We start from the raw sequence: 226,767 nt of genomic DNA, 5'->3' as shown, positions 1-226,767 counted from the left end.
TCAGCGACTACCGTGACCTCCTGCGCAACTTCACACATTACCTGATTCAGATGTGCTTCTCCCGGATGTGGCGTGGTAATTCCCGCTTCTAGGCAGAATCCGTCAACGCCTAAGAAAAGCTTATCAAACCGGTATTGCCTAAGCTGGTGTTCTGCTGAAGGGCCATACAATGAATAGACGCTTTGCCTGACGTTCCCTCCCAGAATCATGACGTCTACGCGCTCAAAATTCGCCAGTTCCCATGCAATGTTGAGCGCATTGGTCATCACCACCAGATCGCGGCGATTTTTTAACATAGGAGGAATGAGCGTGGTGGTCGAACCGGAATCGAGGATTAGCGTGTCACCATCTTTCACAAAGCTGGCCGCTTTTTCGGCAATACGCGTTTTCACATCTCGATTCAGCCGGTCCTTATCCTGCAAAGGCCGGTCAAGGGCAAAGTGCTGATTGAGAACCGCCCCGCCGTAGGAGCGCATGACACATCCCTTCTGTTCCAGATAACGTAAGTCGTTGCGGATCGTAACCGATGACACACCAAAATGGACGCTCAGTGGCTCGACACGAACGCTACCCTGATCGCATAGCAGATCAATTATTTGCTCGCGACGTCTTAAGTTATCCAGCATTTCTATTGCTCCATCAAATATTCATGTTGTTTTGTTTTAGCGCTTTAGCACTTTCGTTTTCTTTTGAATATATTACATCAGAAGCAATAAGGTGAATTTGTGCGCACTGGCCCAGCGTTGAATTTAACAAAAATTGACTATTTTCTTTCGTTTTAGCAAATCGAAACGAAGAAAACCGAAAAAATGAAAAGGTCAAAAGCGAGTAAGATGCGAGAAAGAGACGGGAAGCATGCAAAAAAACGAAAGCGAGCTACTAAAAAAGCTCGCTTATGGTTTGTTTTTGTTTAATTGAATGGGATCACATTTTTGAATTTTAGAGCGGGACTACTCAACAATGATCACTTCAACACCGCTGCGGCGTAGTTCCTGCAAGCTCTCCTCTGGGATGCCTTCATCAACAATGATGGTGTGGATCCTCTGGGTATCAATAATCTTATGCAGGCTGGAGCGGTTAAACTTCGTCGAGTCGGTAACGACAATGATACGTTCAGCCACTTCACACATCCGGCGGTTGAGACGCGCCTCATCTTCGTTGTGCGTGCTAACACCACGCTCTAAATCGATAGCATCAACGCCAAGAAACAGCATGTCGAAGTGATAATTTTGTAGCGACTGCTCAGCCTGATCGCCATAAAACGATTGTGACTGACGACGCAAATGACCGCCGGTCATCAGCAGCTCAACCCCTTCGGCTTCCAGTAGCGCATTGGCGACATTCATACCGTTAGTCATAGCAATGACATTCGTATGCTGGCGCATCAGGCGGGCAATTTCATAGGTCGTGGTGCCGGAGTCAAGGATCACGCGGTGTCCGGGTTGAATTAACTCTGCGGCGGCTCTGGCAATACTGCGTTTTACTGCCGTATTAAGTGAACTCTTATCTTCAACAGAAGGCTCCACAACAGGCGCATTGCTCTCGCATATTAGCGCTCCGCCATAGGCACGTACCGCAATCCCCTGCTTTTCCAGAAAGGCGAGGTCGTTGCGAATAGTGACCGTGGAGACGCCAAAAAATAAGGAAAGATCGTTAACCTGAACGCTTCCCTGTTGCCGTAACCGCTGGATGATCTGCTCACGTCTTTCGCTGGTGCCAATAACGCGCTTGTCTGCAGAGGACTCGGTGTTACTCATAAGAAATCCTTTAGTTGAACCTTTCGTTTTATTTCGTTTTGTCTATTAACGCCTTTCTTTTGCGCGAATGCAAGCCCCGCAAGCAGGGAAGAGCCGGACGAACTTACGCTGAAACCTTTCATTGTGTTTCTTTTGTGAAACAGATCGGAAAACTATTATCTTTCGTTTTATTTTTATAACACCATGATGCAGTATTAAATGAAACAAAACGAAAGATTGATGTCGCAGTAATCTGACCTGGAGAGGAAAGTGAAACATCTAACTAAAATGGTCGAGCAGCATAAACGGGGGAAGGCAAACGGGATTTATGCCGTTTGTTCCGCGCATCCAATCGTATTGGAAGCCGCAATACGCTACGCCCATGCAAACCATACACCGCTGTTGATCGAAGCAACCTCTAATCAGGTTGACCAGTTTGGCGGCTATACGGGTATGACACCAGCCGATTTTCGCAGTTTTGTCTGCCGCTTAGCCGACTCGCTTGATTTTTCTCAGGATATGCTGATTCTCGGCGGAGACCATCTCGGGCCAAACCGTTGGCAAAATCTGCCTGCGGAACAGGCAATGGCAAATGCAGACGATCTGATCAAGAGCTATGTCGCCGCAGGCTTTAAAAAAATCCACCTCGATTGCAGCATGTCTTGTGCTAACGACCCGGTTCCACTGACGGATGAAATTGTCGCTGAGCGCGCCGCACGTCTGGCAAAAGTCGCCGAAGAAACCTGTATGGCACATTTTGGCGAGTCTGACCTGGTCTATGTGATTGGCACAGAAGTGCCGGTTCCAGGTGGCGCTCACGAAACGTTAACCGACCTGGCGGTAACAACGCCCGATGCCGCACGCGCAACGCTTCAGGCTCACTATCACGCCTTTGAAAAGCACGGTCTGGAAGGTATCTGGCCGCGTATTATCGCCCTGGTGGTGCAACCTGGCGTTGAATTCGACCACACACACATCATTGATTATCAACCACAGAAAGCTGTGGCACTCAGCAAAATGGTGGAAGACTACGACACACTCGTGTTTGAAGCGCATTCTACCGATTACCAAACGCCACAGTCCTTGCGCCAACTGGTGATAGATCACTTCGCTATCCTGAAAGTGGGACCTGCGTTGACCTTCGCTCTGCGTGAAGCACTGTTTTCACTGGCCGCGATTGAAGAAGAATTACTGCCTGCAAAAGCTTGTTCAGGCCTACGACATGTGCTGGAAAGCGTGATGCTTGATCGCCCAGAGTACTGGCAGAGCCACTATCACGGTGATGGCAACGCACGCCGTCTGGCTCGCGGATACAGCTACTCCGATCGGGTTCGTTACTACTGGCCGGACAGCCAGATTGATGAAGCATTCGAACGTCTGGTACGTAACCTGGCGGATGACCCCATTCCACTGCCGCTGATTAGCCAGTATTTACCCTTGCAGTACGTAAAAGTGCGCGAGGGAGATCTCAGCGCCACGCCGCGAGAACTCATCATTAACCATATTCAGGACATACTGCAGCAATATCACTGCGCCTGCCTGGGTGCTCCAGCTCGTAACGCATAACAAAAAAGAGAAAAATACCATGCCAAACATTGTATTAAGTCGCATTGATGAACGTCTGATTCACGGTCAGGTTGGTGTGCAATGGGTCGGGTTTGCGGGGGCAAACCTGGTGCTGGTCGCTAATGATGAGGTGGCTGAAGATCCAGTGCAGCAAAACCTGATGGAAATGGTACTGGCAGAAGGGATCGCCGTACGTTTCTGGTCACTACAAAAAGTGATCGACAATATTCACCGTGCCGCCGATCGCCAGAAAATTCTGCTGGTCTGCAAATCGCCTGCGGATTTCTTCCGTCTGGTCGAAGGCGGTGTTCCTGTTAACCGTATCAACGTTGGCAATATGCACTACGCCAACGGCAAACAACAAATCGCCAAAACGGTTTCTGTAGACGCTGCCGATATTACGGCGTTCAACGGGCTCAAAGCCGCTGGAGTGGAATGCTTCGTTCAGGGCGTTCCAACAGAACCCGCCCAGGACCTCTATAAACTTCTCTGAGGGATTCACAATGGAAATCAGTCTGTTGCAGGCTTTTGCGTTGGGTATTCTCGCCTTTATTGCAGGCCTGGATATGTTCAACGGGTTAACGCACATGCACCGCCCGGTTGTTCTCGGGCCGCTGGTCGGCCTGATTCTGGGCGATCTGCATACCGGTATTTTAACAGGTGGTACGCTGGAACTGGTGTGGATGGGTCTGGCCCCGCTGGCTGGAGCTCAGCCGCCAAACGTGATTATCGGCACTATCGTGGGAACCACGTTTGCCATAACGACCGGAGTGAAACCCGAAGTTGCCGTAGGTGTGGCGGTACCGTTCGCCGTAGCAGTACAAATGGGGATTACCTTCCTGTTCTCTGTGATGTCCGGGGTGATGGCTCGCTGCGATCGCATGGCAGCGAATGCCGATACAGCCGGGATTGAGCGGGTCAACTATCTGGCGTTGCTCGCGCTGGGGACCTTCTACTTTTTATGCGCGTTCCTGCCAATTTACTTTGGCGCGGAACATGCCAAAACCGCGATAGATGTTCTGCCGACGCGTCTGATTGACGGCCTCGGCGTGGCAGGCGGCATCATGCCAGCTATCGGCTTCGCCGTACTGCTGAAAATCATGATGAAAAACGTCTATATCCCCTACTTCATCCTGGGTTTTGTCGCCGCAGCCTGGCTCAAACTCCCTGTGCTGGCAATCGCCGCCGCAGCACTGGCAATGGCGCTGATCGATTTTCTGCGTAAATCACCCGAACCTACAGCTCCCGCAGCACAAAAAGAGGAATTCGAAGATGGCATCTAATCAAACGGCTCTGCCGAACGTTTCCGAAACCGAAGAAACGCTGCTGTCCGGCACCAATGAAAACGTCTACGAAGACCAGAATATCGGTGCCGAGCTGACGAAAAAAGATATCAACCGTGTTGCCTGGCGTTCAATGCTGTTGCAGGCCTCTTTTAACTACGAACGTATGCAGGCATCAGGATGGCTGTACGGCCTGTTACCTGCTCTGAAAAAGATCCACACCAATAAGCGCGATTTGGCGCGTTCGATGAAAGGCCATATGGGCTTCTTCAACACACATCCATTCCTGGTCACGTTTGTTATCGGGATTATCCTGGCGATGGAACGCTCTAAGCAGGATGTGAACAGTATTCAAAGCACCAAGATTGCCGTGGGTGCGCCGCTTGGCGGTATCGGTGATGCCATGTTCTGGTTAACGCTACTGCCTATTTGCGGCGGTATCGGGGCCAGCCTGGCGCTGCAAGGCTCTATTCTTGGCGCAGTTGTCTTTATTGTTATGTTTAACGTGGTTCATCTTGGTCTGCGCTTTGGGCTGGCACACTATGCTTATCGAATGGGCGTTGCTGCCATCCCGCTGATTAAAGCTAACACCAAAAAGGTTGGACATGCGGCATCCATCGTTGGGATGACGGTGATCGGCGCGCTGGTAGCGACCTATGTTCGCCTGAGCACTACGCTGGAAATCACTGCTGGCGATGCAGTAGTGAAACTGCAAACAGATGTGATAGACAAGCTGATGCCTGCTTTTTTACCGCTGGTCTACACATTAACCATGTTCTGGCTGGTCCGCCGTGGCTGGAGTCCTCTGCGCCTTATCGCCATTACCGTGGTGCTCGGCGTCGTAGGTAAGTTCTGTCACTTCCTGTAAACATAAGGGGTTGTAGATGTTAGGTATTATTTTGACGGGTCATGGCGGGTTTGCCAGCGGAATGGAAAAAGCGATGAAACAGATTCTGGGTGAACAGTCACAGTTCATCGCCATCGACTTTCCGGAAACCTCAACCACCGCCTTACTCACATCGCAGCTTGAACAGGCGGTGAGTGAACTGGATGCGCAGCAAGACATCGTGTTTCTGACAGACCTGTTAGGCGGGACACCATTTCGCGTCGCTTCCACCCTGGCCATGCAAAGGCAAGGCACCGAGGTGATCACCGGCACTAATCTGCAACTACTGCTGGAAATGGTGCTGGAGCGCGATGGCCTGACCAGCGAAGCATTTCGCTTGCAGGCGCTGGAGTGCGGGCATCGTGGTTTAACTAGCCTGGTGGACGAACTGGGACGCTGTCGTGAGGAAAAGCCCGTTGAGGAAGGGATATGAGACAGCTACTTCGCGCCAGACGTCTACTGACCGAACGGGGCTGGCTGGACGATCATCAAATACACATTGAAGACGGTATCATTGCAGAAATAGAGCCAATCCCCTCCGGCGTTATGGTCCACGATGCAGAGCTGCTTTGTCCGGCTTACATTGATATCCACGTGCACGGCGGTGCGGGCGTCGATGTGATGGATGAAGCACCGGATACGCTCGACAAACTGGCGATGCACAAAGCACGTGAAGGGGTGGCCAACTGGCTACCCACTACCGTCACCGCTCCACTACCAGATATTCGCAAGGCGCTTGAGCGTATCGCCCATCGTTACCATTCCGGAGGACCCGGCGCACAGGTGCTGGGCAGTTATCTTGAAGGCCCGTACTTTACGCCGCAGAACAAAGGGGCGCACCCGCCTGAGCTTTTCAGGGAACTGGAACTCAGTGAACTGGATGAACTGATTGCGATTTCCCAGCAAACATTGCGCGTCGTTGCGCTGGCACCAGAAAAACCCGGTGCATTACAGGCCATCGAACATCTGAAGCAGCGCAACGTACGGGTGATGCTGGGACACAGCGCTGCTACCTGGGAACAAACCCGCGCGGCCTTTGACGCCGGTGCTGACGGACTGGTGCACTGCTATAACGGTATGACCGGCTTACATCATCGGGAGCCAGGAATGGTTGGCGCAGGGTTAACCGACCCTCGCGCCTGGCTGGAACTTATCGCTGACGGACACCATGTCCACCCAGCGGCCATGAAGCTCTGCTGCTGTTGCGCCAAAGACAGGCTGGTGCTGATCACCGATGCCATGCAGGCTGCAGGAATGCCAGACGGGCGCTATACGCTCTGCGGTGAGGAAGTGGAAATGCACAGTGGTATTGTGCGTACCGCTTCCGGTGGTCTGGCTGGTAGCACGCTCTCGGTTGATGCCGCCGTACGTAATATGGTCGAGCTCACCGGGATAACGGCAGAAGAGGCAATTCATATGGCCTCTCTCCACCCCGCACGTCTGTTGGGTATCGATCGCCACCTGGGATCGTTAGCAGTGGGAAAACGTGCCGACGCGATCGCGCTTAATAGCGGGCTGCATTTACAACAGACCTGGATTCAGGGTCAGGCTCTCCCCCTTTGACCTTTCATTTTGTCTCGTGTTGGCCTGCGATCTTCGATCGCAAGGCCTTTCTTTTCCTTTCGCTTGAGTAAATACCTAACCATCATTCAACAAGCGTACTTCTTATAGATCAATAAGATAATCGCCCCTTTCGTTCTCACGATCACAAATTTCGTTTTATTTCATTTTGGATCATTGCTCTTTCGGTTTCTTTCCTATAGATTTTAATCAATCGACAAGATGAACAAGTGAAACGAAACGAAAGATAGCGACATTCTCGCCAGCGTCTTATGTGGAATTTACAAGACTAAGGACTTAAGTTATGCCAGAAACCTATACCCCTGTTACCGCGGTAACGGGCACCTGGACCGAAGAAGAGATCCGTCAACAACCTGCCAGTTGGATCCGTTCCCTTACGAATATCGACAACATTCGCTCTGCCATTGACAGCTTTCTCGCACCATTACTGCGCAAAAACGATCTGCGGATCATACTGACTGGGGCCGGAACATCAGCATTCATTGGCGACATCATCGCCCCCTGGCTGGCAAGCTATACCGGTAAAAACATCAGCGCTGTGCCAACCACCGATCTGGTCACTAATCCGATGGATTACCTGAATCCCGCACATCCGCTGCTGCTCATTTCTTTCGCTCGCTCAGGAAACAGCCCTGAAAGCGTTGCGGCAGTGGAACTGGCTAATCAGTTTGTACCTGAGTGCTATCACCTGCCAATCACCTGCAACGAAGCAGGTAGCCTCTATCAAAATGCAGTCGCAAGCGACAATGCCTTTGCTCTGTTGATGCCCGCAGAGACACATGACCGTGGTTTCGCCATGACCAGCAGCATTACCACCATGATGGCCAGCTGCCTGGCGGTATTCGCCCCGGAAAAAATCAACAGTCAGACCTTCCGCGACGTGGCCGATCGGTGCCAGGCGATTCTGACTTCACTGGGTGATTTCAGCGACGGCGTATTTGGCAATGAACCCTGGAAACGGATCGTTTACCTCGGTAGCGGTGGATTACAGGGAGCTGCGCGGGAATCGGCACTGAAAGTCCTGGAACTGACAGCAGGCAAACTGGCCGCATTCTATGACTCCCCTACAGGCTTTCGTCACGGTCCAAAGTCGCTGGTTGATAACGAAACGCTGGTAGTGGTCTTTGTTTCCAGCCATCCCTATACACGTCAATACGATCTCGATCTGCTGGCAGAGTTACGCCGCGATCGGCAGGCATTGCGGGTTGTCGCGATTGCCGCACAAACCCATGAGGCGATTGAAGCTGGCCCACATATTCTGCTGCCACCAGCACGCTCTTTCATCGATATGGAATTGGCATTCTGCTTCCTGATCTACGCCCAGGTCTTTGCTTTGACGCAATCCATCAATATCGGCAATACACCGGATACGCCTTCTGCCAGCGGCACTGTGAACCGCGTTGTACAGGGCGTTGTTATTCATCCCTGGAACGCCTAAAAGGATCGTTTTATGAGCATTATTTCCACGAAATACCTCCTGCTGGATGCCCAAAAAAAGGGCTATGCCGTACCCGCCTTTAACATTCATAACGCCGAGACGATCCAGGCGATCCTTGAGGTGTGCTATGAAATGCAATCGCCAGTGATCCTTGCCGGAACACCAGGCACCTTTAAGCATATCGCGCTGGAAGAGATCTACGCGCTGTGCAGCGCTTATTCCACCAGCTACGGTATACCGCTGGCGCTGCACCTCGATCACCATGAGTCGCTGGACGATATCCGTCGTAAAGTGAATGCAGGAGTGCGCAGCGCAATGATCGACGGCAGCCACTTTCCGTTTGAAGAAAACGTGAAGCTGGTGAAATCCGTTGTGGATTTTTGCCATGCCAAAGATTGCAGCGTGGAAGCTGAGCTGGGTCGCCTCGGTGGCGTAGAAGATGATATGAGCGTGGATGTAGAAAGCGCCTTCCTCACCGATCCACAAGAAGCTAAACGGTTTGTTGAGCGTACTGGCGTAGATAGCCTTGCAGTTGCCATCGGCACAGCACACGGTTTATATACCAAAACGCCCAAAATCGATTTCCAACGACTGGGTGAAATTCGTGAGGTCGTCGACGTTCCCCTGGTTCTACATGGCGCAAGCGATGTTCCTGACGAATACGTTCGCCGCACGATCGAGCTTGGCGTGTGCAAAGTTAACGTCGCTACTGAACTGAAAATCGCTTTTGCCGATGCGGTCAAGGCGTGGTTTGCGGAGAATCCGCAGGGCAACGATCCTCGCTATTACATGCGGGTCGGTATGGATGCGATGAAAGAAGTGGTGCGCAGCAAAATCAATGTGTGTGGCTCATATGAAAAGTTGCTAACTACATTAAAATGTTAATATATATTATTGGTCAAGATAAATAATAAATTAATTACTACTTACCTCTCAATTTATAAAGGTCATGATGAGATATTCATGACCTTCATGACTATACTGATAAAAATAATGGAGTACTCTACATGACACAGGAAAAGTCGTTTAAGTCACGGATATGGGAATTTTTCCAAAGTCTTGGCAAAACATTTATGTTTCCCGTATCGCTATTAGCATTTATGGGATTGTTATTGGGTGTCGGGAGTTCAATTACCAGCCCCTCTACTATAAAAAGTTTTCCATTTCTTGGAGGGGAACTAACGCAATTAACTTTTGGTTTTATTGCTATGGTAGGTGGTTTCGCATTTACCTATTTACCTGTAATGTTTGCTATAGCTATTCCATTAGGTATGGCTAAAAGAAATAAGGCTGTAGGTGCTTATTCTGGCTTTATCGGTTATATGCTGATGAACATGAGCATCAATTATTATCTGACAGTGACACATCAACTCGCGGATACAGCAACCATGAAGCAGGTTGGGCAATCCGTTGTTTTGGGTATACAGACGCTAGAGATGGGGGTTTTGGGCGGCATCATTGCTGGCGTAATTACCTACTTCCTACATGAACGATTTCAGGATACGGTGTTACATGATGCCTTTGCATTTTTTAGTGGCATCCGCTTTGTGCCTATTATCACCTCCCTGACCCTGTCACTTGTCGGCCTTGCTATCCCGTTGCTCTGGACCTACGTAGCAATGGGCATCGCCGGAATCGGCCATATCATTCAAAGTACCAGCGTCTTTGGTCCCTTCCTCTACGGAGTCGGTGTACTGCTGCTCAAACCTTTCGGCCTGCACCATATATTGTTGGCGATGGTTCGCTTCACACCCGCAGGTGGTACAGAAATCGTGAATGGTCATGAAATTGCAGGCGCGTTGAATATCTTCTACGCCGAGCTAAAAGCTGGCCTACCATTTAGCCCTCACGTAACCGCATTTTTATCTCAGGGTTTTATGCCGACCTTTATTTTCGGTCTTCCGGCTGTAGCTTATGCTATTTATCGTACAGCAAAGCCTGAGAATCGCCATATTATCAAAGGGCTATTGCTTTCTGGCGTGTTAGTTTCGGTTATTACCGGTATCTCTGAACCGATTGAATTCTTATTTCTGTTTATTGCACCTGCACTGTATGCTTTCCATATCGTTATGTCTGGTTTAGCACTCATGGTAATGGCAATCCTGGGGGTAACAATAGGTAATACTGACGGCGGGATTCTAGATCTTCTTATTTTCGGCGTGATGCAAGGCACATCAACGAAATGGTATCTATTATTCCCGGTTGGTATCGTTTGGTTTACTGTTTATTTCTTGGTTTTCCGTTGGTACATACTCAAACACGATATTAAAACACCGGGACGTGAAGATTCTACCGACGGCGCTGCGCAAGCCGTTGCTTCTAATACAAAAGCACGCGGGAAGTCGAAATACGATCATGGCGTAATATTGAATGCGCTTGGCGGTAAGGAAAATATTGATTCACTGGATAACTGCATTACCCGTCTACGCCTTGTAGTCAAAGATATGAGCAAGGTCGATCAACAAACGCTGAAAAGCGCCGGAGCACTTTCGGTCGTCGTTCTCGACGCACACAGCGTGCAGGTGATCATCGGACCGCAGGTACAAAGCGTCAAGACAGGCATTGAAGCCTTAATTTAAATAGGGGTTGGACATGTTTGATTTCGATAAAATCATTGAGCGGAAAAGTGATAAATGCCGCAAGTGGGATCATCAGTTTGTATGTTCACGTTTTGGCCGGGTACAAGAGGACTTCATCCCCTTATGGATCGCCGATATGGATTTTACCTCACCGCCGGCGGTAATTGACAGATTTCAGCAGATCGTGAGCCACGGAACATTTGGCTACACCTACTGTTTCGACCAGTTTTACGACGCTGTGGTGGACTTTCAGCGTGAACGCCACCATGTCAACGTTGAACGCGACTGGATAACGCTCACCTACGGCACCGTTTCTACCTTGCATTATCTCGTGCAAGCCTTTTGCCTACCGGGCGACAGCGTCATGATGAATACGCCAGTCTATGATCCTTTCGCCATGGCAACGCAACGACAGGGAGTTACAGTACTGGCAAATCCGCTGCAGGCCACGGATAACCGCTATCAGTTGGATTTTTCACTGGTTGAATCACAGCTGAAAACTCACAGGCCTAAGCTGTGGTTATTTTGCTCGCCGCATAATCCATCGGGAAGAATCTGGACACAGGCTGAAATACACCAGGTATCCGAGCTCTGTCAACGCTATGGCGTGATTCTGGTCGTCGATGAGGTTCACGCCGAGCACCTTCTTGAAGGGGAATTTACAAGTTGCCTGGCTCCGGGTGCAACGGCGCAGGATAACCTGATCCTACTCACCTCACCCAATAAAGCGTTTAACCTCGGCGGACTGAAAACCTCGTATTCCATCATTCCGGATAGCCGCCTGCGCCAGCGCTTTCGCCAGCAGTTGGAAAGGAACTCCATCACGTCCCCTAATATGTTTGGAGTTTGGGGGATTATTCTGGCCTACCAGCATGGGCTACCTTGGCTGAATGCGCTGAATAGCTATTTGCGGGGCAACGCCCACTACCTCGCCGACGCAATTCATACACATTTCCCAGACTGGAAGATGATGACGCCCGAGTCCTCTTATTTGGCATGGATAGACGTGAGCAGCGGTGGCAAAACGGCGACCGAGGTCGTCAACCATTTTGCCCATCGCGCTAGCGTAATTATTGAAGATGGCAGCCACTATGTTCAGGATGGTGAACGCTTTATCAGAATTAACTTTGGCACACAGCGATATTGGCTGGAACAAGCAATAGAACGGATGCAAAAAAGTTATTAATAACCCCAGCAGATAACTAACGTTATCTGCTTAATTCCACCGATCCTGATAAATAAAATTTACAGACCCGCCACATCCCTGTTTCGTCGCGCCAACGCGTTGCAGTTTGCCTTTTAGCTGCAACGCTTTCAGCGCGTTCTTCCGACATTTCTTCCAACAAACTGGCGATCAATCCAGACGCTCTTACTCTCCCTGTTGTTCCAGTGCGTGCTTATACAGCGCATTCTTTTTCACGCCGTGGATTTCAGCGGCCAGCGCGGCGGCCTTTTTCAGCGGCAGTTCTGCCTGTAATAAAGCCAACGTACGCAGCGCATCGGCAGGGAGATCGTCTTCCTGCGCTTTATGCCCTTCGACAATCAGCACCATTTCACCTTTACGACGGTTTTCATCTTCCTTGACCCACGCAAGCAGTTCGCCGACCGGTGCGCCGTGAATGGTTTCCCAGGTTTTGGTCAGCTCGCGCGCCAGCACCACGTAACGGGATTCGCCCCAGACGGCAACCATGTCTTCCAGGCTATCCAGCAAGCGGTGGGTAGATTCATAAAAAATAAGCGTACGCGGCTCTGCCTCAATGGCTTTCATCGCATCACGACGCCCTTTCGATTTGGCAGGCAGAAAACCTTCATAGCAAAAGCGGTCTGAAGGCAAACCAGCAGCGCTCAGGGCAGCAATCGCCGCGCAAGGGCCCGGCAGAGGAACAACGCGGATCCCCGCTTCGCGACAGGTGCGCACCAGATGGTAGCCAGGATCGTTAATCAGCGGCGTTCCGGCATCGGAAACCAGCGCAATGTTTTGCCCTTCTTTGAGTTTCGCCACCAGCGTTTCCGCTTTTTGTTGCTCATTGTGATCGTGTAACGCGAACAAACGGGCGTTAATCGCGAAATGTTGTAACAATAATCCTGTATGACGAGTGTCTTCAGCGGCAATCAAATCAACGGCTTGTAAAACTTCGAGCGCTCGTTGGGTAATATCAGCCAAATTTCCTATAGGAGTAGGTACAATAAAGAGTTGGCCTTGAGAATTATCCGCCGATTCGTGTTGTTTCATTGTGTCGTCCGTATTGCCGATTTAATATTGAGCATTGAGTAAAAAATATCACTGGATACAGTATGGTACCCTCAACATTTTCTCGTTTGAAAGCCGCGCGCGCGCTACCAGTCATTCTGGCAGCACTGATTTTCGCAGGCTGTGGCACCCAGGCGCCAGACCAGAGTGCAGCCCATATGCAGGGCACTGCGCAGGCTGATTCCGGCTTTTATCTGCAACAAATGCAGCAAAGCTCAGATGATAGCAAGACCAACTGGCAATTACTCGCCATTCGTGCACTGCTGAAAGAAGGCAAGAGCCAGCAGGCTAGCGAGCTGTTCAACCAGCTGCCGCAGAAACTAAACGACACTCAGCGTCGTGAGCAGTCTCTGCTGGCCGTCGAGATCAAGCTCGCACAGAAAGATATCGCTGGCGCTCAGGCCCTGCTGGATAAACTCACTCCTGCCGATTTCGATCAAAACCAGCAGGCCAGATACTGGCAGGCGCAAATCGACGTCAACCAGGGTCGTCCATCGTTGACACTACTGCGCGCCCTGATCTCCCAGGAACCGCTGCTGGCCGCGAATACTAAGCAGAAAAACATCGATGCCACCTGGCAGGCGCTGTCATCCATGACCCAGGAGCAAGCACAGGCACTGGTCATCAATGCGGATGAAAACGTGCTGCAAGGCTGGTTGGATCTCCAGCGCGTCTGGTTCGATAACCGTAACGATCCAGACATGATGAAAGCCGGTATTGCGGACTGGCAGAAACGTTATCCGCAAAACCCGGGCGCAAAAATACTGCCAACGCAGTTGGTTAACGTCCAGAGCTTTAAGCCCGCCTCCACCAGCAAAATTGCGCTGCTGCTGCCGCTGAACGGTCAGGCCGCTGTATTTGGCCGGACTATTCAGCAAGGCTTTGAAGCGGCAAAAAATATGGGTACTCAACCCGTAGCGGCCCCTGCTGTAGCTGCGCCTGCTGTGGATACAACAGCTGCGACGACCACGGAACAGCCGCAAACGACTGACGGCGTTGCCAGCCCTTCTCAGGCGTCAGTAAGCGATCTGACCAACGAGATGCCAGCTCAGCCAGAAACACCTGCTGCGCAGCCCACAGCACCCGCTCAGCCAACAACCGCCAGCGCACCGGCGAATCCATCAGCAGAGCTGAAAATCTACGACACTTCATCACAGCCTCTGAACCAAATCCTGACTCAGGTTCAGCAGGATGGTGCCAGCATCGTGGTTGGCCCACTGCTGAAGAATAATGTTGAAGAGCTGATGAAAAGCAATACGCCATTAAACGTGCTGGCACTTAATCAGCCGGAATCGGTGAAAAACCTGCCGAACGTCTGCTACTTCGCTTTGTCGCCAGAAGATGAAGCGCGCGACGCCGCGCGTCACATCCGCGATCAAGGAAAACAGACGCCGCTGTTGTTGATCCCTCGGAGTTCATTAGGCGATCGCGTTGCCAACGCCTTTGCACAGGAATGGCAAAAGCTGGGCGGCGGCGTAGTGTTGCAGCAGAAGTTTGGCTCCACCGCCGAGCTGAAAATGGGCGTAAACGGCGGCTCAGGAATTTCCCTGACGGGCAGCCCGGTAGCCTCCTCTGTACCTGCGCAACCTGGCGTGACGATTGGCGGCCTGACGATTCCGGCTGCGCCCACCGATGCGCAGATCACCGGCGGCAGCGGCCGTGTTGATGCAGTGTATATTCTGGCGACGCCGGAAGAAATTGCCTTTATTAAGCCGATGATCGCTATGCGCAACGGCAGCCAGAGCGGAGCGACGCTGTACGCCAGCTCCCGTAGCGCGCAGGGAACTGCTGGCCCGGATTTCCGTCTGGAGATGGAAGGCTTGCAGTACAGCGAAATACCGATGCTGGCAGGTGCTAACGCTCCTCTCATGCAGCAGGCGCTTGGCGCGGTTCGTAACGACTACTCACTGGCACGTATGTATGCGATGGGCGTCGATGCCTGGTCACTTGCCAACCACTTCTCGCAAATGCGTCAGGTACAGGGTTTCGAAATTAACGGCAACACCGGGGCCTTAACCGCAACGCCGGATTGTGTGATTAACAGGAAGTTATCATGGCTCAAATACCAGCAAGGACAAGTCGTCCCCGCCAGTTAACGAGTAAACAGACCGGTGACGCGTGGGAATCCACCGCGCGTGACTGGCTGCAAAGCAAGGGACTGCATTTTATCGCCGCCAACGTGCGTGAACGTGGCGGCGAAATCGACCTGATAATGCGTGAAGGCAGCACCACCGTCTTTGTTGAAGTCCGCTATCGGCGCTCGGCCCAGTTTGGCGGCGCAGCGGCGAGTGTGACCCGGAGCAAACAACACAAATTATTACAGACCGCCCGCTTGTGGCTTGCGCGTCACAATGGGAGTTTTGATACTGTGGATTGCCGGTTCGATGTGTTAGCCTTCACCGGAAATGATGTTGAGTGGTTTAAGGACGCGTTCAACGACCGCTCATAGTTGAAGATTCAGAGCCTGGTTCTTAAGGATTAGCGTGTTAGATAGAATTAAAGTCTGCTTTACAGAAAGCATTCAAACTCAGATAGCTGCGGCTGAAGCACTTCCGGATGCGATCTCCCGTGCCGCCATGACGCTGGTTCAGTCCCTGCTCAATGGCAACAAAATTCTCTGTTGTGGTAATGGGACGTCCGCTGCCAACGCACAGCATTTTGCTGCCAGCATGATCAATCGTTTTGAAACAGAACGCCCAAGTTTACCTGCGATTGCACTAAATACTGATAATGTGGTCTTAACTGCGATTGCCAACGATCGCCTGCACGATGAAGTTTATGCAAAACAAGTCCGTGCGCTGGGACATGCAGGAGATGTTCTGCTGGCAATCTCTACGCGTGGTAATAGCCGCGATATCGTAAAAGCCGTTGAAGCCGCCGTGACACGCGACATGACAATCGTCGCGCTGACCGGGTATGACGGAGGGGAACTGGCCGGATTACTGGGGCCGCAGGATGTTGAAATCCGTATCCCCTCACACCACAGCGCCCGCGTTCAGGAAATGCACATGCTGACGGTCAACTGCCTTTGCGATCTCATCGATAACACGCTTTTCCCTCACCAGGATGATTAAGGAGTACACATGAAGGCATTTTCGCCGCTTGCTGTGATTATCGCTGCACTGCTGCTGCAAGGCTGTGTCGCTGCTGCCGTTGTCGGAACTGCTGCTGTCGGCACCAAAGCCGCGACGGATCCTCGCAGCGTCGGCACCCAGGTAGATGATGGAACCCTGGAATTACGCGTCAATACGGCGTTGTCGAAAGATGCCCAGATCAAGAAAGAAGCGCGAATCAACGTGAGCGCATATCAGGGTAAAGTGCTGCTGGTCGGTCAGTCGCCAAATAGCGAACTGTCTGCACGAGCAAAACAGATTGCGATGGGCGTAGAAGGTACGACTGAGGTCTTTAATGAGATCCGTCAGGGCCAGCCAATCGGTCTGGGCGATGCGTCCAACGATACCTGGATAACCACCAAAGTACGTTCCCAGTTACTGACCAGCGATCAGGTGAAATCCTCTAACGTGAAAGTCACGACCGAGAATGGAGAAGTGTTCCTGTTAGGTCTGGTGACCGAACGCGAAGCGAAGGCGGCGGCAGACATCGCCAGCCGGGTAAGCGGCGTGAAACGCGTCACGACGGCCTTTACGTTTATTAAGTAATACTGATGCCGGATAGCGACGCCTGAGCGTCTTATCCGGCCTACAGGACGTTATCGTTTGTAGGTCGGATAAGCGTCAGCGCCATCCGGCATTTTATTTAGCCCTTTCGCGTAACTCGGAAGAGGTCAGGATCGAAACCCCTTCATGCCCAGGCACCAGCGCTTCTGCCAACATTGCCCGCGCAACATCGCGCGCTTCAATCGACTTCCAGTTACCCGGCAGCAGCCTGAACAACGGCGCTAAAAACATCTCATTCGCCCGCTGTTTGTCCCTATCACCTAGTAGCATTGAAGGCCGGGCAATGGTCAGCCGAGGCCAATTCTGCGCAATCAGCGCCTGCTCCATTTCACCTTTCACCCGGTTATAAAAAAACGGTGAATTGGCATTAGCGCCCATCGAACTCACCACCAGCATATGCTGTGCCCCCAGCCGACGCCCCGTCAGAGCTGTATCCACTACCAGCGTATAGTCAGCGTGGATAAATGCTTCTTTGCTGCCCGCTTCACGTCGGGTCGTTCCCAGACAACAAAAGACAATATCGACCGGATCGGTAACCTGCGCCAGAGCATCGGTTAGCTGCGGATCGTGGGGATTATAGATGCCAACCGTATCAGCCAGCGGTCGACGCGTCGGCGTCGTAATGGCATTGATCCGGGGTTCATTCAGTAGCATCCGCAATAAATGTCCACCCACCAGACCCGTTGCACCGGTTATTAACACCTGGCTCATCGTTTATTTTCCCCTGACGCTTCAATCACTCTTTTAACTATAGATCACGTAGCCAGTGCATCTTTTTACCGAAGCCCAGCGTGTTGTCCGTGAATTTGACTTCATCCAGTCGAATCTCCCACACGGGCGCTGGCAACATTCTGGCGACAGGGAAACGGCGGTTGTAGGCGTTACGCGCGGCTTCACTCTCCAGCCCTTCAAGACGGCGAATCTCCCCCTTAAACTGCACGCCACGAATCAGGGCGACCGTTTTGGGCTGACCATTTACCGTGCCGGCAATCGGCGCGCGCGGCCCGGACATTTGCGCATGGCGCGTTTTATCTTCGGTCAGCACATAGAATGCCATCTTCTGCGCATCAAACAGGTAAAACGCATTAGCGCACCACAATTCACCTTCATGGTGTACGCACCAGGTCACGACGTGCTGTTTTGCCAGCCAGCGAGACACCGCAGTCAGTGTTTCCATTTCTGTTCTCTTTTATACTGTAGGCCTGAAAATTATCACGTCGATGGTGACAATGACACCCTGGTATCTGTACCTGATCCGTACCGCTGACAACGCCTTATACACCGGAATAACCACCGATGTGCAGCGCCGCTATAAGCAGCATCAAAGTGGGAAAGGCGCGAAGGCGCTACGTGGAAAGGGGGAACTCACGTTGGCATTTGCGGCGCAAGTTGGCGACCGTTCGCTGGCCCTGCGCATAGAGTATCGCGTCAAACAGCTCACAAAGCGTCAGAAAGAGCGCCTTGTAGAAGGCGAAGGGCTTGAGGCTCTACTGAGCAGCCTGCAAGCCCCGGATGTTAAAAACGATTGAAGTGGTCGTGGTATTCCACCAGGCCCGTCACGCCCTCCAGCGCATCGTCCGCCAGGCGATGAACCTGGAACGCGCTTTCGGTGCCCGGCCAGCGGCAACGCAGGTCATGATGCGCTGCCAGCTCAAAGCCAAAGCGGCTGTACAGTGCCGGATCGCCCAGCGTAACCACCGCGGCGTAGCCAAACTCGTTCAGGGAATCGAGTCCTTCATAGACCAGTTGACGCGCCAGGCCTTGCCCCCGGTAGTTTTCATCCACCGCGAGCGGCGCCATGCCGACCCATTGCAGATCTTCACCCTGAACATCGACAGGGCTGAACGCGACGTAACCCACTACCTGACCTTCATCATCGGTAGCAACCAAACCCAACGTTAAGAAACCATCTTCACGCAGGTCGTGGACTAATTTTGCTTCCGCATCGCTCTCAAATGAACGACGCAGCAACGCATCAATACCAGGGGCATCAATGGGAATCTCAACTCGAATCAGCATGGCTCACCTACCGAGGTCTGTTTGGTTTCTGGCGACGTTTTCATCCCCGCCTCAACAAAATCCGCCAACTGCATCAGCATGACGCGCAACGCTTTAGGCATCTGCTCCAGTTCGATGGCATCCATCAGATTTTTTACGTATAGCCCTAATTCTGTATCACCTTCAATCACCAGGCGACGCTGGAAGAAAAGCGTATCCGGATCCTGCTTGCGGGCCACGATCATCAGGAGATCGCTGGCATCGGCGCTAAAACTCACATCCGCATCTGCATTCTGGCTGACGATAAGTTTATCGTTTTCAACAGAGGTATACCATTTGAGGTCAATGTCACGCACATGAATGCTCAGCCAGCGACCTTCGAGAAACTCCAGCTCCCCATCGGCCAGCGCCTGACTAAACTGCCAGCTCAGGACCTGCTCCAGAACCTGGCGCTTCAGCGCAAAGGGCGTCAGTTTAACCGGTACACTCATCAGAGAAGGACCTAAATGTACTAAGCGTGAACGCAGTTTATCCAACACGAGCTTTACTCCCTGTTTCAATAGTCCTGCTATTTTGCCATATCAAATAAACGACATAGCGGCATAAATCAACAATTCGCTACGAAATTGTGACCTCTTTATTGGTGTCACCAATACGACTTTAACTGCCTCAAATCAAAAATTGTCTCAGCAAGGTTAACTAAAATCCCTCTTCGTTAACATTTCTGCGCCCTACATGGCGCAACGTTCAGGATAAATTATGGAGCTGCTCTGCCCTGCCGGAAACCTCCCGGCGCTTAAGGCGGCCATCGAGAACGGCGCTGATGCTGTCTACATCGGGCTGAAAGATGATACCAACGCCCGTCATTTCGCCGGCCTTAATTTTACCGAGAAAAAATTGCAGGAAGCGGTGAGTTTCGTTCATCAACATCGCCGTAAGCTGCACATTGCGATTAACACCTTTGCGCACCCGGATGGTTACGCACGCTGGCAGCGTGCCGTTGATATGGCAGCGCAACTGGGTGCAGACGCGCTGATCCTCGCCGACCTCGCCATGCTTGAGTATGCCGCAGAGCGCTACCCGCATATTGAGCGCCATGTCTCTGTTCAGGCATCTGCAACCAATGAAGAGGCGATTAATTTCTACCATCGCAACTTTGACGTCGCCCGCGTGGTTCTGCCGCGCGTGCTGTCTATTCATCAGGTGAAGCAACTTGCTCGCGTCACACCAGTTCCCCTGGAAGTGTTCGCCTTTGGCAGCTTGTGCATTATGGCGGAAGGCCGTTGCTATCTTTCGTCTTACCTGACGGGCGAATCTCCTAATACCGTCGGTGCCTGCTCCCCTGCCCGTTTTGTGCGCTGGCAGCAGACCCCACAGGGTCTGGAATCTCGCCTGAACGAAGTGCTGATTGATCGCTACCAGGATGGCGAAAACGCCGGGTATCCAACGCTGTGTAAAGGGCGCTACCTGGTGGATGGCGAGCGCTACCATGCGCTGGAAGAACCCACCAGCCTCAACACGCTCGAACTGCTGCCGGAACTGCTGGCTGCCAATATTGCCTCGGTGAAAATCGAAGGTCGCCAGCGCAGCCCGGCTTACGTTAGCCAGGTGGCGAAAGTGTGGCGTCAGGCAATCGACCGCTGTATGGCCGACCCGCAAAACTACGTCCCGCAGGCCGCGTGGATGGAAACGCTCGGTTCAATGTCCGAAGGCACGCAGACCACGCTTGGCGCGTATCACCGTAAATGGCAGTGAGAAAAGCAATGAAATATTCATTAGGACCCGTGCTCTACTACTGGTCGAAAGAAACGCTGGAAGATTTTTACCAGCAGGCCGCCGCCAGTCATGCTGACGTTATCTATCTTGGCGAAGCGGTATGCAGCAAACGCCGTGCGACCAAAGTGGGCGACTGGCTGGATATGGCGAAGTCTCTCGCCGGTAGCGGTAAGCAGGTGGTGCTGTCGACGCTGGCGCTGGTGCAGGCTTCCTCTGAACTGGGAGAGCTGAAGCGCTATGTCGAAAACGGCGACTTCCTGTTGGAAGCCAGCGATCTCGGCGTGGTGAATATGTGCGCCGAGCGTAAGCTGCCGTTTGTCGCCGGGCACGCGCTCAACTGCTACAACGCCGTCACGCTGCGTATTCTGCTCAAGCAGGGCATGGTGCGCTGGTGTATGCCGGTTGAGCTGTCGCGCGACTGGCTGGTGAACCTGCTCAACCAGTGCGACGAACTGGGTATTCGCGACCAGTTTGAAACCGAAGTGCTGAGTTATGGGCATTTACCGCTGGCCTACTCTGCCCGCTGCTTTACCGCACGTTCCGAAGATAAGCCTAAAGACGAGTGCGAAACCTGCTGCATTAAATATCCCAACGGGCGTGATGTGCTGTCGCAGGAGAATCAGCAGGTCTTTGTGCTCAACGGGATCCAGACCATGAGCGGCTATGTCTACAACCTCGGTAACGAGCTGACATCGATGCAGGGGCTGGTTGATATTGTGCGCCTTTCCCCGCTGGGGACAGAGACATTCGCCATGCTTGACGCCTTCCGTGCCAATGAAAATGGCAGTGCTCCATTACCGCTTGCCGCCCACAGTGACTGCAACGGCTACTGGAAGCGACTGGCTGGTCTGGAGCTGCAAGCCTAGCCGGATGGCGGCAAATTGCCTTATCCGGCCTACAAATAGCGATCCCGTAGGCCCGATAAGCGCAGCACCATCGGGCATTGTTTTTGCCGTCAGTCTCATAAAGCTCACTTTGTTAACAACGGTAATCAAATTTTAATGCAGTATTAAAAGATTAACCGGTAACAAAGTGAGCCGTTATGACTGACAAAACTATTCCGTTCTCGGTGCTGGATCTGGCGCCAATCCCTGAAGGGTCTTCGGCAAAAGAGGCCTTCACGCACTCGCTTGATCTCGCCCGACTGGCCGAAAAGCGCGGCTACCACCGCTACTGGCTGGCAGAACATCACAACATGGTCGGTATCGCCAGCGCGGCAACTTCAGTGCTGATTGGCTATCTGGCTGCCAATACCACCACGCTGCATCTCGGGTCTGGCGGCGTGATGCTGCCCAACCATTCGCCGCTGGTGATCGCCGAGCAGTTCGGTACCCTGAATACGCTGTATCCGGGACGCATCGATCTTGGGCTTGGCCGCGCGCCGGGGAGCGATCAGCCAACGATGCGTGCGCTGCGCCGCCATATGAGCGGTGATATCGATAACTTCCCTCGCGACGTCGCTGAACTGGTGGACTGGTTCGACGCCCGCGATCCTAACCCCCATGTACGCCCGGTTCCCGGCTACGGCGAGCAGATCCCGGTCTGGTTATTAGGCTCCAGCCTGTACAGCGCACAGTTGGCGGCCCAGCTCGGCCTGCCGTTTGCCTTCGCCTCGCATTTTGCTCCGGATATGCTGCATCAGGCGCTGCATCTGTATCGCACCCAGTTCAAACCCTCAGCGCGGCTGGCAAAGCCGTATGCAATGGTGTGCATCAACATCATTGCCGCTGACAGCAATCGCGACGCCGAGTTTCTTTTCACCTCGATGCAGCAGGCGTTTATGAAACTGCGTCGTGGCGAAACGGGCCAGCTACCACCGCCGGTAGAGAATATGCATCAGCTGTGGTCCGCTTCTGAACAGTACGGCGTACAACAGGCGCTGAGCATGTCGCTGGTTGGTGATAAGGCGAAAGTGCGACACGGGCTGGAGGCTATCTTGCGTGAAACCCAGGCTGATGAAATTATGGTTAACGGCCAGATTTTTGATCACCTGGCGCGGCTACACTCATTTGATTTGGCGATGGATGTGAAGCAGGAATTGTTGGGGTAGCGCGGTTTGTGCCGGATGGTGGCTACGCCTTATCCGGCCTACACGGTACTGTAGGCCCGGTAAGCGTAGCGCTACCGGGCAACGGTTTTACTGATAGACCGGTAACAAATCCACGCTCGACAGAATATGGATAACCGCGTTGCCGATACCGAACACCAGGATCAGCGCAATCATCGGCTTACCGCCCCAGACACGGAATTTCGGGCTACCGAAACGCTCGCGGGATTTACGTGCCAGCAGCGCCGGAACAATGGCAGCCCAGATGGTTGCTGCGAGTCCTGCATAGCCGATGGCGTACAGGAAACCGTTCGGCCACAGCAGGCCACCGATAATTGGCGGGACAAACGTCAGCAATGCCGTTTTGAAACGTCCCACTGCTGAGTCATCAAAGCCAAACAGATCCGCCAGATAGTCAAACAGACCGAGCGTAACGCCGAGGAATGAACTCGCCACCGCAAAGTTAGAGAACACCACCAGCAGCAGATCCAGACTGCGGCTGTTTAGTACGCCGCTCAGCGCCTGTACCAGCACATCAATGTTACCGCCCTGTTGCGCGATACCGATAAACTCTGGACGCGGAATGTTGCCCATCGTTCCCAGCAACCATACGGTATATAGCACCAGCGCCAGCAGCGTGCCGTACACCAGACACTTAACGATGGTCTTCGGATCTTTGCCGTAGTACTTCATCAGGCTCGGGACGTTGCCGTGATAGCCGAATGAGGCCAGGCAAAACGGCAGCGTCATCAGCAGATACGGTGTATACGAAGCATTGCTTTGTGCCACGTTAAACAGCGTAGTGGGCGTAACATGTCCCAGCAGACTGCCGAAGGTCAGGAAAAAGGTAATCACCTTTGCGCCCAGCACAATCGCCGTCATGCGGCTAACCGCTTTGGTGCTTAACCACACCACAAATGCCACCAGCAGCGCAAAGCCAAGACCTGCCGCGCGCGCCGGAACATTCAGCGACATCTCGGAGAAGGTGTGATGCAGAATCGACCCGCTCGCTGAGATATAGGCGTAAGTCAGGATATAGAGAACGAAGGCGATCGAGATGCCGTTCACTACGTTCCAACCTTTACCCAGCAGATCTTTCGTGATGGTGTCAAAACTGGAGCCAATGCGGTAATTGAGGTTAGCTTCAAGGATCATCAGCCCGGAGTGCAGCATGCAGAACCAGGTGAAGATCAGCGCCGCCATTGACCAGAAAAACCACGCCCCGGACATGACCACTGGCAGAGAAAACATCCCCGCGCCAATAATGGTGCCGCCGATAATCACCACGCCGCCGAGCAGCGAAGGTGACGTTTGGGTGGTGGTTAGTGTTGCCATTTAGCCATCTCTCCAGTCATTTATATTGTGACTACATCTCAATGTGCTGCACTGTACCAGTACACGAGTACAAATGAAATAAAAAAAGCCCCGATTGTTGAGATCGGGGCTGTATATATTACTTTACGCAGCGAAACTTATGCGTCACCGCCGAAACGACGACGACCAGCGGAGTCATCACGACGCGGAGCAGAAGAATCGTCACGACGCGGACCACGGTTGCCTTCACGACGTTCGCCGCTAAAACGACGACCATCGCCACGACCGCCTTCACGACGTTCACCGCTAAAGCCACGACCTTCACCGCGACCACCTTCACGACGCTCGCCGCTGAAACGGCCACCACCACGACGCTCACCACCGGTGTGCGGAACTGCATCGCCAACCAGCTGCATGTTCATCGGCTTGTTCAGGATGCGAGTACGGGTAAAGTGCTGCAGCACGTCGCCCGGCATACCTTTCGGCAGCTCGATGGTGGAGTGGGAAGCAAACAGCTTGATGTTACCGATGTAACGGCTGCTGATATCGCCTTCGTTAGCAATCGCGCCAACGATATGACGAACTTCAACACCGTCATCACGGCCCACTTCAATGCGGTACAGCTGCATGTCACCAACGTCACGACGTTCACGACGCGGACGATCTTCACCACCACGGTCATTACGGTCACGAGGGCCACGATCGTTACGATCGCGCGGACCACGGTCATCACGATCGCGGAATTCGCGTTTCGGACGCATTGGTGCATCTGGCGGCAGGATCAGCGGACGTTCGCCCTGAGCCATTTTCAGCAGTGCGGCTGCCAGCGTTTCGATATCCAGCTCTTCTTCCGGCTGCATTTTCGCCAGCAGAGCACGGTACTGATCCAGATCGCTGCTTTCCAACTGCTGCTGTACTTTAGCGGCGAATTTTTCCAGACGGCGTTTGCCCAGCAGTTCTGCGTTCGGCAGTTCTACTTCCGGAATCGTCAGCTTCATGGTGCGTTCGATGTTACGCAGCAGACGACGCTCACGGTTCTCAACGAACAGCAGCGCACGGCCAGCACGACCCGCACGACCGGTACGGCCGATACGGTGAACGTAAGACTCGGAATCCATCGGGATGTCGTAGTTAACAACCAGGCTGATACGCTCAACGTCCAGGCCACGGGCCGCAACGTCGGTAGCAATCAGGATATCCAGGCGGCCATCTTTCAGACGTTCCAGAGTCTGCTCACGCAGGGACTGGTTCATGTCGCCGTTCAGTGCAGCGCTGCTATAACCGCTACGCTCCAGCGCTTCTGCCACTTCCAGGGTCGCATTTTTGGTACGAACGAAGATAATCGCCGCATCAAAATCTTCTGCTTCCAGGAAACGCACCAGCGCTTCATTTTTACGCATGCCCCACACAGTCCAGTAGCTCTGGCTGATGTCAGGACGCGTGGTAACGCTGGACTGAATGCGTACTTCCTGCGGCTCTTTCATAAAGCGACGGGTAATACGACGAATCGCTTCCGGCATGGTTGCAGAGAACAGAGCGGTCTGATGACCTTCCGGGATCTGCGCCATGATGGTTTCAACGTCTTCGATGAAGCCCATACGCAGCATTTCGTCAGCTTCGTCCAGTACCAGACCGCTCAGTTTGGAGAGGTCCAGAGTACCGCGCTTCAGGTGATCCAGCAGACGGCCCGGCGTACCGACGACGATCTGTGGTCCCTGACGCAGGGCACGTAATTGCACGTCATAACGCTGGCCGCCGTACAGGGCAACCACGTTCACGCCGCGCATGTGTTTAGAGAAATCCGTCATGGCTTCTGCTACCTGAACCGCCAGTTCGCGGGTCGGTGCCAGCACCAGAATCTGAGGTGCCTTCAGCTCAGGATCAAGATTGTTGAGCAGCGGTAAAGAGAACGCTGCAGTTTTGCCGCTACCTGTCTGGGCCATACCCAGAACATCGCGGCCGCCCAGCAGATGCGGAATGCACTCTGCCTGGATTGGAGATGGTTTTTCGTAACCCAGATCGTTAAGGGCTTCAAGGATAGGAGCCTTCAGGCCCAGATCTGCAAAAGTGGTTTCGAATTCAGCCATGTAGTACGTGTGCCTCAAAATTAATGGCGGCCAGTCTACATAACTCATCATGAAATTGATCTGCAATTTTCATTGAAAAGTGTGAACCGGCTCAAAGTAGGTGTATTAACGAACAACAACGCCCTCACCCGTGAAGGTGATGGCAATCAAAAAAGATTACGGGCTGATGTGTACGTCAGCTATTGCTGGTCCGATTCTGCCAGGTCATCTTGGTCCTGGCCCAGGAGCGATAATTCCAACAATGCGTATCGGTGCTCAACAAAGTTATGAACGTTGTTAGCCACCGCCAGTTTGAACAATGCCGTAGCGTTGTCCAAATCCCCCAGACTTAGGTAGTACTTACCTAAATAGAAGTTGGTTTCACTGAGATGCTCAGCGAGCGAGGTGTTATCCGTTGCGTCCGCCTTCAGGCGTTCCATCAGCGTTGCTTCGCTAATGTTGCCCAGGTAGAACTCGACAATGTTCCATCCCCATTGCTCTTTATCCGATTTCTCAAAGCGTTGCTTCAACGCTTCTTTCGCCTGCTTCTCATCGAGCTTCTGCTCGGCAAGATAAAGCCACAGACTACGGAAAGGATCATTGGGATCGTCTTGATAAAACGCTAGCAGATCATCTTGCGCTAACTTGTCGCGACCGCCGTAATACAATGCGATACCGCGATTTAAGTGCGCGTAGTTGTAAGTTGGATCAAGCTCAAGTACAGAATCAAACGCTTCATAGGCAGCATCAAAATTGCCTGCCTGCGTTAAATATATACCTAAGTAATTGAATACTTCAGGCATATCTGGTCGGATTGCCAGCGCTTGTGAAAAATCATTTCGCGCCAGTGCCCTCAGACCGAGACTATCATACAACACTCCGCGCTCATATAAAAGCTGTGCGCGTTCGTCATCGGTTAAAGCCCGACTGGCAAGAATTTGTTCCATACGTGCCAGAATAACTTCCTGCTGCAAAGTCGGTTGCAATGGTACTGCGAGGACTTCACTCTTTCGCCAGGCGGAATTACTGCATCCAGCCAGCGTGAGTGCTGTCGCAACGAAACACCAGCGCAAAAAAGGCTTCATTTCCCACTCCCGAAGACAACGATTGAATGAACGTCCAGGTTCCCCGGTTGCTAACAAGGCATCCTGCCGGGTTAAAGGCCCTCCGCTTTCACGGAGGGCAATGGCAACCTTACTCGCCCTGGCTTGCCGGAGCTTCCGGTTCGCCTGCAGGCTGAGACTGCTCAGTTGCTTCTTTAATGCTCAGACGTACACGGCCCTGGCGATCAACTTCCAGAACTTTGACCGGTACTTCCTGGCCCATCTGCAGGTAGTCGGTCACTTTCTCAACGCGCTTATCAGCGATCTGAGAGATGTGTACCAGACCTTCTTTACCGCCACCGATGGCAACGAATGCGCCAAAGTCAACGATACGGGTCACTTTACCATTGTAGATACGGCCTACTTCGATCTCTGCGGTGATCTCTTCGATACGACGGATAGCATATTTCGCTTTTTCGCCGTCGGTCGCAGCAATCTTCACGGTACCATCATCTTCGATTTCAATGGTGGTGCCGGTTTCTTCGGTCAGAGCACGGATAACAGAACCGCCTTTACCGATAACGTCTTTGATCTTGTCCGGGCTGATCTTGATGGTGTGGATACGCGGAGCAAATTCAGAGATATCGCCACGCGGTGCGTTAATCGCTTGTTCCATCACACCCAGGATATGCAGACGCGCACCTTTAGCCTGGTTCAGAGCAACCTGCATGATCTCTTTGGTGATACCTTCAATTTTGATATCCATCTGCAGTGCAGAGATACCGTCGCGGGAACCCGCCACTTTGAAGTCCATATCGCCCAGGTGGTCTTCGTCGCCCAGGATGTCAGACAGAACAACAAAGTTGTCGCCTTCTTTCACCAGACCCATCGCGATACCCGCAACGGCGGCTTTGATCGGCACGCCTGCGTCCATCAGCGCCAAGGAAGCACCACATACGGAAGCCATGGAAGAAGAACCGTTAGATTCGGTGATTTCAGAAACCACACGCACGGTGTACGGGAATTTATCCAGTTCCGGCATTACTGCCAGTACGCCACGTTTCGCCAGACGGCCGTGACCAATCTCACGACGCTTCGGAGAACCGACCATACCGGTTTCACCTACGCAGTACGGAGGGAAGTTGTAGTGGAACAGGAAGTTGTCAGTGCGCTCGCCCATCAGTTCGTCAAGGTTCTGCGCATCACGAGTGGTGCCCAGGGTCGCAGTAACCAGCGCCTGAGTTTCGCCACGGGTGAACAGTGCGGAGCCGTGGGTACGCGGCAGAACGCCAGTACGCACGTCCAGACCACGGATCATGTCTTTTTCACGGCCATCGATGCGCGGCTCGCCTGCCAGTACGCGGCTACGAACAACGTTTTTCTCGATAGCGTGCAGAATTTCACCCAGTTCGTTAGCGTCCAGGGTTTCGTCTTCAGCCACCAGAGTCGCGATGGTTTCAGATTTGATTACGTCAACCTGAGCATAACGCTCTTGTTTGTCAGTGATGCGGTAAGCATCGCTCAGGCGAGCTTCTGCCAGTGCGGCAACGCGTGCGTTCAGCGCTTCGTTGACGGCTTCTGGCTGCCAGTCCCAACGCGGTTTGCCAGCTTCTTTCGCCAGCTCGTTGATAGCCTGAATCACAACCTGCTGCTGTTCGTGACCGAACACAACAGCACCCAGCATCTGATCTTCGCTCAGCAGTTCTGCTTCGGATTCAACCATCAGTACGGCTGCTTCAGTACCCGCAACAACCAGGTCCAGCTTGCTTTCTTTCAGTTCGTCCTGAGTCGGGTTCAGTACGTACTGGTCATTGATGTAACCAACACGTGCAGCACCGATCGGGCCGTTGAATGGAATACCAGACAGAGTCAGCGCAGCAGATGCACCAATCATTGCCACGATGTCCGGGTTAACCTGCGGGTTAACGGAAACAACGGTCGCGATAACCTGAACTTCGTTAACGAAGCCTTCCGGGAACAGCGGGCGAACTGGGCGGTCAATCAGACGCGCGATCAGGGTTTCGCCTTCGCTCGGACGGCCTTCACGACGGAAGAAGCTACCCGGGATACGGCCAGCAGCGTAGGTACGCTCCTGATAGTTAACGGTCAGCGGGAAAAAGTCCTGGCCTGGTTTCGCTTTTTTCTGGCCAACAACGGTAACGAATACCGCGGTGTCATCCATGCTAACCATAACAGCGGCAGTCGCCTGACGCGCCATCATGCCGGTTTCCAGCGTAACGGTATGCTGACCGTACTGGAATTTACGAACGATCGGATTAAGCAAAATAATATCCTTTCTCTATTTTTTTGACGGCACATTTTGCGCCATCGTTAATACCCGATCTTCTGCGCATCCTCGCGACTAATGACAACCCTAACCCATAAGCATGAGTAAAGCCTCTCATTAGCCGCGCGAACCTCTGCAACGGAAGATCATTCATAGCAACAATACATTAGTTTCCAGCGAATTGCTGCCATCTGCTGGAAAAAAGGGGCCATGAAGGCCCCCTCTTTCTGAAACTCGAAAGAATTAGCGACGCAGACCCAGACGCTCGATCAGCGCGGTGTAACGTGCAACATCTTTACGTTTCAGGTAGTCGAGCAGTTTACGACGCTGAGAAACCATGCGCAGCAGACCACGACGGCTGTGGTGATCTTTTTTGTGCTCTGCAAAGTGACCCTGCAGGTGGTTAATCTGTGCAGTCAACAGAGCAACCTGAACATCGGTAGAACCGGTGTCGTTTGCATCACGACCAAACTCAGAAACGATTTTAGCGGTAGCTTCAGTACTTAGAGACATTTTAAAACTCCAAAGTGATAAGAATGAAAGGATGCCGATCTCTAATTCAGCTATCCCAGTGTATACACTTTATCCTTCAAACTGACTCTGCGTTGGCTGCGTCCGCTCACCTCAGTCACTTATCTAAGTAAGCTCCTAAGGATTCTCAGACTTGCCGCCTTGATGCAGCTCGAATGATTTTGTGTATACGTCGCGTAGATTGTTAAACAATTTACGCGACGTTAAGCGGCAGTATTCTACTCGCAGCGCCCTTTTATCGCAAGACAGAGAGCGCTATGCAGGATACTCGACCACCAGGCGACGGGGGGCGACACGACCTTCATCGTCCATCTCCCCCATGCCGATAAACTTGCCGTCATCGCCTTCCGTCACGCGGACCAGCCCTTCCAGCGGCGCGCCTGATGTCCGTACCGGGTTACCATTTTTAAAGTAAACCGAGGATGTTAAAGGCAAATTAACAACAGGATAGTCCGATGCTGGACTGTCCATTGGCATCAGCAAAGGATCAAGCAGCTGTGCCGCCGGAATGTTCTGCTGCTCGGCCTGTTCAACCAGCTCACGCAGATGTTCCAGCGTCACCATTCGATCCACCGGATACTTGCTGACCGTCAAACGACGCAGATACGTGACGTGCGCGCCGCAGCCCAACTTCTCACCGAGATCGTCAACAATGGTGCGAATATAGGTGCCTTTGGAACAGTGAACTTCCAGCTCCAGTTCGTTACCTTCGTGACGGATAAACAGCAGCTCATAGACGGTAATCGGTCGCGCTTCACGCGGCACTTCAATACCCTGACGCGCATATTCGTACAGCTTCTTACCCTGATACTTCAGCGCCGAATACATTGACGGGATCTGCTCGATATCGCCGCGGAAAGTTTCCAGCGCGCTCGCCAGTTGTTCTGCGGTGAAGGTTACCGGACGTTCCTGCACGATTTGCCCATCGGCATCGGAAGTGTCTGTACGCTGGCCCAGACGGGCAACCACACGATAGCGTTTGTCAGAATCCAGCAAATACTGTGAAAACTTAGTCGCTTCACCGAGGCAGATTGGCAGCATGCCTGTCGCCAGCGGATCCAGTGCGCCGGTATGTCCTGCGCGATTGGCATTGTAGATGCGTTTTACTTTTTGCAGTACATCATTGCTGGACATGCCCTGCGGCTTATCCAGCAGCAGGACACCGTGAATGTCGCGACCACGACGACGAGGACGACTCATCAGTCCTCCTTGCTGTCGTCCGCTGGGTTCACACGACGCTCATCGTCATGTTTCACCACGCTGGTCACCAGGTTGGACATGCGCATCCCTTCAACCAACGAGTTGTCGTAGAAGAAGGTCAGCTCAGGCACGATACGCAGACGCATGGCTTTACCCAGCAGAGAACGGATAAAACCAGAGGCTTCCTGCAGTGCCTTGATGCCGTTTTTCACAGCAGCTTCGTCCTGATCGTTGAGGAAAGTCACGAATACTTTGGCATATGCCAGATCACGAGACATCTCAACACCCGATACGGTGGTCATCATACCAACACGCGGGTCTTTGATTTCGCGTTGCAGGATGAGTGCGATCTCTTTCTGCATCTCTTGCGCGACACGCTGCGGGCGACCAAATTCTTTCGCCATAATAAATTCTCCAGAATAAGACAAAAAAGGGGCTATCAGCCCCTTTTTAAATTTCTTGCCGGGTGGCGCTTCGCTTACCCGGCCTACACCTAATCATCTTCTAAGGATTTTGGGCTGCAAATTGCGGCCCAAAAGACGACGAAGATTAAGCGATAGTACGTTGGATCTCGATAATCTCGAACACTTCGATCATATCGCCAACGCGAACGTCGTTGTAGTTCTTAACGCCGATACCACATTCCATGCCGTTACGGACTTCGTTAACGTCATCTTTGAAGCGACGCAGGGATTCCAGCTCGCCTTCATAGATAACCACGTTGTCGCGCAGAACGCGGATTGGGTTGTGACGTTTAATCGTGCCTTCGGTAACCATACAGCCTGCGATAGCGCCGAATTTCGGTGATTTGAACACATCACGAACTTCAGCCAGACCAATGATCTGCTGTTTCAGCTCCGGAGACAGCATGCCGCTCATCGCTGCTTTCACTTCGTCGATCAGATGATAGATGACGGAGTAGTAACGCAGATCCAGGCTTTCAGATTCGATAACTTTACGTGCAGAGGCATCAGCACGGACGTTGAAGCCAACCAGAATCGCGTTGGATGCCGCAGCCAGGGTCGCGTCGGTTTCGGTGATACCACCTACGCCAGAACCGATGATCTTCACTTTGACTTCGTCGGTAGACAGTTTCAGTAAAGAGTCGGAAATCGCTTCTACAGAACCCTGAACGTCAGCCTTCAGGACGACGTTCACTTCGTGAACTTCGCCTTCGGTCATGTTAGCGAACATGTTCTCGAGTTTAGATTTCTGCTGACGAGCCAGTTTGACTTCACGGAATTTGCCCTGACGATACAGTGCAACTTCACGGGCTTTCTTCTCGTCACGAACGACAGTAACTTCGTCACCTGCAGCCGGAACACCGGACAGACCGAGGATTTCCACCGGAATGGACGGACCTGCTTCCAGTACTTCCTGACCCAGTTCGTTACGCATAGCACGAACGCGACCGTATTCGAAGCCACACAGTACGATGTCGCCTTTGTGCAGCGTACCTTCACGCACCAGTACGGTAGCAACCGGACCACGACCTTTATCCAGGAAGGATTCGATAACCGCGCCGCTCGCCATGCCTTTACGCACAGCTTTCAGTTCCAGTACTTCGGCCTGCAGCAGGATAGCATCCAGCAGTTCGTCGATACCGGTACCCGCTTTCGCAGAAACGTGAACGAATTGGCTCTCGCCGCCCCACTCTTCCGGCATGATGCCGTACTGGGACAGTTCGTTTTTAACGCGATCCGGATCCGCTTCCGGCTTATCGATTTTGTTGACTGCAACCACCACCGGCACACCCGCCGCTTTCGCGTGCTGGATAGCTTCGATGGTCTGTGGCATCACGCCGTCGTCTGCTGCAACAACCAGAACAACGATATCCGTTGCCTGAGCACCACGAGCACGCATGGAGGTAAACGCGGCGTGACCCGGGGTATCCAGGAAGGTGATCATACCGTTGTCAGTTTCAACGTGGTACGCACCGATGTGCTGAGTAATGCCGCCCGCTTCACCAGAAGCCACTTTCGTGGAACGAATGTAGTCCAGCAGGGAGGTTTTACCGTGGTCAACGTGACCCATGATGGTCACAACTGGTGCGCGCGGTTCAGCCGCAGCACCGGTGTCACGGTCGCTCATTACCGCTTCTTCCAGCTCGTTTTCACGACGCAGGATAACTTTGTGGCCCATCTCTTCGGCAACCAGCTGTGCGGTTTCCTGGTCGATGACCTGGTTAATGGTAGCCATTGCGCCCAGTTTCATCATCGCTTTGATGACCTGAGAGCCTTTAACTGCCATTTTGTTCGCCAGATCGCCAACGGTGATGGTTTCGCCGATCACAACGTCACGGTTAACGGCCTGAGCTGGCTTCTGGAAGCCCTGCTGCAGAGCGGAACCTTTACGCTGCTTACCGCCTTTACCGCCGCGAACCGCTGCACGTGCTTCCTCACGGTCAGCTTTAGATTCAGCGTGTTTGTTGCCTTTCTTCGCCGGACGCGCTGCTTTAGTGCTGCGAGTACGACCACGACCGCCTTCGACTTCACGATCGTTCTCGTCTTCAGCCTGGCGAGCATGCTGAGAAGTGGTGACGTGATAATCGCTGGTGTCTTCGACAGGTTCAACGTTATTCACACCATTTTTCTCGTTTTCTTCCGCCATACGGCGAGCTTCTTCCGCTACGCGGCGCGCTTCTTCTTCAAGCTTGCGACGTGCTTCTTCTTCCGCTTTACGCTTCAGTTCTGCGGCTTCATTTTCACGGCGGGCTTTTTCGGCCTGGGCGGTTTTAGTCATATCGTCGGTCTGTTGATTGCTCACTTTGTCTTTTTCCGCAGCTTCACGTTTCGCTTTATCAGCGGCTTCACGCTTAGCTTGTTCTGCGGCCTCACGTTCGGCTTTTTGTTGCGCCTCGCGTTTGGCAGCTTCTTCTGCCTCACGACGGGCTTGCTCTTCCGCTTCACGCTGCGCCTGCTCTTCCGCGGCAAGGCGTTCAGCCTCTTGCGGATCGCGTTTCACAAAGGTGCGTGTCTTGCGGACTTCGATTTGTACCGATTTGCTTTTTCCACCGGTACCTGGAATATTGAGAGTACTGCGCGTTTTACGCTGCAATGTCAACTTATCCGGCGCTGAGCCGTTTTCACGGTTCAAATGCGCCAGTAAGGTTTGTTTCTCTTGTGCGGACACAGAGTCGTCAGCAGACTTCGGGATACCGGCATCAGCAAATTGCTGTACCAGGCGATCCACGGAAGTCTGTATCTCTGCAGCCAGCGTTTTTACGGTTACATCTGTCATACTGTTCCTTCCTGCTACAGTTTATTACGCTTCGTCGCCGAACCAGCAAATATTACGGGCAGCCATAATCAGCTCACCGGCTTTTTCGTCGGTCAACCCTTCGATATCAGCCAGATCATCAATGCCCTGTTCAGCGAGATCTTCCAGCGTACAAACACCACGGGCCGCCAGTTTGAAGGCCATCTCACGATCCAATCCTTCCAGATTCAGCAGATCGTCAGCCGGTTTGTTATCACCGAGGCTTTCTTCCTGGGCCAGTGCCAGAGTGGTCAGTGCGTTTTTAGCACGCTCGCGCAGCGCTTCAACGGTCTGTTCATCCAGGCCGTCAATTTCCAGCAGCTCTTTCATTGGCACGTAGGCCAGTTCTTCCAGCGTCGCAAAACCTTCTTCCACCAGAACGGTCGCGAAATCTTCATCGATATCGAGATATTTGGTGAAGGTATCGATGGCTGCATGTGCTTCAGCCTGATGCTTCGCCTGCAGGTCATCAACGGTCATCACGTTGAGTTCCCAACCGCTCAGTTGTGAAGCCAGGCGGACGTTCTGACCATTACGTCCAATCGCCTGAGCCAGGTTACCGGCTTCAACCGCGATATCCATGGTGTGCTTGTCTTCATCCACCACGATAGAAGCAACGTCTGCTGGCGCCATTGCGTTAATCACGAACTGCGCCGGGTTATCATCCCACAGGACGATATCGATACGCTCGCCGCCCAGTTCGGTAGAAACCGCCTGAACGCGCGCACCGCGCATACCAACACAGGCGCCGACCGGATCAATACGCTTGTCGTTGGTCTTAACGGCGATTTTCGCACGCGATCCCGGATCACGGGCAGCCGCTTTAATTTCGATAACTTCTTCGCCAATTTCCGGTACTTCAATGCGGAACAGCTCAATCAGCATTTCCGGTTTGGAACGGGTTACAAACAGCTGCGCACCGCGCGCTTCCGGGCGTACAGAGTACAGAACACCACGAATACGGTCACCTGGGCGGAAGTTTTCACGCGGGAGCATGTCTTCACGCAGGATAACAGCTTCAGCATTGCTGCCCAGATCCAGAGAAATGTTGTCGCGGTTTACTTTCTTTACCACACCGGTGACGATTTCGCCTTCGTGTTCGCGGAACTGATCGACAACCATTGCGCGTTCAGCTTCACGTACTTTCTGTACGATAACCTGTTTCGCGGTCTGGGTGGTGATACGGTCAAAGGTGACAGATTCAATCTGATCTTCAACATATTCGCCCACGTTCAGACTTTCGTCTTCGAAGCGTGCCGCTTCCAGCGTAATTTCTTTGGTCGGCTGAGTAACTTCTTCTACGATTACCCAACGACGGAAGGTATCGAAATCACCGCTTTTACGATCGATTTCTACGCGAACGTCGATCTCTTGCTCATATTTTTTCTTTGTTGCTGTAGCCAGCGCACTTTCCAGTGCTTCAAAAATTTTCTCGCGTGGCAGCGCTTTTTCGTTGGATACGGCTTCAACAACAGCCAAAATTTCTTTGTTCATCGCGGGCTTTTCACCTCAATCCAGACTGTTAAAAGTGGGGAACCAGGTTCGCCTTCTGGATATTACTCAGCGCGAACACTTCATCTTTGCCTTCGACTGTGACCGTGATCATCTCACCGTCCACCGCTTTGATAACGCCCTGCCATTTACGACGGTTTTGTACCGCCATACGAAGAACCAGCGTGACTTCTTCACCCAGGAAACGCACGTAGTGTTCAGCTGTGAACAGAGGACGGTCGAGACCCGGAGAGGAGACTTCCAGGTTATAGGCAACGGTGATTGGGTCTTCGACATCCATCACGGCGCTTACCTGATGGCTCACATCAGCACAATCATCAACATTGATGCCATCTTCACTATCAATATAGATGCGCAGTGTGGATGTGCGACCACGAATAAATTCGATGCCGACCAGTTCGTAGCCCAGGGCTTCAACTGGCGCTGTAATCATCTCTGTTAATTTTTGCTCTAATGTGGACAAGCCCACCCCCAAGACATAAAAAAAGGGCCTAAAGCCCAGTTATTCTGTAGTCAGATAACAAAAAACCCCGATAAATCGGGGCTTTAGATAACTGAACCCTATAACCGCACCTGCGGTTCGGAGAACCTTCCGAAAGAATTTTTTTCAAATCCAGCTACGAAGGCCTAAGTCTTCACAGTATATTTGAAAAAGAACTCTAAGGGAAAGTGGTTGCGGGGGCCGGATTTGAACCGACGACCTTCGGGTTATGAGCCCGACGAGCTACCAGGCTGCTCCACCCCGCGCCTGAAACGTGGCAAATTTTACTCGTTTTGGGTAAAAAATGCAAATACTGCTGGGATTTGGTACCGAGGACGGGACGTAAAATCTGCGCACAGTATATTGATTCACTATGCGTTATGTCAACCTTGTTACGACTATGCAAATCAATGAATGCTGCCCAGCGCTAGCCCAGCAAGATAAATATGCCAGCCACGCCGTTATTTAACGAAATTATCACTAAACTCTTCCTGTCATCCAGAAAAGATGATTAAATGAAAACTCATTTATTTTGCATAAAAATGCAATTAGCATAATAAGCGACCTCTTCACCAGTCTATCAAGCAGGGTTTTATTTTATGACGACGATTCTCAAGCATCTCCCGGTAGGTCAACGTATTGGTATCGCTTTTTCCGGCGGCCTGGACACCAGTGCAGCACTGCTGTGGATGCGACAAAAAGGGGCTGTCCCATATGCATATACTGCGAATTTGGGCCAGCCGGATGAGGATGACTATGACGCCATTCCTCGCCGTGCAATGGAATATGGTGCTGAGAATGCTCGCCTGGTAGATTGCCGTAAGCAGCTCGTTGCCGAAGGGATCGCTGCCATTCAGTGCGGTGCATTCCACAACACCACTGGCGGACTGACCTACTTCAATACCACCCCGCTGGGCCGTGCCGTGACCGGCACCATGCTGGTTGCCGCCATGAAAGAAGATGGCGTAAATATCTGGGGTGACGGTAGCACCTATAAAGGTAACGATATTGAACGTTTCTATCGTTACGGTCTGCTGACCAACGCCGAACTGCAGATTTATAAACCATGGCTGGATACCGATTTTATCGATGAACTCGGCGGTCGCCATGAGATGTCCGAATTTATGATTGCCTGTGGTTTCGACTACAAGATGTCCGTTGAGAAAGCGTACTCAACAGACTCCAATATGCTCGGGGCGACCCACGAAGCAAAAGATCTGGAATTCCTGAACTCAAGCGTCAAAATCGTCAACCCAATTATGGGCGTGAAGTTCTGGGATGAGAGCGTGAAGATCCCGGCAGAAGAAGTGACCGTGCGTTTTGAACAGGGTCATCCGGTTGCACTGAACGGTAAAACCTTCAGCGACGACGTTGAGATGATGCTGGAAGCCAACCGTATCGGCGGCCGTCACGGTCTGGGTATGAGCGATCAGATTGAAAACCGCATCATTGAAGCGAAGAGCCGTGGCATCTACGAAGCCCCGGGGATGGCATTGTTACATATCGCATACGAGCGTTTGCTGACCGGTATTCACAACGAGGATACCATCGAGCAGTATCACGCACATGGTCGCCAGCTTGGCCGTCTGCTGTATCAGGGCCGCTGGTTCGACTCTCAGGCGCTGATGCTGCGTGACGGTCTGCAGCGTTGGGTTGCCAGCCAGATTACCGGTGAAGTGACGCTGGAACTGCGCCGTGGTAATGACTACTCGATCCTCAACACCGTATCTGACAATCTGACTTATAAACCAGAACGTCTGACGATGGAAAAAGGCGATTCCGTATTCTCTCCGGACGACCGTATCGGTCAGTTGACCATGCGTAATCTGGATATCACCGATACCCGCGAGAAGCTGTTTGGCTATGCGCAGTCTGGTCTGCTGACCGCTTCTTCCACAACCGGCCTGCCGCAGGTTGAGAATCTGGAAAATAAGGCGAAGTAAAGATACACCATCTTAAGGCCGCGAAAGCGGCCTTTTTTATGTGCGGAATATAGCTCTGCGGCCCTGTAGGTCGGATAAGGCGTTTACGCCGCCATCCGACATTATTACAACGCCTGATGGCGCTATGCTTATCCGACCTACAGGACAGCCAAAAATAACAGACGAAAAAAAAGACGCTTTGCAGCGTCTTTTTTTTGGAATTTGGTACCGAGGATGGGACTCGAACCCACAAGCCCGTTAGGGCACTACCACCTCAAGGTAGCGTGTCTACCAATTCCACCACCTCGGTACAGAATACTTAGCGTGGGATATCGCTGGTCGGCTGAGCCGGAGCAGCTGGCTGAGTTTGCTCGGTTTTCGCCGGTGCACTCAGATTTTCCCACTCACTTCCTTTATTGGTCTTATTGCTGTTCATGTTACCCAGCACCAGACTGATGATGAAGAACAAGGTTCCCAATACAGCTGTCATACGGGTCATGAAGTTACCAGAACCACTTGAACCAAACAGAGTACCAGAAGCGCCTGCGCCAAAAGAGGCTCCCATATCAGCGCCTTTGCCTTGCTGCAGCATGATCAAGCCTACCAGGCCAATTGCCACAATAAGGAAAACTACTAAAAGAGCTTCGTGCATAATCAACCTGTTCCTTGCGGAGTTGCCGCGTACAATGCTTCGACCATTAAAGCGGGAATATTTACTGTTTCCCACTGAAGCGGGTGTGAATACTAACCAAAGCGAATAACCTTCGCAAGGGCAATTTGTTAGCATTGTATCAACTGCAGAAAAAATCGCCACATCAATCAAAAACGCAGCAACTTCTCCCAGCATCTCTGCATGACGGCGCGTTGATCGTCAAGATTCGCCCATACCACAACAGGGATTTCACAAATCAGGTCTGCATTTTCTGGCCAGCAGTGAATAATTTGCTGATTCACCAACTCTTCCGCCACCATCGATTCAGGTAACCAGGCCATTCCCATATGGCGCAACACCATTTCTCGTATCGTTTCGCTTAAACCACTCTCAAACACTTTTTTCAACCGTGGTCGCACTCGTTGTTCTGCCAGCTCAATAATACGTCTGACAAAGGTATAGTCGCTGTAACATAGCCAGGGGATCGGGGTATGCGGATCGTCCAGCGTATCCACCAACTGTGCAGAAATCACAGGAATAAATCGCTCATACCGCCATAGTGAACGTTTTAACCCTCCGGCAATCTCCAGCCCTGGTTGTGAAGAGGGTAAATCGTAAGTCACCAGCATATCAATTTGCCGGTTTATCAGGGCATTGAAGTGGTTGTCTATCCCCTGGATACTGGCGTTTACCGTAAAGTTTAACTGCGGCTCACTCTGTCGCAGGTAGTTGATCATATCCGGCAGGATATTCACCGACAGCGTATGCAGGCTGACCATCACCAGCGTGTTATCCGTTGCTGGCGTCATCGCCGACAGCTCATGGCGTGCCTCTGTTAACGTACTGAGGACGTGCCGGGCATAAGGTTCAAAGCGTTCACCATAGCGCGTCAGCGTGACGGGGGTCGTTGTCCGATCAAACAAAGGCACGCCCAGCACCTCTTCCAGCGACTTTATACGCCGACTCAGCGCAGGTTGAGTAATATGCCGCTGCGCCGCGGCCTGAGAGTAGTTTCCATGCTGGCTCAAGGCCAGAAAATCTTCCAGCCACTTACAATCCACGTTGTGCTCTCCGCCATGCCATAACCGCATCCTCCAATAACAAATCGGTAATAGTCATAGTTATAGTAATGGCTTTATGGTGGGCATCATAACAACAATATTCCGTTTCACCTGCCGACTCTCACCTTCGACGTTTGACAGGACCGCTATGTTTACTTTATTGACCAATGCCCGTGTTTTTTCTCCTGAGGATTTAGGCCTCTGCTCCCTGCTCATTCATGCCGACCGAATTGTGGCGGTAGAAAAAGATATTTCACTGTTTGATGGCGTCAACGAGGTCATCGATTGTCGGGGTAAATGGGTTATCCCTGGCATCATCGATCAGCATGTTCATCTTACCGGTGGCGGTGGCGAAGCCGGATTTGCCAGTCGGACACCCGCCGTCAAGCTGCGCGATCTGATTCAGGCGGGTATTACCACGGTGGTTGGCGTGTTAGGCACCGATGCCATTTCTCGTTCGCCCAAAGACCTCTACGCTAAAATGCAGTCTCTCAACCTTGAGGGATTACGCGCGTTTATGCATACGGGAGCCTACGCCGTTCCCAGCCCAACCATTACGCGATCCATCCGCGATGATATGGCCTTCATTCCGGCAATTCTTGGTGTAAAAATCGCCCTCGCCGATCACCGCGGCTCTTACCCCTCTTTCCAGGAGTTGCTGAGGATAGTGAGCGATATTCGCGTCGCTTCCCTGCTGGCAGGGAAAAAAGGCTTGCTGCATGTGCACCTGGGGAATCTGCCGGAAGGGATGTCGCAACTTATTGAGTTGTGTGATGCGGGTATTCCGATTCACCATATTTCACCGACCCATGTTGCAAGAACAGAGCCCTTGTTCGAACAGGCTATTGCTTTCGCCCATCGTGGCGGCCATATCGATGTTACGTCTGGTGGCAGTCGTTTTATGCCTCAGGAGCAAGCGATTCTCCACGCACTCGAAGCACAGGTTCCGGCGGAGCGCATCACGATCAGTTCTGACGGCAATGGCAGCGTTCCGCGCTTTAACGCTCAGGGTATCGTTGAAGGTTTAAGCGCGGCACCGGTCGCAGGCAATCTTAACCTACTTCCTCGCCTGATTGATGTCGGTATTCCGGTGCCGCAGGCCATCGCAATGCTGACGGCAAACGTTGCACGCTCGCTGGGTATTTCCGGGGGCGTGCTCTGCGCCGGAGAACGTGCCGATATCTGTGTACTCAATGATGACCTCTCGCTGGCCCATCTGTTTGCCGCGGGTAAACCGTTGCTGCGGGATGGCGAGTGCCTGGTTACCGGCAACTTCGAGTAAGGGGGCAAGAATGTCATTACTACTGGCGCTAATCGCCATCATTTTTGCCGGACGTCTGATCCTCAAAAAATATCACCCCCAGTCGGTACTGTTATTGACCGGGATTGTGCTGTTGCTTATCGCGCATTTTAGTGGAATGACCTCACTCAGTGGTCTGGTGAAAAAGAGCACCGGATTTGGCCCCTTTGACGCCTTTGAGTTTATCCGCGATACCCTGAGTGTGCGTCTCGGCGGCCTCGGGCTGCAAATTATGCTGATTGGTGGTTTCGCCACGTACATGTCAGCCATTGGCGCAAGCCAGGTACTGGTTCGGGTAACATCTCGTCCTCTACAACGGCTGAACTCGCCTTATCTGCTGCTGGGACTGGCACTGCTATTAGGCCAATTCCTGTCGCTGTTTATCAGCAGCGCCACCGGATTGGGTCTGCTGTTGATGGCGACGCTTTACCCATTGCTTACCCGTCTTGGCTGTAGCCGCGCCGCAGTTGCCGCAGTTATCGCCAGTACCTGTGCGGTTGAGTTTGGCCCAGGATCCGGCAACTCGGTTCTCGCCGCCAAAACCGCAGGTATTGAGGTGGTGAACTATTTTGTGCAGGATCAGTTGCCGATCGTTGTGCCCGTCATTCTTTTCATCGCCCTGTTGCATATTGTTGTGCAACGCTTTTTTGACCGTCGGGAAAGTGGCGACAATGCAGCTCAGCAGATGCAGACATTAACGGCAACTGATGAAGCCGACGCACCTATCGCCTGGCTGTTTCTGCCCATGCTGCCGCTTGTATTGATGTTGGTGTGCAGCGATTTAGTATTTAGCTCGCTTAAGATTACGCTGGATACCGCCGTACTGATAAGCCTCGCTATTACGCTGGTTTGTGAGTACTGCCGTCATCGCAAGGCGCGCGAGGTGATGGCTGGCGTACAAAAGGTTTTCGACAGCATGGGCAGCGTTTTTGCCACCGTCGTGACGCTGATTATCGCCGGTGAAGTTTTTTCCGCCGGGCTGAAAGCCATTGGCGCCGTCGACGCGCTGCTGTCGCTTTCTGGCGAATTTGGCCTCAGCGCCGCCTCTATTATCCTGCTGATGACCCTAATCACCTTCGCAATTTCAGCGCTGATGGGCTCCGGGAATGCGGCATTTTTCTCCTTCGCACCCATGGTGCCGGACATCAGCCGTCATATCGGTAGCGATATCGCAGTCATGATGTTGCCTATCCAGATATCGGCGGGTATTGGTCGTACGTTATCGCCGATTGCCGGCGTCATCATTGCTATCGCAGGGATTGCAGGCGTCTCGCCTGTGGATATTGTTAAGCGCACCGCGATTCCGATGCTGGGCGGTTGGCTACTGATGATTGCGCTAACCTTTGCCCGGTCTGGGCATTTGCTGGCGGTTCTGCCGTGGCTGGCAGTCCTTGTACTACTGATGGTCGGTGGTTACTTCTGGCAGCGCCGACGTAAACAGCCGCTTGCCGTACAGTAAAAAAAAGCCGGAGTCTCAGACTCCGGCTCTCACTTTCTTCGGGATTACGCCGCTTTCACAGCATCGGCAATACGGTGGGCGAATTCAGTCACCTGCGCTTCGTCTTCACCTTCAACCATCACACGAATTAACGGTTCGGTACCAGACTTACGCAGCAGGACGCGTCCACGGTTACCCAGCGCCGCTTCCACTTCCGCCATCACCGCTTTCACGTTTTCATGTTCCAACGGATCGCCGCTACCTGCGGTGTAACGTACGTTAACCAGCAGCTGTGGGAACATTTTCATGCCGCTGCACAGGTCGTGCAAACTCATATGGTTGCGCACCATCGCCGCCAGCACCTGCAGGCCCGCCACGATGCCGTCACCAGTGGTGGTTTTGTCCAGCAGGATCACATGACCAGAGTTTTCGGCACCGATACGCCAGCCTTTTTCCTGCATTTTTTCCAGCACATAGCGGTCGCCAACTTTCGCCCGAGCAAAAGGAATACCTAGCTGTTTCAGCGCCAGCTCGAGGCCCATGTTGCTCATCAGCGTACCTACCGCACCACCACGCAGCTGTCCCTGACGCAGGGCTTCACGGGCGATGATGTACATGATCTGATCGCCATCGACCTTATTGCCTTCGTGGTCAACCATAATAACGCGGTCGCCATCGCCGTCCAGCGCAATACCCAGATCGGCTTTTTCCGCAATCACGCGCGCCTGCAGGGCACGGACGTCAGTGGCGCCGACTTCTTCATTGATGTTCACACCGTTTGGCTCACAGCCAATGGCAATCACGTTTGCACCCAGCTCACGCAGTACATTTGGTGCAATGTGGTACGTTGCACCGTTAGCGCAATCCACCACAATTTTAAGCTCACTCAGACTCAATTCGTTCGGGAAGGTGCCTTTGCAAAACTCGATATAGCGACCGGCAGCATCAACGATACGGGTAGCTTTACCCAGTTCAGCCGAGTCCACGCAGGTGATCGCTTTTTCCATTTCGGCTTCTATAGCTTCTTCAACCGCATCCGGCAGTTTGGTCCCATCGATGGAGAAGAATTTAATCCCATTGTCATAGAATGGGTTGTGCGAAGCGGAGATAACAATCCCGGCCTCAGCACGGAAAGCACGCGTCAAATAAGCAACGGCAGGTGTTGGCATTGGCCCTGTGAATGAGGCTGAGAGTCCGGCGGCTGCCAGGCCCGCTTCCAGCGCGGACTCCAGCATATAGCCGGAAATACGCGTATCTTTACCGATAATAATTTTACGTGACCCATGACGAGCCAGCACTTTCCCTGCAGCCCAGCCCAGCTTGAGCACAAAGTCAGGAGTAATTGGGGCATCACCTACGCGACCGCGGATCCCATCAGTGCCAAAATATTTACGATTACTCATAGCGTTTTTTTTCCTTTGCAGACAATGTGGCTTCCACCACACGCATCGCTTCTACGGTTTCTTTGACGTCATGGACACGAACGATCTGCGCCCCCTGCATTGCGGCAATCACCGCGCACGCAAGACTACCGCTCAGACGTTCAGATGGCCCCACATTCAGTAACTGACCGACCATTGATTTTCGTGACATCCCAACCAGCAGCGGCAGATTAAAATGATGAAACTCCGCCAGACGTGCCAGTAATGTGTAGTTGTGAGTGAGATTTTTACCGAATCCGAACCCGGGGTCGAGCAACAATTTATCTTTTGTGATTCCAGCCCGCTCGCAACGTGCTATTTGCTCAACAAAGTAACGATCTACCTCAGCAAAAACATCCTCATACTTTGGCGCTTCCTGCATGGTTTTCGGCTGCCCCTGCATATGCATCAGGCAAACCGGCAATCCGGTCTCCGCTGCGGCTTCCAACGCTCCAGGCTCCGAGAGTGAGCGAATGTCATTGATGATATGCGCGCCAACCCTGGCGCATTCGCGGATCACTTCGGGCTTTGAGGTATCAACCGAAATCCACACTTCAAAACGCTGAGCAATCGCCTCCACCACAGGGATCACTCGCTGCAACTCTTCTTCCACACTCACATCAGCCGCGCCCGGACGCGTGGACTCACCACCCACATCAATGATAGTCGCCCCGGCGTTAATCATCAGGTTTGCGTGTTTTACCGCCTCAACCAAAGAGTTGTGCGCTCCACCATCGGAAAATGAGTCTGGCGTGACGTTCAAAATCCCCATGACGTGCGGATGGCTGAGATCCAGTGAAGAACCCTGAGCAAAGAGTTTCATAGTTTTATCCCTGGTAAAATCTTGAATATGCAGATAAGAAAAACCCCGGAGCAAGCCCCAGGGTTTTCAATTAAAACACGGTCATCATCAACGATAACTTATTTGTCGCCCAGTTGCTCTGACATAGTGCCAGAGTCCGGCGCACGCGGTTCATCAACCGGACGCGGTGCATTCGGCTTGCCGGTGCTGCCAGAGTTGTTGTTAGAAGAACCCGGTTCTTCCCAACCCGCAGGCGGACGCACATCGCGGCGAGCCATCAGATCGTCAATCTGCGGCGCATCGATAGTCTCATATTTCATGAGCGCATCTTTCATCGAGTGCAGAATGTCCATGTTTTCGTTCAGCAAACGACGTGCACGGTCATAGTTACGCTCAATCAGCAGTTTAACTTCCTGATCGATAATGCGAGCGGTTTCATCGGACATGTGTTTCGCTTTCGCCACAGAACGTCCCAGGAACACTTCGCCTTCTTCTTCAGCGTACAGCAACGGACCGAGTTTATCGGAGAAGCCCCACTGAGTAACCATGTTACGCGCCAGGTTAGTCGCGACTTTAATGTCGTTCGACGCACCGGTAGAAACATGTTCAGCACCGTAGATGATCTCTTCCGCGAGACGGCCACCGTACAATGTGGAGATCTGACTTTCCAGTTTCTGACGGCTGGCGCTGATTGCATCGCCTTCAGGCAGGAAGAAGGTCACACCCAGCGCACGACCGCGCGGGATAATCGTCACTTTGTGCACCGGATCGTGTTCCGGCACCAGGCGACCGATAATCGCGTGGCCTGCTTCGTGATACGCGGTAGATTCTTTCTGCGCTTCCGTCATCACCATGGAGCGACGTTCCGCACCCATCATGATTTTGTCTTTCGCTTTTTCGAACTCAACCATCGACACTACGCGCTTGTTGCCACGAGCAGCAAACAGCGCCGCTTCGTTGACCAGGTTCGCGAGGTCCGCACCGGAGAAGCCAGGCGTACCACGTGCAATGATTGCCGCATCGATATCCGGAGACAGCGGCACGCGACGCATATGCACTTTCAGGATCTGTTCACGACCGCGAACGTCCGGCAGACCAACCACAACCTGACGGTCGAAACGGCCTGGACGAAGCAGCGCAGGGTCAAGAACGTCCGGACGGTTAGTCGCTGCGATAACGATAATACCTTCGTTACCTTCGAAGCCGTCCATCTCAACCAGCATCTGGTTCAGCGTCTGTTCACGTTCATCGTGACCACCGCCCAGACCTGCGCCACGCTGGCGGCCTACGGCGTCGATTTCATCGATGAAGATGATGCACGGTGCCGCTTTTTTGGCTTGTTCGAACATGTCACGCACACGAGATGCACCGACACCCACGAACATTTCCACGAAATCAGAACCGGAAATTGTGAAGAATGGAACCTTCGCTTCACCTGCGATAGCTTTCGCCAGCAGGGTTTTACCCGTACCCGGAGGACCGACCATCAGGACGCCTTTCGGGATTTTACCGCCCAGTTTCTGGAAACGGCTCGGTTCGCGCAGATACTCAACCAGCTCAGCGACTTCTTCTTTTGCTTCGTCACAACCCGCAACGTCAGCAAAAGTCGTTTTGATCTGATCTTCCGTCAGCATGCGCGCTTTGCTCTTGCCGAACGACATGGCACCTTTGCCACCACCGCCCTGCATCTGACGCATGAAGAAGATCCAGACACCAATCAGCAGCAGCATTGGGAACCAGGAAATGAAGATAGAAGCCAGCAGGCTCGGCTCTTCAGGTGGTTCGCCAACAACCTTGACGTTTTTGGTCAGCAGGTTATCAAGCAGCTTCGGATCGTTAACCGGGATGTAGGTCGTGTAACGGTTACTATCTTTCTTGGTAACGTTAATCTCACGTCCGTTGATCTTCGCTTCACGAACCTGGTCCTGATTGACCTCTTGCAGGAAGGTAGAGTAATCAACCTTACGGCCATTAGACTCGCTGGGCCCAAAGCTCTGGAATACTGACATCAGCACAACGGCAATGACCAGCCAGAGAATTAGGTTTTTCGCCATGTCACTCAAGGGATTAACCTCATATTACAACTGTGTTAAAAACAGCGTCAGGATACTCTATATCCAGTTTCTTTCAAACTTTCGTTTGAAATCTGCCGGTTATGGTTTACGCCCGGTCGCTACAATATACACTTCACGCGAACGGGCGCGAGAAGAGTCCGGCTTACGAACTTTGACCTTCGTAAACAGGGAGCGAATCTCTCTTAGATACTCATCGAAGCCTTCGCCCTGGAACACCTTCACTACAAAACTACCACCTGGCGCTAATACATCACGAGCCATTCCAAGCGCCAGCTCTACCAGATACATGGCCCGGGGAATATCCACCGCCGGTGTTCCACACATATTTGGCGCCATATCAGACATGACAACTTGTACTTTACTGTCACCTACGCGTTCAAGTAACGCTTTCAGGACTAATTCATCACGAAAGTCGCCCTGAAGGAAGTCCACACCAACGATTGGATCCATAGGTAAAAGATCGCAAGCGATAATGCGGCCGGTGTTGCCGATCTGCGTAACTGCATATTGCGACCAGCCACCGGGTGCAGCACCGAGATCAACTATCGTCATCCCCGGTTTAAAAATTTTGTCACTTTGCTGTATTTCATCAAGTTTAAACCAGGCACGGGAACGTAACCCCTTTTTCTGCGCCTGTTGAACATATTTATCGCTAAAGTGTTCCTGAAGCCAGCGACTCGAGCTGGCAGAACGCTTTTTACCTGTCATTTCACATTCCCAAAGGGCAGTTCATCGTAACCAATGGTGTAAATTTCTACACAGCTATTTGGTGATATATGGGAGATGGCGGTAGAATGACCCGTTTTCAATCCCAACGTAAGCAAAAATATACGATGAATCTGAGTACTAAACAAAAACAGCACCTGAAAGGTCTGGCACATCCGCTCAAGCCTGTAGTTATGCTTGGCAACAATGGTTTGACCGAAGGGGTACTGGCCGAGATTGAACAAGCGTTAGAGCACCATGAACTTATCAAGGTGAAAATCGCCTCGGAAGATCGCGATACTAAAACCTTGATCGTGGAAGCTATCGTACGCGAAACCGGCGCCTGTAATGTGCAGGTCATCGGCAAAACGCTGGTACTGTATCGCCCGACTAAAGAACGTAAAATCTCGCTGCCACGCTAAGAATATCCCAAAGTTGAACACGAAGTTTGTGTAAAACGCGGGGTTTTCCGCTAGCAGGAGAGCAAAATGCCACGCTCTCTTCGTTGATAAAAGGCCGCTATGCGGCCTTTTTCCTTTCTTTACAATGTATCAACATCTTAACCAAGATGCGAATTACAGGTATTCTACCTTCGTCACTTCATATTCCACTTCGCCGCCCGGCGTTTTGATAACCACGACGTCATCCTGCTCTTTACCGATAAGGCCACGAGCGATAGGCGAGTTCACTGAAATCAGGTTCTGTTTAAAATCGGCTTCATCATCGCCGACAATACGCCAGGTCTGCTCTTCATCGTTATCGAGATTCAACACGGTAACCGTCGCGCCGAAAACAACGCGGCCATTGTTCGGCATTTTAGTAACGTCGATTACCTGCGCGTTGGACAGTTTAGCCTCGATATCTTTAATGCGTCCTTCGCAGAAACCCTGCTGTTCGCGCGCCGCGTGATACTCCGCGTTCTCTTTCAGGTCACCGTGCTCACGCGCTTCAGCGATAGCGGCAATAATTTCAGGACGGCGCACAGATTTCAGAAAATCCAGCTCTTCGCGCAGTTTTTCAGCACCACGTAAGGTCATCGGGATAGCTTGCATTTGTTATACCTCTTGAACATTCCTGTAGGGGGCAGTTGCTCTCACCCCGGCTGCTAAGCCCACCCTGGCGAATGTCATGCCAGAGTCAGAAGCAAAAAAATACCGACCCGGGGCTCAAGGTCCCAGGTCAGCTACAATTCTCTATTTGATGATCATTTTACCCTGGAGTTCCTTATGGGTCATCGTTTACTTTTTGGGGCGTTGCGCCGTAGTATGACGGCCTGTTTCCAGGTTGTTAGCGCGAGATTATGCGATTTTCCAGATTTACCATCGGATTGACTGCCAGTATAGCGTTCAGCGTTCAGGCTGCGAACGTCGACGAGTATATCAATCAGCTCCCTGCCGGGGCCAACCTCGCCCTTATGGTACAGAAGGTTGGCGCACCTGCACCCGCTATTGATTTTCATAGCCAGCAGATGGCGCTGCCGGCCAGTACCCAGAAAGTGATCACCGCGCTGGCGGCATTGATTCAGCTCGGGCCTGACTTTCGTTTTACCACTACGCTTGAGACTAAAGGCAACGTGGAAGGCGGCGTATTGAAAGGTGACTTAGTGGCACGATTTGGTGCTGATCCGACGCTAAAACGCCAGGATATTCGCAATATGGTGGCAACCCTGAAAAAATCAGGCGTGACGCAAATTGCCGGAAATGTCCTGATCGACACCTCTATTTTCGCCAGTCATGATAAAGCGCCCGGTTGGCCCTGGAACGACATGACGCAGTGTTTTAGCGCACCGCCCGCAGCGGCTATTGTCGATAGAAACTGTTTCTCGGTTTCACTCTACAGCGCGCAAAAACCCAACGATCTCGCCTTTATTCGCGTGGCATCTTATTACCCAGTCACCATGTTCAGTCAGGTGCGTACTCTCGCCCGAGGTTCTGCGGAAGCGCAATATTGTGAACTGGATGTGGTTCCCGGCGATCTCAACCGCTATACGCTAACCGGATGCCTGCCCCAACGAGCCGATCCGCTGCCGCTGGCGTTCGCCATTCAGGACGGAGCCAGCTATGCCGGGGCGATTATCAAAGATGAGCTAAAACAAGCAGGTATCACCTACAGCGGTACGCTGCTGCGCCAGACGCTGGTCAACGAGCCGGGAACGGTGGTCGCCAGTAAGCAGTCAGCGCCACTGCATGACCTGCTTAAGATTATGCTGAAAAAATCGGACAACATGATTGCCGATACCGTTTTCCGTATGATTGGTCATGTCCGATTTAACGTGCCAGGCACCTGGCGGGCGGGTTCTGATGCCGTACGCCAGATTTTGCGTCAGCAGGCGGGCGTTGATATCGGCAACACCATTATTGCCGACGGTTCAGGCCTCTCCCGGCATAACCTGATTGCTCCGGCGACCATGATGCAGGTGCTGCAATATATCGCTCAACACGATAACGAGCTGAACTTTATCACTATGCTGCCGTTGGCGGGGCACGACGGCTCCCTGCAATACCGTGCGGGTCTGCATCAGGCTGGTGTGGATGGCAAAGTATCGGCGAAGACAGGCTCGCTGCAAGGAGTCTATAACCTTGCTGGCTTCATTACCACGGCAAGCGGCCAACGCATGGCATTCGTGCAATATTTGTCTGGTTATGCGGTAGAGCCGGCTGACCAGCGTAATCGCCGTATTCCGTTGGTGCGCTTCGAGAGCCGGTTGTACAAGGATATTTATCAGAACAATTAGATTTTGAAGATGCCGGATGGCGCTTACGCTTATCCGGCCTACGCAAACTGGAAACAAAAACCCCGGCAACTTGTCCGGGGTTTTTCATGCGATTAACGCTTGTAGATGAACTCGACGCCTTCGTCGTCTTCTTCGTCCCAATCGTCATCCCAGTCATCTTCCGCTTCGTCTTCGACTTCAGCGAGCTGCTGGCGGTGATAATCATCCCACATGAACTCAACTTTCTCTGGCTGTTTCGCTTCTTCAGCCTGAACAATCGGGTTCTCGATGATAAAGGTCATCACATCCCAGCAAAGATCCTTCACGCCCAGCTGGCTGGCGGCAGAGATCAGGTAATATTTACCTTCCCAGCCCAGCGCTTCGGCGATCGCTTTCGCTTTCTCTTCCGCTTCAGCCTTGTCCATCAAATCAATTTTGTTGAACACTAACCAGCGCGGTTTAGATGCCAGATCCTGACTGTATTTTTCCAGTTCGCCAATAATGATACGTGCGTTTTCTACCGGATCGGAACCGTCAATCGGATCGATATCGATGAGGTGCAGCAACACGCGGCAACGTTCCAGATGTTTCAGGAAGCGGATACCCAGGCCTGCGCCTTCAGCCGCTCCTTCAATCAGCCCCGGAATGTCGGCCACAACGAAGCTCTTTTCGTTGTCCATACGCACCACGCCCAGGCTCGGCACCAGGGTGGTGAAGGGATAATCAGCGACTTTCGGCTTCGCCGCAGATACTGCACGGATAAACGTCGATTTCCCGGCATTTGGCATACCCAGCATACCCACGTCTGCCAGCAGCATCAGCTCCAGCATCAGATCGCGCTTATCACCCGGCGTACCCATTGTTTTCTGACGCGGAGTACGGTTAACCGATGATTTGAAACGGGTGTTGCCCAGACCATGCCAGCCGCCTTTAGCGACCATCAGACGCTGACCATGCTTGGTCATGTCGCCCATGGTTTCGCCCGTGCCCTGATCGATAACACGCGTACCAACAGGCACTTTAATCGTGACGTCTTTGCCACGCTTACCGGTGCAATCACGGCTCGCGCCATTCTGACCACGTTCCGCACGGAATGATTTTTCAAAACGGTAATCGATCAGCGTGTTCAGGTTTTCGTCGGCTTCCAGCCAAACGTCACCACCGTCACCACCATCACCACCGTCCGGACCGCCTTTTGGGATGTACTTTTCGCGGCGGAAGCTGACGCAACCATTACCGCCATCACCTGCAACGACCAGAATCGATGCTTCATCAACAAACTTCATTTTACTCTCCGTAAATCATTCGCCTGAGCGGGGTTGCGAAACCACCGTTTCATGCTTACGTAAACCGCCCCAAATTCGATGACCAATGGCGGAATACATCGCGCCCGCAACCACGATAAACGCACCGAGATAACCTAATAGGTTTAGCATCGGTCTGGCGAAGAAATCGGGCCAGGCCAGTGATAATAAATCTGAAAATAACAACGTAAACAGCGGCGTGAGCGTGATAATAGCGCTCACCTGCGCCGCCTGCCAACGCGCCATCGCTTCCGCAAGAGCGCCGTATCCTACCAGCGTATTCAGGCCGCAGAATACCAGGCATGCCAGCTGCCAGTCGCTGAGCTGCGTGATGACACCGGGTTTAGCCAGCGGCAACAACGCTATCGTACATAAAGTGTACAGTAAAAACAGGATCTGCGGTGATGCCAGGCGGCGCAATAACACCTTTTGCGCGACCCCATAGCTCACCCAGACCATCGCCGCACCGACACCAAAGATAACGCCCCAGGTGTAATCGGTGAGTCGGGTAAAAATTTCGATCAGACTGGTATTAAAAAACAGGACCAGGCCGCTCAGAAGCATAATGGCGCCAATCACCTGCGTGCCGCGCATCTTTTCTTTCAGGATAAAGACGCTGGCGATCATCATACCAACCGGTGACAGCTGACCGATAACCTGCGAAGCCGTTGGGCTCAAATACTGCAAGGATGAACTAAACAGAATGAAGTTACCGAACAGCCCACCGGTTGCGATAGCCAGCAACACCAGCCAACGCGCTTTGCGAAAAATACGCAATGGAGGGAGCTTTTTTTTAACCGCAAGAATAGCGCCAAGGCCAACGCTTGCCATTAAAAAACGGTAGAACACCACGGTAGGAGGCTCCATCACCTCCAGCACTTGCTTCATTGCTATTGGCAAAGCCCCCCAACATACTGCCGTTGTGAGTGCTAACAGAATACCAATGCCTGCCTGTTGCTTCATGCCGTATTCCCTGCAAGGGCTCGTTTCCGGGTTGTCACGGCGTGACGAGCGTATTTACCGGCCGTCGAATGTAAAAAGCCCCGCAACGTGTTGCGGGGCTTTTATCCGTTACCGGGACGCGAAAAACTTATTCAGCAACGATGCTGATGAATTTACGGTTTTTCGGGCCTTTCACTTCAAATTTCACTTTACCGTCTGCTTTAGCAAACAGAGTGTGGTCTTTGCCGCAACCAACGTTAGAGCCAGCGTGGAATTTAGTACCACGTTGACGAACGATGATGCTACCAGCCAGAACTGTTTCACCGCCGAAGCGTTTTACGCCCAGACGTTTAGCTTCTGAATCGCGACCGTTACGAGTCGAGCCGCCAGCCTTTTTATGTGCCATTTAATCTGCTCCCCTTAACTTAAGCGCTGATGCCAGTGATTTTCACATCAGTGAACCACTGACGATGGCCCTGCTGCTTACGATAGTGTTTACGACGACGAAACTTAACAATTTTAACTTTCTCGCCACGACCGTGAGCAACAACTTCAGCTTTGATAACGCCGCCATCAACGAAAGGAACGCCGATTTTGACTTCTTCACCGTTTGCGATCATCAGAACTTCTGCGAATTCAACAGATTCGCCAGTTGCGATGTCCAGCTTTTCCAGGCGAACGGTCTGACCTTCGCTTACTCGGTGTTGTTTACCACCACTTTGGAAAACCGCGTACATAAAAAACTCCGCTTCCGCGCACACCTTTTTGATGATTCAGAGTGCGCTATAAATATTCACAATAGGGCGCGAATATTACGCAAAACGCGAGCCTTTGACAAGTGCTACCGTCAATACATGAAGAAAAAAAACACAACACGTACGGTAACGTTTATCTACGGCGTTTTTTCAGTACAATCAGCATATATTTATAACCCTAAACCCGACGTTACCTTCTCATACAGTAAGGTAATCGGGGCGAGAAGCCCGGCTTTTGCGATGAATTTAGAAAAAATCAATGAGTTAACCGCGCAAGATATGGCGGGGGTCAATGCGACAATCCTTGAACAGCTCAATTCTGACGTTCAGTTGATCAATCAACTGGGGTACTACATCGTTAGCGGTGGCGGAAAACGCATTCGCCCAATGATCGCCGTCCTCGCAGCGCGGGCTGTTGGTTACCAGGAAAATGCGCACGTTACGATTGCGGCCCTCATCGAGTTTATCCACACAGCGACCCTGCTGCACGATGATGTTGTGGATGAGTCAGACATGCGCCGTGGGAAAGCTACGGCAAATGCGGCGTTTGGTAATGCGGCCAGCGTGCTGGTTGGCGATTTTATCTATACCCGCGCATTTCAGATGATGACTAGCCTTGGCTCGTTGAAAGTGCTGGAAGTCATGTCGAAAGCAGTCAACGTCATCGCCGAAGGTGAAGTCTTGCAGCTGATGAACGTCAACGACCCAGACATCACCGAAGAAAACTATATGCGCGTCATCTACAGTAAGACGGCGCGGTTGTTTGAAGCGGCAGCCCAATGTTCAGGCATTCTGGCTGGCTGTAGCGAAGAACAAGAAAAAGGGTTGCAGGATTATGGCCGTTATCTCGGCACAGCTTTCCAGTTAATTGACGATTTGCTGGATTACAGCGCAGATGGCGAGCAGTTGGGTAAAAACGTCGGTGATGACCTCAACGAGGGTAAACCTACGCTGCCGCTGCTGCATGCCATGCGCCACGGTACTCCAGAACAAGCGCAAATGATCCGCCAGGCCATTGAGCAAGGTAATGGTCGTCACCTTCTGGAGCCGGTTCTTGAAGCGATGAACGCCTGTGGTTCCCTGGAGTGGACGCGCCAACGTGCAGAAGAAGAGGCTGATAAGGCCATCGCTGCGTTGCAGGTGCTGCCTGATACGCCGTGGAGAGAAGCGCTGATTGGTCTGGCACATATCGCCGTACAGCGCGACCGTTAATTCCCTACAGCATCCTCCCTCATCCCGTGCTCTGCACGGGATTTTTTTATAAGTTCTAGTAACCCCCCCCACTCTCCTCCGGATAATCACGCATAACCTTGGCATATTCTGAATATACAGACACTTTACATGAACATTTTAGAACATTCGTTCTTCGGGAGTTATAGTGTCGCCACAACCGATCGTGGAACCGTAAGTCGTTAACCAAAGGAGAGATGAATTTATGGAAAACAAGCTGATTGACTGGCATCCGGCCGACATCATCGCCGGACTGCGCAAGAAAGGGACCTCAATGGCCGCTGAATCACGTAAAAATGGATTGAGTTCATCAACTCTGGCAAATGCGTTAACGAGACCATGGCCAAAAGGTGAGTTGATTATCGCCCGGGCACTGGGAACTGATCCCTGGGTGATTTGGCCGTCACGCTATCACGATGCCAAAACGCATGAGTTCATCGACAGAACGCGGATGATGAGGAGTCGCAGAGAGAAAAAGAATCCGGAATGAACATTGAGCTGTAACCCCCGGCCAACTGAACTGGGGGTTACAAGAGACGTTGACGATTACTCGCCTTTCACGCGCTCAATGTTTGCGCCCAGCGCACGCAGTTTATCTTCGATGCGCTCATAGCCGCGATCGATGTGATAAATACGATCGACCACTGTTGTACCTTCAGCAATACAACCTGCCAGCACTAAACTTGCAGATGCACGCAGATCGGTCGCCATAACCTGTGCGCCTGAGAGTGTTTCCACGCCGTGGCAAATCACGGTATTGCTTTCGATTTCTGCGTGAGCGCCCATACGGCTCAGCTCAGGCACGTGCATAAAGCGGTTCTCAAACACGGTTTCCGTGATGAAGCCGGTCCCTTCTGCCACCAGGTTCAGCAGCGTGAACTGGGCCTGCATATCGGTAGGGAACGCCGGATGCGGCGCAGTACGCACATTAACCGCTTTCGGACGTTTGCCGTGCATATCAAGGCTGATCCAGTCGTCGCCGACTTCGATATCCGCACCCGCATCACGCAGTTTCGCCAGAACGGCATCCAGTGTGTCCGGTTGTGCATTACGGCAGATAATTTTGCCACGAGAAATTGCCGCCGCCACCAGGAAGGTACCGGTTTCGATGCGGTCTGGCAGAACGCGATACACACCGCCGCCGAGACGCTCAACGCCTTCGATCGTAATACGATCGGTGCCCTGGCCAGTGATCTTCGCGCCCAGAGCAATCAGGAAGTTCGCGGTATCCACAATCTCCGGCTCGCGCGCAGCGTTTTCGATGATGGTGGTGCCTTCGGCAAGCGTTGCTGCACACATGATGGTGACAGTCGCACCGACGCTCACTTTGTCCATGACAATATGCGCGCCTTTCAGACGGCCATCAACGGACGCTTTCACATAGCCTTCTTCCAGCTTGATAGTCGCGCCTAACTGCTCCAGACCGGTAATGTGCAGGTCCACCGGACGCGCGCCGATGGTGCAGCCGCCCGGTAGTGAAACCTGGCCCTGACCAAAGCGGGCAACCAGCGGCCCGAGCGCCCAAATGGATGCACGCATGGTTTTCACCAGATCGTACGGCGCACAGAAGACGTTCACATCACGCGCATCAATGTGCACGGAACCATTACGCTCAACTTTCGCACCCAGCTGGCTCAACAGCTTCATTGATGTGTCAACGTCCTTCAGTTTCGGGACGTTTTGGATCTCTACAGGTTCTTCAGCCAGCAGCGCCGCAAACAGGATCGGCAGTGCGGCGTTTTTAGCGCCTGAAATTGTGACTTCGCCCTGGAGCTTGGTTGGCCCCTGAACACGAAATTTATCCATTATTCTGTTCTCTGTTTAGAATTTATCTTCGCTACCGGCACATCACCCGTAGCTCAAAAACCGTTAAGTTTGCGATCGCGCGCCCATTCCGCTGGGGTAAACGCCTTAATCGACACGGCATGAATGCGGTTGTCCGCAATGTACTCCATCAACGGGCCATAGACCGATTGCTGCTTCTTGACCCGGCTCATGCCTTCAAACATCTCACCCACGGCAATAACCTGAAAGTGACTGCCGTCGCCAGAAACGTGGACTTCCTGGAGGGAGAGTGCATTCATCAGCACGCTCTGAATTTCATTATTTTCCATGGGCTCTTCATTCGTCAGATAGTGAAAACAGCCCAACATCTTAGAGCAAAGTGGCGCTGTCATAAATAAGCAAAAAGCCTCGCTGATAAATCAGACAAGGCTTTAGTGGCAGATCCCCCTCGGGGGTTTTGCCGGATAGCGGCACAAGACCTTATCCGGCCTGGAAAAATTAACGCGGAAGGACGTCGTCAGGCAGATTGTAAAGCTGCGCCAGCGTGTACACTTTATCGTTAACACCAGTGAGCGAAACGCTGTTTCCCTGCTGCTTGCCTTGATTAATCAGATGCAACAGTAACGCCAGACCGCCGGTATCTACCCGGGATACCTGGTTCAGATCGATGCAGGATACCCCTTTCATCGCCTCAATTCGCGCATCCCATAAGGGATTTAACACGTCCTGATCCAGCTCTCCCACCAGCACCAGCTTGTCGCCTTCGCGCGTCCAGGTGAGTGACTGCGTCATTATTTTTTCTCTTCCAGCGTGATTTTCTGCTGAGAAATAGATTTCAGCTGTGCCGTCAGGCCATCAATACCTTTGGTACGCAGCAGGTCGCTCCACTCATTTTGTTTGGTGGTGATCATACTTACGCCTTCGGCGATCATGTCATACGCCTGCCAGTTACCGGTCTGGGAGTTTTTACGCCACTGGAAATCCAGACGTACCGGAGGACGACCGTTTGGATCGATGATGGTTACGCGGATAGGTACGATGGTCGCATCACCCAACGGCTGCTCAGGGGCAATCTGATAGGTCTGGCCGTGGTACATCGCCAGTGCCTGGCCGTAAGCCTGCTTCAGATATTCACGGAATGCAGCAAAATAGGCTTCACGTTGGGCAGGAGTCGCATCTTTGTAGTAACGACCCAGCACCAGCGCACCGGCATACTTAACCTGCACATAAGGCAGCAGTTCCTGATCGACGACCTGACGCAGGTAATCGGGGTTGGAACGGATTTTTGGTTGCTCGTTTTTCAGACGGTCAAAGGTCTTTTGCGCCGCCTCATCCATCAGTTTGTACGGGTTAGTCTGGTCTGCTGCGGTTGCCGCGCTAAGTGGAGCAATCACCAGCATAGCCACCATCATCAATCGTTTAAACATACGTCGATTCTCCTGATATTATTTCGTTGCGCCCGCAGGCGTAGTGGCTTCATTATTGCCTTCAGTTGCGGCTGGCGCATCGCCAGAATTCTTATTGTCATCACCTTTGCTGTTGCTGTTGTAAAGGAACTGACCAATCATATCTTCCAGCACCATCGCGGATTTCGTGTCCTGAATCGTACCGCCATCTTTGAGGATAGACGTTCCCAGCTCAGGATCTTCAAAACCCACGTTCAATGCCAGATACTGTTCGCCCAGCAGACCGGAAGTACGGATGCTCAGAGAACTGGTGTCAGGAATATGGTTAAAACGCGATTCGATTTCCAGCGTCACGCGCGGCAGGTACGTTTTCGGATCTAACGAGATGTCCGATACGCGTCCAACTACCACCCCGCCAATCCGCACCGGAGAACGCTCTCTCAGGCCGCCGATATTATCAAAGGTCGCATAAATCGTGTAAGTCGGTTCAGTACGCATTGAGGTAACGTTCGCCGCCTTCAGGCAGACAAACAGCGCAGCCAGCAGCGCAACCAGCAGGAATAACCCGACCCAAATTTCATTTTTTTTCGTTTGCATGAACTCAATTCCCAAACATCAGTGCGGTCAGCACAAAATCCAGCCCCAGAACGGCAAGAGAGGCGTGCACAACGGTGCGTGTCGTTGCCCGGCTAATCCCGGCAGAGGTCGGGATCGCATCATAACCATTGAACAATGCAATCCAGGTGACCGTAATGGCGAACACCACGCTCTTAATCAGACAGTTGACCAGGTCCAGACGCCAGTCGACGGCATTTTGCATAGCCGACCAGAAAAAGCCCGCATCAATACCCTTCCAGCTTACGCCAACCAGTGAACCACCCCAGATCCCCACGGCGACAAATATAATCGTTAGCAGCGGCAATGAAATGACACCGGCCCAAAAACGCGGAGAGATCACCCGGCGCAGTGGATCGACGGCCATCATTTCCAGGCTGGAAAGCTGCTCGGTCGCTCTCATCAGGCCAATCTCTGCAGTTAAGGCCGATCCGGCCCGCCCGGCAAACAGCAGCGCCGCAACAACCGGCCCCAGCTCACGTAACAATGACAGCGCCACCAGCATACCGAGGCTGGTTTCCGCACTGTAGGTCGTCAGCACCAGGTATCCCTGCAATCCCAACACCATACCGATGAATACGCCTGACACAATAATGATCAGCATCGATAAGACACCGACATTATAAAGCTGGCGTATCAGCAGCGGCGCATGTTTGCGAAACTCCGGTTTGCCGACAACCGCATTGAACAACATTAATCCGGCTCGCCCGAACGTCCTGAGGGTTTTTATTCCTCGATGTCCGAGTGATGCCAGCGCATTTAACAACATGGGTGGCTTAACTCCCTGTTTAGAGTAAATCGATATGGTAGTCACCCGCCGGGTAACGGAACGGAACCGGTCCATCGGCAATGCCGTCAAGGAACTGGCGTACGCGCGGATCGGCATTTTCTTGTAGTGCCTGAGCACTACCGTAGGCCACTATTTTTTTGTCCGCCATTATATAGGCGTAATCCGCAATACTCAGTACTTCAGGCACATCATGGGATACCACCACACAGGTGACACCCAGCGCACTGTTCAGTTCTGAAATCAACTTCACCAGCACGCCCATGGTGATGGGATCCTGACCGACGAACGGCTCATCAAACATAATGAGGTCAGGCTCCAGCGCGATAGCACGCGCTAACGCAGCGCGGCGCGCCATCCCGCCGGATAATTCAGAAGGCATTAATTTGGCCGCACCCCGAAGACCGACGGCCTCGAGCTTCATCATCACCGTGCTCTTCAGCAACGGCGCTGGCAACGTCGTATGCTCGCGCAGAGGGTACGCAACGTTGTCAAACACATTCATGTCGGTAAATAGCGCACCTGACTGAAACAGCATACTCATGCGCTTACGCACGGTAAATAAACGCGAACGGGACATGGCCGGGACGTTCTCACCGTCAAACAGAATCTCGCCCTTATCCGGTGAGATCTGTCCGCCAATCAGACGCAACAGCGTCGTTTTGCCGATGCCTGATGGCCCCATGATTGCCGTCACTTTACCGCGCGGTACCGTCAGGGAAATATTATCAAAGATGCAGCGGTCACCCCGGGAAAAGCTGACATCGCGCATATCGACTAGATTCGCCACAGACTGCCCCATTGATTCATCCTTTACTATTGCCTTGTTGATCGAAGAGTTTGGCGCTCAATTTAGCCCTGAACTCAACATATTTACAGATTATTGCCTGTCCTGGTTAGCGAAAGCTGGCATTTGTTTTACTTTTTAGCCGCATAAAGTCAAAATTAAGACTTCGTTACGGCTTCCAGAAGATCCTTCAAGAGGACCGGCGAGTATACCTGAAGAAAGGACTTTAGATGCTTTTAGCGACGGCGCTGTTAATAATTGGTTTACTTCTGGTGGTCTACGGTGCCGACCGTCTGGTATTTGCCGCATCCATTTTATGTCGAAACGTCGGTATTCCCCCCATTATCATCGGAATGACCGTGGTCAGCATTGGTACGTCGTTACCCGAGATCATTGTCTCCGTTGCCGCATCGATGAATGGGCAACTCGATCTGGCTGTCGGGACCGCCATAGGTTCTAACATCACCAACATTCTGCTTATTTTAGGCCTGTCGGCGCTGATTCATCCTTTTACCGTGCATTCTGATGTTCTGCGTCGTGAATTACCGCTAATGTTGCTGGTAAGTATTTTAGCTGCATCCGTCCTGTATGACGGGCAGTTGAGCCGCAGCGACGGTTTCTTTCTTCTGCTCCTGGCCGTGCTATGGCTGCTATTCATTGTTAAAATCGCCCGTCTGGCCGAGCGACAAGGCAATGACAGCCTGACACGCGAGCAGATAGCTGAGCTGCCGCGCGAAGGCGGGTTACCCGTCGCATTTTTGTGGTTGGGTATTGCGCTGATTATTATGCCTATGGCTACGCGTATGGTGGTAGATAACGCTACCGTACTGGCGAACTATTTCGCCATGAGCGAACTCACCATCGGGTTGACGGTGGTCGCCATTGGTACCAGCCTGCCGGAACTGGCAACGGCGATTGCGGGTCTGCGTAAAGGTGAAAACGATATTGCCGTCGGTAACATTATCGGCGCGAACATTTTTAATATTGTTATCGTCCTCGGGCTACCGGCGTTGATTACGCCGGGCGAAGTCAATCCGATGGCCTTCGTCCGGGACTACAGCGTCATGCTGCTGGTGAGCGTTATTTTTGCATTACTCTGCTGGCGACGTCCGCGCCAGATTGGTCGCGGCGCGGGCGCGCTGCTGACCGGCGGTTTTATCATATGGCTGGCGATGCTGTATTGGTTATCGCCACTTCTCGTTGGATAACTGGAAACGCATTATGTCGCACTTAGAGTTGCAACCGGGTTTTGACTTTCAGCAAGCAGGCAAGGAAGTCCTGGCAATTGAACGTGAAGGCCTGGCGGAGCTTGATCAGTACATCAACCAAAATTTTACCCTGGCATGCGAGAAAATATTCAGTTGCCCGGGCAAAGTCGTGGTGATGGGAATGGGGAAATCCGGCCATATCGGGCGGAAAATGGCAGCCACATTTGCCAGCACCGGCACCCCCTCATTTTTTGTACACCCAGGCGAAGCTGCACATGGCGATCTGGGTATGGTCTCGCCGCAGGATGTGGTCATCGCCATCTCTAACTCCGGTGAATCCAATGAGATAGCGGCGCTGATCCCGGTATTAAAACGTCTTCATGTACCGCTTATCTGCATGACCGGTCGTCCGGAAAGCAGTATGGCGCGTGCAGCAGATGTGCATCTGTGTGTTAAAGTGCCCAAGGAAGCTTGTCCGTTAGGCCTGGCGCCGACCAGCAGCACGACAGCAACACTGGTGATGGGCGATGCCCTTGCGGTGGCATTATTAAAAGCGCGCGGCTTTACCGCGGAAGATTTTGCATTGTCTCATCCCGGTGGCGCACTGGGCCGTAAGCTTTTACTGCGCGTTAACGATATTATGCATACGGGCGACGAGATCCCGCATGTAACCAAAAACGCCAGCCTGCGTGACGCCTTAATTGAGATCACGCGTAAAAATCTCGGCATGACCGTCATTTGCGATGATGCCATGAAGATTGACGGTATTTTCACCGATGGTGATTTACGTCGTGTCTTCGATATGGGCGTTGATGTACGCCAGTTAGGCATTGCCGATGTGATGACCCCTGGAGGCATTCGCGTGCGTCCGGGTATTCTTGCCGTCGATGCCCTGAACTTAATGCAGTCCCGCCATATCACCTCGGTAATGGTTGCTGATGGCGACCAGTTACTCGGTGTGTTACATATGCATGATCTGCTACGTGCAGGTGTAGTGTAAGAAACTCAAGGATAACGAAAATGAGTAAAGCAGGTGCGTCGCTTGCGACCTGTTATGGACCCGTCAGCGCAGACGTTATCACCCGGGCAGAAAACATCCGTTTGCTGATCCTGGATGTGGATGGCGTACTGTCTGATGGTCTGATTTATATGGGCAACAACGGTGAAGAGCTGAAGGCTTTTAACGTCCGCGATGGTTACGGAATTCGCTGTGCGCTCACTTCCGGTATTGAGGTTGCCATTATTACCGGACGAAAGGCTAAACTTGTAGAAGATCGCTGTGCCACTTTGGGGATCACCCACCTGTATCAGGGGCAGTCAGACAAACTGGTTGCCTTTGGCGATCTCCTTAGCAAACTGGCGATCGCACCGGAGAATGTCGCCTACGTTGGCGATGACCTGATCGACTGGCCGGTGATGGCACAAGTGGGATTGAGCGTCGCGGTGGCAGATGCCCACCCTTTGCTGATCCCGCGGGCCGATTATGTCACCCGTATTAATGGGGGACGTGGCGCTGTGCGTGAAGTCTGCGATTTATTACTCCTGGCGCAGGGCAAACTGGACGAGGCCAAAGGGCAATCGATATGAGCAAAACCAGACGTTGGGTTATCATTCTACTGTCGCTGGCTGTCCTTGTGATGATTGGTATTAATCTGGCAGACAAAGAGGACACCGCTCAGGTCGTCGTCAATAACAACGAGCCAACCTATAAGAGCGAACATACTGATACCGTCGTGTATAGTCCGGAAGGCGCGCTGAGCTATCACTTGATCGCACAACACGTTGAATATTATTCGGAACAAGCGGTTTCGTGGTTTACTCAACCAGTATTAACCACATTTGATAAGGATAAAGTACCGACCTGGACGATCAAGGCCGATAAAGCCAAATTGACCAACGATCGGATGCTGTATCTGTACGGCCATGTTGAGGTTAACGCCCTGGTGCCTGACTCTCAACTACGCAGAATTACGACCGATAACGCGCAGATTAACCTGGTGACACAAGATGTCACTTCCGATGATCTGGTGACGTTGTATGGCACAACATTTAACTCCAGCGGACTGAAGATGCGCGGCAACTTACGCAGCAAGAACGCCGAGCTGATTGAAAAGGTTAGAACCTCATATGAAATCCAAAACAAACAAACTCAGCCTTAATCTTGTACTTGCCAGCTCACTTCTGGCCGCCAGCATTCCGGCATTTGCCGTCACCGGCGATACCGAGCAGCCGATTCACATTGAGTCGGACCAGCAGTCCCTGGATATGCAGGGCAACGTGGTAACGTTTACTGGCAACGTGATTGTGACTCAGGGCACCATCAAAATTAACGCCGATAAAGTCGTCGTGACCCGTCCTGGCGGCGAAGACGGCAAAGAAGTGATTGACGGCTATGGCAATCCAGCGACGTTTTACCAGATGCAGGACAACGGTAAACCGGTTAAAGGCCGCGCCTCGCAGATGCACTATGAACTGGCGAAAGACTTTGTCGTGCTAACCGGCAAGGCGTATCTGGAACAGCTCGATAGCAACATCACGGGCGATAAGATCACCTATCTGGTAAAAGAGCAGAAAATGCAGGCCTTCAGCGATAAAGGCAAACGCGTCACCACCGTTCTGGTTCCGTCGCAGTTGCAGGACAAAAACAAGGCTCCGGCAGAGAAAAAAGGTAACTGATTCGTTATGGCAACATTAACTGCAAAGAACCTTGCAAAAGCCTATAAAGGCCGTCGTGTGGTGGAAGATGTCAGTCTGACCGTCAACTCCGGGGAGATCGTCGGTCTGCTCGGTCCTAACGGTGCAGGCAAGACAACAACCTTTTACATGGTGGTCGGCATTGTCCCGCGCGATGCGGGTAACATTATCATTGATGACGAAGACATCAGCCTGCTGCCTCTGCATGCGCGCGCGCGTCGCGGCATCGGCTACTTACCGCAGGAAGCATCGATTTTCCGTCGCCTGAGCGTGTTTGATAACCTGATGGCGGTACTGCAAATTCGTGACGATCTGACCAGCGAGCAGCGGGAAGATCGCGCCAACGAGCTGATGGAAGAATTCCACATCGAGCACCTGCGTGACAGTATGGGGCAGTCGCTCTCCGGTGGTGAACGACGCCGCGTGGAGATCGCCCGCGCACTGGCCGCTAATCCGAAATTTATCCTGCTGGATGAACCGTTTGCCGGTGTTGACCCGATTTCCGTTATTGATATCAAACGGATCATCGAACACCTGCGCGACAGCGGCCTTGGCGTGCTGATTACCGACCATAACGTCCGCGAAACGCTGGCAGTGTGTGAGCGCGCCTATATCGTGAGTCAGGGGCACCTGATCGCGCACGGCACGCCAACAGAAATACTGCAGGATGAGCACGTTAAGCGCGTATACCTTGGGGAAGACTTCAGACTCTGATAGGGTAGAAGACTTCACGTCACCGCAGGAGAAAACAACTCTGAACATGAAGCAAGGTTTGCAACTCAGGCTTAGCCAACAACTGGCGATGACGCCTCAGCTACAACAGGCTATCCGTCTGTTGCAGCTGTCCACGCTGGAACTTCAGCAAGAACTTCAGCAAGCGCTGGAAAGTAACCCACTGCTCGAGCAAACCGATCTTCACGACGAAATTGATACCCAGGAAAAACAGGACAGCGAAACCCTCGACACCGCTGATGCTCTCGAACAAAAAGAGATGCCTGAGGAGCTGCCACTCGATGCCAGTTGGGATGAAATTTATACCGCCGGGACGCCTTCGGGCACCAGCGGAGATTACATCGACGACGAGCTGCCTGTGTATCAAGGTGAGACCACGCAATCACTACAGGATTACCTGATGTGGCAAGTGGAACTGACCCCGTTCTCGGATACCGATCGCGCCATTGCGACATCCATTGTGGATGCGGTAGACGAAACCGGTTATCTCACCGTGACCCTGGACGATATTCTCGAAAGCATGGGCGATGACGACGTCGGTATGGACGAAATCGAAGCCGTGCTTAAACGCGTTCAGCGCTTTGATCCCGTAGGCGTGGCCGCCAAAGATCTCCGCGACTGCTTACTGATCCAACTTTCGCAGTTTGATAAAGCCACACCGTGGCTGGAAGAAGCGCGCCTGATCATCAGCGATCATCTCGATCTGTTAGCCAACCATGACTTCCGCACGCTGATGCGCGTGACCCGACTAAAAGAAGACGTGCTAAAAGAAGCCGTCAATCTTATTCAGTCACTGGATCCAAGGCCTGGGCAGTCGATCCAGACTGGCGAACCAGAATACGTTATTCCGGATGTGCTGGTGCGTAAGCATAACGATCGCTGGGTGGTCGAACTCAACAGCGACAGCATCCCACGACTGCAGATTAACCAGCACTACGCCGCTATGTGCAATAGCGCGCGCAACGATGCCGACAGTCAGTTTATCCGTAGCAATCTACAGGATGCGAAGTGGCTGATTAAAAGCCTGGAAAGCCGCAATGATACACTGCTGCGCGTAAGTCGCTGCATCGTGGAGCAACAGCAAGCCTTCTTTGAGCAAGGTGAAGAGTTTATGAAACCGATGGTGCTGGCGGATATCGCCCAGGCCGTCGAGATGCACGAATCGACCATTTCCCGTGTGACCACGCAAAAGTATCTGCACAGTCCGCGCGGCATTTTTGAATTGAAGTATTTCTTTTCCAGTCACGTTAACACTGAAGGTGGAGGCGAAGCCTCATCCACGGCGATCCGTGCGCTGGTGAAGAAATTAATTGCTGCGGAAAACCCCGCGAAACCACTGAGTGACAGCAAGTTAACCTCTATGCTGTCAGAACAGGGTATCATGGTGGCACGCCGCACCGTTGCGAAGTACCGAGAGTCTTTATCCATTCCGCCGTCTAACCAGCGCAAACAGCTGGTCTGACCCAACCGATAAGGAAGACACTATGCAGCTCAACATCACTGGAAACAACGTCGAAATCACTGAAGCCCTGCGCGATTTTGTTAATACAAAATTTGCCAAGCTTGAACAATATTTCGACCGGATTAATCAGGTCTATATTGTGTTGAAAGTGGAGAAGGTTACACATATCTCGGATGCAACGCTGCATGTGAACGGTGGCGAAATTCATGCCAGCGCGGAAGGTCAGGATATGTACGCCGCCATTGACGGTTTAATTGATAAACTGGCTCGGCAGTTAACAAAACATAAAGATAAACTGAAACAGCACTAACTTGTCCGGGCAGTTAGCGGGTGCAGGACGGCCTGTTGTGTAGCACAACGGGCCATTTGTACAGTTAGCGCTTAGGTGAAATTATGACAAATAACGATACGACTCTACAACTGAGCACTGTTCTTAACCAGGAATGTACACGCGCAGGTGTTCACTGCCAAAGCAAGAAACGCGCACTGGAAATCATCAGTGAACTGGCGGCAAAACAGCTCAGCTTGCCTTCTCAGGTGGTATTTGAGGCCATTCTGACGCGTGAAAAAATGGGCAGTACCGGCATCGGTAATGGTATTGCTATCCCGCATGGAAAGCTGGAAGAAGACACGATGCGCGCGGTTGGTGTGTTTGTGCAACTTGAAACGCCTATCGCCTTCGACGCTATTGATAATCAGCCAGTCGATCTGCTGTTCGCCCTGCTGGTTCCGGCGGACCAAACCAAGACGCATTTGCATACGTTGTCACTGGTCGCAAAACGTCTGGCGGATAAAACCATCTGTCGTCGTCTGCGCGCCGCACAGAGTGACCAGGAGTTGTATCAAATCATCACGGACACCGAAGGTGGACAGGATGAAGCATAACAACCCAATGGCATCCTTTTTTGTCGTTGTGAGGAGAAACAGTACATGGTACTGATGATCGTCAGCGGCCGTTCAGGGTCAGGTAAATCTGTCGCTCTGCGTGCGCTGGAAGATATGGGTTTTTACTGCGTGGATAACCTTCCCGTAGTGCTGTTGCCCGATCTGGCTCGTACTCTGGCCGATCGCCAGATTTCTGCGGCCGTCAGCATTGATGTGCGCAACATGCCTGAGTCCCCGGAGATTTTCGAGCAGGCAATGAACAATCTGCCTGAAGGCTTCTCACCACAGCTGCTGTTCCTTGATGCTGACCGTAACACGCTGATTCGTCGCTACAGTGACACGCGTCGCCTGCACCCACTCTCCAGCAAGAACTTGTCTCTGGAAAGCGCTATCGATAAGGAAAGCGATTTGCTTGAGCCTTTGCGCTCTCGCGCTGACCTGATCGTTGATACCTCCGAAATGTCCGTACACGAACTGGCAGAAATGTTGCGTACCCGACTGTTGGGCAAACGTGAACGTGAATTGACGATGGTTTTCGAATCCTTTGGTTTCAAACACGGTATCCCGATTGATGCGGATTACGTCTTTGACGTGCGCTTCCTGCCTAACCCGCACTGGGATCCGAAGCTGCGCCCAATGACCGGTCTTGACCGCCCCGTCGCCGCGTTCCTCGACAGGCACACAGAAGTACACAATTTTATCTACCAGACGCGCAGCTATCTTGAGCTATGGTTACCCATGCTGGAGACCAACAACCGTAGCTATCTCACCGTAGCCATCGGTTGTACCGGCGGGAAGCACCGTTCGGTGTATATTGCAGAGCAGCTGGCAGACTACTTCCGCTCACGCGGTAAAAACGTGCAGTCACGCCATCGCACGCTGGAAAAACGTAAATCATGACCGTGAAGCAAACCGTTGAAATCACTAATAAGCTGGGCATGCATGCCCGTCCAGCTATGAAACTGTTTGAATTGATGCAGGGTTTCGAAGCAGAAGTTTTGCTGCGTAATGATGAAGGAACGGAAGCCGAGGCCAACAGCGTTATCGCTCTGCTGATGCTGGATTCAGCCAAAGGGCGTCAGATAGAAGTTGAAGCCACGGGTCCGCAGGAAGTTGAAGCCCTTGCCGCAGTGGTTGCCCTGTTTAATTCAGGTTTTGATGAAGATTAGTCAAGTGGTTTTAACACGTAGCCAGTAGGTCGGATAAGGCGTTTACGCCGCATCCGGCAATGCCATTGTGTCGTATTGTGCCTGATGCGCTGCACTTAAATCAGGCCAACAAAAACAGCGACAGTAGCGACTAATACAACTTATTTTCCCGCATAAACGACTCACCGCCTAACTGGCGCATTTGACGCATGATCCACGCCTGGCGGCTACGCACATAACCAGAAGGCGCATTCGCTTTAAAACGCAAAGGATTAGGTAATACCGCCGCCAGCAAGGCCGCTTCAGACAGACTCAACCGACTGGCAGGCTTATGGAAATAGCGCTGCGCCGCCGCCTCCACGCCAAAAATCCCATCGCCAAACTCAGCGATATTCAGGTAAACGGTCAGAATACGTTTCTTGCTCCAGACGGTTTCCATACCCAGCGTTAGCCCGGCTTCAAGGCCTTTACGTACCCAGCTACGTCCATCCCACAGAAAGAGGTTTTTCGCCGTCTGTTGCGATAACGTCGACGCCCCGCGAATACGGTTTTCATTGCGTTCATTGTGCGCCAGCGCTTTCTCTATGGCGGAGACATCGAATCCCCAGTGCTCGGGAAACTTCTGGTCCTCCGCGGCAATAACGGCCAGTCCCATCCACGGTGAGATCTCGTCCATACTCACCCAGTCTGAGTGCGCCACATAACCAAAATCACCGGACAGCCATGCGCCCAGTTGCCGTTCAACCATCACCGCCGAGAAAGGTACAGGCATCACGCTGAAAAGTGCGATGCCTCCGCCCCAGAATACGCCGAGGACAATGACCGCCCGCAGAAAGATACGTCGCAGAAAGGCGGTAACTCCTGTTCTCATTCAGCCAGCACCAGCACACGCGATACCAGTTTATCGATGCCACTCGCAGCCTGAGCAATGTCCTGCGCCAGCATATAGGCGGGCGTGGTGACGATTTTATTGTCTTCATCGACGACAATGTCATCAACCGGACAAGGCACATGTTCAGCGCCCATCTCTTCCAGCACCTCTGCCGTATCGATATCAGTACCGATGGTCAGACGCAGCGGGAAATCAAAAATTTTAGGTAACAAAGCGGGCGCAATGCACATAAATCCCAGCGGCTTACCCGCCTGATGCATAGCCACCGCCAGCGCGGCTAAATCGCTGTCAACCCGGCATTCGCTGCCCTGACTGGCAAAATTGCTCAGATTTTTGGCCGCACCAAACCCGCCCGGCACGATCAACGCATCCAGTTCCGCTGAGACTGCCTGAGCGAGCGGGCGAATTTCACCGCGTGTTATACGTGCGGCTTCAATCAGTACATTACGCGTTTCCAGCATCGGCTCGCCGGTCAGATGATTAATCACATCCGCTTGCTGTTTATCCGGAGCAAAGCAGACGGCCTGAGCGCCGTTGCGGGCAATGGCCAGAAGCGTGAGAACAGTTTCATGGATCTCTGCACCGTCATACACGCCGCATCCACTGAGCACTACACCCACTTTTTTCATCGTGATACTCCTTTCTCAACTGGCTGAAACATATTAGTTATTATGATTTAAATGCTACGCTTCACACATTTAACTGATTCATGTAACAAATTATTTAAGATTTGCTATCTTAACTGCGTGCGGCCTGAAAATTAGGGCTGCGCCCTTGTAAACAATGATAATAATTTACGGCGCAGCCACGATTTCCCTGGTGTTGGCGCAGTATTCGCGCACCCCGGTCAAGCCGGGGTCATTTTTTTTCCACGCTCGCCACCCAGGCTTTTAATACCGCCACGTCGTGCTGCCACTCCTGCTTCATCTCTTCAATCCATTCAGCAACGTTATCTTCCCAGGCGGGAAGGTCCGGCGACTGGATTTGCTGACCTAACTGTTGCAGGTGACGCAGCCCCACAGAACCTGCTGCGCCTTTAATTTTATGACCTTCCTCAACCACGCCTTTTTTATCCCGTGCGGTCAAGTTTGACTCCAGCACGCTCAAATATCCCGGCATCATCTTCTCAAACACCGCCAGCCCGTCGGTAATTAACTTCGGTCCCACCAGCTCGAGGTATTGTTCCAACATAGGAATATCTAACAGCGCTTGCGATTTACTGCTTTCTTCAGATGTCACAGTGCTCTCCTCTTCGTTTCTGGTATCCCAGTATTTTTTGATCATGGCGGTTAGCGCCGGAACCGACAGCGGCTTACTCAGCACGTCATCCATCCCCGCGTCCAAATACTCTTTTTTATCTTTCAGTACGTTGGCGGTGAGTGCAACCAGCGGCGGAAGGTCCTCACGAGCGTATTTTTGCGTGAGCTCCCGCGAGATATCCAGACCGGTCATATCCGGTAGCTGAATATCCAGCAGCACCAAGTCATATTCACCCGGCGTAAACATTTCCAGCGCGGCTTTCCCGGTCATCGCGACATCCACGCTGTTGCCTAATTTTTCCAGCACGGAACGCGCAACAATAACGTTTAGTTCAATGTCTTCCACCAGCAGCACATTCAGGGCTGGCAGCGGCATGTCATCGTCTTCAAAGGCGTCTTCAATCTCTTCCGCTACCGCAGGCGCATGTACGGTCAGCGTAAAGATGGAGCCTTTACCTGCCTGGCTGGAAACCGTAATATCGCCGCCCATATTTTTCGCCAGACGCTTCGACACGGCCAAACCAATCCCGGTTCCTGTGGCCGGTTTACCGCCGTTGCTGTCCTTCACCTGATAATACATGGCGAAGATTTTATCCTGCTCATCCTGCGGAATGCCGATCCCAGAATCTTCAACCTCGAAATGCAGCATATCGCCCTGGTCATAGCGCGCCCGCACGGTCACCTGTCCCTGCTGAGTGAACTTCACGGCGTTGCTGATCAGATTCCACAGAATCTGGCGCAAACGCGTGCCGTCGGTAATGACCTTATGCGGTAGCGGTAACGTTGGCTCAAGTACAAAACGCAGCCCTTTTTGCTGCGCCTGCAGGCCAGAAAGGTTTTCCAGATCCGCCATAAAGCTGGTGAAATCAACAGGCTGGTTATCGAGCTGGACTTTACGTCGCTCCATCTTATCCATATCTATGATATCGTTGAAAATATTCCCCAGCGTCACGGCCGAGACATGGATGGTTTTCAGGTATTTTTCCTGCTCAGCGGTCAGGTCTGTATCCAACAGGATTCGGCTTAAGCCGACAATGCCGTTAAGCGGAGTGCGCAGCTCGTGGCTGATGGTGGAAATGAAGGTGGTCTTATCACGGCTGGCACGTTCAAGCGCATCCTGATAGCGCTTACGCTCGGTAATATCGCGCCCAAAACCCATCAGGCCATGTCGCTTACCTACGCGGTCATAGTACGGCACTTTACGAATTTCAAAGCAGGCTTTGCGCCCGTCCGGGTAGTCCAGCCACTGTTCGTAGGTGAGTGAGACGTTATGACGGAATACCTTCTCGTCGGTTTCAATTACCTTTTCAGCCGCTTCAGGAGAGTAAACGTCAGCCGGTTTTAAGTTCACCAGCTGCTTTTCGCTTTTGCCAGTCAGCAGTTCCATGGCACGGTTACAGCCGGAAAATTCTTTATCTTCATTGCGATAAAAAACCAGATCCGGCGAGGCATCAAGGAAAGAGCGTAAAAAGGAAGACTGTTGCTCGAGCTGGATCTGCGCTTCTTCGCGCTCTTTGATTTCAACCTTCAGTTGCTCGAATGTTTCCTGGCGCTCCGCTTCGGCTTTTTCGCGCTCAACAATTTCCTGATTGAGCTGGGCTATATTATCTTTCAATTGCACATTGAGCTTGAGATCGCGCTCGCGCATCTCTTCCAGCTTTTGTACCAGTCGTGACAGGCGTTGCCGGGACTCTTCCAGTTGCTCCACCACCACTGACAGGAAATAGACAGCCCAAGGCGTAATTAACAGACCAAAAAAGATAGAACGGATAACATCAATGCTTTCTACCTGGCCATGCAGCACCATGGTGACAGCCATCTGCACCACAATTGCCAACACGACCAGAGCCAGCGCCAACAGCAGCGAAAAGCGCACCAGACCCAACTTCATCATTAGGTCGACGTAATATTGCGCCAGCATACGGATTTGCTTCATAGAGGGTTCCTTCACGACAACTTGGCACAATAATACTCAATTCTTGGCGTGACGTTTGAGAATGTGCAAGAAATGCGGAGGTTATCAGTGAAATGACCGTAGAAGGTTAATCGTAGGCCTAATAAGCGAAGCGCCATCAGGCAAGCAGGCGCAGATTGCCGGATGTCGGCTTTACCTTATCCGGCCTACGGAGGGTTAGATCACCGGCTGCACCCATGGCGTACCCAGCGCCGAGCCTTGCACGCCGTGCTCGTTAAGGTACTTATCCAGTTCAACCATCCCAGTCCAGCGATTTTCACACCATAGCGGTGCTAACAGCGTTGGGCGACGCGCGCTGGCGGAAATGCGATGATAAATCACCTCTGGCGGCGTATGGCGGATCATCTCCCCGGCGGTAACCGTATAATCGTCCAGTTCAATTCCGTTCAGCCGCCCGGCTTCCCAGGCTTTCGCCATCGTACTGCCTTTCACAATATGCAGCGGATGCAGCTTAATACCGTCAACACCCGTCTCCACCACACGCTCCATGGTTTGCAGGCATTCTGCCTGTCCTTCTCCCGGCAGACCGACAATCAGGTGCGAACAGACTTTCAGCCCGCGTTCACGCGCCAGTCGCGTGGTGTTCTGGTAGCAGGCAAAATCATGACCGCGGTTAATACGGTGCAGGGTTTTGTCATGTGCGGTTTGCAGACCAAGTTCCAGCCATACCTCATAACCCAAGTCTTTATACTCGCAAAGCAGATCGAGTACCGCATCCGGCACGCAGTCGGGGCGCGTCCCAACGCATAACCCGACGATACTGGCCTGGCTGACCGCCTGCTGATACATCGACCGCAGCACCTGTACTTCAGCAAAGGTGCTGGTATAGGCCTGGAAATAGGCCAGATAGCGTCTGGCGCGATTGACCAACTGCGCCTGATGCTCAAGCTGCTCGGCAATGGAATGATGCTGCTGAGTTTCATCGGCAAACGAGGCGACATTACAGAAAGTACATCCGCCACGTCCGATGGTGCCATCACGATTTGGACAGCTAAAGCCGCCGTGCAGCGTGAGTTTATGAACCTTTTGCCCATAACGGCGAGAAAGATCCCCACCAAACATATTGACTAATTTCTGTAACTGCATAATCTGGTAGACCGCGCCTTGAAAAGAGGCCAAAGCCTGCCATTTTTTGCCCCAGTCGGCGATGACCTGGATCAATCGCCCTGGCGAGCCTTTATTTATTGCATAACAAATCAAAATAATTGAAATTTCATTCACTCAAAATCTAATTACTTTTCCTTATATTCAGCGGTTTTTTTTATCTTCTTATACTCTGAGCGTAAAAACAGTATCTTTAAGACGCCTGAACTCCAAAAACCAGCATAAAATGCCAGTTATCTCGATAAATAAAGGGAGGACGAGGGATATCCAGCCTTTCTTACAGTGAGACAGATCACACTTCCAGGGGGATTCCTCTTAGGTTAAATCAATGTAAAAAATCCTTTTATTTCAATATTTTCATAAAGTTAATTGCCCTGTAGCACATTTTTGCATAAATAAGATTGCCATTTGACCTGTGTGTGGATTCCCGATAACTTGGAAATCCGCTGGAAGCTTTCTGGATGAGCAGTCTGCTCATCATATTTATGCAGTAATTGAGATTCCCTCTGAAGCAAGTCCTCAAACTTGTTTGACCTGTGCGAAAAGGATAAAGAGGGCGAATGCGAGGTAAGCGTATGACACGCAAACCCCGTCGCCATGCTCTTGGTGTGCCCGTGCGCAACGGTCCAGATGGGAATCCCTCAGAGCCTGGGGAGGTTCACTGATATGTTGTACGATAAATCCCTTGAGAGGGATAACTGTGGTTTCGGCCTGATCGCCCACATAGAAGGCGAACCTAGCCACAAGGTAGTGCGTACTGCCATACACGCACTGGCCCGTATGCAGCACCGTGGCGCAATTCTTGCCGATGGAAAAACCGGCGATGGTTGCGGCCTGCTGTTACAAAAACCTGACCGCTTTTTCCGCATCGTGGCGCAAGAGCGCGGCTGGCGTTTAGCCAAAAACTACGCCGTCGGCATGATCTTTTTAAATAAAGACCCTGAGCTGGCTGCAGCTTCTCGTCGCATTGTTGAAGAAGAATTACAGCAGGAGACCCTGTCGATTGTCGGCTGGCGCGACGTGCCGACCAACGAAGGTGTTCTCGGTGAAATTGCGCTCTCCTCCCTGCCTCGTATCGAGCAAATTTTTGTTAACGCCCCTGCGGGCTGGCGTCCGCGTGATATGGAGCGTCGCCTGTTCATCGCGCGTCGTCGTATCGAAAAACGCCTCCTGCAAGACAAAGATTTCTACGTCTGTAGCTTGTCGAACCTGGTCAATATCTATAAAGGTCTGTGTATGCCGGCCGATCTGCCGCGCTTCTACCTGGACCTGGCAGACCTGCGTCTGGAATCGGCCATCTGCCTGTTCCACCAGCGCTTCTCCACCAACACCGTACCGCGCTGGCCGCTGGCGCAGCCGTTCCGCTATCTGGCGCACAACGGTGAAATCAACACCATCACCGGCAACCGCCAATGGGCGCGCGCCCGTACCTATAAGTTCCAGACCCCGTTGATCCCGGATCTGCACGACGCCGCGCCGTTTGTTAACGAAACCGGCTCAGACTCCAGTTCGATGGATAACATGCTGGAACTGCTGCTGGCAGGCGGGATGGACATCATCCGCGCCATGCGCTTACTGGTTCCACCGGCATGGCAGAACAACCCGGATATGGATCCGGAGCTGCGCGCGTTCTTTGACTTCAACTCCATGCACATGGAACCGTGGGACGGTCCGGCGGGCATCGTCATGTCCGACGGCCGCTTTGCCGCCTGTAACCTTGACCGTAACGGCTTGCGTCCGGCACGCTACGTCATCACCAAAGACAAGCTGATTACCTGCGCCTCTGAAGTCGGGATCTGGGATTATCAGCCGGATGAAGTGGTAGAGAAAGGCCGCGTCGGCCCTGGCGAGCTGATGGTTATCGATACTCGCAGCGGGCGCATTCTCCACTCCGCCGAAACCGATGATGACCTGAAAAGTCGTCACCCATACAAAGAGTGGATGGAGAAAAACGTCCGCCGCCTGGTACCGTTCGAAGACCTGGCTGACGATCAGGTCGGCAGCCGTGAACTGGACGATGACACCCTCGCCAGCTATCAGAAACAGTTTAACTACAGCGCTGAAGAGCTGGATTCCGTGCTCCGCGTGCTCGGTGAAAACGGCCAGGAAGCGGTCGGTTCAATGGGTGACGATACCCCGTTTGCCGTACTCTCCAGCCAGCCGCGCATCATTTATGACTACTTCCGCCAGCAGTTCGCGCAGGTCACCAACCCGCCGATCGACCCGCTGCGTGAAGCGCACGTCATGTCGCTGGCCACCAGCATCGGTCGTGAGATGAACGTCTTCTGCGAAGCTGAAGGTCAGGCACACCGCCTGAGCTTTAAATCGCCGATCCTGCTGTACTCCGATTTCACCCAGCTCACCACCATGAAAGAGGAGCATTATCGCGCTGACCGTCTGGATATCACCTTCGACGCGACCGAAACTACGCTCGAAGAGACCGTCAAAGCATTGTGCGATAAGGCGGAACAGATGGTGCGCAACGGCACGGTACTGCTGGTACTCTCTGACCGCAACATCGCTAAAAATCGTCTGCCGGTTCCGGCGCCGATGGCCGTGGGCGCAGTGCAAACGCGTCTGGTAGAACAAAGCCTGCGCTGCGACGCCAACATCATCGTTGAAACCGCCAGTGCCCGCGATCCGCACCATTTTGCCGTCCTGCTCGGTTTTGGCGCGACGGCAATCTATCCGTATCTCGCGTATGAAACATTGGGACGTCTGATCGACACTCAGGCGATTGCCAAAGATTACCGAACCGTGATGCTGAACTACCGTAACGGCATCAATAAAGGTCTGTACAAAATCATGTCCAAGATGGGCATCTCGACCATTGCCTCCTACCGCTGCTCGAAGCTGTTTGAAGCCGTTGGTCTGCACGATGATGTGGTTGCGTTGTGCTTCCAGGGCGTGGTCAGCCGTATTAGCGGTGCAGGGTTTACCGACTTCCAGCAGGATCTGCTGAACCTCTCCAAACATGCATGGCTGGCGCGTAAACCTATCAGCCAGGGCGGTTTGCTGAAGTACGTCCACGGCGGCGAATACCACGCCTACAACCCGGACGTGGTACGCACTCTGCAGCAGGCGGTACAAAGCGGCGAGTACAGTGACTATCAGGAATACGCCAAGCTGGTTAATGAGCGTCCGGCGGCCACGCTGCGCGATCTGCTGGCGATTACGCCTGGCGATGAAGCCGTAAGCATTAGCGAAGTAGAACCCGCGACCGAATTGTTTAAACGCTTTGATACCGCCGCCATGTCTATCGGCGCATTAAGCCCCGAAGCACACGAAGCGCTGGCCGAAGCGATGAACAGCATCGGCGGCAACTCGAACTCCGGTGAAGGCGGCGAAGACCCGGCGCGCTACGGCACCAATAAAGTGTCACGCATTAAGCAGGTTGCTTCCGGTCGCTTTGGCGTAACCCCGGCATACCTGGTCAATGCCGATGTCATTCAGATTAAAGTCGCTCAGGGCGCGAAACCTGGCGAAGGCGGTCAGTTACCAGGTGATAAAGTCACCCCGTACATCGCCAAACTACGCTATTCCGTACCGGGCGTGACGCTGATCTCCCCGCCGCCGCACCACGATATCTACTCTATCGAGGATTTAGCGCAGCTGATTTTCGACCTGAAACAGGTCAACCCGAAGGCGATGATCTCGGTGAAGCTGGTTTCCGAACCAGGCGTTGGTACCATCGCCACTGGCGTAGCGAAAGCCTATGCGGATCTGATCACCATTGCTGGCTACGATGGCGGCACTGGCGCAAGCCCGCTCTCATCAGTGAAATATGCGGGCTGCCCGTGGGAACTCGGCCTGGTGGAAACCCAGCAGGCGCTGGTGGCTAACGGTCTGCGTCACAAGATTCGTCTGCAGGTCGATGGCGGTCTGAAAACCGGCGTCGATATCATTAAAGCGGCAATTCTGGGTGCAGAAAGCTTTGGCTTCGGTACCGGCCCGATGGTGGCGCTGGGCTGCAAATACCTGCGTATTTGCCACCTGAACAACTGCGCAACCGGTGTTGCAACTCAGGATGAGAAACTGCGTAAGAACCACTATCACGGCCTGCCGTTCAAAGTGACCAACTACTTTGAATTTATCGCCCGTGAAGTGCGCGAGCTGATGGCCTCGCTGGGCGTTACCCGCCTGGTGGATCTGATTGGTCGCACCGACCTGCTCAAAGAGCTGGATGGCTTCACTGCCAAGCAACAGAAGCTGGAGCTGTCTCGTCTGCTGGAAACCGCCGAACCGCATCCGGGTAAAGCGCTGCATTGCACCGAGAACAACCCACCGTTTGATAATGGCGTGCTGAACGCCCAGCTGTTGCAGCAGGCGAAGCCGTTCGTCGACGAGCGCCAGAGCAAAACCTTCTGGTTCGATATCCGCAACACCGACCGTTCCGTCGGCGCATCGCTGTCGGGCTATATCGCTCAGACGCATGGCGATCAGGGGCTGGCGTCTGACCCGATCAAAGCGCACTTCAGCGGTACTGCAGGCCAGAGCTTTGGCGTGTGGAACGCGGGCGGCGTGGAGCTGTATCTGACCGGCGATGCCAACGACTATGTCGGTAAAGGCATGGCGGGTGGTCTGCTGGCAGTGCGTCCTCCGGTTGGCTCTGCTTTCCGTAGCCATGAAGCGAGCATCATCGGTAACACCTGCCTGTATGGCGCCACCGGTGGTCGCCTGTTTGCTGCGGGTCGTGCGGGTGAGCGCTTTGCAGTGCGTAACTCTGGCGCAATCACCGTGGTTGAAGGTATTGGCGACAACGGCTGTGAATACATGACCGGCGGCATCGTCTGTATTCTCGGCAAAACCGGCGTTAACTTCGGCGCGGGCATGACCGGCGGATTCGCCTACGTGCTCGACGAAGACGGTGAATTCCGCAAACGCGTAAACCCGGAACTGGTCGAAGTGCTGAGCGTGGACTCGCTGGCGATCCACGAAGAGCACCTGCGCGGCCTGATTACCGAGCACGTACAGCATACCGGTTCTTCTCACGGCGAAGAGATCCTGGCGAACTGGCCAGCATTCTCGGCGAAATTCGCGCTGGTAAAACCAAAATCCAGTGATGTGAAAGCACTGTTGGGTCACCGTAGTCGTAGCGCAGCAGAGCTGCGTGTGCAGGCGCAGTAAGGGGTAGCAGCAATGAGTCAGAACGTATACCAATTTATCGACCTGCAGCGTGTTGATCCGCCGAAGAAGCCGCTGAAGATCCGTAAGATCGAATTTATCGAGATCTACGAGCCGTTTTCTGAAAGTCAGGCCAAAGCACAGGCAGATCGCTGCCTGTCCTGCGGTAACCCGTACTGCGAGTGGAAGTGTCCGGTGCATAACTACATCCCGAACTGGCTGAAGTTGGCGAATGAGGGACGTATTTTTGAAGCGGCAGAGCTTTCGCACCAGACCAACACCTTGCCGGAAGTCTGTGGCCGTGTATGCCCGCAGGATCGACTGTGTGAAGGATCCTGTACGCTGAACGATGAGTTTGGCGCGGTAACTATCGGCAATATTGAGCGCTATATCAACGATAAAGCGTTCGAGATGGGCTGGCGTCCGGATATGACCGGCGTTCGCCAGACGGACAAGCGCGTGGCGATTATCGGTGCGGGGCCAGCGGGCCTGGCCTGTGCTGATGTGCTGACCCGCAACGGCGTAAAGGCGGTGGTATTTGACCGTCACCCGGAAATCGGCGGCTTGCTGACCTTCGGTATCCCAGCCTTCAAGCTGGAAAAAGAGGTCATGACCCGTCGCCGTGAAATCTTCACCGGCATGGGCATTGAGTTCAAACTCAACGTGGAAGTAGGCCGTGACGTACAGCTCAATGATTTGCTGAAGGATTACGACGCCGTGTTCCTTGGCGTAGGAACCTATCAGTCGATGCGCGGCGGGCTGGAAAACGAAGACGCTGATGGCGTGTTTGATGCCCTGCCGTTCCTGATTGCCAATACCAAACAGTTGATGGGCTTTGGCGAAAGCAGCAATGAGCCATATATCAGCATGGAAGGCAAACGTGTCGTCGTGCTCGGCGGTGGCGATACCGCGATGGACTGCGTGCGCACCTCCGTACGTCAGGAAGCATCGCACGTTATCTGCGCCTATCGTCGCGATGAAGAGAACATGCCGGGTTCGAAACGCGAAGTGAAAAACGCGCGCGAAGAAGGCGTCGAGTTCCAGTTCAACGTCCAGCCTTTAGGTGTGGAAGTGAATGCCAACGGGAAAGTGTGCGGCGTGAAAATGGCGCGCACTGAAATGGGCGAACCGGATGCGAAGGGACGTCGCCGTGCGGAGATCGTCGCTGGCTCCGAGCACGTTGTTCCGGCTGATGCCGTGGTCCTGGCGTTTGGTTTCCGCCCACATAGCATGGAATGGTTGAAAGAGCACAGCGTCGAACTGGATTCACAGGGGCGCATTATTGCCCCGGAACGTAGCGACAACGCTTTCCAGACCAGCAACCCGAAAATCTTCGCCGGTGGCGACATCGTGCGCGGTTCGGATCTGGTGGTCACCGCGATTGCCGAAGGTCGTAAAGCGGCAGACGGGATTCTGAATTACCTGGAAGTGTAAAAGAGCCTTCTCTGGCCCCTGTTCACGTTTGTCGACAGGGGCTTTTTTTCTCCGTATTTCTCCACCATTCTTTGAAAGCTACTCGCAATTAAGACTGCAAGTCTTTGTAATTAGTAGAATGTGGATTGACCACTTCAGCACCCGGGCGTATTGATCGCGGAATATTTTTACACCGTAACTTTCACGAAAGGGATGAAGTATGACCACGCCGACGTCACTTCAGGATGCAGATGACTATCAGCAAATCCATAACGGAATTGTTCGACTACTGGACACCGCGCGTACAGAAACTGTCCGTAGTATCAATGCACTAATGACGGCGACCTACTGGGAAATTGGTCGACGAATTGTTGAATTTGAGCAAGGTGGTGAATCCCGGGCAGCCTATGGCGCTCAGCTTATTGAACGGTTGTCAGTGGATCTAAACCAACGCTATAAACGGGGGTTTTCCATGGTAAACATACGGCAAATGCGTATGTTTTATCTTTATTTTCAACAAATTGAGATTCAGCAGACACTGTCTGGTGAATCTCAAAATCTCATACAACTCGCCAAAACATTCCCACTACCCTGGTCGGCGTATGTCCGCCTCTTGTCTGTTAAAAATGCCGATGCCCGCACTTTTTATGAGAAAGAGACTCTCCGTAACGGCTGGTCAGTACGGCAGCTCAATCGACAAATTGCCACTCAGTTTTATGAGCGGACGCTGTTGTCCCGCGACAAATCCGCCATGTTGCAGAAGGCAGTCCCGACGGAGCCTGAAGTCTTGCCTGAAAAGGCCATCCGCGATCCGTTCATTCTGGAGTTTCTTGGCCTCAAGGATGAGTATTCAGAATCGGATCTTGAAGAGGCGCTGATCAATCACCTGATGGACTTTATGCTGGAGCTCGGCGACGATTTTGCTTTTGTTGGCCGTCAGCGTCGATTGCGCATTGACGATAACTGGTTCCGCGTCGATCTGCTGTTCTTTCATCGTCGTTTACGCTGCCTGTTGCTCGTTGATCTAAAAGTAGGCAAATTCAGCTATGCGGATGCCGGGCAGATGAATATGTATCTGAACTATGCCAAAGAACATTGGACGATGCCGGGGGAAAATCCGCCAGTCGGGCTGATTCTGTGCGCAGGAAAAGGGGCGGGGGAAGCGCACTATGCGTTGAACGGCCTACCGAATACCATCCAGGCGAGCGAGTACAAAGTACAGCTACCTGATGAAAAATTACTTGCAGACGAGCTCATTCGTTCACAAACCATGCTGGGAACTCAACTCACAGACGCGGGTTAACTGTCGACCAAGGAAAATCAACGCAATCATCAACACCATAAATAATAACCATGTAAAGATTATACGTAATCGTTTGCTTTATTCTGAGAACTGTATATTATGCGGCGGATTTTTTGGGCAAAATTCATGGAGGCGTTGTGTCGCAGGACAACAATTATAGCCAGGGACCCGTCCCTCTGGCGGCGCGGAAAGGCGTGGTTCCACTAACATTTGTCATGTTGGGGCTTACATTTTTTTCCGCCAGTATGTGGACCGGTGGCACACTTGGTACCGGTCTTTCCTATAATGATTTCTTCCTGGCAGTTCTCTTCGGTAATCTTCTCCTCGGTATTTACACTGCATTTCTCGGTTTTATCGGCGCAAAAACAGGGCTCTCAACCCACCTTCTGGCGCGTTACTCATTTGGTTTGAAAGGTTCATGGCTTCCTTCACTGTTGTTAGGCGGTACGCAGGTAGGCTGGTTTGGCGTGGGTGTGGCTATGTTTGCTATCCCGGTGGGCAAAGCGACGGGAATTGACGTCAATATCCTGATTGCGGTTTCCGGTCTGTTGATGACCCTGACCATCTTTTTTGGCATCTCGGCGCTGACCGTTTTATCTATCATCGCCGTGCCTGCCATCGTCGTTCTTGGCAGCTACTCCGTCTGGCTGGCGGTGAGTGATGTCGGCGGTTTAGACCATTTAAAAGAGATAGTGCCGCAGACGCCGTTGAATTTCTCCACCGCCCTGGCGCTGGTGGTCGGTTCGTTTGTCAGCGCAGGAACATTAACCGCCGACTTCGTTCGCTTTGGTCGCAACGCCAAAGGCGCGGTGCTGATTGCCATGGTGGCGTTTTTCCTTGGCAACTCCTTGATGTTTATCTTCGGCGCTGCGGGCGCGGCTGCGGTTGGACAGGCGGATATCTCTGACGTGATGATTGCCCAGGGACTGCTGCTGCCCGCGATTGTAGTGCTCGGTCTGAACATCTGGACGACTAACGACAATGCGCTGTATGCCTCAGGTCTGGGATTTGCCAATATTACCGGCCTTTCCAGCCGTACACTGTCGGTGGCTAACGGTATTATCGGCACATTGTGCGCGCTATGGCTTTACAATAACTTTGTCGGTTGGCTGACTTTTCTGTCGGCAGCAATTCCCCCGATCGGCGGGGTGATCATCGCCGACTATCTGCTGAACCATCGTCGCTATGCCGACTTCAGCAAAGCGCAATTTATTTCCGTAAACTGGATAGCGATCCTGTCCGTTGCATTGGGCATTGCCGCAGGTCACTATATTCCCGGTATTGTGCCCGTCAACGCCGTACTTGGCGGCGTATTCAGCTATATCCTGCTGAATCCACTTTTCAATCGCAGCCTTGCTAAATCACCAGAGGTCAGCCATGCAGAATAATAACATCACCCTTCGTCAGGCACGTTTACAGGGACGCGAAGGATTGTGGCAGCTCACGATTGAAAACGGGCGCTTCAGCCGGATTGAGCCACAGGACACCGCCACGTTACCGCTGGGCGAAGTGCTTGATGCCGAAGGCGGCCTGGCCATTCCACCGTTCGTTGAGCCACATATCCATCTGGACACCACGCAAACCGCAGGCGAGCCGAGCTGGAACCAGTCTGGTACGTTATTTGAAGGCATTGAGCGTTGGGCCGAACGTAAGGCAATGCTCACGCACGAAGACGTCAAAGCGCGCGCCATGCAGACGCTGAAGTGGCAGATGGCCAACGGCATCCAATATGCCCGCACGCACGTTGACGTTTCCGATCCGACGCTGACGGCACTGAAAGCCATGCTGGAGGTGAAGCAAGAAGTCGCGCCGTGGGTAGAGCTGCAAATTGTCGCCTTCCCGCAAGAGGGCATTCTTTCTTACCCCAACGGTGAAGCGCTATTAGAGGAAGCCGTGCGTTTGGGCGCAGACGTCATTGGCGCGATCCCCCACTTTGAATTTACGCGTGAATATGGCGTTGAGTCTCTGCACAAAATTTTCGCTCTGGCGCAGAAATACGATCGGCTTATCGATGTGCACTGCGACGAAATTGACGATGAGCAGTCACGCTTTGTTGAAACCGTCGCGGCGCTGGCGCATCGTGACAATATGGGCGAACGCGTGACCGCCAGCCATACCACGGCAATGCATTCCTATAACGGCGCGTATGCTTCCCGCCTCTTTCGCCTGTTGAAAATGTCCGGCATTAACTTTGTCGCGAACCCACTGGTAAATATTCACCTGCAAGGGCGCTTTGATACGTATCCTAAACGTCGCGGCGTAACGCGCGTCAAAGAGATGCTGGAAGCGGAGATCAACGTCTGCTTCGGCCATGATGACGTCTTCGACCCATGGTATCCGCTGGGCACCGCCAATATGCTGCAGGTACTGCATATGGGATTACATGTGTGTCAGCTGATGGGATACGGACAGATCAACGATGGGCTGAACCTGGTTACCACCCACAGTGCGAAAACCCTGCACCTGCAGGATTACGGTCTGAACGTGGGAAACTCCGGAAATCTGGTGATTTTAGCGGCAGAAAATGGGTTTGACGCGGTTCGTCGCCAGACGCCTGCCCGTTATTCCATTCGTCACGGGCGAGTCATTGCTGAGACAGTGCCAAGCCAGACCACGCTGCATCTGACGCAGCCGGAAGCAGTGACGTTTAAGCGCTAAGTTGTTCTATCCAGTGTCGGATGGCGCAAGCCTTGCCATCCGACACGGTCTCTCATCGTCAGGCTTGTAATAAGCTGGCGCGCACCTTGATCACGACCTTTTTGATTTCCCCCGGCCCTCCCACCATACAGCCCGGTTTATGCGGCTCGCCCGGCATAAAAATCGCAAATCTTCCCGGCTTCAGTACGATCGCCTGCTCATCGGCAATCTCGCTGCACAACTGATAGTCATCCTCAACATGCATCTCATCGCACTGGCGAGCAGAATCGGTCATCCCGAACAGAATACGTTCTTCGCCGGACAACAGCACCTGAATATCAATGTACTGCTGATGAAGTTCCGCTTTCTTTTGCTCTGGGCTCTGCGTCGCAAACTGCATGACATTCATAAAAATAGTATCGCCCTGCAACGCGTAGCGCCCTGGGGTCTTCTCCTGAGGATTCGCCGCAATGGCAAGCGTTAATGCCTGCTGCAAGACCGGATGTAATCCGGCAGAAGGCAGTGAACGCAACTCATCTGACATCATAATAAATCTCCCTGGGCCAACAACGCGGCCCCCAGTAATCCAGCGTCATGGCGGTAATGCGCTGCCAGTAATTCCACGTGATAGACCAAAGGCTCTTGTGCCAGATAATGTTCCACCAGCGCCAGATACCCTTCAGCCAGCCCAACGCTGCCGCCGATCACCACAATCTGGCAATCGGTCGTGGCCTTCACATCGGCGACAAGCCTTGCCAAAGTACGCGCCGAGCGATGGATCAACCTGCTTGCCTGCTCATCTCCTTGCCCGGCGCGGCTAAAAATGGTTTTGGCATCGCATCCAGCAAGTGTACCTTCGGCCGCAGCCGCGATCCCTCGACCGGAAGCAATCGCCTCGACGCAGCCCACACGCCCGCAGCCGCAGGCCGGTCCATTGAGATCCGCCAGCGTATGTCCTAAGTGTCCAGCCAGACCACCAGACCCGGTGAGTAACTTGCCGTTGCTGATCACGCCGCCGCCGACGCCTGTCGACACGGTGATAAAAACCATGTCGCTTATCTCATCCGCCAGAGCGTGGTATTCCGCCCAGGCCGCTGCCTGTGCGTCATTGACTGCCAGCGTCGGCAGGCCGGTGATTTGTTCCAGCGTTTGTGTCAGCGGAAAATGCATCAACCCGCCAAGGTTATGCGGATTCAGCGCCAGTAAAGCCCCCTCACGGATAATCCCCGTCGAGGCGATCGCCACCCGATTAGCACGCCCCTGTAGCGGTGCAACCAGTGCTTGCAGCGCAGCGCGCAGCGCCTCCGGCGTTTTGCTGGCGGGCGTCGGCAATTCACGCCGCTCGCGAATTTGCAGATTACTGTCTAACAGCGCGGCAGCCAGTTTGGTACCGCCGATATCAATTGCCAATGTGGTCATGACACCGCCTTCTGCATCGCGGTGATACGCTTTTTATCCCGTTGCTCAAGTAACGACATCCTTCTTCCCTTACGCTAATAGCCCGGTTCAACACCGGGCAATGGGATTAACTTTTGGATTTCACCATGGTGCTTTTGTCACCGCCGAACGGCACAGCCCCGCTAAACGGTCGACCATCAATGGCATCATGCGTACGTAACGCTTCAGGACGCAGCCAGCGCTGTACGCGGGACGGCATATCGAGGCCAATCAGCAGGATCACCACAAATGTCAGACCGAAAGAGAGCGATCCCAGCGCGGTGCCCAGATCCAGACGTTGGGCAATCAGCGCGCCGATAATCGGTGCCAGAGCCCCACCCAGTGCGCCCACGTTATAGGTGAAGCCCAGGCCCGCCGCACGCTGGTCGGTATCGAAATAGCCGCCAATCAGTTTTGGTAAGATCCCGGAGATCCCCTGGCCGAGCATTTGCTGGAAAAACAGCAGCAAACCCAGCACCCAGACGTTTGAGCCGCCAATCGCAAATACCGGAATAATCAACAACTGCGAGGCCAGCAGACTGCAGACATAGGCCTTGCGCGTGCCCAGCCAGTCGCCAAGAAAACCGCCGACGCAACAACCGACCGCCGCACCAAAACCGCTAAAGAAGAGCACTCTGGCCACCGTGGAAGGATCGTACAGCAGTTCGGTTTTCAGATAGGTTGGCAACAGTGCCTGAATCGGCCACGAGTACAGGAAGGCGAATAGTACGACCACCATCAGCATGACGCCCGTCGGCCAGCGCTTCCCGCTGCTTTGCACCATAAAGCTAATGAAAATAAACGCACATATCAGGCCGAGGACCGCCACGATAGCCGCATTTTGCAGGTCGCCAGCAAAGCAGAACCACAGCGCGGTTGCAGCGGCGATCGTCATCAGAATATTAATTACCCGATGCTCGCTCCGGTAGAGAATATCCACCATCGTGCGCACTGGCGCTTTGCCTTCGTGTTTCTCTTTCCAGTCTTCCGCTTCCGGAATATTTTTACGCAGCCACAGGGCGAAGATAATTGGCAGGATGCCGATGAAGAACAGCGCACGCCACCCCCAGACCGGAACCACCAGGCTGTAGACCTGCGCGGCGATCACCGCGCCAACAGAGAAACCGGAAATCAGGAAGCCACTGGCTTTATTTCGCAGGTGTTTAGGCCAACTTTCAATAACATAGGTTGCACTGGAGCCGTACTCACCCGCCATTCCCATACCGATAACCAGACGGGCGATAAACATGGTGGTGTAGCCCGGTGCGAAGCCGCAAGCCAGCGTCCCCACGGAGAACAGAATGATGCTGGTGACCATCGCCAGGCGACGTCCGTAACGGTCGCCCATCGCCCCCAGCATTAACCCGCCAAACCAGCGGGAGATAAAGGCGGCGGAGATCAAACTAGCCGCCTGCACCGTCGTCAGTCCGAATTCACCTTGTACTTCCGTCAGTACAAGGGCGATTAATACAAAATCAAAACCATCAAGCAAATATCCCAGCCAGGCGGCGGAGAATGCCCGCCATTGTGCCCGATTGAGATGGCGATACCACGGGATGCTCTGGGTAGAAGTACTCATTTTACTCTCCCGACGATCTTTGTTGTTGTGCCGGGTGGTGGCTTTGCCTTACCCGGCTTACGGTCGAAAAATCCAGGCCGGGCAAGGCGAAGCGCCCCCGGCGACCCGCGATTACGCCTTTTCCGCCAGCAGTTGGTTTGCCAGCGCTTTCAGTTCCGGCAGATAGCGTTCATCTACTGGAGCAAAGGGTTTACGGCACAGTGGAACAGAAACCACATCCATATAGTGCAGTACTGTTTTCAGGCCGCGGAACACGCCAACTTTAATGAGCAGATCGATAACCTTATTGCACTCGGTTTGCAGCTTTTGCGCCGTGCGAATGTCACCTTCTTTGAGCGCTTTCACAATTCCCTGATAACGCCATCCCATGATGTTGTAAGTGCTACCGATACCACCATCTGCGCCTGCTAGCAGTCCAGAAGCGAAGATCTCGTCATAACCGTTATAAAGCACCAGATCGGGATGAGCGCGGCGGATCTGTTCCATCTGATAGAGATCGCCAGAAGTTTGCTTCAGTGCGCCAACGCCCGGCAACGTCACCAGCGTGTTGATCTGATCCAGCGTCAGTTTTACGCCGCTCAGTGCCGGGATGTTATAGACCACCATCGGTAAGCCATCGGCGGAATCGATAATTGCGCGGTAGTGATCGCAGTGCTCTTCAAAGCTGAACGGATAGTAAAACGGCGTGACGGCCGAAACCGCATCAAATCCGTAGCGATGCGCAGCGCTCGCCAGCTGTTGGCTCTCTTCGGTGCTCACCGTGCCAACATGGGCGATCAGCGTCACCTTGCCTTTTGCTTCTTCAGCAACAATTTCCAGAACCTGCTCTCTTTCAGCGCGGTTCTGGACAAAAGCCTCACCCGTTGAGCCACCAACGTAGAGCCCATCGATCCCCTGCCCAATGTTGAAACGCACCAGACGGCGCAGGCTCTCGATGTCCAGTTTCTGTTGGTTATCGAATGGAGTTAACAACGCTGGCATTACGCCTTTTAAATTTCTTGCCATAACGACCTCTGACGATGATTAGTGTTATCTGACTGCATACCTTTATACCTGTTATACCAGATCAAATAAGCAGCAATACAATAGAGAACGCTTAGAGTGCGATCTGCTTCACTAAAAGATCGTCAGGATCGCGATTACTTACGCAATTTTTTACTTTTGCTGAAGGCGTGCCAGGTTGCGGAAACGCTATTGAGATGTTCTTGCAGTGCGCGGTCTGCTTCTTCAGGATCGCGCTGACGAATCGCATCGACAATAGCGATATGCTGCTGATAACTCACGTTATTGTGCTCATACAATTCTTGATCGGCAACGGCCGGACGGGCAGCAATTAACCAGTCTAACAGCGCAACATGGATCGCCATAAAGATGGGATTGCCCGGGATCTCCGCCAGTACGCGGTGAAAATCAACGTCCGAACGGATGAACAACGTATTGTCATCGAGCGACTGGCTGTTGATCTCCAACGCTTTCGCCAGCCTGGCGATTTGCTCATCTGTCGCATGTTCGGCGGCGTATCGAACCAGGCTTGATTCAAAGAACAGTCGCAACTGCTCGAAGTGGGCAATGCCGCCGGGATGTGCGAGGAAATCTTTCGCCATACCAGACAGCTCGCTGATGATGGTATCAGCTGAAGGACGCGAAACGCGGGCGCGCTCGCCGTTGTTGATTTGTACCAGACCTTTGCGTTTTAACGCGGCCAGCGCTTCTCGTACAGAAGGACGGCCCACGTTAAAGAAGGCCATCAGCTCCCGCTCAGACGGCAACTGTTCGCCCTCGCCAAATTCCCGACGACGAATCATCTGCTCCAGTTCTTCCTCAACCATTTCAGACAGTTTTTTACGCGCCAGCGGGCGATTGCGTAAGCTACGGCCAATGGTGGATGGAGAGTCTTCAGCTTGCGAATCAAATGCGTTCATAGGGTCCATTCAGCTAAGTCGTGGTGACAAACAACAGCGGGTTTATCCTAACACAGGATCGAAAGCAGGGTGAAATGATGGTCGATCCGCCCCCGCTGGCTTATTGATAACATACGTAACAGCAATATTATTTTAAGCGAGTATCTTCCGCCTATTTTTAATTTAATAGAGTTATATCATCTTCATGAAATTTATGAACATTAACATGATAATTTATCATAACCATCTATTTTATAACGATAAATAATTAAATCCTCGAATTAAAAATAAGATATTCACTCCATAAAAAATGCCCAGAAAAATATAACATCCGTTGGGATAACAGCGTTATTACCGGATTTATCTTCTTCTCTGGCATGGAGTGAAACAATGTTCGGCATCATTATCTCTGTCATCGTTTTATTAACGATGGGTTACCTGATCCTCAAAAACTACAAACCGCAGGTCGTGCTGGCCGCCGCCGGGATCTTCCTGATGATCTGCGGTGTCTGGCTGGGCTACGGCGTGTTGGTCGCTGACGATAAGAGCAGTGGCTATCTACTGGTCGATATTTACAACGAAATTTTGCGTATGCTCTCCAACCGCGCGGCCGGACTGGGGTTATCAATCATGGCGGTGGGTGGTTATGCCCGTTATATGGACAGAATGGGAGCCAGCAGAGCGATGGTTAGCCTGTTAAGCCGCCCGCTCAAGCTAATCCGCTCACCCTATGTTGTGCTTGCCGCCACCTATGTTATTGGTCAGATCATGGCGCAATTCATTACCAGCGCATCCGGGTTAGGTATGTTGCTGATGGTGACGCTATTCCCAACGCTGGTCAGTCTTGGCGTGAGCCGTTTATCTGCAGTGGCGGTCATTGCCACCTCAATGTCTATTGAATGGGGCATTCTGGAAACCAACTCGATTTTTGCCGCACAGGTCGCGGGTATGAAAATCGCCACTTATTTCTTTCAATATCAGTTGCCCGTCGCATCGTGTGTCATTGTCGCCGTCGCCATTGCGCATTTTTTCGTTCAGCGTCAGTTTGATAAAAAAGCCGCACCGGAAAGCAACGGATTTGCTGAACAAAAGATGCTGGAAAACGTACCTCCGCTCTATTACGCCATTCTACCCGTCATGCCGCTGATCCTGATGCTGGGCTCGCTTGCCCTTGCGCAAATGGGACTAATGAAAGCAGAGTTGAATCTGGTGGTGGTGATGTTGATGAGCATGACGCTGACTATGTTTGTTGAATTCCTGCATAAACATAATCTGCGCGAAACGATGGATGATGTGCAGGCTTTTTTTGACGGCATGGGGACGCAGTTCGCCAACGTTGTCACGCTGGTGGTCGCCGGTGAAATCTTTGCGAAAGGGTTGACGACTATCGGGACTGTCGACGCCGTAATAAAAGGCGCAGAGCATTCCGGTCTTGGCGGCATCGGTGTGATGATCATCATGGCGGTGGTCATCGCCGCCTGTGCGATTGTCATGGGGTCAGGCAACGCACCGTTTATGTCTTTTGCCAGCCTCATTCCGGATATTGCCGCCGGGCTGCATATTCCTGCAGTAGTGATGATTATGCCGATGCATTTTGCCACTACGCTTGCCCGCGCGGTGTCACCCATAACCGCTGTAATTGTCGTGACATCAGGTATTGCCGGCGTATCGCCCTTTGAAGTAGTAAAACGTACAGCAATCCCGATGGCAGTAGGATTTGTGGTGAATATGGTAGCCACCATCGCGCTGTTTTACTGATCCCGAAGCCAGAAAACAGAACAGGCCCGAAAGGGCCTGTTTTTTTATTTCACTATTTATTTCACTACGCGCAGCGCTGGACGCCCACCGCGAGGTGGCGGCGGAGTGTCATCAGGATCGTTGTCGTCGCCATTGTCAGGCTTATCGCCATCAATGACCGACATGACTGTTTCACTCTCAAAACCAGACGCGTCGTTGTCGTCATCATTTAAGCTGGCGACATCTTCGTCGTAGGCGGCTTCCGGTTCGAACATCGTACCGGCGCCATTTTCACGTGCATAAATTGCCAGAACAGCAGCCAACGGCACAGACACCTGACGCGGCACACCACCGAAGCGCGCGTTAAAGCGCACTTCATCGTTAGCCAGTTCCAGGTTGCCCACCGCACGCGGTGCAATATTCAGAACAATTTGCCCGTCACGCGCATATTCCATTGGAACCTGCACGTCCTGGAGCGTCACATCCACCACCAGATGCGGCGTGAGCTGGTTGTCTAGCAACCACTCATAGAATGCGCGCAGCAGATACGGACGGCGTGGTGTTAGCTGTGGCAAATCCATACAGGTTAACCCCGGCCCAGACGCATTTCACGTTCAGGCTCAGTCAGAGAAGCCAGGAAAGAGTCACGTTCGAAGACGCGAGTCATGTACCCTTTCAGTTCTTTCGAACCTGCACCGTTGAATTCAATACCCAGCTGCGGTAAACGCCACAGCAGCGGCGCCAGGTAGCAGTCTACCAGGCTGAACTCATCGCTCAGGAAGTAAGGTTTCTGGCCAAATACTGGCGCAATTGCCAGCAGTTCTTCGCGCAGACGCTTACGCGCGACTTCGGCTTCAGATGCAGAACCGTTCACGATGACATTCATCAGCGTGTACCAGTCTTTTTCAATACGCTGCATGTACAGGCGGCTTTCACCACGCGCAACCGGGTAAACCGGCATCAGCGGCGGATGCGGGAAGCGCTCATCCAGGTATTCCATAATGATGCGAGATTCCCACAGGGTCAGCTCACGATCCACCAGTGTCGGTACGCTCTGATTCGGGTTGAGGTCGATCAGATCCTGAGGTGGATTGTCCTTCTCCACGTGCTCAATCTCGAAACTAACACCTTTCTCAGCCAGCACAATGCGGACCTGATGGCTATAGATGTCAGTAGGACCAGAAAACAGCGTCATTACCGAACGTTTGTTGGCAGCGACAGCCATGAAAACCTCCAGGTATATTCAGAATTTTTACTGCTACCAGCCACTCAGTGGCCAGCCAGAAGTGATGTCACCCAGACTCGGGAAAGTCATTGCTGTTCAAAATACAAACAAAAAATGAACGATACCGGACATTTGGGCAGAAAATTGGATGATAGTTTACCAGATTTTGTGACCTTTGTGGTGAGTCGATTCTTGAAATGGGGAAAAAGAGGTGGCAATCAGCGGATTACCGTGGATCTGAGGCGAGAAATAACGATAAAAAAACCCGCCAAAGCGGGTTTTTTCGCAAATTGTCGTCTGCCGAAGCAGAGTACAATTAACGTTTGGAGAACTGAGGACGACGACGTGCTTTACGCAGACCGACTTTCTTACGTTCAACCTGACGAGCATCACGGGTAACGAAGCCAGCTTTACGCAGTTCGCCACGCAGGGACTCGTCGTACTCCATCAGAGCGCGGGTGATACCGTGACGGATCGCACCAGCCTGACCAGAGATACCACCACCTTTAACAGTGATGTACAGATCCAGTTTCTCAACCATGTCGACCAGTTCCAGCGGCTGACGAACTACCATGCGGGCAGTTTCACGACCGAAGTACTGTTCCAGAGAACGTTGGTTGATTACGATTTTACCACTGCCCGGTTTGATGAAAACGCGAGCTGCGGAACTTTTGCGGCGACCAGTGCCGTAGTATTGATTTTCAGCCATTGCCTATAATCCCGATTAGATGTCAAGAACTTGCGGTTGCTGTGCCGCGTGGTTGTGCTCGTTGCCAGCGTAAACTTTCAGTTTACGGAACATAGCACGACCCAGCGGGCCTTTTGGCAGCATGCCTTTAACCGCGATTTCAAGCACACGCTCAGGACGGCGAGCAATCATCTCTTCAAAGGTCGCTTGTTTGATACCACCGATGTGGCCGGTGTGGTGATAGTACACTTTGTCAGTACGCTTGTTGCCGGTTACAGCAACTTTGTCAGCGTTCAGAACGATGATGTAATCACCGGTATCTACGTGCGGAGTGTATTCCGCTTTGTGCTTACCGCGCAGGCGCAGAGCCAGTTCGGAAGCCAGACGGCCCAGAGTTTTACCGGTCGCGTCAACAACATACCAGTCGCGTTTTACGGTTTCTGGTTTAGCTGTAAAAGTTTTCATTAAAAGCTTACCCAAATAAATAAGTTACACGTTGGTGAACACCCAAACGTTTTGTCAGTTGAGGTTCACACGACATTGTCCAGCAAACCTACCCCTTCGAATAGCCTATGCCGGCGCATAGAAAGTTTTGGGAAAAAAACTCTCTCGTAACGTGGGGTCGCAAGATTATAGAGAAGTCAGGGTCAAAGATCGACCCCTTTATGTGATTTGCGGCAGGTTTAACCGGCTAAATGTTCCCGCTTCAGATACTCTTCGCTTTGCATCTCCTGCAAACGCGACAAACAGCGCTGAAATTCAAACTTCAGACGCTCGCCCTGATAAATTTCATAGAGTGGCGATGCCGCGCTGACCACCAGCTTGACGTGGCGTTCGTAGAACTCATCCACCAATGCGATAAAGCGCCGCGCTTCACTCTCCATCAGCGGAGTCATGACCGGCACATCAGACAACAGTACCGTGTGAAACAAACGCGACAGCGCAATGTAGTCATGCTGGCTACGCGCATCGACACAGAGCGTGGTAAATGACACCGCCAGCGTTTGGTTTTCGACGGCCAGCGTCTGCATCGGACGATGATTGATCTCCAGCGTCGGCGCATGTTCACCTTTGGTTCCCGCTAATGCCAGCCAGAGTTTATCCATCTGTTGGCGGGTTTCCTCATTCAGTGGCGACAACCACAAATGCGCCTGCGTTAAGGTGCGCAGACGATAATCGACGCCAGCATCAACATTCATGATGTCGCAATGCTGTTTGATAGCATCAATGGCAGGAAGAAAACGCGCGCGTTGTAAACCGTTGCGATACAGCTCGTCTGGCGGAATATTGGAGGTCGCCACCAGCGTAATGCCACGGGCAAACAGTGCCTTCATCAGGCCGCCGAGTAGCATGGCGTCGGTAATATCAGAAACAAAAAATTCGTCAAAGCACAGCACGTCCGTTTCGGCCTTAAAGCGATCGGCGATGATTTCCAGCGGATCGCTCTGCCCCTGTAAGGCAGTAAGCTCTTCATGCACACGCAGCATAAAACGGTGAAAGTGCAAACGCTGTTTACGTTCGCCCGGCAGACTATGGTAGAACAGATCCATCAGCCAGGTTTTTCCGCGCCCAACTCCGCCCCACATATATAAACCACGCACCGGTGTGTTGATCGGCGACTCACGCTTGCCCAGCAATTTGCCAAAACGCGCCATCAGTCCGCTCTCCTGCGGCGCAGGATGTGCTGGCGTCGTAAGTGCCTGGAAAATTGTTTCCAGTCGATTCACGGCTTTTTGTTGTACATTGTCGGGCTGATGACTGCCGTCGTTGAGGGCTTGCTGGTAACGCGATGTTGGGGAAAGGCTTTGCATGATGTTATTGTTATTCCTTGAGAATCGATGTGCCATCGCTCACGGTTGACGAAAAAAAGGCCGTTCTACATTACGTGATATAAACACGGGATTCCACTTCTACGGGATTAGCGGTTATAGTGGCATAATCAGGCGCAGGCATGGAGCCTAAAGCCAACACCCTACGGAAACACAAGACAACGGGAGATGTTCATGACCTGGGAATATGCGCTAATTGGGTTAGTCGTCGGTATCATTATTGGTGCTGTAGCCATGCGTTTTGGTAATCGGAAATTACGCCAACAGCAGGCATTGCAGTACGAACTGGAAAAAAATAAAGCTGAGCTGGAAGAGTACCGTGAAGAACTGGTGAGCCACTTTGCCCGCAGCGCTGAATTGCTGGATAACATGGCGGACGATTATCGTCAGATTTACCAGCACATGGCGAAAAGCTCCAGCAACCTGCTGCCGGGTATGTCGCCGGAAAACAACCCGTTCCGTAATCGTCTGGCAGAGTCTGAAGCAGGCAACGATCAGGCGCCGGTTCAGATGCCACGTGACTATTCTGAAGGGGCATCTGGCCTGCTGCGTAGTGGCGCAAAGCGCGACTAACCGCACATCGTTAAGAAATTTATTGGGCGCAGTAATTGCGCCCTCCGCTTCTCTTCCCGTCCCAGCTATTATTTAGTCGTTAGCCTCATTGTGACCAAACCGAAAATTCAATAACATCAAACTGTTTTGAATCATCTTCCGTTTACTCAAGGTACGAGAGCAGGATCCATGAAAAAACAAACCCAGCTGTTGAGTGCATTAGCGTTAAGTGTCGGGTTAACTCTCTCGGCGCCATTCCCGGCCGTTGCGTCGATTCCCGGCCAGGTTCCCGGTCAGGCTGCGCTCCCCAGCCTCGCCCCGATGCTGGAGAAAGTGTTGCCAGCCGTGGTGAGTGTAAGGGTCGAAGGCACCGCCACTCAGGGGCAGAAAGTCCCGGAAGAGTTCAAAAAGTTTTTTGGTGATGAACTTCCCGATCAACCTTCCCAACCTTTTGAAGGACTGGGTTCAGGTGTCATTATTGATGCCGCCAAAGGCTACGTCCTGACCAATAATCACGTTATTAATCAGGCGCAAAAAATCAGCGTTCAGCTTAATGATGGTCGTGAATTCGACGCAAAGCTTATTGGCAGCGACGATCAGAGCGATATCGCACTGCTACAAATTCAACACCCCAGCAACCTGACGCAAATTGCCATTGCTGACTCTGATAAACTCCGCGTGGGTGATTTCGCGGTGGCTGTGGGTAACCCGTTCGGTTTGGGTCAAACAGCCACCTCCGGCATTGTATCGGCTTTGGGTCGCAGTGGGTTGAACCTGGAAGGTCTGGAAAACTTTATTCAGACTGACGCCTCTATCAACCGCGGTAACTCCGGCGGCGCATTGCTTAACCTCAACGGTGAGCTGATCGGTATTAACACCGCGATTCTGGCCCCCGGTGGCGGCAGCATCGGTATTGGTTTTGCAATCCCGAGCAACATGGCGCGCACGCTGGCACAGCAGTTGATGCAGTTTGGTGAAATCAAACGCGGTCTGTTGGGCATCAAAGGCACCGAGATGACTTCCGATATCGCCAAAGCGTTCAAACTGGACGTACAGCGTGGCGCGTTTGTCAGTGAGGTTCTGCCTAACTCCGGCTCCGCAAAAGCGGGGGTGAAATCAGGTGACGTCATTACCAGTCTCAACGGTAAACCGCTTAACAGCTTCGCCGAACTTCGTTCACGTATTGCGACAACCGAACCGGGGACCAAAGTCAAACTGGGCCTGCTACGTAACGGTAAACCGCTGGAGGTTGAAGTCACCCTCGATACCAGCACATCATCGTCCGCCAGCGCAGAGATGATTGCGCCTGCGTTGCAAGGGGCCACGCTCAGCGACGGTCAGTTAAAAGACGGTACCAAAGGCATAAGAATTGATAACGTTGAAAAAAGCAGCCCTGCCGCACAGGCCGGACTGCATAAAGATGACGTTATTATTGGCGTTAACCGCGATCGCGTAAACTCGATCGCTGAAATGCGTAAAGTGCTGGAAGCGAAACCGTCGATCATTGCCCTGCAGGTGGTGCGCGGTAACGAGAGTATTTACCTGCTCCTGCGTTAACGCATGCAACCGGACATCAGCCCCTCGTGTGATGTCCGGTAAACTCGTGATATGCTGCAGCCGTTCCCTTTATTAATGACGCCGCCATCATGTTTGTGAAGCTTTTACGTTCGGTCGCGATTGGTTTAATCGTCGGCGCTATTCTGCTGGCCGCGATGCCCTCGCTGCGCAAAATTAATACGCTTACCGCACCGCAGTTCGACAGTGCAGATGAAACGCCCGCCAGCTATAACCCGGCGGTTCGCCGTGCAGCACCTGCCGTCGTTAACGTTTATAACCGCAGTATGAACAGCACAGCGCATAACCAGCTTGAGATCCGCACGCTCGGCTCAGGCGTTATCATGGATCAGCGCGGCTATATCATTACCAATAAGCACGTCATTAACGATGCCGACCAAATCATCGTCGCATTGCAGGACGGTCGCGTATTTGAAGCGCTGCTTGTGGGGTCTGATACGTTAACCGACCTTGCGGTGCTGAAAATCAACGCCACTGGTGGACTGCCGACAATTCCGATTAATAACAAACGCGTACCGCACATCGGCGATGTGGTTCTCGCAATCGGGAACCCGTACAACCTCGGGCAAACCATCACCCAGGGGATTATCAGTGCCACCGGTCGTATTGGCCTGAACCCGACGGGGCGGCAAAACTTCCTGCAAACCGATGCCTCCATCAACCACGGTAACTCCGGCGGCGCGCTGGTCAACTCGCTGGGCGAGTTGATGGGTATTAATACCCTGTCATTTGATAAGAGCAACGATGGCGAAACCCCGGAAGGGATCGGCTTTGCTATTCCTTTTCAACTGGCAACCAAAATCATGGATAAGCTGATTCGTGACGGGCGCGTGATTCGCGGCTATATCGGCATCAGCGGCCGAGAAATTGCGCCACTGCACGCCCAGGGCGGCGGGATGGATCAAATTCAGGGGATTGTGGTTAACGAAGTAGCCCCGGACGGTCCGGCAGCGCAGGCAGGTATTCAGGTTAACGATCTGATTATCTCGGTCAATAACAAACCGGCGGTATCTGCACTGGAAACGATGGACCAGGTGGCAGAGATTCGACCAGGTTCAGTTATCTCCGTGGTCGTGATGCGCGATGACAAGCAGTTGACGCTGCAGGTCACGATTCAGGAATATCCGGCGACCAACTAATACGGATATAAAAAAACCGGAGCAAGTGCTCCGGTTTTTTACTTTTGGGCAGTTCGTTACTTAACGAACTCTTCGCCCAGAGTGATATCTTTCTTCAGCGTATCCAGCATACCTTCCAGCGCAGCTTGTTCAAACGCGCTCAGCTTGCCGATAGACTGACGCTCTTCTACGCCGTTTTTACCCAGCAGCAGCGGCTGAGAGAAGAAGCGAGCATACTGGCCATCGCCTTCAACGTAAGCACATTCAACCACACCTTTTTCGCCGCTCAGTGCGCGAACCAGTGACAGTCCGAAACGTGCTGCGGCCTGACCCATAGACAGGGTTGCAGATCCGCCACCGGCTTTAGCTTCCACAACTTCAGTACCCGCATTCTGGATACGTTTGGTCAGGTCAGCTGCTTCTTGCTCGGTGAAGCTTACGCCAGGAATTTGTGACAGCAGCGGCAGAATGGTCACGCCAGAGTGGCCGCCAATAACCGGGACTTCAACGTCGCCAGGCTGCTTGCCTTTCAGTTCCGCAACAAAGGTGTTGGAGCGGATGATGTCCAGCGTGGTCACGCCAAACAATTTGTTCTTATCGTATACGCCTGCTTTTTTCAGGACTTCTGCAGCGATAGCAACGGTCGTGTTCACCGGGTTGGTGATGATACCGATACATGCTTTCGGACAGGTTTTAGCAACCTGCTGCACCAGATTCTTCACGATACCGGCGTTAACGTTGAACAGGTCGGAACGATCCATACCCGGTTTACGTGCGACGCCCGCGGAGATCAGTACTACATCAGCACCTTCCAGTGCAGGGGTAGCGTCTTCGCCACTGAAGCCTTTGATTTTCACAGCAGTAGGGATATGGCTCAAATCAACGGCCACACCAGGCGTTACTGGAGCGATGTCGTACAGGGAGAGTTCTGAACCTGAAGGCAGTTGGGTTTTTAACAGTAATGCTAGCGCCTGACCGATACCACCAGCAGCGCCGAGGACTGCAACTTTCATCCTAAACTCCTTATTATATTGATAAGCAAAGTGTCTATTGCTCCGCGGCGGCGACCTTAATTCACAAATCCAACGAATACAACAACCACGCGTCAAGAATGCGTAGTCACGCAAATTTGGCTTTTATGCATTTAACTTACGTAAAATAAAACCTAAGTTACGTAATTCAAAACCACCCGCACAGTAGAGCAACTTTCCAACAGGTGCTGACAATATACCCTACCCACCTCTCAAAACAACATCAATTTGATAACATTTAATTTACTTTTAACCTTATTTGCGAGCCGTGACACAGGCATGTTTCTTGATAACGAAATTTGATAAAATTCCGCTCTTTCATAACATTATTTCAGCCTTGAACAAGGCAGACTGTTTGCATAAAAATTCATCTGTATGCACAATAATGTTGTTTCTACCGCCATATTACGGGTGACTTATGCGAAGCTCGGCAAAACAAGAAGAATTAGTAAAGGCGTTTAAAGCGCTGCTTAAAGAAGAAAAGTTCAGCTCTCAAGGCGAAATCGTCCTCGCATTGCAGGATCAGGGCTTTGATAATATCAATCAGTCCAAGGTTTCACGCATGCTGACCAAATTTGGCGCCGTGCGTACCCGCAATGCGAAAATGGAAATGGTGTACTGCCTTCCGGCGGAACTGGGCGTGCCTACAACCTCCAGTCCGCTGAAAAATCTGGTGCTGGATATCGACTATAACGATGCGGTCGTGGTTATTCATACTAGTCCTGGCGCTGCTCAGTTGATTGCACGTCTGCTGGACTCATTGGGGAAAGCGGAAGGTATCCTGGGTACGATTGCCGGTGACGATACCATCTTCACCACCCCAGCTAAGGGTTTTACGGTAAAAGATCTCTACGAAGCCATTCTGGAACTGTTCGAACAAGAACTGTAATACCGCCTCCCCGTCGCCTCGCGGCGGGGGAAAACACTCTCTTTCTACCCCCTTCCGTCTATTTTTAACTGCTATGCATTTAACAAATGGTGCGTTTAACCGTCAAAAACCATTCACATAGTGAATATGAAGGTTTAAAAACGCACATTTTGCAAAAAACCATATCCAATTGATTTTATTTAATTTATTTCTTTTAAAATGTTCGAAACGCTCTTTTTAATTCCATTTGGTTATAAAAAATATTTTTCTTAACACTTAATACCCACAGAAACAATTAGCGTGGTATTAATTTATAAGGTTATTAGTGTATACTTGATTTTGTGATGAGGGTCACGAAACGCAGACCCCTATAAAAGAATTCGACGAGGTAAATATCATGAAAATCAAAACTACTATTGCAACCTTAAGCCTTCTTTCTGTTCTCTCCTTCGGTGCAAGCGCCGCGGTTACTCAGGTGAACTCACAAGAAGCACAGAATCTGCAATCTATGGGTAGCATCTCCGTATCTCAGATCGGTAGTTCACCAATGGACATGCGTCAGGCCATCGCCGCTAAGGCTGAAAAAGCAGGCGCCAGCAGCTATCGCGTCACCGAACTCCGTGAAGGTGCTCACTGGCACGCTACTGCAGAACTCTACAAATAAACCCTCGTCGTCTAAGTCCGACGACTTGCCCCCGCCTGCCGGGGGCTTTTTTATGTCTTACATTGAGTGACGAACGTTAAAACGCAACTGCCCTTCCAGCTCTTCTTCGGCTTCATCGAACAGTAAAATCAGCGCGCCGTATCGCCTGCGCAGCTTGTCCGGTAAATGGACAAATTCAATCTCCAGCGGCAACGGTAAAACTTCCCCGATAACCACCTCCCACAGAGAATCTAAATCAACCACCTTCTCCCTGGCGAGACCGAACGTGCGCGTAAACTCACGATAGAAATCACCCTGGTCTTCTATTTCGTCAAAATCAAATGTATAGATATTCATCTATAGCCACCATCCCGACGCCAGCCACTCTACAGACCGCCAATATGTAGGGGTCTCTCGCATTTTCAGGTAAGTATAGCCATAAAAAAACCGACGCTTTTAGCGTCGGTTTTCAACTCTTAATTACTGACCAGCGCATGCTGGTATTTGTGCAACATCCCACTGAGTCGTTTTACCGGCTCGGTCACCTGTGGTGGTGCTTGCCAGATGATTAATTTCTCCTGATAGATCTCAAGCTCTTCCAGCAACTGGCTAAAGTAGCGTCGGCGCTTGTCGTCATTTCCTGCAGAAATCACGCGATCGGCAGTGCGTCGAAGCTGGCGATGGAATGCGGAGAGATCTTCGTTTACCGGCACCGGCGCATCGCGCAGGCGCTGGTGTGCGATGATCATGGTCAGCGCCAGGCGAAACTTCGCCAGGTCGCCCGGAAATTTGTTCATCAGCAAAAACAGCTGCTGATAAAGCGCCGGGAGGTGGTTTTCTTTACGACGTACCACGTTGGTGGTCATCGCTGAAACCGCCGCCGAGACAAACTGGTTGAGCAACACACGACCCGTTCTGTCACGAGAGTTATCACGCACCAGCAGAATAACGATAAACGCCAACATGCAGCCAACAATCTGCCCCAGCGCACTGTCAAGGAACTGGCTAAAGTGGAAGGTCATCGGGTTATCCAGCACGATGATATTAATGGTGCTGGCCAGCGCCCCCATCGAACCCAGCCGTCGTTTCTGTACTTCAATCCCCAGAAAGAATCCCAGCACTGCCAGGCTCAGGCACAGCAACAACATGCTTTGCTGCGTATTAGGGATAATCACCAGGAAATAGAGTGCCCCGAGCGGTAACGCCGCCAACGTACCGTAGATAAAGTCTATCGCCACCATGCGCGGGTTGGGCAAACGCATTGCCAGCGAGGTGACGACCGCAATCATCACCATTGCGCCGCTGCCGGATGTCCAGCCGGTCCACAGCCAGAATAAGGTTCCCAGCACACAAGAAAGCGTGGTGCGCCAAAAGTTAACCATCGCATGGTGACGCTCGGCAGATTCCACTTTCACCACCGGTTCACCTTGCAGGATCTCTTCTTCGATAGCGCTAATTTTGGTGTTGCTGACAACTCCACGTTTAAGTAACAGATAGCGCGTTGCCGCCCCGGCCCAGGTGTAAATTGTGACAGGTGTGTCACGTTCACCGGTCCATGCAATCACCCGACGCATCCTCTTCAGCTGTTTATGGACATCCTGTACCGTTTCAACCGGCGTATCGAACAACTCGCGGAAGGTATCGGTGATCAGTTCTGGTCGGGTGTTCTGAATAAGATAGGTTTCGCAGGATTGTGTGATAAGCGTAAGCGACAGCGTATTCAATGCCTTGAGTCTGCGGTTAGCCCGTACCCAGCGCGAGGACTCCATATTCAGGTTACTACGCATCCCTTCCAGCGCCGCCGTACGCCGGACTAAATCTCCCCAGGCTTTGTCTACTTCTTCACTGTCGCCATGCTTAATGCACAGCTGCATAAGCTGATATTGCGCCACCAGCAGGCTATCCAGTTCGACATCAATCTCCTGTTTCACCGAACGGGGCGAAAAGAGCAGGTCGGCAACAATAGCACAGACAATACCCATCACAATTTCACTACAGCGTTCGAGCGCAAATTGCGGCGTCAGCAGCGGTTCAGCCTGGATAGTAATGACGATGATCAGCGCCGTATAGCCTGAAAGCCCCCAGGCATAAGAGTTTTCGATCTTCACTAACGACGAGATCCAGGTACAAAAACCGGCCCAGATACAACACACCAGGATCATCAATAGTGGGGCGCGGATCATGCTGATGATAATGATCAGGGCGGCAATACAGCCGATAAATGTCCCGACAATACGCAACATGCCGCGATAGCGGATAGCACCTGAATAAGGTTCTCCGCCAGCGGCAAAGGCCGGACCTGCCGCCACAATGGCCGCGGTCAGCACCGCCCAGCGCGGGGTCTCAAGCTGGAAGTGAAAGCCAACGAACAGCGCCAGTACAATCGCGCAGGCCAGTTTTACCGCAAAGCGGATATGCTGGTTGGCAATGGAGAAAATCCCCATCGTGATTAACCAAATTCGCGCAGGCGGTGCGCCATTTTACGGAAGAAAGATTCCTGGCTGGCATCGCGATCCTGCTTGCCGGTAATGACGACGGTCGCCGTCGTCCCGGCAGGCCACAAGGTTCCCTGCTGCTCATCAAGACGAATTCGTACCGGCACACGCTGCGCCAGACGCACCCATTCAAGATTGGAATCAATGGTCGCCATACCCTTGGCGTCCCGCGTGCTGCTGGCATTCGTTACGCCAGCCGCCACACTATCAACCGTGCCCTTCAGCACATTATTACTGCCAAGCGGGGTGATTTCAGCACGATACCCAGGGCGGACGCCTTCCAGTTTGGTTTCTTCCATATACGCCAGCACATAGAAAGAATGCTGTTTGACCAATGCCACCGCCGTGGAACCGCGCGTGATAAATTCGCCGCTATAGACGTTCAGGTTAGTCACCCAGCCGTCTGCTGGCGCGCGGATAACGGTACGTTCCAGATCTAATTTCGCCAGGTCGCGGGTCGCTTGCGCCTTCGCAAGCTGGTGTAATACGGTTTGCAGGACGTTGTTTGATTGGTCAATCTCTTCACGAGACATAGCCTGCACGCCCAGTCGGTTACGACGACCGGCCTCCTGGCGTTTTTCCTGCGCCAGTACCTGATAATAGGCCACGTCAGCTTCGGCCTGCTCAAGGGCTTTCTTATAGCGTGGCTGGTCGATAGTGAACAGGATCTGATCCTTTTTCACCAGTTGGTTATCATGGATGTTAACGTTGGTAATAAGGCCCGCAACATCCGGCGCAATCGCGACGACATCGGCGCTGAAACGCGCATCACGCGTCCACGGCGACTCGGTGTAGAACACCCATGCGCGGAAAATAGCGATGAAAGCCAGAATGACCAGTATCACGGTAATGGCCGTGCGGGAGAGTTTTCTTGTTAGTGTTTTCACTTCAACCTCAAACGAACAGGCGCGTTATTAAATAGAACAGACAGCAATACAGCGCGGTGTTAAACAGAGCCGGATGCCAGACAAAATCATAGATGCCAGTCGGAACAAGCACCCGGCGCACCAGCCAGAAAATCGCCAGTGACAAAAGTAATTCGAAAAAAATCGGTGGGAAGGACAGACCAAACACCACGATAACGGGAAACAGACTCATGTTGACCTTGGTAACGTAAGAGAGTGCAGATGATAGATTTTCTAGCGTATGTCACCGCAGAGAAGGGCAAGGATGAGCCAGGCGAGAGCGACATAGCCGTTATTTGAATAATAATATATTAACGTAACTGTTATGCTGTTATCTATATTATGTGATCTAAATCACTTTTAAGCCAGAGTGAACAATGGAACGATTAAAACGTATGTCGGTGTTCGCCAAAGTTGTCGAAATGGGCTCCTTCACCGCCGCCGCAAGACAGCTACAAATGAGCGTTTCATCGATAAGCCAGACGGTCTCAAAACTGGAAGATGAGCTACAAGTCAAGCTGCTAAACCGCAGCACGCGTAGCATTGGGCTAACTGAAGCCGGTAAAATTTATTATCAGGGCTGCCGGAGAATGCTGCACGAAGCGCAGGATGTTCACGAGCAACTCTATGCCTTTAACAACACGCCCATCGGCACTCTGCGCATTGGCTGTTCTTCAACTATGGCACAAAATGTCCTCGCCGGATTAACCGCCACGATGCTGAAAGAGTATCCGGGATTGACGGTAAATCTGGTGACCGGCATCCCGGCCCCGGATTTAATCGCTGATGGTCTGGACGTGGTTATCCGCGTCGGCGCGTTGCAGGACTCCAGCCTGTTTTCACGCCGTTTGGGGGCTATGCCGATGGTGGTCTGCGCGGCGAAAAGCTATCTCGCACAGTTTGGCACCCCGGAGAAACCTGCCGATCTCAGCAACCACTCGTGGCTGGAATACAGCGTGCGCCCGGATAATGAATTCGAGCTTATCGCTCCGGAAGGAATTTCCACCCGCCTGATCCCAGAGGGTCGTTTTGTGACTAACGATCCGATGACATTGGTGCGCTGGCTGGCCGCAGGCGCGGGCATTGCCTATGTACCGCTGATGTGGGTGATCAATGAGATCAATCGTGGCGAAGTGGAGATTCTGCTTCCGCGCTACCAGTCGGATCCGCGTCCGGTCTACGCGCTGTATACCGAAAAAGACAAATTGCCGCTCAAGGTGCAGGTGGTGATTAACTATCTGACAGACTATTTTGTCGATGTAGCGCAGCTGTTTCAGGGAATGTACGGTCGGGGAAAAGAGAAATAAAAAAAGTGTAGGCCGGATAAGGCATTGACGCCGCATCCGGAAAGATGCCCGATGGCACTGGTGCTTATCGGGCATACATCATGATGTTATGCGGTGCCACCCACGGTCAGGTTATCCACTTTCAGCGTCGGCTGGCCCACGCCCACCGGCAGACTCTGCCCTTCTTTACCGCACACGCCCACCCCGTTATCCAGTTTCAGGTCGTTACCCAGCATCGAAATCTGCTGCATCGCTTCGATACCAGACCCAATCAGCGTCGCGCCTTTCACCGGTTTGGTGACTTTACCGTTTTCAATCAGATATGCTTCAGACGTAGAGAACACAAATTTCCCGGAGGTGATATCCACCTGGCCGCCGCCGAAGTTAGGCGCATAAATACCGTATTCAACGGATTCGATGATTTCCTGCGGCGTAGATTTCCCCGGCAGCATATAGGTGTTGGTCATACGTGGCATCGGCAGGTGCGCGTAAGATTCGCGGCGACCGTTACCCGTTGGCGCAACGCCCATCAGGCGCGCATTCAGTTTGTCCTGCATGTAGCCTTTCAGAATACCGTTTTCGATCAGCACGTTGTACTGACCCGGTGTGCCTTCATCATCAATAGCCACAGAGCCACGACGGTCCGCCATTGTGCCGTCATCCACCACGGTGCACAGTTCTGACGCGACCAGCTCCCCCATGTGACCGCTGAATACCGAGGTACCACGGCGGTTAAAGTCGCCTTCCAGACCATGACCGACCGCTTCATGCAGCAGAACGCCAGGCCAGCCAGCGCCGAGTACTACCGGCAGCGTACCAGCAGGCGCAGCTACCGCAGAGAGATTAACCAACGCCATGCGTACGGCTTCTTTCGCCCATGCGTCAGCACGAACTTCACCATCAAGGTCGCCCAGGAAATAGTCATAGCCAAAACGACCGCCGCCACCGCTGGCGCCGCGCTCGCGCTTACCGTCCTCTTCCACCTGTACGCTTACGGACAGGCGTACCAGCGGGCGAACGTCAGCGGCCAGCGTACCGTCGGTCGCTGCTACCAGGATCAGTTCATAAACACCGGTCAGGCTGGCGGTTACTTCCTGGACGCGCTTGTCGGCGGCACGCGCCACGCTGTCTACGCGGCGCAGAATATCCAGTTTCTCTTCGCGGCTCATGCTCTGCAGGGGATCAACCGAGGTGTAAAGCGCCTGATGCTCCACAGCTCCCAGCGTTTTTACTTTGCCGTCACCGCTGTCACGCACGATAGTACGGGCAGCATGAGCACTCTGCTCCAGCGCCAGCAGGCTAATCTGGTCTGCATAGGCAAACCCTGTTTTTTCGCCGCTGATGGCGCGCACGCCAACGCCCTGATCGATATTGTAAGAACCATCTTTAATGATGCGGTCTTCTAAAACCCAGGATTCGTGATAGCTCGACTGAAAATAGAGATCGCCGTAATCAAGACGGCGTTCGGCCAGTTGGCCCAGGATGGCAAACAGATCCTGATGTTTCAGGCCATTTGCCGCTAGCAATTGTTCACTTACCAGGTTCAGACTCATCGTTTTGCTACTCATTAGTTACTGTTGTAGGCCTGATAAAACGCGCCAGCGTCGCCATCAGGCACTTCAATGCCGGATGGCGGCGTGAACGCCTTATCCGGCCTACGGACTGCGGTAGAGGATCTATGTTGAGATTGGGGCAATTACTCGCCCCCGTCAAATTATTGCTGGCTTTCTTTGCGCGGCTGACGCAGAACTTCGTTAATCTGCGGCTTATCGACCGGACCGGTGATGCGATAACGCAGAATCGACACTTTGCTCCACAATGGTCCCAGAACCTTACTGGCAGCAAACACCGCCGCGCCGACAATTGGATTGACAGCAAACGCAGCGGCAACGCCTACGGTGGCAGAAATTTCCGGCGCGACAATGGCTTCCATATCCAGCTCCCGGCGCACCAGGTTCACCGAGCCTTTCATCGCAATGTCTGCCTCCAGACCGTCCACCAGCGTGTCATCGGTATGCATCACGCCATCTTTGATCCAGGCCGTGCTGCGAATCGAGTCGAAATAGAAACCTTCGCTGAAAGTATCGCTAAAATCAAAACGCAGTTTACGCAGCAACGCATCAAAGCTCAGCAGTCGCAATAGTTGCCCCGCATGTCCGGTGCTGAGTTCAGTAAGCTCACCTTTGCCCAACCGGGTACGCAAAATCCCATTCAGCGAAGCTTCATCTGGATCCCATGGCGGGTTACGCCAGTGCAGGTCATACTCCACGTTGAACGAAGAGTTACGAATCGGGGTCGATACGCCAAAGAAACTGGCAGCGGAGTCAATTTTACTGCCGCTCAGTTTACCCTTCAGTGACGTTCGTTCTTTGCCCGGCGCGTTCACCCACACGCCATCGGTGGTCAGTCTGGCAAAGCCTGTATCCAACAGACCGTTACTCAGCGTTAGCGTGTCGCCTTTAATCGCCACATCGGCGTCAATGCGCCCGTATTTCTGTCCCCACATCCAGCACTCGGCACAGCGTAACTGAACATCCGGCCAGCCGTGGAAGCTGACGTTGCCCACGGCGGAAAACGGCGAGGCTGGAGTACTATTCAGTGGTGCTTTCGTCGGCGACGCTTTCGCCGCGCTGGGGTTGTAATAAAGATACTTAATATTGGCCAGCCACGGCGCATTATTGCGCATAGCCAGCGTGGCATTAATTTCACGTCCCTGCGCCTGCACGATGGAGCCATTGCTCGCAGGCTCAGACACGATACTCAAGTTATTCCACTGCTGACCGCCCAGGGATAACGATGGCGTACGCACCGTGATGCGCTGCGGGAAGTTGGCGTTGGTGCCAACGTTATCTGCTGCGCCTTTCTGGAACAACGCCAGCCATTGCGCGCCATCCATAGGGGGAAGGTTAAGCTCAATACCTTGCTGATCGGGTAACGCGGGCACGGTGCGGCTTTCCGACGTCCAGATTGCGCGGTCAAGCGTCAGTTTCTGATTCAGCAGCCAGCGGCTGTTAAAGTGGTTCTTACTGCCCGCGTTGCCGGTCAGTTCAAAACTGCGCAGATTGCCGTTGGCCTTAACGTTCACCGGTAACGCCTCACCGGCTGCCTTATTCAGCGGAGCAGGTAAGTGACTACTTACATTCTTCAGGTCGCCTTTTAGCTCAATGTCGTAGGTCGGTCCGGCATGATACGGAAGATCGATACCCACCTTGCCATTCCACGCCATGCTGCCGCTTAAGGCATCGTTGACCTGCGCCGGTAAAATCCCCATGCGGGTTGGCTGCCAGTCGCCTTGCAGGTTCACGGCTACCTGATAGGCTTTCGCCCCTTCGATGGTGGAGAAGTCGACGTTCAGCGGCTGATTAAACCAGTTCGCCGTCATCGGCTCGCTCTTCAGATCGCCGTTGATAAAGCTGAATTTACCATTCAAATTCTTCAGCGTGCTGTCGAGCGGTTTAATAAACAGGCTGTTATTACGCAGGTTGACATCGCCTTTGGCGGTAACCAGCGAGCCGTCTAGCGGAATATCCAGATGTAAGCGAGCATTCACATCGCCGTCAATCTGCAACTGCTCAAGCGTGGCGCCGAGGGAGTCCTTAAGCGGCGTCTCATCAAAATAAGGTCCGACCGCCTTGCCCGGCCCGTTGATATCGGCGTCAATCAGCAGTTTTTCTTTAGCATAGTCGGGAATATTAGCCGTCAGGTTACTGGCCTTCACGCCGCCTAAATTGACGCTATCCGTCTTCATCCACAGACCATCGTTAATGAAGTTCAGTTCAATATTGAGATCGGTTAGCGCAGGCCAGTCGGGCTGGAAAGCAAATTTCGCGTTACGTAGCGGCACCAGAACCTGAAATTGCCCTTCGTTGTGCAGATACGGGAACAGATGCGGGTTACCGCCATACACCAGCGTGGCGTTATCCGCTTCGCCGCCCTGAATAGCGCCGCTGAGGTAGTCAACCAGCTCTTTGCCCATCAAGTTTTCCGGGAAATAGCGCCAGGCCTGAGAGCCGTCGTCGGTGCTAATGCCAGCCAGAATGCCTAACCACGGTTCATCTCCAGTGGGCTGCAGATAGCGAAAACCACCGCGCGCGCGTACCGCTTTCGCTTTAACATCGATGTTGCGCCCATCTAACTGAAAACCTTTATCATTTTTCAGCCAGCTTAGCGTCGCTACGCCGTTCTCTATTTCCAGCGGCGCGCGGAAGACAGTTTCATACGGCATTTTGGCTTGCTTCATGGAGGCGGTGAGCGCCCCATTTTCAACACTGCCCGCAAGCGTACCGGAGAAATGCTCAGCCCCCGGTAACAACTTCCACTGTTTCCAGGCCAGATTGGTCCACGATGACAGGATGCGGGTTTTTTCTGTCGCCTGTAACGGGATATCCAGCGCCAGCACATCTATTTTGCCGCTCGGCTGCGTGGCGCGCCAAATATCACCCAGCGCAGGCGATAACCGGGACGCCATCGGGCGCAGACCTTCTAATCCGGCCAGATCCAGATTGCTGGCACGAATGCGAAGCTCGTCGCTGCGCTTGTTATTCTCACCACCGACTTCCTGCTCAGGGATCCAGGCCAGCGTTAATGCGCCGCTCGGCCAGGGTTTATCATCCATGGTAATACGAGTATCGGGAATAGAGAATTGCCAGCCCGCCTCTTCACGGCTGATGTGCGCCGTCAGATTATCGACGGAGAGCGTGTGCGTACGATTTTCACCCAGCCAACTTGCTCCACCTTTTTTCAGCCAGACATCGCCACCAGAAACGACGCCTTTGCTGATCGTCATCCATGCTTCCAGGCTAAAACGCGCGGTTTGTAGCGCGACATTATCCTGCATCCATTTGCCCAACCACGGTTTGACGTCAATGTCGTCTGCCTGCAACCAGACCCGACCATTATTCAATAGCCCATTATCGTCGCGCAGATCCATCCTCACCTGCATAACGCCGTGCTGTCCGGTCAGGCTGGAGAGGCTGACCTGACCCTCGGCGCGATGCCGATTTTTATTGTTCAGCCAGGTAAGCTGTGGGATCGCCAGTTCAGCACGTTGGCCTGAGAGGGTTATAAAGCTGATATGACTGTCGCGTAGATCGAAATGATCAAACTGACGCAGGAAGAGATTGCTGAGATGGTCGGTTTCAATTCCATCTCCGCCTTCGCTACGCTGGATAGGAGTATTGGTGCGCAACTGCAGTTGCCAAAAGGTGAGATCGCGAAACTGCCAACGCATGTGCAGCAAACTTTGCCAGACATCCAGCGCCAGCGTGACGCGTTTTACCGAAAATTCTCCCCCATCTTTTAGCTGCGCTTGGATATTACGCGCTTCAAGCGTAGGACCGAAATTTTGCCAGCTGGCAGAAAGCTGACTGGCGGAAACAGGTAGACCTGTAGCGGATTCAATCTTGCCAAGAATGGCTGGACGCCAGCTATCAAGATGAGGTAACGCAAGGCGCAGTCCACTGACCAGCAGCGCTGCGATGACAACGAATGCGGCTCCAGTGAGCAGTAATATCCCCGGCAATCGCCTCACGCACCTCTCCTTGTCTACCAAAAAATATGACTCACACCCCTTGAGTGAATATTGCCGGATGACGGCGCTTGCGCCTTATCCGGCCTACATGCGCGGGTGCCACTACACGATTTACATCATGACGACGTCGAACTGCTCCTGGTTATACAGCGGTTCGATTTGTACTTTGACCTGTTTGCCGACAAAGATCTCAACCTCCGCCAGCGCATGTGACTCTTCACCTTTCAGGGTTTCAGCCACTGCCGGAGAGGCATAAACCAGGAAACGATCGGAGTCATATGCATGGTGTACCCGCACGATTTCGCGCATGATTTCATAACATACGGTTTCCACCGTTTTCACCGTACCACGCCCATGGCAGGTTGGACACTCGTTGCACAATACATGTTCCACGCTTTCACGTGTGCGTTTGCGCGTCATCTCCACCAGGCCCAGCTGTGAAAAACCGTTAATGCTGGTTTTTACACGATCCTTGCTCAGAGCCTGCTCCAGGGAGTGCAGCACCCGGCGACGGTGATCTTCATTATTCATGTCGATAAAATCGATAATGATAATGCCGCCGAGGTTACGCAGACGCAGTTGACGAGCAATGGCCTGCGTTGCTTCAATATTAGTATTAAAGATAGTGTCGTCGAGATTACGATGCCCAACAAACGCGCCGGTATTGATGTCGACGGTGGTCATCGCTTCAGTTTGATCGATGATCAGATAACCGCCGGACTTCAGCTCAACCTTGCGTTCCAGCGCGCGCTGGATTTCATTCTCTACGTCAAAGAGATCAAAAATAGGCTGACGCCCGCTGTAATGTTCCAGCTTGCTGGTCATCTCGGGGATATATTCCGCCGTAAATTCCAGTAACGCCTCATAGGTCAGACGGGAGTCGACGCGGATGCGGTCAAGCTGCGCATCAGCAAAGTCACGCAACACGCGCTGTGCCAGTGCCAGTTCACCGTACATCTGGTAGCGCGTTTGCGGGCGCTTTTTACGCTCCATGACTTTTGTCCAGACGCGCTTCAGGTAGGCAGCATCCGAGGCCAGATCCTCTTCGCATACGCCTTCTGCCGCCGTGCGAATGATGAAACCACCCTGCTCATCGCAGTAATCCGCCACCACTTTTTTCAGACGTTCGCGTTCCGTTTCGCTTTCGATACGTTGGGATACGCCAACGTGCGAGGCCCCCGGCATAAAAACGAGATAACGGGAAGGAAGCGTGATGTCCGTCGTCAGGCGTGCGCCCTTCGTTCCCAAAGGATCTTTTACCACCTGCACCATCAGATCCTGACCCTGGCGCACCAGTTCAGAAATGTCGCGTACGGTGAACTGTTTTTGTTCTTCACCCGCCACGCATTCGGTGTGCGGCATGATGTCAGAAGCGTGAAGAAATGCGGCTTTATCCAGTCCAATATCTACAAAAGCCGCCTGCATACCCGGAAGTACACGACTTACACGACCTTTGTAGATATTGCCTACGATTCCGCGTCGCGCCTCACGTTCAATATGAATTTCCTGCAGAATACCGCCATCAATGTAAGCCACCCGAGTTTCCGATGGCGTTACGTTTACCAACAATTCAGCCGTCATGTTTATCCCTTTTCTCACGCAGTGCGTTAAAATTGGTCAGCAACTCATACGTTTCTACCAGCGGTAAGCCGACTACGGCGTGATAGCTGCCATTTATCTTCCTGACAAAACAGCCACCCAACCCTTGAATACCGTATGCACCTGCTTTATCCATTGGTTCACCGCTGGCAACATAACCCGCGATGTCCTCATCGGTTAGTGCTCTGAATGTCACTTCCGTCACTACCAGGCAGTCCAGACTGTGCTGGCAATCGGCCAGTGCCACGGCCGTCATAACTTGATGCGTTTTGCCCGACAGTTTGCGCAGCATTGCTGCGGCGTGGGCAGCGTCGTGCGGTTTTTCCAGCACTTCGCCATTAAGGATAACGATGGTATCCGCACCCAATACCGGCAAATCGCGCGGTGCCAGCGCTACACCAGCCTGCGCTTTTTCGCGCGCCAGACGGGAAACGTACTGCTGCGCACTTTCCTGCGGGTGCCGCTGTTCTTCAATCCCAGGGATCAGTCGTTCAAACGTAACACCAAGCTGAGCGAGCAACTCCTGACGACGTGGAGAACCTGAAGCAAGATACAGAGTATTCATATCAACCTTATTGCACCGCAAACTGCTGACGGACTTTACGCATCAGTAAGAATAGCCATGGCCAAAGCACGCCATTCACTACACTACTCCAGAACACTTCAGGTCTGAAAGAGACGTTGATCACTAAAAACTCGGCCCAGAAAACAATAATATCCACGACCAGTGATAACAACATGACCACCAGCGCCTGTTGCCAGAGCGCGAGGTTTCGGAATAGCTGGAATTTCAGCGCGACCAGATAAGCAATGATACTCATCGACAATGCGCGCACGCCAAGCGTGGAGCCGCTGATGAGATCCAGTATGGCACCCACCACAAATCCCGTGCCCACATTTACGCGATGCGGCAGCGCCAGGATCCAATACAACAAGATGAGCAGTACCCAGTTTGGCCGGAAAACCAGAATGTCATCCGGCCAGGGCATGACTTGCAGCAACAGTGCAATAAGGAACGAGAGCCAAATCACCCAACGTCCCTGGCTACGATAGCTTGCCACTTACTGTCCTCCCGGCTTACGCGGAGCAGGTTGTGGCGGCGTGGTATCCACAGGCGCAGAAGTCACACCTGTTGCAGGAGTTGGCACTGGCGCAGGCGGCCCCATGGCATCTGGTGCTGGCAGAACTTGCGGCATCATTTGCATCAGACGTTCATTGGCAACGCGGTGTACTTCTTCCGGCGTCATCGGGTTTGCGCCATTACGATCGGCACCCCACAACAGCAACAGATAGCGCAAACGCTGCAGACCCGCGGTCGGGCGAGCCTGAATCACGGTATAAGCGCGCTGAGTGTCCAGCTTAACGGAAGAAACAACAGCAACCGGATAACCTTCTGGGAAACGTCCGCCCAGACCCGAGGTGACCAGCACATCGCCAACGCGAATGTCGGTATTGGCCGGCAGGTGTTCGAGCTGAAGATCGTCAGTGCAGCCGTTACCCGCAGCGATCACGCGAATATCGTTACGCAGGACCTGAATGGGCAGCGCATGCGTCGCATCGCAAATCAGCAGCACGCGGCTCGTCAGTTTAGCCACCGCCACGACCTGACCCACAACGCCTTTGTCACTAATAACCGGCTGACCTTCGTAGACGCCGTTAACGCTCCCTTTGTCGATCACCACCTGATCGCTGTAAGGGTCATTAACCGTTGAGATGACTTGCGTCACCATCTTTTGTTCGTCCTGACGCAATGGCGATCCCAGCAGCTCGCGCAAACGCGCGTTCTCCTGTTTGTATTGCCCCAGCATCAGCAGTTCGCTATTTTTCAGCAGCAGTTCCTGACGCAATGCCCGGTTTTCAAGTTCGAGTTGGTCACGCGAAGCCAGCGTTTGCGACACGCCGTCGAGTAATTCACGAGGACCATTTGAGATAAAGTAGAAAGGACTGACGGCGGTATCCATGTACGTTCGGATTTGACTAAACGTACCCAAGCGGCTGTCGGCAATAATAACGCCGAGCGCCACCAGCACCGCCAGAATAAGGCGAATCTGTAGCGAAGGGCCACGGCTAAAAATTGGCTTCATAGTCTATGCGTATTCTCGTATCAGAGCGGAAGGGCAACCCGCGGGGGCTACCCAACCTGCATCCGATTACTCTTCGCTGAACAGGTCGCCGCCGTGCATGTCGATCATTTCCAGCGCCTTGCCGCCGCCGCGCGCCACACAGGTCAGCGGATCTTCAGCAACAACAACTGGAATACCGGTTTCTTCCATTAACAGACGGTCAAGGTTACGCAGCAGCGCACCGCCACCGGTCAGCACCATACCGCGTTCGGAGATGTCAGACGCCAGTTCCGGCGGGCACTGTTCCAGTGCAACCATTACCGCGCTAACGATACCGGTCAGCGGTTCCTGCAGGGCTTCCAGAATCTCGTTGGAGTTCAGGGTAAAGCCGCGCGGAACGCCTTCAGCCAGGTTACGACCGCGAACTTCGATTTCGCGCACTTCGTCGCCCGGATAAGCGGAACCGATCTCGTGTTTAATACGTTCTGCGGTCGCTTCACCGATCAGAGAACCGTAGTTACGACGAACATAATTAATGATGGCTTCATCAAAGCGGTCGCCGCCAATACGAACAGAAGAGGAGTAAACCACGCCGTTCAGGGAGATAACGGCAACTTCAGTGGTACCACCACCGATATCAACAACCATTGAACCGGTTGCTTCAGAAACTGGCAGACCCGCACCGATCGCAGCCGCCATCGGCTCTTCGATCAGGAAGACTTCACGAGCACCTGCGCCCTGAGCTGATTCACGGATCGCACGGCGTTCAACCTGAGTTGCTCCAACCGGTACACACACCAGTACGCGCGGGCTTGGGCGCATGAAGCTATTGCTGTGCACTTGCTTGATAAAGTGCTGGAGCATTTTTTCAGTCACGAAGAAGTCAGCGATAACGCCGTCTTTCATTGGGCGAATTGCAGCGATATTGCCCGGCGTACGACCCAGCATCTGCTTCGCATCATGACCTACTGCAGCCACGCTTTTCGGCGAACCGGCACGATCCTGACGAATGGCCACAACAGAAGGCTCATTCAATACGATGCCTTGTCCTTTTACATAAATAAGGGTATTCGCGGTACCCAGGTCAATGGACAGGTCATTGGAAAACATGCCACGAAATTTTTTCAACATACTAAGGGATAATCCTGAAAGCTGGGGCGGAAAACAAAATCCGCTTACTTTACCAACCACACGCAGCAGCGACAAGGCGCAAAAATCATCTGCTACGGTGAAAATTAGTGCAGTTCGTTTCCTTTGTTACAAAACCGGCCTGAGTCCATCAGGGCTGAATAAATCAGCAGCACTCCTCGCTTTTGTTTGCAACCTGTCAAAGGTCATTCACCTGCATGTTTGCTGTTACAACCTGGCGAGCAGGCAAGCACACCCCCAGAAGGCACAGCGCGCGTTATTCTACGTGAAAACAAATTAAACGGCAGGTTAAACCGAGTATCTTTGCGAATATTTTTTCACGTTAGTGTCAAGTGGTTGTGATGCAGCAAAAAAATCCCCTTGCCCACCCGCAACTCCGCGTTCTGTCAGCGTATGCCACTCACTACGCGAACGTACGCCCGTAGCGTAAACCTGCGTGGGTGTTCCCGAACAGGCCTCCACCAGGCTTTGAACCAGAAGCTGATTTTCCGTTCGCTTATCAATGTTCCTCACCAGACTTGGATGCAGCTTCAATAACTCAACGTTAAGCTCTTTAATCCAACTGGTGCTCACCAGCGTTAACCCCGCCTGCGTAACGGCAATACGCACGCCCAGCGCATTCATCAATCTGATGACGGGCTGTAACCGGCTGATATGTTGACAGACATCTGCCTCAGCAAGTTCAATAATTATGCGTTTGCGTAATGATTTTTCGCACTGCATCAGCGTATCACGCAGCCAGCGCTGAAAACGTGGGCGAATAAGCGATTCAACCGTTATCTGCATCGCCAGATTTTCCTGCGGCCAGTAACCCAAAAGCAGGGTCAGACGGCTTATCTGCAAACGGTCATACTCTTCAGCCAGGCCAAATTGAAGGACCATCGGCATATATTCCGCCGAAATGACCTCTTCGTTACCATCAAAAATACGGCACATCAGCTCCCGATGGTGCACCCGCCCTTCACGGGTTACTGCAGGCTTTTGATAAATTCTCGGCCCGCCCCGGCTGAGCATCTGTTCGATCAGCGTTCGCCAGCGTACGTTGCCCCGACCTTTTTCCGGCAGCGAGTCATCATAGACCGACCAGCTATTTCCGCCCTGCAATACCGAATTCCGCGTGGCGGCTTCAGCATGATCCATCACTTGCTCCGGCGACTGACCGCTGCGGCAAACGCAAATGCCAATATGAACCATATCGGCACGATCGATCATTTTATTAGTCGGAAGTGCATCTACCGCTTTTAATAATTGCCCGGCAATACTTTCCGCCTCTTTCAACGTGCGGTGTGGCAGCAGGATGGCAAAATCGCTACGGTGGTAACGCGCAAGCAACGCGCCCGGATAGCGCGTCATAAAAGTCGACAACAAATTGATCAGCGTCGAGATTTGTTCTTCCGCGAGGGTGATTCCCCAGCTATCGCGCAGCAGCGTAAAGTCCGGCAGGCGTACCATCATCACGACGCCATGCGAGCCTACTTTTTCCTGATCTTCCAGCAGCGTGGCCAGTTGGTTATCAAAGAACAGGCGGTTGCTTAGCCCAGTTTTTGTGTCCTGCGCGACATAGGAACGAATCAGCGTATCCAGGCGGCTGCGTTGCTCGCGAGCATTTTGAATTTCAGTCAGCAGCATATCGAGCGCACTGCTGGTGCGCGCAGGCCATTCATAGACCGTTCCCCGCACGTTCGGCCCACGTTCGCCGTTCAGAATACGTGTGGAACGAATCTCCAGCAGCTCCTGACCCGAAAGCTGGCGCTGAAGCCAGCGCACAGACAAAAAGAGCATCAGAATAATGAAAGCAATGGCTATCGTGAGCGGTGCGGTGGTCAGTAGCGAATGGAAATAGTTACCCATCGGATCCTGATAAACCAGACGCAATGACATGCCCGGATGCTTGACCAACGGTACGGTGATCTCGCGGTAGAGATTGTTCGTCCCTGCCGGTCGGTAGCTACTGGTGCGCGAGTGGTCATACACCACGTGTTCGCCCTGCAACAGTTCGATGCGCACGATATCAACAGAAACCATCAGCTCATCGATTTGCGGGGTTAACGCAACGACATCTCTGGAGACCAGATGCGTATCAATCGCCGTCGCGACCGCCTGCACGCGCGTGGTGAACTTATATTGAATAGCGTTATAGAAACTCAGCGAACAGCCGATCAGAGTCACGAAGATCGTTAACCCAGTAAGCAGCGTGACAAAAGCTGAAAATTTCGTCGTTAATCGCATCCTTGTGTTAACTCCGACAGTTATGAAACAGGCCTGAAAGTGATAAAGCGACCCAAAAATGCAAAACTGAACGCAAAATCCGTCCATTTATACATACAGTGTGGGCATACTACCAAATCAGGTATATCTGGCAATTTATTGCGCAGAATCGGCATCATGTTTTGATTAGCGAGTATAGTCTTCATTAATAATTTTCCAATCCACTATACGAATTGAGGACAGGTTATGCAGGCTTTGATCTTAGAACAGCAGGACGGAAAAACCCTCGCATCCGTTCAACCCCTCGACGAAAATCAGCTACCTGAAGGCGATGTTACGGTGGATATCCACTGGTCAAGCCTGAACTATAAAGATGCTCTGGCTATCACTGGCAAGGGTAAAATCATTCGTAATTTTCCGATGATTCCTGGTATCGATTTCGCCGGTACCGTGCGTGCAAGCGAAGATCCCCGTTTTCATGCGGGTCAGGAAGTGTTACTGACCGGCTGGGGCGTGGGTGAAAATCATTGGGGTGGACTGGCAGAGCGCGCACGCGTGAAAGGCGACTGGCTGGTTGCGCTGCCAAAAGGACTGGATGGGCGTAAAGCCATGGTCATCGGTACCGCCGGCTTTACCGCTATGCTGTGCGTAATGGCGCTTGAAGATGCAGGTATTCGCCCGCAAGACGGTGAAATTGTCGTCACCGGCGCCAGCGGCGGCGTGGGCAGCACAGCCGTTGCGTTACTGCATAAGCTGGGTTATCAGGTTGCGGCGGTTTCGGGCCGTGAAAGCACCCACGACTACCTGAAAAGCCTGGGCGCTAACCGTATTCTTGGCCGCGATGAGTTTGCCGAGTCTCGTCCGCTGGAAAAACAGCTGTGGGCTGGCGCGGTGGATACCGTTGGCGACAAAGTTCTGGCAAAAGTTCTGGCGCAGATGAACTACGGTGGCTGCGTTGCCGCCTGCGGCCTGGCGGGTGGTTTCGCTCTGCCGACCACGGTGATGCCATTCATTCTGCGTAACGTTCGTTTGCAAGGAGTGGACTCGGTGATGACCCCGCCGGCACGCCGTGCAGAGGCCTGGGCGCGTCTGGTTAAGGATCTGCCGGAATCTTTCTATGCTCAGGCGGCAACGGAAATTACGCTGGCTGATGCGCCGAAGTTCGCCGATGCCATCATCAATAACCAGGTGCAAGGCCGTACGCTGGTGAAGGTGAAGTAACAGGCCCTGGCGCAGAAATTTACACTTAATTAACCAAATTTCGCGGCACATCTACAGACTCCCTGCCATATTAACTACGCGTCCCCTGTCAGTTATGACGCGTAAGCCGGGAGTCTGTTATGAAGAAATTACGTCCATTTACAGAAGCCGACGTCACTGATGAGTCGGCTTTTTTTATGCAGCGCCGCCAAGTACTAAAAGCATTAGGGATCAGCGCTGCCGCCTTGTCTTTGCCCCTCTCTGCACAGGCCGATCTTCTGAGCTGGTTTAAGGGCAACGATCGCCCGCCCGCACCTGCAGGTAAGCCGCTTGATTTCAGTAAGCCCTCCGCCTGGCAAAATTCACTTCCTTTAACGCCTGCGGATAAGGTTTCTGGCTACAACAACTTCTACGAGTTCGGTCTCGATAAAGCGGATCCGGCAGCCAATGCAGGCAGCCTGAAAACCGATCCGTGGACGTTGCAAATCAGTGGCGAGGTGGCAAAACCACTCACCCTCGATCACGATTCGCTGACCACCCGTTTCCCGCTGGAAGAACGGATTTATCGGATGCGCTGCGTGGAAGCCTGGTCAATGGTCGTGCCGTGGATCGGCTTTCCGTTACATAAACTGCTGGCGCAGGTTGAACCCACCAGCAACGCAAAGTATGTCGCGTTCGAAACGCTGTACGCACCGGATGATATGCCGGGACAGAAAGATCGCTTTATTGGCGGCGGGCTAAAATATCCCTATGTTGAAGGACTGCGTCTGGATGAAGCAATGCACCCACTCACACTGCTTACTGTGGGGGTTTATGGTAAGGCCCTTCCGCCACAAAATGGCGCGCCCATTCGCTTAATTGTGCCGTGGAAATATGGATTTAAAGGCATTAAGTCGATCGTGAGTATCAAACTCACGCGCGAACGCCCTCCGACAACCTGGAATCTGGCCGCGCCCAATGAATACGGATTTTATGCCAACGTGAATCCGCATGTCGATCACCCCCGCTGGTCCCAGGCCACTGAGCGTTTTATTGGCGCAGGCGGTATCCTGGACGTACAGCGTCAGCCCACGCTGATGTTTAACGGCTATGCCGAAGAGGTTGCATCACTGTATCGCGGACTCAATTTGCAGGAGAATTTTTAAGTGCGTCTGACCGCAAAGCACATTATCGGGCTGAAAGTTTGCCTGCATCTTGCCGGTTTATTGCCGTTTGTCTGGCTATTTTGGGCGGTAAATCACGGCGGCCTGAGCGCCGATCCGGTCAAAGATATCCAGCACTTTACCGGTAGGACAGCTCTGAAATTCTTGCTGGCGACCTTGCTGGTCTCTCCACTCACGCGCTACGCTAAACAGCCATTATTGATACGCACACGTCGTCTGTTAGGGCTATGGTGTTTCGCTTGGGCAACGCTGCATTTAACCAGCTACGCACTACTGGAGCTGGGCATTAATAATCTGGCGTTATTAGGGCGGGAATTACTTACGCGACCTTATTTAACATTGGGCGTTGCTAGCTGGGTCATATTATTCGCCCTCACCTTAACGTCTACGCAAGCTGCACAGAGAATGCTGGGTAAAAAATGGCAGTATCTGCACAACTTCGTCTATCTTGTGGCGATCCTGGCACCCATACATTATTTGTGGTCGGTAAAAATTATCTCCCCTCAACCGATTATTTATGCAGCGCTCGCGGCGGTGCTGCTAGCGTGCCGTTACAAGAAGTTTCGCCAGTGGTGGCGGTAGTTTCACGTTATGTGCAGTGCGTTGCAAAACACGGACGATCCGATTTTCTTTACATGTTAACGGTTGATTATCTTCCCTGATAAGACCAGTATTTAGCTGCCAATTGCTACGAAATAGTTATAATGTGCGACTTTGCTATCCCCGGTAGCGTTTTTAAAGCGCTGAAAGGGTGACAATCGCATATTGAAGGTATATTTTGTCTTTTACCCGAAAATGGCAGAAGATAGCCGCACAATGACTAACAAGTCTGGCAATCTCATTTAATGGCAGCAGCACCCAGTGCAGCGCCTGAGATGCGTGGCATCTTGTCACTCACTGTTATAAAAATGCTATACAGACGGCGGTAAAACGCTTGTCACAATCTCACTAAACAAAGAGTACGGAACCCACTCATGGATATTCGTAAGATTAAAAAACTGATCGAGCTGGTTGAAGAATCAGGCATCTCCGAACTGGAAATTTCTGAAGGCGAAGAATCTGTACGCATCAGCCGTGCAGCGCCAGCTGCAAGTTTTCCGATGATGCAACAGGCTTATGCTGCACCAGTGATGCAGCAGCCAGCTCTGTCTAACGCTGTCGCACAAACTGCCTCTCCAAGTATGGAAGCTCCGGCAGCAGCGGAAATCAGTGGTCACATCGTACGCTCCCCAATGGTTGGTACGTTCTACCGCACCCCGAGCCCGGATGCGAAAGCGTTCATCGAAATCGGCCAGAAAGTGAATGCGGGCGATACCCTGTGCATCGTTGAAGCCATGAAAATGATGAACCAGATCGAAGCCGACAAATCCGGCGTAGTTAAAGCGATTCTGGTAGAAAGCGGTCAACCGGTAGAATTTGACGAGCCGCTGGTCGTCATCGAATAACGAGGCGAACATGTTGGATAAAATTGTTATCGCCAACCGCGGCGAGATTGCCTTGCGTATTCTTCGTGCCTGTAAAGAACTTGGCATCAAGACTGTCGCGGTGCATTCAAGCGCGGATCGCGATTTAAAACACGTATTGCTGGCGGATGAGACGGTCTGTATTGGCCCGGCAGCATCCGTAAAAAGCTATCTGAACATCCCGGCTATCATTAGCGCTGCTGAAATCACCGGCGCGGTGGCAATTCACCCGGGTTATGGCTTCCTCTCTGAGAACGCCAACTTTGCTGAACAGGTAGAACGTTCCGGCTTTATCTTCATCGGCCCGAAAGCCGACACCATCCGCCTGATGGGTGACAAAGTGTCCGCAATCACCGCGATGAAGAAAGCAGGTGTACCAACAGTCCCAGGCTCTGACGGCCCGCTGGGTGATGACATGGACGCTAACCGCGCTCATGCTAAACGCATCGGTTATCCGGTTATCATCAAAGCCTCCGGCGGCGGCGGCGGTCGCGGTATGCGCGTCGTGCGCAGCGATGCCGAACTGGCACAATCCATCTCCATGACCAAAGCGGAAGCGAAAGCGGCTTTCAACAACGACATGGTTTACATGGAGAAGTACCTGGAAAACCCACGCCACATTGAGATTCAGGTGCTGGCAGACGGTCAGGGTAACGCAATTTATCTGGCAGAGCGTGACTGCTCCATGCAGCGTCGTCACCAGAAAGTTGTCGAAGAAGCACCAGCACCGGGCATTACTCCGGAACTGCGTCGCTACATCGGTGAGCGTTGCGCCAAAGCCTGTGTTGATATCGGCTATCGCGGGGCGGGTACTTTCGAGTTCCTGTTCGAAAACGGCGAGTTCTACTTCATTGAGATGAACACCCGTATTCAGGTTGAACACCCGGTAACCGAAATGATCACCGGCGTTGACCTGATCAAAGAGCAACTGCGCATCGCAGCGGGTCAACCGCTGTCCATCAAGCAGGACGAAGTTGTGGTTAAAGGCCATGCGGTAGAATGCCGTATCAATGCCGAAGACCCGAACACCTTCCTGCCAAGCCCGGGTAAAATCACGCGTTTCCACGCGCCGGGTGGTTTTGGTGTGCGTTGGGAGTCTCATATTTACGCAGGCTACACCGTACCTCCGTACTATGACTCAATGATCGGTAAGCTGATCTGCTATGGCGAAAACCGCGACGTCGCTATCGCCCGTATGAAAAACGCCTTGCAGGAACTGATCATCGACGGTATCAAAACCAACGTTGACCTGCAGATCCGTATCATGAATGACGAGCACTTCCAGCACGGTGGAACCAATATCCACTATCTGGAGAAAAAACTCGGACTTCAGGAAAAGTAAGCGTGCGTTAACCAAAAAGGCCGGAAATTCCGGCCTTTTGTTTTTCTCCCCTCCCGCACGTGCCATAAGGTACAATCCCCGCTTTCTTTATCCACAAGGGACAAAAAATGGACGCTCGTTTTGTTCAGGCCCATAAAGAGGCGCGCTGGGCGCTGTGGCTAACCCTTTTATATCTGGTTACATGGTTAGTGACCGCTTACTTACCTGATTCAACGCTGGGTTTTACCGGCTTACCGCACTGGTTCGAAATGGCCTGCCTGCTAACGCCGCTGGTTTTCATCGTGCTGTGCTGGGCGATGGTGAAGTTTATCTATCGCGACATTTCGTTGGAGGATGACGATGCAGCTTGAAGTTATTTTACCGCTGGTCGCCTATCTTCTGGTGGTCTTCGGTCTTTCTGTTTACGCCATGCGTAAGAGAGTGACCGGTACCTTCCTGAATGAATATTTCCTTGGCAGCCGTTCCATGGGCGGGGTCGTGTTAGCGATGACGCTAACGGCAACCTACATTAGCGCCAGCTCGTTTATTGGCGGTCCTGGCGCTGCTTACAAATACGGACTGGGATGGGTGCTGCTGGCGATGATCCAGTTGCCTGCCGTCTGGCTCTCATTGGGGATTCTTGGTAAGAAATTCGCGATTCTGGCGCGTCGTTATAATGCTGTTACCCTCAACGATATGCTGTTTGCGCGCTACCAGAGCCGCCTGCTGGTGTGGCTGGCGAGTCTCAGCCTGCTGGTCGCGTTTGTCGGAGCAATGACCGTACAGTTTATTGGCGGCGCACGTCTGCTTGAAACCGCAGCGGGCATTCCTTACGAAACTGGATTGCTGATTTTTGGCGTCAGTATCGCATTGTATACGGCGTTCGGCGGATTTCGCGCCAGTGTACTGAACGATACCATGCAGGGTATGGTGATGCTGATTGGAACTATCGTTTTGCTGGTCGGCGTCGTCCATGCTGCCGGTGGCCTTAGCAATGCGGTGGTAACCCTGCAGACTATCGACCCTAAACTGGTCTCGCCGCAGGGCGCTGATGACATTTTGTCACCCACGTTTATGACCTCATTTTGGGTATTGGTGTGTTTTGGCGTGATTGGCCTGCCGCATACGGCGGTACGCTGCATCTCTTATAAAGACAGTAAAGCGGTACACCGCGGCATTATCATCGGCACCATAGTGGTGGCGATCCTGATGTTTGGTATGCATCTGGCGGGTGCTCTGGGACGGGCGGTAATCCCTGACCTGACGGTACCAGACCTGGTTATCCCTACGCTGATGGTCAAAGTCTTGCCGCCGATCGCTGCCGGGATCTTCCTTGCGGCTCCCATGGCCGCGATCATGTCGACGATCAATGCCCAATTGCTGCAAAGTTCCGCTACGATCATTAAGGATCTGTACCTGAACCTTCGTCCGGAACAGCTTAAAAATGAAACCCGGCTGAAGCGCATGTCAGCAGTGATTACCCTGTTGCTGGGCGCGTTACTGTTGCTGGCCGCCTGGAAACCACCAGAGATGATTATCTGGCTGAATCTGCTGGCGTTTGGCGGGCTGGAAGCCGTCTTCCTGTGGCCGCTGGTGCTGGGCCTCTACTGGGAGCGGGCAAACGCGTCAGGCGCATTGAGCGCGATGATTGTCGGCGGCGTGCTTTATGCTTTACTCGCCACCTTTAACGTTCAGTTCCTGGGCTTCCATCCGATCGTGCCCTCGTTACTGATAAGCTTGCTGGCTTTCCTGATCGGCAACCGTTTCGGTTCCGCCGACCCGCAAGTCGCCATATTGACTACTGATAAATAAAGAGTTTTGCCATGCCATGGATCCAACTGAAACTGAACACGACCGGTGCCAACGCTGAAGAGTTGAGCGATGCGCTGATGGAAGCGGGCTCCGTTTCCATTACTTTCCAGGATACGCATGATACGCCGGTATTTGAACCTCTGCCGGGCGAGACTCGCCTGTGGGGTGATACCGACGTTATCGGCTTGTTCGATGCAGAAACCGACATGAAAGAAGTTGTTGCCATCCTGGAACAGCATCCGCTGCTGGGTGAAGGCTTCGTGCATAAAATCGAACAGCTCGAAGACAAAGACTGGGAACGCGAATGGATGGATAACTTCCACCCGATGCGCTTTGGCGAACGTCTGTGGATTTGCCCGAGCTGGCGCGATGTCCCGGATGAGAATGCTGTCAACGTGATGCTGGACCCGGGTCTGGCGTTTGGTACAGGCACGCACCCCACCACCTCTCTGTGCCTGCAATGGCTGGACGGTCTTGATCTTAACGGTAAAACGGTTATCGACTTTGGCTGCGGCTCCGGCATTCTTGCCATTGCGGCACTGAAACTGGGTGCGGCGAAAGCCATTGGCGTGGATATCGATCCGCAAGCGATTCAGGCCAGCCGTGATAACGCCCAGCGTAATGGTGTTTCTGAGCGTCTGGAGCTTTATCTGCCGAAAGACCAGCCAGAGGCGATGAAAGCCGACGTGGTGGTCGCCAACATCCTTGCTGGCCCATTACGTGAACTGGCTCCGTTAATCAGCGTACTGCCCGTAGAAGGCGGTTTGCTGGGGCTTTCTGGTATTCTTGCCAGCCAGGCGGAAAGCGTCTGTGAAGCCTATGCCGATCTCTTTACGCTCGATCCGGTTATTGAGAAAGAAGAGTGGTGTCGCATTACCGGCCAGAAAAAATAATCCCTTCCGGCGTGGTTATCTGACCACGCCATTTTCAGACAATAGACCAGCATACCGACACTTTCCTCAGCGATATAATAATCAATTGATTTTCATTGAGTAAACGTATGCGTTTCAACTGTTTTACAACAACTTTGCTGGCAGCATGCCTGATGCCACTGACCACGCTGGCCGTACCATGGGGATATACCGAAGAAAATGGCCCCGCACGGTGGGGAGAAATCAGCAAAGCGTATGCAACGTGCCAGACAGGCATAAACCAATCCCCCATAGACATCCAGACCACCACAACCAGTAAACTCGGTCTTCCCGCGCTCAACATGCAGTACGTCGATGGCCCAACTAGATTTCGGAGCATTAACCATACGTTGCAGGCAACGATGAGTAGCTATACATCTAATTCCATTGAAATTGATGAAACGCTTTATTATTTAAAACAATTTGAATTCCACGCCCCGAGTGAACATGCCCTCAACGGTAAAACCTATCCGCTGGAGCTGCAGCTGCTCCACAAAAATCAATCCGGAGACATCGCTATCGTGGCGGTTATGTTTGACGTCGGCGAACCGAACCAGGCGATTCAAAATTTGTGGGAGTCCTTTCCAGCCATGGAAGACAGCAGTATGCCCATCTTCTCACCAGTTAATATCAATCAGCTTTTACCCGACAATAAAACCTACTGGCGCTACCGTGGTTCGTTAACAACGCCTCCCTGCAGCGAAGGCGTCACCTGGGCTGTCCTGAAAACGCCTGTTGCTCTTTCAGCCGAACAGCTGGATAAATTTCACTACATTGTTGGGCCTGCAAACAATCGCCCGCTGCAGCCGTTGAATGAACGCAAGATTACGGCAAGCTATTCTGGGGATAACGAGATCCTGTACTAAAATGAGGTAGCGATCACACAATGGCGAGGTGATTTGCTGATTAATTCAGCAGAATATCTTGTCAGTACCTTCTGCAGCTGAAGAAAAAATGAGAAGTTACGCAAAATTATATGTGTATATAAAATAGACACATCTTTATAATGCAATGATTTATATGATTAAATATTTTCATACGTTCACATTTACGGCAATTCATTGATCCACCTCAGTGGATTGGTCAAAGTTTGGCCTTTCATCTCGTGCGAAAAATGCGTAATATACGCCGCCTTGCAGTCACAGTATGGTCATTTCTTAACTCATGCGCATCGGACAATACCAGCTCAGAAATCGCCTGATCGCAGCACCTATGGCTGGCATCACTGACAGACCATTCAGGACGCTGTGCTATGAGATGGGAGCAGGATTGACGGTATCCGAGATGATGTCTTCTAACCCGCAGGTTTGGGAAAGTGACAAGTCTCGTTTACGGATGGTGCACGTTGATGAGCCAGGAATTCGCACGGTGCAAATTGCCGGTAGCGACCCTGTTGAGATGGCCGATGCCGCACGTATTAACGTGGAAAGCGGCGCCCAGATTATTGATATCAATATGGGGTGTCCGGCTAAAAAAGTGAATCGTAAGCTCGCAGGTTCAGCCCTCTTGCAGTACCCGGATTTAGTGAAGTCGATACTAACCGAGGTCGTCAATGCAGTGGACGTTCCTGTCACACTCAAGATTCGCACCGGCTGGGCTCCGGAACACCGTAACTGCGTAGAGATTGCCCAACTGGCTGAAGATTGTGGCATTCAGGCTCTGACCATTCATGGACGCACCCGCGCCTGTTTGTTCAATGGAGATGCTGAGTACGACAGTATTCGGGCAGTTAAGCAGAAAGTTTCCATTCCGATTATCGCGAATGGCGACATTACTGACCCGCATAAAGCCAGAGCTGTACTCGACTATACGGGGGCGGATGCCCTGATGATAGGACGTGCAGCTCAGGGAAGACCCTGGATCTTTCGGGAAATCCAGCATTATCTGGACACTGGGGAGCTGCTGCCCCCGCTGCCTCTGGCAGAGGTGAAGCGCTTGCTTTGTGCGCACGTTCGGGAACTGCACGACTTTTATGGTCAGGCAAAAGGGTACCGAATTGCGCGTAAACACGTATCCTGGTATCTCCAGGAACACGCTCCGGATGACCAGTTTCGGCGCACATTCAACGCCATTGAAGATTCCAGCGAACAGCTGGCGGCGTTGGAGGCATACTTCGAAAATTTTGCGTAAACAGAAATAAAGAGCTGACAGAACTATGTTCGAACAACGCGTAAATTCTGACGTACTGACCGTTTCTACCGTTAACTCTCAGGACCAGGTAACTCAAAAGCCCCTGCGTGACTCGGTTAAACAGGCACTGAAGAACTATTTTGCTCAATTGAATGGTCAGGATGTTAACGATCTCTATGAGCTGGTACTGGCTGAAGTAGAACAGCCCCTGTTGGACATGGTGATGCAATACACCCGCGGTAACCAGACCCGTGCTGCCCTGATGATGGGCATCAACCGTGGTACGCTGCGTAAAAAACTGAAAAAATACGGCATGAACTGATACTAATCAGTTAAATGTTTGTTTTAAAAGGCGCTACTCGGCATGGGGAAGCGCCTTTTTTATTAACTTCACACGGGAGGCTTTGGCGATGAACGCAAGATGTGAACCTGTCTATTTTGGCGATGAATCTAAAAAGATAATCCTGGGTGATGCACTGACCGAACTGAAAAAGCTGTCTTCTGAAAGCGTCGATCTCATTTTTGCCGATCCACCTTATAACATCGGTAAAGATTTTGACGGGATGGTGGAGTCCTGGGATGAAGAGGCTTTTCTGGCGTGGCTGTTTGAGTGCATTGACGAGTGCCATCGCATTCTCAAACCGCACGGCACCATGTACATCATGAACAGTACGGAGAACATGCCGTATATTGACCTCAAATGCCGCCAGCTCTTTACTATCAAGAGCCGTATCGTGTGGTCATACGATAGCTCAGGGGTACAGGCCAAAAATTACTTTGGTTCGATGTATGAACCGATCCTGATGATGGTAAAAGATCAGAAAAACTACACATTTAATCGTGACGATATTCTGGTTGAAGCCAAAACCGGGGCTCAACGCGCGCTAATAGACTACAGAAAAAATCCACCGCAGCCATACAATCAGAAAAAAGTGCCGGGAAATGTCTGGGAGTTCCCACGCGTTCGCTATCTGATGGACGAATACGAAAACCACCCCACCCAGAAACCCAAAGCCCTCCTGGAGCGTATAATTCTGGCATCCTCGAACCCAGATGACAGGGTACTGGATCCGTTTGCCGGCAGCTTCACCACCGGTGCCACCGCCGTGGAATTGGGTCGCAAGTTTGTCGGGATTGAGATCAATGTTGAATACGTAAAAATGGGGCTCAGAAGACTGAGTATCGGTTCTCATTTTTCAGAAATTGAGCTTGCCAAGGTGAAAAAACGTAAGACAAAAAACCTGTCTAAAAAGAGTCGATTGACGGCAAAGAGCGGCGATCTTTCAACAAAGTAAAGGCATTGTAAGTCTGCTTTTCAGGTTACAGATTTCGTGTATATTCCCTGCACGCTTGGGCATGAATACACAGGGTTTGGTAATGATTCGCAAGTATTGGTGGCTGGTTGTTTTTGCAGTATTCGTTTTTCTTTTTGATGCGCTGCTCATCCAATGGATAGAGCTGATGACAACAGAGCACGATAAGTGTCGGAATATGAACTCAGTGAATCCCCTTAAGCTGGTCAACTGCGTCGACCTCGAATAGCGCCACCAACCCCACTTCAACAGCCGTCAGGCCTGGCGGCTAAAACGACCCCACCTGACTCTCACTCTGCGCTAATTGCCTTACGCTACCATCTGGGCTTAACATTTTTAATACATTATCAACTAATACTGGCGCTTGTTTATAAAGATCATAACTCATTGGATTAATGAGCCAGTTTTTAACAATGCCACTAAAACTCCCATGAAGAATAATTATTATAACGTCTAAATCAAGACTGGTTGCGATAAGTCCGTCGTCCATACATTTTTGCAAGGCAATGCGCATACCCAGATGATTGATACCAATTTTTTCACGAATAGCCTGTTCCGATATCATATCGTTATGGAATTCACATTTATGATATAAAATTTGCATTAATGCCTGCTGGCGAGGATTCTGCGCAATATATTGCAACCCCACAACTAACTTTTCACGCAGTCGCTGTAAAGGATTATCTCCCCAACGGCCAATAAGCTGGTCCTGAATAAGATCGCGCAATGGCGGTTGTTGTAACCATAGTTCATTAAACAATTGCGTCTTGTTTTCAAAATGCCAATACAGCGCCCCCCGCGTCACGCTGGCGGCGTCTGCAATGTCGTTTAGCGTCGTATTGCTTACGCCACGTGCGGCAAACTGTACAATCGCTGTTTCTATCAGGTGCTGCCGCGTTTTGAGGGCATCAGCTTTCGTTTTTCTGGCCATGGTTTCAGCTGTCTGAGGTAAGGGTAAGGTAGAGAATGATTAACTTTCTTATCTAATATTTGCGGTACGGAACAAATGTATCACTTAGCATTTATTTAAACGAGCCCTAAAAAATATTATTACTGACTTTGCACACAAATAAACAAAACAAATACCAACAATAAATATATTCATAAACCAAATGCTTATTTCAATTTGTGTTTATACGCATCATAGTATTGCTATTAACACCTCAATGAAACAACAGTCGATTAATCTCTTTTTGCTTTTACGTGCCGTGAATCGCACCCATAAATAAGTATTGCTTACATCGCTAGCTAATAATTTGTAGGATAGCCAACTATTATTTTCTCTTGTGCGCGTTATCGCCCCAGCGTTACCCGGTTAATAACGAGCGTTCGGTTTTTTAAGGAATTGAAATGACGAAAAATGCCAGGTTTTCACTCCTGCCCTCATTCATCATCGTCTCCGCTGCATTACTCGCCGGTTGTAACGATCAGGGAGAAACACAAGCTCATCCCGCAGAACCGCAGGTGACTGTTCATGTCGTCGAAAAGGCTCCTTTAGCTGTAACGACCGAATTACCCGGGCGCACAACGGCATTCCGAATTGCAGAAGTCCGTCCCCAGGTCAGCGGGATAGTGCTTAAACGAAATTTCACTGAGGGAAGCGATATTGAAGCCGGACAGTCGCTTTATCAGATCGATCCCGCGACTTACCAGGCCGACTATGACAGCGCCAAAGGTGAACTGGCGAAGAGTGAAGCGGCGGCTGCAATCGCGCATTTAACGGTAAAACGCTATGTGCCATTGGTTGGCACCAAGTACATCAGCCAGCAAGAGTACGATCAGGCAATTGCTGATGCTCGTCAGGCCGATGCCTCCGTGATCGCGGCAAAAGCGGCGGTCGAAGGCGCGCGTATCAATCTGGCCTACACAAAAGTGACATCGCCGATTAGCGGACGCATCGGTAAATCTAACGTCACCGAAGGCGCATTAGTCACGAATGGCCAGGCTACAGAGCTTGCTACCGTTCAACAGCTCGATCCCATTTACGTCGACGTAACACAGTCCAGTAACGACTTTATGCGCCTCAAACAGTCTGTTGAACAAGGGAGTCTGCATAAAGACAGCACCAGCAGTACGGTCGAACTGGTGATGGAAAATGGTCAGTCATACCCGCTAAAAGGCTCTTTGCAGTTTTCTGATGTGACGGTTGATGAAAGCACCGGATCAATCACCCTCAGAGCCGTGTTCCCTAACCCAGAGCATACGCTGTTGCCGGGCATGTTTGTGCGCGCACGCATTGATGAAGGTGTTCAGCCAAATGCCATTCTCGTTCCGCAGCAGGGGGTAACGCGTACGCCTCGCGGCGATGCCACCGTAATGGTCGTCAATGACAAGAGTCAGGTTGAGTCTCGCGCAGTCGTTGCTGCACAAGCCATTGGCGACAAATGGCTTATCAGCGAAGGCCTGCAACCGGGTGACAAAGTTATCGTGAGCGGCTTACAGAAAGCACGTCCAGGCGTTCAGGTTAAAGCAACCGCCGATACCGAAACTCCTGCCACGAAAGCCCAATAAGGTAACCGGACATGGCTAACTTTTTTATCAGGCGTCCTATCTTTGCCTGGGTACTGGCTATCATTCTGATGATGGCGGGTGCTCTGGCAATCATGCAACTGCCCGTGGCACAGTACCCGACCATTGCGCCTCCTGCGGTCGCCATTTCTGCCACCTATCCTGGTGCAGATGCGCAGACGGTTCAGGATACAGTCACACAGGTTATCGAACAGAATATGAATGGTATCGATAACCTGATGTATATGTCCTCCACCAGCGACTCGGCCGGGAGTGTGACTATTACGCTGACTTTCCAGTCCGGTACCAATCCCGATATCGCGCAAGTACAGGTGCAAAATAAACTGCAGCTCGCCACTCCGTTACTGCCGCAAGAAGTTCAGCAGCAAGGGATCAGCGTCGAGAAATCGAGTAGCAGCTTTTTGATGGTCGCAGGTTTTGTTTCTGACAACCCACAAACCACACAGGATGACATTTCCGACTACGTCGCTTCGAATGTTAAAGACTCAATCAGCCGTCTGAATGGCGTGGGTGACGTGCAGCTGTTTGGTGCACAGTACGCCATGCGCATCTGGCTGGATGCAAACTTATTGAACAAATATCAGCTCACGCCGGTTGATGTGATCAATCAGTTGAAGGTACAGAACGATCAGATTGCCGCAGGTCAGTTAGGGGGGACGCCTGCATTACCTAACCAGCAGTTGAACGCCTCGATCATTGCGCAAACGCGACTGAAAGACCCTGAAGAGTTCGGGAAAGTGACTTTACGCGTGAACAGCGATGGTTCGGTTGTTCACCTGAAAGACGTCGCGCGTATCGAGTTGGGTGGGGAAAACTACAACGTCGTGGCGCGTATTAACGGTAAGCCTGCATCCGGCCTTGGGATCAAGCTGGCAACCGGGGCAAACGCGCTGGATACCGCTAACGCCATCAAAGCCAAGCTGGTTGAACTGCAACCATTCTTCCCGCAGGGAATGAAGGTGGTCTACCCGTACGACACGACGCCGTTTGTGACCATCTCCATTCATGAAGTGGTAAAAACGCTGTTTGAAGCGATCGTGCTGGTGTTCCTGGTCATGTATTTGTTCCTGCAAAACATCCGGGCAACGCTCATTCCAACCATCGCTGTCCCTGTCGTATTGTTGGGCACATTCGCCGTACTTGCCGCGTTTGGCTACTCGATAAACACCCTGACGATGTTCGGCATGGTGCTCGCCATCGGTCTATTGGTCGATGATGCGATAGTGGTGGTGGAAAACGTGGAACGCGTGATGATGGAAGATAATCTGCCGCCTAAAGAGGCGACGGAAAAGTCCATGTCACAAATACAGGGAGCACTGGTTGGTATTGCCATGGTGCTGTCTGCGGTATTTATCCCGATGGCCTTCTTTGGCGGTTCAACTGGGGCTATCTATCGGCAGTTCTCCATTACCATCGTTTCCGCCATGGCGCTTTCTGTACTGGTAGCGCTGATCCTGACTCCTGCGCTTTGTGCAACGTTGTTGAAGCCGGTATCGGCTGAGCATCACGAGAAAAAAAGCGGTTTCTTTGGCTGGTTTAATACCAAATTCGATCACAGCGTCAATCACTATACCAATAGCGTCAGCGGTATTGTGCGTAAAACAGGGCGTTACCTTGCCGTCTATCTGATCATCGTGATCGGAATGGCGGTTCTGTTTATGCGCCTGCCGACCTCCTTCCTGCCAGAGGAGGATCAGGGTGTGTTTATGACAATGATTCAACTTCCGGCAGGAGCTACGCAAGAGCGCACCCAGAAAGTACTGGATCAGGTTACTCAGTACTACCTGACCAATGAGAAAGCTAACGTCGAAAGCGTCTTCACGGTTAACGGTTTTAGCTTCAGCGGTCAGGGGCAAAACTCAGGTCTGGCATTCGTTAGCCTCAAGCCCTGGAATGAACGTAGCGGCGAGGAAAATAGTGTTGAAGCGGTCATTGCACGCGCCACACGCGCGTTCAGCCAGATCCGCGATGGGTTAGTCTTCCCCTTCAATATGCCCGCTATTGTTGAACTGGGTACCGCAACCGGTTTCGATTTTGAGCTGATCGATCAGGGCGGTCTGGGGCATACGGCGTTGACGCAAGCCCGTAACCAACTACTGGGAATGGTGGCTAAACACCCCGATCTGTTGGTTCGCGTTCGTCCTAACGGACTGGAAGATACTCCGCAGTTTAAGCTGGATGTTGATCAGGAGAAAGCACAGGCACTGGGGGTATCGCTGTCGGATATCAACGAAACTATCTCCGCATCACTGGGCGGCTATTACGTCAATGACTTTATTGACCGCGGTCGTGTGAAAAAAGTGTACGTTCAGGGGGATGCAAAATACCGCATGCTGCCAGCGGACATCAATAATCTGTATATCCGCAGCTCCAATGGCGAAATGGTTCCGTTCTCTGCGTTCAGTGCATCACATTGGATTTATGGTTCACCGCGACTGGAACGTTACAACGGTATGCCATCCATGGAAATACTGGGCGAAGCGGCACCAGGGCGAAGCACTGGTGAAGCAATGGCGCTGATGGAAAGTCTGGCGGAAAAACTGCCGAATGGTATTGGTCATGACTGGACGGGTATGTCTTATCAGGAAAGGCTGTCGGGTAACCAGGCGCCTGCGCTGTATGCCATCTCGTTAATCGTAGTATTCCTTTGCCTTGCCGCATTGTATGAAAGCTGGTCTATTCCTTTCTCGGTGATGCTGGTTGTACCGCTCGGTGTTGTAGGCGCATTGTTAGCAGCATCACTGCGCGGGATGAATAACGATGTGTATTTCCAGGTTGGCTTACTAACCACTATCGGCCTCTCGGCTAAGAACGCCATCCTGATCGTCGAGTTTGCCAAAGACCTGATGGATAAAGAAGGCAAGGGGTTGATTGAAGCGACGCTGGAGGCATCGCGTATGCGTCTTCGTCCTATCCTAATGACATCCCTGGCCTTTATTCTGGGGGTTATGCCTCTGGTTATCAGTCACGGAGCAGGTAGTGGTGCACAGAATGCGGTCGGTACAGGTGTTATGGGAGGAATGCTGACCGCAACATTGTTGGCTATCTTCTTCGTCCCCGTCTTCTTCGTTGTCGTAAGACGACGTTTTAGTCGGCACAACGATTAATTTGTAAAATAAAGGCGTCTACGGACGCCTTTTTTACCTACGATGCTCCTCTTTATTTATTAGTAAGATAGCCATTTATTTCATTTAAACTACCCCTCTAAATTCGCCTACGACCTTTCTTTTTATCCATTATTTTTACAATCCACATGAATTGAGATTATTCCTCATGTCAGTCCTTTTTTAAGAAGTGGTAAAATAATCACCGAGTTCGCAGATGGCTTAGCGTTTGTCTTTGCTTAATTAGCGAAACGCTTATTTTGAGGTAACACCATGAAAAGATTAATATCCGTTGCATTGCTTACCGCATTCCTGGCTGGCTGTGCACACGATTCTCCTTGCGTACCTGTATACGACGATCAGGGGCGCCTGGTTCATACCAATACCTGTATGAAAGGCACTACCCAGGATAACTGGGAAACAGCCGGAGCCATCGCCGGTGGTGCTGCAGCCGTTGCCGGACTAACACTTGGGATTGTCGCCCTGACCAAATAAATCATCTCAAAAGCGCGGTTATTACCGCGCTTTGAGCACTAAGCATAAAATCTACATATAAGACAAAATGTTGCTTAATAGCGACTGACATATAATAAAATTATTATAGATTTCCCTCACACATCCACGATTTAAAATTGGCATTTTTTCTGTTTTTCGTTACACCACAGTTTCTTTTCATTATTCTCACGCCATTAATATTAACGCCAGAAATCGTTATCACGCGTCCTGTCTGATTTTTAAATTTTTTGCGCCGAAATGTGGCTTACGTTTCAATTTTGCACCACTTCAGGGCGCTGCATTTATTTTTTCCTGTCTACACTCTGCATATTGCGTCAAATAATCAGGCGCAAAAAACTGGCACTACCTTTGCTTAAAAGAGTATGGCCAAAGCCACAGACAGGTAAAAGACGTTTTCAGAACGTTTCCATAACAATAATTCCTCCACACAGGATGCTCTATGAAAAAGATGATAATCGCCAGCCTGGCTGCGGCCGGCGTGCTGCTTGCTGTTGCAAATCAGGCGCATGCCGGCGCAACACTTGATGCCGTAAAGAAAAAAGGGTTTGTGCAATGTGGGATCAGCGACGGCTTGCCTGGCTTTTCTTATGCCGATGCAAGCGGCAAGTTCTCGGGTATTGATGTTGATGTATGTCGTGGCGTTGCCTCCGCCGTATTTGGCGATGATAGCAAAGTAAAATATACCCCGCTCACCGCCAAGGAACGCTTTACTGCATTACAGTCTGGTGAAGTCGACATGCTCTCTCGTAATACCACTTGGACCTCCTCTCGTGATGCCGGTATGGGTATGTCCTTCACTGGCGTAACGTATTATGACGGCATTGGTTTTCTTACCCACAATAAAGCAGGTCTGAAGAGCGCTAAAGAGCTGGATGGCGCAACGGTCTGTATTCAGGCGGGAACCGATACCGAACTGAACGTGGCCGACTACTTTAAAGCCAACAATATGAAGTACACCCCCGTCACCTTTGACCGCTCGGATGAATCAGCCAAAGCTCTGGAATCTGGACGTTGCGATACGCTGGCTTCCGACCAGTCTCAGTTGTATGCCCTACGCATCAAGCTGAGCAATCCTGCGGAGTGGATCGTCCTGCCAGAAGTTATTTCTAAAGAACCGCTGGGACCTGTCGTACGTCGTGGAGACGATGAGTGGTTCTCCATTGTTCGCTGGACGCTGTTCGCCATGTTGAATGCGGAAGAAATGGGTGTTAACTCGAAAAACGTCGATGAAAAAGCGGCTAATCCAGCAACTCCGGATATGGCTCACCTGTTGGGTAAAGAAGGGGATTATGGCAAGGATCTGAAACTTGATAACAAATGGGCCTACAACATTATCAAGCAGGTTGGTAACTATTCGGAGATCTTTGAACGTAACGTTGGATCGGAAAGTCCGCTGAAGATCAAACGTGGACAGAACAACCTCTGGAATAACGGTGGCATCCAATATGCGCCACCGGTGCGCTAATGCGTAGTGATGTAACGGGCGCCGCAACTGCGGCGCTCAGCCCAGAGTCATAGTTACTGAGGTTTTCTTATGTTCCATCGCCGCTCAACCGTAAAAGGATCGTTATCCTTTTCTAACCCTGCGGTCCGCGCCTGGTTATTTCAAATACTCGCCGTCATTGCGGTTATCAGCATTGCGGTCTATCTCATTCATAACACGATAAATAACCTGAACAATAGCGGTATTACCTCGGGGTTTTCTTTTCTCGATCGCAGTGCCGGATTTGGTATTGTCCAGCATCTGATTGATTACGAGCAAGGCGATACATATGGTCGTGTCTTTGTGGTCGGCCTGCTCAATACGCTATTAGTTTCTGCATTGTGTATTGTTTTCGCATCAATTCTCGGTTTCTTTCTCGGACTGGCACGCCTGTCAGATAACTGGTTATTGCGAAAACTCTCGACGATCTACATCGAAACGTTCCGCAATATACCGCCGCTGCTGCAGATCTTCTTCTGGTATTTCGCTGTATTACGTAACCTGCCCGGCCCACGCCAGGCTGTTAACGCACTGGATTTGATGTTCCTGAGTAACCGGGGGCTCTATATACCGGCCCCACAAATGGGAGAAGGTTTTTTTGCCTTTTGCACCGCTGTCGTTATCGCTATCGTCGTCACCATCGGATTATTTCGCTTCAACAGAATGCATCAGACCAAAACCGGCCAGCTACGTCGGACCTGGCCCACGGCTCTGGCGTTGATCGTACTTTTACCGGTGATTTCACAGTGGATGTTTGGCGCTGCGCTTCACTGGGATATTCCCGCGCTTCGTGGTTTTAACTTCCGTGGCGGTATGGTGCTTATTCCCGAACTGGCGGCACTGACTCTGGCGCTTTCGGTGTACACCTCGGCATTTATTGCAGAAATTATTCGGGCGGGAATTCAGGCCGTTCCTTATGGCCAACATGAAGCCGCACGCTCGCTGGGTCTGCCAAATCCGGTGACGCTACGCCAGGTAATCATCCCACAGGCGCTACGCGTCATCATTCCCCCACTGACCAGCCAGTACCTGAATATCGTCAAGAACTCTTCTCTTGCGGCCGCCATTGGCTATCCGGACATGGTGTCACTGTTTGCCGGCACGGTACTCAATCAAACAGGGCAAGCCATTGAAACGATCGCCATCACCATGTCGGTATACCTGATCATTAGTCTGAGTATTTCTTTGCTGATGAATATTTATAACCGCCGTATTGCACTGATTGAGCGCTAAGGAGCCATGATGACAAAAGCCCTGCTGTCTCACCCCTCACGCCAGCGCAGTAATCCGGCAAGCCGCAGCCTACTCTGGGTGCGTAAAAACCTGTTCTCCAGTTGGTCAAATAGCCTGCTCACCCTACTATGCATATGGCTGATTTGGTCATTTCTTCCGCCACTGTTGAACTGGGTATTCTTTCAGGCCAACTGGGTCGGTTCAACCCGAGCAGACTGCACCAAAGCCGGAGCCTGCTGGGTGTTCATTCATGAACGCTTTGGGCAATTCATGTATGGACTTTATCCCCACGATCAGCGCTGGCGTGTAAATCTGGCCCTGATAATTGGTTTGCTGTCTATCGTTCCCATGTTCTTGAAAACAATCCCGCATCGTGGCCGCTATATCGCCGTCTGGGCCGTAGTTTATCCAGTGGTGGTTTGGTGGCTGATGTACGGGGGTTTTTTCGGGCTGGAGCGCGTAGAAACCCGGCAGTGGGGTGGATTAACACTGACGCTAATTATCGCATCCGTGGGGATTGCAGGCGCGCTTCCATGGGGCATTTTACTGGCGCTGGGACGTCGTTCCCATATGCCAGTCGTGCGGGTTTTATCCGTCATTTTCATTGAGTTCTGGCGCGGTGTGCCGTTGATTACCGTTCTGTTTATGTCCTCGGTCATGCTTCCTCTGTTTATGTCCGAAGGAACCAGTATCGACAAGCTTATCCGGGCCCTGGTCGGCGTTATTCTTTTCCAGTCGGCCTATGTCGCAGAAGTGGTTCGCGGAGGGTTACAAGCCTTACCAAAAGGTCAGTATGAAGCCGCTGAATCACTTGCGTTAGGATACTGGAAAACTCAGGGGCTGGTCATTCTTCCGCAAGCCCTCAAGCTGGTTATCCCTGGCCTGGTTAACACGATTATCGCCCTGTTCAAGGATACCAGTTTGGTCATTATCATCGGTCTGTTTGATCTCTTCAGTAGCGTGCAGCAAGCAACTGTGGACCCTGCGTGGCTGGGTATGTCGACTGAAGGATATGTTTTCGCTGCACTGATTTACTGGATCTTCTGTTTCAGTATGTCGCGTTACAGCCAACATCTGGAAAAACGTTTTAACACCGGGCGTACACCGCACTGAGGAATTTATGAGCCAATTATTAATGCCGTCTACCGACGCGATGATTACGCTGGAAAACGTCAACAAATGGTACGGACAGTTTCACGTCCTGAAAAACATCAACCTGAAGGTAAAACAGGGAGAGCGCATCGTATTATGCGGGCCTTCCGGTTCGGGTAAATCGACAACTATCCGCTGTATTAACCATCTGGAAGAGCATCAGCAAGGACGCATTGTGGTGGATGGGATTGAACTCAATGAAGACATCCGCAATATTGAGCGCGTCCGACAAGAAGTTGGCATGGTCTTTCAGCACTTTAATCTCTTTCCTCATTTAACTGTCCTACAAAACTGCACACTGGCGCCTATCTGGGTGCAAAAGATGCCGAAAAAAGAGGCTGAAGTACTGGCAATGCACTACCTCGAGCGGGTCCGCATTGCCGAACATGCGCATAAATATCCCGGGCAAATCTCTGGTGGACAACAACAGCGCGTGGCCATTGCACGCTCGCTGTGTATGAAACCCAAAATCATGTTATTTGATGAACCCACATCAGCGTTGGATCCTGAAATGGTAAAAGAAGTGCTGGATACCATGATAGGTCTGGCACAATCGGGCATGACCATGCTATGTGTAACCCATGAAATGGGCTTTGCCCGCACAGTAGCTGACCGGGTGATCTTTATGGATCTTGGCGAGATTGTGGAACAGGCACCACCGGATGAGTTTTTTGCTCACCCCAAATCTGAACGCACTCGTTCGTTTTTATCGCAGGTTATTCATTAAAGCCATATGCCGGATACAGTTCCGGCTTATTTCCGCGTATAAACGCAAAAAGGCCATCCTTTCGGATGGCCTTTCGCTTTTATTTGATGTCTGGCAGTTCCCTACTCTCGCATGGGGAGACCCCACACTACCATCGGCGCTACGGCGTTTCACTTCTGAGTTCGGCATGGGGTCAGGTGGGACCACCGCGCTACAGCCGCCAGACAAATTCTTTTCTAAGTGCCGAACTTTAACCGAAAAACTGGTGCTGATACCCAGAGTCGAACTGGGGACCTCACCCTTACCAAGGGTGCGCTCTACCAACTGAGCCATATCAGCACACTAAATTTGATGCCTGGCAGTTCCCTACTCTCGCATGGGGAGACCCCACACTACCATCGGCGCTACGGCGTTTCACTTCTGAGTTCGGCATGGGGTCAGGTGGGACCACCGCGCTACAGCCGCCAGGCAAATTCTGTTATTAACCCGCTTTTCGCCGGTTAATGTTATCTGTATCAAGCTGAATGTCGTCTCTTCGCCAAAACATCTTCGGCGTTGTAAGGTTAAGCCTCACGGTTCATTAGTATCGGTTAGCTCAATGTATCGCTACACTTACACACCCGACCTATCAACGTCATCGTCTTTAACGTTCCTTCAGGAGACTTATAGTCTCAGGGAGAACTCATCTCGGGGCAAGTTTCGTGCTTAGATGCTTTCAGCACTTATCTCTTCCGCATTTAGCTACCGGGCAATGCCATTGGCATGACAACCCGAACACCAGTGATGCGTCCACTCCGGTCCTCTCGTACTAGGAGCAGCCCCCCTCAATTCTCCAGCGCCCACGGCAGATAGGGACCGAACTGTCTCACGACGTTCTAAACCCAGCTCGCGTACCACTTTAAATGGCGAACAGCCATACCCTTGGGACCTACTTCAGCCCCAGGATGTGATGAGCCGACATCGAGGTGCCAAACACCGCCGTCGATATGAACTCTTGGGCGGTATCAGCCTGTTATCCCCGGAGTACCTTTTATCCGTTGAGCGATGGCCCTTCCATTCAGAACCACCGGATCACTAAGACCTGCTTTCGCACCTGCTCGAGCCGTCACTCTCGCAGTCAAGCTAGCTTATGCCTTTGCACTAACCTCCTGATGTCCGACCAGGATTAGCTAACCTTCGTGCTCCTCCGTTACTCTTTAGGAGGAGACCGCCCCAGTCAAACTACCCACCAGACACTGTCCGCAACCCGGATTACGGGTCCACGTTAGAACACCAGCCATTAAAGGGTGGTATTTCAAGGATGGCTCCATGCAGACTGGCGTCCACACTTCAAAGCCTCCCACCTATCCTACACATCAAGGACCAGTGTTCAGTGTCAAGCTATAGTAAAGGTTCACGGGGTCTTTCCGTCTTGCCGCGGGTACACTGCATCTTCACAGCGAGTTCAATTTCACTGAGTCTCGGGTGGAGACAGCCTGGCCATCATTACGCCATTCGTGCAGGTCGGAACTTACCCGACAAGGAATTTCGCTACCTTAGGACCGTTATAGTTACGGCCGCCGTTTACCGGGGCTTCGATCAAGAGCTTCTCCTTACGGATAACCCCATCAATTAACCTTCCGGCACCGGGCAGGCGTCACACCGTATACGTCCACTTTCGTGTTTGCACAGTGCTGTGTTTTTAATAAACAGTTGCAGCCAGCTGGTATCTTCGACTGATTTCAGCTCCACGGGTAAACCGCTTCACCTACATATCAGCGTGCCTTCTCCCGAAGTTACGGCACCATTTTGCCTAGTTCCTTCACCCGAGTTCTCTCAAGCGCCTTGGTATTCTCTACCTGACCACCTGTGTCGGTTTGGGGTACGATTTCGTGTTACCTGATGCTTAGAGGCTTTTCCTGGAAGCAGGGCATTTGTTACTTCAGCACCGTAGTGCCTCGTCATCACACCTCAGCGTTAAAAAGGTACCGGATTTACCTGGAACCTCCGCCTACATGCTTAAACCGGGACAACCGTCGCCCGGCTAACATAGCCTTCTCCGTCCCCCCTTCGCAGTAACACCAAGTACAGGAATATTAACCTGTTTCCCATCGACTACGCCTTTCGGCCTCGCCTTAGGGGTCGACTCACCCTGCCCCGATTAACGTTGGACAGGAACCCTTGGTCTTCCGGCGTGCGGGTTTTTCACCCGCATTATCGTTACTTATGTCAGCATTCGCACTTCTGATACCTCCAGCATGCCTCACAGCACACCTTCAACGGCTTACAGAACGCTCCCCTACCCAACAACACATAGTGTCGCTGCCGCAGCTTCGGTGCATGGTTTAGCCCCGTTACATCTTCCGCGCAGGCCGACTCGACCAGTGAGCTATTACGCTTTCTTTAAATGATGGCTGCTTCTAAGCCAACATCCTGGCTGTCTGTGCCTTCCCACATCGTTTCCCACTTAACCATGACTTTGGGACCTTAGCTGGCGGTCTGGGTTGTTTCCCTCTTCACGACGGACGTTAGCACCCGCCGTGTGTCTCCCGTGATAACATTCTTCGGTATTCGCAGTTTGCATCGGGTTGGTAAGTCGGGATGACCCCCTAGCCGAAACAGTGCTCTACCCCCGAAGATGAATTCACGAGGCGCTACCTAAATAGCTTTCGGGGAGAACCAGCTATCTCCCGGTTTGATTGGCCTTTCACCCCCAGCCACAAGTCATCCGCTAATTTTTCAACATTAGTCGGTTCGGTCCTCCAGTTAGTGTTACCCAACCTTCAACCTGCCCATGGCTAGATCACCGGGTTTCGGGTCTATACCCTGCAACTTAACGCCCAGTTAAGACTCGGTTTCCCTTCGGCTCCCCTATACGGTTAACCTTGCTACAGAATATAAGTCGCTGACCCATTATACAAAAGGTACGCAGTCACCCCATAAAGAGGCTCCCACTGCTTGTACGTACACGGTTTCAGGTTCTTTTTCACTCCCCTCGCCGGGGTTCTTTTCGCCTTTCCCTCACGGTACTGGTTCACTATCGGTCAGTCAGGAGTATTTAGCCTTGGAGGATGGTCCCCCCATATTCAGACAGGATACCACGTGTCCCGCCCTACTCTTCGAGTTCACAACCTGTGCATTTTGGTGTACGGGACTATCACCCTGTACCGTCGGACTTTCCAGACCGTTCCACTAACACACAAGCTGATTCAGACTCTGGGCTGCTCCCCGTTCGCTCGCCGCTACTGGGGGAATCTCGGTTGATTTCTTTTCCTCGGGGTACTTAGATGTTTCAGTTCCCCCGGTTCGCTTCATTACGCTATGTATTCACGTAATGATAGTGTGTCGAAACACACTGGGTTTCCCCATTCGGAAATCGCCGGTTATAACGGTTCATATCACCTTACCGACGCTTATCGCAGATTAGCACGTCCTTCATCGCCTCTGACTGCCAGGGCATCCACCGTGTACGCTTAGTCGCTTAACCTCACAACCCGAAGATGTTTCTTTCGATTCATCATCGACTTGCAAAAATTTGAGAGACTCGAACACACCATTTTTCATTTCTTATTACGGAGAAATGAAACAGTGTGTCGTTTCAATTTTCAGCTTGATCCAGATTTTTAAAGAGCAAAACTTCGCAGTGAACCTTTTCAGGTACACTCTGAAGTTTTCTTGTGTTTTTGCAGTAAAGATGGTGGAGCTATGCGGGATCGAACCGCAGACCTCCTGCGTGCAAGGCAGGCGCTCTCCCAGCTGAGCTATAACCCCATCGTAAATGCTAATCTCTGTACCCTAATTCGTTTCCGAGCAAGGCGCGGTGGTGCGAAGCATACTAAAGTATGCGAGCATCGCCGTAACACAGCACGGAAGCGAATTTGGTAGGCCTGAGTGGACTTGAACCACCGACCTCACCCTTATCAGGGGTGCGCTCTAACCACCTGAGCTACAAGCCTGCAGAGATTTTCTTACTGCTAATTTTTCATCAGACAATCTGTGTGAGCACTACAAAGGTCGGTTCTTTAAGGTAAGGAGGTGATCCAACCGCAGGTTCCCCTACGGTTACCTTGTTACGACTTCACCCCAGTCATGAATCACAAAGTGGTAAGCGCCCTCCCGAAGGTTAAGCTACCTACTTCTTTTGCAACCCACTCCCATGGTGTGACGGGCGGTGTGTACAAGGCCCGGGAACGTATTCACCGTGGCATTCTGATCCACGATTACTAGCGATTCCGACTTCATGGAGTCGAGTTGCAGACTCCAATCCGGACTACGACATACTTTATGAGGTCCGCTTGCTCTCGCGAGGTCGCTTCTCTTTGTATATGCCATTGTAGCACGTGTGTAGCCCTACTCGTAAGGGCCATGATGACTTGACGTCATCCCCACCTTCCTCCAGTTTATCACTGGCAGTCTCCTTTGAGTTCCCGACCGAATCGCTGGCAACAAAGGATAAGGGTTGCGCTCGTTGCGGGACTTAACCCAACATTTCACAACACGAGCTGACGACAGCCATGCAGCACCTGTCTCAGAGTTCCCGAAGGCACCAAAGCATCTCTGCTAAGTTCTCTGGATGTCAAGAGTAGGTAAGGTTCTTCGCGTTGCATCGAATTAAACCACATGCTCCACCGCTTGTGCGGGCCCCCGTCAATTCATTTGAGTTTTAACCTTGCGGCCGTACTCCCCAGGCGGTCGACTTAACGCGTTAGCTCCGGAAGCCACGCCTCAAGGGCACAACCTCCAAGTCGACATCGTTTACGGCGTGGACTACCAGGGTATCTAATCCTGTTTGCTCCCCACGCTTTCGCACCTGAGCGTCAGTCTTTGTCCAGGGGGCCGCCTTCGCCACCGGTATTCCTCCAGATCTCTACGCATTTCACCGCTACACCTGGAATTCTACCCCCCTCTACAAGACTCTAGCCTGCCAGTTTCGGATGCAGTTCCCAGGTTGAGCCCGGGGATTTCACATCCGACTTGACAGACCGCCTGCGTGCGCTTTACGCCCAGTAATTCCGATTAACGCTTGCACCCTCCGTATTACCGCGGCTGCTGGCACGGAGTTAGCCGGTGCTTCTTCTGCGAGTAACGTCAATCGTTGCGGTTATTAACCACAACGCCTTCCTCCTCGCTGAAAGTACTTTACAACCCGAAGGCCTTCTTCATACACGCGGCATGGCTGCATCAGGCTTGCGCCCATTGTGCAATATTCCCCACTGCTGCCTCCCGTAGGAGTCTGGACCGTGTCTCAGTTCCAGTGTGGCTGGTCATCCTCTCAGACCAGCTAGGGATCGTCGCCTAGGTGAGCCGTTACCCCACCTACTAGCTAATCCCATCTGGGCACATCCGATGGCAAGAGGCCCGAAGGTCCCCCTCTTTGGTCTTGCGACGTTATGCGGTATTAGCTACCGTTTCCAGTAGTTATCCCCCTCCATCGGGCAGTTTCCCAGACATTACTCACCCGTCCGCCACTCGTCACCCAAGGAGCAAGCTCCTCTGTGCTACCGTTCGACTTGCATGTGTTAGGCCTGCCGCCAGCGTTCAATCTGAGCCATGATCAAACTCTTCAATTTAAGTTTGATGCTCGTGAATTAAACTTCGTAATGAATTACGTATGTTCACTCAGAGACTTGGTATTCATTTTTCGTCTTGCGACGTTAAGAATCCGTATCTTCGAGTGCCCACACAGATTGTCTGATAAATTGTTAAAGAGCAGTTGCGACGCGCTTTAGCGCTCTGTCGCGAGGTGGCGTATATTACGCTTTCCTCTTTCAGAGTCAACCCTCATTTTCAGGTTTTTCTCTTTAACCGAACCGGCTGTTTGCGTGAAGTGATTCACATCCGCCGTGTCGATGGAGGCGCATTATAGGGATCCCATTTTTTAGCACAAGTATTTTTTGGATCTTTTTTTCTGAATGCTTGTTTTTCACTCCTTTCGCTACATTCCTGCGCAATTTGACTGATTTTTGATAGCTAAACCACTTGCACAGTCTCAATAATCCAACCAAAGTCTTCATTACTGCTCTATTTTCGTTGAGGTAAACATGTCTGATGTACTGCGTCCTTATAAGGATCTTTTCCCACAGATCGGAAATCGCGTGATGATCGACACCAGTAGTGTCGTCATTGGTGATGCTCGTTTAGCTGATGATGTCGGAATTTGGCCACTGGTTGCCATTCGTGGCGACGTTAACTATGTACAAATTGGTGCCCGTACAAACATCCAGGACGGCAGCGTTCTCCATGTCACGCATAAATCCACGTCTAATCCGCAGGGTAATCCACTGATCGTGGGTGAGGACGTTACGGTTGGTCATAAAGTCATGCTACACGGCTGTATCATTGGCAACCGTGTATTAGTCGGCATGGGATCGATTCTGCTGGATGGCGTAGTCGTAGAAGACGACGTTATGATTGGGGCTGGTAGCCTGGTTCCACAAAACAAGCGCCTGGAAAGCGGATATCTGTACCTGGGAAGCCCGGTTAAGCAAATCCGTCCATTAAGCGATGAAGAGAAAGCAGGCTTACAATATTCAGCTAACAACTATGTTAAGTGGAAAGACGAGTATTTAAGTCAGAGTAACCACACCCAACCTTGAGCATCTTCCTGCTGGGCCTGGATCAATGCTTCAGCTTCTTCTTCCAGATCCCAGCGATGCTGTTGAAATATTTCCAACCACTGCTCAGGCGTGTCGCCGCCAAAGCGGGACGCCATAATCTCTCCAGATATGGCACATGTTAACTGCATACCATGAACCATCGCTGGAAACACAACGGCGTTAACATCCGTGCACCATTCTTCCCGATCGGGAAACTGGATCGCCTGATTCATGCCGACAATTCCTGTTGCATGCTTTTTATGACAGGCTCCACCTGTGGCAAAACGCCATGCCAAAGTAAAACTGCATGCGCAGCCTGCCCCACCAGCATCCCCAGGCCATCGGCATAATGTTTCGCCCCATGCGAAACACACCAGGAAAGAAACGGTGTGTTCCCTTTCTGATAAAACATGTCATAACAATAGACCGAAGGGTGGATAAGAGATGCTGGAATAGCTGGTATCTCACCGCTCATTCCGCTGGATGTGGCATTGATGATCAAATCAAAACTGCAATTTTCAAGATCGTCCATTCCCACCGCCTGCACGCTGCCGGTGTGGGAGAAGATTTGTGCCAGTTCTTCAGCGCGCGAAGCGGTACGGTTAACAATAGTCACCGCACAATCCATAGAAAGAAGAGGTAATAAAACTCCACGGGATGCACCACCCGCACCAATCAGCAGAACTCGCGATCCGGGATGAATGAAAGATAAACGCTCAAGATCGCTTAATAAGCCGATACCATCCGTGTTGTCTCCCAGTAAACGCCCATCCTCCAGCCGTTTAAGGGTGTTGACCGCTCCAGCAAGCGATGCCCGCTCCGTTAGTTCATCAGCACGTGCAAACGCCTCTTCTTTAAAAGGCACAGTGACATTTGCCCCCTTCCCACCCTCAGCAAAAAAAGCGTTCAGCGTATTCACAAAATCATTGATGGGCGCCAGTACACGCCCATAGGAATGATCAATCTTCAACTGCTCTGCAAATTGCTGATGAATAAAGGGCGATTTACTGTGCGCTATCGGATTACCAAAAACAGCATAGGCTTCTTTCATATTACCCCTGTCGAAACTGTTCACCCGTCAGAGCATCACGGATCTCCGAAGGATTCAAACGGCCTCCGGTCTCCCCCTCAACCACAGGAAAGTCTGTACCAAACTGCGCACGGACTTCCTCAACCGTTCTGCAAGGCGGTAAGCCACTCAGATTAGCACTGGTAGAGACTAATGGTTTGCCATAAGCCTGGCACAATGCAACCACCAGCGGATGATCGGTGACACGCACGGCCAGCGAGTCAAAACGACCGGTCAACCAACGAGGCGTAGTCGCGGGCGCCGGGAAAACGAAAGTAACAGGCCCAGGCCAGCGGGCGAACACAGCCTCACGTTGGGCCTCGGTGAGCATGCTATCGTCGATATAGGGTTTAAGCTGGTCAAAGCTTGCCGCAATCAAAATTAAACCTTTATCGACTGGGCGTTGTTTTAACTCTAACAGACGGGTAACAGCCGTTTCGCTGTCGGGATCGCAACCGACACCGAAAACAGCTTCAGTTGGATAGGCGATGACTTTTTCTTGTTTCAGAACCGCTATCGCCGCAGCAATAGCGTCTGTGGGCAGGTTATTATTCACTTTTTTATTCCGCCGAAATCGGCTTTCCACATTGTTTACTGGCACAGAAATGCTTCACACCCTGTGCGGTTTTCTTTTCGATGAGAAGCGGATAATGACACTCAGGACATTCTCCGGATAACGGTTTGAAGTTAATGACAAACTGGCACTCCGGATAGCGATCGCAGGAGTAGAAGGTTTTGCCATAACGGGAACGCCGCTGGACAAGATGACCAGTCTGGCATTGAGGACAGACTATTGCTGTTTCATCAGGCTTGTCGATGAGCTCGGTGTGATCGCACGCAGGATAGTCACTGCATCCAATGAACATACCGAATCGTCCCTGTCTCAGCACCAGCTCAGCGCCACATGCAGGACAAAGCTTACCCTCCAGAACTTTGACAATATGTCCGTCCGCGGAAGATTTCAGCGGACGGATGTAATCGCATTCTGGATAGTGTGAACAACCGAGAAACGGACCGTGTTTCCCGGAACGAATAACCAATTCAGCCCCGCATTGTGGGCAGGGCTCATTTTTACGCACCGTGAACAGTGCTGATTTAGCCATAACAACTCATACTGAATGAAGATTGATTAATGCAGCATACCTTCATTCACTTCAAAGAGTAATTCTTCCATTTGCTGATAGGCATTTTCACAACCTGGAATGTTGAATAGCACCATCAGGATTACCCACTTCAGGTCTTCCAGATCGAACTCTGCCGTATCCAGAGCGAGTACACGCTCAATGACCATTTCTCGCGTTTCGAGGTTTAGCACCTGAATCTGCTCCAGGAATAGCAGGAATCCTCTACAGCTTGCATCCAGTCGATCGCACTCTTCCGCAGTATAAATACGTATAGAAAGAGGGTCAGATGCCAGTTGCATAGGTTCAGCAAGGCCATCCTGATAGTCAGCAAGCTTTTCCAGCCAAAGTAACGCGTTGTAAATGTCTTCACGATCAAAACCAGCGTCGGTAAGATCCCGTTCCAGTTTGTCCTGATCCACACGCAGCTCAGCTTCGTTATGGATATATGTCTCAAACAAATACATTAGTACGTCGAACATGGCATGCCCTCCTCAATCGGACATAGCCGCCGGGTACAGCTGCGATCCACCCTGCTAACTCCAGTTCGAGCAGTTGAGCCACTACCTCTGGCACAGGTTGGCCGGCACGTTCAGCGACGACGTCAACAGGTGTTACCTCATCTCCTACGTTAGCCAGGAGCTCCGGAAATGGCAATGCCACCTCTTCGTGATCTGGCGAATAAATTGATTTTTCAGGTTCATCTGGCAACCATTGCAGCCCATATTGCAAATTTTCAAGAATTTCCTCTGGTGTCGTCACAAGCATGGCTCCCTGCTGAATTAGCCAATGCGGGCCTTCACTTCCCGGGCTCCCAATCGGCCCTGGTAAAGCAAACACCTCCCGCCCTTGTTCCAGTGCACAGCGAGCAGTAACCAGTGACCCGCTACGCTGTGCAGCTTCGACGACCAGTACACCTTTACTTAGACCACTGATAATGCGATTTCGTCGGGGAAAATTGCGTGGCAAAGGGAGCGTATCTAATGGGAACTCAGACACCAGTGCACCACCTGCCTCAATCAGTCGCTGAGCAAGACGGATATGCTGTCGTGGGTGAATGGTCTCAAGTCCATTTCCCAGCACCGCAATACTTGTGCCTTGTCGGTTTATCGCAGCACTGTGTGCCACGCCATCAATTCCCCGGGCCAGACCGCTGGTGATCGTCACACCACATGCTGCAAGCTTTTCACAAAACAATCGCCCCCAGCGTTCGCCATACCAGGAGTGCTGTCTGCTGCCGACAACGGCCACCTGGAACGAGCGAAGACATGCGGGATTTCCTGCGACAAAAAGCACCCCAGGATAATCCTCAATCGCACGGAGCTGTCGCGGATAATGCTCACTGTCTGCAACCACAAAATGGTGGTTCGGATGTTCAAGCCAGCGCAACGTTTTTTCCAGCGTCTGCTGTGAAAAGGTTAAAAACCGTGTGGCCTGGCGGGGAGAGAATCCTGCCTGCAGGAGTACCGCGTTGCTAATCAACGGTTGAGTATTGAGCCAGTGGGCAATGCGCACCATCTCATCACCATACAGTTCATTCACTTGCGCTAAACGTAGCCAAATTTCGATTTGGGTCATCCTTGTCCCCCTGCCACAAGCAGTCCTGGCAATCTTTGCGATTGGTCACTGATGCTGTCAATCAGAGGGGGTTTTGTCTAGAATAGAGGTAATAATCTTTTCAACTCCTGAACACAACTCTGGATAACTATGTCAGTTTTGCAAGTGTTACATATTCCGGACGAGCGCCTTCGCAAAGTCGCAAAACCGGTCGAAGAAGTGAATGCAGAAATTCAGCGCATCGTTGATGATATGTTCGAAACGATGTATGCCGAAGAAGGTATCGGTCTGGCAGCAACACAGGTTGATATTCATCAGCGCATCATCGTTATTGATGTCTCTGAAAACCGCGACGAGCAGTTGGTACTCATTAACCCAGAGCTGCTGGAAAAAGACGGCGAAACCGGCATTGAAGAAGGCTGCCTGTCTATTCCTGAACAGCGTGCGTTAGTACCACGCGCAGAGAAAGTAAAAATTCGTGCGCTCGATCGCAACGGCAAATCTTTTGAACTGGAAGCCGATGGCCTACTGGCTATCTGCATTCAACATGAAATGGATCACCTGGTCGGTAAACTGTTTATCGATTATCTGTCTCCGTTGAAGCAACAACGTATTCGTCAGAAAGTTGAAAAACTCGACCGCCTGAACGCCCGAGCTTAAGGACAAGAATCAACGTGTCAGACTCACTACGTATTATTTTTGCGGGTACACCTGACTTTGCAGCGCGTCATCTCGACGCGCTGTTGTCTTCTGGACACAACGTCGTTGGCGTGTTTACCCAACCGGACCGCCCGGCGGGACGCGGTAAAAAGCTGATGCCCAGCCCGGTCAAAGTGCTGGCGGAAGAAAAAGGGATACCGGTTTTCCAACCTGTCTCTCTTCGCCCTCAGGAAAACCAGCAGCTGGTTGCTGATTTACGCGCAGACGTGATGGTGGTGGTGGCATATGGCCTGATTCTGCCAAAAGCCGTACTGGAAATGCCGCGTCTGGGTTGTATCAACGTTCACGGCTCCCTGCTTCCACGCTGGCGTGGTGCAGCACCGATCCAGCGCTCACTGTGGGCAGGTGACACCGAAACAGGTGTAACCATCATGCAGATGGATGTTGGCCTCGACACCGGAGATATGCTGCTTAAGCTGTCTTGCCCGATTACGGCAGAAGATACCAGCGGTTCGTTATACGATAAGCTGGCAGATTTGGGGCCGCAGGGGCTGATTGAAACGCTAAAACAGCTGGCTGCCGGCACAATAAACCCGGTGGTACAAGATGAATCACTGGTTACGCATGCAGAAAAACTCAGCAAAGAAGAGGCCCGTATCGACTGGTCGCTTTCAGCTGTTCAATTGGAACGCTGCATCCGCGCCTTTAACCCATGGCCAATGAGCTGGCTTGAAATCGACGGTCAACCAGTGAAAGTCTGGCAAGCTTCGGTTATTGCGGAAAACACCCAGGCTGCGCCAGGCACCATTCTGGAGGCAACAAAGCAGGGTATTCAGGTCGCAACGGGCGACGGCATCCTGAATCTCGTCTCTTTGCAGCCTGCCGGTAAAAAAGCCATGAGCGCGCAGGATCTGCTTAATTCACGCCGGGAATGGTTTGTACCCGGTAACCGTCTGGTCTGACGGTTCATCTCTTTAAGCCCGGTGTTTCCGGGCATTTTTATTTTTGCGCTTATGAAAAAACATCTTAATTTACGCAGTATGGCGGCCCAGGCCGTCGAACAGGTTGTCGAAAAAGGACAGTCATTAAGCAACGTGCTGCCCGCCATGCAGCAAAAAGTTGCTGATAAAGACAAAGCGCTGTTGCAGGAACTTTGCTTCGGCGTATTGCGTACACTCTCTCAACTGGAATGGATGATCCAGCAACTCATGGAACGTCCAATGACGGGCAAACAACGCACCGTTCACTACCTGATCATGGTGGGCTTCTACCAACTTCTGCATACTCGTATTCCAGCACACGCCGCGCTGGCTGAGACAGTAGAAGGTGCGGTTGCCATTAAGCGTCCGCAACTGAAAGGGCTGATCAACGGCGTGTTGCGCCAGTTTCAACGCCGTCAGGATGAACTGCTGGCCGAGTTTGCGCAAAGCGATTTGCGCTTCTTACACCCCTCCTGGCTGGTGAAACGTATTAAGAGTGCGTATCCGCAGCAGTGGGAAGCTATTCTTGAAGCCAATAACCAGCGACCGCCGATGTGGCTACGCGTCAATCGTAATCACCATACTCGCGACGCCTGGATAGACCTGCTTACCGCAGCGGGATTAACCGGTTTCCCGCATCCAGACTACCCGGATGCAGTGCGTCTGGAAACACCGGCTCCAGTTCACGCCCTCCCTGGTTTTGACGAAGGTTGGGCCACCGTTCAGGATGCTTCTGCTCAGGGGTGCGTTAAATATCTACTGCCGAAAGATGGCGAGCAGATTCTCGACCTATGCTGCGCGCCGGGCGGTAAAACGACGCACATTCTGGAAGTTGCTCCGCAAGCTAACGTCATGGCCGTCGATGTGGATGAAAAACGCTTATCGCGCGTTTACGACAATCTGAAACGTCTGGGCATGAAGGCAACCGTAAAACAGGGTGATGGTCGATATCCACAACAATGGTGTGGCGAACAACAGTTTGACCGTATTTTGCTGGATGCTCCGTGTTCTGCCACCGGCGTTATTCGTCGCCATCCAGACATCAAATGGCTGCGTCGCGACCGGGATATTGCCGAACTTGCGCAGCTGCAGGCCGAGATCCTGAATGCAACCTGGTTACATCTTAAACCTGGCGGCACGCTGGTTTATGCAACGTGCTCTATCCTGCCAGAAGAAAACCAGCAGCAAATTACTGCCTTCCTGGCACGCACGCCGGATGCGGTATTAAGCGAAACCGGTACGCCGGAAAAACCCGGACGTCAGAATTTACCGGGTGCGGAAGATGGCGATGGCTTCTTTTACGCTAAGCTAATCAAAAAGTGATGGGATAACGGGTCGCGACTGATGAAAATTATCATTCTGGGCGCAGGGCAAGTTGGCGGTACGCTGGCTGAAAACCTGGTCGGAGAGAACAACGATATCACGGTAGTCGATACCAATGGTGAACGTCTGCGCAGCCTGCAGGACAAGTTTGATCTCCGCGTCGTGCAAGGGCACGGTTCACATCCTCGCGTACTGCGTGAAGCTGGGGCCGACGATGCCGATATGCTGGTTGCCGTAACCAGCTCAGATGAAACAAATATGGTTGCCTGCCAGGTAGCTTATTCACTATTTAATACGCCTAATCGCATCGCCCGTATTCGTTCACCGGATTATGTTCGTGATGCGGACAAGCTATTCCAATCCGATGCGGTACCTATCGATCACCTGATTGCGCCGGAGCAACTGGTTATCGATAGCATTTATCGACTGATTGAATATCCGGGTGCATTGCAGGTGGTGAATTTTGCCGAAGGTAAAGTCAGTCTGGCAGTAGTAAAAGCCTATTACGGCGGGCCGCTTATCGGTAATGCGCTGTCAACAATGCGTGAACATATGCCGCACATCGATACCCGTGTTGCGGCGATTTTCCGTCATGATCGACCAATCCGTCCACAAGGTTCTACGATCGTTGAAGCGGGTGATGAAGTCTTCTTTATTGCGGCATCACAGCATATTCGCGCCGTAATGAGTGAACTGCAACGTCTGGAAAAACCGTACAAACGCATTATGTTAGTAGGCGGCGGTAATATCGGAGCGGGTCTTGCTCGTCGTCTGGAAAAAGATTACAGCGTCAAACTGATCGAACGTAATCAACAGCGAGCATCCGAACTTGCAGAGAAACTGCAAAATACGATCGTCTTTTTTGGTGATGCTTCGGATCAAGAGTTACTGGCCGAAGAACATATCGATCAGGTAGATCTGTTCATCGCAGTGACCAACGATGATGAAGCGAATATCATGTCGGCGATGCTTGCCAAACGGATGGGTGCCAAGAAAGTGATGGTGTTAATCCAACGCAGAGCATACGTCGATCTGGTGCAAGGTAGCGTGATCGATATTGCTATTTCACCGCAGCAGGCGACCATCTCCGCGTTGCTCAGTCACGTACGTAAAGCTGACATTGTCGGCGTTTCTTCACTACGCCGTGGCGTCGCGGAAGCCATTGAAGCCGTCGCACACGGGGATGAAACAACATCTCGGGTTGTGGGGCGTTCAATTGATGAAATTAAACTTCCCCCTGGAACCATTATTGGCGCCGTTGTGCGTGGTAATGATGTGATGATTGCCAACGATAACCTGCGCATTGAGCAGGGCGATCACGTAATTATGTTCCTGACAGATAAAAAGTTTATTACCGACGTCGAGAGACTATTCCAGCCAAGTCCTTTCTTCCTGTAATAATTTGGGCGCTAATACAGCGCCCTTTTTATTTCCCTTTATATTTCATGGTCTAATAAATTTTCCTTTCGGCAATACATAAATGGAAATTGCCTAAACATTTGTTAAACTTATAAACGTCAGCTGCATAGGGAGAATAAAATGAGCATTATTAAAGAGTTTCGCGAATTCGCGATGCGCGGGAATGTTGTCGATTTGGCAGTGGGTGTCATTATTGGTGCGGCATTCGGTAAGATTGTTTCATCACTGGTTGCCGATATCATCATGCCGCCACTGGGGTTGTTAATTGGTGGGATTGATTTTAAACAGTTTGCTTTAACGCTACGTGATGCACAGGGAGACATCCCTGCCGTGGTCATGCATTACGGTGTATTTATTCAGAATGTCTTCGATTTCATTATTGTTGCGTTTGCTATCTTTATGGCAATCAAACTGATCAACAAACTGAACCGTAAAAAAGCGGAGGAGCCAGCAGCACCGCCAGCTCCATCGAAAGAAGAAGTATTACTGAGTGAAATTCGTGACCTGCTGAAAGAACAGAATAACCGCTCTTAAACACTCACTGAAACAAGAAGGCCAGTGGTAAAAAAGTTAATTACTTTCTTGCCACTGGCCTCCCAGTTACCCCGATTGCCATGTTTGCCTTTACGTAGATAACTTCCTTTCCCTTTCTTATTTTTCTCAACGCGCTGTCTGAACAGTGGGTCATGCAGAAGCGCCTCAATGGCGTTGTCCTTTATCTGCCCTTTGGTGTGCTGATAACGACTCATAATATCTCCAGTTTGTAGTAATTTACGCCGCGAGTGTAGACCCGGCAGTTCAAGAAATCAACAGCCTGATGTTGTTCCACTGGCGCCTTGCTCAAGAGCTTCAAGAATAGAGCAGTACACGCTGCTGTGTGCCTTGCCGCAGCATGCATCATTCAATCGCTGCAGAGACCGCTGCATCGTCTGAAGTTCGGCAATACGTGCTTCGACTTCTTGCAGTCTTTCCTGGACGATCCCTTTTGATTCCTGACAGGTATGGTGTTCGGGATCAACACGGATCGAAAGCAATTCGCGGATCGACTCCAGAGTGAAACCAAGCTGGCGGGCATAACGAATAAACTTCAGGCGCTGAAGATCGCTTTCTGTATAGAGCCGAAATCCGCCTTCAGTACGCACTTCATGCTCCATCATCTGCTGCTTTTCATAGTAGCGGATAGTATCTGGCGTCACGTCAGCCAGTTTCGCTATTTCACCAATTCGGTACATGCTCTCTCCGCTATTCATCGTTGATCTTTTTTAGCAGCTTATCTGCGTAGTCACCGCGCAAAAACTCGGTGCTGAGTCCAGCCTGCCGAAGTTTAAGTTCCAGCAGCGACAGTCTTCGGCTCACCTCCGGATAACTTGGATCATCTTTGCGGATCCCCGCGAGTATTTCAAGCAGCTGTATTGCTTCTCTGCGTTGCTCGAGCTCAGGAGGAAGGCAACCTGCATTTTTTAATAAACGGTATCCAGCTCGGAGTTCAGTCGGGACATGGGAGTCATCGTCAAGAGTCAGCGGTTCACCCGTTCCCGGTAAATCATCAAACTCACCTTTAGATTGCGCATCAATAATATGGCGCTCTGCCCACTGGTCCAGTAACCACATACAACACTCCAGGGGATGAACAAAAAGAGTACAGATATTGTAGATAAGTGGGGATATGACGGATATAAAAAAACCCGCCGAAGCGGGTTTTTTTACGTTACTACAGATTACTCTGCAGCAGCTTCTGTTTTCTCTGAACGATCAACCAGCTCGATGTATGCCATCGGCGCATTGTCGCCTGCACGGAAACCACACTTCAGAATGCGAGTGTAACCACCGGCGCGGCTCGCGAAACGCGGGCCCAGTTCGTTAAACAGTTTTGCCACGATCTCGTTATCACGAGTACGGGCGAATGCCAGACGACGATTAGCTACGCTATCAGTCTTGGCAAGAGTAATCAGCGGCTCAACTACGCGACGCAGCTCTTTCGCTTTCGGCAGAGTCGTCTTGATGATTTCATGACGAACCAGTGAACCTGCCATATTGCGGAACATAGCCTGGCGATGGCTGCTGTTGCGGTTCAGTTGACGACCACTCTTACGATGGCGCATGACCTTATCCTTCTCAGTAAAACCTTAACCTGTGATCCGGTTACTCGTCAGCGATGCTTGCCGGTGGCCAGTTTTCCAGGCGCATGCCCAGAGACAGTCCACGGGAAGCCAGCACGTCTTTAATCTCGGTAAGAGATTTTTTACCAAGGTTAGGCGTCTTAAGAAGCTCAACCTCAGTACGCTGTACCAGATCACCGATATAGTGGATAGCTTCTGCTTTGAGGCAGTTAGCAGAGCGGACAGTCAATTCCAGATCGTCAACAGGGCGCAGCAGGATCGGATCGAATTCTGGTTTCTCTTCTTTAACTTCCGGCTGACGTACATCACGTAAATCAACGAAAGCTTCCAGTTGTTCAGCCAGAATGGTAGCCGCACGACGAATCGCCTCTTCAGGATCGATTGTGCCGTTGGTTTCCATTTCGATGACCAGCTTGTCCAGGTCGGTACGCTGTTCTACACGCGCTGCTTCAACATTGTAGGCAATACGCTCTACAGGGCTGTAGCATGCGTCGACCAGCAGACGGCCGATTGGGCGCTCATCTTCTTCCGAATGAATTCGGGTAGAAGCCGGCACATAACCACGACCGCGCTGAACTTTGATACGCATGCTAATAGATGCATTCTCATCGGTCAGGTGGCAGATCACGTGCTGTGGCTTGACGATTTCGACATCACCATCATGGGTAATGTCGGCTGCAGTCACAGGGCCAATGCCAGATTTATTCAAGGTAAGAATAACATCATCTTTACCCTGAACTCTCACCGCCAGCCCTTTCAGGTTGAGCAGGATTTCCAGGATATCTTCCTGAACGCCTTCTTTGGTGCTGTACTCATGTAGTACACCATCAATCTCAACCTCGGTCACCGCGCAACCCGGCATCGATGAGAGCAGAATACGGCGCAGTGCGTTACCCAAAGTATGGCCAAAGCCACGCTCTAAAGGCTCAAGGGTCACCTTGGCGTGCGTCGAACTCACTTGCTCGATATCTACCAGGCGCGGTTTTAGAAACTCTGTCACAGAACCCTGCATTGTGTCCTCTCTTTGGTACTAAGCTTTACTTGGAGTAAAGCTCGACGATCAGGTGTTCGTTAATGTCCGCAGACAGATCAGAACGCTCCGGCTTACGCTTGAACGTACCTTCCATCTTGCCAGCATCAACTTCCAGCCAGGTTGGCTTTTCACGCTGCTCAGCCAGCTCCAGAGCGGCTTTCACGCGAGACTGCTTCTTCGCTTTCTCACGAATGCTAACAACGTCATTCGGACTAACCTGATAAGAAGCGATGTTAACAACACGACCGTTTACCATAATTGCTTTATGGCTGACCAGCTGACGTGCTTCTGCACGAGTGGCACCGAAGCCCATACGGTATACAACGTTGTCCAGACGACCTTCCAGCAGACCCAACAGGTTTTCACCGGTGTTGCCTTTCAGACGTGCTGCTTCTTTGTAGTAGTTACGGAACTGACGCTCCAGCACACCGTAGATACGGCGAACTTTTTGCTTTTCACGCAACTGCACACCATAGTCAGACAGACGCGGTTTACGCGCACCGTGCTGGCCAGGAGCTTGTTCAATTTTACACTTGGTATCGATCGCGCGAACGCCAGACTTAAGGAATAAGTCAGTGCCCTCACGACGGCTCAGCTTGAGCTTAGGACCCAAATATCTTGCCATTTTCTTTCTCCAACAATCCTAGAAACGACAGCGTTATACGCGACGTTTTTTCGGCGGACGACAACCGTTATGAGGGATCGGAGTCACATCAGTAATATTAGTGATGCGGAAACCAGCGGCGTTCAGAGCACGAACAGTAGATTCGCGACCTGGACCCGGTCCTTTGACCATAACTTCCAGATTCTTGATACCGTATTCTTTTACGGCTTCAGCGCAACGCTCTGCTGCAACCTGAGCTGCAAACGGAGTGGATTTGCGAGAACCACGGAAACCGGAACCACCGGCTGTTGCCCAACCCAGTGCGTTACCCTGACGATCAGTAATGGTAACGATGGTGTTGTTAAAAGAAGCATGGATATGAGCCACGCCGTCAGAGACTTGTTTTCTTACACGTTTACGTGCACGAATTGGTGCCTTTGCCATTATTCAATCACCCCGATTATTTCTTGATCGGTTTGCGCGGACCCTTACGGGTACGTGCGTTGGTCTTGGTACGCTGACCGCGAACCGGGAGACCACGACGATGACGCAAACCGCGATAGCAACCAAGGTCCATAAGGCGCTTGATGCTCATGCTAACTTCACGGCGCAGATCACCTTCAACGACAAATTTGGCAACTTCGTCACGCAGCGTGTCGATTTGTTCTTCAGACAGCTCACTGATCTTAACATCTTCAGCGATACCCGCGGCAGCCAGAATGGCTTTAGAACGGGTCTTGCCGACGCCGTAGATCGAAGTTAATGCGATCACAGCATGTTTCTGATCAGGAATGTTAATGCCTGCTATACGGGCCACTATGCACTCCTACTATTTAATATGTACGCACCATGCTGAAAAGCCCGTTTTCAGGATACTCAAATGGAAACGCACAGACATACAAAAGATTGGCTGGCTAATCTAGCCAGCTCAACCCAACTTTGCAAGAAAAATATGCGAATAAATCAGCCTTGGCGCTGTTTATGCTTCGGCTCGGCACTGCAAATCACACGGATGACACCATCACGCTTAACGATTTTGCAGTTACGGCATAATTTCTTGACGGAAGCACGAACTTTCATTTTTACTCTCCGTAACTTCTCGGGCGACTGTTAACGGCCGTAGCCTTTCAGATTCGCCTTCTTCAATGCAGACTCGTACTGACTTGACATCATCAGAGTTTGCACTTGAGCCATAAAGTCCATAATCACGACAACAACGATAAGCAGTGAGGTCCCACCGAAGTAGAACGGTACTTTCATTGCATCACGCATGAACTCCGGGATCAGGCAGATAAAGGTAATGTAGAGCGCACCAACCAAAGTCAGGCGGGTCATTACTTTATCGATATACTTCGCCGTTTGCTCTCCCGGACGAATTCCTGGTACAAATGCACCGGACTTCTTCAGGTTATCTGCTGTTTCACGCGGGTTGAAAACCAACGCCGTGTAGAAGAAACAGAAGAATATGATTGCAGACGCATAGAGTAACACATAAAGCGGTTGCCCAGGCTGCAAATACAGCGAAATTGTTGTCAGCCAGTTCCAACCAGTCCCGCCCCCGAACCATGACGCGATGGTCGCCGGGAACAGAATAATACTGGAAGCGAAGATTGCCGGGATTACCCCCGCCATATTCACTTTCAGCGGTAAATGTGTGCTCTGTGCAGCATAGACACGACGACCTTGCTGACGTTTCGCGTAGTTTACCACAATGCGGCGTTGACCACGCTCAACAAATACAACAAAGAACGTCACTGCGAATACTAATACTGCAACCAACAGCAACACGAGGAAGTGCAGGTCGCCTTGACGCGCTTGCTCGATAGTATGGGCAATGGCTGGCGGGAGTCCCGCTACAATACCGGCGAAGATAATGATTGAGATACCGTTGCCGATACCACGTTCAGTAATCTGTTCACCCAACCACATCAGGAACATCGTCCCTGTAACCAGACTTACAACAGCGGTGAAATAGAATGCAAAGCCTGGGTTCATCACCAGGCCCTGCATACCAGGCATATTCGGCAGACCGGTAGCAATACCGATCGACTGGAATATTGCCAGCACCAGAGTACCGTAGCGGGTGTACTGGCTGATCTTACGACGACCAGACTCCCCTTCTTTCTTAATTTCTGCCAGCGTTGGATGAACCACCGTCAGCAGCTGGATAATGATCGACGCCGAAATATACGGCATGATCCCCAGAGCAAAGATAGAAGCACGGCTGAGAGCACCACCAGAGAACATGTTAAACATTTCAATGATGGTGCCTCGCTGTTGCTCAAGCAGTTTGGCAAGTACAGCGGCATCAATACCAGGGATCGGAATGAAAGAGCCAATACGGAACACAATCAGCGCGCCGATTACAAACAGCAGTCTGCGTTTCAGCTCGCCTAAGCCACCTTTGGCACTTTGAAAATCTAATCCCGGTTGTTTAGCCATCTGCTACTTATTCCTCGATTTTACCGCCAGCAGCTTCGATAGCAGCACGAGCGCCTTTAGTAACACGCAGGCCACGAACAGTTACCGGAGTAGTGACTTCACCAGCCAGGATCACTTTCGCGAACTCGATCTGGATACCGATAATGTTAGCTGCTTTCAGCGTGTTCAGGTCTACAACACCGCCTTCAACTTTAGCCAGGTCAGACAGACGAACTTCGGCTGTAATCGCTGCTTTACGTGAAGTGAAGCCGAATTTCGGCAGACGACGGTACAGAGGCATCTGACCACCCTCGAAACCGCGACGTACGCCACCGCCAGAACGAGACTTCTGACCTTTGTGACCACGACCACCGGTTTTACCGAGGCCAGAACCGATACCACGACCCAGGCGGCGAGCCGCTTTTTTAGAGCCTTCGGCCGGAGACAGAGTATTTAAACGCATCTCTTACTCCTCAACTTTAACCATGAAGGAAACCGCGTTGACCATACCACGAACAGCAGGAGTATCCTCGCGCTCTACGGTGTGACCAATACGACGCAGACCCAGGCCAAGCAGCGTTGCCTTGTGTTTCGGCAGACGACCGATTGCACTGCGGGTTTGAGTAATTTTAATAGTCTTTGCCATGGTTTATTTCCCCAGAATTTCTTCAACGGATTTACCACGCTTGGCAGCGACCATTTCCGGAGATTTCATATTTTCCAGGCCATCGATAGTTGCACGAACCACGTTAATCGGGTTAGTAGAACCATACGCTTTAGCCAGAACGTTACGAACTCCAGCGACTTCCAGAACGGCGCGCATTGCACCACCGGCGATGATACCGGTACCTTCGGAAGCCGGCTGCATGAATACACGAGAACCCGTGTGAGTACCCTTAACCGGGTGCTGCAGGGTGCCGTGGTTCAGCGCGACGTTAATCATATTGCGACGGGCTTTTTCCATCGCTTTCTGGATCGCTGCTGGAACTTCACGCGCTTTACCGTAACCAAAACCAACGCGACCGTTACCATCACCAACTACAGTCAGAGCTGTGAAGGAGAAAATACGACCACCTTTAACGGTTTTAGATACGCGGTTAACCGCGATCAGCTTTTCCTGCAGTTCGCCAGCTTGTTTTTCGATGTGAGCCATCTTACACCTCTACCTTAGAACTGAAGGCCAGCTTCACGGGCAGCATCTGCCAGTGCCTGGACACGACCATGATATTGGAACCCGGAACGGTCAAAAGAAACATCTTTGATGCCTTTTTCCAGAGCGCGTTCAGCAACAGCTTTACCTACAGCTGCAGCAGCGTCTTTGTTACCGGTGTACTTCAATTGTTCAGCGATAGCTTTTTCTACAGTAGAAGCAGCTACCAGAACTTCAGAACCGTTCGGTGCAATTACCTGTGCGTAAATATGACGCGGGGTACGATGTACCACCAGGCGAGTTGCACCCAGCTCCTGGAGCTTGCGGCGTGCGCGGGTCGCACGACGGATACGAGCAGATTTCTTATCCATAGTGTTACCTTACTTCTTCTTAGCCTCTTTGGTACGCACGACTTCGTCGGCGTAACGAACACCCTTGCCTTTATAAGGCTCAGGACGACGGTAGGCGCGCAGATCTGCTGCAACCTGACCGATCAGCTGTTTATCAGCGCCTTTCAGCACGATTTCAGTCTGAGACGGACATTCTGCAGTGATTCCCGCAGGCAGCTGATGGTCAACTGGGTGAGAGAAACCTAAAGCCAGGTTTACTACATTCCCTTTAACCGCTGCACGATAACCTACACCAACCAGCTGAAGCTTCTTAGTGAAGCCTTCGGTAACACCGACAACCATTGCATTCAGCAGGGCACGCGCGGTACCAGCCTGAGCCCATCCATCTGCGTAACCATCACGCGGACCGAAGGTCAGTGCATTATCTGCATGATTTACTGCAACAGCATCGTTGAGAGTACGAGTCAGCTCGCCGTTTTTACCTTTGATCGTAATAACCTGACCGTTGATTTTTACATCAACGCCGGCAGGAATAACGACCGGTGCTTTAGCAACACGAGACATTTTTTCCTCCGATTAGGCTACGTAGCAGATAATTTCGCCACCAAGACCAGCCTGGCGCGCTGCACGATCAGTCATAACACCTTTAGAGGTAGAAACAACTGCGATACCCATGCCAGCCATAACTTTCGGCAGCTCGTCTTTACGCTTATAAATGCGCAGACCTGGGCGACTGACACGCTGAATGCTTTCTACAACAGCTTTACCCTGGAAATACTTGAGAGTAAGTTCCAGTTCCGGCTTGGTGTCGCCTTCAACTTTAAAATCTTCAATAAAACCTTCTTCCTTCAGCACGTTGGCAATTGCCACTTTCAGCTTGGAGGAAGGCATGGTGACCGCAGCTTTATTCGCGGCCTGACCGTTACGGATACGGGTCAGCATATCCGCGATCGGATCTTGCATGCTCATCTGTCTTTACTCCCGTGATTCAATTGGTAATTACCAGCTAGCCTTTTTCAAGCCTGGTACTTCACCGCGCATGGCGGCTTCACGCAGTTTGATACGGCTCAACCCGAACTTGCCCACATAGCCATGCGGACGACCTGTTTGACGGCAGCGGTTACGCTGACGGGACGGGCTGGAATCACGCGGCAGAGACTGCAGCTTGAGAACTGCGTTCCAACGATCTTCGTCGGTCGCGTTCACATCAGAGATAATAGCTTTCAGTTCAGCGCGTTTTGCGAAGTACTTATCAGCTAAAGCTACGCGCTTTACTTCGCGTGCTTTCATTGATTGCTTAGCCATTCAGTAACCCTACCTTACTTGCGGAACGGGAAGTCAAAGGCAGCCAGCAGAGCACGGCCTTCTTCATCAGATTTCGCAGTAGTGGTAATGGTAATATCCAAACCACGCACGCGGTCGACTTTATCGTAGTCGATTTCTGGGAAGATGATCTGCTCACGGACACCCATGCTGTAGTTACCACGACCGTCGAAAGACTTAGCGGACAAGCCACGGAAGTCACGGATACGTGGAACAGCAATAGTGATCAGGCGCTCAAAGAACTCCCACATGCGTTCGCCACGCAGAGTTACTTTACAGCCGATCGGATAGCCCTGACGGATTTTGAAGCCTGCAACTGATTTGCGTGCTTTGGTGATCAGCGGTTTTTGACCGGAGATTGCTGTCAGGTCAGCTGCTGCGTTATCCAGCAGTTTCTTGTCAGCGATCGCTTCACCAACACCCATGTTCAGGGTGATCTTCTCGACCCGAGGGACTTGCATGACAGAATTGTAGTTAAACTCAGTCATGAGTTTAGCGACTACTTCGTCTTTGTAGTAATCATGCAGTTTCGCCATCGTACTACTCCAAATTACTTGATAGTTTCGCTGTTAGATTTGAAGAAACGGACTTTTTTGCCGTCTTCGAATCTAAAGCCTACACGGTCAGCCTTGCCGGTTGCCGCGTTGAAGATAGCAAGGTTAGAGATCTGAATAGCTGCTTCTTTCTCTACGATGCCGCCTGGTTGGTTCAGGGCCGGAACCGGCTTCTGATGTTTTTTAACCAAGTTGATACCTTCAACAATGACCTTGCCGGAAGACAGGACATTCTTAACTTTACCGCGTTTACCTTTATCTTTACCGGTTAACACGATAACTTCGTCATCACGACGGATCTTCGCTGCCATGATTCGCTCCTTAGAGTACTTCTGGTGCCAGAGAGATAATTTTCATGAACTTCTCGTTACGAAGTTCACGAGTTACCGGCCCAAAAATACGCGTACCGATAGGTTGCTCGCTGTTATTGTTTAAAATAACGCATGCATTACCATCGAAGCGAATGACAGAACCGTCCGGGCGACGAACACCCTTCTTGGTGCGCACCACTACCGCCTTCAGCACATCACCTTTTTTGACCTTACCACGCGGAATTGCTTCCTTGATGGTGATCTTGATGATATCGCCGACGCCTGCGTAGCGACGGTGCGAGCCACCCAGAACCTTGATACACATTACGCGACGTGCACCGGAGTTGTCGGCGACGTTCAGCATAGTCTGTTCTTGGATCATTTTAGTGCTCCGCTAATGTCAACTACTACTGAGACCCGAAAATCAGGTCGTTAAAAAAGCCCCATATCGGGGGCGCGGCATTATAACACCGCTTCAACGATATGGGTAGAAAAAATAAACGGCTCATCGCTGAGCCGTTTATTCGTTGAGAATGCCTACTGTATTACAGAACGGCTTTCTCTACAACGCGAACCAGCGTCCAGGACTTAGTCTTGGACAGCGGACGGCATTCGCGGATTTCAACCACGTCACCAGTACCGCATTCGTTGTTCTCGTCATGTACGTGCAGTTTGGTCGTACGCTTAATGAATTTACCGTAGATCGGGTGTTTCACAAAACGTTCGATAGCAACAACGATGGATTTCTCCATTTTATCGCTAACAACGCGACCTTGCAGAGTACGGATTTTATCGGTCATTACGCACCCGCCTTCTCAGTCAGTAAAGTCTTAACGCGTGCGACGTCACGACGCACTTGCTTCAACAGGTGAGACTGTTGCAGCTGGCCACTTGCAGCCTGCATACGCAGGTTGAACTGCTCACGCAGCAGATTCAGCAGCTCGGTGTTCAGCTCTTCAACACTCTTCTCACGCAGCTCTTTTGCTTTCATTACATCACCGTCTTAGTTACAAAGGTGGTTTTAATCGGCAGTTTCGCTGCTGCCAGCTTGAATGCTTCACGGGCCAGCTCTTCCGGTACGCCGTCCATTTCATACAGGACTTTACCCGGCTGAATCAAGGCAACCCAATACTCCACGTTACCTTTACCTTTACCCATACGCACTGCCAGCGGCTTTTCAGTGATCGGTTTGTCCGGGAATACACGGATCCAGATCTTACCTTGACGCTTAACTGCACGGGTCATAGCACGACGTGCTGCTTCGATCTGACGGGCAGTCAGACGACCACGGCCAACAGCTTTCAGACCGAAGCTGCCGAAGCTAACATCCGCGCCAGCAGCCAGACCGCGGTTACGGCCTTTGTGCATTTTACGGAATTTTGTACGCTTTGGTTGTAACATCAGCGACGCTCCTTATTTACGGCCTTTACGCTGCTGCTTTTTAGGTTGCGCAGCCGGTTTTTCCGGTTGTTCAACAGCAGCCATACCACCCAGGATCTCGCCTTTGAAGATCCATACCTTAACGCCGATTACACCGTAAGTGGTGTGCGCTTCAGAGGTGTTGTAGTCGATGTCAGCACGCAGAGTGTGCAGCGGTACGCGACCTTCGCGGTACCATTCGGTACGTGCGATTTCCGCGCCGCCCAGACGGCCGCTAACTTCAACTTTGATACCTTTAGCGCCCAGACGCATTGCGTTCTGTACAGCACGCTTCATAGCACGACGGAACATAACGCGACGTTCCAGCTGAGAAGTGATGCTGTCAGCAACCAATTTTGCGTCCAGTTCAGGCTTACGCACTTCGGCGATATTGATCTGAGCAGGAACGCCAGCAATATCCGCTACGACTTTGCGCAGTTTTTCTACGTCTTCGCCTTTCTTACCGATAACGATACCCGGGCGAGCGGTGTGAATGGTCACACGGATGCTCTTAGCCGGACGCTCGATAACGATACGAGATACAGACGCTTTAGCCAGTTCCTTAGTCAGGTACTGACGTACTTTAAAATCGCTGTCCAGGTTGTCAGCGAATTCTTTGGTGTTCGCAAACCAGGTTGAGTTCCATGGTTTTACAATACCCAGGCGAATACCATTAGGATGTACTTTCTGACCCATTGCTAGTCTCCAGAGTCTCAGCGATCGGACACAACCACAGTAATGTGGCTGGTGCGCTTCAGGATGCGATCTGCACGACCTTTTGCACGCGGCATAATGCGCTTCATGCTCGGGCCTTCGTCTACGAAAATTTTCGTAACTTTCAGATCGTCAATGTCAGCGCCATCGTTGTGTTCAGCGTTAGCAATGGCAGATTCCAGGACTTTCTTAACCAGTACAGCCGCTTTCTTATTGGTGTAGGTCAGAATATCCAGAGCCTGCGACACTTTCTTACCGCGAATCAGGTCTGCAACAAGGCGAACCTTCTGAGCAGAAGAACGAGCATGGCGATGTTGAGCTAAAGTTTCCATCTCTTCCTCCTACCTTATTTCTTCTTCGCTTTTTTATCAGCAGCGTGGCCGCGATAAGTACGAGTCGGTGCGAATTCACCCAGTTTGTGACCGACCATTTCGTCGGAAACAAATACCGGAACGTGCTGACGACCATTATGGACAGCGATGGTCAAACCGATCATGTTAGGAAAGATCGTTGAACGACGGGACCAAGTGCGCAGGGGCTTCTTGTCTCCGCTTTCCACCGCTTTCTCTACCTTCTTCAGCAAGTGCAGGTCAATAAAAGGACCTTTCTTGAGAGAACGTGGCATGGCTTATCCTCTAAAATTATTTGCTACGGCGACGTACGATGAATTTATCAGTACGCTTGTTGCTGCGGGTCTTCTTACCTTTGGTCTGAACGCCCCACGGAGTTACCGGGTGCTTACCAAAGTTACGACCTTCACCACCACCATGTGGGTGGTCGACTGGGTTCATCGCAGTACCGCGAACGGTAGGACGAACACCACGCCAGCGTGCAGCACCTGCTTTACCCAGAACGCGCAGCATATGCTCAGCATTGCCAACTTCGCCCAGAGTTGCACGGCAGTCTGCTTCGACTTTACGCATTTCACCAGAACGCAGACGCAGGGTGACATAAGCACCATCACGAGCAACGATCTGAACGTAAGTACCAGCGGAACGTGCCAGCTGACCGCCTTTACCTGGTTTCATTTCTACGTTATGAACGGTAGAACCAACCGGGATATTGCGCATCGGCAGGGTGTTACCTGCTTTGATTGCAGCATCAACGCCAGACTGAATCTGGTCGCCAGCTTTCAGGCCTTTAGGGGCCAGGATGTAACGGCGTTCACCGTCTTTGTACAGAACCAGCGCGATGTTCGCGGAGCGGTTCGGATCGTACTCAAGACGTTCAACAACTGCCGGGATACCGTCTTTGTTGCGTTTGAAGTCAACAATACGATAAGCCTGCTTGTGACCACCACCGATGTGACGAGTGGTGATACGGCCATTGTTGTTACGACCACCGGATTTGCTGTTTTTTTCAACCAGCGGAGCAAAAGGTTTGCCCTTGTGCAGCTCTGGGTTGACCACTTTAACAACGTGGCGACGACCCGGAGATGTCGGTTTACATTTAACAACTGCCATTGTATTACTCCTCCGACTTACTCAGCGCCGCCGACGAAGTCCAGATTCTGGCCTTCCTTCAGGGTGACGTAAGCTTTTTTCCAGTCGCTACGACGACCGATACGCTGTCCGTGACGTTTAACTTTCCCTTTAACTACCAGGGTGTTAACGACTTCGACTTCGACTTCAAACAGTTTCTGCACAGCAGCTTTGATTTCTGCTTTGGTCGCGTCTTTAGCAACTTTGAGAACGATGGTGTTAGTTTTTTCCATCGCAGTAGACGCTTTTTCAGAAACGTGCGGTGCGCGCAGCACTTTCAGCAGACGTTCTTCACGAATCATGCCAGCATCTCCTCAACTTGCTTAACAGCATCAGCAGTCATTACGACTTTGTCGAAGGCGATCAGGCTAACCGGGTCGATACCAGTTGCATCGCGTACGTCAACCTTGTGCAGGTTGCGCGCAGCCAGGAACAGGTTTTCGTCCAGCTCACCGGTGATGATCAGCACATCTTCCAGAGCCATGTCTTTCAGTTTCTGTGCCAGCAGCTTAGTTTTAGGCGCTTCTACAGAGAATGATTCGACAACGATCAGACGATCCTGACGTACCAGTTCGGACAGAATGCTTTTCAGCGCGCCGCGGTACATCTTTTTGTTAACTTTTTGACTGTGGTCCTGTGGACGAGCAGCGAAGGTCACGCCACCTGAACGCCAGATCGGGCTCTTGATAGAACCTGAACGCGCACGGCCGGTACCTTTCTGGCGCCACGGCTTTTTGCCTGAACCAGTTACTTCAGCACGAGTCTTCTGAGCACGAGTACCCTGACGAGCACCAGCTGCATAAGCAACAACAACCTGGTGAACCAGCGCTTCGTTGAAATCACGACCGAAGGTAGTTTCGGAAACAGTCAGCGCGCTCTGCGCGTCTTTCAATACTAATTCCATTGCTATCCCCTTACGCCTTCACAGCTGGTTTAACGATCAGGTCGCAACCGGTCGCACCCGGAACACCACCTTTAACCAGCAGCAGGTTGCGCTCAGCGTCAACACGTACTACGTCCAGGCTCTGAACGGTTACACGTTCGTTGCCCAGCTGACCTGCCATTTTCTTGCCTTTGAACACTTTGCCCGGAGTCTGGTTCTGACCGATAGAACCCGGAACGCGGTGAGACAAGGAGTTACCGTGAGTAGCGTCCTGGGTACGGAAGTTCCAGCGCTTAACGGTACCAGCGAAACCTTTACCTTTAGAGGTACCGGTTACGTCAACTTTTTTAACGTCAGCAAACAGTTCAACGCTAATGTTCTGACCAACGGTGTATTCTTCACCATCTGCCAGACGGAACTCCCACAGGCCGCGGCCAGCTTCTACGCCAGCTTTAGCAAAGTGGCCAGCTTCCGGCTTAGTTACGCGGTTAGCTTTTTTAGCACCGGTGGTAACCTGAACAGCGCGATAGCCATCGTTAGCCAGATCTTTAACCTGAGTAACGCGGTTTGCTTCAACTTCGATAACGGTTACTGGGATAGATACGCCATCTTCAGTGAAGATGCGGGTCATACCCACTTTTTTACCGACTAAACCAATCATTGTATCAACCTCTCAATCGCTCGATGACCTGATTAACCCAGGCTGATCTGCACGTCTACACCGGCAGCCAGGTCCAGACGCATCAGAGCATCAACGGTTTTTTCAGTTGGCTCAACGATGTCAACCAGACGCTTGTGAGTACGGATCTCGTACTGATCACGCGCGTCTTTGTTGACGTGCGGGGAGATCAGAACGGTGAAACGCTCTTTGCGGGTCGGCAGCGGGATCGGACCACGAACCTGCGCACCAGTGCGCTTGGCAGTCTCGACGATTTCCGCGGTTGATTGATCGATCAGACGATGATCAAACGCTTTCAAACGGATACGGATTCTTTGGTTCTGCATGAGACCAGAGCTCCAATTATTTTATAGACGAAATAGTTACTCCTCAAACCCATTACGATTGATGGGAGAGTGTAACCGTTCTTACAGAGTTCCCCGATTGGGAACATTGTCTGGTATTGCTTTCGCAGTACCGGTGGCTCATATCGAACCGCTGTCAATATTAGACAAGCCCGCGCATTATACGTAAATCTCAGTCTTAAGCAAGTGCCGCGTAGAAATTAATCACTCGTTCATAAATGCGGGCCTCCTTCCACTCTGATTGTATGTCCTGTGATGCAACGCGTTTTCCGTGGAAGAGAGCATCCATAACTCACATCCGGGACTTGTAGGGCCGGCGGGCTTACCCGAAGGTAAACTCTTTACCAAATGAGATTTGCCCATGTACATCGACCTCCCCTTTCTGCTGATTTATGTTTCGCTATCAGGGTTGCTCTTAGTCCATGACCTGCGTACCGGGTTGCTGCCCGACAAATTTACCTGCCCTCTTTTGTGGGGCGGTCTTATTTATCATCAGTGCTGCAGACCTGCACAGTTATCCGACGCGCTTTGGGGTGCCGTAGCGGGCTATGGGGTATTTGCTTTGTTCTACTGGGGGTATCGTTTGATATGCCGACAGGAAGGATTAGGCTTTGGTGATGTCAAATTTCTTGCCGCACTGGGCGCATGGCATCGCTGGGAATCATTGCCACTGTTGGTTTTACTTGCCACGGGCATGGCATGTTGTCTCACCGGGATTTCTTGCGTCCGTTACGGGAGACAGATGCTAAAAAACCCGCTGCCTTTTGGGCCATATCTGGCGGCTGCGGGTTTCGTTATTGGCTGGGTAAATCTGTTACAGGGCGGTTAGTCACTGACTTTAATTTGCGATTGCAGATAATTTTGCAAGCCAAGTTTTGCAATCAGGTCCAGCTCAGTTTCGAGCCAGTCAATATGCCCTTCTTCTTCAGTCAGGATCTCGATCATCATGTCCCGGCTGACATAATCATGAACGCTATCGGCATAGGCAATGGCTTCACGCAGATCTTTCGCCCCATCCAACTCGAGTCGAAGATCGGATTGCAGCATCTCTTCAACGTCTTCGCCAATACCCAACTTGCCAAGATCCTGCAAGTTCGGGAGCCCTTCTAAGAATAAAATACGCTCGATATATTTATCAGCGTGTTTCATCTCATCGATAGATTCATGGTACTCAACATCATTGAGGCGAGTCAGTCCCCAGTTTTTAAACATACGAGCATGGAGAAAATACTGGTTGATCGCGACAAGCTCATTTCCCAATAGTTTATTGAGATAATTTATGATTTTAACATTACCTTTCATTTTATAGTCCCTCCGCTTCCACTCTTAGAGCGTAGATGGGGCTACAGGGATGTCAAAAAAAAGAGTGTGACTTAGGCGATCTCTTTAAATTCTGGCATTTGCGTTAATTCATCCTGCATGACTTCACGGGCAGCACGAATGCACTTACCGCATTGATTTCCTACAGGAATAAATTTACGTAATTGCTGAAAGGACTGAGGGTGAAACTGGCGAACAGCCTGACGTATTTTTTTATCACTTATCGCATTACACAAACAAACGTACATGATCGCTCCCGTTCAATTTCTGTGCAAAGTGTAAATGAGAATAGTTATGATTACAATAGCACAACGCTATTTACGCGGCGGGAGAATGAATAAAAAATGCGAATAAATATGACAGCTACTAAATTGCAGGCAGCAAAAAGGGCGCCGAAGCGCCCTTTTTAAGCTCAAAGCTAATTAATCAATAATTAGCTCATTACTTTAGCAACAACGCCCGCACCAACAGTACGGCCGCCTTCACGGATTGCGAAACGCAGACCGTCGTCCATCGCGATCGGGTGGATCAGGGTAACAACCATTTTGATGTTGTCGCCCGGCATTACCATCTCTACGCCTTCCGGCAGTTCGATGGTACCAGTCACGTCAGTAGTACGGAAGTAGAACTGCGGACGGTAGCCTTTGAAGAACGGAGTATGACGGCCGCCTTCGTCTTTGGACAGAATGTACACTTCAGATTCAAACTTGGTGTGCGGCTTGATAGAGCCCGGCTTAGCCAGTACCTGACCACGTTCGATTTCTTCACGTTTGATACCACGCAGCAGAACACCAACGTTCTCACCAGCACGGCCTTCGTCCAGCAGTTTGCGGAACATTTCAACGCCAGTACAGGTAGACTTAGCAGTCTCTTTGATACCAACGATTTCAACTTCTTCACCAACCTTGATGATACCGCGCTCTACACGACCGGTAACAACGGTACCACGACCGGAGATGGAGAATACGTCTTCGATAGGCAGCAGGAACGGCTTGTCAATCGCACGCTCTGGTTCTGGGATGTAAGAATCCAGGAAGCCAGCCAGTTCGATGATTTTCGCTTCCCACTCTGCTTCGCCTTCCAGCGCTTTCAGAGCAGAACCACGAACGATCGGAGTGTCGTCGCCCGGGAAATCGTACTGAGACAGAAGTTCACGAACTTCCATTTCTACCAGTTCCAGCAGCTCTTCGTCATCAACCATGTCGCATTTGTTCAGGAACACGATGATGTACGGAACGCCTACCTGACGACCCAGCAGGATGTGCTCACGAGTCTGCGGCATCGGGCCGTCAGTCGCAGCAACAACCAGGATCGCGCCGTCCATCTGCGCAGCACCGGTGATCATGTTTTTAACATAGTCGGCGTGGCCCGGGCAGTCTACGTGTGCGTAGTGGCGAGTCGGGGTGTCATATTCAACGTGAGAAGTGTTGATGGTGATACCACGAGCTTTTTCTTCCGGCGCGTTATCGATCTGGTCGAATGCACGAGCAGCACCGCCGTAGGTTTTAGCCAGTACGGTAGTGATTGCAGCGGTCAGGGTAGTTTTACCGTGGTCAACGTGGCCGATGGTGCCGACGTTAACGTGCGGTTTTGTACGTTCAAATTTTTCTTTAGACACGGCTATATTCCTTACTATAGTGCTCTCCCCTATGGAGAGAGCACGGGACTTAGGTTTTAATCCTGTGGATTATTTACCACGGGCTTCAATAACGGCCTGAGCAACGTTGTTCGGCGCATCGTCGTACTTCAGGAACTCCATGGAGTAAGAAGCACGGCCTTTGGTCAGAGAACGCAGCTGGGTTGCATATCCGAACATTTCAGACAGCGGAACTTCAGCATGGATAACAACGCCAGTGACGTTGGATTCCTGACCACGAAGCATACCACGACGGCGGCTCAAGTCACCGATTACGTCACCGGTGTTCTCTTCCGGAGTCTCTACTTCAACCTTCATGATAGGCTCAAGCAGAACTGGTTTCGCTTTCTTAAAGCCATCTTTGAAGGCGATAGAAGCGGCCAGTTTAAACGCCAGCTCAGAGGAGTCAACGTCATGGTAAGAACCGAAGTGCAGACGCACGCCCAGATCAACAACCGGGTAACCAGCCAGCGGGCCAGATTTCAGCTGTTCCTGGATGCCTTTATCAACGGCCGGGATGTATTCGCCAGGAATTACACCACCTTTGATGTCGTTGATGAACTCGTAGCCTTTCGGGTTTGAACCCGGCTCCAGCGGGTACATGTCGATAACAACATGACCGTACTGACCGCGACCACCAGACTGCTTAGCGTGTTTACCTTCGATATCGGTAACTTTCGCGCGAATCGCTTCACGGTAAGCAACCTGAGGTTTACCGACGTTCGCTTCAACGTTGAATTCACGCTTCATACGGTCAACGATGATGTCGAGGTGCAGCTCACCCATACCAGCGATAATGGTCTGGTTAGATTCTTCGTCAGTCCATACGCGGAATGACGGGTCTTCTTTAGCCAGACGGCCCAGAGCCAGACCCATTTTTTCCTGGTCAGCTTTGGTTTTCGGTTCTACCGCGATGGAAATTACCGGCTCAGGGAATTCCATACGTTCCAGAATGATCGGGTGATCCGGGTCACACAGAGTGTCACCAGTGGTCACGTCTTTCAGACCGATAGCAGCAGCGATATCGCCCGCGCGAACTTCTTTGATCTCTTCACGTTTGTTAGCGTGCATCTGTACGATACGGCCGAAACGTTCACGTGCAGTTTTCACAGAGTTCAGGATGGTGTCACCGGAGTTAACCACACCAGAGTACACGCGGAAGAAGGTCAGGTTACCCACGAACGGGTCAGTAGCGATTTTGAATGCCAGAGCAGCAAACGGCTCGTCATCGCTAGCATGACGCTCAGCAGGAGTATCTTTACCGTCGTCCAGAATACCGTTGATCGCAGGTACGTCTACTGGGGATGGCAGGTAATCAATTACCGCATCCAGCATCGCCTGAACACCTTTGTTCTTGAACGCAGAACCACAGGTTACCAGGATGATTTCGTTGTTCAGAACACGCTGACGCAGAGCTTTTTTGATCTCTTCTTCAGTCAGTTCTTCACCACCCAGGTATTTCTCCATCAGCTCTTCTGAAGCTTCTGCAGCGGACTCGATCAGGTTCTGGTGCCATTCTTCAGCCAGTTCCTGCATGTCAGCCGGGATATCTTCATAAGTGAAGGTTACGCCTGCATCTTCTTCGTTCCAGTTGATGGCTTTCATTTTCACCAGGTCAACAACACCGGTGAACGCTTCTTCAGCGCCAATTGCCAGCTGCAGCGGAACAGGGTTCGCGCCCAGACGGGTTTTGATCTGACCAACAACTTTCAGGAAGTTCGCACCCATACGGTCCATTTTGTTAACGAACGCAATGCGCGGAACTTTATATTTGTTTGCCTGACGCCATACGGTTTCAGACTGAGGCTGAACACCACCAACTGCGCAGTAAACCATTACTGCACCATCAAGCACACGCATGGAACGTTCTACTTCGATAGTGAAGTCAACGTGCCCCGGGGTGTCGATGATGTTTACGCGATGCGGTTCATACTGCTTAGCCATACCAGACCAGAATGCAGTAGTCGCTGCGGAGGTGATAGTAATACCACGTTCCTGCTCCTGCTCCATCCAGTCCATGGTGGCTGCGCCGTCATGAACTTCACCGATTTTATGGTTTACACCGGTGTAGAACAGAATACGTTCGGTAGTAGTGGTTTTACCGGCGTCGATGTGCGCACTGATACCGATGTTACGGTAGCGCGCGATGGGTGTTGTACGAGCCATTTGATTCCTCGTTTATCTTTTAGGCGTTCAATTTAAGTAGCCCAAAGCGGGCTGCTTACTAGAAGCGCCCGCCTGGTGACTAAAACTCCGAAGGGATTACCAACGGTAGTGTGCGAACGCCTTGTTGGCTTCTGCCATACGGTGAACGTCTTCACGTTTCTTAACTGCAGTACCTTTGTTTTCTGCAGCATCAGAAAGTTCGTTCGCCAGGCGCAGAGCCATGGATTTATCACCGCGTTTACGAGCAGCTTCAACGATCCAACGCATTGCCAGAGCATTACGACGGACCGGACGGACTTCAACTGGTACCTGATAAGTAGAACCACCAACGCGGCGAGACTTAACTTCGACAGTCGGGCGCACGTTTTCGAGAGCTACTTCGAAAGCTTCCAGTTCGTTTTTACCAGAACGCTGAGCCAGGGTCTCCAGCGCGCTGTATACGATAGTTTCGGCAGTAGATTTTTTACCATCTACCATCAGGATATTTACAAATTTAGCCAGCAGTTCTGATCCGAACTTCGGATCCGGCAGAATTTTACGCTGACCAATGACGCGACGACGTGGCATGGAAATACTCCGTTGTTAATTCAGGATTGTCCAAAACTCTAAGAGTTTAGTTTGACATTAATATAAAACGTTTGGCCTTACTTAACGGAGAACCATTAAGCCTTAGGACGTTTCACGCCATACTTGGAGCGTGATTGCTTACGGTCTTTAACGCCGGAGCAGTCAAGCGCACCACGAACGGTGTGGTAACGAACACCCGGGAGGTCTTTTACACGACCGCCACGGATCAGGATCACGGAGTGCTCCTGCAGGTTGTGACCTTCACCACCGATGTAGGAAGTCACTTCAAAACCGTTAGTCAGACGAACACGGCAAACTTTACGCAGTGCGGAGTTCGGTTTTTTAGGAGTGGTAGTATATACACGAGTACATACGCCACGTTTCTGCGGGCATGCTTCCAGCGCAGGCACGTTGCTTTTTGCAACTTTGCGTGCACGTGGTTTGCGTACCAGCTGGTTAACTGTTGCCATTAAATAGCTCCTGGTTTTAGCTTTTGCTTCGTAAACACGTAATAAAACGACCTCATACAATATGAGGACGCAGAATTTTAGGTCGGTGTCGAAAAGGTGTCAAGAAATATACAACGATCCCACAATTACCAGGACATCTGGCTGGGATGCTTCACCGTAAGTCTGACGAAGTCAGTATAGCTAACCCTGACGACACTGTCTGAAATTTGACCACTCAACCCGCGAGCCTTAATGTCTTCTTCCAGTACATAGACCTTAATGGAGGCATTTTGCAGACTTTCAAGGAAACGGCTTCCTTCGATTGCTGCCGTCACGCCATCCTGGAGCAATAAAAGTTCATCGTCTTTATCAATCAGACGAAGAAGAGAGGAGAAATCGGTAAGCCACGCGGAGCGATGTAGTGTGTGCAGCATGAGAGTCTCAAAACCTTAAAATGACGTCATAGTTGCCTAACTCACGGCGTAAATCTTCCGGTTCAAGCGCTGTCGCATCGATCACAAAATTACTCCCCTGCTGAAGGCCCCGCTCGCGTAATGAGGCAGCGCAGAGCCAACATTGATCGATATCGTACAACCCTAACAGCTTGAAGGTCGCGATATAGTCTCGCGCCAGCACGGCATCCGGTTGCTGTCCCTGAAGGATTTGAAAGACGCCATCACCGATAAAAAACACGCCGAGGTCTTCCGTTAATGCAGAGGTCGCCAGCAATGCATCTAACCCTTCACGGCCAGATGCGCTGCCGTGCGGCACGGTAGAAAAGACAAAAGCAACACGTTTCATCAGAATTGCACCACGCGATCGCAGGTCAGGGATGCCTCAGCCAGCGATCCAAGCCCGCTGAGGTTAAAACCTGATTGTAAATTAGCTCCTGCCAGCCCCAGCCGCTTTGCCTCAGTCTCATCAACCACACCGCGTCGCAACGCCGCAGCCACGCAAATATTCAGTGTTACACCATGCTGTTGGTTCAGCTGTTGCCAGGCCCGTACCAGATCGTATTCATCACTGGCAGGCGAAGTGAGTAGGTTGGCGTTATACACACCTTCACGATAGAAAAAGACGCTGCTTAGCTCATGCCCTTCTTTGAGTAGCGCATGAGCAAATTGCAACGCGCTGCTCGCCTGCTGCGTGCCGTATGCAGGCCCCGTCACCATGATGGCAAAACGCATTACTTATCTTGCCCCTGGAAATCGCCACTTTTGAACTGACGAATATAGAGGTAGACCGTATGTTTGGAGATGTTCAGCCGATCGGCGACCTGGTTGATGGCATCTTTAATATCGAAGATGCCTTTCTCATACAAATTCAGGACGATCTGGCGGTTCTTCGCGTTGTTGGAAACATTACGATCGGCATTCACTTCTTCGATTGTGAATTCCAGCGTCTGGGTAACCAGATCTTCCACCGAAGAAGCAAAGTTGACGGCAGAGCCCACTTCCGGGGTTTCTGGTGGGATAAAGGTATTCATTATCTGCGAGAAAGGGACATCAAGGTTCATGTTGATGCACAGCAGACCAATCACGCGATGCTCACGGTTGCGAATGGCAATCGTCACCGACTTCATCAAGACACCGCTTTTCGCACGTGTGAAGTAACACTTCGACACGCTGCTATCCGCACCCGTCATATCATGCAGCATACGCAACGCAAGGTCAGTAATCGGTGAGCCAATTTTACGGCCCGTGTGTTCACCGTTAGCAATGCGGATGGCCGAGCATTTCAAATCCTGCAAAGAGTGCAATACGATTTCACAATGGGAACCAATGAGCATCGCCAACCCGTCCACTACCGCTTCGTAGGATTTGAGGATATCGAAGTCGGTTTGATCGAAAGGACGTTGATCCAGCAAATCTAGCTCACTGGTTTCGTTGGTTAAAAGCGACCTGGACATGAAAAAAAGCACTCCTTTTCAGGAGCCTGTCGTTATGTTGTCAGGGCAGGCTCATCACTATTATAGGGGCATCTAAAGTAATACAGCGCACAAGGCGCTTTCCAGTATTAATTATATCCTGTCGATAATAAAAAACCGCCGCCCTGTGGGCGGCGGTTTCTGTTAGCTTATTTTTTGCTGCTGTCTGCAGCTTTATCTGCCGGTGCAGCATCTGGCTGCGCGTCAGCTTTCGGTGCCGGTTTGATGTCTAACAGTTCAACATCAAAGACCAGCGTAGAGTTGGCCGGAATGCCCGGAACGCCCGTTTTGCCGTAAGCCAGATCCGGTGGGATAACCAGCTGGATTTTGCCGCCTTTCTTGATGTTTTTCAGGCCTTCAGTCCAGCCCGGGATTACACCGTCAAGACGGAAAGAGAGCGGCTCACCACGGGTATAAGAGTTATCAAACTCTTTACCATCGATCAGCGTACCTTTGTAGTTAACAACCACGGTATCGCTGTCTTTCGGTGCAGCGCCGGTACCTTCTTTCTCTACTTTGTAGACCAGGCCAGTAGCCGAGGTTTTAACGCCTTTCTCTTTAGCAAATTTCTCGCGGTAAACTTTACCTTTGGCTTCATTGTCAGCCGCGTCTTTTTCCATTTTCGCCTGAGCGGAGCTCTTCACGCGCGCTTCAAACGCCTGCAGAGTTTGTTCGATTTCCTGGTCAGACAGTTTGCTCTTGTCTGCAAACGCATCCTGAACACCAGCGATCAGCTGATCTTTATCCAGTTTGATGCCCAGCTTTTCCTGCTCTTTCAGAGAGTTTTCCATATAACGACCCAGGGACGCGCCCAGCGCGTAAGCGGCTTTTTGGTCGTCATTCTTGAATGCTGCTTTGCTGTCAGCAGTAGCGGCTGGTTTCGCAGCATCAGCAGCGAAGGTGATCGGGGCATGCAGAGCAACAGCCATTGTGGTCGCCAGCAGCGTTACTTTAAACAGTGATTTCATCCATATCTCCAGGGCCGGGGCATCTCACCCCAGGGTTAACTAACATAAAAATGTACTATAAAGCGTTGCAGAACAAATCAACATACAGGCACGCCCTATTATCACCACTTTTCAGACTCTTTTTGTTTAAATTAGTTTCGTGACCGAAGATTGAGTGCTGTGCAAACAGGCAAAGTTAAGTAGAATTCGCCGCAGTCCGCGATCTGCCGGAGAAAAAAGAAAGAGGTGAATCATGCAGGATACAACAATGGAAACTCGCCTGGCTGAACTGGAAAGTCGCCTGGCATTTCAGGAGATAACCATTGAAGAGCTCAACGTGACGGTGACCGCGCATGAACTGGAAATGGCCAAACTGCGCGACCATCTGCGTCTGCTGACGGAAAAGCTCAAAGCAACGCAACCGTCCCACATCGCGTCGCAGTCTGAAGAGACCCCTCCGCCACATTATTGAGACGTAAAAAAGCGGGGATATCCCCGCTTTTTTTGTGTCCGAAAGCGCTAACGCTTATCGGATCTACTCACATATACCCAAAGGATTTCAAATCACAGCAAGGCGGCAAGCTTGAGGAAGTCCTGGGAGCATAGATAACTATGTGACCAGGATTCGAAAGCGCAGCCAACACCGCTGTGGGTTGAAAGACGAAGGGTATTAGTGGCAACCGCAGCCGCCGCCGTTACCTTTACCGCCACCGCCGCAGCAGCCTTCGCCGCCGTGCTCGTGACCATGGTCGTGGCCGTGTCCACCGCAGCAACCGTCATGACCGTGGTCATGATCGTGGTCGTGACCGTGCGCACCGTGAACGTGGCCGTGAGCCAGTTCTTCTTCGGTCGCTTCGCGGATAGCAACAACTTCTACGTTGAATTTCAGATTCTGGCCAGCCAGCATGTGGTTACCGTCAACCACAACGTGGTCGTCTTCCACTTCGGTAATTTCTACCGGTACTGGACCCTGGTCAGTTTCAGCCAGGAAACGCATGCCAACCTGCAGTTCGTCAACGCCCATGAAGACGTCTTTAGGAACGCGCTGCACCAGGTTTTCGTCGTACTGACCGTATGCGTCGTTTGCGCCAACAGCAACATCGAATTTGTCGCCAACTTCATGACCGTCCAGCGCTGTTTCCAGGCCAGAAATCAGGGAACCGTGACCATGCAGGTAGTCCAGCGGTGCACTCACCGGAGACTCATCAACCAACACACCGTCTTCTGTACGTACCTGATAGGCCAGGCTGACCACCAGGTCCTTTGCTACTTTCATGATATCTCCTGAGCATGGAAAGAATAGTGGCGCAGATTGTAGCGGAATTCTGCACCCGTGTACCCTCTAGCTTAAAAAAAGCTGCGCCATATCGCTAGTCCGGATGAAAAATCCCGATCACTTGCTCTTCTTTGCGAACGTGCTCGCGCGCCTCTTTATCGGCTTCCCGCATCTGATGACCGCACTTAACACACTCAACAATATCGATATTATTTTCACGCCACATCGCCAGCGTATCCTGCGACTGGCAGGACGGACATTTTGCGCCTGCGATAAAACGTTTACGAATTGCCATGATTATCCTCTACTCAAATTCATCCCAGCCATCCAGCTGACGTCGCTCTTGCTGCATCTCTCGTTGGAAAATTTCCTCCAGCTCGCGCCGTGCTTCCCTGGCTCGAGAGATTTGTACCGTATCTGTATGCATGGGGATCAGTTCCCGCAGCATGCGCATATCCAGCCGACGAAAATGCAGCTGAGCACGCTGGGCCTGGTGCGGATGCATCCCCAGTGTAACCAGCGTTTTACGCCCCAACTCCAGCGCACTGGAGAACGTTTCGCGGGAAAACTGCGTCACACCGGCCTGTAATAACTCATGCGCCTCTACACGTCCGCGCGCTCGCGCAAGAATATGCAAATGCGGAAAATACTGTTGGCACAGTTCCACCAGTTTCATTGTGTCTTCAGGCTCATTACAGGTAATAACAATAGACTGTGCCGCCTCTGCCCCTGCGGAGCGCAACAGTTCCACCTGAGTGGCGTCACCGTAGTAGACCTTATAGCCATATTTGCGCATCAGATTCACCGCGCTGATATCTCGCTCCAGGACGGTAATACGCATTTTATTGGCCATCAACAGGCGACCAATAACCTGACCAAAACGCCCAAACCCCACCACAATCACCTGCGGTTTATCATCTTCCACCCAGGGTTTTTCGTCTTCCTCATCCGTGCCGTTAAACTGGCGGGAGAGCCATTTATCAATCAGCTTCATCACCAGCGGCGTGGTCATCATCGACAGCGTGACGGTCACCAGCAGCAACGCCATTTGGTCGCCCTGAAACAGCCGTTGCGAGGATGCCGTTGAAAACAGCACGAAAGCGAATTCACCGCCCTGACTTAAAACCCCGGCAAATTGCATCCGTTCAGAGCTTCTCATGCCGTTAAGACGCGCCAGTACATACAGCACCAGCATTTTAACGACCACCAGCACGATCACGCTCGCTGCCACCCACAGAATATGGGTGTAGAGCACGCCGAGATTGAGCGACATGCCAACGGAGATAAAAAACAGCCCGAGCAACAGTCCCTTGAACGGATCGATTGCCGTTTCCAGCTCATGTCGGTATTCACTTTCCGCCAGCAGCACACCCGCGATAAACGTTCCCAGCGCCATCGACAGCCCCAGCGCATCCATAAATAAAGCAGAACCCAGCACCAACAGCAGCGTGGCAGCGGTGAACACTTCCCGCACGCCAGAATCCGCAATGAAGCGGAAAACCGGACGCAGCAAATAGCGCCCGCCAATCAGCATGCCGGCAAAGGCCAGCACCTTCATTCCCACTTTAATCCAGTCAAAATGTTCGTCAGCAGACCCCGCCAGCAGCGGAACCAGCGCCAGCGCAGGGATCACCGCCAGATCCTGAAACAGCAGCACCGAAAAACCCAACTGCCCGGATTCACTGCGGTTCATGCCTTTTTCGCGCATCAACTGCAGCGCCATCGCGGTCGATGACATCGCCAGACCAATGCCCCCAACCACTGCCGCCTGCCAGGAGAACGCAGTGAGTATCAATAATCCGGCCAGCACCACCGCGCTCAGCATCACCTGCGCGGCGCCGACGCCAAAAATTGAACGCCGCAGTTGCCACAGCTTGGCCGGATTAAGTTCCAACCCAATGATGAACATCAGAAAAACCACGCCCAGCTCGGAAAAGTGCAGGATTTCATCCACATCGCTGATGAACCCTAATCCCCACGGGCCGATGGCAATACCCGCCAGCAAGTAACCCAACACCGGACCGATACCCAACCAGGACGCCAACGGTACCGCCGCCACCGCCGCGAAGAGAAACAACACTCCGGCTGTCAACAAATCTGAACCTTCCATCAGCGGCCTCCCACAGGGATCGGATTCGCCAGCCAGTCACCATACGCTTTCGCATGGCTGTCCAGCTCCTGCTTCGTTTGCCTTCTGGCCCAGTAAACGATAATAGGGCTCATCCAGTGCATGCGGCACATACCGGCCGTCAGCTCGAAAGGGCGCAGCACATCGCTCATTGGATAACGGTTTAGCGCGTCATAGCGGTAGGCACTTTCCGGTTCTCCGGTAGTGATAACGCTACGCCAGTACTTTCCCGCCAGTTGATTCCCTCCGGGACCGCTGGCAAATCCGCGGCTCAGTACGCGGTCAAGCCACTCCTTTAACAGCGCCGGACAGCTATAGGTGTAAAGCGGATGCTGAAAAACGATCACATCATGCTCACGCAGCAGCGCCTGTTCATGCGGAATATCGATAAAAAAATCAGGATAGTGCGCGTAAAGGTCGTGCACGGTAACATTGCTGAGCTGCATGGCCGGTTTAAGCAGAACACGGTTCGCGACCGAGTCCTGAGATTCCGGATGGGCATACAGCAGCAAGACTTTCGCTGGCTGGAACATCATCCCCCTCCCGGTTTTGTCTTTTGTCTATTTTCGACGTTTTGGGCTACCATTGCGCCTCGGTGCGGCAAACGGCCCGCACATTACATTATCATAATGATAAATTAACATAGTCTGAACATACGGCGCCTTATGATTGTTTTCTCATCGTTACAAATTCGTCGCGGCGTGCGCGTCTTGCTGGACAATGCCACGGCCACCATTAATCCAGGGCAGAAGGTTGGCCTGGTGGGTAAAAATGGCTGCGGTAAATCTACCCTGCTGGCATTGCTGAAAAATGAACTCAGCGCCGACGCTGGAGGATTTACCTATCCGGGAAACTGGCAGCTCGCGTGGGTGAATCAGGAAACGCCTGCGTTGCCACAGCCCGCGCTGGAGTACGTCATTGACGGCGACCGCGAATATCGTCAACTGGAAGCGCAGTTGAACGACGCCAACGAACGTAACGATGGACATGCCATTGCCACTGTCCATGGCAAGCTGGATGCCATCGATGCCTGGACCGTGCGTTCACGCGCCGCCAGCCTGCTGCATGGCCTCGGTTTCTCCAACGAACAGCTTGAACGGCCGGTCAGCGACTTCTCCGGTGGCTGGCGTATGCGACTCAACCTGGCCCAGGCGCTGATTTGCCGTTCAGACCTACTACTGCTCGATGAACCTACCAACCACCTCGATCTCGACGCGGTGATCTGGCTGGAAAGATGGCTGAAAAGCTATCAGGGCACGCTGATCTTGATCTCCCACGACCGCGACTTCCTCGATCCGGTGGTGGATAAAATTATTCATATCGAACAGCAAACCATGTTCGAGTACACCGGCAACTACAGCGCGTTTGAAATCCAGCGTGCGACCCGCCTCGCGCAGCAACAGGCCATGTACGAAAGCCAGCAGGAGCGCGTGGCACATCTGCAAAGCTATATCGATCGTTTCCGCGCTAAAGCAACGAAAGCAAAACAGGCGCAGAGTCGTATCAAAATGCTGGAACGCATGGAGCTGATTGCCCCAGCACACGTGGACAACCCGTTCCACTTCAGCTTCCGTGAACCGGAAAGCCTGCCAAACCCGCTGCTGAAGATGGAAAAGGTCAGCGCTGGCTACGGCGATCGCGTCATTCTCGATTCGATCAAACTGAATCTGGTGCCGGGTTCCCGCATCGGTCTGCTCGGTCGCAACGGCGCGGGTAAATCGACGCTGATTAAGCTGCTGGCCGGCGAACTGGCCCCCATCAGCGGCGAGATTGGCCTGGCGAAAGGCATCAAGCTGGGCTACTTCGCGCAGCACCAGCTGGAGTTTTTACGCGCCGATGAATCACCAATTCAGCATCTGGCACGCATGGCGCCGCAGGAGCTGGAGCAGAAACTACGAGACTACCTGGGTGGATTCGGCTTCCAGGGCGATAAAGTCAGCGAAGAGACTCGCCGCTTCTCCGGTGGTGAAAAGGCGCGTCTGGTGCTGGCATTGATCGTCTGGCAGCGCCCGAACCTGCTGCTGCTCGATGAACCGACCAACCACCTGGACTTAGATATGCGTCAGGCGCTGACCGAAGCGCTGATCGATTTTGAAGGCGCGCTGGTTGTCGTCTCGCACGACCGTCACCTGATCCGCTCCACCACCGACGACCTCTATCTGGTACACGACAAGAAAGTCGAGCCGTTTGATGGCGATCTGGAGGATTATCAGCAGTGGCTGAGCGATGTCCAGAAACAGGAAAATCAGAGCGACGAACCGGCGAAAGAGAGCGTTAACAGCGCCCAGGCTCGTAAAGACCAGAAGCGTCGTGAAGCGGAACTGCGCACTCTGACGCAACCGCTGCGCAAAGAGATCACCCGTCTGGAAAAAGAGATGGAGAAACTGCACGCGCAGTTAGCTCAGGCGGAAGAGAAACTCGGCGACAGCGAACTGTACGACCAAAGCCGCAAAGCCGAACTCACCGCTTGTCTGCAGCAGCAGGCCAGTGCGAAATCCGGGCTGGAAGAGTGTGAAATGGCCTGGCTGGACGCTCAGGAACAACTTGAGCAGATGTTGGGTGAGTAAGGTTTTGCCGGATGGCGACGCTGGTGCGTCTGATCCGGCCTACATAAAGCGTGCGGCCTGCTGCCCGTAGGCCGGATAAGGCAAAGCCGCCATCCGGCAAAAGCCCAGCTTAGCGTTGCATCGCCAGACGCTGGCGGATTTCTTCGAAATGCTCGCAGTTAAACAGCTTGCCGTTGAGAAAACGGGTTTTCAGCTCCCCTTCCTGCTCTTGCTCCCAAGTCTGTTCATCATGCAGACGCAGTTCCCCTTGCTCATCACGTGTGACGCGGAGCAGACCACGGGCTGAACGCTTCAGGCCATTATCGGTTTTCGGCTCTTTGAAAATCGTCCGGCCTTTGCCGTCGACTTCTCCCCACGTCGCTTTCATCGCAAAACCGAAGGTGTCACGCGTGTTGTACTGATAGGTAAAGGAACCGACGCCAAACACGACGTTTGAACTGGCAAATCCTTTCGCTTCCAGACGACGCAGGATCTCATTCGCCCGCTCAAGGGTGATGGAGTCGCCATAAATCAGTCCAACATGCGGGTCGAGCACCTTGTAACCTTTGGCGTTAATCGTGCCGCCAAAAATCTCCCACAGCACTTCCACGGACCCTTTCTCCTGAGCGGTACGATCGCTGCTTGTATCGTTATCTTCGCCAGTACCGCACAGAATCTCTACCGGGTTGCCGCTATCCGGACGGAATACCACACGACCTTCACGCGCCAGAATGATGCTCTTCAGTTCGCGGGTATATTCCGTCAGCACCTGCCAGTAGTCCCAGGTATCAGATACTATCGATACAAATCCTTGCGGGTAGAGATCGGCAATCAGGCGGCGGAAGGTTTCAATCTCATGCTCGCGCTCGCCCATACACATCACGCTGTGTTCAGTAGCTGGAATGCTGGCGCCGATAAAATAGGGCTCGCCGTCGGTGTAGTAATCGCGGGCGTACAACAGAGATGGAATACTGTCGGTCCCTTTAAAGCTCAACAAATGCCCACTGCCCGCCTGCATGGTGTCCTGTAATCCGGACATACCGCGAAATGAAAAGTCATGGCACTGGAAGTCAAGATGCGTCAGGTCGCTACAGGTTTTCTGTGCCCAGCGTGCGCAGATTTTGCGGTAATGGTGAGCAATCGTGGCGTTTGTCGACGCTTTCCACAATTCCGCCGACAGGATTGTCTCCAGGTAATTCACCAGCCAGAAAAATTCGGGTTTGGTGTTGATAATGGTTAAAACCGGCACAGTCATTGGAACTTTGCTACCTTCATCCAGCGCCTTGATATGCAGCGGCAGATAGCCCAACTGATGCAATGCACGAATATGGTCCACCGCCACCGCATCTTTGCCGAGATAGCTATCCATGACCTGTTTGTATTCACTCACAACCTCATCTTCCGGGCGGGCAAAGAACGCCTCATTAAACAGGTCGACTAAAAACCACTGCATAAACCCCTGCAGGCCGAAAAATACCAGTTTGCCATCCGCCAACGGCGAGGAGAAAAAGCGATCGCTGCGAGGGGTAAAGTTGGAATATACGCGACGGGTGCCCTGCGGATACTGAACGCGGTGAGACACTTTGTAGCCGTCGATAGCTAAAATTGGATTCATTTTCATAATCAGTCTCTCCCTCAGGCGCGGTAAATCGCGTCAATATCGATAAGTTCAAGCTGCGGATGTTCCAGCGTCGGGGCAGCTAAAGAAGTGGTGGTGTAGATGGCGTCAATACCGTTAGCAAAAAGGTGTTCAACGCCCTTAGAAAAGATCCCGTGGGTGACGTACAGGCTAACGCTGCGGGCACCGGCATCACGTAGCACCTGCGCAGAACCTATGAAGGTGCCGCCAGCATCACACAGGTCGTCGACAATCAGCAGATCCCTCCCCCTGACGTCTCCGGCCAATAACGTAAATCCCGTCAGGCTGCCGCTTGCCACATCACGTTTTTTGCTCAGGATGGCGTACTGCTCCACACCGGCCGCTCTGGCTACGGCATCAATCTTCTTCAGCGATCCTGCATCGGGAGCAACCAACATCAGCGCGTTATGCTGAAACAGCCGCGATAATGACGCGCTTTGCATCAGGCAAACCTCCTGGGGGATCGCCACAAAGTTGTCGATTGCAGCCGCCGCCGCGTCACTGTGCGGGTCGAGCACGTTGACCTTGTCAAATTTCAACGTATTGAGCTGACTGGCGAAGACTTTCAGCGCAAAGCTGTCACCCGATACCATATGTCTGTCCTGACGCGCCCACGGCAGCCAGGGAAGGTCGAGATGGCTGACCAGTACATCGGTCTGATGACGGACCGCCTCAACCAGTTGCGCCAGCAGCATAAAATCGTTCATATCGCGCATAGCCGTGGCACGGATGCGCATCAGGCGAGCAAAGGTTGGCAACGCATCGGTGACTTTTAACCAGACAGCACCATCAGGAAAAACACCGCTGGCAACGGCATAGACCTGGTCGTCCAAAGTTAGTGTCAATTTTATGTTCATCGCGCTCACCCTTTAATTGTGTCCCTTCGACACAATTAATAATGTCTCTAAGACACATATTAAGCAAGCAGAAAATGAATTATTTTTAAGCTGTTAGTTAATCAACTGATAAGTAATGAGAAAAAACGAACCTTGCCCCCCGGTGCCGGGCTGGTACACTTATCAGCGTTACAAATCATCGTGAGTACCTTATGACCACCGAAGCCGACTACCTGAATCAGTACGACGCCAGCCGCTTCCCTTCACCTCTGGTGACGGTAGATAGTGCGTTATTTACCCTGCATCAGCAGGCGCTGTGCGTATTACTGGTCGAGCGGGCAAAGCAGCCGCAAAAAGGACGTTGGGGATTACCCGGCGGCTTTATTGATATCGAAAACGATGATTCAACCCGTGCCACCGCGCTGCGCAAACTCACTGAAAAAACGGGTGTTTCGCCTTCGTGGCTGGAACAAATGGATACCTTTTCCGGGCCTGATCGTGACCCGCGCGGCTGGAGCCTGACGGTCACCTGGTTTGCACTAATCGCCTGGGTAGACTGCGCGCCCCATATCGCCAGCGTCAGCAATGCCCGTTGGGTGCCGGTTGATGAGTTGAAAAACTATTCACTCGCGTTTGATCACGAGAAAATCATTACAGCGGCGCTGCATCGCTTGCGGCAAAAAACGATGTACTCGCTCCTGCCAGTGTACTGCTTGCCGGAAACATTTACCCATGGGCAACTACTCGAAGCCACTGAGGTGATCCTCGGTCAGTCGATCCAGCGTAAAAGTCTGATTCGTCGCTTTGAAGCGTCAGGAATGTTTGAAGATACTGGAGAAAGCGTGGCGACAGGGACGCGTAAAGCCCGCCTGTGGCGACGTAAACCTAACGTCGATTTTCATTTTTTCTCGCGTAACCTGCTGACTGACTAGCGACAAAATCACATATTGGCTAACCCGCACGCGCTGTGCGCGGTATAGTTATTCTTTCCGATTATTAATTGCTCCGGTGTTATGGTTGAAATCACGTCCACAGAAATGACCCCACCTACCGACGATTCGCGAGAATTCCGCCCGATGCGCGGTATCAGTAACCGCCATCTGCAGACGATGCTGCCGCGATTAATTCGCCGTAAGGTGAAGTTCGACGCCCACTGGCAGCGTCTGGAATTGCCCGACGGCGATTTCGTCGATCTGGCGTGGAGTGAAGATCCGCAACAGGCGAAACACAAACCGCGCCTGGTGGTTTTTCACGGTCTGGAAGGTAGTCTGAACAGCCCCTACGCACATGGCCTGATTGAAGCAGCACAAAAGCGCGGCTGGCTGGGCGTGGTAATGCATTTTCGCGGTTGCAGCGGTGAGCCCAATCGTTTGAACCGTATTTATCACTCCGGTGAAACAGAAGATGGCACCTGGTTTTTACACTGGCTGGAACGTGAGTTCGGTCGCGCACCGACCGCCGCGGTAGGTTATTCACTCGGTGGAAACATGCTGGCTTGTCTGCTGGCAAAAGAAGGCAACAATATTCCGATAGATGCAGCGGTTATCGTTTCTGCGCCTTTCGTGCTCGAAGCCTGTAGCTACCATATGGACAAGGGCTTTTCCCGTGTCTATCAGCGCTACCTGCTCAATTTATTGAAAGCCAACGCCTCGCGTAAGCTTGAGGCGTATCCAGGTTCGCTGCCGGTAAGTCTGGCCCAGTTGAAATCTTTGCGCCGCATTCGCGATTTTGACGATCTGATCACCGCCAAAATCCACGGTTTCGCCGATGCTATAGACTATTACCGCCAGTGCAGCGCCATGCCGTTGCTCAATCGGATCGCCAAACCAACGCTGATTATCCATGCTAAAGACGATCCGTTTATGGATCATCACGTGATCCCGAAACCGGAAAATCTGCCTTCGCAGGTGGAATATCAGCTGACTGAACATGGCGGCCACGTCGGATTTATTGGTGGCACAGTGCGCCGTCCTGAGATGTGGCTGGAATCAAGAATCCCGGACTGGCTGACAACGTATCTGGAGGCGTCATCATGATTATCCCATGGCAAGATATCTCTCCGGACGCGCTGGACAATCTGATTGAAAGCTTTGTCTTGCGTGAAGGCACCGATTACGGTGAACATGAACGCTCGCTCGAACAAAAAGTCGCCGACGTCAAACGCCAACTACAATCAGGTGAAGCCGTGTTGGTGTGGTCCGAACTGCATGAAACGGTCAACATTATGCCGAGGAAGCAGATTCACGAGTAATCCGTAGCCGCCGGCCGACTTTACTATAATTACAACCATTTCATGGAGTTGTTATGTCTGCCAAACATCCGGTGATTGCGGTAACAGGATCCAGCGGCGCGGGGACCACCACCACCAGCCTCGCGTTTCGTAAAATTTTCGCGCAGTTAAACCTGCGCGCCGCCGAGGTGGAAGGTGACAGTTTTCACCGCTATACCCGTCCGGAAATGGACATGGCGATTCGCAAAGCACGCGATGCCGGGCGGCATATCAGCTATTTCGGCCCCGAAGCTAACGACTTCGGTCTGCTGGAGCAAACCTTCATTGAATACGGCCTGACGGGCAAAGGTCAGTCGCGTAAATACCTGCACACCTACGATGAGGCCGTACCGTGGAATCAGGTTCCGGGGACATTTACGCCCTGGCAGCCGCTGCCTGAACCGACGGATGTCCTGTTCTATGAGGGACTGCACGGCGGCGTTGTCACCCCTCAGCAAAATGTGGCCCGGCATGTCGATCTGCTGGTTGGCGTGGTGCCGATCGTGAACCTGGAGTGGATTCAGAAGTTGACCCGCGATACCAGCGAGCGTGGACACTCGCGTGAAGCGGTGATGGACTCGGTGGTGCGCTCAATGGACGATTACATCAATTACATCACGCCACAGTTTTCCCGTACGCATATCAACTTCCAACGCGTACCAACCGTCGATACCTCTAATCCCTTTGCCGCCAAGAGCATTCCGTCACTCGATGAAAGCTTTGTCGTTATTCATTTTCGTAATCTGGAAGGGATCGACTTCCCGTGGCTACTGGCCATGCTGCAGGGCTCATTCATTTCTCATATCAATACGTTGGTCGTACCGGGCGGAAAAATGGGTCTGGCGATGGAATTGATTATGCTGCCGCTGGTGCAGCGACTGATGGAAGGCAAAAAGATAGAGTGATATGTGGAAAGCGCCCGATGGCGCTTCGCTTATCGGGCCTACGACTCAACATCACCCTGTAGGCCGGATAAGGCAACGCCGCCATCCGGCATCAGCAATTACGCGGCAACCACTTCATAGGAGTGGGTAATGTTCACCGCCTTTTCCAGCATCAGCGCCACGGAGCAGTATTTTTCCGCCGAAAGATCGACCGCACGTGCGACGGACGCATCTTTCAGATCGTTACCCGTTACGATGAAATGCAGGTTGATATGGGTAAACAGGCGCGGCGCTTCATCACGACGCTCGGAGGTCAGCTTCACTTCGCAGTTGGTCACATCCTGACGACCCTTTTGCAGGATCGACACCACATCAATTGCGCTGCAACCACCCGCAGCCATTAAGACCATTTCCATCGGGCTCGGCGCTTTATCACCGGAATTACCGTCCATCAAAATCTGGTGGCCAGAGGCGGACTCACCGAGGAAGGTCAGCCCTTCAACCCACTTAACACGTGCTTGCATATTTTATTACTCCGATGCATCAATTTTCCTGACAGATTACGCGCACACAACAAATCTCGCAACGGAAGGCGACCTGCGTCATGCTGAAGCGAGACACCAGGAGACACACGGCGAAAGCTATGCTAAAACAGTCGGGATGCTACAGTAATACATTGACGTACTGCATGTATGCAGAGGACATCACATTACAGGCCGTCGCACGTATTGACAGCCCCCTTCCCAGGTAGCGGGAAGCACATTTTTGCAAACCCAGAGACAGGATGTTTTTTGGCTCTGGAGACAGCTTATAACAGAGGATAACCGCGCATGGTGCTTGGCAAACCGCAAACAGACCCGACTCTCGAATGGTTCTTGTCTCATTGCCATATTCATAAGTACCCATCGAAGAGCACGCTGATTCACCAGGGTGAAAAAGCGGAAACGTTGTACTACATCGTTAAAGGCTCAGTGGCAGTGCTGATCAAAGATGAAGAAGGGAAAGAAATGATCCTTTCTTATCTGAATCAGGGCGATTTTATTGGTGAATTAGGCCTCTTCGAAGAAGGTCAGGAACGCAGCGCCTGGGTCCGTGCTAAAACTGCATGTGAAGTCGCTGAAATTTCCTACAAAAAATTTCGCCAATTAATCCAGGTCAATCCAGATATTCTGATGCGCCTGTCCTCTCAGATGGCTCGCCGTCTGCAGGTCACGTCTGAAAAAGTGGGCAACCTTGCCTTCCTCGACGTTACCGGTCGTATCGCGCAGACTCTGCTGAATCTGGCGAAACAGCCTGATGCGATGACCCACCCGGACGGCATGCAGATTAAAATCACCCGTCAGGAAATCGGCCAGATCGTTGGCTGCTCCCGTGAGACCGTCGGTCGTATTCTGAAGATGCTGGAAGATCAGAACCTGATCTCCGCACACGGTAAGACCATCGTCGTCTACGGCACACGTTAACCCCATCGAAGTGGCGCGTTACCCCGTAATGCGCCACTTTTGTTTGCTCCGATGTGGCGAAGACTGATATACCACCCAGAGATCAACTACGCACTACGACAAACGCTGGTGCTATGTTTACCTGTGGCCGTCGGTCTGATCATCGGTCAGCTTCATCTGGGACTCCTCTTTTCCCTCGTCCCTGCCTGCTGCAATATTGCCGGTCTTGATACCCCGCATAAGCGCTTTTTCAAACGCTTAGTGATTGGCGCGTCTTTGTTTGCCGGATGCAGTCTGATCATGCAATTACTGCTGGCACAGACTATACCGCTGCCGCTGATCCTCACCGGCCTGACGCTGATTCTTGGTGTAACCGCAGAATTAGGCCCTCTGCATGCGCGACTACTACCTGCCTCGCTTATTGCGGCAATTTTCACACTCAGTCTGGCAGGTAACATGCCCGTCTGGGAGCCGCTGCTAATCTACGCGCTGGGCACATTGTGGTACGGTCTGTTCAACTGGTTCTGGTTCTGGATGTGGCGCGAGCAGCCGCTGCGTGAGTCGCTTAGCTTGTTGTACCGCGAATTAGCCGATTACTGTGAGGCCAAGTACAGCATGCTGACCCAGCATGCCGACCCAGAAAAAGCGCTGCCTCCCCTGCTGGTGCGCCAGCAAAAAGCGGTGGATTTAATTACCCAGTGCTATCAGCAAATGCATATGCTGTCGGCGCATCGCAACAACGATTATAAGCGCCTGCTACGTGCCTTTCAGGAGGCGCTCGATTTACAGGAACATATTTCCGTTAGCCTCCACCAGCCGGAAGAGGTGCAAAAGCTGGTCGAACGTAGCCACGCCGAACAAGTGATTCGCTGGAATGCGCGCACCGTCGCCGAACGCCTTCGCGTACTGGCCGATGATATTTTGTATCACCGCTTACCGACCCGTTTCTCAATGGAAAAGCAGATTGGCACGCTGGAGAAAATCGCCAACCAGCATCCGGACAATCCGGTGGGTCAATTTTGCTACTGGCACTTCAGCCGTATTGCCCGTGTGCTACGCACCCAGCGGCCACTGTATGCCCGTGATTTAATGGCTGACAAGCAGCGTCGGCTGCCGCTGATCCCTGCCCTGAAAAGCTATCTGTCGTTGAAATCCCCGGCGCTGCGTAATGCCGGACGCATCAGCGTCATGTTGAGCATTGCCAGCCTGATGGGCAGCGCCTTACACCTGCCAAAACCCTATTGGATTTTGATGACAATCCTGTTTGTCACGCAAAATGGCTACGGGGCAACCCGGGTACGTATCTTACACCGTTCAGTAGGGACGCTCGTCGGTCTGGTGATCGCCGGCGTCACGCTGCACTTTCATATTCAGGAAGGTTACACGCTGGCAGGCATGCTACTGATAACCCTGGTGAGTTATCTGACCATCCGCAAAAACTACGGCTGGGCTACCGTCGGCTTTACGGTCACCGCGGTATATACCCTGCAACTGCTGACGCTGAACGGGGAACAGTTTATCGTGCCTCGGTTTATCGATACGATCACTGGCTGCCTGATCGCTTTTGGCGGGATGCTCTGGCTGTGGCCGCAGTGGCAGAGCGGTTTGCTGCGTAAAAACGCCCACGATGCGTTAGAAGCCGATCAGGAGGCCATTCGCCTGATTCTTAGCAACGATCCCCAGGCCACACCGCTGGCGTATCAACGCATGCGGGTCAACCAGGCGCATAACACGCTGTTCAACTCACTTAACCAGGCGATGCAGGAACCTGGGTTCAACTCGCACTATCTGGCGGACATGAAACTGTGGGTTACGCATAGTCAGTTCATCGTCGAACACATCAACGCAATGACTACGCTGGCAAGGGAACATACGATGCTGACGCCGGATTTGGCGCAGCGTTATCTGGAGTCCTGTGAAATCGCGATCCAGCGCTGTCAGCAGCGGCTGGAATATGACGGACCCGGAAGCTCCGGCGATGTGAATATTCTTGAGGCGCCAGAGATGCTGTCCCATGGGCCTTTAAGCACCCTTGAGCAGCATCTGCAGCGGGTTTTGGGGCATCTGAACACCATGCATACCATTTCGTCGGTAGCATGGCGTCAGCGACCGCACCATGGGATCTGGCTGAGCCGCCGGTTGCGGGACATGAAAGGTTAAGAGAGTTGCCGGATGGCGGCGTAAACGCCTTATCCGGCCTACGGGGTAAGGTGTGATTCGTAGGCCGGGATAAGCGTAGCGCCATCCGGCAATCCATCAACCCACCACTTTCGCCACGGCCTGCGCGAAGCGCTGCATCCCTTCATCGATATCAGTCTGCTCCACCACCAGCGACGGCGCGAAACGCATCACGTCCGGTCCGGCGTTCAATACCATCACGCCTTCATTCGCCGCGGCGTACAAGAAATCACGCGCCCGGCCTTTAAACTGCGGCTTCAGTTCGGCGCCAATCAGCAGTCCCATACCGCGAATGTCGCTGAAAATGTCAAACTGCTGGTCAATTTTCTGCAAATGCTGAACAAACGCCTGGCGTTTGGCCTGAATACCTTCCAGCACTTCCGGCGTGTTGATGATATCAAACGCAGCTCCCGCAACCGCGCAGGCCAGCGGGTTACCGCCGTATGTGGAGCCGTGTGAACCCACGTGGAACGCGGAGGCAATCTCCTGGGTGGTCAGCACCGCGCTCACCGGGAAACCGCCACCGAGCGCCTTGGCGCTGGTGAGGATATCCGGCGTCACGCCGTAGTGCATATAGGCAAACAGTGAGCCAGTACGCCCCATCCCGCTCTGTACTTCATCAAATACCAACAGCGCCTGGTGCTGATCACAAAGTTCACGCAAGCCATGCAGGAATGCCGGCGTTGCCGCAGTAACACCACCCTCGCCCTGAATAGGCTCGATCACCACCGCGCAGGTGTGATCGTCCATCACCGCTTTGACCGCATGCAGATCGTTAAACGGGACATGGATGATATCTGCCGGCTTTGGTCCAAAGCCGTCGGAATATTTCGGCTGCCCGCCGACGGATACGGTAAACAGCGAGCGACCATGAAACGCGTTATGGAAGGCAATGATTTTGGTTTTGAACGGGCTATGACGCACGCAGGCATAGTGGCGCGCCAGCTTAAAGGCGGTTTCGTTAGCTTCGGTACCGGAGTTCATGAACAGTACGCGCTCGGCGAATGTTGCCTCTATGATTTTACGGCCTAAGCGCAACGCAGGCTCGTTGGTGAAAACGTTGCTGGTATGCCACAGGGTTTCACCCTGGGTTTTTAACGCCTCAACCAGCGCAGGATGACAATGCCCTAACGCGGTAACTGCAATGCCGCCCGCGAAATCAACATACTCTTTACCCTGTTGATCCCATACTCGACTCCCTTTCCCTTTTACCGGGATAAACTCAGCCGGTGCATAAATCGGCAGAATCACTTCATCGAATGTCGCGCGTGTAATTGCAGTTTGTTCAGTTGCCATGTCATTACCACCCTGTTAAGCAGAAATGCTAGTGAAATTATAATCACAAAATATGAATAAAAAATCACTGAATAGCAACCACAAATCACCGGTTGAGGAAATTAGCCAGCAGCTGATGCCCCTGTTCGCTGAGAATGCTCTCCGGGTGAAACTGCACCCCTTCCATATCCCACTCCCGGTGGCGAATACCCATGATCTCCTGTGTTTCACTCCAGGCGGTCACCTCAAAGCAGTCAGGAAGGGTTTCGGGAGCGACCACCAGAGAATGGTAGCGCGTTACCGTTAATGGATTGGCGAGCCCCTGAAAAACGCCCTGCCCGTTATGCGTAATCGGCGACGTTTTACCATGCATCACTTTCGCCGCCCGAACCACGGTCGCGCCAAAGGCCTGCGCCATCGCCTGGTGCCCCAGACAAACGCCCAGCAGTGGGATCTTCCCTGAGAAATAGCGAATAACCTCCAGCGAAATACCGGCGTCATCCGGCGTACAGGGCCCCGGGGAAATGACGATTTTTTGCGGGCTCAGCGCGTCAATTTGCGCCAGCGTCAACTCGTCGTTGCGCCTGACAAGGACATCTGCCTCCAGTTCGCAGAAGTATTGGTACAGGTTCCAGGTGAAAGAATCATAGTTATCGATAAGCAGGATCATGGCGGCTCCGGTACATAAGAACCGCGCTATTCTACTCAGTTTCCGGTGCTTCGCTTACCACTTTACGAAATATCGCCCGCAGTGCAGACAGGTCACCCATCGCCCCGCTCTGATTAGCCTGATTCCACTCCTCAACCGGAATGCCATCCCAGCTCAGCACATACCCTGCATGAATCGCTAACTGTTCGAAGAAAATACGCTGCGCCAGACCGCTACCAATGCGAAACGGATGCAGCACATTGATTTCGCAATAATAGTGCGCAAGACGATCGACAAACTTGTCTTCCGGTAATCCCACCAGCCAGGACTCATCTTCCAGGTCCTGCATCAGTGCATTGCCCTCTTTCTCGATATAGGCGAAATGGCAAAAGCGAGTATCGCCCTGGTAAATATCGACTTCGCGCAGGTGTCCCGCCCAGTCAAAAATATCTCGATACAGCTGGCGATGAATGGCGCACAGGTGCGGTAAGCCTCGTTTAAGCGGCCCCAATTCGATAGTCGCCGCACGCAGCGCCGTCAGTTCATAAGCCGCCTGCGCCAAACGCTGCGCCTGATGAATCCCCAGACGGTTACGCATGACATTCAGGCCCGGATATAAATACGGGTCGCGACCATCACCGAATTTATCGCTCATAGTGCCTCCTCAGCTCTTCAAGACGCGCCAGAGCGTCTTCAGCACTCAGAGTAACCCGTAGAATATCTACGCCTTCCAGCCGTCGGCTGGCCTGGAAATTGGCGTTTCGCCGCTGTTCCCACAGCCTGGACTTTTGTTTATCGGTGAGTTTTTTCACGTGACCTCCCTGAATGAGCCGACACTTGCCACAAGTATAAGCAGCAATTTCGGGTTACGCAGAGAGAGGGGTGAACGCGGGCAAGAACTACCCGCGCTAGATGCGATTACGGCAGAACTTTAGCAGAAAGGATAACAATCGGTTTTGACGGAACATTCTGGTATGGACCGACATCATGGGTCTGTACCTGAGAGATCTTATCCGCGACATCCATACCTTTCACAACTTTTCCGAATACAGCATAGCCAAAGTCGCGCTGGCCGTGATCGAGGAAAGCGTTGTCTGCAATGTTGATAAAGAACTGGCTGGTCGCGCTGTCTTTATCCGCAGTGCGCGCCATAGCAATCGTGCCGCGGGTATTACGCAGTCCGTTATCAGCTTCATTCTTGATGGGCGGGTTAGGTTTCTTCTGCTGCATCTGCTCGGTAAAACCGCCACCCTGCACCATGAAGCCAGGGATCACACGGTGGAACGTAGTGTTGTTATAGAAACCGCTGTTGACATAATCGACAAAGTTTTGCACTGAAACCGGGGCTTTCTGACTGTTCAGCTCCAGCTCAATGTTACCAGCAGAGGTTGTCAGCAGAACATGAGGGTCACCTTTTGCTGCCAGTGCTGCGGGAGAGAGAGCAGAAAGAGCGAGAACAGCTGCAACAGCCGCCAGAGTCGATTTGAGCATGAGAATTCCTTAACAAGAGCAGAAATGAAGCAAGTGAATTGATTCTAAAGAGCCTTCAAGGACAAGGCCATCCCTTTACCTAATTTTACGTACTTGAAACAAATGTAACCTTACTGCCGCATGAATCAATGTGATTTAGATCACATACAAAAATGTAATAAACAAAGTCATTACCAATAAATATTTAAATACATCACAAAAGCGCCTAAAATCTGCCCGCTCACGGCGCAGTCAATGCGCCTTACACTTCTATACAGGCCAGTCATGACTAACAGCAATCGCATCAAGCTCACATGGATTAGCTTTCTCTCCTACGCCCTGACAGGTGCGTTGGTAATTGTCACCGGGATGGTGATGGGAAACATCGCAGATTACTTCCATTTGCCCGTTTCCAGTATGAGTAACACCTTCACCTTCCTGAATGCCGGCATTCTGATCTCTATCTTTCTGAATGCATGGCTAATGGAAATCGTGCCCCTGAAAACCCAGTTGCGCTTCGGCTTTATCCTGATGGTACTGGCAGTCGCCGGACTGATGCTCAGCCATAGCCTGGCCTTGTTCTCTGCCGCCATGTTTGTATTGGGTCTTGTGAGCGGTATAACCATGTCGATTGGTACGTTCCTGGTAACTCAAATGTACGAAGGTCGCCAGCGCGGTTCCCGCTTGCTGTTTACTGACTCCTTCTTCAGCATGGCCGGGATGATTTTCCCGATGGTTGCCGCGTTCCTGTTAGCACGCAGCATCGAATGGTATTGGGTCTATGCCTGCATCGGCCTGGTATACGTCGCTATTTTCCTGCTGACCTTCGGTTGTGAATTTCCGGCACTGGGTAAACACGCTCAGCAGTCAGACGCGCCGGTAGTAAAAGAAAAATGGGGGATTGGCGTGCTGTTTCTGGCGATCGCCGCGCTGTGCTACATCCTCGGTCAGTTGGGCTTTATCTCCTGGGTTCCGGAATACGCCAAAAGCCTGGGTATGAGCCTGAACGACGCAGGTAAACTGGTCAGCGACTTTTGGATGTCTTACATGGTTGGCATGTGGGCGTTTAGCTTCATTCTGCGTTTCTTCGATTTGCAACGCATCCTGACCGTACTGGCGGGTCTGGCCACCGTACTGATGTATCTGTTTATCACGGGTACGCCGGAACATATGCCGTGGTTCATTCTGACGCTGGGCTTCTTCTCCAGCGCGATTTATACCACCATCATTACCCTTGGCTCCCAGCAGACGAAGGTCGCCTCACCCAAACTGGTTAACTTCGTTCTGACCTGCGGCACCATTGGTACTATGCTCACCTTCGTGGTAACCGGCCCTATTGTGGCACATAGCGGCCCGCAGGCGGCATTGCAGACGGCTAACGGCTTGTATGCGGTTGTATTCGTAATGTGCTTTATTCTTGGCTTCGTCACGCGTCATCGCCAGCATAACGCGCCAGCAACGCATTAATCTCAGTGCCGGGGGCGCTTCGCTAGCCCGGTCTACACACTGCCGGATGGTATCCACATCATCCGGCATATTTTCGCCTCCTCTCTTCTTTCACTGGTCATGTAGGCCAATTCTTACAAAAACCCCTTAATTTGTACGCTATTTATACAAACACGAAAACTCAAATAATTCCGTCACTTATAAAAATGCTGACAAATCAGTTATATACCTCTTAAGGAGTATATAAGGGCGAATTTGATTTGCATCAATAAGTGCGGTTGCTGAATCGTTAAGGTAGGCAGTAATAGAAAAGAAATCGAGGCAAAAATGAGCAAAGTCAGACTCGCTATTATCGGTAATGGTATGGTCGGCCATCGCTTTATTGAGGATCTTCTTGATAAATCCGACGCTGCCAATTTTGATATTACCGTCTTCTGTGAAGAACCCCGCAAAGCATACGACCGCGTACACCTGTCTTCCTACTTCTCCCACCACACCGCCGAAGAGCTTTCTCTGGTGCGTGAAGGATTCTACGAGAAGCACGGCGTTAAGGTGTTAGTGGGCGAGCGCGCAATTACCATTAATCGCCAGGAGAAAGTAATCCACTCCAGCGCAGGTCGTACGGTTTACTACGATAAGCTAATCATGGCGACGGGCTCTTACCCGTGGATCCCACCGATTAAAGGTTCGGAAACCCAGGACTGCTTCGTTTACCGCACCATCGAAGACCTCAACGCGATTGAGTCTTGCGCGCGCCGTAGCAAACGTGGTGCCGTGGTCGGCGGTGGCCTGCTGGGCCTGGAAGCCGCTGGTGCGCTGAAAAGCCTCGGCGTTGAAACCCACGTGATTGAATTCGCCCCAATGCTGATGGCTGAACAGCTGGATCATATGGGTGGCGAGCAGTTACGTCGCAAAATTGAAAGCATGGGCGTGCGTGTGCACACCAGCAAAAACACCAAAGAGATCGTTCAGGAAGGCACCGAAGCGCGCAAAACCATGCGTTTTGCCGACGGTAGCGAACTGGAAGTCGATTTCATCGTCTTCTCTACCGGTATTCGTCCACGCGACAAACTGGCCACCCAGTGCGGCCTTGACGTCGCGCCACGCGGCGGTATCGTCATTAATGACACCTGCCAGACTTCTGACCCGGACATCTATGCCATCGGCGAATGCGCAAGCTGGAACAACCGCGTGTATGGTCTGGTCGCTCCTGGCTACAAAATGGCGCAGGTTGCCGTTGACCATATTCTCGAAACTGAAAACGCCTTTGAAGGCGCGGACCTGAGCGCCAAGCTGAAGCTGCTCGGCGTTGACGTCGGCGGTATTGGTGACGCGCATGCTCGCACGCCGGGTGCACGTAGCTATGTCTATCTCGACGAAAGCAAAGAAGTCTACAAACGCCTGATCGTTAGCGAAGATAACAAAACCCTGCTCGGCGCGGTTCTGGTTGGCGACACCAGCGATTACGGCAATCTGCTGCAGTTGGTGCTGAACGCCATTGAACTGCCGGAAAATCCGGATTCACTGATTCTGCCAGCACACGCGGGCAGCGGTAAGCCATCTATCGGTGTCGATAAACTGCCGGACAGCGCGCAGATTTGCTCCTGCTTTGACGTCACCAAAGGCATGCTGGTTGCCGCTATCAACAAAGGCTGCCATACCGTTGCGGCGCTGAAAGCGGAAACCAAAGCCGGTACCGGCTGTGGCGGGTGTATCCCGCTGGTAACGCAGGTCCTGAACGCCGAACTGGCGAAACAGGGTATCGAAGTTAACAACAACCTGTGCGAACACTTCCCGTACTCACGTCAGGAACTGTTCCATCTCATCCGTGTAGAAGGCATCAAAACCTTCGAAGAGCTGCTGGCCAAACACGGGAAAGGTTACGGCTGCGAAGTGTGTAAACCTACCGTGGGTTCCCTGCTGGCTTCCTGCTGGAATGAGTACATCCTCAAACCACAGCACACGCCGTTGCAGGACACCAACGACAACTTCCTGGCTAACATCCAGAAAGACGGTACTTACTCCGTGATCCCGCGCTCTGCGGGTGGCGAAATTACCCCTGAAGGCCTGGTGGCCGTGGGCCGTATCGCGCGTGAATTTAACCTGTACACCAAAATTACCGGTTCTCAGCGTATCGGTCTGTTCGGCGCGCAAAAAGATGACCTGCCGGAAATCTGGCGTCAGCTGATTGAAGCGGGTTTTGAAACTGGCCACGCGTATGCCAAAGCGCTGCGTATGGCGAAAACCTGCGTAGGTAGCACCTGGTGTCGTTATGGCGTCGGCGATAGCGTCGGCTTCGGCGTGGAGCTGGAAAATCGCTACAAAGGCATTCGTACCCCGCACAAAATGAAATTCGGCGTCTCCGGTTGTACCCGCGAATGTGCGGAAGCTCAGGGCAAAGACGTAGGTATCATCGCCACTGAGAAAGGCTGGAACCTGTACGTTTGCGGTAACGGCGGGATGAAACCTCGCCATGCAGACCTGCTGGCAGCAGATATCGATCGCGAAACGCTGCTCAAGTATCTTGATCGTTTCATGATGTTCTACATCCGTACCGCCGACAAACTGACCCGTACCGCACCGTGGTTAGACAATCTGGAAGGCGGCATCGAGTATCTGAAGTCCGTCATCATCGACGACAAGCTGGGCCTGAACCAGCATCTTGAAGAAGAGATGGCCCGTCTGCGTGAAGCGGTGGTCTGCGAGTGGACAGAAACCGTTAACACCCCATCCGCGCAGGTTCGCTTCAAACACTTTATCAACAGCGATAAACGCGATCCGAATGTCCAGGTTGTGCCTGAACGTGAACAACATCGTCCGGCCACGCCTTATGAGCGTATCCCGGTGACTCTGGTGGAGGAAAACGCATGAGCCAGTGGCAAAACATCTGCAAAATCGATGACATTCTGCCTGCAACAGGCGTCTGCGCCCTGTTAGGTACTGAACAGGTCGCAATTTTCCGCCCGTATCACAGTGACCAGGTGTTTGCGATCAGCAACATCGACCCGTTCTTTGAGTCCAGCGTGCTTTCTCGTGGCTTGATCGCTGAGCATCAGGGCGAACTGTGGGTCGCCAGCCCGCTGAAAAAACAGCGCTTTCGTTTAAGCGACGGACTGTGCATGGAAGACGAACAGTTCTCCGTGAAACATTACGAAGCGCGAGTGAAAGACGGCACGGTGCAACTGCGCGGTTAATAAATTTTTGGGAGGCGCAACGCCTCCCCTTTTTTGACGTATTTGTAGGTCTTTTATTGGTAGGCCTGATAAGCGTAGCGCCATCAGTCAATTGCAAAAGCACATTGCCGGATGGCGGCATAAATGCCTTATCCGGCCTACGGTTACGATTTCTTTTTATTTTTGTACTTCAAGGATAATCAACACATGTTCACAGACACTATCAATAAGTGTGCGGCTAACGCTGCGCGCATCGCACGCCTGTCGGCAAATAACCCGCTCGGGTTCTGGGTCAGTTCGGCAATGGCAGGGGCCTACGTTGGCCTCGGCATCATCCTTATTTTTACCCTTGGTAACCTGCTCGACCCGTCCGTACGTCCGCTGGTGATGGGTGCAACCTTTGGTATCGCCTTAACGCTGGTTATTATTGCCGGTTCAGAACTGTTTACCGGTCACACCATGTTCCTGACGCTCGGCGTCAAAGCGGGCACCATCAGCCACGGCCAAATGTGGGCTATCCTGCCGCAAACCTGGCTGGGAAATCTGGTCGGATCCGTGTTTGTCGCCCTGCTTTATAGCTGGGGAGGCGGCAGTCTGCTGCCGGTCGATACCAGCATCGTCCATTCGGTCGCGCTGGCGAAAACCACCGCGCCTGCAACGGTGCTGTTCTTTAAAGGCGCACTGTGTAACTGGTTGGTTTGTCTGGCAATATGGATGGCAATCCGTACCGAAGGCGCGGCAAAATTCCTCGCTATCTGGTGGTGTCTGCTGGCGTTTATCGCTTCCGGCTACGAGCACTCGGTGGCCAACATGACGCTGTTTGCCCTCTCCTGGTTCGGTCATCACAGCGAAGCTTATACCCTGTCAGGAATTGGTCATAACCTGCTGTGGGTGACACTCGGTAATACTTTGTCCGGTGTCGTATTCATGGGATTAGGTTATTGGTATGCTACGCCAAAATCGGAGCGTCCGGCTCCGGCAAAAATCAACCAGCCAGAGGCGGCTGCTAATAATTAATTAAGGGGTAATGTCGTGGACCATTTGCCTATATTTTGTCAACTACGTGACCGCGACTGCTTGATCGTCGGCGGTGGTGATGTCGCAGAACGCAAAGCGCGGTTACTGCTGGAAGCGGGCGCCCGTTTAACGGTTAATGCACTGGCGTTTATTCCGCAGTTCAAAGTATGGGCAGATGAAGGCATGCTGACGCTGGTTGAGGGACCGTTCGATGAGTCCCTGCTCAACACCTGCTGGCTGGCTATTGCCGCCACCGATGACGATGCCGTCAACCAAAGCGTCAGCACCGCCGCGGAGTCACGTCGTATCTTCTGCAACGTGGTCGACGCGCCAAAAGCAGCCAGTTTTATCATGCCCTCCATTATCGACCGCTCGCCGCTGATGGTGGCGGTCTCCTCCGGCGGGACATCGCCGGTGCTTGCCCGTCTGCTGCGTGAAAGGCTTGAATCCGTACTGCCTCAGCATTTGGGCCAGGTCGCACAATATGCCGGCAAGTTGCGCTCCCGGGTGAAGAAACAGTTTGCCAGCATGGGTGAACGTCGCCGCTTCTGGGAAAAATTGTTCGTGAATGACCGCCTGGCGCAGTCGCTGGCGAACAATGACCTGAAAGCCGTCGAGGAAACCACCGAGCAAATGCTCAGCGAACCGCTGGATCACCGTGGTGAAGTGGTGCTGGTTGGCGCCGGTCCTGGCGATGCCGGCCTGCTGACGCTGAAAGGGCTACAGCAGATCCAGCAAGCGGATGTCGTGGTCTATGACCGCCTGGTTTCCGACGACATCATGAACCTTGTACGCCGCGATGCAGACCGGGTGTTCGTCGGCAAACGTGCGGGCTATCACTGCGTACCGCAGGAAGAGATCAATCAGATCCTGCTGCGTGAAGCACAACAGGGCAAGCGCGTGGTACGACTGAAAGGTGGCGACCCGTTCATCTTTGGCCGTGGTGGCGAAGAGCTGGAAACGCTGTGCCATGCCGGTATTCCATTCTCTGTAGTGCCTGGTATTACCGCAGCATCCGGTTGTTCTGCCTATTCCGGCATTCCACTGACCCATCGTGATTACGCTCAGAGCGTGCGTCTGGTTACCGGACACCTGAAAACCGGCGGTGAGCTGGACTGGGAAAACCTGGCGGCCGAGAAACAGACGCTGGTGTTCTACATGGGACTGAATCAGGCAGCCACCATCCAGGAAAAACTGATTGAATTTGGCATGCAGCCTGATATGACCGTCGCGCTGGTAGAAAACGGGACTTCCGTGAAGCAACGCGTCGTCAACGGGGTTCTGACACAGCTCGGCGAGCTGGCACAGCAGGTTGAAAGTCCGGCGCTGATTATCGTCGGTCGCGTGGTTGGACTACGCGATAAGCTGAACTGGTTCTCGAATCATTAATTGAATGCTAATAAATGCCCTGATATTCAGGGCATTTATTTATGATTCACAAAAGTTAATATTTAATCTAAATAAAATATCATTCATCAATTTATTAATAATAGATACATTTCATAGCATTTTAATTCATTAAAAATATAATTTACCCTAACATTATCACGTCCTTATTCGGACTATTTAAAATCTTCCTTAGTTGATATCTTAACCGCCGAGAAATGGATTTCATCCATTTAAAAAATAGATATCTTACAAGGATTTTATCATGTTTAAATTTGCAAAAATCACCATCGTGGCAGGTGTACTGGCTACGCTGACCGCATGTACTGGTCATATTGAAAACACAAAAAACAACTGTAGCTACGATTATTTATTCCATCCGGCGATTTCAATTTCTAAAATTATTGGTGGCTGCGGCCCGGCTGCAAATCAATAATATACGCGATTGCGCAGATACAAAAAACCGGGAATTTCCCGGTTTTTTCATTTTAGATTTACGCTCACTCACATGCACTCACGCTTTCCAGCAAAATCCGCAGCACCGTGTCCTCGCCACTGCGATTGGGATTAATACGAATCGCATAGTCGCTCAGCTCTGGATTCGCTTCACGGAAGGTCCCGGAGAGGCGATAAAACAGCGGCGGGATTTCATATTTCGACTCCGCTCCTACCGGATACGGTAGTGCACCTCTCTCTTGCGCCGCTTTCAGCACACGGGCGGCAATCGGCTGGTGAAACTCCACGATCAGCACCTTCGACTGGGCATTAGCAATAACCGCTTTTTTCACCTCAGGTATCGCTCCACTATCGAGCAGATTCAGCAGACGCTCAGAAACGCCAGCCTGCACCGCATGCATCACCGGAGCGAAAACCAGACCGCGAAGTACCTCGAGCGCCTGCGCTCCCTGGATCTGGCTGCCGCCGGAATAGAGGGTGCTACGAATTTTAGCGATGACCTCTGCCTTGCCGACAACCGCCCCTACGCCTTCCGGGCCGAAGAGCTTAAAGCAGGAAAAGGTGGACAGCGTCGCCCCACACTCGCAGCCGATACCCTCTACTTTCATCACCGCGTAGTTATCATCGGTTAATGTCGGTACGCCGCATTGTGTTAATTCAGCCAACACATCCGCTAAAACGTAATGGTCCTGCGGTTGCTGCCGCGTATGCTGTACCAACGCGGCATCAGGGCGATACTGCGTAATAGCCCGCATGATTGCCGAGGCGCTGTTGAAATCAGCTCTGACCAGGGTGATGCCCATCTGCTCAATGATCACCTGTGTTGTAGGATACACAGGTGCGTCGTGTACCAGCAGCCGCTGCCCGGGTTTGAGCAGTGCGGCCAGCCCGGCGCGAATAGCCCCGGTGCCAGCACCCTGAACCAGCACGGCGGCTTCAGCATGAAACGCCTCGGCCAGCACCTTTTCCACACGCTGCGTGACCCGGGGCTGATTCAGCCCCGGGGCCAGCCCCAAATCGCCACCGGCCAGAAAGTCAGCGCCAGGAAAGTGACGGCAGAGCGTATCCACCAGCGCAAACTGCTTTTGTTGTGCTTGCGCGAGCGTAAGACTTTGCAGAGGGAACGTCTTCATGTTTTACGCCTCCTCAGGCCGGAACAAACAGACCAAACCAGTAGAGAATATTCAGCACAATACCCGTAATCATCACCGCCACGACCGGGGCCGCCATCTTCTGCACCGGACGCCCTATCGATTCGTTAAGGAAGTAAATCGCTACCGCAATCGAGAAGCCGGTGTAGCCCGCCATCTTGATGGCGGCAAAAATCGAGCCTATCAGCAGCGCCATTTCCATCAGCATATTCATCGCATTACGAATATTGTCCGATGCGTTACGCACTGACGGATAACGCCCCAGCCATTTGCCAATTGAGCGCAGCAGCAGCACTTCCGCTGAAATCACGATAGCGCCAAGGATTGCCGCTATCCACGGGTTCGGAGCCAGATAACCAACGGAATAAACAAAGGTGAAGCCCGCTACCGCGTATACACCGGTTGCCAGCGCGGTGGTGGCAATCAACGGCACAAAACCCAACCCACGCATAAATTCCGCCAGCGCCGCCTGGTTAACCAGCGTCTGCGATTGCTCAGGCGTAATCCCCGCTGAATAGGCTTTTTCCAGCGTAAAAATTGAGACCTCGCTACCAGCAAAAATTTTCATACTGGCAACGGCGGCAATCAGCGCGCCGACAATCGCGATGTACGGCAGGTTTTTAATAATCCGTGAGGTTCGTTCTTCAAAGACCGATAGCCCGCTGGCATCCATCTCCTCATCACCGCGATGGCGAATATCATGCGTAATGGCGATCGCCAGCAGCATCATCATCCCCACAAAAATCTCAATTGATTCCGGGTTCAGATGCGGGAAGTAACGCACCACCACCACGCGGGTCATCAGTACTACCACCGCCGCGATAATGCTGTGCTTCCAGCCAAACTGGTAGAAAATCGCCACCAGCGGGAAGAGTGCGAATGCGGAAACCACCGGAGAACTCAGCTCACCGAGGCTGCCCAGTACATCAACCGGCAGCGCCGTGAGCAAATGGTTCACCGGAAGCAGGCAGGTCAGAATCAATATGCCCCAGATAGCGCCCAGACCGAACGCGAGCAGGCTGTTCATTGCCAGCACGCCGAGAATATCCGTCGGCAGGAACAGCAGCCAGGCGTTGAGCAAGCCAGTTTTCAGGGTAAAGGAGATCCCCACTGACGCGACAAAGCCGATACTCAGACCAAACGCGATACTTCCCGCCTCCCGGCGGTTCATGTACCCCTCGATCAGCTGCGGCAGGATCGGGCGGATGCCGTCATGAAAGACGGCCGCCGAGCGGTGTGCCAGAAGTGACGTCATGCCGGTCAGGCAGGCCACCACCACAATCTGAATATACAGATCCATAGTCATGCCTTTTATTTCAGGTGGTTAACCAGCATCGGAATCGCATGTTCAACATGTTCGACGGAGAGACCAAACGCCACTTTCCCTTCCGCAACCATTTTTGCGATATGTTCGTCTTTCGCCTTAATACCCGGCTTGGCGATAGTGCAGCTTTTGTTGTAGCCAATCACCGCGATGGCAATCGACAGTGCTGCACCCGCGCCGGTGTTACAAGCGCCGATGTAGTAATCCAGTTGTCCGGATTTCACCTTCATCGCCGCTTCCATATCGTTATGAATGGAGACTTCAAAGCAGCCCGGTGCTGCGGTTTCGATGGTTTTTTTAATCTGCTCACGCTGTAAGCCAGCAACGCCAATCTTTTTCATGATTCTGTCCTTATTGGAAAAATTTTGAGGGGTTATCACGTAACATCATGTCCACATCGGCCTGACTGAATCCTGACTGGCGCAGCTGTGGGATAAAGGTGGTTAACAGATAGTCGTAGCCATTGCCGCCATTGGCTTTTAAATGCGAGCGGCGGGTAATGTCCATAGAGAGCATGACGTGGCTAAGCAGTCCGCGATCGCGTATCGCGTGCAGCATGGCGATGCGTTTCTCGTCCGGGTAATAGTTGTTTTTTCCGATGGTATCGAATTGCACATACGCGCCGAGCTCGATCATGCGTAAGATATTGTCGAGATTATCTTTCAGGTCGCAGTGACCCACGGTTACGCGGGAAAGGTCGACGCCGTGCGCCTGTAGCAACACCAGTTGTTCCACTCCCATCGTGCTAAAAGAGGTATGGGTTGAGATGGGGCGTCCGGTTTCGATGTGTGCCCGCGCCGCGGCGATAAACACCTTCTCTTCAAGCGGCGTAATCACGCCTTCACTAGAGCCGATTTCCGCGATAATTCCGGCCTTCAATTCAGTACCATCAATACCGATGACTATCTCATCGACCATCTCCTGCGCGAGCTGTTCCACGCTTCGGGCCGCAACATGTTCAGGGAAGAACGCATCCTGGTAATAGCCTGTGCAGGCCACGACGTTAATTCCGGTATCGCGCATCAGGTCGAGCATGAATTGCGGATTACGTCCCATATAGCGGTTGGTCATCTCAATAATGTTGCTGACGCCTAACGCCCGGAGATCCTTCATTTCCTGACAAATGAGATCGTACTGATCTAACCGGCAGTCGAGGTTATTCTTAAATCCGGAGAGATCGATATGCAGATGTTCGTGGACCCAGGTGTAGCCCGTCGGATCAAAGTTCATAAGGTGTCTCCTGTAAGGCGCAATGCCGAGAGAAAAGAACAGCCGTTTTGTGGCGCCGCCGCGCCGAAAAATTCACACACCGTAGCGCCAACATCGGATAACGTCGCCCGGATACCTAATTGCGCAGGCTCCAGCCCCTGTTGATACACCAATACCGGCACAACTTCCCGGGTATGGTGGCTGTGCCCTATGGTCGGATCGTTGCCGTGATCGGCCATGACCACCAGACAGTCATTTGGCTCCATAGCGGTCAGAAGGCGTGAAAGATTAAGATCAACAAGCTGCAGCCGTTCGGCATAACGTGCGACGTCTTCAGCGTGTCCGGCGAGATCGGTTTCCTGAATGTTGGTACAGATAAATACCGTCGACTCCGCGTTAAATTCGTTAAGCGTGATATCCATAATCTGCTGGCTATCTACCAGGTTTTGCCAGCTGCGCCCGTGCGGATTGCCAACGATCTCCGCCACTTTACCGACCAGCACGGTAGGGATTCCGGCGTCATGCAGTTTTTGCGGTACCTGTACCTGCTCATCTACGCCATAGCCCATATGCCTGACCTGAAAACCGCTTTCATACGCGCCGGAGCGTGGGGCATTAATGCCGACAAAGCGCCCTTCCATCGTTTCGGCGGCATCCAGAATGCGCTGGCTGTTCGCAAGCTGACCGCCAAAGGTGATGACGCGCCCGACCTGAACCTGTTCGCGCACTACGCGGCCAATCTTTAGCACCTCATCAAACGCAATGGCGGACAGATTGGCAGTGACGTTGTAGACCTGACCTAAATCCGCCTCTAGGTTATCGCCCACTGCAACCGCATCGTTGACCCACAGAAACGCCAGGTCGCCGCCGCGACGTTCCACCTGCCAGCCCGCGACTTTCAGCGCTTGCTCAACGCGATCAATAACGTCGCTAAATGGCATCCGCAGCGGTGCCTGAGGCCGTGTGCCTAAAATCTCCTGATGGCCCATAAAGGTATCTCCCCCTTCATGCTGCAGCTCCGCAACGCCCCAGACCGCCGATTCCGAAGGTTTCATCACGCCCGGCGCAAAGCCCAGAGCGTTAATCAGCCCCAACTTCTCAAGCGTTGGCAGCCGTAACTGCGGGAGTTCGCCCAGGATATGACCACAGGTATTCGCTCCGGCATCCTGCGGCCTGACCCGCGTGACGTCTTTCATTGCGCCAACGCCAAAACTGTCGATTACCAACACCACGAATCGGGCCATTAGTCCTCCAGAATATTGCCGAGACTGTCGTATCGCGCGACGATTTCAGCTACGCCGCGCTGAATGCCCGACACCAGCACCACGTCGCTACGCGTCACGAAGATCTGGGTGCGAAAACAAAAGATCACCGCGCTGCTCACCGGAAACTCACCGGCCACAGGCAGGTAGTAGTCAATGCTGCTGTCGTCCACGGGTTTTAGTTTCGCGGCTATAGGCGCGTCATTTTCTGGCGTAAAGACCAGCGCATTTTGCGCATGGCCGCGACGATAATAGCCCCCGCCGTAGCAATAACTGTCTCCGCGAAAATTGTGCGATATCTCGCTCAACCACAGCATCGCAATGCGTTCCGGCTGGTCGCCTTTTTGATTGGAAGGAATGGTGCCGGTCAACGCATGACCCGGCTCCGCATGGGTGACGCCATATTCCGCCAGCAGGGGGAGTGACGAACAGCTACTGGCTGACGGCGCATTAAGCTGCTCAATGGCAATCCCGGCCTCAACCAACTGACGTCGGGCATTTACCAGCGTATGCAGATTAGGCGTCGGCATCGTCTGCGCGGAGTTTTCATCCCATAACAGGCAGGGGAAATGGGTGAGGCCGCTCAGGCGCAGACCCGGCAGTCTGCGGATTTCATTGACCACATCCGTCAGATACATCAGCGGAAATCCGCTTTCCTGCCCCGGGTAGAGAAAATCATCTTTGTCGTACACCTTCAGCATCACGTTCTGTTCACAGCCGGCCTTCACCGCAGCAGCGGAAACTTCGCGCGCTTTCTCCAGTGAGAACAATGTGATGACTTCAGTACCTTGCGCTACAGCCTCATTGACCAGCCGCGACGGGATCTGCACCAGATGTCCCTGATGCGCAACCGGCAACCCGGCACGGCGCATGACGCGACTCTCCTTGTAATCGACAACCACGATGCCTTCATAGCCAAGCTGCAACAGTTTCTCTGCCAGCCACGGGTTACGTCCAACCTGTTTGGTCATCAGATACAGCGAGATACCATGTTGCCCCGCGACATCCAGCAGACGTTTGCCATTCTCAATGACCTGGTCAACATCAATGACCCAACTGTCAGGGGCGATCTTTCCCTGCTGCCATAACGCGATAGCGGCGGAGATTAGCGCGGGGTTCTGGCGTTTCAATGCGTCTATAAACATTTCTCGGCCTCGTTTCTAATCCTTCAGTTAAATATTCATTTTTTTGAATATTTAAGATGCAATAAGCTCATTCCCCATTGATTTCAGACGCCTTCGTTCGCCGCCATCCACAATCCATACAAGTTCGCCAGCATATAGCCTTCTTCATTCGCGTGCAGCGACACCGTAAACTCTTTCATCAGCGCCTGATGTACCAGCAAAATAGTTGGCCAGAGATGAGATTGCGCCAACTCCTCCAGCAACTCGCCATCCAGCGCTTCAATCACTTCGCCCTGGCGGCTGCGCATTAACGCACTCGCCATATGGGTCATCGCCATGGTTCCTTGCTCGCTGTGAATCGGCAAACGCCACTCTTCGTCCAACCGCCTGACCACTTGCAGCATGCCGCTACAAATATCCTTGTCGATAACGCCTGCTTCACACAGCATGTTAAGCCTGTTTTCCATGTCGTTTGCCTTCACTTAATAACTGGGTTCCTGTTCACCGTTCGCCACACGTTGTTGGTGGGCAAGCAGCGCCTCTTTGTTAACAACGGCGCGCAATAGCTGCTGCATCGCATAATCCTCTGCGCGGGTAAGTACCACGGCCTCCGTGGCCTGCAAAAATCGCGGGTCGTTGGTGAGCGGCGTAGCTTCTAACCCCAAAACCGCCAGCTCGGCCTCGGCAACCACGTTCCAGATAACCGCATCCACATCCCCTTTCGCAATACGCTGCAAGCTTTCGTGATAAGGCATATCGATCAATTCAACGTCACGGTTGCCAAAACAGGCCTCGGTCATGATTTTCTGATCCGCCGAACGGTTATCGAGTCCGACACGTTTTACATCTGCAGATTCGCCCTTGCGACAAATTAGCTGATGCTCGCCAACGTAGGTATGCGGTCCCAGCGCCAACGTGATGCGCAGCCCGTCCTGAGCAAGGTAACTTTCCGCCGCCAGACGAGAAACCACCGCCATGTCGTAGACGCCGTTTAGCAGGCATTCCACGCGAATATCAGCCCCACGCATGTGTGCATAATAAAACGGGATCCCATCGAACTGCGCTTTCAGCCCACTCGCCAGTCCTTCATATAAACGGGTGTAAGGCAGCGGCATCGCACAGACCACGTTATTAATATCCACATGCTTTAGCAGCGTACGGTTATCCATATCCACCAGATAGCTACCGTTACGCCCACGACGCTCAATACGGATTGCCCCAGAGGATTCCAGCGTTTTCAACGCAGCCTGAGTTAACCCTACCGATGAGTGACACTCGGCTGCCAGTTCATCAATAGTTTTCAATCTGTTACCGCACTTCTCACCGAGCAGATAACGGGCCAGGGTTGTCAGCACAACCCCCTCTTTCTTGATAAATGTCCGACGCATTTTATATTTTCAGTAAATTGAATATTTATATCTTCATTAAAGTGAAGATATAACGCAATGAGGAAATATGCAAACGGCGAGGCGCTTCACATTTTTTGAGGTTCACAAACCAACAGGCGAAAAAAAACCGGGCGTAACCCGGTTTCTTCAACAACACAGAGCGCATTACGGCTTGGCGACAAAACCAATCGCTTCGTAAACGGCTTTCAGCGTAACAGAAGCACGTGCGCTGGCTTTTTCCGCACCGTCTTTCATCACTTTCTGCAGGAAAGCTTCATCGTTACGGAAACGGTGATAACGCTCCTGAAGCTCGGTCAGCATACCGGAAACGGCCTCTGCGACTTCACCTTTCAGATGACCATACATTTTGCCTTCGAAGTGCTGTTCCAGCTCCGGAATGCTCTGGCCGGTGACCGCAGAGAGGATATCCAGCAGGTTGGAAACGCCCGCTTTGTTCTGCACGTCGTAGCGTACAACAGGCGGCTCTTCAGAGTCGGTCATCGCGCGTTTGATTTTCTTAACCACAGATTTCGGATCTTCCAGCAGACCGATCACGTTGTTGCGGTTGTCATCCGACTTGGACATTTTCTTCGTCGGCTCCAGCAGCGACATCACGCGCGCACCGGATTTAGGAATGAACGGCTCAGGCACTTTGAAGATCTCGCCATACAGGGCGTTGAAGCGCTGGGCGATATCGCGGCTCAGTTCCAGATGCTGTTTCTGATCTTCGCCAACCGGTACCTGGTTGGTCTGATACAGCAGAATGTCTGCCGCCATCAGTACCGGATAATCAAACAGGCCGGCGTTGATGTTCTCCGCATAGCGTGCGGATTTATCTTTGAACTGGGTCATACGGCTCAGCTCGCCGAAGTAGGTGTAGCAGTTCAGTGCCCAACCTAACTGTGCATGCTCCGGTACGTGAGACTGCACGAAAATTGTACTTTTTTCAGGATCGATACCGCATGCCAGGTACAGCGCCAGCGTATCGAGCGTTGCTTTACGCAACTGCTGAGCATCCTGACGAACGGTGATGGCATGTTGGTCAACGATGCAGTAGATGCAATGGTAGTCATCCTGCATGCTCACCCACTGACGCAGCGCACCCATATAGTTGCCAATGGTCAATTCACCTGAGGGCTGTGCGCCACTAAAAACGATGGGCTTAGTCATTTTTTGATTCCTGATTTTCGCTATGCGGAAGCCCGAGAGCGGGCAGTAGTTCATTAATACGGTCGTAAATAACGTCGGGCTGGCTCAGCGCGATCGACTCACCGTAGTTGTAGCCATAGGTCAGGCCAACGGACGGACAGCCAGCAGCTTTTGCCGCCTGAATATCATTGCGTGAATCCCCTACGAAGAGCATTTGCTCAGGCTTGATGCCAAGCTTGCTTGCCACCAGCAGCAGCGGATCCGGATGCGGTTTTTTATTCTGCACGTCGTCACCACCGATGACCACGCTAAAGTATTTGGCGATATCTAATGCTTCGAGTAATGGTGCGACAAACGGGGTCGGTTTGTTGGTCACCAGACCCAGCGGCAATCCTTTCGCATGCAGCGCGCCCAGCGTGTCGGCAACATCAGGGAACAGGAATGTCCCTTCTTCTGCGACATCACCGTAGTATCTGTCGAACAGCTTACGCAAAATACGTACCTGTTCCTCAGCGGGAATATCATCATCAACGGGCGGTTTACCCATCGTTTTACGTAATGTCGCGCGCTCCTGACGAGACCACGCCAGCGCGCGCTCCATCAGTACGTCTGCACCGTTGCCAATCCAGGTGATAACGCGTTCTTCTCCGGCAACCGGCAATTCCAGCGCATACAGCGCCATATCCACCGCTGCGGCTAATCCCGGCGCGCTGTCGACCAGCGTGCCGTCGAGGTCAAATGCAGCGCCCCGAATATCCTGAAACTTATCCATGACTTACCTTCGCCAGTTCATTGCGCATTTCATCAATGACTTTTTTGTAGTCTGGTTGGTCGAAAATCGCGGAGCCTGCGACAAACATATCTGCGCCTGCCGCGGCAATTTCGCCAATGTTGTTCACTTTGACACCGCCGTCCACTTCGAGGCGGATATCGTAGCCAGATTCATCAATGCGACGACGCACTTCGCGCAGCTTATCCAGCGTTTGTGGGATGAAGGACTGCCCGCCAAAGCCTGGGTTAACGGACATCAGCAGGATCACATCGAGCTTATCCATGACGTAGTCCAGATAACTCAGCGGCGTTGCCGGGTTGAACACCAGGCCCGCTTTACAGCCATGCTCTTTGATCAGCTGTAAAGTGCGATCGACATGCTCGGAGGCTTCCGGGTGAAAAGTAATGATGCTGGCACCGGCGGCGGCGAAGTCCGGGACAATACGATCGACCGGTTTCACCATCAGGTGAACATCAATCGGGGCAGTGATGCCATATTTACGCAGCGATTTCAGTACCATCGGTCCGATGGTCAAGTTCGGTACGTAGTGATTGTCCATGACGTCGAAGTGCACAACGTCGGCACCGGCAGTCAGCGCCCTCGCGGTGTCCTCACCCAGGCGGGCAAAATCAGCCGACAGAATTGAGGGGGCGATCAAATACTGTTTCATCCGCTTCTCCTTGAGATTTATTTCTTCGCAGGCGTTACGACTCCTGGTTTATACAGTGCCAGCAGTTCGTTCACCTTTTTACGCGTGCCGCCATTGCTGCTTATGCTGCGCCGCACTTTGACCTGAAAATGTTTCGCCGCTCGGTACCATTCACGGGTATCGGGCGTATCGTGGTTCGAAATTAACACTGGGATCTGCTTACTGACCAGCTTTTCTGCCATCTCGGCCAAATGCGCCTGCTCTTTCGGGCTAAAGCTGTTGGTGTGATACGCAGTGAAATTTGCCGTCGCCGAAAGTGGTGCATAAGGCGGGTCGCAATAGACCACAGAGTTGCTATCCGCACGGTCCATGCACTCTTCATAGGAGAGGCAATGGAACTCCGCATTCTGCGCTTTCTCAGCAAAATGGTACAACTCGGCTTCCGGGAAGTAAGGTTTTTTATAACGCCCAAACGGGACGTTAAACTCGCCGCGCAGGTTATAACGGCATAATCCGTTGTAACCAAAGCGGTTCAGATACAAGAACAGCACTGCTCTGCGGAACGGATCCTGGCTGGCATTAAATTCTTCTCTGAACCGATAGTACACCTCAGCCTGATTGGTTTCAGGCATAAACAGCTCACGAGAAGCCTGCACATACTCATCGGTACGCGTCTTCACGATGTTATAGAGACTGATAAGGTCGCTGTTGATATCGGCAAGAATATAACGAGAAAAGTCGGTGTTGAGAAACACCGACCCGGCACCCACGAAAGGTTCAATCAGGCACTCACCCTGAGGTAAATGCCGTTTGATATCATCAAGCAGGGGGTATTTTCCCCCTGCCCATTTCAAAAAAGCGCGATTTTTTTTCATGCTGACTAACTAATTACACCTTCTCCGGCTGTGGAGAAAGCTCCGACAGCATCCTGCGCTTTAGTCTTTGTCCCGCAATTGGGCGAAACAGCAAACCATTGCAGAACATATCCTATCTTACTTCAAATCGGCCTGAACCTGGTGCAGCGGTTTTGCCCACGGGTTTTTCGCCTGAATATCAGCGGGTAACGTAGACACTGCACGTTTCGCATCTTCTTTAGACGCATACACGCCTGTCACCAGAACATACCACGGTTGACCGTTACGCGTCGTCTGGTACACCACATAGTTCTTCAGGTTTTCTTTCTTCGCCCAACCGTTCAGATTGTCGTAGTTAGAAGAACTGCTGAGCTGCAGCGTGTAATGGCTGGACGGCGCAGATTTTAACGCTCCAACGTTACCTGCACTTTTCGCTCCGCCAGCAACAGGTGTTGTCGTTGTTGCTGTCGCCGTTGGCGCAGGCGTTGCGGTCTGTGCTGGCGCCGTCGTGGTTGCTTTCGGCTCAGCGGTCGCTTTCGGCGTAGCGGTTACCACAGGCGCTTTGGTTGTGGTAGTCGGCGCAGTTGCGGTTGGTTTTGCCTGGGCAACAGGTTTCGGCTCTGTCGGCGTCGCTTTCACCGTAGTTTGCGGTTTGCTCTTCGGCTCAATTACGGCCTGTTTACGTTCCTGATGCGTAGCCGCAGGACGTTCAGTCGTTTCCGTTTTCGCAGTCTGGCGCGCAGCATTACCATTACGCATCGGCGCAACGGTCGCAGGTTCGGTCGGCAGCGTAGAGTTAACCACAGCGTTGTTAACTTGCTCCTGGCCTTGCGGTTGTGTCAGAGCGTTGTTCAAATCGCCCTGCACTTCAACACGCTGCTGCCCTTCAGTTGCTGCAGGTGCCTGACCTTGAGTCGGGGTAGAGGAAATCGGTGGCAGGGAAACATCCTGCTGGGTATTGCCAGCAGTCTGCTCTGCGCCCGTTGCAGGTGTCGTTGCACTCGCCTGATCCGTTGCATTGCTGCCAGAGAGATCGATGCTCTTCTCACCAGATGCTGCCTGCTCATTGGAAGAAGATGAGGGGGCTTTCAGCGCAGAACCAATGCCGATAATCAGCAGCAGCAGTACCAGAACACCCACGCCCATCATCATATACTGGCGGGAGGCAGGCTTGCTGGCGACTTTCTTACGCTTGCGCGGACGACGTTCTACACGCTCTTCATCCACGGTATCGTCATCAGATTCATACTCTTCTTCAATGTTCTGCTCTTCATCACGCTCTTTGCGTGCGCGCGCAGGACGGCGATCGTCAGCATCCAGATCAACATCATCAAAATTGATTTGCGGCTCATTATCGCGTTCAGACGATTGACGAGAACGACCAGTACGACGATCGCTGGGATCGGGTTTCAGCTCGTCTTCTGGTTTGAATTCATCCATTTAACACCCCACTCAAAGGTTAATGCTTACGACTTTGCACATAACCTGAAGCTAAAAGACCTACGTTTCGCAACGTAAGCCTGACCTTTCTTGTTGTTACGCCTGCTGGCAATCAGCAATAGCGTTAAGAACCACCTCGTGCGACACTCCGCCGCGCACTTCACTCTTCCCTATCGCTCGCGGAAGCACCAAACGAATCTCTCCCGCTAACACTTTTTTATCTCGCAGCATGTGCGGCAGATAAGCCTCAGTGGACATTTCACGCGGCCCGTTCACCGGTAAGCCTGCTCGCTGTAACAGCGTAATGATGCGCTGCGTATCAGCGGAGGTGAACTGACCCAAACGTTCAGACGTACGGGCAGCCATTACCATACCTGCTGCAACTGCTTCACCATGTAACCAATTGCCATAACCCATTTCAGCTTCGATCGCATGGCCAAACGTGTGCCCCAGATTCAGTAAAGCACGTAAGCCCATTTCGCGCTCGTCTGCTGCGACAACTTCTGCTTTCAGCTCACAACAACGACGAATACAGTACGCCATCGCCGGACCGTCCAGACGCAACAACGCATCCAGATTGTCTTCCAGCCAGCTGAAAAATTCACCGTCAAGAATGATGCCGTATTTGATCACTTCCGCCAGCCCCGATGCCAGCTCACGCGCAGGAAGCGTTTTCAGACAATCGAGATCCACCACCACGGAGGCCGGTTGGTAAAACGCGCCAATCATGTTTTTACCGAGGGGATGGTTTACGGCGGTTTTGCCGCCAACGGAGGAGTCGACCTGCGACAACAGGGTTGTCGGGACTTGAATAAAACGAACACCACGTTGATAGCTGGCTGCCGCAAAACCGGTCAGATCGCCAATCACGCCGCCGCCAAGGGCAACTAACGTGGTATCACGACCGTGCGGTTTTTGCAGTAACGCGGTGAAAACCGTATCCAGAACCGTCAGGCTTTTATGCTGCTCGCCATCGGGAAGGATAACGCTATCAACGTTAACACCCGCCTGTTCAAGTACGCCGCGAACCTTATCGAGATAAAGGGGGGCCAGGGTTTCGTTGGTCACCAACATAACCTGATCGCCCGATTTCAGCGGTAAGAATGAAGCTGGCTCATTGAACAAACCAGCCGCGATGGTGATAGGGTAACTACGTTCCCCGAGAGTGACTGTGATCCTCTCCATTACGCGACATCCACCTTAGTTACTTGTACCCGCAGACGAGTGTGTATTCAGCCAGAATTAGTTGCTTTCCAACATATGAATAATCTGGTTTGCTACGACTTTTGCGCTCTGATCGTCGGTGCGAATGGTCACGTCAGCAATCTCTTCGTACAGAGGATTGCGTTCGTCAGCCAACGCTTCCAGAACTTCACGAGGCGGTGATTCTACCTGCAGCAACGGGCGTTTCTTGTCACGTTGAGTACGCGCAAGTTGTTTTTCAATTGTCGTTTCAAGATAGACCACGACGCCACGCGCGGAAAGACGGTTACGTGTTTCACGTGATTTTACAGAGCCACCGCCAGTTGCCAGCACAATACCCTGTTTTTCCGTCAACTCGTTGATGACTTTTTCTTCGCGATCACGGAAGCCGTCTTCACCTTCTACATCGAAGACCCAGCCCACATCAGCTCCGGTTCGTTTCTCAATCTCTTGATCAGAATCGTAAAATTCCATATTGAGTTGTTGAGCTAACTGGCGCCCAATAGTGCTTTTTCCGGCACCCATAGGCCCAACCAGAAAGATATTGCGTTTCTCTGCCATTTTTTCGGTACTACTAAGACTATTCGTTAATGGTAAACCCGCTTCGCAGACACCCAGCGCAGCAGGACATGAACTGAAACCTCATAAGATATTGCGAGAGTCAGACTGAAAATTATCTCAATACTCAAGCGGGTTTGGCAACTGAATAAATCACCAAACCTAACGCATTTCTGGTCGTGGCAGGCATGCTACCCTGCAAACATCAGACCTGGCGACGTATCGCGCAGCCAAATGACACCCAATAAGCCTATGGCACACCACCGGAAAGGCAAAGCGTATTCACTGCCGCATAAGTAAAGAAAAGTACCGACGCTCAAATCGGTACTCCTTGTATGCTAAATACACCCTCACGTCAAATCCCTGAAACGTGTTCAGTGCAAAAACAATGGCTTTTCATGCATAAGTTATTCCGTTGAAACCAGTCTGGGCGTTATAAAGACCACTAATTCGCGCCGTTCATCTTCTTTACCATCATGGCGAAAAAGAGAGCCAAGCCAGGGAATGTCGCCTAATAGCGGCACGCTGTCGGCTGCGGATTTATTCTTATGTGAAAAAATCCCGCCAAGCGCAATCGTCTCGCCGCTTCTTACCTCGACCTGCGTTTCAATCTCTTGCTTGTCGATAGCCAACACTTCGCCATCTGCCTGCTGTAGAACCTGTCCCGGAACATTCTGGCTGATATGCAGTTTCAGCCTGATTCTCCCTTTCTGCAACACCGTTGGCGTTACCTCCATCCCCAACACAGCTTCCTTAAACTCGACGGATGTCGCGCCGCTTTCACCGCTGGAGACCTGATAGGGGATTTCACTACCCTGCTTAATACTGGCAGGTTGCAGGTGAGATGCCAGTAATCGTGGACTGGCAATGATATCCAGTTGCTGTTTTTGCTCCAGCGCAGACAACTCCAGTTCCAGTAAACGACCGTTAATACGGCCAATGTTAAATCCCACACGGGATGTGGCGGTGGCTACAGAGAGATCGCTGGCAAGCGTTGTGACATTCCCAACCGCCCCCGGTTGTTGTGCGTCAGCCAGTGACCACTTCACCCCCAGCTCACGCAAACTTTTCTCATTAATGGTGACGATATGCGCCGCCAGTTCAACCTGGGCAACCGGCAAATCCATTTGCGCCACCCACGTTTCCAGGGTATCAAGAACAACACGATTGTCACGCAGCAGTAAGCGGTTGGTTCGTTTATCCACCGTCATGCTTCCTTTGGCACTGAGCAGCTTTTCTCCGGCTTTTACCAGCTCGGTGGCATCAGCATAGTGCAAAATGATGCTGCGATGTTCCAGCGGAAGACTAGCCTGAATCCGCGCCTGCTCGTTTTCCTGGCGGGCCGCATTTTCACTCTGCCATTGAACAGAATGCACATGCAGGACGTTGCCTTCCTGACGTAATACCAGCCCGGCACTTTTTACCACCGTCTGCAATGCCTGCTTCCAGGGGACATCCGTCAAATGCAGCGACAGCACACCGCTGACATCCGGCGAAACCACCAGGTTTTTTTGTTCCTGTTCAGCCAGCGCCTGCAATACCTGCGTAACCGGTACATCATCGACTACCAGCGTCACGTTTTGCGGTTTCGTCGCCAGCGCGCTTGTTATCCCGACCGCCAGTGCCATTACTATCAACGCTATCCATCGCTTCATTTACCGCTCCTTGTCGCTGCCACTGCCACCGTGGCGGTTCGCAGTTTTTTTCTGTGTCGAGAGTTATGTTCTGGGCCGTTATCTGCATAATCGTCCAACCGTTTTTCAGGACGTCATTTCGCTTAATCCGCCGCCATTTTTTCTGGCTATCCTGAACGATGCCGATGGGTCGTGTGCCCTGACTCACCATGCCCTGAAAACGCCATGTCGACAGCTCAGCAATTTGACAACGGTCCTCCGGCGGCAGGAAGGGATTACGCATACCGGTAAGCATCAGTACGCTTACGCATATCAACAGCCAGCGCTCAACCATCATTCAGGCGCTCCAGCTTTAGCGTTAGCAGCAGCTCCGTGCCTTCTGCGCTAAGCGAAAATCGGCTGACGTTCATCCCCTGAGCCGCCAACTGGACAAACGTCAGCGGGATAGCATCCCAGGCCGATATCAGCGCCATCTCTCCCCCCTGAGCTGAGGGTTGCCAGTGGATAAGACGGGTAAGTGAATTCTGAAACAGCAGCGGGGAGAACAGGGTCAGTTTCTCTTCAGACTCTGCTGGTGATGCCGCCAGCAGATATACATCTCGCCATTGCATCTGAATAGCCGCACGTTGCTGGACCAGCGACTCGCGTTGCATAGTCCGCTCCCGCGCTAAGGGGTAAAGACATAGCGTCACCAGTATGAGTAACCCCAACATCCAGCCGCACCAGCATATGAGTCGAAAGCGTGGCGACTGCGCTAACCAGACATCACAGAGCGTTATCATGCGCACCGCTCCGTGTCAGTCGAAAGTGGAATTGCCAGCGTCCCTGCGCATCCTGCTGCGTTTCTCCAGGGCTGTTCAACATAAACAACGGCAACTGGCGTAATTGCGCTTCCAATGCCTTCAATGCGGCAAAGTTCAGTGTGTTTCCCGTCAGTTCCAGCGTGTCCTCCTGCCAGGTCATTTTTGTTAACCACGCCTGCTCCGGCAGTAATTCCGCCAGCCCTTGCAAAGCCCGCTGCCAGCTTCGGGTCTGCTCACGCTGTTTGTTCCGCGCCTGAACCTGCTGCCATCGTTGCTGGCGCTGTTGCATACGCGGCTTCAGCGCCATGAGGGCCTCGGCCCGCGTCTTTTCGGCGTCTGCCAGCAACAATTCAGCCCGATTTTCTACACTCAAAGCGCTGTAATAGCGCAACAACACGCCAATACTAAGCAAGAGTGAAGCGCTAAATAAGATGCCCCAGAAGCGCAGGCAAGCGTAACGCCGAGCCTGACGCCAGGGCAGAAGATTAATGGTCGCTATCATCAGTACACGCCCCCCATAGCGAGTCCCAGCGCAATGGCGAAGTGATGGCTTTGCGTTGGAATGGGCGGCTGGCGTACAGACACGGCGCTTAAAGGATCGAAGCCGCCGGGGGAGCATTTCGCAATGGCTGTCGTGGGCAGAGATAATGTCGTGGCAAGCTCCTCGATACAGCTAATATCGCCCGTTGATTTACGTCCCCATGCTGAACGGGTCGCCCATAACCACTGGGCATCATCACGCCATACCAGACACTGGTGATGCTCCGGCAGGAAGGGAATAAATCGCTGTAACGCGCTGGCGTCCGGGGTAATCGCCGTAACCTGCACCTTAAGGGTTTGGATAAGCGTCAGAAGCGCTGAAATCTCTTTGCTTTGCGCAGCAGTGACGTTAAACGCCGGGCTCAACGTGTCTTCGCTATAATCAAAATGCAGTGCATCCGGCGCCATATCCAGTTCACGCGCCATCGAACCGGACAACCATGCGGTTTGCTCTGGCTCGCGTAACGTCATTGTCGGACGAGGAAACTTTTTTTGTAACGTCCTGTTGGCGGGAAAAGAGAGATGAATATGGTGTCGGCGAGGGAGCTCCCGGCTCCACGACAGTAGCGCGGCGACCAGTTGTTCAGGCTCGCGAATATGACCATCGACGATAACCTGAGGCGTCAGCGGTATACGCCACCAGCGTTGCAGATACCAACCTGATGCTTCGCGAACGATAGCGACAGCCAGCACTTCATGTTGCTGAATATGCAGACCAATTTTCCAGATATTGAAAGCCATTGCTGATGATCTCCTTATCACCCGTCGCTTTAACGGGTATATCAATGCGTCTGGCTTGCCTTTATACTACCGCGCGTTTGTTTATAAACTGCCCAAATGCCACTAAATGGGAAATCTCCAGTGAAGTTCGTAAAGTATTTATTAATCCTTGCAGTATGTTGCATCCTGCTGGGAGCAGGCTCGATTTATGGCCTTTATCGCTATATCGAGCCGCAATTACCTGACGTCGCGACGCTCAAAGATGTGCGTTTACAGATCCCGATGCAGGTTTACAGCGCTGACGGCGAGCTAATCGCGCAGTATGGCGAGAAACGTCGAATCCCGGTCACGCTGGATCAGATGCCGCCGGTAATGGTTAAAGCCTTTATCGCCACAGAAGACAGCCGCTTTTATGAGCACCACGGGGTAGACCCGGTGGGGATTTTCCGTGCGGCCAGCGTAGCATTGTTCTCTGGTCACGCGTCGCAAGGGGCGAGTACCATTACCCAGCAGTTGGCGAGAAACTTCTTCCTGAGCCCGGAACGTACGCTGATGCGTAAGATCAAAGAAGTGTTCCTGGCGATCCGCATTGAACAACTGCTGAGTAAAGATGAGATCCTCGAGCTGTATCTGAACAAGATTTACCTGGGGTATCGCGCCTATGGCGTGGGTGCTGCCGCGCAGGTCTATTTCGGTAAAACGGTGGATCAACTCAGCTTAAGTGAAATTGCGGTGATTGCCGGTCTGCCAAAAGCGCCGTCAACCTTCAACCCTCTCTATTCGATGGACCGGGCAACCGCGCGACGTAACGTTGTACTGTCGCGTATGTTGAGCGAAAACTACATCACGCAGGCCCAGTACGATCAGGCGCGAGGCGAGGCCATTGACGCCAACTACCACGCGCCGGAAATCGCTTTCTCTGCACCGTATCTGTCTGAAATGGTGCGCCAGGAGATGTATAACCGTTATGGTGAAAAAGCCTATGAAGACGGGTATCGCATCACCACCACCATTACACGCAAAGTACAGCAGGCAGCTCAGCAGGCAGTACGCAATAACGTGATGGATTACGACATGCGCCACGGCTACCGCGGCCCGTCGAACGTGCTGTGGAAAGTTGGCGAAAGCAGTTGGGACAGCAAAAAAATCACCGATACGCTGAAAGCGCTGCCGACTTATGGACCGCTGTTACCGGCGGTTGTTACAAGTGCCAATCCTCAGGAAGCCATTGCCGCGCTGGCGGATGGTACGTCAGTGTCATTACGCATGGATGGTATGCGCTGGGCGCGTCCTTACCGCTCGGATACTCAACAAGGCCCAACGCCGCGTAAAGTGACCGACGTGGTACAGGCCGGCCAGCAAATCTGGGTACGTCAGGTGGGCGATGCCTGGTGGCTGGCGCAAGTGCCAGACGTCAACTCCGCACTGGTCTCCATCAATCCGCAAAACGGCGCGGTGCTGGCACTGGTTGGTGGTTTTGACTTCAACCAGAGCAAGTTTAACCGTGCAACGCAGGCGTTACGCCAGGTGGGTTCTAACATCAAGCCATTCCTGTATACCGCCGCGATGGATAAAGGTCTGACGTTGGCGAGCATGCTCAACGACGTACCAATCTCCCGCTGGGATGCCGGTGCTGGTTCCGACTGGCAGCCGAAGAACTCCCCGCCGCAGTACGCCGGTCCTATCCGCTTACGTCAGGGGCTGGGTCAGTCGAAAAACGTGGTGATGGTACGCGCCATGCGCGCCATGGGCGTGGATTACGCGGCAGAGTATCTGCAACGTTTCGGTTTCCCGGCACAGAACATTGTGCATACCGAGTCACTGGCGCTGGGTTCGGCTTCGTTCACACCGTTGCAGGTGGCGCGCGGTTACGCAGTGATGTCTAACGGCGGCTTCCTGGTCGATCCATATTTCATCAGTAAGATCGAAAGCGATATGGGCGGCGTTATCTTCGAAGCGAAGCCGAAAATTGCCTGCCCGGAATGCGATATTCCGGTGATTTACGGCGATACCCAGAAATCTAACGTGCTGGAAAACAGTAACGTAGAAGATGTCGCCGTCTCGCAGGAACAGCAGAATGCCGCCGTGCCTATGCCGCAGCTTGAGCAGGCTAACCAGGCACTGGTCGCGCAAAGCGGCACACAGGAATACGCTCCGCACGTGATCAACACACCGCTGGCCTTCCTGATTAAAAGCGCGCTGAACACCAATATATTTGGTGAACCAGGCTGGATGGGAACCGGTTGGCGCGCAGGTCGCGATTTACAGCGTCATGATATCGGCGGGAAAACCGGAACCACCAACAGCTCTAAAGATGCGTGGTTCTCCGGTTACGGACCAGGCGTGGTGACGTCAGTATGGATCGGCTTTGATGATCATCGCCGCAACCTTGGTCATACGACAGCTTCCGGCGCGATCAAAGACCAAATCTCCGGCTACGAAGGCGGTGCGAAGAGTGCGCAGCCAGCATGGGATGCCTACATGAAGTCCGTGCTGGAAGGCGTGCCTGAACAGCCGTTGACGCCGCCACCGGGTATCGTGACGGTCAATATCGATCGCAGCACAGGACAACTGGCAAGCGGTGGCAATAGCCGCGCAGAGTACTTCATTGAAGGCACTCAGCCGACGCAACAGGCGGTGCATGAAGTGGGGACGACCATTATCGATAATGGTGAGACGCACGAACTGTTCTGATCAAAAAAGGCGCTTAGGCGCCTTTTTTGTTGTTCGTGTATTAGCTGCAGAGAAATTAAAGCCGCCCCTGCCCTTTCAGCCATTCGCGTACGAGGAACAACGCACTGACATTACGCGCTTCGTGAAAATCAGGATCTTCCAGCAGGTCCATCAAATGCGCCAGCGGCCAGCGCACCTGCGGCAATGGCTCAGGTTCATCACCCTCCAGCGATTCAGGATATAAATCTTCTGCCACCACGATGTTCATCTTGCTGGAGAAATAAGATGGTGCCATGCTGAGTTTCTTTAAAAACGTCAGATCTTTTGCGCCAAACCCCACCTCTTCTTTCAGCTCCCGATTCGCCGCCTCAAAAATGCTTTCGCCAGGATCGATTAATCCCTTAGAAAAACCCAGTTCGTAAGATTCGGTCCCGACTGCGTACTCGCGGATGAGGATCATGTGGTCGTCAACAATCGGCACAATCATTACCGCTTCACGCGTGGATGGACGCATACGTTCATAAACGCGGCGTACGCCATTGCTGAACTCAAGGTCCACGCTTTCGACTTTAAACAGCCGGGATTGGGCGACGGTTTCCACTTTCAAAATCGTGGGTTTCTGTAATGATTTGCTCATTGTGAGGATCTTTGCTGTGAAATCTGGGGTTATTGTGCGATATACCGCACGGTTTCGGCAATGTGAATTGCCGTTTATTTACATTTATGTAACGTACTAAAAGTTAATCCCTATTTCAAATTAAAAGTCAATAGGTTGAAATAACTCCAGGAATTTGCTGATATTCCATTTTTAGTGATTTTGCTATGATTCGCTTTTACTGGGCTGTACTTAAAGATGCTCAAGTTCGACTCCACACTTGCCGATAGCCAACCACAGAATCACGAATATTGAACAGGGTGCGACTGACCACGCCTGACAGACTAAGTAAGATGGGGAAAGCATGAGCACCATTCTGATTTTTTTAGCTGCTTTGCTGGCCTGCTCATTGCTTGCAGGATGGCTACTCAAATCAAAATCCAGGCAGAAAAATTTACCCTTGAGCAGCGTCTTCTCAGACGCCTCGAAACGTAAACTCGCGCCTGAAGAACGCAGTGCCGTCGAAAACTATCTCGAAAGCCTTAGTCAAATTCAGCAAGTACCTGGTCCAACTGGAGCCAGTTCTGCGCCAGTCTCATTAACGTTGAATGCCCAAAGTAATAGCGTCATCGTGCTTACTCGTTCGATTACACGTTACGGCATCACCACCGACGATCCTAACAAATGGCGCTACTATCTTGATTCCGTTGAGGTGCACCTTCCCCCTTTCTGGGAACAATACATCAATGACGAAAACAGCGTTGAGATAATCCATACCGATACAATACCGCTGGTTATCTCGTTGAACGGCCATACGCTGCAGGAATATATGCAGGAAGCGCGTGGCTATGCGTTGCAGCACACCGCTTCTACCCAGGCATCCATTCGTGGTGAAGAAAGTGAGCAGATTGAACTGCTGAATATTCGCCAGGAAACCCATGAAGAATATGCGCTCAGCCGCCCTTCGGGATTGCGCGAGGCGTTGCTGATAACCGCATCATTCCTGCTGTTCTTTTTCTGTTTGGTTATCCCGAATACGTTTGTTCC

236 protein-coding genes, 5 tRNA genes, 4 rRNA genes and 1 pseudogene (2 of these 246 only partly in view) are annotated in these 226,767 nt (G+C 52.2%); 92 read left to right on the top strand and 154 right to left on the bottom strand.

All coding sequences use genetic code 11. The annotated features are described in order from the left end of the window. Both agaR and GUC46_RS02815 read right to left on the bottom strand, forming a co-directional pair. Nucleotides 1-626 carry the 5' portion of a transcriptional repressor AgaR gene (gene agaR, locus GUC46_RS02820; protein WP_003024920.1) on the bottom strand. 145 nt of this gene lie to the left of the window's left edge, so only the first 626 of its 771 coding nucleotides appear in the window; its start codon is at nt 624-626; the stop codon falls past the left edge of the window. 324 nt (nt 627-950) lie between these two features. Beyond that, nucleotides 951-1,757: a DeoR family transcriptional regulator gene (locus tag GUC46_RS02815; RefSeq protein WP_003024922.1), complete on the bottom strand. Its 807-nt coding sequence runs from the start codon at nt 1,755-1,757 to the stop codon at nt 951-953. A 267-nt stretch (nt 1,758-2,024) separates the two neighbouring features. Here GUC46_RS02815 and kbaZ point away from each other — a divergent pair, with 267 nt between their 5' ends. The 10 genes from kbaZ (at nt 2,025) to GUC46_RS02765 (ending at nt 12,255) form a co-directional block, all read left to right on the top strand. Continuing rightward, complete coding sequence (gene kbaZ / locus GUC46_RS02810; RefSeq protein WP_003024924.1) at nt 2,025-3,302, top strand: tagatose-bisphosphate aldolase subunit KbaZ; 1,278 nt, start codon at nt 2,025-2,027, stop codon at nt 3,300-3,302. A gap of 19 nt (nt 3,303-3,321) precedes the next feature. Beyond that, nucleotides 3,322-3,795 (top strand): PTS N-acetylgalactosamine transporter subunit IIB, encoded by a 474-nt coding sequence (agaV, locus tag GUC46_RS02805; RefSeq protein WP_003024925.1) that lies wholly within the window; start codon nt 3,322-3,324, stop codon nt 3,793-3,795. A gap of 10 nt (nt 3,796-3,805) precedes the next feature. After that, entirely contained in the window at nt 3,806-4,585 is a 780-nt protein-coding gene (gene agaW, locus GUC46_RS02800; protein WP_003839998.1) for a PTS N-acetylgalactosamine transporter subunit IIC, read from the top strand. Continuing rightward, a complete protein-coding gene (gene agaE / locus GUC46_RS02795; protein ID WP_003024929.1) occupies nt 4,575-5,453 on the top strand; it encodes a PTS N-acetylgalactosamine transporter subunit IID in 879 nt (292 codons plus the stop codon). Before agaW ends, agaE begins: the two co-directional genes overlap by 11 nt. 16 nt (nt 5,454-5,469) lie before the next feature. Further along, a complete protein-coding gene (agaF, locus tag GUC46_RS02790; RefSeq protein WP_003024930.1) occupies nt 5,470-5,904 on the top strand; it encodes a PTS galactosamine/N-acetylgalactosamine transporter subunit IIA in 435 nt (144 codons plus the stop codon). Beyond that, complete coding sequence (nagA, locus tag GUC46_RS02785) at nt 5,901-7,034, top strand: N-acetylglucosamine-6-phosphate deacetylase (RefSeq protein WP_160179715.1); 1,134 nt, start codon at nt 5,901-5,903, stop codon at nt 7,032-7,034. Before agaF ends, nagA begins: the two co-directional genes overlap by 4 nt. A gap of 301 nt (nt 7,035-7,335) precedes the next feature. After that, nucleotides 7,336-8,490 carry an AgaS family sugar isomerase gene (locus GUC46_RS02780; RefSeq protein ID WP_003839993.1) on the top strand — a complete coding sequence of 385 codons (1,155 nt, stop codon included), beginning with the start codon at nt 7,336-7,338 and terminating at the stop codon, nt 8,488-8,490. A 12-nt stretch (nt 8,491-8,502) separates the two neighbouring features. Further along, complete coding sequence (gene kbaY / locus GUC46_RS02775) at nt 8,503-9,375, top strand: tagatose-bisphosphate aldolase subunit KbaY (protein WP_160179713.1); 873 nt, start codon at nt 8,503-8,505, stop codon at nt 9,373-9,375. Nucleotides 9,376-9,497: 122 nt separating this feature from the next. Further along, a complete protein-coding gene (gene malX, locus GUC46_RS02770; RefSeq protein ID WP_049001697.1) occupies nt 9,498-11,069 on the top strand; it encodes a maltose/glucose-specific PTS transporter subunit IIBC in 1,572 nt (523 codons plus the stop codon). Nucleotides 11,070-11,082: 13 nt separating this feature from the next. Then, on the top strand, nt 11,083-12,255 hold the full coding sequence (locus tag GUC46_RS02765) for a MalY/PatB family protein (protein ID WP_130715084.1): 1,173 nt from the start codon (nt 11,083-11,085) through the stop codon (nt 12,253-12,255). A gap of 183 nt (nt 12,256-12,438) precedes the next feature. Here the strand turns inward: GUC46_RS02765 and rsmI are convergent, their stop codons facing one another. After that, the gene (rsmI, locus tag GUC46_RS02760; protein ID WP_003024942.1) at nt 12,439-13,302 is read right to left on the bottom strand and encodes a 16S rRNA (cytidine(1402)-2'-O)-methyltransferase; all 864 of its coding nucleotides are present in this window, start codon (nt 13,300-13,302) and stop codon (nt 12,439-12,441) included. Between the two features lie 62 nt (nt 13,303-13,364). On the opposite strand from rsmI, the gene GUC46_RS02755 reads away from it, so the two are divergent. Genes GUC46_RS02755 through dolP form a run of 4 tightly spaced genes read left to right on the top strand, consistent with a single transcriptional unit; the run spans nt 13,365 to nt 16,979 of the window. Beyond that, nucleotides 13,365-15,416 (top strand): penicillin-binding protein activator, encoded by a 2,052-nt coding sequence (locus GUC46_RS02755; RefSeq protein ID WP_130715083.1) that lies wholly within the window; start codon nt 13,365-13,367, stop codon nt 15,414-15,416. Next, entirely contained in the window at nt 15,374-15,769 is a 396-nt protein-coding gene (locus tag GUC46_RS02750) for a YraN family protein (RefSeq protein ID WP_003024946.1), read from the top strand. Before GUC46_RS02755 ends, GUC46_RS02750 begins: the two co-directional genes overlap by 43 nt. Before the next feature lie 34 nt (nt 15,770-15,803). Further along, the gene (gene diaA, locus GUC46_RS02745) at nt 15,804-16,394 is read left to right on the top strand and encodes a DnaA initiator-associating protein DiaA (protein WP_003024948.1); all 591 of its coding nucleotides are present in this window, start codon (nt 15,804-15,806) and stop codon (nt 16,392-16,394) included. Between the two features lie 9 nt (nt 16,395-16,403). Beyond that, a complete protein-coding gene (dolP, locus tag GUC46_RS02740; RefSeq protein ID WP_003024954.1) occupies nt 16,404-16,979 on the top strand; it encodes a division/outer membrane stress-associated lipid-binding lipoprotein in 576 nt (191 codons plus the stop codon). A 93-nt stretch (nt 16,980-17,072) separates the two neighbouring features. On the opposite strand, the gene GUC46_RS02735 is transcribed toward dolP, so the two are convergent. Further along, nucleotides 17,073-17,708, bottom strand: a complete 636-nt coding sequence (locus tag GUC46_RS02735; RefSeq protein ID WP_130715082.1) for an NAD(P)H-binding protein — start codon at nt 17,706-17,708, stop codon at nt 17,073-17,075. A 37-nt stretch (nt 17,709-17,745) separates the two neighbouring features. Beyond that, entirely contained in the window at nt 17,746-18,174 is a 429-nt protein-coding gene (locus GUC46_RS02730; RefSeq protein ID WP_044714511.1) for a YhbP family protein, read from the bottom strand. A 43-nt stretch (nt 18,175-18,217) separates the two neighbouring features. On the opposite strand from GUC46_RS02730, the gene GUC46_RS02725 reads away from it, so the two are divergent. Then, a complete protein-coding gene (locus GUC46_RS02725) occupies nt 18,218-18,526 on the top strand; it encodes a GIY-YIG nuclease family protein (protein WP_088169154.1) in 309 nt (102 codons plus the stop codon). On the opposite strand, the gene GUC46_RS02720 is transcribed toward GUC46_RS02725, so the two are convergent. Together GUC46_RS02720 and GUC46_RS02715 are read right to left on the bottom strand one after the other, a co-directional pair. After that, complete coding sequence (locus GUC46_RS02720; protein WP_003024966.1) at nt 18,513-19,016, bottom strand: GNAT family N-acetyltransferase; 504 nt, start codon at nt 19,014-19,016, stop codon at nt 18,513-18,515. The genes GUC46_RS02725 and GUC46_RS02720 overlap by 14 nt on opposite strands. Beyond that, nucleotides 19,010-19,534, bottom strand: a complete 525-nt coding sequence (locus GUC46_RS02715) for an SCP2 domain-containing protein (RefSeq protein WP_003024968.1) — start codon at nt 19,532-19,534, stop codon at nt 19,010-19,012. The genes GUC46_RS02720 and GUC46_RS02715 overlap by 7 nt, the downstream gene beginning before the upstream one ends. Before the next feature lie 220 nt (nt 19,535-19,754). On the opposite strand from GUC46_RS02715, the gene GUC46_RS02710 reads away from it, so the two are divergent. The 3 genes from GUC46_RS02710 to GUC46_RS02700 all read left to right on the top strand — a co-directional run bounded on the left by GUC46_RS02710 (nt 19,755) and on the right by GUC46_RS02700 (nt 22,821). Then, complete coding sequence (locus GUC46_RS02710) at nt 19,755-20,750, top strand: peptidase U32 family protein (protein WP_003839981.1); 996 nt, start codon at nt 19,755-19,757, stop codon at nt 20,748-20,750. After that, nucleotides 20,741-21,637 (top strand): U32 family peptidase, encoded by an 897-nt coding sequence (locus GUC46_RS02705; protein WP_032939206.1) that lies wholly within the window; start codon nt 20,741-20,743, stop codon nt 21,635-21,637. The genes GUC46_RS02710 and GUC46_RS02705 overlap by 10 nt, the downstream gene beginning before the upstream one ends. A gap of 176 nt (nt 21,638-21,813) precedes the next feature. Beyond that, nucleotides 21,814-22,821 carry a luciferase-like monooxygenase gene (locus GUC46_RS02700; RefSeq protein ID WP_160179711.1) on the top strand — a complete coding sequence of 336 codons (1,008 nt, stop codon included), beginning with the start codon at nt 21,814-21,816 and terminating at the stop codon, nt 22,819-22,821. 87 nt (nt 22,822-22,908) lie between these two features. Here the strand turns inward: GUC46_RS02700 and mtr are convergent, their stop codons facing one another. From mtr to GUC46_RS02640, 12 genes are all read right to left on the bottom strand, one after another. Beyond that, a complete protein-coding gene (gene mtr, locus GUC46_RS02695) occupies nt 22,909-24,153 on the bottom strand; it encodes a tryptophan permease (protein WP_054528824.1) in 1,245 nt (414 codons plus the stop codon). Nucleotides 24,154-24,290: 137 nt separating this feature from the next. Beyond that, entirely contained in the window at nt 24,291-26,219 is a 1,929-nt protein-coding gene (locus tag GUC46_RS02690; RefSeq protein ID WP_003839970.1) for a DEAD/DEAH family ATP-dependent RNA helicase, read from the bottom strand. Further along, a complete protein-coding gene (gene yrbN, locus GUC46_RS02685; RefSeq protein WP_010723222.1) occupies nt 26,212-26,292 on the bottom strand; it encodes a protein YrbN in 81 nt (26 codons plus the stop codon). Before yrbN ends, GUC46_RS02690 begins: the two co-directional genes overlap by 8 nt. Nucleotides 26,293-26,398: 106 nt before the next feature. After that, nucleotides 26,399-27,283: a lipoprotein NlpI gene (gene nlpI / locus GUC46_RS02680; protein WP_003024982.1), complete on the bottom strand. Its 885-nt coding sequence runs from the start codon at nt 27,281-27,283 to the stop codon at nt 26,399-26,401. A gap of 109 nt (nt 27,284-27,392) precedes the next feature. Next, complete coding sequence (gene pnp, locus GUC46_RS02675) at nt 27,393-29,525, bottom strand: polyribonucleotide nucleotidyltransferase (RefSeq protein ID WP_003024984.1); 2,133 nt, start codon at nt 29,523-29,525, stop codon at nt 27,393-27,395. 246 nt (nt 29,526-29,771) lie between these two features. Next, nucleotides 29,772-30,041, bottom strand: a complete 270-nt coding sequence (gene rpsO / locus GUC46_RS02670) for a 30S ribosomal protein S15 (RefSeq protein ID WP_000059465.1) — start codon at nt 30,039-30,041, stop codon at nt 29,772-29,774. 273 nt (nt 30,042-30,314) lie between these two features. After that, nucleotides 30,315-31,259, bottom strand: a complete 945-nt coding sequence (gene truB / locus GUC46_RS02665) for a tRNA pseudouridine(55) synthase TruB (protein WP_003024986.1) — start codon at nt 31,257-31,259, stop codon at nt 30,315-30,317. Then, complete coding sequence (rbfA, locus tag GUC46_RS02660) at nt 31,259-31,663, bottom strand: 30S ribosome-binding factor RbfA (RefSeq protein ID WP_003024988.1); 405 nt, start codon at nt 31,661-31,663, stop codon at nt 31,259-31,261. The genes truB and rbfA overlap by 1 nt, the downstream gene beginning before the upstream one ends. Before the next feature lie 145 nt (nt 31,664-31,808). Next, nucleotides 31,809-34,499: a translation initiation factor IF-2 gene (infB, locus tag GUC46_RS02655; RefSeq protein WP_003844847.1), complete on the bottom strand. Its 2,691-nt coding sequence runs from the start codon at nt 34,497-34,499 to the stop codon at nt 31,809-31,811. A gap of 24 nt (nt 34,500-34,523) precedes the next feature. Continuing rightward, nucleotides 34,524-36,011, bottom strand: a complete 1,488-nt coding sequence (nusA, locus tag GUC46_RS02650) for a transcription termination factor NusA (RefSeq protein ID WP_003024992.1) — start codon at nt 36,009-36,011, stop codon at nt 34,524-34,526. A 28-nt stretch (nt 36,012-36,039) separates the two neighbouring features. Next, nucleotides 36,040-36,492 (bottom strand): ribosome maturation factor RimP, encoded by a 453-nt coding sequence (gene rimP / locus GUC46_RS02645; RefSeq protein WP_003024996.1) that lies wholly within the window; start codon nt 36,490-36,492, stop codon nt 36,040-36,042. A gap of 207 nt (nt 36,493-36,699) precedes the next feature. Then, nucleotides 36,700-36,776, bottom strand: a tRNA-Met gene (locus GUC46_RS02640). A gap of 333 nt (nt 36,777-37,109) precedes the next feature. On the opposite strand from GUC46_RS02640, the gene argG reads away from it, so the two are divergent. Beyond that, nucleotides 37,110-38,453 (top strand): argininosuccinate synthase, encoded by a 1,344-nt coding sequence (gene argG / locus GUC46_RS02635; RefSeq protein ID WP_003024998.1) that lies wholly within the window; start codon nt 37,110-37,112, stop codon nt 38,451-38,453. A gap of 202 nt (nt 38,454-38,655) precedes the next feature. On the opposite strand, the gene GUC46_RS02630 is transcribed toward argG, so the two are convergent. The 3 genes from GUC46_RS02630 to GUC46_RS02620 all read right to left on the bottom strand — a co-directional run bounded on the left by GUC46_RS02630 (nt 38,656) and on the right by GUC46_RS02620 (nt 40,145). Beyond that, nucleotides 38,656-38,742, bottom strand: a tRNA-Leu gene (locus GUC46_RS02630). Nucleotides 38,743-38,751: 9 nt separating this feature from the next. Beyond that, the gene (secG, locus tag GUC46_RS02625; protein ID WP_003025000.1) at nt 38,752-39,084 is read right to left on the bottom strand and encodes a preprotein translocase subunit SecG; all 333 of its coding nucleotides are present in this window, start codon (nt 39,082-39,084) and stop codon (nt 38,752-38,754) included. 167 nt (nt 39,085-39,251) lie between these two features. Further along, nucleotides 39,252-40,145: a LysR family transcriptional regulator gene (locus GUC46_RS02620; RefSeq protein ID WP_003844846.1), complete on the bottom strand. Its 894-nt coding sequence runs from the start codon at nt 40,143-40,145 to the stop codon at nt 39,252-39,254. Between the two features lie 148 nt (nt 40,146-40,293). On the opposite strand from GUC46_RS02620, the gene iadA reads away from it, so the two are divergent. Both iadA and dcuC (GUC46_RS02610) read left to right on the top strand, forming a co-directional pair. After that, on the top strand, nt 40,294-41,427 hold the full coding sequence (gene iadA / locus GUC46_RS02615) for a beta-aspartyl-peptidase (protein ID WP_003025004.1): 1,134 nt from the start codon (nt 40,294-40,296) through the stop codon (nt 41,425-41,427). A 10-nt stretch (nt 41,428-41,437) separates the two neighbouring features. After that, entirely contained in the window at nt 41,438-42,904 is a 1,467-nt protein-coding gene (gene dcuC, locus GUC46_RS02610) for a C4-dicarboxylate transporter DcuC (RefSeq protein WP_003025006.1), read from the top strand. A gap of 44 nt (nt 42,905-42,948) precedes the next feature. Here dcuC (GUC46_RS02610) and glmM read toward each other — a convergent pair whose 3' ends face one another. The 4 genes from glmM to rlmE form a co-directional block, all read right to left on the bottom strand. Continuing rightward, nucleotides 42,949-44,286 carry a phosphoglucosamine mutase gene (gene glmM / locus GUC46_RS02605; RefSeq protein WP_003025008.1) on the bottom strand — a complete coding sequence of 446 codons (1,338 nt, stop codon included), beginning with the start codon at nt 44,284-44,286 and terminating at the stop codon, nt 42,949-42,951. After that, nucleotides 44,279-45,127 carry a dihydropteroate synthase gene (gene folP, locus GUC46_RS02600; RefSeq protein WP_003025010.1) on the bottom strand — a complete coding sequence of 283 codons (849 nt, stop codon included), beginning with the start codon at nt 45,125-45,127 and terminating at the stop codon, nt 44,279-44,281. The genes glmM and folP overlap by 8 nt, the downstream gene beginning before the upstream one ends. Before the next feature lie 98 nt (nt 45,128-45,225). Next, nucleotides 45,226-47,160, bottom strand: a complete 1,935-nt coding sequence (gene ftsH / locus GUC46_RS02595) for an ATP-dependent zinc metalloprotease FtsH (protein ID WP_058842408.1) — start codon at nt 47,158-47,160, stop codon at nt 45,226-45,228. 99 nt (nt 47,161-47,259) lie between these two features. Continuing rightward, complete coding sequence (rlmE, locus tag GUC46_RS02590; protein ID WP_003025015.1) at nt 47,260-47,889, bottom strand: 23S rRNA (uridine(2552)-2'-O)-methyltransferase RlmE; 630 nt, start codon at nt 47,887-47,889, stop codon at nt 47,260-47,262. A 125-nt stretch (nt 47,890-48,014) separates the two neighbouring features. Here rlmE and yhbY point away from each other — a divergent pair, with 125 nt between their 5' ends. Continuing rightward, nucleotides 48,015-48,308 (top strand): ribosome assembly RNA-binding protein YhbY, encoded by a 294-nt coding sequence (gene yhbY / locus GUC46_RS02585; protein ID WP_003025016.1) that lies wholly within the window; start codon nt 48,015-48,017, stop codon nt 48,306-48,308. Nucleotides 48,309-48,461: 153 nt separating this feature from the next. Here yhbY and greA read toward each other — a convergent pair whose 3' ends face one another. Beyond that, complete coding sequence (gene greA, locus GUC46_RS02580; protein WP_003025019.1) at nt 48,462-48,938, bottom strand: transcription elongation factor GreA; 477 nt, start codon at nt 48,936-48,938, stop codon at nt 48,462-48,464. 248 nt (nt 48,939-49,186) lie between these two features. Here greA and dacB point away from each other — a divergent pair, with 248 nt between their 5' ends. Continuing rightward, the gene (gene dacB / locus GUC46_RS02575) at nt 49,187-50,620 is read left to right on the top strand and encodes a serine-type D-Ala-D-Ala carboxypeptidase (protein ID WP_003839958.1); all 1,434 of its coding nucleotides are present in this window, start codon (nt 49,187-49,189) and stop codon (nt 50,618-50,620) included. A gap of 92 nt (nt 50,621-50,712) precedes the next feature. Here the strand turns inward: dacB and cgtA are convergent, their stop codons facing one another. From cgtA to rplU, 4 genes are all read right to left on the bottom strand, one after another. Then, complete coding sequence (gene cgtA, locus GUC46_RS02570; protein WP_003025024.1) at nt 50,713-51,885, bottom strand: Obg family GTPase CgtA; 1,173 nt, start codon at nt 51,883-51,885, stop codon at nt 50,713-50,715. Between the two features lie 15 nt (nt 51,886-51,900). Further along, entirely contained in the window at nt 51,901-52,866 is a 966-nt protein-coding gene (locus tag GUC46_RS02565; protein WP_003844844.1) for a DMT family transporter, read from the bottom strand. Between the two features lie 127 nt (nt 52,867-52,993). Next, nucleotides 52,994-53,251, bottom strand: coding sequence for a 50S ribosomal protein L27 (gene rpmA, locus GUC46_RS02560; RefSeq protein WP_003025030.1), 258 nt, complete (start codon nt 53,249-53,251; stop codon nt 52,994-52,996). 19 nt (nt 53,252-53,270) lie between these two features. Beyond that, nucleotides 53,271-53,582, bottom strand: coding sequence for a 50S ribosomal protein L21 (gene rplU, locus GUC46_RS02555; RefSeq protein WP_003025032.1), 312 nt, complete (start codon nt 53,580-53,582; stop codon nt 53,271-53,273). A gap of 258 nt (nt 53,583-53,840) precedes the next feature. On the opposite strand from rplU, the gene ispB reads away from it, so the two are divergent. Both ispB and sfsB read left to right on the top strand, forming a co-directional pair. Further along, nucleotides 53,841-54,812, top strand: coding sequence for an octaprenyl diphosphate synthase (ispB, locus tag GUC46_RS02550; protein ID WP_003025033.1), 972 nt, complete (start codon nt 53,841-53,843; stop codon nt 54,810-54,812). Nucleotides 54,813-55,035: 223 nt separating this feature from the next. Continuing rightward, nucleotides 55,036-55,320 (top strand): DNA-binding transcriptional regulator SfsB, encoded by a 285-nt coding sequence (gene sfsB, locus GUC46_RS02545; RefSeq protein ID WP_003839952.1) that lies wholly within the window; start codon nt 55,036-55,038, stop codon nt 55,318-55,320. A gap of 56 nt (nt 55,321-55,376) precedes the next feature. Here sfsB and murA read toward each other — a convergent pair whose 3' ends face one another. The 7 genes from murA to mlaF form a co-directional block, all read right to left on the bottom strand. After that, a complete protein-coding gene (gene murA / locus GUC46_RS02540) occupies nt 55,377-56,636 on the bottom strand; it encodes a UDP-N-acetylglucosamine 1-carboxyvinyltransferase (protein WP_003839949.1) in 1,260 nt (419 codons plus the stop codon). Nucleotides 56,637-56,689: 53 nt separating this feature from the next. Beyond that, nucleotides 56,690-56,944: a BolA family iron metabolism protein IbaG gene (ibaG, locus tag GUC46_RS02535; protein WP_003025040.1), complete on the bottom strand. Its 255-nt coding sequence runs from the start codon at nt 56,942-56,944 to the stop codon at nt 56,690-56,692. 169 nt (nt 56,945-57,113) lie between these two features. Continuing rightward, nucleotides 57,114-57,407, bottom strand: coding sequence for a lipid asymmetry maintenance protein MlaB (mlaB, locus tag GUC46_RS02530; RefSeq protein WP_003025045.1), 294 nt, complete (start codon nt 57,405-57,407; stop codon nt 57,114-57,116). Next, on the bottom strand, nt 57,407-58,042 hold the full coding sequence (gene mlaC, locus GUC46_RS02525; protein ID WP_003025047.1) for a phospholipid-binding protein MlaC: 636 nt from the start codon (nt 58,040-58,042) through the stop codon (nt 57,407-57,409). Before mlaC ends, mlaB begins: the two co-directional genes overlap by 1 nt. An 18-nt stretch (nt 58,043-58,060) precedes the next feature. Continuing rightward, nucleotides 58,061-58,618 carry an outer membrane lipid asymmetry maintenance protein MlaD gene (mlaD, locus tag GUC46_RS02520; RefSeq protein ID WP_003025050.1) on the bottom strand — a complete coding sequence of 186 codons (558 nt, stop codon included), beginning with the start codon at nt 58,616-58,618 and terminating at the stop codon, nt 58,061-58,063. A gap of 4 nt (nt 58,619-58,622) precedes the next feature. Next, nucleotides 58,623-59,405, bottom strand: a complete 783-nt coding sequence (mlaE, locus tag GUC46_RS02515; RefSeq protein ID WP_003025053.1) for a lipid asymmetry maintenance ABC transporter permease subunit MlaE — start codon at nt 59,403-59,405, stop codon at nt 58,623-58,625. A gap of 19 nt (nt 59,406-59,424) precedes the next feature. Beyond that, the gene (mlaF, locus tag GUC46_RS02510) at nt 59,425-60,225 is read right to left on the bottom strand and encodes a phospholipid ABC transporter ATP-binding protein MlaF (protein ID WP_003025057.1); all 801 of its coding nucleotides are present in this window, start codon (nt 60,223-60,225) and stop codon (nt 59,425-59,427) included. 215 nt (nt 60,226-60,440) lie between these two features. On the opposite strand from mlaF, the gene GUC46_RS02505 reads away from it, so the two are divergent. The 11 genes from GUC46_RS02505 (at nt 60,441) to npr (ending at nt 68,360) form a co-directional block, all read left to right on the top strand. Beyond that, a complete protein-coding gene (locus GUC46_RS02505) occupies nt 60,441-61,418 on the top strand; it encodes a calcium/sodium antiporter (RefSeq protein WP_003839941.1) in 978 nt (325 codons plus the stop codon). A gap of 13 nt (nt 61,419-61,431) precedes the next feature. Further along, on the top strand, nt 61,432-62,418 hold the full coding sequence (gene kdsD, locus GUC46_RS02500) for an arabinose-5-phosphate isomerase KdsD (RefSeq protein ID WP_003025063.1): 987 nt from the start codon (nt 61,432-61,434) through the stop codon (nt 62,416-62,418). A gap of 20 nt (nt 62,419-62,438) precedes the next feature. After that, entirely contained in the window at nt 62,439-63,005 is a 567-nt protein-coding gene (gene kdsC, locus GUC46_RS02495) for a 3-deoxy-manno-octulosonate-8-phosphatase KdsC (protein ID WP_003025065.1), read from the top strand. After that, nucleotides 63,002-63,577, top strand: coding sequence for an LPS export ABC transporter periplasmic protein LptC (gene lptC, locus GUC46_RS02490; RefSeq protein WP_003025068.1), 576 nt, complete (start codon nt 63,002-63,004; stop codon nt 63,575-63,577). Before kdsC ends, lptC begins: the two co-directional genes overlap by 4 nt. Beyond that, nucleotides 63,546-64,094 carry a lipopolysaccharide ABC transporter substrate-binding protein LptA gene (lptA, locus tag GUC46_RS02485; protein ID WP_003025070.1) on the top strand — a complete coding sequence of 183 codons (549 nt, stop codon included), beginning with the start codon at nt 63,546-63,548 and terminating at the stop codon, nt 64,092-64,094. Before lptC ends, lptA begins: the two co-directional genes overlap by 32 nt. 6 nt (nt 64,095-64,100) lie before the next feature. Then, nucleotides 64,101-64,826 carry an LPS export ABC transporter ATP-binding protein gene (gene lptB / locus GUC46_RS02480; RefSeq protein WP_003025073.1) on the top strand — a complete coding sequence of 242 codons (726 nt, stop codon included), beginning with the start codon at nt 64,101-64,103 and terminating at the stop codon, nt 64,824-64,826. 46 nt (nt 64,827-64,872) lie between these two features. Then, nucleotides 64,873-66,306 carry an RNA polymerase factor sigma-54 gene (rpoN, locus tag GUC46_RS02475; protein WP_003025074.1) on the top strand — a complete coding sequence of 478 codons (1,434 nt, stop codon included), beginning with the start codon at nt 64,873-64,875 and terminating at the stop codon, nt 66,304-66,306. A gap of 22 nt (nt 66,307-66,328) precedes the next feature. Further along, nucleotides 66,329-66,616, top strand: a complete 288-nt coding sequence (hpf, locus tag GUC46_RS02470; RefSeq protein ID WP_003025078.1) for a ribosome hibernation promoting factor — start codon at nt 66,329-66,331, stop codon at nt 66,614-66,616. Nucleotides 66,617-66,699: 83 nt separating this feature from the next. Then, complete coding sequence (ptsN, locus tag GUC46_RS02465; RefSeq protein ID WP_003025083.1) at nt 66,700-67,191, top strand: PTS IIA-like nitrogen regulatory protein PtsN; 492 nt, start codon at nt 66,700-66,702, stop codon at nt 67,189-67,191. Between the two features lie 45 nt (nt 67,192-67,236). Beyond that, the gene (gene rapZ, locus GUC46_RS02460; protein WP_003025085.1) at nt 67,237-68,091 is read left to right on the top strand and encodes an RNase adapter RapZ; all 855 of its coding nucleotides are present in this window, start codon (nt 67,237-67,239) and stop codon (nt 68,089-68,091) included. Next, a complete protein-coding gene (gene npr / locus GUC46_RS02455) occupies nt 68,088-68,360 on the top strand; it encodes a PTS phosphocarrier protein NPr (RefSeq protein WP_003025086.1) in 273 nt (90 codons plus the stop codon). Before rapZ ends, npr begins: the two co-directional genes overlap by 4 nt. Before the next feature lie 130 nt (nt 68,361-68,490). Here npr and mtgA read toward each other — a convergent pair whose 3' ends face one another. From mtgA to GUC46_RS02435, 4 genes are all read right to left on the bottom strand, one after another. Further along, nucleotides 68,491-69,210, bottom strand: a complete 720-nt coding sequence (gene mtgA / locus GUC46_RS02450; RefSeq protein ID WP_003839927.1) for a monofunctional biosynthetic peptidoglycan transglycosylase — start codon at nt 69,208-69,210, stop codon at nt 68,491-68,493. Beyond that, nucleotides 69,207-69,860, bottom strand: a complete 654-nt coding sequence (gene elbB, locus GUC46_RS02445) for an isoprenoid biosynthesis glyoxalase ElbB (protein WP_130715077.1) — start codon at nt 69,858-69,860, stop codon at nt 69,207-69,209. The genes mtgA and elbB overlap by 4 nt, the downstream gene beginning before the upstream one ends. 229 nt (nt 69,861-70,089) lie before the next feature. Further along, nucleotides 70,090-72,426, bottom strand: a complete 2,337-nt coding sequence (gene arcB, locus GUC46_RS02440; RefSeq protein WP_003025089.1) for an aerobic respiration two-component sensor histidine kinase ArcB — start codon at nt 72,424-72,426, stop codon at nt 70,090-70,092. A gap of 195 nt (nt 72,427-72,621) precedes the next feature. Next, nucleotides 72,622-73,551 (bottom strand): TIGR01212 family radical SAM protein, encoded by a 930-nt coding sequence (locus GUC46_RS02435; protein WP_003025090.1) that lies wholly within the window; start codon nt 73,549-73,551, stop codon nt 72,622-72,624. Between the two features lie 684 nt (nt 73,552-74,235). Between GUC46_RS02435 and gltB the strand changes: the two genes are divergently transcribed. From gltB to GUC46_RS02410, 5 genes are all read left to right on the top strand, one after another. Beyond that, complete coding sequence (gltB, locus tag GUC46_RS02430; protein ID WP_160179709.1) at nt 74,236-78,696, top strand: glutamate synthase large subunit; 4,461 nt, start codon at nt 74,236-74,238, stop codon at nt 78,694-78,696. A gap of 12 nt (nt 78,697-78,708) precedes the next feature. Beyond that, complete coding sequence (locus GUC46_RS02425; RefSeq protein ID WP_160179707.1) at nt 78,709-80,127, top strand: glutamate synthase small subunit; 1,419 nt, start codon at nt 78,709-78,711, stop codon at nt 80,125-80,127. A gap of 199 nt (nt 80,128-80,326) precedes the next feature. Further along, a complete protein-coding gene (locus tag GUC46_RS02420) occupies nt 80,327-81,409 on the top strand; it encodes a YhcG family protein (RefSeq protein WP_003844834.1) in 1,083 nt (360 codons plus the stop codon). A 137-nt stretch (nt 81,410-81,546) separates the two neighbouring features. After that, entirely contained in the window at nt 81,547-82,797 is a 1,251-nt protein-coding gene (codB, locus tag GUC46_RS02415) for a cytosine permease (RefSeq protein ID WP_003839920.1), read from the top strand. After that, on the top strand, nt 82,787-84,067 hold the full coding sequence (locus GUC46_RS02410) for a cytosine deaminase (RefSeq protein WP_160179705.1): 1,281 nt from the start codon (nt 82,787-82,789) through the stop codon (nt 84,065-84,067). Before codB ends, GUC46_RS02410 begins: the two co-directional genes overlap by 11 nt. Nucleotides 84,068-84,125: 58 nt before the next feature. On the opposite strand, the gene nanQ is transcribed toward GUC46_RS02410, so the two are convergent. From nanQ to nanR, 5 genes are all read right to left on the bottom strand, one after another. Then, nucleotides 84,126-84,593: an N-acetylneuraminate anomerase gene (gene nanQ, locus GUC46_RS02405; protein WP_003844830.1), complete on the bottom strand. Its 468-nt coding sequence runs from the start codon at nt 84,591-84,593 to the stop codon at nt 84,126-84,128. Continuing rightward, complete coding sequence (gene nanK / locus GUC46_RS02400; RefSeq protein WP_160179703.1) at nt 84,590-85,465, bottom strand: N-acetylmannosamine kinase; 876 nt, start codon at nt 85,463-85,465, stop codon at nt 84,590-84,592. Before nanK ends, nanQ begins: the two co-directional genes overlap by 4 nt. Before the next feature lie 106 nt (nt 85,466-85,571). Continuing rightward, nucleotides 85,572-87,062 carry an MFS transporter gene (locus tag GUC46_RS02395; protein ID WP_160179701.1) on the bottom strand — a complete coding sequence of 497 codons (1,491 nt, stop codon included), beginning with the start codon at nt 87,060-87,062 and terminating at the stop codon, nt 85,572-85,574. Nucleotides 87,063-87,173: 111 nt separating this feature from the next. Beyond that, nucleotides 87,174-88,067 (bottom strand): N-acetylneuraminate lyase, encoded by an 894-nt coding sequence (gene nanA / locus GUC46_RS02390; protein WP_003844827.1) that lies wholly within the window; start codon nt 88,065-88,067, stop codon nt 87,174-87,176. A gap of 134 nt (nt 88,068-88,201) precedes the next feature. After that, complete coding sequence (nanR, locus tag GUC46_RS02385) at nt 88,202-88,993, bottom strand: transcriptional regulator NanR (RefSeq protein WP_003839907.1); 792 nt, start codon at nt 88,991-88,993, stop codon at nt 88,202-88,204. A 360-nt stretch (nt 88,994-89,353) separates the two neighbouring features. On the opposite strand from nanR, the gene dcuC (GUC46_RS02380) reads away from it, so the two are divergent. Further along, nucleotides 89,354-90,721, top strand: coding sequence for an anaerobic C4-dicarboxylate transporter DcuC (gene dcuC, locus GUC46_RS02380; protein WP_003839905.1), 1,368 nt, complete (start codon nt 89,354-89,356; stop codon nt 90,719-90,721). 56 nt (nt 90,722-90,777) lie between these two features. Here the strand turns inward: dcuC (GUC46_RS02380) and sspB are convergent, their stop codons facing one another. The 5 genes from sspB to zapE form a co-directional block, all read right to left on the bottom strand. Then, a complete protein-coding gene (gene sspB / locus GUC46_RS02375; RefSeq protein WP_003025130.1) occupies nt 90,778-91,281 on the bottom strand; it encodes a ClpXP protease specificity-enhancing factor in 504 nt (167 codons plus the stop codon). Between the two features lie 5 nt (nt 91,282-91,286). Beyond that, nucleotides 91,287-91,925, bottom strand: coding sequence for a stringent starvation protein SspA (gene sspA / locus GUC46_RS02370; protein ID WP_003025132.1), 639 nt, complete (start codon nt 91,923-91,925; stop codon nt 91,287-91,289). A gap of 316 nt (nt 91,926-92,241) precedes the next feature. After that, a complete protein-coding gene (rpsI, locus tag GUC46_RS02365) occupies nt 92,242-92,634 on the bottom strand; it encodes a 30S ribosomal protein S9 (protein WP_003025138.1) in 393 nt (130 codons plus the stop codon). Between the two features lie 15 nt (nt 92,635-92,649). Continuing rightward, on the bottom strand, nt 92,650-93,078 hold the full coding sequence (rplM, locus tag GUC46_RS02360; protein WP_003025141.1) for a 50S ribosomal protein L13: 429 nt from the start codon (nt 93,076-93,078) through the stop codon (nt 92,650-92,652). Between the two features lie 218 nt (nt 93,079-93,296). Then, on the bottom strand, nt 93,297-94,424 hold the full coding sequence (zapE, locus tag GUC46_RS02355; RefSeq protein WP_130715074.1) for a cell division protein ZapE: 1,128 nt from the start codon (nt 94,422-94,424) through the stop codon (nt 93,297-93,299). 192 nt (nt 94,425-94,616) lie between these two features. On the opposite strand from zapE, the gene zapG reads away from it, so the two are divergent. The 3 genes from zapG to degS all read left to right on the top strand — a co-directional run bounded on the left by zapG (nt 94,617) and on the right by degS (nt 97,708). Continuing rightward, on the top strand, nt 94,617-95,015 hold the full coding sequence (zapG, locus tag GUC46_RS02350) for a Z-ring associated protein ZapG (RefSeq protein WP_003025147.1): 399 nt from the start codon (nt 94,617-94,619) through the stop codon (nt 95,013-95,015). 168 nt (nt 95,016-95,183) lie between these two features. After that, nucleotides 95,184-96,551: a serine endoprotease DegQ gene (degQ, locus tag GUC46_RS02345; protein WP_003025151.1), complete on the top strand. Its 1,368-nt coding sequence runs from the start codon at nt 95,184-95,186 to the stop codon at nt 96,549-96,551. 89 nt (nt 96,552-96,640) lie between these two features. After that, the gene (gene degS / locus GUC46_RS02340; protein ID WP_003025154.1) at nt 96,641-97,708 is read left to right on the top strand and encodes an outer membrane-stress sensor serine endopeptidase DegS; all 1,068 of its coding nucleotides are present in this window, start codon (nt 96,641-96,643) and stop codon (nt 97,706-97,708) included. 56 nt (nt 97,709-97,764) lie between these two features. Here the strand turns inward: degS and mdh are convergent, their stop codons facing one another. Then, nucleotides 97,765-98,700, bottom strand: coding sequence for a malate dehydrogenase (gene mdh / locus GUC46_RS02335; RefSeq protein ID WP_003025158.1), 936 nt, complete (start codon nt 98,698-98,700; stop codon nt 97,765-97,767). A 436-nt stretch (nt 98,701-99,136) separates the two neighbouring features. Here mdh and argR point away from each other — a divergent pair, with 436 nt between their 5' ends. After that, nucleotides 99,137-99,607: a transcriptional regulator ArgR gene (gene argR / locus GUC46_RS02330; RefSeq protein ID WP_003025162.1), complete on the top strand. Its 471-nt coding sequence runs from the start codon at nt 99,137-99,139 to the stop codon at nt 99,605-99,607. A gap of 376 nt (nt 99,608-99,983) precedes the next feature. Then, nucleotides 99,984-100,250 carry a peroxide/acid stress response protein YhcN gene (gene yhcN, locus GUC46_RS02325; protein WP_003025165.1) on the top strand — a complete coding sequence of 89 codons (267 nt, stop codon included), beginning with the start codon at nt 99,984-99,986 and terminating at the stop codon, nt 100,248-100,250. Nucleotides 100,251-100,307: 57 nt separating this feature from the next. Here the strand turns inward: yhcN and GUC46_RS02320 are convergent, their stop codons facing one another. The 4 genes from GUC46_RS02320 to aaeX form a co-directional block, all read right to left on the bottom strand. Continuing rightward, complete coding sequence (locus GUC46_RS02320; protein WP_003025168.1) at nt 100,308-100,586, bottom strand: hypothetical protein; 279 nt, start codon at nt 100,584-100,586, stop codon at nt 100,308-100,310. 119 nt (nt 100,587-100,705) lie between these two features. Further along, the gene (aaeB, locus tag GUC46_RS02315) at nt 100,706-102,673 is read right to left on the bottom strand and encodes a p-hydroxybenzoic acid efflux pump subunit AaeB (RefSeq protein WP_003025171.1); all 1,968 of its coding nucleotides are present in this window, start codon (nt 102,671-102,673) and stop codon (nt 100,706-100,708) included. Between the two features lie 5 nt (nt 102,674-102,678). Next, nucleotides 102,679-103,611, bottom strand: a complete 933-nt coding sequence (aaeA, locus tag GUC46_RS02310; RefSeq protein WP_003025174.1) for a p-hydroxybenzoic acid efflux pump subunit AaeA — start codon at nt 103,609-103,611, stop codon at nt 102,679-102,681. Nucleotides 103,612-103,618: 7 nt separating this feature from the next. Beyond that, nucleotides 103,619-103,822 carry a p-hydroxybenzoic acid efflux pump operon protein AaeX gene (gene aaeX, locus GUC46_RS02305; RefSeq protein WP_003025177.1) on the bottom strand — a complete coding sequence of 68 codons (204 nt, stop codon included), beginning with the start codon at nt 103,820-103,822 and terminating at the stop codon, nt 103,619-103,621. 184 nt (nt 103,823-104,006) lie between these two features. On the opposite strand from aaeX, the gene aaeR reads away from it, so the two are divergent. Then, nucleotides 104,007-104,936: an HTH-type transcriptional activator AaeR gene (gene aaeR / locus GUC46_RS02300; protein ID WP_003839896.1), complete on the top strand. Its 930-nt coding sequence runs from the start codon at nt 104,007-104,009 to the stop codon at nt 104,934-104,936. Between the two features lie 86 nt (nt 104,937-105,022). Here aaeR and tldD read toward each other — a convergent pair whose 3' ends face one another. The 7 genes from tldD to mreB all read right to left on the bottom strand — a co-directional run bounded on the left by tldD (nt 105,023) and on the right by mreB (nt 115,238). Continuing rightward, nucleotides 105,023-106,468: a metalloprotease TldD gene (gene tldD, locus GUC46_RS02295; protein WP_160179699.1), complete on the bottom strand. Its 1,446-nt coding sequence runs from the start codon at nt 106,466-106,468 to the stop codon at nt 105,023-105,025. Nucleotides 106,469-106,629: 161 nt separating this feature from the next. Next, complete coding sequence (gene yhdP / locus GUC46_RS02290) at nt 106,630-110,445, bottom strand: AsmA2 domain-containing protein YhdP (protein WP_160179697.1); 3,816 nt, start codon at nt 110,443-110,445, stop codon at nt 106,630-106,632. Nucleotides 110,446-110,556: 111 nt separating this feature from the next. Next, nucleotides 110,557-112,026 (bottom strand): ribonuclease G, encoded by a 1,470-nt coding sequence (rng, locus tag GUC46_RS02285; RefSeq protein WP_003025190.1) that lies wholly within the window; start codon nt 112,024-112,026, stop codon nt 110,557-110,559. Next, a complete protein-coding gene (locus tag GUC46_RS02280) occupies nt 112,016-112,609 on the bottom strand; it encodes a nucleoside triphosphate pyrophosphatase (protein ID WP_003839891.1) in 594 nt (197 codons plus the stop codon). The genes rng and GUC46_RS02280 overlap by 11 nt, the downstream gene beginning before the upstream one ends. A 7-nt stretch (nt 112,610-112,616) precedes the next feature. Further along, nucleotides 112,617-113,105: a rod shape-determining protein MreD gene (gene mreD, locus GUC46_RS02275; protein WP_003025196.1), complete on the bottom strand. Its 489-nt coding sequence runs from the start codon at nt 113,103-113,105 to the stop codon at nt 112,617-112,619. Next, the gene (mreC, locus tag GUC46_RS02270) at nt 113,106-114,128 is read right to left on the bottom strand and encodes a rod shape-determining protein MreC (RefSeq protein ID WP_003844819.1); all 1,023 of its coding nucleotides are present in this window, start codon (nt 114,126-114,128) and stop codon (nt 113,106-113,108) included. A gap of 66 nt (nt 114,129-114,194) precedes the next feature. Further along, the gene (gene mreB, locus GUC46_RS02265; RefSeq protein ID WP_000913396.1) at nt 114,195-115,238 is read right to left on the bottom strand and encodes a rod shape-determining protein MreB; all 1,044 of its coding nucleotides are present in this window, start codon (nt 115,236-115,238) and stop codon (nt 114,195-114,197) included. On the opposite strand from mreB, the gene GUC46_RS02260 reads away from it, so the two are divergent. Next, complete coding sequence (locus GUC46_RS02260) at nt 115,216-115,536, top strand: hypothetical protein (protein WP_153752135.1); 321 nt, start codon at nt 115,216-115,218, stop codon at nt 115,534-115,536. The two genes, mreB and GUC46_RS02260, sit on opposite strands and share 23 nt — an antisense overlap. Before the next feature lie 8 nt (nt 115,537-115,544). On the opposite strand, the gene csrD is transcribed toward GUC46_RS02260, so the two are convergent. Beyond that, nucleotides 115,545-117,485 (bottom strand): RNase E specificity factor CsrD, encoded by a 1,941-nt coding sequence (gene csrD / locus GUC46_RS02255; protein WP_003839888.1) that lies wholly within the window; start codon nt 117,483-117,485, stop codon nt 115,545-115,547. Nucleotides 117,486-117,710: 225 nt separating this feature from the next. On the opposite strand from csrD, the gene GUC46_RS02250 reads away from it, so the two are divergent. From GUC46_RS02250 to GUC46_RS02190, 13 genes are all read left to right on the top strand, one after another. After that, nucleotides 117,711-118,685, top strand: coding sequence for an MDR family oxidoreductase (locus GUC46_RS02250; protein ID WP_016151069.1), 975 nt, complete (start codon nt 117,711-117,713; stop codon nt 118,683-118,685). Between the two features lie 119 nt (nt 118,686-118,804). Continuing rightward, on the top strand, nt 118,805-119,809 hold the full coding sequence (gene msrP / locus GUC46_RS02245) for a protein-methionine-sulfoxide reductase catalytic subunit MsrP (RefSeq protein WP_003839884.1): 1,005 nt from the start codon (nt 118,805-118,807) through the stop codon (nt 119,807-119,809). Continuing rightward, nucleotides 119,810-120,409 carry a protein-methionine-sulfoxide reductase heme-binding subunit MsrQ gene (gene msrQ, locus GUC46_RS02240; protein ID WP_003839882.1) on the top strand — a complete coding sequence of 200 codons (600 nt, stop codon included), beginning with the start codon at nt 119,810-119,812 and terminating at the stop codon, nt 120,407-120,409. 392 nt (nt 120,410-120,801) lie between these two features. Then, nucleotides 120,802-121,272 (top strand): acetyl-CoA carboxylase biotin carboxyl carrier protein, encoded by a 471-nt coding sequence (gene accB / locus GUC46_RS02235; protein WP_003025210.1) that lies wholly within the window; start codon nt 120,802-120,804, stop codon nt 121,270-121,272. A 10-nt stretch (nt 121,273-121,282) separates the two neighbouring features. Then, complete coding sequence (accC, locus tag GUC46_RS02230) at nt 121,283-122,632, top strand: acetyl-CoA carboxylase biotin carboxylase subunit (RefSeq protein ID WP_003025213.1); 1,350 nt, start codon at nt 121,283-121,285, stop codon at nt 122,630-122,632. Between the two features lie 107 nt (nt 122,633-122,739). Continuing rightward, complete coding sequence (locus tag GUC46_RS02225) at nt 122,740-122,982, top strand: YhdT family protein (protein ID WP_003025216.1); 243 nt, start codon at nt 122,740-122,742, stop codon at nt 122,980-122,982. After that, entirely contained in the window at nt 122,972-124,423 is a 1,452-nt protein-coding gene (panF, locus tag GUC46_RS02220) for a sodium/pantothenate symporter (protein WP_003844811.1), read from the top strand. The genes GUC46_RS02225 and panF overlap by 11 nt, the downstream gene beginning before the upstream one ends. An 11-nt stretch (nt 124,424-124,434) precedes the next feature. Then, entirely contained in the window at nt 124,435-125,316 is an 882-nt protein-coding gene (prmA, locus tag GUC46_RS02215) for a 50S ribosomal protein L11 methyltransferase (RefSeq protein ID WP_003839878.1), read from the top strand. Between the two features lie 107 nt (nt 125,317-125,423). Continuing rightward, nucleotides 125,424-126,200 carry a carbonic anhydrase gene (locus GUC46_RS02210; RefSeq protein ID WP_160179695.1) on the top strand — a complete coding sequence of 259 codons (777 nt, stop codon included), beginning with the start codon at nt 125,424-125,426 and terminating at the stop codon, nt 126,198-126,200. 298 nt (nt 126,201-126,498) lie between these two features. After that, complete coding sequence (dusB, locus tag GUC46_RS02205) at nt 126,499-127,464, top strand: tRNA dihydrouridine synthase DusB (protein WP_003025224.1); 966 nt, start codon at nt 126,499-126,501, stop codon at nt 127,462-127,464. Nucleotides 127,465-127,489: 25 nt separating this feature from the next. Beyond that, complete coding sequence (gene fis / locus GUC46_RS02200; RefSeq protein ID WP_000462905.1) at nt 127,490-127,786, top strand: DNA-binding transcriptional regulator Fis; 297 nt, start codon at nt 127,490-127,492, stop codon at nt 127,784-127,786. Between the two features lie 88 nt (nt 127,787-127,874). Further along, nucleotides 127,875-128,759, top strand: coding sequence for an adenine-specific DNA-methyltransferase (gene yhdJ, locus GUC46_RS02195; RefSeq protein WP_003839873.1), 885 nt, complete (start codon nt 127,875-127,877; stop codon nt 128,757-128,759). A gap of 82 nt (nt 128,760-128,841) precedes the next feature. Continuing rightward, nucleotides 128,842-129,006: a DUF2556 family protein gene (locus GUC46_RS02190; RefSeq protein WP_003025279.1), complete on the top strand. Its 165-nt coding sequence runs from the start codon at nt 128,842-128,844 to the stop codon at nt 129,004-129,006. 39 nt (nt 129,007-129,045) lie between these two features. On the opposite strand, the gene envR is transcribed toward GUC46_RS02190, so the two are convergent. Beyond that, the gene (gene envR, locus GUC46_RS02185; protein ID WP_044714559.1) at nt 129,046-129,708 is read right to left on the bottom strand and encodes an acrEF/envCD operon transcriptional regulator; all 663 of its coding nucleotides are present in this window, start codon (nt 129,706-129,708) and stop codon (nt 129,046-129,048) included. Between the two features lie 419 nt (nt 129,709-130,127). Between envR and GUC46_RS02180 the strand changes: the two genes are divergently transcribed. The 7 genes from GUC46_RS02180 to GUC46_RS02150 all read left to right on the top strand — a co-directional run bounded on the left by GUC46_RS02180 (nt 130,128) and on the right by GUC46_RS02150 (nt 139,521). Then, nucleotides 130,128-131,288 carry an efflux RND transporter periplasmic adaptor subunit gene (locus tag GUC46_RS02180; protein WP_044714562.1) on the top strand — a complete coding sequence of 387 codons (1,161 nt, stop codon included), beginning with the start codon at nt 130,128-130,130 and terminating at the stop codon, nt 131,286-131,288. A gap of 11 nt (nt 131,289-131,299) precedes the next feature. Next, entirely contained in the window at nt 131,300-134,413 is a 3,114-nt protein-coding gene (locus GUC46_RS02175) for an efflux RND transporter permease subunit (protein WP_160179693.1), read from the top strand. A gap of 270 nt (nt 134,414-134,683) precedes the next feature. Beyond that, on the top strand, nt 134,684-134,905 hold the full coding sequence (locus GUC46_RS02170; RefSeq protein WP_003025292.1) for a lipoprotein: 222 nt from the start codon (nt 134,684-134,686) through the stop codon (nt 134,903-134,905). Nucleotides 134,906-135,365: 460 nt separating this feature from the next. After that, nucleotides 135,366-136,391, top strand: coding sequence for an amino acid ABC transporter substrate-binding protein (locus GUC46_RS02165; RefSeq protein WP_003025295.1), 1,026 nt, complete (start codon nt 135,366-135,368; stop codon nt 136,389-136,391). A 69-nt stretch (nt 136,392-136,460) separates the two neighbouring features. Next, nucleotides 136,461-137,642, top strand: a complete 1,182-nt coding sequence (locus GUC46_RS02160; RefSeq protein ID WP_003844801.1) for an amino acid ABC transporter permease — start codon at nt 136,461-136,463, stop codon at nt 137,640-137,642. Between the two features lie 9 nt (nt 137,643-137,651). After that, nucleotides 137,652-138,755, top strand: a complete 1,104-nt coding sequence (locus tag GUC46_RS02155) for an amino acid ABC transporter permease (RefSeq protein WP_003025299.1) — start codon at nt 137,652-137,654, stop codon at nt 138,753-138,755. A 7-nt stretch (nt 138,756-138,762) separates the two neighbouring features. Continuing rightward, entirely contained in the window at nt 138,763-139,521 is a 759-nt protein-coding gene (locus GUC46_RS02150; protein WP_003844799.1) for an amino acid ABC transporter ATP-binding protein, read from the top strand. Between the two features lie 88 nt (nt 139,522-139,609). Here the strand turns inward: GUC46_RS02150 and rrf (GUC46_RS02145) are convergent. The 7 genes from rrf (GUC46_RS02145) to GUC46_RS02115 form a co-directional block, all read right to left on the bottom strand. Next, nucleotides 139,610-139,725: ribosomal RNA gene (rrf, locus tag GUC46_RS02145) — 5S ribosomal RNA — on the bottom strand. A gap of 38 nt (nt 139,726-139,763) precedes the next feature. Continuing rightward, nucleotides 139,764-139,839, bottom strand: a tRNA-Thr gene (locus GUC46_RS02140). A 14-nt stretch (nt 139,840-139,853) separates the two neighbouring features. Then, nucleotides 139,854-139,969 (bottom strand): 5S ribosomal RNA (rrf, locus tag GUC46_RS02135). Nucleotides 139,970-140,059: 90 nt separating this feature from the next. Continuing rightward, nucleotides 140,060-142,966, bottom strand: a 23S ribosomal RNA gene (locus GUC46_RS02130). A 208-nt stretch (nt 142,967-143,174) separates the two neighbouring features. Next, nucleotides 143,175-143,250: transfer RNA gene (locus tag GUC46_RS02125), tRNA-Ala, on the bottom strand. 108 nt (nt 143,251-143,358) lie between these two features. After that, nucleotides 143,359-143,435 (bottom strand) — tRNA-Ile (locus tag GUC46_RS02120). Nucleotides 143,436-143,507: 72 nt separating this feature from the next. After that, nucleotides 143,508-145,049, bottom strand: a 16S ribosomal RNA gene (locus tag GUC46_RS02115). The 16S, 23S and 5S rRNA genes sit together here with 3 tRNA genes alongside, the layout of an rRNA operon. Before the next feature lie 471 nt (nt 145,050-145,520). Between GUC46_RS02115 and GUC46_RS02110 the strand changes: the two genes are divergently transcribed. Continuing rightward, on the top strand, nt 145,521-146,075 hold the full coding sequence (locus GUC46_RS02110; protein ID WP_003031171.1) for a gamma carbonic anhydrase family protein: 555 nt from the start codon (nt 145,521-145,523) through the stop codon (nt 146,073-146,075). On the opposite strand, the gene GUC46_RS02105 is transcribed toward GUC46_RS02110, so the two are convergent. From GUC46_RS02105 to dprA, 6 genes are read right to left on the bottom strand one after another with little or no spacing between them, the layout of a single operon-like run. Continuing rightward, nucleotides 146,051-146,308, bottom strand: a complete 258-nt coding sequence (locus GUC46_RS02105; RefSeq protein ID WP_044702712.1) for a DUF1488 domain-containing protein — start codon at nt 146,306-146,308, stop codon at nt 146,051-146,053. The genes GUC46_RS02110 and GUC46_RS02105 overlap by 25 nt on opposite strands. Then, complete coding sequence (gene aroE / locus GUC46_RS02100) at nt 146,305-147,126, bottom strand: shikimate dehydrogenase (protein ID WP_003842160.1); 822 nt, start codon at nt 147,124-147,126, stop codon at nt 146,305-146,307. The genes GUC46_RS02105 and aroE overlap by 4 nt, the downstream gene beginning before the upstream one ends. Before the next feature lies 1 nt (nt 147,127). Next, entirely contained in the window at nt 147,128-147,700 is a 573-nt protein-coding gene (gene tsaC / locus GUC46_RS02095) for an L-threonylcarbamoyladenylate synthase type 1 TsaC (protein ID WP_003031166.1), read from the bottom strand. Between the two features lie 4 nt (nt 147,701-147,704). Next, nucleotides 147,705-148,247, bottom strand: coding sequence for a type I DNA topoisomerase (locus GUC46_RS02090; protein ID WP_003842156.1), 543 nt, complete (start codon nt 148,245-148,247; stop codon nt 147,705-147,707). Nucleotides 148,248-148,273: 26 nt separating this feature from the next. Continuing rightward, a complete protein-coding gene (gene smg, locus GUC46_RS02085) occupies nt 148,274-148,747 on the bottom strand; it encodes a DUF494 family protein Smg (RefSeq protein ID WP_003031162.1) in 474 nt (157 codons plus the stop codon). Continuing rightward, nucleotides 148,719-149,843, bottom strand: coding sequence for a DNA-protecting protein DprA (dprA, locus tag GUC46_RS02080; protein WP_121540497.1), 1,125 nt, complete (start codon nt 149,841-149,843; stop codon nt 148,719-148,721). Before dprA ends, smg begins: the two co-directional genes overlap by 29 nt. A gap of 129 nt (nt 149,844-149,972) precedes the next feature. Here dprA and def point away from each other — a divergent pair, with 129 nt between their 5' ends. The 5 genes from def (at nt 149,973) to mscL (ending at nt 154,738) form a co-directional block, all read left to right on the top strand. Continuing rightward, nucleotides 149,973-150,482 (top strand): peptide deformylase, encoded by a 510-nt coding sequence (gene def / locus GUC46_RS02075; protein WP_003031159.1) that lies wholly within the window; start codon nt 149,973-149,975, stop codon nt 150,480-150,482. 14 nt (nt 150,483-150,496) lie between these two features. After that, nucleotides 150,497-151,444: a methionyl-tRNA formyltransferase gene (fmt, locus tag GUC46_RS02070; protein ID WP_003845229.1), complete on the top strand. Its 948-nt coding sequence runs from the start codon at nt 150,497-150,499 to the stop codon at nt 151,442-151,444. A gap of 51 nt (nt 151,445-151,495) precedes the next feature. After that, nucleotides 151,496-152,785 (top strand): 16S rRNA (cytosine(967)-C(5))-methyltransferase RsmB, encoded by a 1,290-nt coding sequence (gene rsmB, locus GUC46_RS02065; RefSeq protein WP_130715236.1) that lies wholly within the window; start codon nt 151,496-151,498, stop codon nt 152,783-152,785. A 21-nt stretch (nt 152,786-152,806) separates the two neighbouring features. Then, on the top strand, nt 152,807-154,183 hold the full coding sequence (gene trkA, locus GUC46_RS02060) for a Trk system potassium transporter TrkA (protein WP_003031153.1): 1,377 nt from the start codon (nt 152,807-152,809) through the stop codon (nt 154,181-154,183). 141 nt (nt 154,184-154,324) lie between these two features. Further along, nucleotides 154,325-154,738, top strand: coding sequence for a large-conductance mechanosensitive channel protein MscL (gene mscL, locus GUC46_RS02055; protein ID WP_003031152.1), 414 nt, complete (start codon nt 154,325-154,327; stop codon nt 154,736-154,738). On the opposite strand, the gene arfA is transcribed toward mscL, so the two are convergent. The 31 genes from arfA to rpsJ all read right to left on the bottom strand — a co-directional run bounded on the left by arfA (nt 154,735) and on the right by rpsJ (nt 169,572). Then, complete coding sequence (gene arfA / locus GUC46_RS02050; protein WP_003031148.1) at nt 154,735-154,953, bottom strand: alternative ribosome-rescue factor ArfA; 219 nt, start codon at nt 154,951-154,953, stop codon at nt 154,735-154,737. The two genes, mscL and arfA, sit on opposite strands and share 4 nt — an antisense overlap. 57 nt (nt 154,954-155,010) lie before the next feature. Then, complete coding sequence (zntR, locus tag GUC46_RS02045; RefSeq protein WP_003031145.1) at nt 155,011-155,436, bottom strand: Zn(2+)-responsive transcriptional regulator; 426 nt, start codon at nt 155,434-155,436, stop codon at nt 155,011-155,013. 10 nt (nt 155,437-155,446) lie between these two features. After that, complete coding sequence (locus tag GUC46_RS02040) at nt 155,447-155,815, bottom strand: DUF1992 domain-containing protein (protein WP_016151084.1); 369 nt, start codon at nt 155,813-155,815, stop codon at nt 155,447-155,449. A 107-nt stretch (nt 155,816-155,922) separates the two neighbouring features. After that, nucleotides 155,923-156,306 (bottom strand): 50S ribosomal protein L17, encoded by a 384-nt coding sequence (gene rplQ, locus GUC46_RS02035; RefSeq protein ID WP_001216370.1) that lies wholly within the window; start codon nt 156,304-156,306, stop codon nt 155,923-155,925. 40 nt (nt 156,307-156,346) lie between these two features. Beyond that, nucleotides 156,347-157,336: a DNA-directed RNA polymerase subunit alpha gene (gene rpoA / locus GUC46_RS02030; RefSeq protein ID WP_003031139.1), complete on the bottom strand. Its 990-nt coding sequence runs from the start codon at nt 157,334-157,336 to the stop codon at nt 156,347-156,349. A 25-nt stretch (nt 157,337-157,361) separates the two neighbouring features. Further along, entirely contained in the window at nt 157,362-157,982 is a 621-nt protein-coding gene (rpsD, locus tag GUC46_RS02025) for a 30S ribosomal protein S4 (protein ID WP_003031138.1), read from the bottom strand. Between the two features lie 33 nt (nt 157,983-158,015). After that, nucleotides 158,016-158,405 carry a 30S ribosomal protein S11 gene (gene rpsK, locus GUC46_RS02020; protein WP_003031137.1) on the bottom strand — a complete coding sequence of 130 codons (390 nt, stop codon included), beginning with the start codon at nt 158,403-158,405 and terminating at the stop codon, nt 158,016-158,018. 16 nt (nt 158,406-158,421) lie between these two features. Further along, entirely contained in the window at nt 158,422-158,778 is a 357-nt protein-coding gene (gene rpsM, locus GUC46_RS02015; protein WP_003031135.1) for a 30S ribosomal protein S13, read from the bottom strand. A 146-nt stretch (nt 158,779-158,924) separates the two neighbouring features. Continuing rightward, complete coding sequence (rpmJ, locus tag GUC46_RS02010) at nt 158,925-159,041, bottom strand: 50S ribosomal protein L36 (protein ID WP_000868187.1); 117 nt, start codon at nt 159,039-159,041, stop codon at nt 158,925-158,927. Nucleotides 159,042-159,071: 30 nt separating this feature from the next. After that, nucleotides 159,072-160,403, bottom strand: a complete 1,332-nt coding sequence (secY, locus tag GUC46_RS02005; protein ID WP_001118864.1) for a preprotein translocase subunit SecY — start codon at nt 160,401-160,403, stop codon at nt 159,072-159,074. Between the two features lie 7 nt (nt 160,404-160,410). Further along, nucleotides 160,411-160,845, bottom strand: coding sequence for a 50S ribosomal protein L15 (rplO, locus tag GUC46_RS02000; protein ID WP_003031132.1), 435 nt, complete (start codon nt 160,843-160,845; stop codon nt 160,411-160,413). 3 nt (nt 160,846-160,848) lie between these two features. Next, nucleotides 160,849-161,028, bottom strand: coding sequence for a 50S ribosomal protein L30 (rpmD, locus tag GUC46_RS01995; protein ID WP_001140434.1), 180 nt, complete (start codon nt 161,026-161,028; stop codon nt 160,849-160,851). 3 nt (nt 161,029-161,031) lie between these two features. Beyond that, nucleotides 161,032-161,535 (bottom strand): 30S ribosomal protein S5, encoded by a 504-nt coding sequence (rpsE, locus tag GUC46_RS01990; protein WP_003031131.1) that lies wholly within the window; start codon nt 161,533-161,535, stop codon nt 161,032-161,034. A 14-nt stretch (nt 161,536-161,549) separates the two neighbouring features. Then, on the bottom strand, nt 161,550-161,903 hold the full coding sequence (gene rplR / locus GUC46_RS01985) for a 50S ribosomal protein L18 (RefSeq protein ID WP_000358960.1): 354 nt from the start codon (nt 161,901-161,903) through the stop codon (nt 161,550-161,552). 9 nt (nt 161,904-161,912) lie between these two features. After that, nucleotides 161,913-162,446 carry a 50S ribosomal protein L6 gene (gene rplF / locus GUC46_RS01980; protein WP_003031129.1) on the bottom strand — a complete coding sequence of 178 codons (534 nt, stop codon included), beginning with the start codon at nt 162,444-162,446 and terminating at the stop codon, nt 161,913-161,915. 12 nt (nt 162,447-162,458) lie between these two features. Beyond that, nucleotides 162,459-162,851, bottom strand: coding sequence for a 30S ribosomal protein S8 (gene rpsH / locus GUC46_RS01975; protein WP_003031127.1), 393 nt, complete (start codon nt 162,849-162,851; stop codon nt 162,459-162,461). 30 nt (nt 162,852-162,881) lie between these two features. Beyond that, a complete protein-coding gene (gene rpsN / locus GUC46_RS01970) occupies nt 162,882-163,187 on the bottom strand; it encodes a 30S ribosomal protein S14 (protein ID WP_003031125.1) in 306 nt (101 codons plus the stop codon). 14 nt (nt 163,188-163,201) lie between these two features. Then, the gene (rplE, locus tag GUC46_RS01965) at nt 163,202-163,741 is read right to left on the bottom strand and encodes a 50S ribosomal protein L5 (RefSeq protein WP_003031123.1); all 540 of its coding nucleotides are present in this window, start codon (nt 163,739-163,741) and stop codon (nt 163,202-163,204) included. Nucleotides 163,742-163,755: 14 nt separating this feature from the next. Next, on the bottom strand, nt 163,756-164,070 hold the full coding sequence (rplX, locus tag GUC46_RS01960; protein WP_003031122.1) for a 50S ribosomal protein L24: 315 nt from the start codon (nt 164,068-164,070) through the stop codon (nt 163,756-163,758). A 10-nt stretch (nt 164,071-164,080) separates the two neighbouring features. Beyond that, the gene (gene rplN, locus GUC46_RS01955) at nt 164,081-164,452 is read right to left on the bottom strand and encodes a 50S ribosomal protein L14 (protein ID WP_000613954.1); all 372 of its coding nucleotides are present in this window, start codon (nt 164,450-164,452) and stop codon (nt 164,081-164,083) included. A 163-nt stretch (nt 164,453-164,615) separates the two neighbouring features. Further along, nucleotides 164,616-164,870 carry a 30S ribosomal protein S17 gene (gene rpsQ / locus GUC46_RS01950; RefSeq protein ID WP_003031120.1) on the bottom strand — a complete coding sequence of 85 codons (255 nt, stop codon included), beginning with the start codon at nt 164,868-164,870 and terminating at the stop codon, nt 164,616-164,618. After that, nucleotides 164,870-165,061 carry a 50S ribosomal protein L29 gene (rpmC, locus tag GUC46_RS01945; protein WP_000644742.1) on the bottom strand — a complete coding sequence of 64 codons (192 nt, stop codon included), beginning with the start codon at nt 165,059-165,061 and terminating at the stop codon, nt 164,870-164,872. Before rpmC ends, rpsQ begins: the two co-directional genes overlap by 1 nt. Then, complete coding sequence (gene rplP / locus GUC46_RS01940) at nt 165,061-165,471, bottom strand: 50S ribosomal protein L16 (RefSeq protein WP_000941208.1); 411 nt, start codon at nt 165,469-165,471, stop codon at nt 165,061-165,063. The genes rpmC and rplP overlap by 1 nt, the downstream gene beginning before the upstream one ends. A gap of 12 nt (nt 165,472-165,483) precedes the next feature. Continuing rightward, complete coding sequence (gene rpsC / locus GUC46_RS01935; RefSeq protein WP_000529945.1) at nt 165,484-166,185, bottom strand: 30S ribosomal protein S3; 702 nt, start codon at nt 166,183-166,185, stop codon at nt 165,484-165,486. A gap of 17 nt (nt 166,186-166,202) precedes the next feature. Beyond that, on the bottom strand, nt 166,203-166,535 hold the full coding sequence (rplV, locus tag GUC46_RS01930; protein WP_000448832.1) for a 50S ribosomal protein L22: 333 nt from the start codon (nt 166,533-166,535) through the stop codon (nt 166,203-166,205). A gap of 14 nt (nt 166,536-166,549) precedes the next feature. Then, a complete protein-coding gene (rpsS, locus tag GUC46_RS01925; RefSeq protein WP_001138115.1) occupies nt 166,550-166,828 on the bottom strand; it encodes a 30S ribosomal protein S19 in 279 nt (92 codons plus the stop codon). Between the two features lie 16 nt (nt 166,829-166,844). Continuing rightward, a complete protein-coding gene (gene rplB, locus GUC46_RS01920; RefSeq protein WP_000301869.1) occupies nt 166,845-167,666 on the bottom strand; it encodes a 50S ribosomal protein L2 in 822 nt (273 codons plus the stop codon). Nucleotides 167,667-167,683: 17 nt separating this feature from the next. Next, nucleotides 167,684-167,986, bottom strand: a complete 303-nt coding sequence (gene rplW, locus GUC46_RS01915; RefSeq protein ID WP_000617546.1) for a 50S ribosomal protein L23 — start codon at nt 167,984-167,986, stop codon at nt 167,684-167,686. Beyond that, nucleotides 167,983-168,588 (bottom strand): 50S ribosomal protein L4, encoded by a 606-nt coding sequence (rplD, locus tag GUC46_RS01910; protein ID WP_003031119.1) that lies wholly within the window; start codon nt 168,586-168,588, stop codon nt 167,983-167,985. Before rplD ends, rplW begins: the two co-directional genes overlap by 4 nt. A 10-nt stretch (nt 168,589-168,598) precedes the next feature. After that, complete coding sequence (gene rplC / locus GUC46_RS01905; RefSeq protein WP_003031117.1) at nt 168,599-169,228, bottom strand: 50S ribosomal protein L3; 630 nt, start codon at nt 169,226-169,228, stop codon at nt 168,599-168,601. Between the two features lie 32 nt (nt 169,229-169,260). Next, nucleotides 169,261-169,572: a 30S ribosomal protein S10 gene (gene rpsJ / locus GUC46_RS01900; RefSeq protein WP_001181005.1), complete on the bottom strand. Its 312-nt coding sequence runs from the start codon at nt 169,570-169,572 to the stop codon at nt 169,261-169,263. A 379-nt stretch (nt 169,573-169,951) separates the two neighbouring features. Between rpsJ and GUC46_RS01895 the strand changes: the two genes are divergently transcribed. Beyond that, nucleotides 169,952-170,419, top strand: a complete 468-nt coding sequence (locus GUC46_RS01895; RefSeq protein ID WP_121540498.1) for an A24 family peptidase — start codon at nt 169,952-169,954, stop codon at nt 170,417-170,419. On the opposite strand, the gene bfr is transcribed toward GUC46_RS01895, so the two are convergent. The 11 genes from bfr to fkpA all read right to left on the bottom strand — a co-directional run bounded on the left by bfr (nt 170,416) and on the right by fkpA (nt 178,623). Continuing rightward, nucleotides 170,416-170,892 (bottom strand): bacterioferritin, encoded by a 477-nt coding sequence (gene bfr / locus GUC46_RS01890; protein WP_130715237.1) that lies wholly within the window; start codon nt 170,890-170,892, stop codon nt 170,416-170,418. The two genes, GUC46_RS01895 and bfr, sit on opposite strands and share 4 nt — an antisense overlap. Before the next feature lie 71 nt (nt 170,893-170,963). Beyond that, the gene (gene bfd, locus GUC46_RS01885; protein ID WP_003031111.1) at nt 170,964-171,158 is read right to left on the bottom strand and encodes a bacterioferritin-associated ferredoxin; all 195 of its coding nucleotides are present in this window, start codon (nt 171,156-171,158) and stop codon (nt 170,964-170,966) included. A 185-nt stretch (nt 171,159-171,343) separates the two neighbouring features. Then, complete coding sequence (gene tuf, locus GUC46_RS01880; RefSeq protein ID WP_003031109.1) at nt 171,344-172,528, bottom strand: elongation factor Tu; 1,185 nt, start codon at nt 172,526-172,528, stop codon at nt 171,344-171,346. 69 nt (nt 172,529-172,597) lie between these two features. Next, nucleotides 172,598-174,712, bottom strand: coding sequence for an elongation factor G (gene fusA / locus GUC46_RS01875; protein WP_003023659.1), 2,115 nt, complete (start codon nt 174,710-174,712; stop codon nt 172,598-172,600). Nucleotides 174,713-174,808: 96 nt separating this feature from the next. Next, nucleotides 174,809-175,279, bottom strand: coding sequence for a 30S ribosomal protein S7 (gene rpsG / locus GUC46_RS01870; protein WP_003023657.1), 471 nt, complete (start codon nt 175,277-175,279; stop codon nt 174,809-174,811). Nucleotides 175,280-175,374: 95 nt separating this feature from the next. Beyond that, complete coding sequence (gene rpsL / locus GUC46_RS01865; protein WP_003023654.1) at nt 175,375-175,749, bottom strand: 30S ribosomal protein S12; 375 nt, start codon at nt 175,747-175,749, stop codon at nt 175,375-175,377. Nucleotides 175,750-175,874: 125 nt separating this feature from the next. Then, nucleotides 175,875-176,162, bottom strand: a complete 288-nt coding sequence (gene tusB / locus GUC46_RS01860; protein ID WP_003023651.1) for a sulfurtransferase complex subunit TusB — start codon at nt 176,160-176,162, stop codon at nt 175,875-175,877. A gap of 7 nt (nt 176,163-176,169) precedes the next feature. Beyond that, nucleotides 176,170-176,529 carry a sulfurtransferase complex subunit TusC gene (gene tusC / locus GUC46_RS01855; RefSeq protein WP_003837966.1) on the bottom strand — a complete coding sequence of 120 codons (360 nt, stop codon included), beginning with the start codon at nt 176,527-176,529 and terminating at the stop codon, nt 176,170-176,172. Then, nucleotides 176,529-176,915, bottom strand: a complete 387-nt coding sequence (gene tusD, locus GUC46_RS01850; protein WP_003023646.1) for a sulfurtransferase complex subunit TusD — start codon at nt 176,913-176,915, stop codon at nt 176,529-176,531. Before tusD ends, tusC begins: the two co-directional genes overlap by 1 nt. Continuing rightward, nucleotides 176,915-177,637, bottom strand: coding sequence for a transcriptional regulator (locus tag GUC46_RS01845; protein WP_003023643.1), 723 nt, complete (start codon nt 177,635-177,637; stop codon nt 176,915-176,917). Before GUC46_RS01845 ends, tusD begins: the two co-directional genes overlap by 1 nt. Nucleotides 177,638-177,804: 167 nt before the next feature. Beyond that, entirely contained in the window at nt 177,805-178,623 is an 819-nt protein-coding gene (fkpA, locus tag GUC46_RS01840; RefSeq protein WP_003023641.1) for an FKBP-type peptidyl-prolyl cis-trans isomerase, read from the bottom strand. Nucleotides 178,624-178,855: 232 nt separating this feature from the next. Here fkpA and GUC46_RS01835 point away from each other — a divergent pair, with 232 nt between their 5' ends. After that, nucleotides 178,856-179,074: a protein SlyX gene (locus tag GUC46_RS01835; RefSeq protein WP_003023639.1), complete on the top strand. Its 219-nt coding sequence runs from the start codon at nt 178,856-178,858 to the stop codon at nt 179,072-179,074. Between the two features lie 198 nt (nt 179,075-179,272). Here the strand turns inward: GUC46_RS01835 and slyD are convergent, their stop codons facing one another. The 4 genes from slyD to kefG form a co-directional block, all read right to left on the bottom strand. Then, nucleotides 179,273-179,878 (bottom strand): peptidylprolyl isomerase, encoded by a 606-nt coding sequence (gene slyD, locus GUC46_RS01830; RefSeq protein ID WP_003023634.1) that lies wholly within the window; start codon nt 179,876-179,878, stop codon nt 179,273-179,275. Between the two features lie 94 nt (nt 179,879-179,972). Beyond that, nucleotides 179,973-180,173: a YheV family putative zinc ribbon protein gene (locus GUC46_RS01825; protein ID WP_003023632.1), complete on the bottom strand. Its 201-nt coding sequence runs from the start codon at nt 180,171-180,173 to the stop codon at nt 179,973-179,975. A 9-nt stretch (nt 180,174-180,182) separates the two neighbouring features. Further along, nucleotides 180,183-181,988 (bottom strand): glutathione-regulated potassium-efflux system protein KefB, encoded by a 1,806-nt coding sequence (gene kefB / locus GUC46_RS01820; protein ID WP_160179690.1) that lies wholly within the window; start codon nt 181,986-181,988, stop codon nt 180,183-180,185. After that, nucleotides 181,988-182,539 carry a glutathione-regulated potassium-efflux system ancillary protein KefG gene (kefG, locus tag GUC46_RS01815; protein ID WP_003023629.1) on the bottom strand — a complete coding sequence of 184 codons (552 nt, stop codon included), beginning with the start codon at nt 182,537-182,539 and terminating at the stop codon, nt 181,988-181,990. Before kefG ends, kefB begins: the two co-directional genes overlap by 1 nt. Nucleotides 182,540-182,671: 132 nt before the next feature. On the opposite strand from kefG, the gene GUC46_RS01810 reads away from it, so the two are divergent. Further along, a complete protein-coding gene (locus GUC46_RS01810; RefSeq protein ID WP_003847948.1) occupies nt 182,672-184,573 on the top strand; it encodes an ABC transporter ATP-binding protein in 1,902 nt (633 codons plus the stop codon). A gap of 109 nt (nt 184,574-184,682) precedes the next feature. Here GUC46_RS01810 and GUC46_RS01805 read toward each other — a convergent pair whose 3' ends face one another. Then, complete coding sequence (locus tag GUC46_RS01805) at nt 184,683-186,173, bottom strand: nicotinate phosphoribosyltransferase (RefSeq protein ID WP_044713846.1); 1,491 nt, start codon at nt 186,171-186,173, stop codon at nt 184,683-184,685. 14 nt (nt 186,174-186,187) lie between these two features. Then, nucleotides 186,188-187,048, bottom strand: a complete 861-nt coding sequence (prs, locus tag GUC46_RS01800) for a ribose-phosphate diphosphokinase (protein ID WP_106107673.1) — start codon at nt 187,046-187,048, stop codon at nt 186,188-186,190. Between the two features lie 191 nt (nt 187,049-187,239). Here prs and GUC46_RS01795 point away from each other — a divergent pair, with 191 nt between their 5' ends. From GUC46_RS01795 to GUC46_RS01780, 4 genes and pseudogenes are all read left to right on the top strand, one after another. After that, nucleotides 187,240-187,959 carry an NUDIX domain-containing protein gene (locus tag GUC46_RS01795; RefSeq protein WP_003837957.1) on the top strand — a complete coding sequence of 240 codons (720 nt, stop codon included), beginning with the start codon at nt 187,240-187,242 and terminating at the stop codon, nt 187,957-187,959. 35 nt (nt 187,960-187,994) lie between these two features. Then, nucleotides 187,995-189,063, top strand: a pseudogene (locus GUC46_RS01790) (hydrolase). After that, on the top strand, nt 189,060-189,278 hold the full coding sequence (locus tag GUC46_RS01785) for a YheU family protein (RefSeq protein ID WP_003023615.1): 219 nt from the start codon (nt 189,060-189,062) through the stop codon (nt 189,276-189,278). Before GUC46_RS01790 ends, GUC46_RS01785 begins: the two are co-directional and overlap by 4 nt. A gap of 53 nt (nt 189,279-189,331) precedes the next feature. After that, nucleotides 189,332-190,201: a phosphoribulokinase gene (locus tag GUC46_RS01780; RefSeq protein ID WP_016151088.1), complete on the top strand. Its 870-nt coding sequence runs from the start codon at nt 189,332-189,334 to the stop codon at nt 190,199-190,201. 98 nt (nt 190,202-190,299) lie between these two features. Here the strand turns inward: GUC46_RS01780 and GUC46_RS01775 are convergent, their stop codons facing one another. After that, nucleotides 190,300-190,704: an OsmC family protein gene (locus GUC46_RS01775; RefSeq protein WP_003023611.1), complete on the bottom strand. Its 405-nt coding sequence runs from the start codon at nt 190,702-190,704 to the stop codon at nt 190,300-190,302. Between the two features lie 306 nt (nt 190,705-191,010). Between GUC46_RS01775 and crp the strand changes: the two genes are divergently transcribed. After that, complete coding sequence (crp, locus tag GUC46_RS01770; protein WP_000242758.1) at nt 191,011-191,643, top strand: cAMP-activated global transcriptional regulator CRP; 633 nt, start codon at nt 191,011-191,013, stop codon at nt 191,641-191,643. A 51-nt stretch (nt 191,644-191,694) separates the two neighbouring features. After that, nucleotides 191,695-193,782, top strand: coding sequence for a YccS/YhfK family putative transporter (locus GUC46_RS01765; protein WP_003837947.1), 2,088 nt, complete (start codon nt 191,695-191,697; stop codon nt 193,780-193,782). A 96-nt stretch (nt 193,783-193,878) separates the two neighbouring features. Here the strand turns inward: GUC46_RS01765 and GUC46_RS01760 are convergent, their stop codons facing one another. The 5 genes from GUC46_RS01760 to ppiA all read right to left on the bottom strand — a co-directional run bounded on the left by GUC46_RS01760 (nt 193,879) and on the right by ppiA (nt 197,215). Continuing rightward, nucleotides 193,879-195,096, bottom strand: coding sequence for an aspartate aminotransferase family protein (locus GUC46_RS01760; protein WP_130715239.1), 1,218 nt, complete (start codon nt 195,094-195,096; stop codon nt 193,879-193,881). 85 nt (nt 195,097-195,181) lie between these two features. After that, nucleotides 195,182-195,745 (bottom strand): aminodeoxychorismate synthase component 2, encoded by a 564-nt coding sequence (gene pabA, locus GUC46_RS01755; RefSeq protein WP_130715240.1) that lies wholly within the window; start codon nt 195,743-195,745, stop codon nt 195,182-195,184. 31 nt (nt 195,746-195,776) lie between these two features. Continuing rightward, on the bottom strand, nt 195,777-196,379 hold the full coding sequence (locus GUC46_RS01750) for a putative adenosine monophosphate-protein transferase Fic (RefSeq protein ID WP_003023599.1): 603 nt from the start codon (nt 196,377-196,379) through the stop codon (nt 195,777-195,779). Then, nucleotides 196,369-196,536, bottom strand: coding sequence for a YhfG family protein (locus GUC46_RS01745; protein ID WP_003023597.1), 168 nt, complete (start codon nt 196,534-196,536; stop codon nt 196,369-196,371). Before GUC46_RS01745 ends, GUC46_RS01750 begins: the two co-directional genes overlap by 11 nt. Before the next feature lie 106 nt (nt 196,537-196,642). Next, nucleotides 196,643-197,215 carry a peptidylprolyl isomerase A gene (gene ppiA, locus GUC46_RS01740; protein ID WP_003023595.1) on the bottom strand — a complete coding sequence of 191 codons (573 nt, stop codon included), beginning with the start codon at nt 197,213-197,215 and terminating at the stop codon, nt 196,643-196,645. A 264-nt stretch (nt 197,216-197,479) separates the two neighbouring features. Here ppiA and tsgA point away from each other — a divergent pair, with 264 nt between their 5' ends. The 6 genes from tsgA to GUC46_RS01710 all read left to right on the top strand — a co-directional run bounded on the left by tsgA (nt 197,480) and on the right by GUC46_RS01710 (nt 204,652). Continuing rightward, nucleotides 197,480-198,661 (top strand): MFS transporter TsgA, encoded by a 1,182-nt coding sequence (tsgA, locus tag GUC46_RS01735; protein ID WP_003023593.1) that lies wholly within the window; start codon nt 197,480-197,482, stop codon nt 198,659-198,661. Nucleotides 198,662-198,967: 306 nt separating this feature from the next. Further along, complete coding sequence (gene nirB, locus GUC46_RS01730) at nt 198,968-201,511, top strand: NADPH-nitrite reductase large subunit (protein WP_003023592.1); 2,544 nt, start codon at nt 198,968-198,970, stop codon at nt 201,509-201,511. After that, nucleotides 201,508-201,834: a nitrite reductase small subunit NirD gene (gene nirD / locus GUC46_RS01725; protein WP_042312029.1), complete on the top strand. Its 327-nt coding sequence runs from the start codon at nt 201,508-201,510 to the stop codon at nt 201,832-201,834. The genes nirB and nirD overlap by 4 nt, the downstream gene beginning before the upstream one ends. A gap of 186 nt (nt 201,835-202,020) precedes the next feature. After that, on the top strand, nt 202,021-202,830 hold the full coding sequence (gene nirC / locus GUC46_RS01720) for a nitrite transporter NirC (protein WP_003023587.1): 810 nt from the start codon (nt 202,021-202,023) through the stop codon (nt 202,828-202,830). A gap of 15 nt (nt 202,831-202,845) precedes the next feature. Next, nucleotides 202,846-204,219, top strand: coding sequence for a siroheme synthase CysG (cysG, locus tag GUC46_RS01715; protein ID WP_016151091.1), 1,374 nt, complete (start codon nt 202,846-202,848; stop codon nt 204,217-204,219). Nucleotides 204,220-204,481: 262 nt separating this feature from the next. Next, nucleotides 204,482-204,652 carry a YhfL family protein gene (locus GUC46_RS01710; protein ID WP_003837939.1) on the top strand — a complete coding sequence of 57 codons (171 nt, stop codon included), beginning with the start codon at nt 204,482-204,484 and terminating at the stop codon, nt 204,650-204,652. A 64-nt stretch (nt 204,653-204,716) separates the two neighbouring features. Here GUC46_RS01710 and GUC46_RS01705 read toward each other — a convergent pair whose 3' ends face one another. From GUC46_RS01705 to GUC46_RS01610, 20 genes are all read right to left on the bottom strand, one after another. Further along, the gene (locus GUC46_RS01705) at nt 204,717-205,805 is read right to left on the bottom strand and encodes an aminotransferase class I/II-fold pyridoxal phosphate-dependent enzyme (protein ID WP_057101797.1); all 1,089 of its coding nucleotides are present in this window, start codon (nt 205,803-205,805) and stop codon (nt 204,717-204,719) included. Between the two features lie 13 nt (nt 205,806-205,818). Beyond that, the gene (locus GUC46_RS01700) at nt 205,819-207,123 is read right to left on the bottom strand and encodes a YhfT family protein (RefSeq protein WP_003847963.1); all 1,305 of its coding nucleotides are present in this window, start codon (nt 207,121-207,123) and stop codon (nt 205,819-205,821) included. 11 nt (nt 207,124-207,134) lie between these two features. Next, nucleotides 207,135-207,488 (bottom strand): DUF2620 domain-containing protein, encoded by a 354-nt coding sequence (locus GUC46_RS01695; protein WP_003023576.1) that lies wholly within the window; start codon nt 207,486-207,488, stop codon nt 207,135-207,137. 10 nt (nt 207,489-207,498) lie between these two features. After that, entirely contained in the window at nt 207,499-208,377 is an 879-nt protein-coding gene (locus tag GUC46_RS01690) for a phosphotriesterase-related protein (RefSeq protein WP_044701432.1), read from the bottom strand. Continuing rightward, the gene (locus GUC46_RS01685; RefSeq protein ID WP_160179688.1) at nt 208,374-209,600 is read right to left on the bottom strand and encodes a phosphopentomutase; all 1,227 of its coding nucleotides are present in this window, start codon (nt 209,598-209,600) and stop codon (nt 208,374-208,376) included. Before GUC46_RS01685 ends, GUC46_RS01690 begins: the two co-directional genes overlap by 4 nt. Then, a complete protein-coding gene (locus GUC46_RS01680; protein ID WP_003023571.1) occupies nt 209,600-210,763 on the bottom strand; it encodes a YhfX family PLP-dependent enzyme in 1,164 nt (387 codons plus the stop codon). Before GUC46_RS01680 ends, GUC46_RS01685 begins: the two co-directional genes overlap by 1 nt. 83 nt (nt 210,764-210,846) lie before the next feature. Further along, complete coding sequence (locus GUC46_RS01675) at nt 210,847-211,209, bottom strand: PRD domain-containing protein (protein ID WP_160179686.1); 363 nt, start codon at nt 211,207-211,209, stop codon at nt 210,847-210,849. 15 nt (nt 211,210-211,224) lie between these two features. Further along, nucleotides 211,225-212,130, bottom strand: coding sequence for a GntR family transcriptional regulator YhfZ (gene yhfZ, locus GUC46_RS01670; protein ID WP_044701428.1), 906 nt, complete (start codon nt 212,128-212,130; stop codon nt 211,225-211,227). 165 nt (nt 212,131-212,295) lie between these two features. After that, nucleotides 212,296-213,300 (bottom strand): tryptophan--tRNA ligase, encoded by a 1,005-nt coding sequence (gene trpS / locus GUC46_RS01665; protein WP_003023564.1) that lies wholly within the window; start codon nt 213,298-213,300, stop codon nt 212,296-212,298. Next, the gene (gph, locus tag GUC46_RS01660) at nt 213,293-214,051 is read right to left on the bottom strand and encodes a phosphoglycolate phosphatase (protein WP_003837920.1); all 759 of its coding nucleotides are present in this window, start codon (nt 214,049-214,051) and stop codon (nt 213,293-213,295) included. Before gph ends, trpS begins: the two co-directional genes overlap by 8 nt. Beyond that, on the bottom strand, nt 214,044-214,721 hold the full coding sequence (gene rpe / locus GUC46_RS01655; RefSeq protein ID WP_003023561.1) for a ribulose-phosphate 3-epimerase: 678 nt from the start codon (nt 214,719-214,721) through the stop codon (nt 214,044-214,046). The genes gph and rpe overlap by 8 nt, the downstream gene beginning before the upstream one ends. A 17-nt stretch (nt 214,722-214,738) precedes the next feature. Continuing rightward, a complete protein-coding gene (gene dam / locus GUC46_RS01650; protein ID WP_003023558.1) occupies nt 214,739-215,575 on the bottom strand; it encodes an adenine-specific DNA-methyltransferase in 837 nt (278 codons plus the stop codon). A 117-nt stretch (nt 215,576-215,692) separates the two neighbouring features. After that, nucleotides 215,693-216,994 (bottom strand): cell division protein DamX, encoded by a 1,302-nt coding sequence (gene damX / locus GUC46_RS01645; RefSeq protein ID WP_032937261.1) that lies wholly within the window; start codon nt 216,992-216,994, stop codon nt 215,693-215,695. Between the two features lie 96 nt (nt 216,995-217,090). Further along, a complete protein-coding gene (aroB, locus tag GUC46_RS01640; RefSeq protein ID WP_003837915.1) occupies nt 217,091-218,179 on the bottom strand; it encodes a 3-dehydroquinate synthase in 1,089 nt (362 codons plus the stop codon). A gap of 57 nt (nt 218,180-218,236) precedes the next feature. Then, nucleotides 218,237-218,758 (bottom strand): shikimate kinase AroK, encoded by a 522-nt coding sequence (aroK, locus tag GUC46_RS01635; protein ID WP_003023552.1) that lies wholly within the window; start codon nt 218,756-218,758, stop codon nt 218,237-218,239. Between the two features lie 404 nt (nt 218,759-219,162). Continuing rightward, nucleotides 219,163-220,410: a DNA uptake porin HofQ gene (hofQ, locus tag GUC46_RS01630; RefSeq protein WP_008321545.1), complete on the bottom strand. Its 1,248-nt coding sequence runs from the start codon at nt 220,408-220,410 to the stop codon at nt 219,163-219,165. Next, nucleotides 220,313-220,726 (bottom strand): HofP DNA utilization family protein, encoded by a 414-nt coding sequence (locus GUC46_RS01625; protein WP_046671287.1) that lies wholly within the window; start codon nt 220,724-220,726, stop codon nt 220,313-220,315. The genes hofQ and GUC46_RS01625 overlap by 98 nt, the downstream gene beginning before the upstream one ends. Beyond that, nucleotides 220,716-221,171 carry a hypothetical protein gene (locus GUC46_RS01620; RefSeq protein ID WP_044713870.1) on the bottom strand — a complete coding sequence of 152 codons (456 nt, stop codon included), beginning with the start codon at nt 221,169-221,171 and terminating at the stop codon, nt 220,716-220,718. The genes GUC46_RS01625 and GUC46_RS01620 overlap by 11 nt, the downstream gene beginning before the upstream one ends. Continuing rightward, nucleotides 221,155-221,694, bottom strand: a complete 540-nt coding sequence (locus tag GUC46_RS01615; RefSeq protein WP_003847989.1) for a PilN domain-containing protein — start codon at nt 221,692-221,694, stop codon at nt 221,155-221,157. Before GUC46_RS01615 ends, GUC46_RS01620 begins: the two co-directional genes overlap by 17 nt. After that, nucleotides 221,694-222,473 (bottom strand): hypothetical protein, encoded by a 780-nt coding sequence (locus GUC46_RS01610; RefSeq protein WP_044701416.1) that lies wholly within the window; start codon nt 222,471-222,473, stop codon nt 221,694-221,696. The genes GUC46_RS01615 and GUC46_RS01610 overlap by 1 nt, the downstream gene beginning before the upstream one ends. Nucleotides 222,474-222,593: 120 nt before the next feature. On the opposite strand from GUC46_RS01610, the gene mrcA reads away from it, so the two are divergent. Continuing rightward, the gene (gene mrcA, locus GUC46_RS01605) at nt 222,594-225,146 is read left to right on the top strand and encodes a peptidoglycan glycosyltransferase/peptidoglycan DD-transpeptidase MrcA (protein ID WP_003837905.1); all 2,553 of its coding nucleotides are present in this window, start codon (nt 222,594-222,596) and stop codon (nt 225,144-225,146) included. A 55-nt stretch (nt 225,147-225,201) separates the two neighbouring features. Here mrcA and nudE read toward each other — a convergent pair whose 3' ends face one another. Further along, nucleotides 225,202-225,762 (bottom strand): ADP compounds hydrolase NudE, encoded by a 561-nt coding sequence (gene nudE, locus GUC46_RS01600; protein ID WP_003023537.1) that lies wholly within the window; start codon nt 225,760-225,762, stop codon nt 225,202-225,204. Between the two features lie 322 nt (nt 225,763-226,084). On the opposite strand from nudE, the gene igaA reads away from it, so the two are divergent. Then, nucleotides 226,085-226,767: the 5' portion of an intracellular growth attenuator protein IgaA gene (gene igaA, locus GUC46_RS01595; protein ID WP_057101800.1), read on the top strand. Its footprint extends 1,453 nt past the window's final position; only the first 683 of its 2,136 coding nucleotides appear in the window; its start codon is at nt 226,085-226,087; the stop codon falls past the right edge of the window.

The organism is Citrobacter sp. LUTT5, assembly GCF_009905315.1.
In the GTDB taxonomy this organism is placed as follows: domain Bacteria; phylum Pseudomonadota; class Gammaproteobacteria; order Enterobacterales; family Enterobacteriaceae; genus Citrobacter; species Citrobacter freundii.
This window is presented reverse-complemented; position numbering and strand designations above follow the sequence as displayed.

Excerpts from the sequence above, each read along its gene's own strand:
- GUC46_RS02815 (WP_003024922.1), bottom strand. The coding sequence starts at position 1,757 with ATGAGTAACACCGAGTCCTCTGCAGACAAGCGCGTTATTGGCACCAGC.
- kbaZ (WP_003024924.1), top strand. The coding sequence starts at position 2,025 with ATGGTCGAGCAGCATAAACGGGGGAAGGCAAACGGGATTTATGCCGTT.
- agaV (WP_003024925.1), top strand. The coding sequence starts at position 3,322 with ATGCCAAACATTGTATTAAGTCGCATTGATGAACGTCTGATTCACGGT.
- agaW (WP_003839998.1), top strand. The coding sequence starts at position 3,806 with ATGGAAATCAGTCTGTTGCAGGCTTTTGCGTTGGGTATTCTCGCCTTT.
- agaE (WP_003024929.1), top strand. The coding sequence starts at position 4,575 with ATGGCATCTAATCAAACGGCTCTGCCGAACGTTTCCGAAACCGAAGAA.
- agaF (WP_003024930.1), top strand. The coding sequence starts at position 5,470 with ATGTTAGGTATTATTTTGACGGGTCATGGCGGGTTTGCCAGCGGAATG.
- nagA (WP_160179715.1), top strand. The coding sequence starts at position 5,901 with ATGAGACAGCTACTTCGCGCCAGACGTCTACTGACCGAACGGGGCTGG.
- GUC46_RS02780 (WP_003839993.1), top strand. The coding sequence starts at position 7,336 with ATGCCAGAAACCTATACCCCTGTTACCGCGGTAACGGGCACCTGGACC.
- kbaY (WP_160179713.1), top strand. The coding sequence starts at position 8,503 with ATGAGCATTATTTCCACGAAATACCTCCTGCTGGATGCCCAAAAAAAG.
- malX (WP_049001697.1), top strand. The coding sequence starts at position 9,498 with ATGACACAGGAAAAGTCGTTTAAGTCACGGATATGGGAATTTTTCCAA.
- GUC46_RS02765 (WP_130715084.1), top strand. The coding sequence starts at position 11,083 with ATGTTTGATTTCGATAAAATCATTGAGCGGAAAAGTGATAAATGCCGC.
- rsmI (WP_003024942.1), bottom strand. The coding sequence starts at position 13,302 with ATGAAACAACACGAATCGGCGGATAATTCTCAAGGCCAACTCTTTATT.
- GUC46_RS02755 (WP_130715083.1), top strand. The coding sequence starts at position 13,365 with ATGGTACCCTCAACATTTTCTCGTTTGAAAGCCGCGCGCGCGCTACCA.
- GUC46_RS02750 (WP_003024946.1), top strand. The coding sequence starts at position 15,374 with ATGGCTCAAATACCAGCAAGGACAAGTCGTCCCCGCCAGTTAACGAGT.
- dolP (WP_003024954.1), top strand. The coding sequence starts at position 16,404 with ATGAAGGCATTTTCGCCGCTTGCTGTGATTATCGCTGCACTGCTGCTG.
- GUC46_RS02735 (WP_130715082.1), bottom strand. The coding sequence starts at position 17,708 with ATGAGCCAGGTGTTAATAACCGGTGCAACGGGTCTGGTGGGTGGACAT.
- GUC46_RS02730 (WP_044714511.1), bottom strand. The coding sequence starts at position 18,174 with ATGGAAACACTGACTGCGGTGTCTCGCTGGCTGGCAAAACAGCACGTC.
- GUC46_RS02725 (WP_088169154.1), top strand. The coding sequence starts at position 18,218 with ATGGTGACAATGACACCCTGGTATCTGTACCTGATCCGTACCGCTGAC.
- GUC46_RS02720 (WP_003024966.1), bottom strand. The coding sequence starts at position 19,016 with ATGCTGATTCGAGTTGAGATTCCCATTGATGCCCCTGGTATTGATGCG.
- GUC46_RS02710 (WP_003839981.1), top strand. The coding sequence starts at position 19,755 with ATGGAGCTGCTCTGCCCTGCCGGAAACCTCCCGGCGCTTAAGGCGGCC.
- GUC46_RS02705 (WP_032939206.1), top strand. The coding sequence starts at position 20,741 with ATGGCAGTGAGAAAAGCAATGAAATATTCATTAGGACCCGTGCTCTAC.
- GUC46_RS02700 (WP_160179711.1), top strand. The coding sequence starts at position 21,814 with ATGACTGACAAAACTATTCCGTTCTCGGTGCTGGATCTGGCGCCAATC.
- mtr (WP_054528824.1), bottom strand. The coding sequence starts at position 24,153 with ATGGCAACACTAACCACCACCCAAACGTCACCTTCGCTGCTCGGCGGC.
- GUC46_RS02690 (WP_003839970.1), bottom strand. The coding sequence starts at position 26,219 with ATGGCTGAATTCGAAACCACTTTTGCAGATCTGGGCCTGAAGGCTCCT.
- yrbN (WP_010723222.1), bottom strand. The coding sequence starts at position 26,292 with ATGAAAATTGCAGATCAATTTCATGATGAGTTATGTAGACTGGCCGCC.
- nlpI (WP_003024982.1), bottom strand. The coding sequence starts at position 27,283 with ATGAAGCCTTTTTTGCGCTGGTGTTTCGTTGCGACAGCACTCACGCTG.
- rpsO (WP_000059465.1), bottom strand. The coding sequence starts at position 30,041 with ATGTCTCTAAGTACTGAAGCTACCGCTAAAATCGTTTCTGAGTTTGGT.
- truB (WP_003024986.1), bottom strand. The coding sequence starts at position 31,259 with ATGAGTCGTCCTCGTCGTCGTGGTCGCGACATTCACGGTGTCCTGCTG.
- rbfA (WP_003024988.1), bottom strand. The coding sequence starts at position 31,663 with ATGGCGAAAGAATTTGGTCGCCCGCAGCGTGTCGCGCAAGAGATGCAG.
- infB (WP_003844847.1), bottom strand. The coding sequence starts at position 34,499 with ATGACAGATGTAACCGTAAAAACGCTGGCTGCAGAGATACAGACTTCC.
- nusA (WP_003024992.1), bottom strand. The coding sequence starts at position 36,011 with ATGAACAAAGAAATTTTGGCTGTTGTTGAAGCCGTATCCAACGAAAAA.
- argG (WP_003024998.1), top strand. The coding sequence starts at position 37,110 with ATGACGACGATTCTCAAGCATCTCCCGGTAGGTCAACGTATTGGTATC.
- secG (WP_003025000.1), bottom strand. The coding sequence starts at position 39,084 with ATGCACGAAGCTCTTTTAGTAGTTTTCCTTATTGTGGCAATTGGCCTG.
- iadA (WP_003025004.1), top strand. The coding sequence starts at position 40,294 with ATGTTTACTTTATTGACCAATGCCCGTGTTTTTTCTCCTGAGGATTTA.
- dcuC (WP_003025006.1), top strand. The coding sequence starts at position 41,438 with ATGTCATTACTACTGGCGCTAATCGCCATCATTTTTGCCGGACGTCTG.
- glmM (WP_003025008.1), bottom strand. The coding sequence starts at position 44,286 with ATGAGTAATCGTAAATATTTTGGCACTGATGGGATCCGCGGTCGCGTA.
- folP (WP_003025010.1), bottom strand. The coding sequence starts at position 45,127 with ATGAAACTCTTTGCTCAGGGTTCTTCACTGGATCTCAGCCATCCGCAC.
- ftsH (WP_058842408.1), bottom strand. The coding sequence starts at position 47,160 with ATGGCGAAAAACCTAATTCTCTGGCTGGTCATTGCCGTTGTGCTGATG.
- rlmE (WP_003025015.1), bottom strand. The coding sequence starts at position 47,889 with ATGACAGGTAAAAAGCGTTCTGCCAGCTCGAGTCGCTGGCTTCAGGAA.
- yhbY (WP_003025016.1), top strand. The coding sequence starts at position 48,015 with ATGAATCTGAGTACTAAACAAAAACAGCACCTGAAAGGTCTGGCACAT.
- greA (WP_003025019.1), bottom strand. The coding sequence starts at position 48,938 with ATGCAAGCTATCCCGATGACCTTACGTGGTGCTGAAAAACTGCGCGAA.
- dacB (WP_003839958.1), top strand. The coding sequence starts at position 49,187 with ATGCGATTTTCCAGATTTACCATCGGATTGACTGCCAGTATAGCGTTC.
- cgtA (WP_003025024.1), bottom strand. The coding sequence starts at position 51,885 with ATGAAGTTTGTTGATGAAGCATCGATTCTGGTCGTTGCAGGTGATGGC.
- GUC46_RS02565 (WP_003844844.1), bottom strand. The coding sequence starts at position 52,866 with ATGAAGCAACAGGCAGGCATTGGTATTCTGTTAGCACTCACAACGGCA.
- rpmA (WP_003025030.1), bottom strand. The coding sequence starts at position 53,251 with ATGGCACATAAAAAGGCTGGCGGCTCGACTCGTAACGGTCGCGATTCA.
- rplU (WP_003025032.1), bottom strand. The coding sequence starts at position 53,582 with ATGTACGCGGTTTTCCAAAGTGGTGGTAAACAACACCGAGTAAGCGAA.
- ispB (WP_003025033.1), top strand. The coding sequence starts at position 53,841 with ATGAATTTAGAAAAAATCAATGAGTTAACCGCGCAAGATATGGCGGGG.
- sfsB (WP_003839952.1), top strand. The coding sequence starts at position 55,036 with ATGGAAAACAAGCTGATTGACTGGCATCCGGCCGACATCATCGCCGGA.
- murA (WP_003839949.1), bottom strand. The coding sequence starts at position 56,636 with ATGGATAAATTTCGTGTTCAGGGGCCAACCAAGCTCCAGGGCGAAGTC.
- ibaG (WP_003025040.1), bottom strand. The coding sequence starts at position 56,944 with ATGGAAAATAATGAAATTCAGAGCGTGCTGATGAATGCACTCTCCCTC.
- mlaB (WP_003025045.1), bottom strand. The coding sequence starts at position 57,407 with ATGACGCAGTCACTCACCTGGACGCGCGAAGGCGACAAGCTGGTGCTG.
- mlaC (WP_003025047.1), bottom strand. The coding sequence starts at position 58,042 with ATGTTTAAACGATTGATGATGGTGGCTATGCTGGTGATTGCTCCACTT.
- mlaD (WP_003025050.1), bottom strand. The coding sequence starts at position 58,618 with ATGCAAACGAAAAAAAATGAAATTTGGGTCGGGTTATTCCTGCTGGTT.
- mlaE (WP_003025053.1), bottom strand. The coding sequence starts at position 59,405 with ATGTTGTTAAATGCGCTGGCATCACTCGGACATCGAGGAATAAAAACC.
- mlaF (WP_003025057.1), bottom strand. The coding sequence starts at position 60,225 with ATGGGGCAGTCTGTGGCGAATCTAGTCGATATGCGCGATGTCAGCTTT.
- GUC46_RS02505 (WP_003839941.1), top strand. The coding sequence starts at position 60,441 with ATGCTTTTAGCGACGGCGCTGTTAATAATTGGTTTACTTCTGGTGGTC.
- kdsD (WP_003025063.1), top strand. The coding sequence starts at position 61,432 with ATGTCGCACTTAGAGTTGCAACCGGGTTTTGACTTTCAGCAAGCAGGC.
- kdsC (WP_003025065.1), top strand. The coding sequence starts at position 62,439 with ATGAGTAAAGCAGGTGCGTCGCTTGCGACCTGTTATGGACCCGTCAGC.
- lptC (WP_003025068.1), top strand. The coding sequence starts at position 63,002 with ATGAGCAAAACCAGACGTTGGGTTATCATTCTACTGTCGCTGGCTGTC.
- lptA (WP_003025070.1), top strand. The coding sequence starts at position 63,546 with ATGAAATCCAAAACAAACAAACTCAGCCTTAATCTTGTACTTGCCAGC.
- lptB (WP_003025073.1), top strand. The coding sequence starts at position 64,101 with ATGGCAACATTAACTGCAAAGAACCTTGCAAAAGCCTATAAAGGCCGT.
- rpoN (WP_003025074.1), top strand. The coding sequence starts at position 64,873 with ATGAAGCAAGGTTTGCAACTCAGGCTTAGCCAACAACTGGCGATGACG.
- hpf (WP_003025078.1), top strand. The coding sequence starts at position 66,329 with ATGCAGCTCAACATCACTGGAAACAACGTCGAAATCACTGAAGCCCTG.
- ptsN (WP_003025083.1), top strand. The coding sequence starts at position 66,700 with ATGACAAATAACGATACGACTCTACAACTGAGCACTGTTCTTAACCAG.
- rapZ (WP_003025085.1), top strand. The coding sequence starts at position 67,237 with ATGGTACTGATGATCGTCAGCGGCCGTTCAGGGTCAGGTAAATCTGTC.
- npr (WP_003025086.1), top strand. The coding sequence starts at position 68,088 with ATGACCGTGAAGCAAACCGTTGAAATCACTAATAAGCTGGGCATGCAT.
- mtgA (WP_003839927.1), bottom strand. The coding sequence starts at position 69,210 with ATGAGAACAGGAGTTACCGCCTTTCTGCGACGTATCTTTCTGCGGGCG.
- elbB (WP_130715077.1), bottom strand. The coding sequence starts at position 69,860 with ATGAAAAAAGTGGGTGTAGTGCTCAGTGGATGCGGCGTGTATGACGGT.
- arcB (WP_003025089.1), bottom strand. The coding sequence starts at position 72,426 with ATGAAGCAAATCCGTATGCTGGCGCAATATTACGTCGACCTAATGATG.
- GUC46_RS02435 (WP_003025090.1), bottom strand. The coding sequence starts at position 73,551 with ATGCAGTTACAGAAATTAGTCAATATGTTTGGTGGGGATCTTTCTCGC.
- gltB (WP_160179709.1), top strand. The coding sequence starts at position 74,236 with ATGTTGTACGATAAATCCCTTGAGAGGGATAACTGTGGTTTCGGCCTG.
- GUC46_RS02425 (WP_160179707.1), top strand. The coding sequence starts at position 78,709 with ATGAGTCAGAACGTATACCAATTTATCGACCTGCAGCGTGTTGATCCG.
- GUC46_RS02420 (WP_003844834.1), top strand. The coding sequence starts at position 80,327 with ATGACCACGCCGACGTCACTTCAGGATGCAGATGACTATCAGCAAATC.
- GUC46_RS02410 (WP_160179705.1), top strand. The coding sequence starts at position 82,787 with ATGCAGAATAATAACATCACCCTTCGTCAGGCACGTTTACAGGGACGC.
- nanQ (WP_003844830.1), bottom strand. The coding sequence starts at position 84,593 with ATGATGTCAGATGAGTTGCGTTCACTGCCTTCTGCCGGATTACATCCG.
- nanK (WP_160179703.1), bottom strand. The coding sequence starts at position 85,465 with ATGACCACATTGGCAATTGATATCGGCGGTACCAAACTGGCTGCCGCG.
- GUC46_RS02395 (WP_160179701.1), bottom strand. The coding sequence starts at position 87,062 with ATGAGTACTTCTACCCAGAGCATCCCGTGGTATCGCCATCTCAATCGG.
- nanA (WP_003844827.1), bottom strand. The coding sequence starts at position 88,067 with ATGGCAAGAAATTTAAAAGGCGTAATGCCAGCGTTGTTAACTCCATTC.
- nanR (WP_003839907.1), bottom strand. The coding sequence starts at position 88,993 with ATGGACCCTATGAACGCATTTGATTCGCAAGCTGAAGACTCTCCATCC.
- dcuC (WP_003839905.1), top strand. The coding sequence starts at position 89,354 with ATGTTCGGCATCATTATCTCTGTCATCGTTTTATTAACGATGGGTTAC.
- sspB (WP_003025130.1), bottom strand. The coding sequence starts at position 91,281 with ATGGATTTGCCACAGCTAACACCACGCCGTCCGTATCTGCTGCGCGCA.
- sspA (WP_003025132.1), bottom strand. The coding sequence starts at position 91,925 with ATGGCTGTCGCTGCCAACAAACGTTCGGTAATGACGCTGTTTTCTGGT.
- rpsI (WP_003025138.1), bottom strand. The coding sequence starts at position 92,634 with ATGGCTGAAAATCAATACTACGGCACTGGTCGCCGCAAAAGTTCCGCA.
- rplM (WP_003025141.1), bottom strand. The coding sequence starts at position 93,078 with ATGAAAACTTTTACAGCTAAACCAGAAACCGTAAAACGCGACTGGTAT.
- zapE (WP_130715074.1), bottom strand. The coding sequence starts at position 94,424 with ATGCAAAGCCTTTCCCCAACATCGCGTTACCAGCAAGCCCTCAACGAC.
- zapG (WP_003025147.1), top strand. The coding sequence starts at position 94,617 with ATGACCTGGGAATATGCGCTAATTGGGTTAGTCGTCGGTATCATTATT.
- degQ (WP_003025151.1), top strand. The coding sequence starts at position 95,184 with ATGAAAAAACAAACCCAGCTGTTGAGTGCATTAGCGTTAAGTGTCGGG.
- degS (WP_003025154.1), top strand. The coding sequence starts at position 96,641 with ATGTTTGTGAAGCTTTTACGTTCGGTCGCGATTGGTTTAATCGTCGGC.
- mdh (WP_003025158.1), bottom strand. The coding sequence starts at position 98,700 with ATGAAAGTTGCAGTCCTCGGCGCTGCTGGTGGTATCGGTCAGGCGCTA.
- argR (WP_003025162.1), top strand. The coding sequence starts at position 99,137 with ATGCGAAGCTCGGCAAAACAAGAAGAATTAGTAAAGGCGTTTAAAGCG.
- yhcN (WP_003025165.1), top strand. The coding sequence starts at position 99,984 with ATGAAAATCAAAACTACTATTGCAACCTTAAGCCTTCTTTCTGTTCTC.
- GUC46_RS02320 (WP_003025168.1), bottom strand. The coding sequence starts at position 100,586 with ATGAATATCTATACATTTGATTTTGACGAAATAGAAGACCAGGGTGAT.
- aaeB (WP_003025171.1), bottom strand. The coding sequence starts at position 102,673 with ATGGGGATTTTCTCCATTGCCAACCAGCATATCCGCTTTGCGGTAAAA.
- aaeX (WP_003025177.1), bottom strand. The coding sequence starts at position 103,822 with ATGAGTCTGTTTCCCGTTATCGTGGTGTTTGGTCTGTCCTTCCCACCG.
- aaeR (WP_003839896.1), top strand. The coding sequence starts at position 104,007 with ATGGAACGATTAAAACGTATGTCGGTGTTCGCCAAAGTTGTCGAAATG.
- tldD (WP_160179699.1), bottom strand. The coding sequence starts at position 106,468 with ATGAGTCTGAACCTGGTAAGTGAACAATTGCTAGCGGCAAATGGCCTG.
- rng (WP_003025190.1), bottom strand. The coding sequence starts at position 112,026 with ATGACGGCTGAATTGTTGGTAAACGTAACGCCATCGGAAACTCGGGTG.
- GUC46_RS02280 (WP_003839891.1), bottom strand. The coding sequence starts at position 112,609 with ATGAATACTCTGTATCTTGCTTCAGGTTCTCCACGTCGTCAGGAGTTG.
- mreC (WP_003844819.1), bottom strand. The coding sequence starts at position 114,128 with ATGAAGCCAATTTTTAGCCGTGGCCCTTCGCTACAGATTCGCCTTATT.
- GUC46_RS02260 (WP_153752135.1), top strand. The coding sequence starts at position 115,216 with ATGCCACGAAATTTTTTCAACATACTAAGGGATAATCCTGAAAGCTGG.
- mreB (WP_000913396.1), bottom strand. The coding sequence starts at position 115,238 with ATGTTGAAAAAATTTCGTGGCATGTTTTCCAATGACCTGTCCATTGAC.
- csrD (WP_003839888.1), bottom strand. The coding sequence starts at position 117,485 with ATGCGATTAACGACGAAATTTTCAGCTTTTGTCACGCTGCTTACTGGG.
- GUC46_RS02250 (WP_016151069.1), top strand. The coding sequence starts at position 117,711 with ATGCAGGCTTTGATCTTAGAACAGCAGGACGGAAAAACCCTCGCATCC.
- msrP (WP_003839884.1), top strand. The coding sequence starts at position 118,805 with ATGAAGAAATTACGTCCATTTACAGAAGCCGACGTCACTGATGAGTCG.
- accB (WP_003025210.1), top strand. The coding sequence starts at position 120,802 with ATGGATATTCGTAAGATTAAAAAACTGATCGAGCTGGTTGAAGAATCA.
- accC (WP_003025213.1), top strand. The coding sequence starts at position 121,283 with ATGTTGGATAAAATTGTTATCGCCAACCGCGGCGAGATTGCCTTGCGT.
- GUC46_RS02225 (WP_003025216.1), top strand. The coding sequence starts at position 122,740 with ATGGACGCTCGTTTTGTTCAGGCCCATAAAGAGGCGCGCTGGGCGCTG.
- panF (WP_003844811.1), top strand. The coding sequence starts at position 122,972 with ATGCAGCTTGAAGTTATTTTACCGCTGGTCGCCTATCTTCTGGTGGTC.
- prmA (WP_003839878.1), top strand. The coding sequence starts at position 124,435 with ATGCCATGGATCCAACTGAAACTGAACACGACCGGTGCCAACGCTGAA.
- GUC46_RS02210 (WP_160179695.1), top strand. The coding sequence starts at position 125,424 with ATGCGTTTCAACTGTTTTACAACAACTTTGCTGGCAGCATGCCTGATG.
- dusB (WP_003025224.1), top strand. The coding sequence starts at position 126,499 with ATGCGCATCGGACAATACCAGCTCAGAAATCGCCTGATCGCAGCACCT.
- fis (WP_000462905.1), top strand. The coding sequence starts at position 127,490 with ATGTTCGAACAACGCGTAAATTCTGACGTACTGACCGTTTCTACCGTT.
- yhdJ (WP_003839873.1), top strand. The coding sequence starts at position 127,875 with ATGAACGCAAGATGTGAACCTGTCTATTTTGGCGATGAATCTAAAAAG.
- GUC46_RS02190 (WP_003025279.1), top strand. The coding sequence starts at position 128,842 with ATGATTCGCAAGTATTGGTGGCTGGTTGTTTTTGCAGTATTCGTTTTT.
- envR (WP_044714559.1), bottom strand. The coding sequence starts at position 129,708 with ATGGCCAGAAAAACGAAAGCTGATGCCCTCAAAACGCGGCAGCACCTG.
- GUC46_RS02180 (WP_044714562.1), top strand. The coding sequence starts at position 130,128 with ATGACGAAAAATGCCAGGTTTTCACTCCTGCCCTCATTCATCATCGTC.
- GUC46_RS02175 (WP_160179693.1), top strand. The coding sequence starts at position 131,300 with ATGGCTAACTTTTTTATCAGGCGTCCTATCTTTGCCTGGGTACTGGCT.
- GUC46_RS02170 (WP_003025292.1), top strand. The coding sequence starts at position 134,684 with ATGAAAAGATTAATATCCGTTGCATTGCTTACCGCATTCCTGGCTGGC.
- GUC46_RS02165 (WP_003025295.1), top strand. The coding sequence starts at position 135,366 with ATGAAAAAGATGATAATCGCCAGCCTGGCTGCGGCCGGCGTGCTGCTT.
- GUC46_RS02160 (WP_003844801.1), top strand. The coding sequence starts at position 136,461 with ATGTTCCATCGCCGCTCAACCGTAAAAGGATCGTTATCCTTTTCTAAC.
- GUC46_RS02155 (WP_003025299.1), top strand. The coding sequence starts at position 137,652 with ATGACAAAAGCCCTGCTGTCTCACCCCTCACGCCAGCGCAGTAATCCG.
- GUC46_RS02150 (WP_003844799.1), top strand. The coding sequence starts at position 138,763 with ATGAGCCAATTATTAATGCCGTCTACCGACGCGATGATTACGCTGGAA.
- GUC46_RS02110 (WP_003031171.1), top strand. The coding sequence starts at position 145,521 with ATGTCTGATGTACTGCGTCCTTATAAGGATCTTTTCCCACAGATCGGA.
- GUC46_RS02105 (WP_044702712.1), bottom strand. The coding sequence starts at position 146,308 with ATGAATCAGGCGATCCAGTTTCCCGATCGGGAAGAATGGTGCACGGAT.
- aroE (WP_003842160.1), bottom strand. The coding sequence starts at position 147,126 with ATGAAAGAAGCCTATGCTGTTTTTGGTAATCCGATAGCGCACAGTAAA.
- GUC46_RS02090 (WP_003842156.1), bottom strand. The coding sequence starts at position 148,247 with ATGGCTAAATCAGCACTGTTCACGGTGCGTAAAAATGAGCCCTGCCCA.
- smg (WP_003031162.1), bottom strand. The coding sequence starts at position 148,747 with ATGTTCGACGTACTAATGTATTTGTTTGAGACATATATCCATAACGAA.
- dprA (WP_121540497.1), bottom strand. The coding sequence starts at position 149,843 with ATGACCCAAATCGAAATTTGGCTACGTTTAGCGCAAGTGAATGAACTG.
- def (WP_003031159.1), top strand. The coding sequence starts at position 149,973 with ATGTCAGTTTTGCAAGTGTTACATATTCCGGACGAGCGCCTTCGCAAA.
- rsmB (WP_130715236.1), top strand. The coding sequence starts at position 151,496 with ATGAAAAAACATCTTAATTTACGCAGTATGGCGGCCCAGGCCGTCGAA.
- trkA (WP_003031153.1), top strand. The coding sequence starts at position 152,807 with ATGAAAATTATCATTCTGGGCGCAGGGCAAGTTGGCGGTACGCTGGCT.
- mscL (WP_003031152.1), top strand. The coding sequence starts at position 154,325 with ATGAGCATTATTAAAGAGTTTCGCGAATTCGCGATGCGCGGGAATGTT.
- arfA (WP_003031148.1), bottom strand. The coding sequence starts at position 154,953 with ATGAGTCGTTATCAGCACACCAAAGGGCAGATAAAGGACAACGCCATT.
- zntR (WP_003031145.1), bottom strand. The coding sequence starts at position 155,436 with ATGTACCGAATTGGTGAAATAGCGAAACTGGCTGACGTGACGCCAGAT.
- GUC46_RS02040 (WP_016151084.1), bottom strand. The coding sequence starts at position 155,815 with ATGTGGTTACTGGACCAGTGGGCAGAGCGCCATATTATTGATGCGCAA.
- rplQ (WP_001216370.1), bottom strand. The coding sequence starts at position 156,306 with ATGCGCCATCGTAAGAGTGGTCGTCAACTGAACCGCAACAGCAGCCAT.
- rpoA (WP_003031139.1), bottom strand. The coding sequence starts at position 157,336 with ATGCAGGGTTCTGTGACAGAGTTTCTAAAACCGCGCCTGGTAGATATC.
- rpsD (WP_003031138.1), bottom strand. The coding sequence starts at position 157,982 with ATGGCAAGATATTTGGGTCCTAAGCTCAAGCTGAGCCGTCGTGAGGGC.
- rpsK (WP_003031137.1), bottom strand. The coding sequence starts at position 158,405 with ATGGCAAAGGCACCAATTCGTGCACGTAAACGTGTAAGAAAACAAGTC.
- rpmJ (WP_000868187.1), bottom strand. The coding sequence starts at position 159,041 with ATGAAAGTTCGTGCTTCCGTCAAGAAATTATGCCGTAACTGCAAAATC.
- secY (WP_001118864.1), bottom strand. The coding sequence starts at position 160,403 with ATGGCTAAACAACCGGGATTAGATTTTCAAAGTGCCAAAGGTGGCTTA.
- rplO (WP_003031132.1), bottom strand. The coding sequence starts at position 160,845 with ATGCGTTTAAATACTCTGTCTCCGGCCGAAGGCTCTAAAAAAGCGGCT.
- rpmD (WP_001140434.1), bottom strand. The coding sequence starts at position 161,028 with ATGGCAAAGACTATTAAAATTACTCAAACCCGCAGTGCAATCGGTCGT.
- rpsE (WP_003031131.1), bottom strand. The coding sequence starts at position 161,535 with ATGGCTCACATCGAAAAACAAGCTGGCGAACTGCAGGAAAAGCTGATC.
- rplR (WP_000358960.1), bottom strand. The coding sequence starts at position 161,903 with ATGGATAAGAAATCTGCTCGTATCCGTCGTGCGACCCGCGCACGCCGC.
- rplF (WP_003031129.1), bottom strand. The coding sequence starts at position 162,446 with ATGTCTCGTGTTGCTAAAGCACCGGTCGTTATTCCTGCCGGCGTTGAT.
- rpsH (WP_003031127.1), bottom strand. The coding sequence starts at position 162,851 with ATGAGCATGCAAGATCCGATCGCGGATATGCTGACCCGTATCCGTAAC.
- rpsN (WP_003031125.1), bottom strand. The coding sequence starts at position 163,187 with ATGGCTAAGCAATCAATGAAAGCACGCGAAGTAAAGCGCGTAGCTTTA.
- rplE (WP_003031123.1), bottom strand. The coding sequence starts at position 163,741 with ATGGCGAAACTGCATGATTACTACAAAGACGAAGTAGTCGCTAAACTC.
- rplX (WP_003031122.1), bottom strand. The coding sequence starts at position 164,070 with ATGGCAGCGAAGATCCGTCGTGATGACGAAGTTATCGTGTTAACCGGT.
- rplN (WP_000613954.1), bottom strand. The coding sequence starts at position 164,452 with ATGATCCAAGAACAGACTATGCTGAACGTCGCCGACAACTCCGGTGCA.
- rpsQ (WP_003031120.1), bottom strand. The coding sequence starts at position 164,870 with ATGACCGATAAAATCCGTACTCTGCAAGGTCGCGTTGTTAGCGATAAA.
- rpmC (WP_000644742.1), bottom strand. The coding sequence starts at position 165,061 with ATGAAAGCAAAAGAGCTGCGTGAGAAGAGTGTTGAAGAGCTGAACACC.
- rplP (WP_000941208.1), bottom strand. The coding sequence starts at position 165,471 with ATGTTACAACCAAAGCGTACAAAATTCCGTAAAATGCACAAAGGCCGT.
- rpsC (WP_000529945.1), bottom strand. The coding sequence starts at position 166,185 with ATGGGTCAGAAAGTACATCCTAATGGTATTCGCCTGGGTATTGTAAAA.
- rplV (WP_000448832.1), bottom strand. The coding sequence starts at position 166,535 with ATGGAAACTTTAGCTCAACATCGCCATGCTCGTTCTTCTGCTCAGAAG.
- rpsS (WP_001138115.1), bottom strand. The coding sequence starts at position 166,828 with ATGCCACGTTCTCTCAAGAAAGGTCCTTTTATTGACCTGCACTTGCTG.
- rplB (WP_000301869.1), bottom strand. The coding sequence starts at position 167,666 with ATGGCAGTTGTTAAATGTAAACCGACATCTCCGGGTCGTCGCCACGTT.
- rplW (WP_000617546.1), bottom strand. The coding sequence starts at position 167,986 with ATGATTCGTGAAGAACGTCTGCTGAAAGTGCTGCGCGCACCGCACGTT.
- rplD (WP_003031119.1), bottom strand. The coding sequence starts at position 168,588 with ATGGAATTAGTATTGAAAGACGCGCAGAGCGCGCTGACTGTTTCCGAA.
- rplC (WP_003031117.1), bottom strand. The coding sequence starts at position 169,228 with ATGATTGGTTTAGTCGGTAAAAAAGTGGGTATGACCCGCATCTTCACT.
- rpsJ (WP_001181005.1), bottom strand. The coding sequence starts at position 169,572 with ATGCAGAACCAAAGAATCCGTATCCGTTTGAAAGCGTTTGATCATCGT.
- GUC46_RS01895 (WP_121540498.1), top strand. The coding sequence starts at position 169,952 with ATGTACATCGACCTCCCCTTTCTGCTGATTTATGTTTCGCTATCAGGG.
- bfr (WP_130715237.1), bottom strand. The coding sequence starts at position 170,892 with ATGAAAGGTAATGTTAAAATCATAAATTATCTCAATAAACTATTGGGA.
- bfd (WP_003031111.1), bottom strand. The coding sequence starts at position 171,158 with ATGTACGTTTGTTTGTGTAATGCGATAAGTGATAAAAAAATACGTCAG.
- fusA (WP_003023659.1), bottom strand. The coding sequence starts at position 174,712 with ATGGCTCGTACAACACCCATCGCGCGCTACCGTAACATCGGTATCAGT.
- rpsG (WP_003023657.1), bottom strand. The coding sequence starts at position 175,279 with ATGCCACGTCGTCGCGTCATTGGTCAGCGTAAAATTCTGCCGGATCCG.
- rpsL (WP_003023654.1), bottom strand. The coding sequence starts at position 175,749 with ATGGCAACAGTTAACCAGCTGGTACGCAAACCACGTGCACGCAAAGTT.
- tusB (WP_003023651.1), bottom strand. The coding sequence starts at position 176,162 with ATGCTGCACACACTACATCGCTCCGCGTGGCTTACCGATTTCTCCTCT.
- tusC (WP_003837966.1), bottom strand. The coding sequence starts at position 176,529 with ATGAAACGTGTTGCTTTTGTCTTTTCTACCGTGCCGCACGGCAGCGCA.
- tusD (WP_003023646.1), bottom strand. The coding sequence starts at position 176,915 with ATGCGTTTTGCCATCATGGTGACGGGGCCTGCATACGGCACGCAGCAG.
- GUC46_RS01845 (WP_003023643.1), bottom strand. The coding sequence starts at position 177,637 with ATGTCCAGGTCGCTTTTAACCAACGAAACCAGTGAGCTAGATTTGCTG.
- fkpA (WP_003023641.1), bottom strand. The coding sequence starts at position 178,623 with ATGAAATCACTGTTTAAAGTAACGCTGCTGGCGACCACAATGGCTGTT.
- GUC46_RS01835 (WP_003023639.1), top strand. The coding sequence starts at position 178,856 with ATGCAGGATACAACAATGGAAACTCGCCTGGCTGAACTGGAAAGTCGC.
- slyD (WP_003023634.1), bottom strand. The coding sequence starts at position 179,878 with ATGAAAGTAGCAAAGGACCTGGTGGTCAGCCTGGCCTATCAGGTACGT.
- GUC46_RS01825 (WP_003023632.1), bottom strand. The coding sequence starts at position 180,173 with ATGGCAATTCGTAAACGTTTTATCGCAGGCGCAAAATGTCCGTCCTGC.
- kefB (WP_160179690.1), bottom strand. The coding sequence starts at position 181,988 with ATGGAAGGTTCAGATTTGTTGACAGCCGGAGTGTTGTTTCTCTTCGCG.
- kefG (WP_003023629.1), bottom strand. The coding sequence starts at position 182,539 with ATGTTCCAGCCAGCGAAAGTCTTGCTGCTGTATGCCCATCCGGAATCT.
- GUC46_RS01810 (WP_003847948.1), top strand. The coding sequence starts at position 182,672 with ATGATTGTTTTCTCATCGTTACAAATTCGTCGCGGCGTGCGCGTCTTG.
- GUC46_RS01805 (WP_044713846.1), bottom strand. The coding sequence starts at position 186,173 with ATGAAAATGAATCCAATTTTAGCTATCGACGGCTACAAAGTGTCTCAC.
- prs (WP_106107673.1), bottom strand. The coding sequence starts at position 187,048 with ATGAACATAAAATTGACACTAACTTTGGACGACCAGGTCTATGCCGTT.
- GUC46_RS01795 (WP_003837957.1), top strand. The coding sequence starts at position 187,240 with ATGACCACCGAAGCCGACTACCTGAATCAGTACGACGCCAGCCGCTTC.
- GUC46_RS01785 (WP_003023615.1), top strand. The coding sequence starts at position 189,060 with ATGATTATCCCATGGCAAGATATCTCTCCGGACGCGCTGGACAATCTG.
- GUC46_RS01780 (WP_016151088.1), top strand. The coding sequence starts at position 189,332 with ATGTCTGCCAAACATCCGGTGATTGCGGTAACAGGATCCAGCGGCGCG.
- GUC46_RS01775 (WP_003023611.1), bottom strand. The coding sequence starts at position 190,704 with ATGCAAGCACGTGTTAAGTGGGTTGAAGGGCTGACCTTCCTCGGTGAG.
- crp (WP_000242758.1), top strand. The coding sequence starts at position 191,011 with ATGGTGCTTGGCAAACCGCAAACAGACCCGACTCTCGAATGGTTCTTG.
- GUC46_RS01765 (WP_003837947.1), top strand. The coding sequence starts at position 191,695 with ATGTGGCGAAGACTGATATACCACCCAGAGATCAACTACGCACTACGA.
- GUC46_RS01760 (WP_130715239.1), bottom strand. The coding sequence starts at position 195,096 with ATGGCAACTGAACAAACTGCAATTACACGCGCGACATTCGATGAAGTG.
- pabA (WP_130715240.1), bottom strand. The coding sequence starts at position 195,745 with ATGATCCTGCTTATCGATAACTATGATTCTTTCACCTGGAACCTGTAC.
- GUC46_RS01750 (WP_003023599.1), bottom strand. The coding sequence starts at position 196,379 with ATGAGCGATAAATTCGGTGATGGTCGCGACCCGTATTTATATCCGGGC.
- ppiA (WP_003023595.1), bottom strand. The coding sequence starts at position 197,215 with ATGCTCAAATCGACTCTGGCGGCTGTTGCAGCTGTTCTCGCTCTTTCT.
- tsgA (WP_003023593.1), top strand. The coding sequence starts at position 197,480 with ATGACTAACAGCAATCGCATCAAGCTCACATGGATTAGCTTTCTCTCC.
- nirB (WP_003023592.1), top strand. The coding sequence starts at position 198,968 with ATGAGCAAAGTCAGACTCGCTATTATCGGTAATGGTATGGTCGGCCAT.
- nirD (WP_042312029.1), top strand. The coding sequence starts at position 201,508 with ATGAGCCAGTGGCAAAACATCTGCAAAATCGATGACATTCTGCCTGCA.
- nirC (WP_003023587.1), top strand. The coding sequence starts at position 202,021 with ATGTTCACAGACACTATCAATAAGTGTGCGGCTAACGCTGCGCGCATC.
- GUC46_RS01710 (WP_003837939.1), top strand. The coding sequence starts at position 204,482 with ATGTTTAAATTTGCAAAAATCACCATCGTGGCAGGTGTACTGGCTACG.
- GUC46_RS01705 (WP_057101797.1), bottom strand. The coding sequence starts at position 205,805 with ATGAAGACGTTCCCTCTGCAAAGTCTTACGCTCGCGCAAGCACAACAA.
- GUC46_RS01700 (WP_003847963.1), bottom strand. The coding sequence starts at position 207,123 with ATGGATCTGTATATTCAGATTGTGGTGGTGGCCTGCCTGACCGGCATG.
- GUC46_RS01695 (WP_003023576.1), bottom strand. The coding sequence starts at position 207,488 with ATGAAAAAGATTGGCGTTGCTGGCTTACAGCGTGAGCAGATTAAAAAA.
- GUC46_RS01690 (WP_044701432.1), bottom strand. The coding sequence starts at position 208,377 with ATGAACTTTGATCCGACGGGCTACACCTGGGTCCACGAACATCTGCAT.
- GUC46_RS01685 (WP_160179688.1), bottom strand. The coding sequence starts at position 209,600 with ATGGCCCGATTCGTGGTGTTGGTAATCGACAGTTTTGGCGTTGGCGCA.
- GUC46_RS01680 (WP_003023571.1), bottom strand. The coding sequence starts at position 210,763 with ATGTTTATAGACGCATTGAAACGCCAGAACCCCGCGCTAATCTCCGCC.
- GUC46_RS01675 (WP_160179686.1), bottom strand. The coding sequence starts at position 211,209 with ATGGAAAACAGGCTTAACATGCTGTGTGAAGCAGGCGTTATCGACAAG.
- yhfZ (WP_044701428.1), bottom strand. The coding sequence starts at position 212,130 with ATGCGTCGGACATTTATCAAGAAAGAGGGGGTTGTGCTGACAACCCTG.
- trpS (WP_003023564.1), bottom strand. The coding sequence starts at position 213,300 with ATGACTAAGCCCATCGTTTTTAGTGGCGCACAGCCCTCAGGTGAATTG.
- gph (WP_003837920.1), bottom strand. The coding sequence starts at position 214,051 with ATGGATAAGTTTCAGGATATTCGGGGCGCTGCATTTGACCTCGACGGC.
- rpe (WP_003023561.1), bottom strand. The coding sequence starts at position 214,721 with ATGAAACAGTATTTGATCGCCCCCTCAATTCTGTCGGCTGATTTTGCC.
- dam (WP_003023558.1), bottom strand. The coding sequence starts at position 215,575 with ATGAAAAAAAATCGCGCTTTTTTGAAATGGGCAGGGGGAAAATACCCC.
- damX (WP_032937261.1), bottom strand. The coding sequence starts at position 216,994 with ATGGATGAATTCAAACCAGAAGACGAGCTGAAACCCGATCCCAGCGAT.
- aroB (WP_003837915.1), bottom strand. The coding sequence starts at position 218,179 with ATGGAGAGGATCACAGTCACTCTCGGGGAACGTAGTTACCCTATCACC.
- aroK (WP_003023552.1), bottom strand. The coding sequence starts at position 218,758 with ATGGCAGAGAAACGCAATATCTTTCTGGTTGGGCCTATGGGTGCCGGA.
- hofQ (WP_008321545.1), bottom strand. The coding sequence starts at position 220,410 with ATGAAGCGATGGATAGCGTTGATAGTAATGGCACTGGCGGTCGGGATA.
- GUC46_RS01625 (WP_046671287.1), bottom strand. The coding sequence starts at position 220,726 with ATGATGGTTGAGCGCTGGCTGTTGATATGCGTAAGCGTACTGATGCTT.
- GUC46_RS01620 (WP_044713870.1), bottom strand. The coding sequence starts at position 221,171 with ATGATAACGCTCTGTGATGTCTGGTTAGCGCAGTCGCCACGCTTTCGA.
- GUC46_RS01615 (WP_003847989.1), bottom strand. The coding sequence starts at position 221,694 with ATGATAGCGACCATTAATCTTCTGCCCTGGCGTCAGGCTCGGCGTTAC.
- GUC46_RS01610 (WP_044701416.1), bottom strand. The coding sequence starts at position 222,473 with ATGGCTTTCAATATCTGGAAAATTGGTCTGCATATTCAGCAACATGAA.
- nudE (WP_003023537.1), bottom strand. The coding sequence starts at position 225,762 with ATGAGCAAATCATTACAGAAACCCACGATTTTGAAAGTGGAAACCGTC.